The organism is Streptomyces alboniger (genome assembly GCF_008704395.1).
GTDB classification, from domain to species: domain Bacteria; phylum Actinomycetota; class Actinomycetes; order Streptomycetales; family Streptomycetaceae; genus Streptomyces; species Streptomyces alboniger.
Genome location: NZ_CP023695.1, coordinates 1,254,364 through 1,479,307 on the forward strand (window position 1 = coordinate 1,254,364; position 224,944 = coordinate 1,479,307).

A 224,944-nucleotide genomic window follows, 5' to 3' on the forward strand; every position below is an offset into this window, starting at 1 on the left:
GGGAGGCCCCGAGGTCCGCGGCTTCCCCGACCTGGCACGCGCCTACCTGCGCGCGAGCGGCAAGCGGCGCGCGCTGCTGCCGGTGCGGCTCGCGGGACGCACGTACCGAGCGGCCCGCGCCGGCGGCCATCTGACCCCCGGCCGAGCCGTGGGCAAGACCACGTTCGAGGAGTACCTGAGCACCCGAACGGCCACCCGCCCCTAGAAGCGGCCCCCGCCTTCCCGCCGCATCTCAGCGGCCCGCCGGAGGGCCGAACAGTTCGTCCTGGGCCGCGTCTCGCGCGGCGAGGAGGGCGCCCCGGAGCACCGCGGCGCCGCCGAGCGTACCGGCGCGGACCTCCGTACGCAGGGGCGACATGGCGGTGACGCGGTCCGTGACGCGGTCGGCGAGCGCGGCGCCGCCCGCACGCCCCACCTCGCCGCCGAGGACGACACACCCCGGGTCCAGGATCGCGGCCATCGCAGCGGCACCGACGGCGACACGGTCCGCGACGGCGTCCAGGAAGGCGCCCTCCCCCGCCTCCACCGCGTGCCGGACCACGTCGGCAGCGGACATGTCCGGTTTCAGCAGCCCGTGCTCCGCGCCGAGTTCACGGAGCGCGGCGGCGCAGGCCAGCGAGTGGAAGCCGCCCTCGCAGCCGGTGGCGGAGGGCAGCGCGCCGGTCCCCGGCACCGGCAGGAAGCCGATCTCCCCGGTGCCTCCCGAAGCGCCCCTGCGCAGCACCCCGTCGAGTACGACGGCCGCCCCCACGCCCTCGCCGAGCCAGAGCAGCACGAACGTGTCCCGGTCGTGCGCGGCACCGTCCCGCTGTTCGGCGCGGGCGGCGAGGTTGGTCTCGTTCTCCACCAGGACACGCGCGCCGAGCCGCTGTTGGAGGGCGCCCGCGAGACGGCGGTGCCAGGCCGGCAGCGAGGACGTGTCGTGCAGGTCGCCGGTCGCGGGGTCGATGAGGCCGGGGGCGCCGATGCCGACGGTGTGCAGCCGCTGGGCGCTGCCTTCCCGCGCGGCGCGCTCGACGAGCGTGAGGGCGCGCTCGACGGCGGTCCCGGTGTCGCCGCCGATGGGCGCGCAGTCCTCGGCGAGGACCGCGCCGAGCAGATCGGTCACCACCACACGGACGCTGTCGGTCCGTACGTCGAGCGCGGCGAGGTGCGCCCGGCCCGCGACGATGCCGTAGAGCCGGGCGTTCGGGCCGCGCCGCTGGGCACCCGCCTCGCCGACGACGGTGATGAGCCCGGCGCCCTGGAGGCGCTCGACGAGGTCGGCCACCGAGGGCCGGGAGAGGCCGGTGAGCTGCTTCAACTGGTTGGCGGTCAGGGGCCCTTCGCTCAGGAGGCCCAGCGCGAGCCGGTCGTTGATGGCCCGAGCGGTACTCGGTGAGGCAGGCATGCCGCGATCCTTCCACAGAGCGCTTCTATTTATCAGGCAGGGTTCCTGATAGTTTACGTCGCCGTACCGGGCACCTGTCGGGAGGGGCGGAGCGGAATGAGTGAAGTGGTCTACGACAAGAGGCGGTTGCGGCGCGCGCGGATCGCCGTGGCGGCCGTCTTCTGTGTGCACGGCGCGGTCACCGGCTCCTTCGCGACCCGGGTGCCCTGGATCCAGGAGCACGCCTCGGTCGGCGCGGGCATGCTCGGTCTCGCCCTCGCCTTCCCGGCGATCGGCGCCTCCGTGGCGATGCCGCTGGCGAGCCGGATCAGCCACCGCCTCGGTGCGCGCAACGCGCTGCGCGGGCTGCTCGCGCTGTGGACGCTCTCCCTCGTCCTGCCCTCGCTCGCCCCGAACCTGCTCACGCTCTGCCTGGCGCTCTTCGTGTACGGCGCGACCTCGGGCATGTCGGACGTGGCGATGAACGCGCTCGGCGTGGAGACCGAGACCCGGATGCGGAAGTCGATCATGTCCGGTCTGCACGGCATGTGGAGCGTCGGTGCCCTGATCGGTTCGGCCGCGGGCACGGTGGCCGCCCACCTCGGCTCGGACGCCCGGCTGCACCACGCCCTCGCCGCCGCGGCGCTCACCGCGCTCGGCCTGATCGCCTGCCAGGGAGTCCTCGACCTCCAGGCGGCGCCCGAGGAGGAGGCGCCGCCGCGGTTCTCGCTGCCGCCCAAGTCGGCGCTGCTGATCGGCGCGGTCGGCTTCTGCGCGGTCTTCGCGGAGGGCGCGAGCCTGGACTGGTCGGCGGTCTATCTGCGGGACGTCCTGGACTCGTCGGCCGGGGTGGCGGCCGCGTCCACCACCGGCTTCACGCTCACCATGGCGGTCGCGCGGCTCGCGGGGGACGCGGTGGTCAACCGGTTCGGCGCGGTGCGCACCGTGCGCGCGGGCGGTGTGCTCGCAGCGCTCGGCGGGCTCCTCGTGGTCCTCGCCTCCCACCCGGCCCTGGCCATGGGCGGCTTCGCCCTGCTCGGCCTCGGCATCGCGGTCGTGGTTCCGCTCGCCTTCGCCGCGGCGGGGCGCAGCGGCCCGAACCCGAGCCAGGCCATCGCGGGCGTCGCCACCATCACGTACACCTCGGGCCTGATCGCCCCGTCGGCGATCGGCACGCTGGCGGACGCGACGAGCCTCGTGACCTCGTTCGGCCTGGTGACGCTGCTCGCCTGCGGCCTCGCGGTCTTCGCGGGCGTGCTGCGCACGGACGGGCGCGGGGGCGGGCGCCAGGGCGCGCGGGCCGGGAGCACCCAGCCGACCGGAGAGAAGTCGCACTGACGTCGCACTAACATGGCGTCGATCATTTCGGGCCACGCACACCCGCGAGAGCGGCCCGGCTCAGCGCACAGAAAGCGATACTCACCATGGATCTCGGCGTGCGCTGGAAACTGCACGGCGACGGCCGTACCCCCGCCCCCGGGGCCGTCGTCCGGCCCGATGAGCGGCTCTCCTGGCCGCGGACCTTCGGGCTCGGCGCGCAGCACGTGGTGGCCATGTTCGGCGCGTCCTTCGTGGCTCCCGTCCTGATGGGCCTCGACCCGAATCTCGCCATCATGATGTCGGGCGTCGCGACCGTCATCTTCCTGCTCGCCACGCGCGGCCGGGTGCCCAGCTACCTCGGCTGCTCGCTCTCCTTCGTGGGCGTCGCCGCCGTCATCCGGGCGCAGGGCGGCTCCAGCGCGACGGTGACCGGCGCCGTCCTGGTGGTCGGCGCCGCACTGTTCCTGGTGGGGCTCGCGGTGCAGAAGTTCGGGGCGCGGATCATCCACGCCGCGATGCCGCCGATCGTGACCGGCGCGGTCGTCATGCTGATCGGCTTCAACCTGGCACCGGTCACCGCGTCGACGTACTGGCCCCAGGACCAGTGGACGGCCCTGCTGGTGATGCTCTTCACCGGGTTGGCCGTGGTGTGTCTGCGCGGCTTCTGGTCACGCGTCGCGATCTTCCTCGGCCTGATCTTCGGCTACGGCATCTCCTGGCTCCTCGACCAGGTCTTCGGCAAGATCCACTCGGCGGACGGCTCCGGCAAGGTCGTCGACCACTGGCGTCTGGACCTCTCCGCCGTGGGCAACGCCGACTGGATCGGCCTGCCCTCCTTCCACGCGCCGAGCTTCGAGTGGTCGGCGATCCTCGTCGCGCTGCCCGTCGTCATCGCCCTGGTCGCGGAGAACGCGGGCCACGTCAAGGCCGTCGGCGAGATGACCGGCGACAACCTCGACGACAAGCTCGGCACGGCGATCTCCGCCGACGGTGCCGCCTCCATGCTGTCCACCGCCGTCGGCGGCCCGCCCAACACGACGTACTCCGAGAACATCGGCGTGATGGCGGCCACCCGCGTCTACTCCACGGCCGCGTACTGGGCGGCGGCCGCCTTCGCGCTGCTCTTCGGCCTGTGCCCCAAGTTCGGCGCGGTCGTCGCGGCGATCCCGGGCGGCGTGCTCGGCGGCATCACCGTCATCCTGTACGGCATGATCGGTCTGCTCGGCGCGCAGATCTGGATCAACGCCAAGGTGGACCTGCGCAATCCGCTGAACCTCGTACCGGCCGCGGCGGGCATCATCATCGGCGTCGGCGGTGTCTCGCTGAAGTTCACCGACAACTTCGAACTGAGCGGCATCGCGCTCGGCACGATCGTCGTCATCACGGGCTACCACGTGCTGCGCGCCTTCGCCCCGCCGCACCTCAAGTCCCAGGAACCGCTGCTCGATTCGGGCACCTCGAAGTACGGCGAGGGTGACGAGGCCCGCTAGGGCCTGTTGACCCAGTGGACATGGTGCGCGTCGGCTGACTACCGTGCGCACCATGTCAAGCCCCGAGTCCGACAGACTCCGGCCACCGGTCGTCCGGTGGCTTCCTGCGCCGTCGCACTGACGCTTCCGTCGCCTTCGCACGACCGTCACGTCCGCCTTCCGCGCTCTCCCAGAGCCCCCGGACCACCGCTCCCGTGTCCTGATCGTTTCGATCCACACCGTGGTTGCGGAGTTTCGCTGTGCCCTTTGCCCTCTACCTGCTCGGACTCGCCGTCTTCGCGGCCCCTTCCCCTGCTGGTGTTCGGCTCACTCGCGCTGCTGGCCGGCTGGGTCCTCTTCGCGGTGACCGCGGCCCACCCGGTGGCCGCGGTCGTGCTCAACATGGGCGCCGCGCTCGGCCCTTGGTCCGGCGGACTCGCGCTCTCCGCGGGGCTCGGCTACCGCTCGCCGCTGTGGGTCAGCGCCCTCTTCGTGGCGCTGGCCCTGGCGCTCGGGGGCGCGGCACTCGTCCCGCGGCGCGGGGAGCGTGCGGCCGGGTCCCTCTTTTCGGGGAAGCGGCCGGTGCGCTGACGTCCGGGACGGCCCGGTACTGGGACCCTGCCCCCATGGCGCAGTTGGAGCGGTTCGCAGAGACCAGGGCCCCGCGGCGCGGGGTCGACGGCGTGGTGGAACGGATGCGCGCGCTCGGCGACGACTGGCCGCCGCGCGACGGGGTGGCCGTCTTCAACCGGGTCTATCTTTCGGTCACCGAGGAGGTGCACCGGAGCATCGGCCTCGGCGCCTTCGCCGACACCCGCGCCGCGACCACGCTGGGCGTCCGGTTCGCCGAGCGCTATCTGGCGGCCGTCGACGCCGCGGCGGACGGGTGCAGGCCGCCCGCGTGCTGGCGCCCGCTCTTCCAGTACCGGCGCCATCCCGGCGTACGCCCCCTACAGTTCGCCCTCGCGGGCATCAACGCGCACATCGGCCACGATCTGGCGCTCGCCCTCGTGGACGCCTGCCGCACGCTCGGCTGCGAACCGGCCGATCTGGAGGACGAGTTCGACCGCGTGGGAGACATCCTCGTCACGCTGGAGGAGCGCATCCGCGAGGAGCTGATGCCCGGCCCCGACCTCCTCCAGATCGGCGAACCGCTGACGCACCTGGCGGGTTCCTGGAGCCTGGAGCGGGCCCGGGACGGCGCGTGGGCGGCGGCCCGCACCCTGTGGGCGCTACGCGAACTCCCCGGCGTGGCCGGGGAGTTCGGGGAGCGGCTGGACGGGGCGGTGGGCCTGGTGAGCCGGATCCTGCTCACCCCGCTCCCGGACTGAGCGCGAGCGCCCGGGGTCAGTCCTCCGGCAGCTCGACCGGCGCGATCTCGTCGTACACGTCCCCCGGGCCGGGGTTCGTGGTGTCCGAGGCGCCGCCGAAGTGGTGCATCACGCCCCACACGGCGTTCAGCGCGGTCTGGATCGCGCCCTCGGCCCAGCCCGCCGTCCAGGAGATGTCGTCGCCCGCGAGGAAGATGCCCCGCTTGTCCTCGGGCAGACGGTCCTGCATGAAGTGGGTGAACAGGCGCCGCTGGTAGCGGTAGTGGCCCGGCAGGTTCGCCTTGAAGGCGCCCATGAAGTAGGGCTCGTTCTCCCACGAGACGGTCACCGGGTTGCCGATGATGTGGCTGCGGATGTCGACCTTCGGGTAGATCTCGCCGAGCGACTTGAGCATGACCTCCATGCGCTCGTTCGCCGACAGGGGCAGCCACTTCAGGCTGTCGTCGCACCAGGTGTAGGAGAGGCAGATGACGGCGGGCTTGTCCGGACCGTCGTCCAGCAGGTAGGTGCCGCGCGTCATCCGGTCGGTGAGCGTCATCGACATGACGTCACGGCCGGTCTCCTCGTCCTTGTCCAGCCAGAACGGGCGGTCCACCGGCACGAACAGCTTCGAGCTCTCCATGTAGTGGGTGCGCTCCATCGCCGTCCAGTGGTCGATGGGGAAGAGCGAGTCGTCGCACTCGATCTTGGAGAGCAGCATCCACGACTGGGCGGTGAAGATCGCCGCCTGGTAGGTGCGGATGTCCCCGGAGGCGTCCGTGACGGTGACGCGGTTCCCGGCGGTACGGGTCAGGCGGGTCACGGCGGGCTTGGGCTCGCCCTCGTGCAGCGACTTCAGGGACGTACCGGGTGCCCAGTGCACGATCTTCTGCGGCTCGCGCTCCCACAGCCGCAGGGGCAGCTGCTGGCTGCCGCCGACGATGCCGCGGTGGTGGTCGTCGGCCTCGGTGTAGACGACGCGCAGGATCTCCAGGATGGAGTTGGGGAAGTCGGTGTCCCAGCCGCCGGTGCCGAAGCCGACCTGGCCGAAGATCTCGCGGTGGCGGAAGGACTTGAAGGCCTCGGAGTCGCAGAGGAAGCCGTAGAAGGTCTGGTTGTCGAGCTTCTCGACGAGCTTCGACCAGATCTCGCGGATCTTCGGCACGTCCCGCTCGCGCAGGGCGCGGTTCATGTCGGAGAAGTCGGCGCCCTCCTCCAGGCAGTCGGCCCACGCCTTGGCCACGTCGCGGTAGACCTGCGGCAGGTCCGCCACGGTCTCGGCGTAGTGCGACTCGCCCTTGAGGTCCACGACCGTCGAGGGGGTCGTCTCGGCGAGCGGGTTCGGGAACGCCCTGGTCTTCAGGCCCACCAGGTCGATGTAGTGCTGGAGCGCCGTCGAGGACGGCGGGAAGCGCATCGCGCCCATCTCGGCGGTCAGGTCGCCGTCACAGCCCTCGAACCCGACGGTGCGCAGCCGGCCGCCGATCTGGTCGGCCTCGTAGACGACGGGCTTGAGGCCCATCTTCATCAGCTCGTACGCGGCCACGATGCCGGACAGCCCACCGCCGATGACGGCGACCTCGGTGCCGTGCTCGGTCGCGGGTATCTGGCCGAGGCCCGCGGGGTGCGCGAGGTAGTCGTCGTACGCGTAGGGGAAGTCCGGGCCGAACATGGTGATCGGCGGCTGCGCGTCGGTGTGCTGGATGGCGGTGGGCACCGTGGACGTCATGGGGTACGGACTCCTTGCACGGAACTGAAAAGTCAGGTGGGGGGCGGGGCTCAGACGAGGGACGCGTACAGGCCGGGGCGGCGGTCGCGCAGGTAGGGGTTGGTCTCGCGGGACGCGCTCAGGAAGTCCGGGTCGACGTCGCCGATGACCAGCTCGGTGCCGCGGCCGGCGCGGGCGCGCGTCACGCCGTCGGGACCGGCCAGCGTGGAGAGCCCCACGAACTCGAACTCCCCTTCGGGGCCGACGCGGTTGACGTACGCGACGTACATCTGGTTCTCGAAGGCGCGCACCGGCACGACCGACTCGGCGACGAACTGGAAGGGGTGCATCTGCGCGGTGGGGACGACCAGGAGGTCGGTACCCGCGAGGCCGTGCGCGCGGACGTTCTCCGGGAACTCCACGTCGTAGCAGATCATGAGGCCGATGCGTACGCCGCCCAGCTCGGCCTGGACGACGGGCTGCTCACCGGGGGTGAAGGCGTCGCGCTCGAAGCAGCCGAAGAGGTGGGTCTTGCGGTAGTTCGCGAGGCGGGTCCCGTCGGGGCCGATCAGCTGCACGGAGTTGTAGACCACCTCGCCCTCGCGCTCGGGGTAGCCGTAGGCGACGCCGACCTGGTGGCGGACCGCGATCTCGGCGATGGCCTGCGCGGAGGCCCCGTCGGCGGGCTCCGCCAGGCGGGCCACATCGTCGCCGATGGCGTAGCCGGTGAGGAACAGCTCGGGCGCCACGAGCAGACCGGCGCCCGCGGCGGCGGCACGGCCCGCGGCCTCGTCGAGCGCCGTGAGGTTCTCGGCGACGGATCCGAGCTGCCCGGAACTCTGGAGCAGGGCGGTGCGCAGCGCAGGCATGGCTGATCCTCAGGGCGTACGAAGGGGCAGGTGGGGTCCGTTAGACCGTACGGTCGGCGACCTCACCGGGACAAGGCTCGACCGTTGCGGGCAGCCGCACGATCTGTTGCGCGTGGCGGGCTCGGAGCGGCGATTCATTGCGCACGGGCCGGACGCCTCGCGTATCGGGGGCCGTGAGCCTCATCATCCGGGCCCGCGCGCCTCACGTATCAGGCGCGTCAGCCCACAGGCGCAGGCCCGCGCGGCTTCCCCCGCCGTGCGGCGGAGACAGGGTGACGCCCGTGGCCGGACGTGCCGGACCCCGCTTCCGCGAGAGCGTGATCCCACCCGGAGAGACCGGGTGCCCGGGAAGACCGGGTGAACGCCTCGCAGACGGAGGGCTTGCCATGAGCCGTACGACCACCGACCGCTCCCTCAGCCGCCACCGCGCCCTCGCGGTGGGCGCCGCGCTCCTGATGACCGCGGGGGCGGCCGGTGCGGCCGTCGCGTCCGACGGAGACGCCGCCCGCACCGGCAGCTCGGCCTCCGCGCCGCACAGCGCGGAGCGGGCCGAGAAGCGCGAGGCCGCGGCGCTGACCGGCTCGGCGAAGATGTACCGCAAGACCACCGAGGACGTGACGTTCACCTTCGACGCGCATCTGGCGGCGAGGAACAACGGCGACCCGTCGAAGGCGACCGGCACCTTCCGCTTCGTCCACCTCGACAGGCCGGGCGGCAAGGGCGGCTGGGCGAAGGGCCGCATCGACTGCCTGATGACGGGCGGCAAGGTCGCCACGACGACCGGCATCATCACCGACACGAACATCAGGGAGATCAAGGGCGGCCGGGTGGGCTTCACGGTCCACGACCGGGGCATAACGGACCGCGTGGGCTACAGCTGGGCGGGCGTGGGCGGGCCCGACGGCACGAAGAACCTCCCCAAGTGCACCAGCTCGGCCCCGCACGAGAAGGTGCGGACGGGCACGGGCGACTTCCAGGTGCTCCCGTGGAAGGTCCCGTACCCGACGGGCGACTGACACCGCACCGGGAACTGGACAGTCCCACCGGAACCTAGGCGGGGGACCCCGAGGAGAACCGTCGCATCAACGGCGAGAGAACCAGAACGGACTTCGTCCGCTCGACGAACGGCTCCCCCGCGATCCGTTCGAGCACCCGCTCGAAATGCCGCATGTCCGCGGCGAAGATCTGGACGATCGCGTCCGCGTCCCCGGTGACGGTGGACGCGGACGCGACCTCCGGATAGCGCTCAAGCCCTCGCTTGATCGCCTCCGGCGAGGTGTTGCGGCGACAGTAGATCTCGATGAACCCCTCGGTCTCCCAGCCGAGAGCCGCGGGGTCCACCCGCACGGTGAACCCGGTGATGGCGCCCGTCGCCCGCAGCCTGTCCACGCGCCGCTTCACGGCGGGCGCGGAGAGTCCGACCAGCTGGCCGATGTCGGCGTAGGAGCGGCGGGCGTCCTCGGCGAGGGCGTGCACGATGCGTTCGTCGAGATCGTTCAGTCGCACGGGGGGTGGATCACTTCTCTGCTGTGGCCAATCGGGAGCGGCTCATGCCGTACAGGAAGTAGAACACGAGGCCGACGGCCATCCAGACACCGAAGACCGTCCAGGTGATGGAGTCGAGGCTGAACATGTTGTACGCGCAGAAGCCGAAGCCGAGCACCGGGAAGAGCCAGCCGAGCGGCACCCGGAAGGTGCGCGGCATGTCGGGGCGGGTGCGGCGCAGCACGATCACGGCGATGTTGACCAGGCCGAACGCGAAGAGCGTGCCGATGCTGGTGGCGTCGACGAGCTTGCCGAGCGGGACGACCGACGCGAGCGCGGCGCAGAACAGCGAGACGATGACGGTGTTCACGCGGGGCGTGCCGGTCTTCTTGCTGACCTTGCCGAACGCCTTGGGCACGAGGCCGTCGCGGGACATGGCGAACAGCACGCGGGTCTGGCCGTAGAGGACGGTCAGGACGACGGACGCGATGGAGATGACGGCGCCGGCGGCGAGCAGCGTGCCCCAGAAGCTCTGACCGCTGACGTCGTTCATGATCGCGGCGAGCGTGGCCTCGGAGCCCTCGAAGTCCTTCCAGTTCCAGGCGCCGACGGCGACCGCGGCGACCAGGACGTACAGCGCCGTGACGATGATCAGCGACAGCATGATGGCGCGGGGCAGGTCGCGCTGCGGGTTCTTGGCCTCCTCACCGGCGGTGGAGGCGGCGTCGAAGCCGATGTACGAGAAGAAGAGGCTCGCGGCGGCGGCGCTGACGCCGGCCGTGCCGAGCGGCATGAAGTCGGAGTAGTTGCCGGACTTGAAGCCTATGAAGCCGATGGTGCAGAAGAGCACGAGCGCGGCGATCTTCACGATGACCATGACCGTGTTGGCCGTCGCCGACTCCTTGGCCCCGCCGAGCAGGAAGACCATGGCGAGCAGCACGACGATCAGGCCGGGCAGGTTGATGATCGCGCCGTCGACCTCGCCGGGCGCCGCGGAGAGCGCGTCGGGGATGGTGACGCCGATGGTCCCGTCGAGCAGTTCGTTGAGGTATTCGCCCCAGCCGACCGCGACCGCGGCGACCGATACGCCGTACTCCAGGACCAGGCACCAGCCGCAGACCCAGGCGATGAGTTCACCCATCGTTGCGTACGCGTATGAGTACGAGGATCCCGCGACCGGTATGGAACCGGCCAGCTCGGCGTAGGAGAGGGCGGAGAAGAGGGCGGTGAGGCCGGCGATCACGAACGAGATGGTGACGGCGGGCCCGGCCTTGGGGACGCTCTCGCCGAGGACGACGAAGATGCCGGTGCCGAGCGTGGCCCCGATGCTGATCATGGTCAGCTGCCACATGCCGAGAGAGCGCCGGAGCGAGCCACCCTCGCCCTGGCCACCCTCCGCGACCAGGGCTTCGACGGGCTTGCGGCGCATGAGACGGCTGCCGAGGCCAGGGGCGCCCGGGGGGCTGGGGCGGTTCTGCGGGGGTGCGCCTTGGTCGAGCACGCGCTGGCTCCTTCATCGCTGCCGGTGAGGGCGGCGAGGGACCCGTGGCACCCGTGTCTGAAGACGGGACCCACCGAGCAGGCAGTCCCCGCCACACCACGTACAGCGCCTGACTCTAGAGTCCACAGTTCCCGACCGTAATGCAGCAACCTTGCGCACTCGCGGCCGATCATTGCGCACTTCCAGCCCAGACGTCCGATCGTTGCGCGGTCCGTTTCGTCCATTGCGCTCCACCCCGGAAAACACGAAAAGGCGGGATGCGCCCTCAAGGGGCGCGTCCCGCCTTTCAGGGGCGTGACGGACTAGCTCCAGCTGGCGTGCAGCGGCTTGCCCTCGGCGTATCCCGCGGCGCTCTGGACGCCGACCGTGGCCTTCTCGGCGAACTCCTCCAGGGAGGCCGCGCCCGCGTAGGTGCAGGAGGAGCGGACGCCCGCGATGATCGAGTCGATCAGGTCCTCGACGCCGGGCCGGGCCGGGTCGAGGAACATGCGGGAGGTCGAGATGCCCTCCTCGAAGAGCGCCTTGCGCGCACGGTCGTACGCGGACTCCTCGCTGGTGCGGTTGCGCACGGCACGCGCCGACGCCATGCCGAACGACTCCTTGTACAGGCGGCCGTTGGCGTCCTGCTGGAGGTCGCCCGGGGACTCGTACGTGCCCGCGAACCAGGAGCCGACCATCACGTTCGAAGCGCCGGCGGCCAGCGCCATGGCGACGTCACGCGGGTGGCGGACACCGCCGTCGGCCCAGACGTGCTTGCCGAACTTCTTGGCCTCGGCGGCGCATTCGAGCACCGCGGAGAACTGCGGGCGGCCGACGCCGGTCATCATGCGCGTGGTGCACATGGCGCCGGGACCGACACCCACCTTGATGATGTCGGCACCGGCCTCGATGAGGTCCCTGACCCCCTCGGCGGCGACGATGTTGCCCGCGACGATCGGGACCTGCGGGTCGAGCGCGCGCACGGCCTTGACCGCGCTGATCATCGACTCCTGGTGGCCGTGGGCGGTGTCCACGACGAGCGTGTCGACGCCCGCGTCGAGGAGCTGCTTGGCCTTGCCCGCCACGTCGCCGTTGATGCCCACGGCGGCGGCGATGCGCAGGCCGCCGTTGGCGTCCACGGCCGGGGTGTAGAGGGTCGCGCGCAGGGCGCCCGTGCGGGTCAGGATGCCGGCGAGGCGGCCGTCCTTGTCCACGGCGGGGGCGTACCGGCGGTTGGCGTGGTCCAGCTTGTTGAACGCGTCGCGCGGGTCGATGTCCGCGTCCAGGAGAAGCAGGTCCTTGGACATGACCTCGGAGAGCTGCGTGAAGCGGTCCACACCGGTCAGGTCGGTGTCGGTGACGACGCCCACGGGCTTCTGGTCGGCGTCGACCACGACGCCGGCGTTGTGCGCGCGCTTGGGCAGCAGGGCGAGCGCGTCCGCGACGGTCTGCGAGGGGGCCAGGACGATCGGGGTGTCCAGGACGTGGTGGCGCGTCTTGACCCAGGAGACGACCTCGGTGACGACCTCGATCGGGATGTCCTGGGGGATGACGACGAGGCCGCCGCGGCGGGCGACGGTCTCGGCCATGCGGCGCCCGGCGATGGCGGTCATGTTGGCGACGACCAGCGGGATCGTGGTACCGGTGCCGTCGGGCGAGGCGAGGTCGACGCCCTGGCGGGAGCCGACGGCGGAACGCCTCGGGACCATGAAGACGTCGTCGTACGTCAGGTCGTACGCAGGCTGGATGTCATTGAGGAAACGCACGTGCTGCTCATCCCAGTCGATCAGAGGTGGCCCCCGGACAGTTAGGCCGAGGGAAAAGCACGTACTTCATTCTCCCATGCCGCCGGGGTTGTGCCGCCTGGGACGATCACCCAGGCAGATCACGGGGGCGATGGTCGGATCCTCCAAGAATCATCCAGGAGGGGACGCGAGCGGAGCACTCGGTTCAGCCCTCGCCACGCTCCGTGCCGACGGGCCCGAGCGCGAGGACGACCTCCAGGCCGGTCTCCGCGCCCCGCCAGTGCTCGACCGCCGAGGAGAACACCTCCTGGGCGGCCTCCCACTCCCCCGGCGCCTCCCGCGCGAACTCCTGCCACCCGGAGACGACGAGCAGCCGTCCACGCGCGCGTGGCGCCCACGACAGGTCGGTGAGGCAGTCGGCGAGGGCGTCCCAGTTCTGCCCGAACCAGTCGGGCAGCGCGAGGTCACGGGCGCACCGCTCCATGAAGGCGGCCTTGTCCCGCACCCCGGCCAGGGAGAGCGCCGCGGTGGTCCAGCCGGCGCCGCGCGCGGCGTCGAGCACGGGTGCGAGGGGGTCGGGTGCGCTGTCTGCTCGGCCGGGCATTACCTCAGCACCGCCTTGAAGGACGCGTAGTGGTCGTCGGTGTAGTAGATCTCGCCGCCGCTCCCGGTGACGATCCGCCGGGCCCCGCGGTCCCGCTCGCCGGGGGTGCGGACGGTGTACTCCCGGTAGTAGCCGCGCTTCTGCCGAGGCAGTTCCCGCTCGAAGTTGCTGAAGACGCTGCCGTCCTTCTCGTACGGGAACGGGCCCCCGTCATCAATGCGCCGCAACGTCCGCCGCGCCTCGCCGGGTAACGCACTGACCTTGACGGTGTCCATGCTGCGGGCCCAGCCGGGGACATCCCTCCCGGCATCCGACGAACACCCGCTCACCAGTACGACAAGACAGACCAGTACCGCCCCTACCACACGGGACACAAACCGGTTCACCATGCATCAGACCCTGCCATAGCACCCCGTCAGGGGCGCGGGACTGCGGCAAATGCGGCTCCGCCGCGTGGGCGCGACCAGCCCCCACCGTCCCGCAGGGACTCAGCTACCGTCCGGGTCCGCCCGGTTCAGCGCGGGCCGAGGCGCAGCCCCGGCCACGAGCAGCTGATCGGCGGCCGCCGTGTCCGTCACCAGGCTGGTGACAAGCCCGGACCGAAGCACCGCGTCAATCGCCGCAGCCTTCCGCTGCCCGCCCGCGATGGCGACCACCTCGGGAATACGTCGAAGCCGGTCCGCTTCGACGGTGATGCACCGCTCCCCGAGATCCCGCCCCACCCGACGCCCCTCGGCGTCGAACAGATGCGCGGACATCTCCGCCGCCACTCCCAGCGAGGCGTAGTGCGCACGCTCCTCGTCGCTGAGCATGTCGTGGACGGTGGAGATACCCGGCTCCCAGGAGCCGATGGAGACCGCCGCTACCGTGACCTTGTCGAAGTACTCGAAGGCACGGGCGATGCCGGTCTGGTTCCGCAGCGCCGCCGCGGTGGCCGGGTCGGGCAGCAGCATCGGCGCGTAGATGGGGTGGGCCTCGCCACCGGAGACCTGGGCGGCGCGGCGCACGGCCTCGACCGAGCCGCGCTCGGCGGTCCCCGCGTCGTAGACACCGGTCAACTGCACGACCGTGCACGGCGGCAGCTGGTCGAGCGCGGCCGCCATGTGGATCGTGGAGCGGCCCCAGGCGAGGCCGAGCACATCGCCCTCGGTGACCAGCTCGCCGAGCAGATCCGCCGCGACCTCGCCGAGGTTCTCGGGGTCGGGCGAGTCCTCGATCTCGTCGGTGGGCGCCGGCGACTCGACGACGACGGCGTGCCGCAGGCCGTAGCGGGCGCGCAGTGCGTCCGAGCGCTCGGCGTCCAGCTCGGCCGGGACTCGGATCTCGATGCGTACGAGATCCCGCTCCAGGGCGGTCTCCAGGACCCGGGCCACCTTGAAGCGGCTCACGCCGAACTCCTCGGCGATCTGGATCTTGGACTTGCCCTCGAGGTAGAAGCGGCGGGCCATGGCCGCCGCCTGCACCAGCTCCGCGGGTCCCATCCGCATGGCTGACCGACCCGCCGACATGGCCGACACGGCGCTCTCCTCACTGCTGTTCACAAACTGGGTTCGCCGTTCATCCTTGCAGATCCGGCCTAGTTGATCAGCCCTGAGGGACTGCGTTCACGTTCCCGTGGCTCAGTGGTCGCACGCCCAGGCACTTGACGCGGTCTTTGCCGCCGCTTGGGCACGCAATGAACGTACCGCCTCCGCCGGATCCTCGGCGCCGTAGACCGCGGAACCGGCGACGAACACATCGGCGCCGGCCTCGGCGCAGCGCTCGATGGTGGAGGCCGAGACGCCGCCGTCGACCTGGAGCCACAGCTGGAGTCCGTGCTTGCCGATCAGCTCGCGGGTGCGGCGGATCTTGGGCAGCATGATGTCCAGGAACGCCTGGCCGCCGAAGCCCGGCTCGACCGTCATGATCAGCAGCATGTCCAGCTCGGGGAGCAGGTCCTCGTACGGCTCGATGGGCGTCGCCGGCTTCAGCGCCATGGATGCGCGGGCGCCCTTGGCACGGATCTCGCGGGCGAGGCGCACCGGGGCGGCGGCGGCCTCCGCGTGGAAGGTGACGGACCCCGCGCCCGCTTCGACGTACTGCGGAGCCCAGCGGTCGGGGTCCTCGATCATCAGGTGGCAGTCCAGCGGCGTGTCCGTCGCGCGGGCCAGCGACTCCACGATCGGCACGCCGAGGGTGAGGTTCGGGACGAAGTGGTTGTCCATCACGTCGACATGGAGCCAGTCGGCGCCCTCGACGGCCTTTGCCTCATCGGCAAGACGGGCGAAGTCCGCGGACAGGATGCTGGGGTTGATCTGCACGGCCATGCCCCAAGACTGCCATGCCCGGCGCGGATCGCCGACCGCGGTCCGGGCCACGGCCGCGGCGCCTCCCGCGACAGTACGCCGCGCGCCGGGCGCCGGGGGGCGCCACACCCTCCGACACACCCCCACCCGGCTCCCCCGGCATCTAACAACTCCATTGCCACGCCGCCGAGTTCAGGATTCGGGCACGGCGGACGCGCGCGGGCGGATCAGGCGGTCCGCCTGATCAACGCCAGATACATCGCGTCCGTCCCGTGCAGATGCGGCCACAGCTGTACGTCGGGACCCTCGCCCAACGCCGGGACGTCCGGCAGCAGGGGTCGCGCGTCGAGCAGTTCGGCGCCCCCGGTGTGCTTGAGGACGTCGTCGACGACCGCGCGGGTCTCGGCGAGGTGCGGTGAGCAGGTGGCGTAGCCGACGACGCCGCCGACGCGCACGGACTCCAACGCCGTGCGCAGCAGGCCGCGTTGGAGCGGGGCGAAACCTTCCAGGTCCTGCGGGCGGCGGCGCCAGCGGGCCTCCGGGCGGCGCCGCAGCGCGCCGAGCCCCGTGCAGGGCACGTCCATCAGGACCCGGTCGAAGGTGCCGGGGCGCCACGGCGGGCGGGTGCCGTCAGCGGCGATGACCTGGTACGGGCCGGGGTTTCCGTCGAGCGCCTGTGCGACCAGGCCGGCCCGGTGCGGCTGCTTCTCGGCGGCGAGCAGCACGGCGCCCCGCTGAGCGGCGAGCCCGGCGAGCATGGCCGCCTTGCCGCCCGGTCCCGCGCAGCCGTCGAGCCACTTCTCGTCGGGTCCTTCGACCGGAGCGTTCGCCAGGGCGAGTGCGACGAGCTGGCTGCCCTCGTCCTGCACCCCCGCGCGACCCTCGCGCACCGCGTCGACAAGGCCGGGCTCACCGCCCTCACTGAGCCGCACGGCATACGGCGACCAGCGGCCCGGCAGCGCCGAGTCCTCCCCCACGGAGGCGAGCAGCTCGTCGGCGGTGGCGCGGCCGGGCCGCGCCACCAGCGTGACCTCGGGGCGTTCGTTGTCGGCCTCCAGGAGATCCTCGATCCCGGCGCGACCGCCGCCGAGGGCGTCCCACAACGCCGAGACGACCCAGCGCGGGTGCGAGTGCACGATGGCGAGGTGGTCCTCGGGGTCCTCGTCGTAGGGCGGCGCGACCTTCTCCACCCACCCGTCGAGGTCGTCCTGCGCCACCTTGCGCAGCACGGCGTTCACGAACTTGGCCCGCCCGTCGCCGAGCACCACGCGCGCCAGCTCGACCGAGGCGGAGACGGCGGCGTGCGTGGGGATGCGCGTGCCGAGCAGCTGGTGCACGCCCAGATTGAGCACGTCGAGCACCGGCGGGTCGACCTCGCGCAGCGGCCGGTCGATGCAGGCCGCCACGATCGCGTCGTACGTGCCCTGGCGGCGCAGCGTGCCGTAGACCAGCTCGGTCGCGAGCGCCGCGTCCCGCGCGTCGAACTTCTCGGGTCCCTCCTTCTCCCTGGCCTTGCGCAGCAGGGGCGGCAGGACGAGGTTGGCGTACGCGTCACGCTCGTCCACCGCCCGCAGCGCCTCGAAGGCGAGGAAGCGGACGGGGTCCTTCTGGGGCCGGCGATAGGGCTTGCCGGACTTCCCGGGCTTGCCTGACTTCACCGGCTTGCCGGAGGGCTTACGGGGAGGCCGGTTCGGCTGGTCGTTCAAAGGTGCTCCGCGGCTGGAATGAGTCGAACCCAATCAGCGTACGTCGCCGTCCCCCACGCGCTCGCCGGGGGCGATCCGCACCCCGCGCGCCCAGTCGGCGCCCCGCATCGGCTTCTTGCCCTGCGGCTGGACCCAGAGCAGTTCCACGGCGTGCGAGCCGGAGCCGACGTACACGTTGTTCTTGGCGGCGGACAGCTCGCCGGGCGCGAGGTCGGTGCGGTCGGGCACGAGCGCCGCCTGGATGATCTTCAGCCGCTCGCCGCGGAAGACGGTCCACGCGCCGGGCGCGGGGGTGCAGCCGCGCACCACGCGGTCGACGCGCAGGGCGGGCGCGGCCCAGTCCACCTGGGCGTCCTCGACGGTGATCTTCGGGGCGAGGGTGACGCCGTCGGCGGGCTGCGGCACCGCCTCCAGGCTGCCGTCCTCGATGCCGTCCATGGTCGCGACGAGCAGCCCGGAGCCCGCGAAGGCGAGCCGGGTCAGCAGGTCACCGCTGGTGTCGGTGGGCCGCACCTCCTCCGTGACCGTGCCGTACACCGGCCCGGAGTCCAGCCCCTGCTCGATCAGGAACGTCGAGGCGCCGGTGATCTCGTCGCCCGCCATCACCGCGTGCTGCACGGGCGCCGCGCCGCGCCAGGCGGGCAGCAGCGAGAAGTGCAGATTGACCCAGCCGCGGGCCGGGACGTCGAGCGCGGCCCTGGGGAGCAGCGCGCCGTAGGCGACGACGGGGCAGCAGTCCGGCCCGATCTCCCGCAGCCGCGCCAGGAACTCCTCATCGCGCGGCTTCGCGGGCTTCAGCACCTCGATGCCGGCCTCCTGCGCGCGCTCCGCGACCGGGCTCGCCACGAGCCTGCGGCCACGGCCCGCGGGCGCGTCCGGACGGGTGACGACGGCGGCCACCTCGTGCCGGCCGGAGGCGATCAGGGCGTCCAGGGCGGGAACGGCGACCTCAGGAGTGCCTGCGAAGACGAGCTTCACTGGGTGGTACCTCGGATCTCTGGTGGGAGCGACGGCAGCGCACCAGTCTATGGGCCGCTTCCGGGCCCCGCCCAGGACGGCCTTGCCGGTGACTCGCGTTGACGGCCCTGGGGGCGTACGAACTGGCGCGCGCCCCGTGCATATGCGCATACGCCCCTGCACCGTGACCCCACACGAGCTAGCGCGTTGGTCAAGAAAGAGTTGACCACAATGGGCCGCCGATGCGGCCCGATCCTTTTCACGCCGGTTCGAGAGGCTTGTTCATGGCCGACCACGCAACCCACGACGCCCAGGCACGGGCCAGCCTGCACCTCCTGGTGCGGGACATCGAGCGGGTCCGCCGGCAGGTGGACGCGCTGCGTACCCTCACCGCCCAGCTCGGCAACGTCTACCGCCCGCGCCGCTCCAGCCCCTCGGCGGGCTTCGTCGTGTACGGGCGGGCTCCCGCCCCGACCGTCCGCCTTGCCCAGGAACTGCGGGACAGCGTCGAGACGCTGGTCACCGCCGCGGTGGACTTCGACCGCTCGCTCGGGTTCTCGTGGGACGCGGTGGGCTCGGCCCTCGGGGTCACCAAGCAGGCAGTCCACCGCCGTTACGGCGCACGGCGGGCCACCACCCAGGCGGCGGCCGAGGCGGAGCGCGCGACGGAGGCCCCGGTGCCGACCGCGACCACCACGGCCACCCGCCCGGTCCCGGTCGGCGTCCCCCTGCCGTCCGTCCCCGCCGCCCGTGCGATGCCGACCCAGCCGACCGCGGGCAGCCCCGCCCTCCGCGACGACCCCAGGCCGCCCGCCCTGCCGGGCCCCCGCAACGGCTGAGAGCCCGTGTCCCGACACGGGCTCCGATCCGCGCCGCTCCCTGCGACTGCCCCCTTCCGCCGCTCAGCTGCCCGCGGCCAGGGGGCAGTCGCATGCCGGAAGGGCGAGCCGGGCCCGGCCCCCGCCCGGCGACGTCAGCCGATGTCCGGCGGATCCACGCGGATCCGCACCGCCTCCGCGCCGCCCTCCCTGGCCCCCTTGGCCCCGCGGGCCATCCGCGCGGCCTGCGCCGTCTTCAGGGACGCGGCCAGCGCGGCGCCGCTGCCCGGGGGCACCCGGATCAGCACCCGCTCCCACTGCTCGCCGACAGGTGCCGCGCCGGGACGTCGTGCGGGCCCCGGGCCCGCGTCCCGCACCGGCACGGGGCCCAGTACCACCGCGTCCGGCGGCAGTTCGGCACCGGCGAGGAACCCCGCGAGCGCTTCGGGCGGCCCGGAGACCGCCGCCATCCGCGACACCGGCGGGAACCCCAGCTCGGCCCGCTCGGCCAGCTCCCGCACCGCGTGCCCCACGGGGTCCCACCGCACGAGAGCCTGCACGGGCCTCAGCGTCGGCTCGGCGACGACCACCACGGTGCCGCCCACCCCTTGCGGACGTACGAGCGAGGCGGCCGCTATCCACCGACGCAGCGCGTCCTCCCCCGCCCGCAGATCGGGCCGGCCGAGCATCGCCCACCCGTCGAGCAGCAGCGCCGCGGCGTAACCGCCCTCCGCGACGGGCTCCGCCCCCGGCGTGCTCACCACCAGCGCGGGCGCCCCCGGCACCGTGTCCAGCACCTGCTCGCGCCCCGAAGTACGCACCGGAACGGCCGGAAACGCCCGCCCCAGCTCCTCGGCGGTCCGCCGCGCCCCCACCACCTGCGCCCGCAGCCGGAAACCACCACAGGAGCCGCAGTGCCACTCGGCCTCCGCCACCCCGCACCAGCCGCACCGCAGGGCCGCGCCGCCCTCCTGCGCCTCCAGCGGCCCGGCACACCTGCGGCACCGCGCGGGCTCCCTGCACCGCTCGCACGCCAGTCTCGGCACATACCCGCGCCGCGGCACCTGCACCAGGACGGGCCCGTGCTTCAGCCCCTCCCTGACGACCCGCCAGGCCAGCGTCGGCAGCCGTGCGGCCCGTGCCGCCTCGTCCCGCGCGAGATCCCCGTCGCCCACCGTGCGCACGAGCGGCGCGGCACCCCGCACCTGCTCGCGGTCGGCGACGAGGGGAGCTGCCCAGCCGGTCTCGACGAGCTGCGCGGCCTCGACCGTGCAGCTCCAACCGCCCAGCAGGAACCCGCACTTGTCCCGCGCGGCCCGCAGCTCAAGAACCTCCCGCACATGCGGGAAGGGAGCATGGTCGTCGCTGTGGTTGGGGTCCCCGTCGTCCCAGATGACGACGAGCCCCAGATCCCGTACCGGCGCGAACATGGCGGCCCGCGTCCCGACGACGGCCCGCACCGCCCCGCGCCGCACGGACAGCCACTCGCGGTAGCGCCGCTCCTGCCCGGCGTCGGCGGTCAGCAGTGCGTGCTGCCCCTCGCCGAGGAGCGCGGTGAGCGCGGCGTCCACGCGCGCGGCGGGCCGCCCGGTCGGTACGACGACGAGCGCGCCCCGCCCGGAGGCGAGCGTGGCCTGCACGGCGCGGGCGATCTCCTCGGCCCACTGAGGGCCGGGCAGCGCGGTCCACACCGCGCGGGGCGACCCTCCCGCCGCGAGCGCCCCGACGAAGTCGGCCCCGTGCCCGTACCGCCGCCAGGACCCGGGATCGGGCGCGGCCGGTGGCGGCGGAGGGGTGGACGCCGCCCGGGACTCGGCGCGGCCGTGCCGGGGCGGGATCGCCAGCTGCAACACGTCGGCGAGGCTTCCCGCGTACCGGTCGGCGACCGCGCGAGCCAGCTCAAGCAGCCCGGAGTCGAGCACCGGCTCCGGGGACACGACCTGGGCCAGGGCGGCGAGAGGGCCGGTGTAGTCGGTCTCGGCGCACCGCTCGACGATGAAACCGTCGATCAGCCCGCCGCCCTCGCGCCGCCCCTCCCGCACATTGCGCGACCCGGCCCCGAACCGCACCCGGACCCGCACCCCGGGCTGGGCCACTTCGTCCAGCTCCTCGGGAACGGCGTAGTCGAAGTACCGGTCGAGGTGCAGCACGCCCTTGTCGACGAGGACCCGCGCCACCGGCAGCTCCTTGGCCAGCGCGGCGCCACGCCACGTCCGCGGTTTGGCCCGCGGCACCTTGGCCTTGCGCACACTGTCCCGAATCAGCGCGAGCTGCTCGGGCTCGGGCACCCCGCCCCCGGCACCCTCGCCCGCACCCGACCCGTTCTCCCTGCTCACAGCAGCATTCCTACCAGACCGCTCTGACACCGCCGCGGAGTCGGCCGAGGCCCGGCACCCCGCGAGGGGTACCGGGCCTCATGAGCCGAAGCGCCGGGGAACTACAGCCCCGCGGCCTTCCGCAGCGCCTCCACGCGGTCCGTGCGCTCCCACGTGAAGTCGGGGATCGCCCGGCCGAAGTGGCCGTATGCGGCGGTCTGCGCGTAGATCGGACGCAGCAGGTCGAGATCGCGGATGATCGCGGCCGGGCGCAGGTCGAAGACCTCGCCGATGGCCGTCTCGATCTTGTCCGTGTCGACCGTGGCCGTACCGAAGGTCTCCACGAACAGGCCGACCGGCTCGGCCTTGCCGATGGCGTACGCCACCTGGACCTCGCAGCGGGCCGCGAGACCGGCCGCCACGACGTTCTTGGCGACCCAGCGCATCGCGTACGCCGCGGAGCGGTCCACCTTCGACGGGTCCTTGCCCGAGAAGGCGCCGCCGCCGTGGCGGGCCATGCCGCCGTAGGTGTCGATGATGATCTTGCGGCCGGTCAGGCCGGCGTCGCCCATCGGGCCGCCGATCTCGAAGCGGCCGGTGGGGTTGACCAGCAGGCGGTAGCCCTCGGTGTCCAGCTTGATGCCGTCGTCGAGGAGCGCCTTCAGCTCGGCCTCGACCACGAACTCGCGGATGTCGGGGGCGAGCAGCGAGTCCAGGTCGATGTCGCTGGCGTGCTGCGAGGAGACCACCACGGTGTCGAGGCGGACGGCCTTGTCGCCGTCGTACTCGATGGTGACCTGGGTCTTGCCGTCGGGGCGCAGGTACGGAATGGTCCCGTTCTTGCGCACCTCGGACAGGCGCCGCGAGAGGCGGTGCGCGAGGTGGATCGGGAGCGGCATCAGCTCCGGCGTCTCGTCGCAGGCGTAGCCGAACATCAGGCCCTGGTCGCCCGCGCCCTGCTTGTCCAGCTCGTCCTCATCGCCCTCGACACGCTTCTCGTAGGCGGTGTCGACGCCCTGCGCGATGTCGGGCGACTGCGCGCCGATGGACACCGAGACACCGCAGGAGGCGCCGTCGAAGCCCTTCTTCGAGGAGTCGTAACCGATCTCGAGGATCTTGTCGCGCACGAGCTGCGCGATCGGCGCGTACGCCTTGGTCGTGACCTCGCCGGCCACGTGGACGAGGCCGGTGGTGATCAGCGTCTCCACGGCGACCCGGGACGTCGGGTCCTCCCGCAGAAGCGCGTCGAGAATGGTGTCGCTGATCTGGTCAGCGATCTTGTCGGGGTGACCTTCGGTCACAGACTCCGAGGTAAAGAGGCGCCGGGACACATCGCTCCCTGTGGTTGCAGCGGCTGCTGGCTGATCATTGGTGGACTGCCGGGGGCTGCGCCCGGCGTGGTCCGAGACCAGTTTATCGGTCACACTCGTCCGCCGGACCACATGTCTCGCCACTTGGGAGCCCTGTGACCTGCGGCACTGCATTGTGCGGTACGACGATCAGTCTCCACCAGAGGCTCTCGCACCCGTTTTTCCCAGGTTTCCCCAGGTTTCCCGGGTTTGAGGCCCCTGATGGGACGAAGATGACATTGAGCCCCGTCGATAGAGACCCGGTCAAGTAACGCATCGCATTCTGGCCGAGTTCCGCCAGGAGACGAAAGGTGAAGTGAAAAAAGACGGAAGAAGACGGAAGGAGACGGAACGGGACAGGCCGCCCGTGATCAGGAGAGCCGCGCCGCGACCAGGTCCCAGACCGTGTCCGCGAGCGCTTCCTTCGGGCCGTACGGCACCGGCGTCTCGCTGCCGTCCGCTCCCAGCACCACGGCCTCGTTCTCCTCGGAGCCGAAGGTCTTGCGCTCACCGACCTCGTTGACGACCAGGAGGTCGCATCCCTTGCGTGCGAGCTTGGCCCGGCCGTTGGCGAGGACGTCGTCCGTCTCGGCCGCGAAACCGACGACCACCTGGGCCGGACGCCGCCTGTCCCCCGCGACCTCGGCGAGGATGTCGGGGTTGCGGACCAGCGCGATGGGCGCCGGTTCCTGGCCGTCCTTCTTCTTGATCTTCCCTGCCGCGTACGTCTCCGGGCGGAAATCGGCCACGGCGGCCGCCATCACGACGGCGTCGGCGTCGGCGGCGGCCTTCAGGACGGCCTCGCGCAGCTGCACGGCGGTACCGACCGGCACGACGTCGACACCGGCCGGGTCGGGCAGCGCGGCGTTCGCCGCGACGAGCGTGACGCGGGCGCCCCGCGCCGCCGCGCTGCGGGCGAGCGCGTAGCCCTGCTTGCCGGACGAGCGGTTGCCGAGGAAGCGGACCGGGTCCAGGGGCTCACGGGTCCCGCCGGCGCTGATCACGACGTGGCGCCCCGCGAGGTCCTGGGCCAGGCCGCCGCGCGCGAGGACACGGCGTACGACCTCGAAGAGCTCGGCGGGGTCCGGGAAGCGGCCCTTGCCGGTGTCGACGCCGGTGAGCCGGCCGACGGCGGGCTCGATGACGAGCGCGCCGCGACGGCGCAGCGTGGCGACGTTCTCCTGGGTGGCCGGGTGCTCCCACATCTCCGTGTGCATGGCCGGGGCGAACACCACCGGACAGCGTGCCGTCAAGAGCGTGTTGGTGAGCAGGTCGTCGGCGAGGCCGTGGGCGGCCTTGGCGAGCATGTCGGCGGTGGCGGGGGCGACGATCACGAGGTCGGCCTCCTGGCCGATCCGGACGTGCGGCACCTCGTGGACGTCGGACCAGACCTCGGCCGAGACGGGGTGTCCGGACAGCGCGGACCAGGTCGCTGCGCCGACGAAGTGCAGCGCCGACGCGGTCGGCACGACGCGCACGTCGTGGCCCGACTCGGTCAGCCGCCTCAGCAGCTCGCACGCCTTGTAGGCGGCGATGCCACCGCTGACCCCCAGGACTACCTTCGGCTTCTCGGCCACTGCCTCTGTCTCCCCGCACTCGGATGCGTACGACTCCATGACACACCACAGGCCCGGCAGCCGTGCTGCCGGGCCTGTGGTGAAGGTACGAACCGCTTACTGGGCCGGGCCCTCGATGGCCTCGGACGTCAGCAGGCCGGCGTTGATCTCGCGGAGCGCGATCGAGAGCGGCTTCTCGTGGACGTGGGTGTCCACCAGGGGGCCGACGTACTCCAGGAGGCCCTCACCGAGCTGCGAGTAGTACGCGTTGATCTGGCGCGCGCGCTTGGCGGCGTAGATCACGAGGCTGTACTTCGAGTCGGTGGCTTCGAGCAGCTCATCAATCGGCGGGTTGATGATGCCCTCGGGCGCGGTGATGGAAGAGGACACTCTTCGCCTTCCGATGGGGTCAAGACCAGAAGGGTCAAGACAGGGGTAAAGATCAAAGAACCTTCATCAAGGCTAGCAGCTCACGGGCCACGTCCTCGACGGAGGTGTTGACAAGGGTCGTATCGAACTCGGCCTCGGCGGCCAGCTCGACCTTGGCGGCGGCCAGCCTGCGCTCGATCACCTCGGGCGCCTCGGTCCCCCGGCCGGTGAGCCGGCGGACCAGCTCCTCCCAGCTCGGCGGGGCGAGGAAGACCAGCTGCGCCTCGGGCATCGACTCGCGCACCAGGCGCGCGCCCTGGAGATCGATCTCCAGGAGGACGGGCTCGCCCGCCTCCAGACGCTCGATGACGGCGCGCCGCGGGGTGCCGTAGCGGTTGCCTGCGAACTCGGCCCACTCCAGCAGCTCGCCGTTGGCGATCAGCTTGTCCATCTCGTCGTCGGAGACGAAGAAGTACTGGACACCGTGCTTCTCACCGGGGCGCGGCTTGCGCGTGGTGGCCGAGACCGAGAGCCAGACCTCGGGGTGTTCCTTGCGCATATGGGCGACGACCGTGCTCTTGCCGACCCCGGAGGGGCCGGAGAGCACGGTCAGCCGCGGACGTACGTCCGGGGGTACGGGGGTCGTCCCCCGGGATGTTGCAGCCATGCAGCGATTATCCAGGTTCTCAGGAGTGCCTGAGAACGTCAGGCAGCGCCACCGCCGAACTCGCGCTCAAGAGACGCGATCTGGTTGGAGCCGAGGCCGCGCACGCGGCGGCTCTCGGAGATGCCAAGACGCTCCATGATCTGCTTGGCGCGGACCTTGCCCACGCCCGGCAGGGACTCCAGGAGGGCGGAGACCTTCATCTTGCCGATGACATCGTTCTCCTGGCCCTGCTTGATGACCTCGTGAAGCGAGGCGCCGGAGTGCTTGAGTCGATTCTTGACCTCGGCCCGCTCCCGGCGAGCCGCGGCGGCCTTTTCGAGCGCGGCTGCGCGCTGTTCAGGGGTAAGGGGCGGAAGAGCCACGCCTACGTCACCTCGGATGTCGAACTGTCGGATACGGACCGGTGAGGAACCTAATCGCCCCACACCTGGGGAGCAACGTGCAACGCGCTTGCCCGTTGGCTCTCGTCGGAGACTAGCGGCCATGGCCGCTGGAGTCAGCGAGAACAGACGAAAAGTCCTGGTCAGCCTCTGTCGAGCCGTACATATCGGACAATTCGGCCTCGATTTTGGCTGGTGAGTGATCGGTGGGACCCGCGTGCGGGTCCCACCGATCACTCAGGCCGCTCCGACCGCCGCCCGGATCTCGTCCGCGAAGCGCTCCGCGGCACCCCGCAGGCCCGCGATGTCCGGTCCGTACCGCAGCACGCCCCGGCTGACGCTCGGCACGACATTGCGCACCGCCGCGCCGAAGACGCCCGGCAGATCGGCCGGCGTCGCGCCCTGCGCGCCGATGCCGGGGGCGAGCAGCGGGCCGTTGATCCCGAGGTCGTACGACGACAGGTCGCCCAGGGTCGCGCCGACGACCGCACCGAAGGACCCCAGGGGCTCCTGTCCGGCGTTCTCGGCGGCGAGGTGACCGAGGACGGTGGCCGCGACCGTACGGCCGTCCTCACGCAGCGCGTGCTGCACCTCGGCGCCCTCGGGGTTGGAGGTGAGGGCGAGCACGAAGAGCCCTGCGCCGTTCTCGCGCGCCAGCTCCACGGCCGGCTTGAGCGAGCCGTATCCGAGGTAGGGCGAGACCGTGAGCGCGTCGCTGAACAGCGGCGAGTCCTTGTGCAGGAAGGTCTCGGCGTACGCGGCCATGGTCGAGCCGATGTCGCCGCGCTTGGCGTCCATGACGACCAGGGCGCCCGCCTCGCGCAACTCCGCGACGGCCTTCTCCAGTACGGCGATGCCCCGCGACCCGAAGCGCTCGAAGAACGCGCTCTGCGGCTTGAAGACGGCGACGGTCCCGGCGAGCGCCTCGACGACGGTCCGCGTGAAGCGCTCCAGGCCCGCGATGTCGTCGTCGAGGTCCCAGGCGGACAGCAGCGAGGCGTGCGGGTCGATGCCGACGCAGAGCGGTCCGCGCTCGTCCATGGCGTGGCGCAGGCGCGCGCCGAACGGCTCCGGGGCACTCATGCGGACTTCCTCACGTCGGCGCCGACGGCGTCGGCGAGGGTGGCGTACGGGCTCGTGCGCAGGCGCGCGGCGAGGCCCTTGTGGATCGCGCGGCCCCAGAACGGGCCTTCGTAGATGAAGGCGCTGTAGCCCTGGACCAGCGTGGCGCCCGCGAGGATGCGCTGCCAGGCGTCCTCGGCGTTCTCGATGCCGCCGACGCCCACGAGCGTGATGCGGTCGCCCACGCGCGCGTAGAGGCGGCGCAGGACCTCCAGGGAGCGCTCCTTGAGGGGCGCTCCGGAGAGCCCGCCGACCTCCTCGATCAGCAGGGGCGGGGACGTCAGACCGAGGCTCTCGCGCGCGATGGTCGTGTTCGTGGCGATGATGCCGTCCAGGCCCAGCTCGACGGCGAGGTCCGCGACGGCGTCGATGTCCTCGTCCGCGAGGTCGGGGGCGATCTTCACCAGGAGCGGTACGCGACGGCCCTCGACGCTGCGGTCGGCGGCCTCGCGCACGGCGGTCAGCAGCGGCCGCAGCGACTCGGTCGCCTGGAGGTTGCGCAGGCCCGGCGTGTTCGGGGACGAGACGTTGACGACCAGGTAGTCGGCGTGGCGGGCGAGCCGCTCGGTCGACTTCACGTAGTCGGCGGCGGCCTCCTCCTCGGGGACCACCTTGGTCTTGCCGATGTTCACGCCCACGACGGTCTTGAAGACAGGCGTACGGGAGGCGAGCCGCTCGGCGACCGCGGCCGAGCCCTCGTTGTTGAAGCCCATGCGGTTGATCAGCGCGCGGTCGGGGACCAGGCGGAAGAGGCGCTTCTTGGGGTTGCCGGGCTGCGGCTCCCCCGTGACCGTGCCGATCTCGATGTGGTCGAAGCCGAGCATCGACATGCCGTCGATCGCGACGGCGTTCTTGTCGAAGCCCGCGGCGAGCCCGAAGGGGCCGTGCATCCGCAGCCCGAACGCCTCGGTGCGCAGTTCCTTGTAGCGGGGCGCGAGGGCGGCCGCGACGAACGTGCGCAGGACCGGGACGCGGGCCGCGAGGCGGATCCAGCGGAAGGCCAGGTGGTGGGCCTGCTCGGGGTCCAAGCGCCGGAAGACGAGGTTGAAGAAGAGCTTGTACATGTTCGATGTCCTCAGAAAGAGCCTCACGAAGAGGGGGACACCGTTTCCGGTGTCCCCCTCAGGGCTGCTAGTCGCGGGCCGCGGTCAGGCGTTCGGCGTGTTCCTGGAGTGAACGCACGCCCACATCGCCGCGGCCCAGCGCGTCGATGCCCTGCACGGCGGCGGCGAGCGCCTGGACCGTCGTGAGGCACGGCACGGAGCGCGCCACGGCCGCCGTACGGATCTCGTAGCCGTCGAGGCGGCCGCCGGTGCCGTAGGGGGTGTTGACGATGAGGTCGACGCCGCCGTCGTGGATGAGCTGGACGATCGTCTTCTCGCCGTTCGGCCCCTCGCCCTCGGACTGCTTGCGCACGACCGTGGCGTTCAGGCCGTTGCGCTTGAGCACCTCGGCCGTGCCGGACGTGGCGAACAACTCGAAGCCGTGCGCGACCAGTTCGCGCGCAGGGAAGATCATCGAGCGCTTGTCGCGGTTGGCGACGGAGATGAAGGCACGGCCCTTGGTCGGCAGCGGACCGTACGCGCCCGCCTGCGACTTGGCGTACGCGGTCCCGAACACCGAGTCGATGCCCATGACTTCACCGGTCGAGCGCATCTCCGGGCCGAGGACGGTGTCCACGCCGCGCCCGTGGATGTCGCGGAAGCGCGACCACGGCATGACGGCCTCCTTGACGGAGATCGGCGCGTCCATGGGCAGCGTGCCGCCGTCGCCCTGCTTGGGCAGCAGGCCCTCCGCGCGCAGCTCGGCGACGGTCGCGCCCAGCGAGATCCGGGCGGCGGCCTTGGCCAGCGGCACCGCGGTCGCCTTCGAGGTGAAGGGGACCGTCCGCGAGGCGCGCGGGTTGGCCTCCAAAACGTAGAGGATGTCACCGGCCATCGCGAACTGGATGTTGATGAGTCCGCGGACGCCGACGCCCTTGGCGATGGCCTCCGTGGAGGCGCGCAGGCGCTTGATGTCGAAGCCGCCGAGCGTGATCGGGGGCAGCGCGCACGCCGAGTCGCCGGAGTGGATGCCGGCCTCCTCGATGTGCTCCATGACACCGCCGAGGTACAGCTCCTGGCCGTCGTAGAGCGCGTCCACGTCGATCTCGATCGCGTCGTCCAGGAAGCGGTCCACGAGGACCGGCCTGGAGGGGCTGATCTCGGTCGACTCCGCGATGTACGAGGCGAGGCGGACCTCGTCGTACACGATCTCCATGCCCCGGCCGCCGAGCACGTACGAGGGGCGTACGAGGACGGGGTAGCCGATCTCGTCGGCGATGGCCTTGGCCTCGGCGAAGGTGGTGGCGGTGCCGTGCTTGGGCGCGGGCAGCCCGGCCTCCGCGAGCACCTGGCCGAAGGCGCCGCGGTCCTCGGCTGCGTGGATGGCCTCGGGCGGGGTGCCCACGACGGGCACGCCGTTGTTCTTGAGCGCCTGCGCCAGGCCGAGCGGGGTCTGGCCGCCGAGCTGGACGATGACGCCCGCGATCGGCCCGGCCTGCGCCTCGGCGTGCACGATCTCCAGGACGTCCTCCAGGGTGAGCGGCTCGAAGTAGAGCCGGTCGGAGGTGTCGTAGTCCGTGGAGACGGTCTCGGGGTTGCAGTTGACCATCACGGTCTCGTAGCCCGCCTCGCTCAGCGCGAAGGAGGCGTGGACGCAGGAGTAGTCGAACTCGATGCCCTGGCCGATGCGGTTCGGGCCCGAGCCCAGGATGATCACCGCGGGCTTCTCGCGCTTGGCGACCTCGGTCTCCTCGTCGTACGAGGAGTAGAAGTACGGCGTCTTCGCGGCGAACTCGGCGGCGCAGGTGTCGACCGTCTTGTAGACCGGGCGCACGCCGAGGGCCTGGCGCACCTCGCGGACGACGTCCTCGCGCAGACCGCGGATCTCGGCGATCTGGGCGTCGGAGAAGCCGTGCCGCTTGGCCTCGGCGAGCAGGTCGGCGTCCAGGCGCTCGGTGGCGGCAAGCTCGTCCGCGATCTCCTTGATCAGGAAGAGCTGGTCGACGAACCACGGGTCGATCTTCGTGTAGTCGAAGACCTCCTCGGGGGTCGCGCCCGCGCGGATGGCCTGCATGACGGAGTTGATGCGCCCGTCGGTCGGCCGGACGGCCTCTTCCAGAAGAAGGGCCTTGTCGCCGGGGTCGCCCACGAACGTGAACTGCGAGCCCTTCTTCTCCAGGGACCGCAGCGCCTTCTGGAGGGCCTCGGTGAAGTTGCGGCCGATGGCCATGGCCTCGCCGACCGACTTCATGGTGGTCGTCAGGGTCGAGTCCGCCGAAGGGAACTTCTCGAAGGCGAAGCGCGGGGCCTTGACGACCACGTAGTCGAGGGTCGGCTCGAAGGAGGCCGGCGTCTTCTCGGTGATGTCGTTGGGGATCTCGTCCAGCGTGTAGCCGACGGCCAGCTTGGCGGCGATCTTCGCGATCGGGAAGCCGGTGGCCTTCGACGCCAGCGCGGACGAGCGGGACACGCGCGGGTTCATCTCGATGACGATGACCCGGCCGTCCTCGGGGTTCACCGCGAACTGGATGTTGCAGCCGCCGGTGTCGACGCCGACCTCACGGATGATCGCGATGCCGACGTCCCGCAGGATCTGGTACTCGCGGTCGGTCAGCGTCATCGCGGGCGCGACGGTGATCGAGTCGCCGGTGTGCACGCCCATCGGGTCGAAGTTCTCGATGGAGCAGACGACCACGACGTTGTCGTTCTTGTCGCGCATCAGCTCCAGCTCGTACTCCTTCCAGCCGAGGATGGACTCCTCCAGGAGCACCTCGGTGGTCGGCGAGAGGGTCAGGCCCTGCCCGGCGATGCGGCGCAGCTCCTCCTCGTCGTGCGCGAAGCCGGAGCCGGCGCCGCCCATGGTGAAGGAGGGGCGCACGACGACGGGGTAGCCGCCCAGCTCCTCGACGCCCTTGAGGACGTCGTCCATGGAGTGGCAGATGTAGGAGCGGGCGGACTCGCCGTGCCCGATCTTCTTGTTGACCTCTTCGACGACGCCCTTGAAGAGGTCGCGGTCCTCCCCCTTGTTGATCGCCTCGACGTTGGCTCCGATGAGCTCGACGCCGTACTTCTCCAGGACGCCCTGCTCGTGCATGGAGATCGCCGTGTTGAGGGCCGTCTGGCCGCCCAGCGTCGGCAGCAGCGCGTCGGGGCGCTCCTTGGCGATGATCTTCTCGACGAACTCCGGGGTGATCGGCTCGACGTAGGTGGCGTCGGCGATCTCCGGGTCGGTCATGATCGTCGCCGGGTTGGAGTTGACGAGGATGACGCGCAGGCCCTCGGCCTTGAGGACCCGGCACGCCTGGGTGCCGGAGTAGTCGAACTCTGCGGCCTGGCCGATGACGATCGGACCGGAGCCGATGACCAGGACGGACTGGATATCGGTGCGCTTAGGCACGCTGGGCTCCTTCTGCGGTCATCAGGGATACGAAACGGTCGAAGAGGTACGCGGCGTCGTGCGGGCCCGCGGCCGCCTCCGGGTGGTACTGGACGCTGAACGCGGGGGCGTCGAGGCACTGGAGGCCCTCGACCACGTCGTCGTTGAGGCCGACGTGCGCCACGCGGACGCGCCCGTAGGGCGTGTCGATGTCCTGGTCGAGCGGGGCGTCCACGGCGAAGCCGTGGTTCTGCGCGGTGATCTCGACCTTGCCCGTGGAGCGGTCCTGGACCGGCTGGTTGATGCCCCGGTGGCCGTACTTCAGTTTGTACGTGCCGAGGCCGAGGGCGCGGCCGAGGATCTGGTTGCCGAAGCAGATGCCGAACAGCGGGGTCCGGCGCTCCAGGACGCCCTGGGCGAGGGCGGTCTCGTGGTCGGCGGTGGCGGGGTCGCCGGGTCCGTTGGAGAAGAAGACTCCGTCGGGGTTGACGGCGTAGACGTCCTCCAGGGAGGCCGTGTTCGGCAGGACGTGCACCTCGATGCCGCGCTCGGCCATCCGCTGCGGGGTCATGGCCTTGATGCCCAGGTCGATCGCGGCGACGGTGAACTTCTTCTCGCCGACGGCCGGGACGACGTACGCCTCCTTGGTGGAGACCTCGCCGACGAGGTTGGCGCCGGCCATCTCCGGGGAGGACGTCACCTTCGCGAGGAGTTCGGCGTCCGTGGCGGCCGCGGCCTCTCCGGAGAAGACGCCGCAGCGCATCGCGCCGCGCTCGCGCAGATGGCGGGTGAGGGCGCGGGTGTCGATGCCGCGGATCCCGACGACGCCCTGGTCGGCGAGCTGCTCGTCGAGCGAGCGCTTGGAGCGCCAGTTGGACGGCACGCGCGCGGGGTCGCGCACGACGTATCCGGAGACCCAGATGCGGCGGGACTCGTCGTCCTCGTCGTTCACGCCGGTGTTGCCGACGTGCGGGGCCGTCATGACGACGATCTGGCGGTGGTACGAGGGATCGGTGAGGGTCTCCTGGTAGCCGGTCATGCCGGTGGAGAACACCGCTTCGCCGAAGGTCTCCCCCACGGCCCCGTAGGCACGGCCGCGGAAGATGCGGCCGTCCTCCAGGACAAGTACGGCGGGAACCTTGCTGGCTCCCCTGGTGGAGGTCGTCATCGTGCGGTGCCTTCCGTAGTACTGGTCGTATTGATCATGCTGTTGATGGCCTCGACCCACTGGGCCTGCTCGGCCGCCTGGTCCGAGCGGAAGCCGGAGTCGATGAGCTTCCCGCCGTGCTCCCATGTGACGATCAGCAGACCGCCCTCGGCGAGCACCTTCCCCGCGATGCCCTTGTCGAGGCGGGCCTCGCGCAGCTGGGCCGCCGGGACGAAGAAGTCGGCGGCGCCGGGGCGTACGACGTCCAGGCCCGCGTCCGTGAGGGTCAGCTCCACGCGGCTGCGGGTGCCCAGGCCGTGCGCCACGATGCGGTCGAGCCACTGCCCTGCCGTGGTGGAGCCGTGGTAGCGGCCGGTCAGCTCCAGTTTCGCCGGGCCCGGGTCATCCGGCGCGGCGGGCAGCTCCGGCAGGTCGCCCTGGAGGGTGCCGCGCCACTTCCAGCCCTCGCGCATCAGCCAGTAGACGAGCGCGATGAAGAGCAGCAGTCCGACGACCCAGCCGAGCCGTGCGGCCCAGTCGGTCACGTCCGCCGATTCCTTCTCGGCGGCCAGTTCCACAAGAGTTGTCACGCGAGGTTCCCGTCGACGAGCGTGGCCCGACCCCTCAGCCACGTGTGCGTGACGCGGCCCGGCAGCTCACGGCCCTCGTAGGGAGTGTTGCGGCTGCGCGAGGCGAAGCTCGCGGGGTCCACTGCCCCACGGTAATCGGCGTCCACGAGGACGAGGTTCGCGGGCTCACCTGCCGAGACGGGGCGGCCGTGCCCGGTGGCCCGGCCGATCCTCGCCGGCTTGAAGGACATGCGGTCGGCGACCGCCTCCCAGGTCAGCAGCCCGGTCTCGACCATCGTCTGCTGGACGACCGACAGGGCGGTCTCCAGGCCGACCATTCCCATGGCGGCCGCGGCCCACTCGCAGTCCTTGTCCTCGTGCGGGTGCGGGGCGTGGTCGGTGGCGACGATGTCGATGGTGCCGTCGGCGAGGGCCTCGCGCAGCGCCATGACGTCGCGCTCGGTGCGCAGCGGCGGGTTGACCTTGTAGACGGGGTTGTACGAGCGGACCAGCTCGTCGGTGAGGAGGAGGTGGTGCGGGGTGACCTCGGCGGTGACGTCGATGCCGCGGGACTTGGCCCAGCGCACGATCTCCACGGACCCGGCCGTCGACAGGTGGCAGATGTGGACGCGGGATCCGACGTGCTCGGCGAGCAGCACGTCACGGGCGATGATCGACTCCTCTGCGACGGCGGGCCAGCCGCCGAGGCCCAGCTCGGCGGAGACGACGCCCTCGTTCATCTGGGCGCCTTCGGTGAGCCGCGGCTCCTGCGCGTGCTGGGCGACGACACCGCCGAAGGCCTTCACGTACTCCAGGGCGCGGCGCATCATCACGGCGTCGTCGACGCACTTGCCGTCGTCGGAGAAGACGGTGACCCCGGCGGCGGACTCGTGCATGGCGCCCAGCTCGGCGAGCTTCTTGCCCTCCAGGCCGACGGTGACGGCGCCGATGGGCTGTACGTCGCAGTAGCCGGACTCCTTGCCGAGCCGGTAGACCTGCTCGACGACGCCGGCGGTGTCGGCGACGGGGAAGGTGTTGGCCATGGCGAACACGGCGGTGAAGCCACCGGAGGCGGCGGCGCGGGTGCCGGTGAGGACGGTCTCGGAGTCCTCGCGGCCCGGCTCGCGCAGATGGGTGTGGAGGTCGACGAGGCCCGGCAGGAGGATCTTGCCCCCGGCCTCCACGACGGTCGCGCCCTCGGCGGAGAGCCCGCTGCCGACGGCCTCGATCGTCTCGCCGTCGATGAGGACGTCCCGCGCCTCGCCGCCGAGCACCTTCGCACCGCGGATCAGGATCTTGCTCATGGTTACTTGCTCTCCGAATCGATGGGCCGGGTGTGCGTGCCGGCGGGTTCGTTGCCGCCCAGAAGCAGGTAGAGGACGGCCATGCGGATGGACACGCCGTTGGCGACCTGTTCGACGACCGTGCAGCGGTCGGAGTCGGCGACCTCGGCGGTGATCTCCATCCCGCGGACCATGGGCCCGGGGTGCATGACGATGGCGTGCTCGGGCATCTTCGCCATGCGCTCGCCGTCCAGGCCGTAGCGCCGGGAGTACTCGCGCTCGGTGGGGAAGAACGCGGCGTTCATCCGCTCGCGCTGCACCCGCAGCATCATCACGGCGTCGGACTTCGACAGCACGCCGTCCAGGTCGTAGCTGACCTCGCAGGGCCACCGCTCGACGCCGACCGGCACCAGCGTGGGCGGCGCGACCAGGGTGACCTCGGCGCCGAGGGTGTGCAGCAGGTCGACGTTGGAGCGGGCCACGCGGCTGTGCAGGACGTCGCCGACGATGGTGATGCGCTTGCCCTCCAGGTCCCTGCCGAGGCCCGTGTCGCGCCCGACGAGGCGGCGCCGCATGGTGAAGGCGTCGAGCAGCGCCTGGGTGGGGTGCTGGTGGGTGCCGTCACCGGCGTTGATGACGGCGGCGTCGATCCAGCCGGAGGTGGCGAGCCGGTAGGGCGCCCCGGAGGCGCCGTGCCGGATGACGACGGCGTCGACGCCCATCGCCTCCAGCGTCTGGGCGGTGTCCTTGAGGGACTCGCCCTTGGAGACCGAGGAGCCCTTGGCGGCGAAGTTGATGACGTCGGCGGAGAGGCGCTTCTCGGCGGCCTCGAAGGAGATCCGGGTCCGGGTCGAGTCCTCGAAGAAGAGGTTGACCACGGTGCGGCCGCGCAGGGCGGGCAGTTTCTTGATCGGCCGGTCGGCCACCCGCGCCATCTCCTCGGCCGTGTCGAGGATGAGGACGGCGTCGTCGCGGGAGAGGTCGGCGGCCGAGATGAGGTGTCGCATCATCGGGGAGTACTCCGGTGTGTGGAGGTCTGCGGGCACGCGGGCGCGCAGGGTCGTGCCCTGGAGCCCGTGAGAGGGAAGCCGGTCCTTAGGAAGCGGGCTTGGCGCCGAGCAGTACGGCGTCGCGGCCGTCCTCCTCGGTGAGCTGGACCTTGACCGTCTCCCGCAGCGACGTGGGGAGGTTCTTGCCGACGTAGTCGGCGCGGATGGGCAGTTCGCGGTGGCCTCGGTCGACGAGCACGGCGAGCTGCACCGCGCGCGGGCGCCCGATGTCGTTCAGCGCGTCGAGGGCGGCCCGGATGGTGCGGCCGGAGAAGAGGACGTCGTCGACGAGGACGACCAGGCGGCCGTCGATGCCGTCACCGGGGATCTCGGTGCGGGCGAGTGCGCGCGGCGGGTGCATGCGCAGGTCGTCGCGGTACATGGTGATGTCGAGGGAGCCGACCGGGATCTTGCGGCCGGTGATCTCTTCGAGCTTGACGGCGAGCCGCCGGGCGAGGAAGACGCCACGGGTGGGAATGCCGAGGAGAACCACGTCGTCGGCGCCCTTGGCGCGCTCGACGATCTCGTGGGCGATGCGGGTCAGCACCCGCGCGATGTCGGGCCCTTCGAGTACGGGGCGGGCGACAGCGGAGTCTTTGGAGCCTTGCGTGTCCATATGAAACGGACCTCCTTCTCCGCCTCACGGGACGGACATTAAAGGACGTCGAAATTGCGCCAGTCACACTACCAGCACCGATGGCGGAACACGTCATCGGCCTCCACCGAAGGGGCGGTACGGACCATTCGGCTTGACGCAGGCAAGTAACGCTGCGTAACCTCACAGTGAGTTACCAGCCACGCGGCGGAGCCGCATGATTGTCGCAGCGTCCGGGGAGCTATATGTCCAGCGAATACGCCAAGCAGCTCGGGGCCAAGCTCCGCGCGATCCGTACCCAGCAGGGCCTTTCCCTCCACGGCGTCGAGGAGAAGTCCCAGGGACGCTGGAAGGCGGTCGTCGTGGGGTCGTACGAGCGCGGCGACCGTGCCGTGACCGTGCAGCGCCTCGCCGAGCTGGCGGACTTCTACGGCGTCCCCGTGCAGGAGCTTCTGCCTGGTACGGCTCCTGGCGGCGCCGCCGAGCCGCCGCCGAAGCTCGTCCTCGACCTCGAGCGTCTTGCCCACGTCCCGCAGGAGAAGGCGGGCCCGCTCCAGCGCTATGCCGCCACGATCCAGTCCCAGCGCGGTGACTACAACGGCAAGGTGCTCTCGATCCGCCAGGACGACCTGCGCACCCTCGCCGTGATCTACGACCAGTCCCCCTCGGTCCTGACCGAGCAGCTCATCAGCTGGGGCGTCCTGGACGCGGACGCGCGCCGCGCCGTCGCCCATGAAGAGGTCTGATCCCACCGCCTGACACTTCAGCAGAAACGTGCCGCCGGGGCGGCCGCAGCCGAAAGGCCGCGGCCGCTCCGGCGGTTTTCTGCTTTTCTCCCGCAATTACCCCGTGCAAAAACCGGGCGCGCAAAAACCGGGGCCGGGCGCGCGGCGGGAAAACCGGAGGGCCCGCAGCAATCCGCTGCGGGCCCTCCGGGGTGTCGTAGGAAGACGGCTTACGCCTCGTCCCGTCGCAGGGACGGCTTCAGGTCCTTGAAGCGTCCGAGCAGGCCGTTGACGAAGGACGGCGACTCGTCCGTGGAGAACTCCTTGGCGAGCTGGACCGCCTCGTCGAGGACCACCGCGTCGGGCGTCCCGTCGACCCAGACCAGTTCGTAGGCGCCGAGCCGCAGGATGTTCCGGTCGACGACCGGCATGCGGTCCAGGGTCCATCCGACGGCGTACTGCGAGATGAGCTCGTCGATGCGGCGCTCGTGCTCCGCGTACCCCTCGACGAGTTCCATCGTGTACTCGCTCACCGGCGGCTGCCGGGTGTCGGACCGCGAGTGGCGCACCCAGTCGGCGAGGACCGTCAGGACGTCCGTTCCGCGCTGGTCCGCCTCGAAGAGGATCTGGAAGGCGCGCTTGCGGGCCGTGTTACGAGCAGCCACGGTTAGCTGTTCACCCGGCCGAGGTAGTCGCTGGTGCGGGTGTCGACCTTGATCTTCTCGCCGGTGGTGATGAAGAGCGGCACCTGGATCTGGTGGCCGGTCTCCAGCGTGGCGGGCTTGGTGCCACCGGTGGAGCGGTCGCCCTGGACGCCCGGCTCGGTCTCCTGGATGACCAGCTCGACGGCCGCGGGCAGCTCGACGAAGAGCACCGCGCCCTCGTGCTGCGCCACGGTGGCGGTGAAGCCCTCGATCAGGAAGTTGGCGGCGTCGCCGACGGCCTTGCGGTCGACGTGCAGCTGGTCGTACGTCTCCATGTCCATGAAGACGAAGTAGTCGCCGTCCATGTAGGAGAACTGCATGTCGCGCTTGTCGATCGTGGCCGTGTCGACCTTGACGCCGGCGTTGAACGTCTTGTCGACGACCTTCCCGGAGAGCACGTTCTTGAGCTTGGTGCGCACGAAGGCCGGGCCCTTGCCGGGCTTGACGTGCTGGAACTCGACGACGGACCAGAGCTGGCCGCCTTCGAGCTTGAGCACCAGGCCGTTCTTGAGGTCGTTCGTGGAAGCCACGGTTGCGGAATCTCCTGCACTGACTGACTGGTGGACGACCCCGGTCGGGCACGCGCGCTAGAGCGCGAGCAGTTCCTTGGTCGTGATGGTGAGTAGCTCGGGTCCGCCGTCCGCCTCGGGGCGCACGACGAGCGTGTCATCGATCCGGACACCACCCCGGCCAGGGAGGTGAACCCCCGGTTCGACGGTGACCGGCACGCAAGCGTCCAGTTTACCCATGGCCGAGGGCGCCAGCTGCGGGTCCTCGTCGATTTCGAGCCCCACACCGTGTCCAGTCAGCGGAGGGAGGCCGTCCGCATAGCCCGCCGAGTCCAGTACGTGGCGTGCCGCGTGGTCCACGTCGCGGCACGCTGCGCCGGGTAGGAGGGCCTCCCTGCCGGCCCTCTGAGCGGCGAAGACGAGGTCGTGCAGCTCGATCTGCCAGTCCGCGGGCGAGGTCCCGATGACGAACGTACGCCCGATCTCGCAGCGGTATCCGCGGTAGCTCGCCCCGAGGCAGACGGAGAGGAAGTCGCCCTCCTCCACGCGCCGGTCCGAGGGTCGGTGGGCGCCCTTGCCGGAATTCGGGCCGGTGCCGACCGAGGTGGGGAAGGCGGGGCCGTCCGCGCCGTGGTCCACGAGGCGCCGCTCCAGCTCCAGCGCGAGATGCCGCTCGGTGCGCCCGACCAGAATGGACTCGAGCAGCTCCCCCAGCGCCTGGTCGGCGATCTCCGCGGCGACCCGCAGACAGGAGATCTCCTCCTCGTCCTTGACGTACCGCAGCTGCTCCACCGCTCCGCCGAGGTCCACGAGCCGCAGCCCCGGGGCGACGGAGCCGAGCGCCCGGTGCCGGGCGACCGTCAGATGATGCTCCTCCACGGCCAGCGACTCGACTCCCTGCGCGGCGGCGAGTCCGGCGGCCGCGACGGCCGGGTCGGCGCCCGCAGCGGGCAGCAGCCGCGTCCTCAGCGCCTCGTCGGGCCGCCCCTCCTCCGCCTGTTCACCGGGCGGCCGCCCGCACAGAAGCACGTCCTCGTCGCCGCCCACCAGGAGCACGGCGCCCTGGGGCGCCGTCCCGGCGAGATAGCGGACATTGACGGGCCGGGAGATCAGCGCCACCGCGCCACCACCCGCGGCGCACCGCTCCTTCACCCGCTCCCTGCGGACCGCATACACCTCTGACATGGGGCGAGCCTACGAGCGCCGTCCCGAACCGGCCCGGTCAGCGCGTCCGACCGGGCGGCGGCCCCCCGTGCGTGACCGAGGGCACTACCACTGCGGCGGGCTGGCGATGGCGCGGGCCAGGGCGTCGTCCAGGACGCGGGCCGTGGCGGGGACGTCCAGCTGGGAGTTGTCGATGATGGGCAGGCCCGAGCCGTACCAGCCGGCCATGCGGCCGTGGATGCGGGCGACTTCCTCGTCCGTGAGGCGGCGGTTGCCGCTGCGCAGGGCGTTGCGCTCCAGGACGACCTCCAGGCCCGGCAGGAGCACGACGGGCAGCAGGCCGGGGCCTACGTGGCGCTTCCAGCCGCCGAGGCCCACGACCGGGCGGTCGGGGAAGACCGCGTCGTCGAGGATGCACGATATGCCGTTCGCCAGGAAGTTCCGCGCCGCGAAGCCGCAGGTGCGGCGGGCCAGGCGGTACTGCGCCTCGGAGTGGTCGTTCCAGCCCGACTGGGGGTCGGCGAATCCCGAGCGCACCCATTCGCGTACGTCGTCGAGGCTGATGTGGGCCGTCGGCACGCGGCGGTGCTCGGCCCAGAACTTGGCGACGCTCGTCTTGCCCGCGCCCGCGGGGCCGATGAGCAGCACGGCGAGCGTCGTCGCGCCGGTGTCGGCCTGGGCCGTGCCCAGCGGGGGGCTCGGCATCGCGACGGGGCCGCCGGGCGGGAGCTGGATGTGCCCTGTGGTGTCCGGGTTCGGAGACACGGGGCCGTGCCCCAGCTGAAGGGTCGCGGGGCCCTGCCCCTGGCCCCGCGGATGAGGCGACTGGCTCTGCTGGTGCGGGGGCTGGCCCTGCTGGTGCGGGGGCTGCCCCTGTGCGCGCGGAGGCGGCTGTCCGGGGGCGTGCGGCATCTGCCCCGGCGCGTGCGGCGCCGGGCCGCCCACGAAGCCCGGGGCAGGCGGCTGCGGGCCCCCCGGGGGGACGGCGCCCGGCGGCGGAGCGCTCGGGTGATGTGCGGCCGGGGACCAGCCGGTGGCCGGTCCGTGCCCCGGCTGAGGGGGCGGCGGCAGCGGAGACCCCACTGCGTGCTGCATCCGGTGCCACTCCGTCTCGTGCGACTGACGCTGGTCGGGCGGCGGCCGGGCCGCCCGTTACCGAACGGTACCGTCCCCGGCCGCTGTTGTGTGAACGGCCGGGGAGGCCGTGAGGTGCCCGTGGCCGGACAGAAGGGCCACGGAAGCGCGCTACTGGCCGACTTCGCCGTACGCGGCGAGCAGCACCGCCGGGTCGGGTCCCTCCAGGACGGTCGGCTTGCCGAGGCCGTCCAGGACGATGAAGCGCAGCAGGTCCCCGCGGGACTTCTTGTCGACCTTCATGGTCTCCAGGAGCTTGGGCCACTGGTCGTAGCGGTAGGTCAGCGGCAGCCCCACCGATTCGAGGACCGTGCGGTGCCGATCGGCCGTGGCGTCGTCCAGCCGGCCCGCCAGGCGGCCGAGTTCGGCGGCGAAGAGCATGCCGACGGAGACCGCGGCGCCGTGCCGCCACTTGTAGCGCTCGTTCTTCTCGATGGCGTGCGCGAGGGTGTGCCCGTAGTTGAGGATCTCGCGCAGGCCCGCCTCCTTGAGGTCCCCGGACACGACCTCGGCCTTGACCTTGATGGAGCGCTCGATCAGCTCGGCGGTGTGCGGCCCGGCGGGCGTGCGTGCCGCCTGCGGGTCGGCCTCGATCAGCTCCAGGATCGCCGGGTCGGCGATGAAACCGGCCTTGATGATCTCCGCGAGCCCGGAGACGTAGTCGTTCACCGGGAGCGAGTCGAGCGCCGCGAGGTCGCACAGGACCCCGGCCGGCGGGTGGAAGGCGCCCACGAGGTTCTTGCCCTCGGCGGTGTTGATGCCGGTCTTGCCGCCGACCGCCGCGTCCACCATGCCGAGCACCGTGGTCGGTACGGCGATCCACCGCACCCCGCGCAGCCAGGTCGCGGCGACGAACCCGGCGAGGTCGGTGGTCGCTCCGCCGCCGACGCCGACGATGAGGTCGCTGCGCGTGAAGCCGGACTGGCCAAGGGCCTTCCAGCAGTACGCCGCGACCTCCGCCGTCTTGGCCTCCTCGGCGTTCGGTACCTGGATGGCGACGACCTCGTACCCCTGGTCGGCGAGGTCCTGGCGGAGCGCGTCACCGGTCTCGGCGAGCGCCTCGGGGTGGATCACAGCGACGCGCTTGGTCTGACCGCCGATGAGTCCGGGCAGCTCACCGAGGAGCTGCCGACCGACCAGGACCTCGTACGGATCCGTGCCGGCGGCGCCGCCGACGCGGATACGGGTGGGGGTCTGCTCCGTCGTCATGCTTCCTTCAACTCCAGTGCGTCGAGGACCGCCTGGGCGACCTCTTCGGGGGTACGGCCGTCGGTGGCGACGACCGCGCGGGCGACTTCGGCGTACAGATGGCGGCGGGCGTCCATCAGCTCGCGCCACTGCTTGCGCGGGTTGACGGCGAGCAGTGGGCGCGCCTGGTTGAGGCCGGTGCGCTTGACGGCCTCCTCGACGTCCATCGAGAGGTAGACGACCGGCTGCGCGGTGAGCAGGGCGCGCGTCGACTCGTCGAGGATCGCGCCCCCGCCGAGCGCGAGGACGCCGCTGTGCTCCTCGACGGCGGCGCGCACGGCCTGCCGCTCCAGGTCGCGGAAGTACGGCTCGCCCTCGTCGACGAAGATGTCGGCGATCTCGCGGCCCTGGGCGGCGACGATGTCGGCGTCGGTGTCCCGGAAGGCGCTGCCGAGCCGGTCGGCGAGCAGCCCGCCGACCGTCGTCTTGCCCACGCCCATGGGGCCGATGAGGACGATCTGCGGACCGGTCACCGGATCTGGAGGTTGTCGAGGTACGACGTCACGTTGCGCCGGGTCTCGGGGACGCTGTCGCCGCCGAACTTCTCGGCGACGGCGTCGGCGAGGACGAGCGCGACCATGGCCTCGGCGACGATGCCGGCGGCCGGGACGGCACAGACGTCGGAGCGCTGGTGGTGAGCCTTGGCGGCCTCGCCGGTGGCCACGTCGATGGTGGCGAGGGCGCGCGGGACGGTCGCGATGGGCTTCATCGCGGCGCGCACGCGCAGCAGTTCGCCGGTGGTCAGGCCGCCCTCGGTGCCGCCGGAGCGGCCGGAGGTGCGCTTGATGCCGTCCTCGGTGGCGACGATCTCGTCGTGCGCCTTGGAGCCGGGCACGCGCGCGAGGTCGAAGCCGTCGCCGACCTCGACGCCCTTGATGGCCTGGATGCCCATGAGCGCGGCGGCGAGCCGTGCGTCGAGACGACGGTCCCAGTGGACGTGCGAGCCGAGGCCGACGGGTACGCCGTAGGCGAGCACCTCGACGACGCCGCCGAGGGTGTCGCCGTCCTTGTGGGCCTGGTCGATCTCGGCGACCATCGCCTTCGACGCGTCGGCGTCCAGGCAGCGCACGGGGTCGGCGTCGAGCTGCTCGACGTCGGCGGGGGTCGGGTAGACGCCGTAGGGGGCCTTGGCGGCCGCCAGTTCGGTGACGTGGCTGACGATCTCGATCCCGGCCGTCTCCTTGAGGTAGGAGCGGGCGACCGCGCCGAGCGCGACGCGGGCCGCGGTCTCGCGGGCGGAGGCACGCTCCAGGATCGGCCGGGCCTCGTCGAATCCGTACTTCTGCATGCCCGCGAGGTCGGCGTGGCCGGGGCGGGGGCGGGTCAGCGGGGCGTTGCGGGCCAGCTCGGCGAGTACGGCGGGGTCGACCGGGTCGGCCGCCATGACCTGCTCCCACTTGGGCCACTCGGTGTTGCCCACCATGATCGCCACTGGCGAGCCCATGGTCAGGCCGTGCCGGACGCCGCCGAGGAAGGTGACCTCGTCACGCTCGAACTTCATACGAGCGCCGCGTCCATAGCCGAGTCGCCGCCGGGCCAGATGGTCCGCCACCATGTCCGTAGTGATCGGCACGCCGGCGGGAAGCCCCTCCAGCGTGGCGACGAGTGCGGGTCCGTGGGACTCCCCAGCGGTCAGCCAGCGCAACCTGCTCAACGGTGCTCCTCATCCTCGCGCCTGGAACTGCGGTCATCGACGGCGCGGCCGGGTGCGCGGCCCTGGCCCGCCATCCCCGATCCTCCCACGTCCCCAGGGCGGCCCCGGCCTCCGGTCCATCAGGCGGACGCCGGGCCCGACTTCCGGACACGGTGTCGGCAGGCTCACCGCGCCGGGGGTCACCGCTCCGCGATCGCGTGCTCCCCGGCCTTGCGCATCGCGTCCAGCGGGGCGGGTCCGCGGCCCGTCATCTGCTCGACCTGGAGCACGGCCTGGTGCACGAGCAGGTCGAGCCCGCTGACGACCGCCCCGCCGTACGCCGACCAGCGGGCCGCGAGCGCGGTGGGCCACGGGTCGTACAACACGTCGAAGAGGGTCGCCGGACGCTCCGGCACCAGGGCCGAGAGCGCGTCCGTGGTGCCCGCGGGGGTCGTCGCGATCACCAGCGGCGCGGTCAGCGCCTCGCGGGCGTCCTCCCAGGCCTCGGTCCTGACCTCCACGTCGAGCCGCTCGCCCCACTGCCGCATCTCGGCCGCGCGGGCGTCACTGCGCACGTAGGCGACGACCTCGCCCGTGCAGATCCTGGCGAGGGCGGCGAGCGCCGAGGACGCGGTGGCGCCCGCCCCGAGGATCGCGGCGGAGTCCACCTGCTCGATGCCGCGTTCGCGGAGCGCGGCGACCATGCCGGGAACGTCGGTGTTGTCCCCGACCTTGCGGCCGTCCTCGGTGAACACCACGGTGTTCACCGCCTCGACGGCCGCGGCGGTCCCACTGACCTCGTCGAGCAGCGGAATCACCGCCCGCTTCAACGGCATCGTCAGCGAAAGCCCGGCCCATTCCGGACCGAGTTCCGCGACGAAACCCGGCAGCGCCGCCTCATCGATCTCGAAACGGTCGTACGTCCAGTCACTCAGCCCCAGTTCCTCGTACGCGGCGCGGTGCAGCACCGGGGAGAGGGAGTGGGCGATCGGGGAGCCGAGGACGGCGGCTCGACGCTTGTGCGCGCTCATTGCCCCTTCAGGTATTTCTCGCGGTTGCGGTTCTGCTCTTCGTTGGTCTCGGCGAAGAGCGTCTTGTCCTCGCTGACCGAGACGAAGTAGTACCAATTCCCCTCGGCCGGGTGCAGCGCCGAATTCAGCGCCACCTCGCCGGGGTTCCCGATCGGCCCGGGCGGCAGGCCCTTGATCTTGTAGGTGTTGTACGGGTCCTTGAGCTTGCGCAGATCGTCGACCGTACCCGTGCCGAGCTTGGACTCGCCCCTGAGGTAGTTCACCGTGGAGTCGAAGTCCAACAGGCCGTACGTCTCGGTGTTGTTGGGCTTCAGACGGTTGTAGACGACCGTCGCGACCTTCTCGAAGTCGTGCTTGTACTTGCCCTCCGCCTGGACCAGGCTCGCCACCGTGAGAACTTCCAGCGGGTTCTTCAGGTTCAGCTCGGCGGCCTTCGACTTGAGACCGAGTTCCTCATACTTCTCGTTGGCGTGGGCGACCATCTTCCTGAGGACGTCCGCGGGCTTCTGGCCCTTGGCGACCGGATAGCTGGAGGGGAAGAGGAAGCCTTCCAGCGGGTCCTTGATGTCCTTGTTGGTATTCGCCCAGTCAGGCAGACCGAGGGTCTTCCATTCCTTCTTGGCGACGTTTTCCGTGGTGCCCTTCGCCAATTTCAGACGGGCGTCAATCTTTTCGTAGACCCATGCGTTCCGCTTGCCCTCGGGAATGATGAGGTTGCTGCGGCTCTTGGGGTTGAGCATCAATTCGACGGCGCTCGCCGCGGACATGTGCTTCTTGAGCACATAGACGCCCGCCTGAATGGTCTGCCCGTCCGGGTGCTTCCCCTGGGCGGAGACGAACGCGTCGACGCTCTTGACGACGCCGGCTTCCTTGAGCTTCTGCCCGATCACATAGCCGCCGGAGTCCTTGGGGATGTCGACCGTGGCCTCGCCCGACCCGTCGCCCGCGTAGTCCGGAGCCGTGCCGAAACGGTCCTGGTAGAACTGGTAGCCGAAGTAGCCGACTCCGCCGAGGCCGCCCGCGAAGACCAGCGTGACGATCAGACAGGCGCAGCCGCTGCGGCGCTTCTTCGGCTTCTTGCCGGCCCGGCCACCGCGCCGGTCGCCGCGGCCGGCCCTGCGGCCGTGCTCGTCATCGTCGTCATCGTCGCCGCCCGCGAAGAACGCGTGCTCGCCCCGGTCGGGGCCGGGGTCCCAGTCCGTCTCGGATCCGGCCTCCTGCTCGGGGACCGTGGCCCGGCGGCGGCCCGGGGGTTCCGGCGGCTCGTAGGCGTCGGGCGTGGAGTAGTAGTCGGGGCTCTCCTGGCCGTAGCCGGCCTGCTGCCCGGCGTAGGGGTCCATCGGATCGCCGCTGTACGGGACCTGCCCCTGCCCGCCGGTGTCCCAGCCGCCGTCGCGGGCGCCGTGCCCGCCGTCCTGGGCGCCGTCGTGGCCCTGGCCGGGGCCGCCGTTGTACTGCTGGGCGGGGTCACCCTCGTAACCCTGAGCGGGCCCGCCGTTGTAGGCCCGCGCCGGGTCGCCCTCGTACTGCTGCTGTCCGCCGTACGCCGACTGGTCATAGGCGGACTGCTGCTGCCCGGTGTTCCAGTCCCCGCCGTACTGCGGCTGGTGCTGCTGCGGCTGCTGATGCTGATGCGGCTGGTGGTACTGCTCCTGGCCGCCGTAGGGGGACTGACCGCCCGCGGGCTGCTGTCCTCCCCATCCGCTGTCCCCGTACAACGGGTCCTCCGGATGCCACGGTTCGGAGCCTGGGCCCCGGCCATACTCAGTCATCGATCCCCTACATGCCGCGAGGCGGGGCCGCCGTCGGGATGGCCGGGCAGCCGTTCCGCCTCTTGATGCTGTGCGGCAGCTGTTCGAACACCGCCGCATCGCGCGGAACGTTACCGTATCGCGATCAGATGACCACTTCGACGCCCTCGCCGGGAGCTTTACCTGACGCCCGTTCGGACTCCAAGGCCTGCTGAAGGATGATCACGGCGGCCGCCTGATCGATGACGGACCTGCCCTTTTTGGACTTCACGCCCGAGGCGCGCAGGCCCTGACTGGCCGTCACTGTGGTCATCCTCTCGTCCACGAGCCTCACCGAAATGGGGGCGACCATGCGGGCGAGGTCCTGTGTGAACACGCGGATCTTGGCGGCGGCGGGGCCCTCGCCCCCGTTGAGGGAGCGAGGGAGGCCGACGACGATCTCGATCGGTTCGTACTCCTCGACAAGCTGCTTCAACCGGCGCTGCGCGGCCGGGACATCGCGCCCCGGCACCGTCTCCACCGGCGTGGCGAGGATCCCGTCGGGGTCGCACGAGGCGACCCCGATCCGGGCGTCACCGACGTCGATGGCAAGACGTCGGCCCCTGCGCATGCCCTGGGCAGGCTCGGTCATCGGGCCGTCTCGGTGACGAGGCGCTCGACGGCGGCGATGGCGTCGCCGACGGCGGCCGCGTTCTGGCCGCCGCCCTGGGCGACGTCCGGCTTGCCGCCGCCACCGCCACCGAGGGTCTTGGCGGCCGTACGGACCAGGTCACCGGCCTTGAGGCCGCGCTCGCGGGCGGCTTCGTTGGTGGCGATGACCGTCAGCGGCTTGCCGTTGGCCGTCGTGAAGAGAGCGACCACGGCGGGGCGGTCGCCAGGGATGCGGCCGCGCACGTCGAGGACGAGCCTGCGCAGGTCGTCGGCGCCCGTGCCGTCCGGCACCTGGCCGGTGACGACGGCGACACCGCGTACGTCCTTGGCGCCCTGGACGAGACCGGCGGCGGCCTGGAGGACCTTCTCCGCGCGGAACTTCTCGATCTCCTTCTCGGCGTCCTTCAGCTTGCCGAGCATGGCGGAGACCTTCTCGGGCAGCTCCTCGGGACGGCCCTTGACCAGCTCCTGGAGCTGGGCGACGACCGTGTGCTCCTTGGCGAGGAAGTTGTACGCGTCGACGCCGACCAGGGCCTCGATGCGGCGCACTCCGGATCCGATGGAGGACTCGCCGAGCAGCTTCACCAGGCCGAGCTGGGCGGTGTTGTGGACGTGCGTACCGCCGCACAGCTCCTTGGAGAAGTCGCCGATGGTGACGACGCGCACGCGCTCGCCGTACTTCTCGCCGAACTCGGCGATGGCACCCTGCTTCTTCGCCTCGTCGATCGACATGACCTCGGCCTGGACGTCCAGCTCGTGGGCGAGGACCTCGTTGATCTTCTGCTCGACGTCCGTCATCACGGCCGTCGGCACGGCGGACGGCGAACCGAAGTCGAAGCGGAAGCGGCCGGGCTGGTTCTCCGAACCGGCCTGGGCGGCCGTGGGGCCGAGCGCGTCACGCAGCGCCTGGTGCGTGAGGTGCGTGGCGGAGTGGGCGCGGGCGATGGCGCGGCGGCGGTGCGCGTCGATCGAGGCCCACACCTGGGCGCCGACGGTGATCTCGCCGACCTGGACGACGCCCTTGTGGACGTGGACGCCGGGGACCGGCTTCTGCACGTCGCGGATCTCGACGATGGCGCCGCTGTCCAGGCGGATGCGGCCGGTGTCGCCGATCTGGCCGCCGCCCTCGGCGTAGAACGGGGTGCGGTCGAGGACGATCTCGACGTCGTCGCCCTCGGTGGCGGCGGGCGAGGAGACGCCGTTGACCAGGAGGCCGACGATCCGGGCCTCGTTCTCGGTGAGGGAGTACCCGGTGAAGTCGGTGGCGCCCGAGGCGTCGGCGATCTCGCGGTAGGCGTGCAGATCGGCGTGGCCGGTCTTCTTGGCCTTGGCGTCGGCCTTGGCGCGGTCCCGCTGCTCCTTCATGAGGCGGCGGAAGCCGTCCTCGTCCACGGAGAGGCCCTGCTCGGCGGCCATCTCCAGGGTGAGGTCGATCGGGAAGCCCCACGTGTCGTGCAGCAGGAACGCCTTGTCACCGGAGAGGACCTGGCCACCGGCGGCCTTGGTCTCGGTGACGGCGGTGTCGAGGATGTTCGTGCCGCCCTTGAGGGCCTTGAGGAAGGCGGCCTCTTCGGCGAGGGCGACGGTCTCGATGCGCTTGCGGTCGGTGATCAGCTCGGGGTACTGCTGCCCCATCGTGTCGATCACGACGTCGACGAGGTCCTTGACGACCGGGCCGGTGGCGCCGAGCAGGCGCATGTTGCGGATGGCGCGGCGCATGATGCGGCGCAGGACGTATCCCCGGCCCTCGTTGCCGGGCGTGACGCCGTCGCCGATGAGCATGGCGGACGTACGGATGTGGTCGGCGACCACGCGCAGGGAGACGTCCGAGCCGTGCTCGGCGCCGTAGCGCACGCCGGTCAGCTCGGTGGCCTTGTCCATGACGACGCGCAGGGTGTCGGTCTCGTACATGTTCTGTACGCCCTGGAGGATCATCGCCAGGCGTTCGAGGCCGAGGCCCGTGTCGATGTTCTTCGACGGCAGCTCGCCGAGGATCGGGAAGTCCTCCTTGCCGTCGCCCGCGCCGCGCTCGTACTGCATGAAGACCAGGTTCCAGATCTCCACGTACCGCTCGTCGTTGACGGCAGGGCCGCCCTCGGCGCCGAACTCGGGGCCGCGGTCGTAGTTGATCTCGGAGCAGGGGCCGCACGGGCCCGGGACGCCCATGGACCAGAAGTTGTCCTTCTTGCCCAGGCGCTGGATGCGCTCGGCCGGGACGCCGACCTTCTCCCGCCAGATCTGCTCGGCCTCGTCGTCGTCGAGGTAGACCGTGATCCACAGGCGCTCGGGGTCGAGGCCGAAGCCGCCCTTCTCCACGGGGCTGGTCAGCAGCTCCCAGGAGAGCGTGATGGCGCCCTCCTTGAAGTAGTCCCCGAAGGAGAAGTTGCCGCACATCTGGAAGAACGTGCCGTGCCGTGTGGTCTTGCCGACCTCTTCGATGTCGGGCGTACGCACGCACTTCTGCACGCTGGTGACGCGCGGCGCGGGCGGCTTGACCTCGCCGAGGAAGTAGGGCTTGAAGGGCACCATGCCCGCGGGGACGAGGAGCAGAGTCGGGTCGTCGGCGATGAGCGACGCCGAAGGGACGACGGTGTGCCCGCGCTCCTCGAAGAAGCTCAGCCAGCGGCGGCGGATTTCAGCCGACTCCATCAGTGGTCCTCATTCCGGTTGTACGAGTACCGCGTGTTGTCGAGGTACTTCGTCTTCTTGTTGGTGCTGTTGTTCGTGTCGGGCTTGTCGGGGCTGCGGTTCTCGATGACCGCGAAGCGGCGCCCGGGGGGCAGTTCGGCGTCGGGGTGGTCGTTGAGGCCGAGCGCTTCGCCCAGTTCGGCCTCGCGCTGGACCATGCCGTCGCGGACGTCGAGCGCGAAGTCCTTCAGCTTGTGGCCCGCCTCGATCGCCTTGTTCGCCGCCTGCGCGGCCAGGCTCTCGGGCGTCAGCTGCTTGAGCTTGCGGTTGACCTTGGTGGTGGCCCATACGCCGGCGGCTGCGCCCGCGGTGAACCAGAACGTACGTCGGAACATCGCTGCGTCAGTCCCTCTTATTCCGGTTGGCCCGCTTCCTCTGCCGTGCGGACGGGACGGTGCGGCCCACGATCACGGTACGACGGGACGGCTTGGCGGGCATTTCCTTCGCCTCGGGGTCGGCCTTGCGGCTGATGGCCCGACGTACGCCGTAACCGAACGCGGCCACCTTGACGAGCGGGCCGCCGAAGGTGGAGGCGACCGTCGAGGAGAGCGCGGAGGCGTTGGACGTGACCTCCTGGACGTCGGAGGCGATGGCGTCGACGCGGTCGATCTGCGTCTGGGCGGAGCGCACCGCGCTGGAGGCGTCTGCCAGGAGGGGAACCGCCTGCTCGGTCACGTCCGCGACGAGCTTGGTGGTCGCCCTGAGCGTCTGGGCCAGCCTCGCCAGTGCCACCGCGAGGAAGGAGACCAGGATCGCCCAGAAGACGGCCACCAAGACCCCGGCAACCTCTCCACCGGACACTTGGCACCGCTCCCTGAGACATCGTCCCTGAACATCGAAAAGTCGTCCTCCGACCCTATCGCGCCGGGGCCGCCGGTCCGTACCGCATTCCCGCTCGCTGTGACAGGAGTTGCCTCAAGTGTTTGTACGGTACGCATGCGGATGAGTACCCTCCGTGTCCCATGCGACCCTCTCAGCCCGGCAATCTCCCCCTGGAACTGAACGCCTTCATCGGGCGTACCGGCGAACTGGCCGAGCTGACCGCGGCGTTGGAGACCGGACGGCTGGTCACCGTGACCGGGACCGGCGGGGTCGGCAAGACGCGTCTCGCGCTGCGGGACGCGGATCTGGTCGAGTACGCCGTCGCCGAGGCCCTGGGGCTGACCGACCACACGACCAGGCCGCCGCGCCAGGTGCTGCGCGAGCATCTCGCCGAGCGGGAACTGCTCCTTGTCGTCGACGGATTCGAGCACCTGGTGGACGCGTGCGCCCCGCTGCTGCGCGACCTGCTCGTGCACTCCCCCGGGCTGCGGGTGCTCGCGGCGGGCCGCAGGCCGCTGGAGACCGGCGGCGAGCGGCTGCTGCCGCTCGCGCCGCTGCCCGAGGCGGACGCGGCCGACCTCCTCACCGACCGGGCGGCGGCCGCCCTGCCCCGCTGCGCCCTCGACGACGGATGCCGCGAGGACGTCGTGGAGCTGTGCCGGCGCCTGGACGGCATCCCCCTCGCCGTCGAGCTGGCGGCGGGCCGGCTGCGGACGCTCTCTCCCGCGCAGCTGCTGTCGCGGCTCGACGACCGGTTCCGGCTGCTGACCGGCGCCCGCCGCGATGTGCCGCCCCGGCATCAGGCCCTGCGGACGGCCATCGGCTGGAGCCACGAGCTGTGCACCCCCAGGGAGCGGCTGCTCTGGTCGCGGCTCTCGGTGTTCGCCGGGCAGTTCGATCTGGAGGCGGTCGAGTACGTCTGCGCCGGGGAGGGGCTGCCCGCCGACGACATCCTCGACGTGCTGGGCGAGCTGCTCGCGCAGTCCGTGGTGAGCCGCGCGGAAGGGCCGGCGGGCGTGCGGTACCGCATGCTGGAGACGGTCAGGGCGTACGGCGCCGACTGGCTGGAGGCGGCGGGTGATGTCACGCGGCTGCGGCGCAGGCACCGCGACTGGTACATGGGGCTCGCCACCTGGTGCGAGCTGGACTGGTTCTCGCCGCGCCAGGCGGAGGTGGCGACCCTCGTCGAGGCCGAACTGCCCAATCTGCGGGCCGCGTTGGAGTTCTGTCTGACCGAGCCGGGTGAGGCGCATCTGGGACAGTACCTCGCGGGCTCGCTGTGGTTCCACTGGGTCGGCTGCGGGCGTCTCGCGGAGGGCAGGCACTGGCTCGACCGGGCGCTCGGGCTGGACGGCGACCATGGGGACGCGCGGCTCAAGGCGCTGTGGGTGCTCGGTTACGTGGCGGTGCTCCAGGGTGACACGGTCGCCGCCCTGGCCGCGCTGCACGAGTGCCGCGACGGGGCCGAGGAGGCGGGCAGCGCGATCGCGGCGGCCTACGCCGAGCACCGCATCGGCTGCCTCGCCCTGGTCACGGACGACATCCCGCGCGCGGAGAAGCTGCTGCGCTCGGCGCTCGCGCGCTACCAGGAGATCGGCGAGCTGAACAGCAATGTCCTGATGGGCCAGGTCGAGCTGGCGATGGCCCTCGCGTTCCGAGGCGACCTCGCGCACGCCGTGGAGCTGTGCGAGGACGTGCGCCGGATCTGCGAGGACCACGGCGAGCGCTGGACCCTCGCGTACGCCCTGTACGTCCTCGGCTACGCGGCCTGGACCCGCGGCGAGCCGGAACGGGCGCGCGAACTGCTCAGCGAGTCACTCGCACTGGACCATTGCTTCCACGATCTGCTGGGCACGGTCCTGTCCCTCGAACTGCTCGCACTGTTCACGGCGGCGGAGGGCGATCCGGCGGAGGCCGCGGTGCTCCAGGGGGCCGCTGCCCGCATCTGGCCGTCGGTGGGGCTGCCCCTGTTCGGCTCGGCCAACTTCGGCGGGCCGCACGCCGTGTGCGAGGAGCGGGCCCGCGAGGCACTGGGCGACGAGCGGTACGAGGAGTGCGTGCGGGCGGGGGCGGGGCTCGGTCTGGACGCGGCGGTGTCCCGGGCGCTGCGCACCGGCCCCGTGAACGAGCGAACCCGCCGCCCGCCCCGCCAGGAAGGGCGGGGAGGCGACGGGCTGAAGCAGGGTGAGCTACGTCCGGGTCAGCGGGCGTAGTACTCGACGACGAGCTGCTCGTCGCAGATCACGGGGATCTCCTTGCGGTTCGGGTCGCGGTCCAGGCGGAAGGCCAGGGCCTTCAGGTTCACCTGGAGGTAGCGCGGGGTCTCGCCGTCGGGGGCGAAGCCACCCTCACGCGCGACCTGGAACAGCGGCTTCTCGCGGCTGCGCTCGCGGACCATGACGACGTCGTCCGGCTTGACGCGGAAGGACGGCTTGTCGACCTTCCCGCCGTTGACCTCGATGTGGCCGTGCACGACCATCTGGCGGGCCTGGTAGATCGTGCGGGCGATGCCCGAACGCAGAACCAGGGCGTCGAGACGACGCTCCAGCTCGATGACCAGGGCCTCACCGGTCTTGCCCTGCGTCTTGGCGGCACGCTCGTAGGCGCGGACGAGCTGGCGCTCGGACACGTCGTACTGCGCGCGCAGACGCTGCTTCTCGAGCAGACGGACCTTGTAGTCCGAGTTCTGCTTGCGCCCACGGCCGTGCTCGCCCGGCGGGTAGGGGCGGGCCTCGAAGTACTTGACGGCCTTCGGGGTCAGCGCGATGCCAAGAGCACGCGACTTCTTGACCTTGGGGCGGGACTGGTTCGGCATGAACCAACCTCTCTGTTCTTAAGTGAATTCGGCTTCACCAGTGGTTAGGGGAGGTCGCATCCGCAGCCTGGGAAACCTCATGGGCCGTGGACTCGTAAGTCGTGGCCCGCGAGGCAGCCGCTCCCTGGTCTGGGCACTATGTGCAGCACGCGAGTGGCCCACCGACCGATTCCCGGGGCTCCGGGGTGGTGGTGGGCTGCCCGCGACACCTTCGACGGTGCGCGACGCTCCTGGATCCCCTCTGCCTTGCGGCGCGGGGGTTCCGGCTGGATGTCCCGTTCTGGTGGTGCCGGTACGAGACCGGGCACGGGACGCAGCACTTCGGGCCAGTGTACCGGGTGCGGCGGGGTGCCTCAGCCGGAGCCCGGTCCGGCCGACCTAGCTCTCGGGCTGCTCCCCCTTGAGCCGGGCGCGGACCCGCTCGACCACGTCCGCGTACCGCGCCTCGGCGCCGTATCGCGTGGGCTGGTAGTAGCGCTTTCCCTCGATGGTGTCCGGGGCGTACTGCTGGGCCGCGATGCCGCCGGGGACGTCGTGCGGGTACACGTACCCCTGGGCGTGGCCGAGCTTGGCCGCTCCCTTGTAGTGACCGTCGCGCAGGTGGGGCGGGACGGGTCCGGCGAGGCCGCCGCGGATGTCCGCCTGGGCCTGCTGGATCGCGATCGTCGCCGCGTTCGACTTCGGGGCCAGGGCGAGGGCGATCGTGGCGTGGCTGAGGGTGAGCGCGGCCTCCGGGAAGCCGATCATGGCGACGGCCTGCGCGGCGGCGACCGCCGTGGGCAGGGCCGTCGGATCGGCGAGGCCGATGTCCTCGCTGGCGGAGATCATCAGGCGGCGCGCGATGAAGCGGGGGTCCTCGCCCGCCTCGATCATGCGGGCCAGGTAGTGCAGGGCCGCGTCCACGTCCGAACCGCGGATGGACTTGATGAGGGCGCTCGCCACGTCGTAGTGCTGGTCGCCGTCGCGGTCGTACTTCACCGCGGCCCGGTCGACCGACTCCTCCAGGGTCTGGAGGGTGATCTCCTTCTCGCCCTTGGCGAGGGCCGAGCCCGCGCCCGCCTCCAGGGCGGTGAGCGCACGCCGGGCGTCGCCGCCGGCGATCCGCAGCAGGTGCTCCTCGGCCTCCGCGGGCAGCTCGACCGCGCCGCCGAGCCCCCGCTCGTCGCTGACGGCCCGGCGCAGCAGGCCGCGCAGGTCGTCGTCCGTCAGCGGTTCGAGGGTGAGCAGCAGGGAGCGGGAGAGGAGCGGGGAGATGATCGAGAAGTAGGGGTTCTCGGTGGTCGCCGCGATCAGCGTCACCCAGCGGTTCTCGACGGCGGGCAGGAGGGAGTCCTGCTGGGCCTTGCTGAAGCGGTGGATCTCGTCGAGGAAGAGGACGGTCTCCTTGCCGTGGCCGCCCATGGCCCGGCGGGCTCCGTCGATGACCGCGCGCACTTCCTTCACGCCCGCGGTGATCGCGGAGAGCTCGACGAAGCGCTTGTTCGTGGCCTTGGAGACGACATACGCGAGGGTCGTCTTGCCGATGCCGGGCGGGCCCCACAGGAACACCGAGGACGGCCCGGCGGGCCCCCCGCCGCCCTCGCCGACGAGGCGGCGCAGGGGGGAGCCCGGCTTCAGCAGATGCTGCTGGCCGACGACTTCGTCGAGGGTGCGCGGGCGCATCCGGACGGCCAGGGGACTGCTGGACGGGTCCTTCTCCTGGCGGTCTTCGGCTGCGGCGGTGAACAGGTCGGGCTCCACGTCAAGAACCCTATGTCACCCCACTGACAATCCGTCCGGCTCAGGCCCAGAGGTCCGCGCCCCAGCGCGTGAGGATCAGCATCACGACGACGCCGAGGTGCATCACCGGCAGCGCCCAGGTGAAATCCTCCAGGAAGCCCTTGGCCCAGCGGGGCGCGGGCAGGAAGCCGTTGCGGATGTTGAAGGACGTGACGTACCAGAACATCACGATCGTGGCGGCCCAGGCCAGGCAGCACCACAGGCAGAGCGCGTTGATGTGGTACAGCGACTGGATCATCAGCCAGGTGCAGAATCCGACGCCGAACAGCGTGCCCGCGTTGAACGTCAGCCAGTACCAGCGCGGGAAGCGGGCCCGGCCGAGCAGGCTCATGCCGACGCAGATCACGATGGCGTAGGTGGCGAGACCGAGCATCGGGTTGGGGAAGCCGAAGGCCTCCGCCTGCTCGCTCTTCATGATGCTGCCGCAGGACACGACGGGGTTGATGCTGCACCCCGGCGTGTAGCCCGGGTTCTTCAGGAGTTCCAGCTTGTCGAGCGTGATCACCCAGGAGGCGAGCAGACCGGCCGCGCCCGTGATCACCAGGAGCAGGGCGAGCGCGCGGCTTCCGCCGACGGCACCGGGAGCTTCCGTCCGCTCCTCGTGGTCCAAGGCGTCGTCCTTCGCTGACATCGTTTTGGTCATCACGCCGTTCCGTCGCTTGAGGTGGCCTGCGGGCACGGACATTGTGCCGCACGTGTCTGTGTGTCCACCGTTCGATGGACATAAGGAGGCACGCACGGGGGAACCGGGGCGGGCGCCGCGGCGGGACGCTCGACGGCATGACGGCACACACTGACGAACTCGCCGTGGACGTACGGGGACTTCGCAAGAGGTACGACGAGGTGACCGCGGTCGACGGGGTCGACCTGGCCATCCGCCCCGGAGAGGTCTTCGGCATCCTCGGCCCCAACGGCGCCGGCAAGAGCACCACCGTGGAGATCCTCCAGGGCAACCGCGCGCGGGACGGCGGCGACGTCACCGTGCTCGGCACCGATCCCGCGGCGGCCGGGCGTGCGTGGCGCTCGCGCGTGGGCATCGTATGGCAGGACGAGTCGGCGCCCGCCGAGCTGACGGTGCGTGAGACCGTGCGGCACTTCGCGCGCTACTACCCGCGGCCGCGCGACCCCGAAGAGGTGATCGCGCTGGTGGGCCTCGAAGAGAAGGCGGCACGTCGCGTCAAGGGGCTCTCGGGCGGTCAGCGGCGGCGGCTCGACGTGGCCCTCGGGGTGATCGGCGGCCCGGAGCTGCTGCTCCTCGACGAGCCGACGACGGGCTTCGACCCGGCCGCGCGACGGCAGTTCTGGGACCTGATCCGCGCGCTCGCCGACGAGGGCACCACCATCGTGCTCACCACGCACTACCTGGAGGAGGCCGAAGCCCTCGCCCACCGGCTCGCCGTGATCGCGAAGGGCAAGGTGGTCGCCGAGGGCGAACCCGCCGCCCTGCGCCGCCGGTACGGCTCCGGGGCCACCGTCGAGTGGACCGACCGGGACGGGACGCCGCGCGGCGAGCACACCGAGACGCCGACCCGCACGGTCGCCGACCTCACGCGCCGTTTCGGCGGCGAGATCCCGGACCTGCGGATCACCCGCCCCACGCTGGAGGACGTCTACCTCCGGCTGACCGGACAGGAGGACACCCGATGACCTCGGCGACCACCACAGGCGTACGTTCCACCGCCACCGCCACCGCACGGCTGCCCGGCGCCTGGGGACTCGGCCTGGCGCAGGGCGTCCTGGAGCTGAGGCAGTTCTTCCGCCAGCGCGAGCAGGTCGTCTTCACGTTCGCCTTCCCGATCGTCTTCCTCTTCCTCTTCGCGTCGATCTTCAGCAACGACGTGGAGGGCGCCGGCATCACCGCCTCACAGCTTTACGTCGCCGCGATGATCGCCGCGGGCGTCATGTCGACCAGCTTCCAGTCCCTCGGCATCTCGATCGCGATCGAGCGGGACGAGAAGGTCCTGCGCCGGCTGCGCGGAACGCCAATGCCCCCGGCCGCGTACTTTCTCGGGAAAATCTGGCTCGTTCTGGTCACCGGGCTCCTGGAGACGGCGCTCCTGCTGCTCGCCGGTGTGAGCCTTTTCGATGTCGACCTGCCCACGCGCGTGGGCGAGTGGTTCACCTTCGGCTGGATCTTCGTGCTCGGCCTCACCGGCTGCGCGCTGCTCGGCATCGCGATCAGCAGCGTCCCGAGGTCGGGCCGGAGCGCGACCTCCGTCGTCGTACTGCCGTTCCTGGTACTTCAGTTCATCTCCGGCGTCTACATCGCCATCGACACCATCCCCGAGTGGATGCTGAACATCAGCGCCCTCTTCCCCCTGAAATGGATGTGCCAGGGCTTTCGCGGGGTGTTCCTGCCGGAGTCGGCCGCCGTCCTGGAACAGGCGGGAAGTTGGGAGTACGGGCGGATCGCCCTGGTGCTCGGCGCCTGGTGCGTCGGAGGATTGGTGCTGTGTCTGCTGACCTTCCGGTGGAAGAACCGGCGCGACGGATGAGCGAGGGGGTGGGCCTCGGCGGCGTCGAGCCCGCCCCGCCCCGCGACTCCGAGGTCTGGGCGCGCACCTTCCGGCTCTGGGACTCCTATTTCGCCGTGGTGTGGGTGGCCACCGTGATCTTCGTGCTCGGCACGGCCCGCCCGGAGTGGCCCGTGCGGCTGACGGCCCTGGTGCTGCTCGTCCTGCTCGTGCCCTGGTACGTCGCCTTCGGGCGCTCCGTCCTGATGAGCGAGGGCGCCGACGAGCGGCGGGCGCTCGGCTACGTCGCGGGGACGGTTCTGCTGTTCCTGCCGTCGGGCGTGCTGGTCGGCGAGACCCGGCTGATGACCTTCGCGCTGATCCCGCAGTGCTTCATGGCGCTGCGGATGCGGCGGGCGCTGGCCGTGGTCGCCATCATCAACCTCGCGCCGGTGGCGGGCTGGGCGGTGCTCTGGCGGCCCCTGCCTCGGGACGTCTTCTACAACTCCGTGTTCGCCGTGGTCACCCTGGTCTTCTCGGCCGCCATCGGCATCTGGGTCATCCGCGTCATCGAGCAGAGCGACGAACGGGCCGAGCTGATCGCCCAGTTGGACGCCAGCCGCGAGGAGGTAGCCCGGCTCTCCGCGGACCGGGGCGCGCTCGCCGAGCGGGAGCGGATGTCACGGGAGATCCATGACACCCTCGCGCAGGGCTTCACGAGCGTGCTGATGCTCGTCCAGGCCGTCGACGCCGAGCTGGAGCGGGACGTCCCCGCCGCCCGCCGCCATCTGGGCCTGATGGAGGCCACGGCGCGGCAGAACCTGGCCGAGGCGCGGGCCCTGGTCGCCGGGGGCGCCCCCGCGGACCTCGACGGCGGCGGGCCGCTGCCGGACGCGCTGCGCCGCCTGGCCGCCCGCCACGACGCAGCGTTCTCGGTCACCGGTGACGTACGACCGCTGCCGCCGGGCCTGGAGGTGGTCGCCCTGCGCTCCTGCCAGGAGGCCCTCGCCAACGTCCGCAAGCACGCGGGTCCGGGCGCCACGGCCACCGTCGGCCTTGCGTACGCGCGGGACGCGCTCAGCCTGGAGGTGCGCGACGGGGGGCGCGGCTTCGACCCCGGCGTTCCGCATCGGGGGTACGGCCTGCGAGGGTTGCGGGCGCGGGCCGCGGAGGTCAGGGGCACCGCCGAGGTCGTCAGCGGCCCCGGCGAGGGCACCACCGTCACCGTCCTGCTCCCCGCCCCCGAGAGGAGCCTGCGATGAGCGGCCCCATCCGCGTCGTCCTCGCAGACGACCACCCCGTCGTGCGCGAGGGCCTGCGTGCCATGCTCAGCGCCGAGGCCGACGTGGAGGTCGTCGCGGAGGCGTCGAGCGGCCCGCGCGCGGAGGCCCTTGCGGCCGAACTGCGCCCCGACATCGTCCTGATGGACCTGCGGATGCCGGGTGGGGGCGGCGCCGACTCGATCGAGCGGATGGCGGCCGCGGGGCTGGTGTGCCGGGTCATCGTGCTCACGACGTACGAGACGGACCGCGACATCCTGCGTGCCGTGGAGGCGGGCGCCGCGGGCTATCTCCTGAAGGATCTGGCCCGCGGCGAACTCGCCGAAGCGGTGCGGGCGGCGGCCCGCGGCGAGACCGTTCTCGCGCCGTCCGTCGCCGCCCGCCTCGTGGACCAGCTGCGCACCAGGCCCGAGCGGCCTCGGCTGTCCGAGCGCGAGGTGGCGGTCCTCCGGCTGGTCGCCGACGGCTGTACGAACGTGGAGATCGGGCGCCGACTCCATGTCGCCGAGTCGACGGTGAAGACGCATCTGCTGCGCATCTTCGGGAAGCTGGGGGTGTCGGACCGCACGGCGGCGGTGACGCACGCGTTGCGCCTTGGCCTACTGGACTGAGCCCCCCGGGGGAGGGCGGGGCCGCGGGGCTCTGCCTCGGGCCCCCGCTCCTCGATCGCCGGGGGAGCGATCAGCTGATCAGGGCGCCAGCTTGCCCGTCAGGACGGCGACGATCTCGTCGACCGCGACCGGCTCCTGCTCTCCGGTCCCCATGTCCTTGAGCTGCACGACGCCCTCGGCGAGATCCCGCTCACCGGCGACGACGGTGAACCGCGCGCCGCTGCGGTTGGCGTTCTTCATCGCTCCCTTGAGCCCCTTCCCGCCGTACGAGAAGTCCGCCGCGATCCCCGCCCTGCGCAGCTCCGTCACCTTGGCGAAGAGCACGCGGCGCGCCTCGTCGCCGAGCGGGACCGCGAAGACGCTGGTGAGCGAGGGCAGTTCGAGCTCGACGCCCTCCGCCTCCAGGGCGAGCACCGTGCGGTCCACGCCGAGCGCCCAGCCGACCGACGGCAGCGAGGGGCCGCCGATCATCTCGGACAGGCCGTCGTAGCGACCGCCGCCGCCGACCGCGGACTGCGAGCCGAGGCCGTCGTGGACGAACTCGAAGGTCGTGCGGGTGTAGTAGTCCAGACCGCGGACCAGCTTCTGGTCGTCCTCGAAGGCGACGCCCGCCGCCGTGATCAGCTCGCGGACCTGCTCGTGGTACGCCTTGCACGCGTCGCACAGGTAGTCGCGCAGCGAGGGCGCGCCCACGAGCTGCTTCTGGACGTCGGCGCGCTTGTCGTCGAGGACCCGCAGCGGATTGATGTCGATACGTCGACGAGTCTCCTCGTCCAGGTCGAGGCCGCGCAGGAAGTCCTGGAGCGCGGCCCGGTAGACGGGACGGCACTCCTTGTCACCCAGCGAGTTCAGCAGGATGCGGAAGTTCCGCAGGCCCAGCGCGCGGTACGCCTGGTCGGCCAGGATGATCAGCTCGGCGTCGAGCGCCGGGTCCTCGGCACCGATCGCCTCGGCGCCCACCTGCGAGAAGTGCCTGTAGCGGCCCTTCTGGGGGCGCTCGTAGCGGTAGTACGAGCCGGAGTACCAGAGCTTGACCGGGAGGTTGCCCGCCTTGTGCAGGCTGCCCTCCAGCGCGGCGCGCAGTACGGAGGCGGTGCCTTCGGGGCGCAGCGCGAGCTTGTCGCCGCCCTTGGTCTCGAAGGCGTACATCTCCTTGGTGACGATGTCGGTGGACTCACCGACACCGCGCGCGAACAGCTCGACGTTCTCAAAACCGGGCGTCTCGACGTAGCCGTAGCCGGAGTTGCGCAGCGGCGCGGCGATCGCCTCGCGGACCGCGAGGTACTTCGCGGAGTCGGGCGGAAGCAGGTCGTAGGTGCCCTTGGGGGCCTTGAAGGTGCTCACGGGAGTTCTCTCGTCACATTCCTCGTCGCGGGGCGGACATGGGGTCCGCGCCCAGGCCGGAGGCCACCTGCCGCAGATACGGGTTGGTGGCGCGCTCCTGGCCGATGGATGTCTGGGGGCCGTGGCCGGACAGCACCACGGTCGAGTCGTCGAGCGGCAGGCACACGCGGGCCAGCGACTGGAGGATCTCGGTGTGGCTGCCGCCGGGCAGGTCGGTGCGTCCGATGGAGCCGGCGAAGAGCAGATCGCCCGAGAAGAAGACCGAGGGGATCTCGGCCGTCTCGGGCATCTGGAAGGTCACCGACCCCTTCGTATGGCCCGGCGCGTGCGCGACGGAGAAGTCGAGGCCGGCCAGCTTCAGCTCGGCGCCGTCGGTCAGCTCCCGCATGTCGTCGGGCTCCCCCACCGTCAGCTCGCCCATGAGCGGCATCCCGATGGAGCGGCCGAGGGCCTTCTCCGGGTCGCTCATCATGTACCGGTCGGAGGGGTGGATCCACGCGGGTACGTCGTGCGCTCCGCAGACCGGGACGACCGAGGCGACGTGGTCGATGTGGCCGTGGGTGAGGATGACGGCGACGGGCTTGAGCCGATGCTTCTTGAGTGCGTCCTCGACTCCCTGGGCCGCCTGGTGGCCCGGGTCGATGATCACGCACTCCTCGCCTGCGGCGGGGGCGACCAGATAGCAATTGGTCCCCCAGGCCCCGGCGGGGAACCCGGCAATGAGCACGATCGTCCTTCGTTCGTCGTCCGGCGGGAGGGCCGCAGCCCCCCGGCGGGGGATCGCGGCAGATCAGAGCCTACCGGCGCTGCCGATTCCACAGGTAACCCATATACGGTACGGGGCACCTTCAGGCGGTCCCGGAAAAGGTCCGGGGCATGTCCGGGGGAACAGGAGAAGGGGAGAAAACCCGGTGGTCAGCAACGATCAGCGGCGGCGGCAGCTCGCCCGGGAGAAGTTCGAGCGTCAGCAGCAGCGGCGGGAGGCGGCGCGGCGCAAGGCCCGGCTGCGCAACGGCGTGATCGCGGGGACGCTCGCGGTGGTGGTGGCGGGCGGCGCGGTGTCGTACGCGGCGGGCGCCTTCGACGGCGACGGCACGACGAAGGACGACGCGGCCGCGCGGCCCACCAGCACGCCGAAGGACCCCTGCGAGAAGGCGGCGCCCGGCAAGGTGAAGCCGCTGAGCTTCAAGAAGGAGCCGGCGCTCACCATCGACAAGTCGGCCGATTACGCGATGAACCTGAAGACGACGTGCGGCGAGATCGGCCTCGACCTGGACGCGGCGAAGGCCCCGCGCACCGTCAACTCGTTCAACTTCCTGGTGAACAAGGGCTACCTGGACCACACCACGTGCCACCGCCTCACCACCGGCGGCATCTACGTCCTCCAGTGCGGCGACCCGAAGGGCACCGGCGAGGGCGGGCCCGGCTACTCGATCCCGGACGAGAACCTGAAGGACAAGCGCCTGAAGGGGAACGTGTATCCGGCGGGGACGGTCGCCATGGCGAACCAGTACAACGCCCGGAAGAAGAAGGGCCGCGACACCGGCGGCAGCCAGTTCTTCCTCGTCTACCAGGACAGTCAGCTCCCACCCGACTACACACCGTTCGGGACCATTTCCGATTCCGGGATGAAGGTGCTCAAGAAGATCGCGGCCGCCGGGGAGAGCTCCGGGCAGGGCGACGGCGCCCCGAACGCGACCGTCGTCATCGACAAGGCCACCGTGACCAAAACCTGAGCCCGCCAGGCAAACTTCGGTCGTGCGGGATGCGGACAGCCGCCCCGCCGGTCGCCTATGTTGGCGGTGACGAAACTGTGGACGATGCCGGGGGCCCGACGGCCCTGCGCAGGCATCATGTGGAGGAGGCGCTGTGAGCAGCGACCCGTGGGGCCGCGTCGACGAGACGGGGACCGTGTACGTGCGAACGGCCGACGGCGGCGAGCGAGTGGTCGGTTCGTGGCAGGCAGGATCTCCTGACGAGGCCCTCGCCTACTTCGAGCGCAAGTACGACGGTCTGGTCGTCGAGATCGGACTTCTCGAGCGCCGGGTGAAGACGACGGATCTGTCGGCCAAGGACGCGATGACGGCCGTCGACCACCTGCGCCAGCAGGTCGACGAGGCGCACGCGGTCGGCGATCTGGACGCCCTGAGCAAGCGGCTCGACAAGCTGGTGGAGACCGTCGAGGCCCGCCGCGAGGAGCGCAAGGCCCAGAAGGCCAAGCAGTCCGACGAGGCGCGGCACGCCAAGGAGGCCCTGGTCGTCGAGGCAGAGGAGCTGGCCCAGAGCGAGCAGTGGCGCGTGGCCGGTGAGCGGCTGCGGGCCCTGGTGGACACCTGGAAGGGTCTGCCACGCCTGGACCGCAAGTCGGACGACGAGCTGTGGCACCGCTTCTCGCACGCCCGCTCGGCGTTCTCCAAGCGCCGCAAGGCGCACTTCGCCTCGCTGGACGCGCAGCGCGAGGAGGCCCGCAAGGCCAAGGAGAAGCTGGTCGCCGAGGCCGAGGCGCTGTCGAACTCGACGGACTGGGGCCCGACGTCCGCGCGGTACCGCGAGCTGATGGCCGACTGGAGGGCCGCGGGCCGCGCCCAGCGCGAGCACGAGGACGACCTGTGGAACCGCTTCCGCGGCGCGCAGGACGTCTTCTTCGCCGCGCGCAGCTCGGTCTTCGCGGAGCGCGACGCCGAGCAGGGGGAGAACCTCAAGCTCAAGGAGGAGCTGGCCGACGAGGCCGAGAAGCTCGTCCCGGTGACGGACCTGAAGGCGGCCCGTGCCGCGTTCCGCTCCATCAACGAACGCTGGGAGGCCATCGGCCACGTCCCGCGTGACGCGCGCCCCAAGGTCGAGGGCCGCATGCAGGCCGTGGAGCGGGCGCTCCAGGAGTCCGAGGAAGCCGAGTGGCGCCGCACCAACCCGGAGGCACGGGCTCGGGCCGAAGGCCTGACGGGGCAACTGCAGGCGGCGGTGGACAAGCTGACGGAGCAGATCGAGAAGGCTCGCGCCGCGGGCAACAACGCCAAGGCCGACAAGCTCCAGAAGGAACTTGACGGCCGCCAGGCGCTGCTCGACCAGGCGCTGAAGGGGCTGCACGAGTTCGGCGGCTGAGGTTAGGTTTTCGCTGTCTACGTAGAGGGGCTCCCGTACACCGCGTACGGGAGCCCCTCTACGTAGAAGACCAATTTACGGCCTGCGCGCCGACGTCACCCGGTAGACGTCGTACACCCCTTCCACTCCCCTGACCGCCTTGAGTACATGCCCCAGATGCTTGGGGTCGCCCATCTCGAAGGTGAAGCGGGAGGTGGCGACGCGGTCACGGGAGGTCTGGACCGCCGCCGACAGGATGTTCACGTGCTGGTCCGACAGGATGCGCGTGACGTCCGACAGGAGCCGGGAGCGGTCCAGCGCCTCCACCTGGATGGCGACCAGGAAGACGGAGGACTGGGTGGGCGCCCACTCGACCTCCAGGATCCGCTCGGGCTCGCGCGAGAGCGAGTCGACGTTCACGCAGTCGCTGCGGTGCACCGATACGCCGCTGCCGCGCGTGACGAAGCCGATGATGGGGTCGCCGGGGACGGGTGTACAGCAGCGGGCCAGCTTGACCCACACGTCCTCGACGCCCTTGACCACGACACCCGGGTCGGTGTTGGAGCGGCGCTTGCTGCGCCCGCGCGAGGGCGGCGCGCTCTCGGCGATGTCCTCGTTGGCCGCCTCCTCGCCGCCGAGGGCCTGGACGAGCTTCTGCACGACCGACTGCGCGGTGACGTGGCCCTCGCCGATCGCCGCGTAGAGGGACGAGATGTCGGGGTAGCGCATCTCGTGGGCGAGCGTGACCAGGGAGTCGCCGGTGAGGATCCGCTGGATCGGCAGGTTCTGCTTGCGCATGGCGCGCGCGATGGCGTCCTTGCCCTGCTCGATGGCCTCGTCGCGGCGCTCCTTGGAGAACCACGCGCGGATCTTGTTACGTGCCCGCGGCGACTTGACGAAGCCTAGCCAGTCGCGGGACGGGCCCGCGCCCGCGGCCTTGGAGGTGAAGACCTCCACCAGGTCGCCGTTGTCCAGGGTCGATTCGAGCGGTACGAGCCGGCCGTTGACCCGCGCGCCTATGGTGCGGTGGCCGACCTCGGTGTGCACCGCGTAGGAGAAGTCGACGGGGGTGGCGCCCGCCGGGAGCGCTATGACGTCGCCCTTCGGCGTGAACACGAAGACTTCGTTGCGCGACAGGTCGAAGCGCAGCGATTCCAGGAACTCGCTGGGGTCCTCGGTCTCCTTCTGCCAGTCCAGGAGCTGGCGCAGCCACGCCATGTCGTTGAGGTGGTCGTCCTTGCCGCCGGCCTTCCTCGGCACGTCGGTGCGCACCTTGGAGGCGCCGGCGACGGCCTCCTGCTTGTACTTCCAGTGCGCGGCGATGCCGTACTCGGCGCGGCGGTGCATGTCGAACGTACGGATCTGGAGCTCGACGGGCTTGCCGTTGGGGCCGATGACCGTCGTGTGCAGCGACTGGTACATGTTGAACTTGGGCATCGCGATGTAGTCCTTGAACCGGCCGGGGACCGGGTTCCATCGCGCGTGGACCGTGCCGAGGGCGGCGTAGCAGTCGCGGACCGTGTCGACCAGGACGCGGATGCCCACCAGGTCGTAGATCTCCGCGAAGTCACGGCCGCGGACGATCATCTTCTGGTAGACGCTGTAGTAGTGCTTCGGGCGTCCGGTGACGGTCGCCTTGATGCGGGCGGCCCGCAGGTCGGCCTGGACCTCGTCGGTCACTATGGCGAGGTACTCGTCGCGCTTGGGGGCGCGCTCGGCGACCAGCCGCACGATCTCGTCGTACATCTTGGGGTAGAGGATCGCGAAGGCGAGGTCCTCCAGCTCCCACTTGATGGTGTTCATGCCCAGGCGGTGGGCGAGCGGCGCGTAGATCTCCAGGGTCTCGCGCGCCTTCTTCTCCTGCTTCTCGCGCTTGAGATAGCGCATGGTGCGCATGTTGTGCAGGCGGTCGGCGAGCTTGATGACCAGGACGCGGGGATCCTTGGCCATCGCGACGACCATCTTGCGCACGGTCTCGGCCTGCGCGGCCTCGCCGAACTTGACCTTGTCGAGCTTGGTGACGCCGTCGACGAGCAGGGCGACCTGGTCGCCGAAGTCGCGCTTGAGGGTGTCCAGGCCGTATTCGGTGTCCTCGACCGTGTCGTGCAGGAGACCGGCCATCAGGGTGGCCGGATCCATGCCCAGCTCGGCGAGGATGGTCGTCACGGCGAGCGGGTGCGTGATGTACGGATCGCCGCTCTTGCGCTTCTGGCCGCGGTGCCAGCGCTCGGCGACCTGGTAGGCCCGCTCGATCTGGCGGAGCGTGGACGTCTCGATCTTCGGGTCGTTGCTGCGCACTATCCGCAGCAGGGGCTCCAGGACCGGGTTGTACGGGTTCGATCGCTGGACGCCGAGCCGGGCGAGGCGGGCCCGCACACGGTTGGAGGAGCCGGAGCGTCCCGGCTGGCCCGTGGCGGGGCGGATCGCGGGAGCCGTCGGGTGGTGGTCCGCGGGCGGCACGGGGCGGGGCTGCTCGGCCGGTTTGTCGCCCCGGGAGACCTCCCCCTGGGCGCGCTGCGCGGACGTGCCGCCCTGCGCGGCCGCTGCCTTCTTCGCGGGCGCGGCGGAGCCCGCCGAGGCCTGCTGAGCCTGCTGGGCGGCCTTGGCGGCGGTGAGTGGCTGGGACTCGTCTGGCAAGAGCGCTCCCTGTGCGCGATCGGGGTCCCCCGGACAGGCCCCGAAGTACCCATGGTATCGATCCTGGGGCCTGGGCTCGCCTGCGGCCGGTGGGACGCCTCTGTACTGGAGAAACGCGAGGGGCGGCGCGTCGATTCCCCCGCGCGTCCCCCGCTTGCCCTCCGCATGCCCTCCGCGTGTCCTGAAGACGGCGACGGGCGCCCCGGCCGGTGCCGGGACGCCCGTCGTCCTGTCCTGCGAGCCGTCTCAGACGGTGATCAGCGCCTCGAGCGGCGCCCCGTCCAGGGCCTGCTCCAGCTTCCGCCGGCCCCCCAGGAAGCCCAGCTCCATGAGGACCGCGACCCCGGCGACCTCGGCGCCCGAGCGCCGGATCAGGTCCAGCGAGGCCCCGGCGGTGCCGCCGGTGGCGAGGACGTCGTCGATGACCATGACGCGGTCGCCCGCGGCCAGGTCCTCGGCGTGCACCTCGATCTCGGCGCTGCCGTACTCCAGGTCGTAGCTCTGCCGCAGCGTCGCCCCGGGTAGCTTGCCCGCCTTGCGTACGGGAATGAAGCCGAGCCCGGCGCGGAGCGCGACCGGGGCGCCGAGGATGAAGCCGCGGGCCTCCAGGCCGACGATCTTCGTGGCGCCGTGCCGCGTGCTGAGGGCGGCCAGCGTGTCCGTGAGCGCCGCGAACGCGGCCGGGTCGGCCAGAAGCGGGGTGATGTCCTTGAACATCACACCCGGCTTCGGGTAGTCCGGCACGTCACGGATGCGGCTGAGCAGTAGCTCGGAGACGCCTGCGACCTCGGTCATCGGCGCTTCCCCGAAGGCCGGCCCTTGCCGCGGCTGCGGGAGGCGGGCTGGGCTCGCGGGCCGACGACAGCCGGTGTGGCGTCCTCGTCGGGAACGCTGCCCCGCGGCTCGTCCTCACCACGGAAGTCCCCGTCCTCCACCACGTTCCCCCTGGCCGCGGCCGACGCGCGCTTGGCGAGCACCCGCTTCTTGAGGGCCTTCAGCTGCGGCTCGCGCTCCTTGAAGTCGGCGACGAGCGGCGTGGCGATGAAGATCGAGGAGTACGCGCCGGCCGCGAGGCCGACGAACAGCGACAGCGAGATGTCGTTGAGCATGCCGGCGCCCAGGACGCCGCCACCGATGAACAGCAGGCCCGCCACCGGGAGCAGCGCGACGACCGTGGTGTTGATGGAGCGCACCAGGGTGCCGTTGATGCTGCGGTTGGCGACCTCGCTGTAGGTGAAGCGGGTCTGCTTGGTGAGGTCCTTCGACTGCTCCTTCAAGCTGTCGAAGACCACGACCGTGTCGTACAGCGAGTAACCGAGGATGGTCAGCAGACCGATCACCGTGCCCGGCGTGACCTCGAAGCCGACCAGCGCGTACACACCCACGGTGATGGTGATGTCGTGGATGAGCGCGATCAGCGCCGCCAGCGCCATGCGCCACTCGAAGGCGATGGCCAGGTAGATCACCACGAGGACCATGAAGATCGCCAGGCCCTGCCAGGCCTTGTTGGCGATCTGCTCGCCCCAGCTGGGACCGACCAGGTCGGCGTTGATGTCGGCGGCCTTGACGTCGAGGTCCTTGGCCAGCGCCGCCTTGATCCGGTCGGACTTGTCGATGTCCACGCCCGCGATCTGGATGCGCATCGCGTCGTCGCCCAGCTTCTGGACGATCGCGTCATGGCCGGAGGCCTTCTCCGCGGACTCCTCGGCCTGTGCGACCGAGACGCTCGTCTTCGGGGTGTTGAAGACGGCGCCGCCCTCGAACTCGATGCCCATGTTCAGGCCGCGCACCGCCAGGCCGAGGATGGCCGTGATGGTGATCAGTATCGAGACGGCGTACCAGATCTTGCGCTTGCCGACGAAGTCGTAGCCGACCTCGCCGCGGTAGAGCCTGGCGCCGAGATTGCCGAGTTTCGACACCTCAGGCCTCCTTCGGGTCGACAGGGCCAACGGAGGAGCCGGGGGCGCGGCGGGACCGGCGGATCGGGGGCTTGATGCCGAGCCGCTTGGGGTCGAAGCCGGACCACGGGTGACCGCTCGCGAAGAACTTCTTGCGTGCCATGAGCGTCATCAGGGGCTTGGTGAAGAAGAACACCACCACGACGTCGAGCAGCGTGGTCAGGCCGAGCGTGAACGCGAAGCCCTGCACCTTGCCGACCGTGACGACGAAGAGCACGGCGGCGGCGAGGAACGACACGAAGTCGGAGACCAGGATGGTGCGCCGGGCGCGCGGCCAGGCCCGCTCGACGGCGGGGCGCAGCGTGCGTCCCTCGCGGACCTCGTCACGGACGCGTTCGAAGAAGACGATGAACGAGTCCGCCGTGATGCCGATCGCGACGATGGCACCGCAGACCGCGGGCAGGTTCAGCGCGAAGTGAATGGTCGGGCCGAGCAGCGTCATGATCGTGTACGTCAGGGCCGCCGAGACCAGGAGGCTCGCGATGGCGATGAGCGACAGGCCGCGGTAGTACACCACGAGGTAGATCACGACGAGCGCGAGGCCGATGGCGCCCGCGATCAGGCCCGCTTCCAGCTGCTCGCCACCGAGGGCCGGGCTGACCGTGGTGACGCTCTGCTCGTGGAAGGTGAGCGGCAGGGCGCCGTACGACAGGACGTTCGCGAGGTCCTTGGCGGAGTCCTGGGTGAAGCTGCCGGAGATCTCGGCGTTGGAGTTCAGGGTCGTGTTGACGCTGGGAGCCGAGACGACCTCGCCGTCCAGGACGATCGCGAACTGGTTCTGCGGGGGCTGCTGCTGCGAGAGCTTGCCCGTCGTCGCCGCGAACTTCTTCGAGCCGCCCTTGGTGAATTCCATGTTGACGACCCAGGCACCGGTCTGCTGGTTGATCGTCGCCTTGGCCTCGTCGACGTCCTTGCCGTTGACCTCGGCCGGGGCAAGGATGAACTTGTCCCACGTCTTGCCGTCGGGGCTCTTGCCGCAGGCGATGGTGGGCTCGGACGGCTTGACGCCCTTGCCGGCCGCGGCGCGCGCCTTCTTGTCCGTGCAGTCCAGCTTGGTGAACTGCTCCTGGAGCTTGGCGGTGGCCGGGTCCGGGGCGGGCGTCTCGTCCTTCTTCTTGCCGTCCTCACCGTCCTTGGCCTTGCCGGACGGCGTCGGGTCCGCCTTCAGGGCCTCACTGACGGCGCGGCCCTGGGGCGACGCGGAGGAGCTGGGGGAGTTCGCGGCGTCCTTGTCGGTGGGCTTGTCCGTCGCCTTGTCGGTGGCCTTGTCCTTGTCGGTGGACTTGTCCTTGTCCTTCTCCTTGTCCGTCCCGGACGAGGGGGTGTCGGACGGAGTCGGCTCGCCGGGGGCCTGAGTGATCACCGGACGGAAGTAGAGCTGAGCGGTCGTGCCGACCTGATCGCGCGCCTGCTTCTCGTTCGTCCCCTTGGGGATGTTGACGATGATGTTGCGATCGCCCTGGGTCTGGACCTCGGCCTCGGAGACACCCAGGCCGTTGACACGGTTGTTGATGATGTCAACGGCGGTGTTCATGTTGGTCGGGTTGATCGCGTTCTTCTGGCCCGGCTCGTTCCTCGCCTCGAGCGTGATGCTCGTACCACCCGCGAGGTCGATGCCCAGGCGCGGTGTGGTGTGTCCGGAAAGGAACATCCCCCCGGTCAGCGCCACGAGGGCGATCAGGATGAAGACCAGTGCGCGGCCCGGCTTGCCCGGTGCGCTCTGCCTTCGGCCCTTCTTCGGTGCTGCCACCTTCTCGTTCTCCCTGTCCAACCGCCCGGCATCCGGTCCGGCCCCGAACGGTGCGGGGAGGTTCCGGGCGGGCGGCCATGAAGTGGTGTCGAGATTCGGCGCGAAATGCACGTGATCCGGGGCCCGTGGTGCGCGAGCGGCGCGCCCCACGGGCCCCGGCCGTGGCTACTTCGCGTCGGACTCGCCGTCGGTCTTCTTCGGCTGCGCGTCGTCGGCCTCGGCGGCCGCGTCCTTCTTGCCGAGGTCGATGCGCGAGTCGTCGGAGGCGGCGGGCTCGTCGGTCTCGGTCAGGGAGGAGGCGTCGTCCGGAACGACGGGGGTGTCCTCGTCCTCGTTCAGGTCGGCCTCGGTGCCGTGCACGATGCGGTTGTACTCGTCGTCCGCGAGGACGGCACCGATCGCGTTCTTCGCGTAAACCGCGTGGACACCGGGGGCCACCTCAAGGAGGACGGCGTCGTCGTGGACCTCCTTGACGGTGGCGTACATGCCCCCGATCGTGCGGATGCCGGTGCCGGGCTGCATCTCGTTACGCATCTGCGCGGCGGCCTGCTGCTTCTTCTTGGCCGACCGGGTCATCAGGAACATGGCCCCGATGAGCACGATGAACGGGAGGAGGGTCACGATATTCACGGGACGGAGTTTCCTTCGCACGACCGCGCGGGTAAGCGGCCTGATGGATGGGGGTGGGCACGCCGCCCGCAAAGGCGGCGTCGGCGGAGTCTAAGCGAGTCCGCACCTAACGAACAACGCTCAGCATGGCACCGCAGTTCCTGAGCAGGCGAGTATCCGCGCCGTTCTCCCCCCGCTCGCGGCGCTGTCCCGCCGCCATCACGTCCCGAACAGGTCCTGCTGACCCTTACCACCCGTGCGGCTCGGCGGCACCAGGTCCAGATGCGCCCAGGCCGCGGGCGTCGCGACGCGGCCGCGGGGAGTGCGGGCGAGCAGTCCCTCCCGTACGAGGAAGGGCTCGGCGACCTCCTCGACGGTCTCGCGCTCCTCCCCCACGGCGACCGCGAGGGTCGACAGGCCGACGGGCCCGCCGCCGAACAGCTTCAGCAGGGCCTCCAGGACGGCACGGTCGAGGCGGTCGAGGCCGCGTCCGTCGACCTCGTAGACCGCGAGGGCCGCGCCCGCGATGTCGCGGTCGATCACACCGTCGGCCTTGACCTGAGCGTAGTCCCGCACGCGGCGCAGCAGGCGGTTGGCGATACGGGGCGTGCCGCGCGAGCGGCCCGCGATTTCGGCGGCGCCGGCCGGGTCGATCTCCACGTCGAGCAGCTGGGCGGAGCGGTGGACGACGCGCTCCAGCTCCGCGGGTTCGTAGAACTCCATGTGCGCGGTGAAGCCGAAGCGGTCGCGCAGCGGCGGCGGCAGCAGGCCCGCGCGCGTGGTGGCGCCGACCAGGGTGAAGGGCGGCAGTTCGAGCGGGATGGCGGTGGCGCCGGGGCCCTTGCCGACGATGACGTCGACACGGAAGTCCTCCATCGCCATGTACAGCATCTCCTCGGCGGGCCGCGACATGCGGTGGATCTCGTCGAGGAAGAGGACCTCGCCCTCCTGGAGGGAGGAGAGGATCGCCGCGAGGTCGCCCGCGTGCTGGATGGCGGGGCCGCTGGTGATGCGGATGGGGGCGCCCATCTCGGCGGCGATGATCATCGAGAGGGTCGTCTTGCCGAGGCCGGGGGCCCCGGAGAGCAGGACGTGGTCGGCGGTGGCGCCCCGCGCGCGGGCCGCCCGCAGGACGAGGTCGAGCTGTTCGCGGACCTTCTCCTGGCCGATGAACTCGCCCAGGTCCTTGGGGCGCAGGGCGGCCTCGACGGCCTGGTCCTCGCCGTCGGCGCCGGAGTCCACCAGCCGCTCCGTGGCGGGTCCGACGAGCCGCTCGGCCGCGCCGTCGGCGTCGTCGGTCGTGTCGTCCCAGTTCATGCGGTGTGCCTCGCGATGCGGTTCAGGGGGGCGGCGGGTGTGTGCGGGTGCTAGCGGGTGCGGTTCAGGGTCTGGAGCGCCGCCTTGAGGAGCCGGCCCACCTGCGGGGTCCCCTCGGTCGCCTCGGCCTGCGGGGCGACGGCGGCGACGGCCTCGTCGGCCTCGCGCGTGGCGTACCCGAGGCCGATCAGCGCGGCGTGCAACTGGTCGCGCCAGCCGGAGGTGACGGCCGTGCCGATGGCGGGGCCGCCGGTGCCGAGCGGCTCGCCGAGGCGGTCCTTGTACTCCAGGAGCAGCTTCTGGGCGCCCTTCTTGCCGATGCCCGGAACGGCGGTCAGCGCCTTCTCGTCGCCGGTGGAGACAGCGCGGCGCAGGGCGTCGGGGCTGTGTACCGCGAGCATGGCCTGGGCCAGTCGCGGACCGACGCCGCTGGCGGTCTGGAGCAGTTCGAAGGTCTGCCGCTCGTCGTCGTCCGCGAAGCCGTAGAGCGTCAGGGAGTCCTCGCGGACGACCAGGGAGGTGGCGAGCTTGGTCTGCTGGCCGACGCGGAGGGTGGACAGGGTGTTCGGCGTGCACTGGACGGCCATGCCGATGCCGCCGACCTCGACCACCGCGGTATCGGGGGCGAGGGCGGCGACGGGGCCGCTGACGAAGGCGATCATGCGGTACGGCCTTTCTGCGCTGTGGGGGTTCGTGCGGCGTGCGGGGCCGCTGCCTGCTGGAGGCGGTTCTGGGACGCTGCCTGCTGGAGGCGGTTCTGGGCGACGGCCTGCTGGAGGCGGTTCTGCGCGGGGGCGCGCCAGATGTGGCAGATGGCGAGCGCGAGGGCGTCCGCGGCGTCGGCGGGCCTGGGCGGCGCGTCGAGCCGCAGCAGACGGGTCACCATGGCGCCCACCTGCGCCTTGTCGGCGCGGCCGCTGCCGGTGACGGCGGCCTTGACCTCGCTCGGGGTGTGCAGGGCGACAGGGATGCCGCGGCGGGAGGCGCAGAGCATGGCGACGGCGCTGGCCTGGGCGGTGCCCATGACCGTACGCACGTTGTGCTGGCTGAACACCCGCTCCACGGCGAGGACTTCGGGGCTGTGCTCGTCGAGCCACTGCTCGATGCCCTGCTCGATGGCGACCAGCCGGTGGCCCAACTCGGCGTCGGCCGGGGTCCGTACGACACCGACGCCGCGCATGGTCAAAGGGCGTCCGGCGACTCCGTCGACGACCCCCACACCGCACCGGGTCAGCCCCGGGTCGACCCCCAGCACCCGCACGACAGCCCCCACTTCTTCGCTCACCTGTTTGTGCAGGCTATCGGCTCGCACTGACAACGCGACGGGCCGACAGGGGCGTGTCCCCGTCGGCCCGTCGTCGCATACGCGTCACATCCGCGTGTGTCAGGCGTCCACCTTGGCCATGACCTCGTCGGAGACGTCGAAGTTGGCGAAGACGTTCTGCACGTCGTCGCTGTCCTCCAGGGCGTCGATCAGCTTGAAGATCTTCCGGGCACCCTCTTCGTCCAGCTCGACCTGCATGGTCGGGACGAAGTTGGCGTCGGCCGAGTCGTAGTCGATGCCGGCGTCCTGGAGGGCGGTGCGGACCGCGACCAGGTCGGTGGCCTCGCTGAGGACCTCGAAGGTCTCGCCGAGGTCGTTGACCTCTTCGGCGCCCGCGTCGAGGACCGCGCCGAGCACGTCGTCCTCGGTCAGCTCACCCTTGGGGACGATGACGACGCCCTTGCGGTTGAAGAGGTACGAGACGGAGCCCGGGTCGGCCATCGAGCCGCCGTTGCGCGTCATGGCGACGCGGACGTCGGACGCGGCGCGGTTGCGGTTGTCGGTGAGGCACTCGATGAGCACCGCGACGCCGTTCGGGCCGTAACCCTCGTACATGATCGTCTCGTAGTCGGCGCCACCGGCTTCGAGGCCGGCGCCGCGCTTGACCGCGGAGTCGATGTTCTTGTTCGGGACCGAGCTCTTCTTGGCCTTCTGGATGGCGTCGAAGAGCGTCGGGTTGCCGGACACGTCGGCGCCGCCCGTGCGGGCCGCGACCTCGATGTTCTTGATCATCTTCGCGAAGAGCTTGCCGCGCTTGGCGTCGATCACGGCCTTCTTGTGCTTCGTCGTAGCCCATTTAGAGTGGCCGGACATCTGCCTGTCTCCTTCGCGTTACCCAACAACCAGTACGAACTCTCCCAGACCTCAAGGCTCCGGGGATCCCCGCAGATCCTACAAGGATCCCGCGCGGGGGTTACCCCGCGCCATCTCCACGAACAGAGCGTGGACCCGGTGGTCGCCGGTCAGCTCCGGGTGGAACGACGTGGCGAGCGCGTTGCCCTGGCGCACGGCGACGATGTGGCCCGCGTGCTCGGCCAGCACCTCGACCTGCGCGCCGACCGACTCGACCCAGGGCGCCCGGATGAAGACGCCCTCGACCGGGTCGCCCTCGATGCCCTTGATGTCGACGGCCGCCTCGAAGGATTCGTTCTGCCGTCCGAAGGCGTTGCGCCGCACGATCATGTCGATGCCGCCCACCGTCTCCTGCCCCGAGCGCGGGTCGAGGATCTTGTCGGCGAGCATGATCATGCCCGCGCAGGTGCCGTAGACCGGCATGCCGTCGCGCACACGCGCGCGGAGGGGCTCGAGAAGGCCGAAGAGAGCGGCCAGCTTGGAGATCGTGGTGGACTCGCCACCGGGGATGACCAGGCCGTCGACCTCGGCGAGTTCTTCGGGGCGCCGCACCGGCCTGGCCACGGCGTCCGCCGAGGCCAGGGCGATCAGGTGCTCCCGTACGTCCCCCTGGAGGGCGAGGACGCCCACTACGGGAGTGGTCATTACCAGCCTCGGTTCGCGTAGCGCTCGGTCTCCGGCAGGGTGTCGCAGTTGATGCCGACCATGGCCTCGCCGAGGTTGCGGGAGGCGTCCGCGATGATCTTCGGGTCGTCGTAGAACGTGGTGGCCTTCACGATGGCCGCGGCGCGCTTGGCCGGGTCGCCGGACTTGAAGATGCCGGAGCCGACGAAGACGCCCTCGGCGCCGAGCTGACGCATCAGGGCGGCGTCGGCCGGGGTGGCGACGCCACCGGCGGAGAAGAGCACGACCGGCAGCTTGCCCAGCTCGGCGGTCTCCTTGACCAGCTCGTAGGGGGCGCGCAGGTCCTTGGCGGCGGCGTACAGCTCGTTGTTGTCGAAGCCGCGCAGCTTGGCGATCTCGTTCTTGATCTGGCGCAGGTGGCGGACGGCCTCGACGACGTTGCCGGTGCCGGCCTCGCCCTTGGAGCGGATCATGGCCGCGCCCTCGGCGATGCGGCGCAGGGCCTCGCCCAGGTTGGTGGCGCCGCACACGAACGGGGTCGTGAAGGCGAACTTGTCGCTGTGGTTGACCTCGTCGGCCGGGGTCAGGACCTCGGACTCGTCGATGTAGTCGACGCCGAGGGACTGGAGGACCTGGGCCTCGACGAAGTGGCCGATGCGGGACTTTGCCATGACCGGGATGGAGACGGCCTCGATGATCTCTTCGATCATGTTCGGGTCGGACATCCGCGCCACGCCGCCGTCCTTGCGGATGTCGGCGGGCACCCGCTCCAGCGCCATGACGGCGACGGCGCCGGCGTCCTCGGCTATCTTCGCCTGCTCGGCGTTGACGACGTCCATGATCACGCCGCCCTTGAGCTGCTCGGCCATGCCGCGCTTCACGCGCGCGGTGCCGGTCTCGGGCGACGGGTTGCTGCTGGAGAGGGTGCTGGACACGGAGTTGACCTCACTCGCTGAAGAAGGTTTCTACAGCTCCGAGGAAACTCCCGACTACCAGGCCACAGCAAGGGCCAATGGTTGACCGGTGGCTCATTTTCCGGGACGCGCCTGGTCCGTGCCGGGCTCGGCGGCCAGGCGCGGACGCGCAGGTCACACCGCTGACCGGCGCCGGATCGCCCGGCCCCGCTAAGAACCGGCCCGGTCGGCCAGCGCCACCGGCGGCTCGTCGTCCATCTCGAAGGCCATCGGGAACGGCGCGTGTCCCGCGAGGCGGAACCAGCGGACCTTGCGGTGCCTGCGCAGGGCACGGGCCGCGCGTACGGAGTCGTTGTGGAAGCGGCGGGCCATCGGCACCCGGCGCACGGACGCCGCCAGTTCGGTGGCCGCCTCGTCCCCGCCCGGAGCTTCGCGTACCGCCTCGACCTGCTGGATCTCACCGAAGATGGCCCGCAGCGCCTGGCTCAGCTCGCTCTCCGCGACCTCGCGCTGCTCCTCCTCCGCCTGCCGGGCCGCGTGCGCCGCCTCGTAGAGCACGATCGAGGCGGCGGGGTCGAGCACCCCCGAGGTGGCCAGCTCCTGGGCGACCGAGGCGCGGCGCAGCAGCTGCGCGTCGAGAGCGGCGCGCGAGGCGTCGATCCGCGCGTGCAGCCGGTCGAGCCGCCCGGCGGTCCAGCTCAGATAGAGGCCGATCGCCAGGAGGGCTACCGCGATCCAGATCAAGGTGGAGGTCACGGACGCTCAGGCTAGTCGCCCCGCGCCCACCGGTTCACCACCGGGCACCCCGATGCGGCCCGAGGCGCCCCAGGGCCCCCGTCCGCGGCGGACCCTCAGGTACGAGTGAGCCCGAACCGCGCCCGAAGACCCGACCGCTCGTCCTCCGCGACCGAGGCCGCGCCGTCCGTCACCGTCTCGTACACCGCGAGGATGTCCGCGCCGACGGTCGACCAGTCGAAGCGCCGCACGTGCGCGCTGCCGCGCTCCCGCAGCCCCTCACGGCGCTCGGGGTCGGCGAGGAGGCGTACCGCCGCCTTGGCGAGGGACTCCGCGTCCTCGTTGCCGAACAGCTCGCCCGCCGCACCCTGGTCGAGCACCTGCGCGAAGGCGTCCAGGTCGCTGGCGAGCACGGGCGCGCCGGCGGACATCGCCTCGACGAGGATGATCCCGAAGCTCTCGCCGCCGGTGTTCGGAGCGACGTACAGGTCGACGCTCCTCAGCAGCCGCGCCTTGTCCTCGTCGCTGACCATGCCGAGGAACTCCACGCGGGAGCGCAGCTCGTCCGGGAGCGAGGCCACCGCCTCCTCCTCGTCGCCGCGCCCGGCGACGAGGAGACGGGCGTTCGGCCGCTCGGCGAAGATCTGCGGCAGCGCCTTCATCAGGACCGGGAGTCCCTTGCGGGGCTCGTCGATGCGGCCGATGAAGCCGATGGTCTCCCCCTGCCACTCGGGCTTGGGCTCGGCCTTGGCGAAGAAGTCGACGTCGACGCCGTTGGGGATGACGACCGCGTCGCCGCCCAGGTGCTCCACGAGGGTCCGGCGCGCGTACTCGCTGACGGCGATGCGGGCGCTGATCTTCTCCAGGGCGGGCTGGAGGATCGGGTACGCGGCGATCATGGCCCGGGAGCGCGGGTTGGACGTGTGGAACGTCGCGACGATCGGGCCCTGCGCCGCCCAGCAGGTGAGCAGCCCGAGCGACGGCGACGTCGGCTCGTGGATGTGGATGACGTCGAAGGTGCCGTCGTGCAGCCAGCGGCGGACCCGCGCGGCCGACAGGAAGCCGAAGTTGAGCCGGGCGACCGAGCCGTTGTACGGCACGGGGACGGCCCGGCCCGCCGAGACGACGTACGGCGGGAGGGGGGTCTCGTCGTCGGCCGGGGCCAGGACGGAGACCTCGTGTCCGAGGCGGATCAGGTGCTCCGCCAGATCGCGGATGTGGAACTGGACGCCGCCCGGCACGTCCCAGGAGTACGGGCAGACGATGCCGATCTTCACGAGGGCTCCCCCGCCGCGGGGCCGCCGGGGCGGGGCTCCAGGTCGGCGAGCCACAGTCGCTGGAGCATGTGCCAGTCCTCCGGGTGGTCGGCGATGCCGGTGGCGAAGGCGTCTGCCAGCGCCTGCGTCATGACAGACGTCTTCTCGGCGCGGGTGCCTGTCTCGGGAACGTCGACGGGCGGGTGGATCCGGCCCTTCATGACGGGCGTGCCGTCGTACCAGAGCGTCACGGGCAGGAGCACGGCGCCGGTCTGCTGGGCCAGCATCGCGGGTCCCGCGGGCATCCGGGCCGTGTCTCCGAAGAACTTCACCTCGACTCCGGAGGCCGACAGATCGCGGTCCGCGACGAGACAGATGAGACCACCCGCGCGCAGCCGCCGGGCCAGCGTGCCGAAGGCGGAGCCCCCGGTGTGCGGGAGGACCTCCATGCCGAGGCTCTCGCGGTAGGCGACGAAACGGTCGTAGAGCGTCTCGGGCTTGAGCCTCTCGGCGACGGTCGTGAAGGGGATGTCGAGCTTCGTGGTGACCCAGGCGCCCGCGAGGTCCCAGTTACCGAGATGCGGCAGGGCGACGATGACGCCCTTGCCGGCGGCGAGCCCGTCGGTGAGGTGGTGCTGGCCCGTGACGTCGACGCCGTCCCTGACGCGCTCCCGGCTCCAGGAGGGCAGCCGGAAGGACTCCATCCAGTAGCGCAGGTACGACCGCATGCCCGCCCTGGACAGCTGGGCGAGCCGCTCCGGGGTGGCGTCGGGCACCACGCGCGCGAGGTTCGACTCCAGGCGCAGCACGCCCTTGCCGCGGCGCCTCCAGACCGCGTCGGCGATGGTCGTGCCGAGTCGCTGGGCGACCGGCTCGGGGAGCTTCTTGACGGTGCTCCAGCCGAGGCCGTACAGCGCGTCGGTGAGTCGGTCCTTCACTGCGCCGTCTCACTCTCCTGGTCCGGGGCGGCGTCGGCCTCGGCGGCCTCGCGGCGCACGGTCACGACGCGCTGCACGAGGGTGACCAGGCTGCCGACCGCGACGATCCACAGGGCGATGGGCAGCAGGACGTCGATGCCCGGGACGCCGAACTTGTGCAGCCCGGCGAGGCCCGCGGCGACCAGCGAGATCACCAGCCGCTCGGCGCGCTCCACCAGGCCGTTGACGGCCACGGGCAGGCCGATCGCCTCGCCGCGCGCCTTGGTGTACGACACCACCTGGCCGCTCGCCAGACAGAAGATGGAGACGGCGCAGAGGATGTTGTCGTCCCCGGATCCCGCGTACCAGAGGGCGAGGCCGCCGAAGATCGCGCTGTCGGCCACCCGGTCGAGCGTGGAGTCCAGGAAGGCGCCCCAGCGGCTGGAGCGGCCGAGCTGGCGGGCCATGTTGCCGTCGACGAGGTCGGAGAAGACGAACAGGGTGATGACGATCGTGCCCCAGAAGAACTCGCCACGGGGGAAGAAGACCAGCGCTCCCGCCACCACACCGGCCGTGCCGATGAAGGTGACCGCGTCGGGGCTGACCCCGCGGCGGATGAGAAACGCGGCGAACGGTGTGAGGACACGCGTGAAGAATGCACGCGCGTACTTGTTCAGCATGGCCTTCCCGAGGGGTCGGTGCGCCGCGTGGCCCCGTTGGCCACCGGCCGACCCATCGTAGTCACGCCCTTGACGCACCGGCTCGCCCCCTCACGATCGCGTACGACGTATGGACGCACCGTGACGCGAGTGGAAAGCTCGAAAGCACCACGGGCGCCGTCGGAGCCGCCCCGCACTGGGCCCCGCGCGTCCGCGAGCAGCCAGCATCCCCGAGGGGGCTGAGCCTCCTCATCGTGCACGTGACCGGGAGGCAAGGCATGGGCGACAAGGCGAACGCACACCCCGGAGCCGCCGGCAGGGCAGCGACGGCCGACCACCCCGCGTCCGTACGGAATGTGGTGCTGGTCGGCCACAGCGGATCGGGCAAGACGACCCTGGTGGAGGCCCTCGCGCTGACCGCGGGAGCGGTGAACCGCGCGGGCCGCGTCGAGGACGGCACCGCCGTCTCCGACTACGACGAGATCGAGCACCGGCAGCAGCGCTCGGTGCAGCTGTCCCTGGTCCCCGTCGAATGGGACGGCATCAAGATCAATCTGCTGGACACCCCTGGATACGCCGACTTCGTCGGTGAGCTGAGGGCCGGTCTGCGCGCCGCGGACGCGGCCCTCTTCGTCGTCTCGGCGGCGGAGGGCGCCGAGGGCGTCACCGGCGCGACCCGCATGGTGTGGGAGGAGTGCGCGGCGGTCGGCATGCCGCGGGCCATCGTGGTGACGCACCTGGAGTCGGCCCGCGCGGACTTCACCGTGATGACGCGCAACTGCGCCGAGGCGTTCGGCGCCGACGACCCGGACGCCGTACTGCCGCTGTACCTGCCCCTCCACGGTGAGCAGGGCCCGGACGGGCACGCGCCGGTGACCGGCCTGATCGGGCTGCTCTCCCGGCGGGTCTACGACTACGCGTCGGGTGAGCGCAAGGAATCCGAGCCGGGCGACGACCAGCTGCCGCTGATCGAGGAGGCCCGCAACAAACTGATCGAGGGGATCATCGCCGAGAGCGAGGACGAGTCCCTCATGGACCGCTATCTCAGCGGCGAGGACATCGACTTCAAGACACTCGTGGACGACCTGGAACGGGCCGTCGCGCGCGGCATCTTCCACCCCGTGCTCGCCGCCGCCCCGGCCGCGGAGGGCGCCCGCCAGGGCATCGGCACGGTCGAGCTCCTCGAACTGATCACGGGCGGCTTCCCCACCCCGCTGGAACACCCCGCGCCGACGGTGACGACGCCGGGTGGCAAGGCGCGGCCCGCCCTGTCCTGCGATCCCGACGGCCCCCTGGCGGCCGAGGTCGTCAAGACCGCCTCCGACCCCTACGTCGGCCGGATCTCGCTCGTACGCGTCTTCTCCGGCACCCTGCGCCCCGACGAGACGGTGCACGTCTCCGGCCACGGCCTGGCGGACCGGGGCCACGAGGACCACGACGTCGACGAGCGCGTCGGCGCGCTGTCCTCCCCCTTCGGCAAGCAGCAGCGCGTTCTCACCCGGTGTGTGGCGGGCGACATGGCGTGCGTGGCCAAACTGCACCGCGCGGAGACCGGCGACACGCTGTCGAGCAAGGACGACCCGCTCCTGATGGAGCCCTGGGACATGCCGGACCCGCTCCTTCCGCTCGCCATCCAGGCGCACAGCAAGGCGGACGAGGACAAGCTCTCGCAAGGGCTCTCGCGCTTGGTGGCCGAGGATCCGACGATGCGCCTTGAGCAGAACCAGGACACGCACCAGGTGGTCCTGTGGTGCCTGGGCGAGGCGCACGCCGACGTGGCCCTGGAGCGGCTGCGCAGCCGGTACGGCGTACAGGTCGACGTCGTACCGCACCGGGTCACCCTGCGGGAGACGTTCGCGGACAGGTCCGCGGGGCGCGGACGCCATGTGAAGCAGTCCGGCGGGCACGGCCAGTACGCGATCTGCGAGATCGAGGTGGAGCCGCTGCCCGGCGGCAGCGGCATCGAGTTCGTCGACAAGGTGGTCGGCGGCGCGGTCCCCCGCCAGTTCATCCCCTCCGTCGAGAAGGGTGTCCGCGCGCAGGCGGCGAAGGGCGTCGCGGCCGGGTACGCCCTCATCGACATACGCGTCACGCTCCTCGACGGCAAGGCGCACTCGGTGGACTCCTCCGACGCCGCGTTCCAGACGGCGGGCGCGCTCGCGCTGCGCGAGGCGGCGGCCGGGGCCAGGATCCACCTGCTCGAACCGGTCGCCGAGGTACGGGTGCTGGTCGGCGACGACTATGTCGGCGCGGTCATGAGCGATCTGTCCGGGCGCCGCGGCCGGGTGGTCGGCACCGAGCAGGCGCCCGGCGGACGCACGCTCGTACGGGCGGAGGTCCCCGAGATCGAGATCGGCCGGTACGCGGTGGACCTGCGGTCACTCTCCCAGGGCACCGGGCGCTTCAGCCGGGCGTACGCCCGCCACGAGCCGATGCCCCCGCAGTTGTCGGAGCGGATCCGCGAACAAGCGCGGGCCGCCTCGTAGTTGAAGGAGCCGAACCGGCGCACGATCGCCGCCCGCCCGGCCCGCGCGGGCGGGCGGCACCCCGGGCGCCCCCTGCCGGATGTCGGTGCTCCCCGATACGCTGATGACCTGATCAACGGATGCGCCGGTCGGCAACAGGTGTGCCGGACAAGGAAGTCGGGAAGAGCCGCAGCAGCGAAGGCGTCGCGGCGAGGGGGCGGCAGTGGCGGACGATGGATTCGACTTCAGGCCCGGGGCCCAGGTCCCGCTCTCGGGCGCCGCGGGACAGACCGTGGCGACACATGCCCTGGCGTCGGCCGCGTATCGCGACGGAGACGTCGACGAGATCCTGAAGGCCGACAGCGAGTGGCACAAGTCCGTGGTGAAGCCCGGCATGTGGTCCCTGTTCAAGCCGAGCCTCGGCGAGGCCTTCGCGCGGACCGTGCAGGTGCGGATGCTCGGCGGCGGCCGCAAGCCGCTCATCCAGTCCTTCGGTATCGAGCCGCAGTCCGTCGTGGAGCACTGCCTCGCGGCGAGCCGCATCCGCAAGGAGCGCGACAGCTGGCTCACGGCCGTGATGGTCCTGTGCGGCGTGCTCTTCCTGCCCGGCCTGCTCGTCTGGCTGCTCGTCTTCACCATCAGACGCCAGGTCGCCAAGAACGAGAACAAGCGCGCGGGCGCGCTGGCCACCGCCGTCCTGGTCGCCATGGGCGTGCTGGCCGCCCTCGCCCTCCTCAAGCTGCCGTTCGACGGCTTCTGGGCGTGGTACCTGCGGGCGGCGATCGTGCTGCCCGTGGTGGGCTGGTTCTGGGCCAAGCAGATCGCCGAGCGCACGGCCAGGGACATGCGCGAGCGCTGGGCGAGCCTGCTCTCGGGCGGCGGCATCGGGGCCAAGATCCCCGAGGCGGTGCCGGGCAGCCCCGGCGAGACGGCCGCCGAACGGCTGCGCCAGAGCCTGGCCAGGCTCTCCGCGGAGCAGCAGAGCAACTCCGTCTTCTACGCCGGGCCCAAGGGCATATTGGGCATGGGCACGCGCTGGGGCAGCTGGCAGCTGGCCGAGGAGCTGGTGCCCGCCGAGGACGGCAAGGAGATCCACCCCTTCCGCAGCTGGGACGTCATACGGGCGGTGCACGACCAGCTCCGCATGCTGGAGCGTGGCCCGCTGCACACCGGCGGCTTCCCCACCCCGTCGATAAACCACTGGATCGTGTCCCCCATCGGGGAGAACGCCAAGGCGGTGGCCCGCCCCACCGGCACGGACGTCGACGCCTTCCAGATCCGCGGCCATGAGATACAGCGGATCTGTAATGAACAGCAGTTCGGCAGCGGCGACCGGCACTATTTGGGCGTGCAGTTCACGCTCTGGGACGGCCAGTTGGTCATCACGATGCTCATCACGGTGACCGTGCTGCACGAGACGCTGCGCATCGAGGTCACCGGCCACGCGCTGGGCCCGGTCAACTCCCTGTTCACCACCAAGCCCGAGCCCAAGACGAAGACGGTCAGCAAGCCCATCAAGTTCTGGGAGACCGTCGACCGCCAGCTGCCGCTGGTCGACGCCGACGAGGTGGTACGCCTCGCGGTCCGTGCCCCCTTCACGTGGTATCCGCCACTGCTTGACCACCTCGGCGGCAAGCTGGTCCTGCCCGAGCCCTTCGGCCTGCGCCACGCCTGGGCCGACAAGCCGTGGCGGCACCGCTTCATGGCCGACGACGCGCTGCGCGCCGCCACGCCCGTGCTGCGCGTGGTGCACCAGGCGGCGATCAAGGTCCTCGCGGAGAACGGCGTCAACACCGAGAAGTTCGGCGCCCGTTCCGGCTTCCTCAGCGGGGCGATCCAGGACCCGATGCCGAGGAAGGCGGACGTGTACGACGCGTAAGGGCTCCGCCGGCGCTAGCTCGCGGGCCAGACGTCGGCGAGCATCTTGCGGGTGTCGGCGAGCAGCTGCGGCAGCACCTTCGTATGGCCGACGACCGGCATGAAGTTGGTGTCGCCGCCCCAGCGCGGGACGACGTGCTGGTGCAGATGCGCGGCGATGCCGGCGCCCGCGACGGCGCCCTGGTTCATGCCGATGTTGAAGCCGTGCGCGCCGGACGCGGTGCGCAGGGCCGTCATCGCCTGCTTGGTCAGCTCGCCCAGCTCGGCGGTCTCGGGGCCCGTCAGGTCGGTGTAGTCGGCGACGTGGCGGTAGGGGACGACCATCAGGTGGCCGCCGTTGTACGGGTAGAGGTTCAGCACCGCGTACACCTGCTCGCCGCGCGCGATCACCAGGCCGTCCTCGTCGGACTTGGCCGGGATGGAGCAGAAGGGGCAGCCGTCGTCGGCTCCCGGGCCCGTGGGCTTGTTCTCGCCCTGGATGTACGCCATCCGGTGGGGCGTCCACAGGCGCTGGAACGCGTCCTGCGTACCCACTCCGATCTGCTGCTCCGGCTCACTCGTCATGGTGGTCAGCATATTCCCCGGGGAGTACGCGACGAGGGGCGGCCCCGAACGGGACCGCCCCTTACCTCCCCGCGCCCGCGGGGGCCACGTCACACCTGCACGCGACGCTCCACCACGTCGACGAGCTTCGCGATCGCCTCGTCACGGGCGATCCCGTTCTCCTGCGACCCGTCCCGGTAGCGGAACGACACCGAGCCCGCGTTCATGTCGTCGTCACCGACGATGACCATGAACGGCACCTTGCCGCGCTGAGCGTTGCGGATCTTCTTCTGCATACGGTCCGACGAGGCGTCCACCTCGACCCGCAGCCCGCGCTTCCTGGCCTCCTCGGCGAACTCCTGGAGGTAGGGCACGTGCGCGTCGCCGACCGGGATCCCGATCGCCTGCACCGGGGCGAGCCACGCCGGGAACGCGCCCGCGTAGTGCTCGAGAAGCACGCCGAAGAACCGCTCGATCGAGCCGAACAGCGCGCGGTGCAGCATGACGGGCTGCTGCTTGGAGCCGTCCGCCGCCGTGTACTCCAGGCCGAACCGCTTCGGCTGGTTGAAGTCCACCTGGAGGGTCGACATCTGCCAGGACCGGCCGATCGCGTCCTTCGCCTGCACCGAGATCTTCGGGCCGTAGTACGCGGCGCCGCCCGGGTCCGGCACCAGCGGAAGGCCCTGCTTCTCGGCCGCCTGGCGCAGCGCCTCGGTGGCCTCCGCCCAGTCCTCGTCGGAGCCGATGAACTTGTCGGAGTCGTCGCGGGTGGACAGCTCCAGCTCGAACTCGTTCAGGCCGTAGTCGCGCAGCAGGTCCAGGACGAAGGTGAGGAGCTTGTCCAGCTCCTCGGCCATCTGCTCCCTGGTGCAGTAGATGTGCGAGTCGTCCTGCGTGAAGCCGCGCGAGCGGGTCAGGCCGTGCACGACGCCCGACTTCTCGTAGCGGTACACCGTGCCGAACTCGAAGAGCCGCAGGGGCAGTTCGCGGTAGGAGCGGCCCCGCGACTTGAAGATGAGGTTGTGCATCGGGCAGTTCATCGCCTTCAGGCGGTAGTTCTGCCCGTCGAACTCGATCGGCGGGAACATGCCCTCGGCGTAGTGCGGAAGGTGCCCGGAGATCTCGAAGAGCTGCTCCTTCGAGATGTGCGGGGTGTTCACGAACTCGTAGCCCGAGTCCTCGTGCCGCTTGCGGGAGTAGTCCTCCATCACCTTGCGGATCACGCCGCCCTTGGGGTGGAAGACCGCGAGACCCGGGCCGATCTCCTCCGGGAAGGAGAAGAGGTCCAGCTCGGAGCCGAGCTTGCGGTGGTCGCGCTTCTCGGCCTCGGCGAGGAACTCCAGGTGCGCCTTCAGCTCGTCCTTCGACGGCCACGCGGTGCCGTAGATGCGCTGGAGCTGGGGGTTCTTCTCGCTGCCGCGCCAGTAGGCGGCGGCGGAACGCATCAGCTTGAACGCGGGGATGTTCCGGGTGGTGGGCAGGTGCGGGCCTCGGCAGAGGTCCTTCCAGCACAGCTCGCCGGTCTTGGCGTCGATGTTGTCGTAGATCGTCAGCTCGCCGGCGCCGACCTCGGCGTCCGCGCCGTCGGCGGCGTTCGCCGCGTTGCCCTTGAGGCCGATCAGCTCCAGCTTGTACGGCTCGTCGGCCAGCTCGACGCGGGCGTCGTCGTCGTTGGTGACGCGGCGCGAGAAGCGCTGGCCCCGCTTCTGGATCTCCTGCATCTTCTTCTCGATGCGCTTGAGGTCCTCGGGGGTGAAGGGCTCCTTGACGTCGAAGTCGTAGTAGAAGCCGTCCCGGATGGGCGGGCCGATGCCCAGCTTGGCGTCGGGGTACAGCTCCTGCACGGCCTGCGCCATGACGTGCGCGGTCGAGTGGCGCAGGATGTCCAGGCCGTCCTCGGAGGAGATCTCGACGGGCTCGATCTCGTCGCCGTCGGCCACGGCGTACGCCAGGTCCTTCAGCTCGCCGGCCACGCGGGCGGCGACGATGGTGCGCTCACCGGCGAAGAGCTCGGCCGCCGTAGTGCCCGTCGTCACCACGCGCTCTTCCCGCTCGGAATCGCGTTGGATGATCACACGGACGTCTGACACCGGTCTCTCCTTGCAGAAGGGGGTGCGGCGCTTTCTGATGCGCGCGCACTAGGGATCGTACCGAGCCGGGGGTGTCCGCCGCGAAACGGTTATCCCCGGCCGCCCGGAAGCGGGCCCTGCGCCCCGCCGTCCGCCCTGTCCCGCACCCCGCCCCCGCTCAGTCGGTCCCGCACCCCTCCTCGAAGAAGTCGAGGTTCTCCTGGAGCGACTTCATCAGCCGGTCCCGGTCCGCCTCGTCCACCTGCACCGGCACGACCCCGGTCGCCCCGGTGAGCCTGCGGAACCCGCCCCGGCTCTCCAGCCTCCCGTGCACCCGGATCGGCAGACCGACCAGATGCGCGTGGCCCGCGACACGGTAGGAGTCCTCGTCCAGGGCCATCCGCACCTGCGGGATCTCCGCCCCGGCGATCACCCGCAGCCGCACCACGCCCTCGCCCCGGGGCGAGGAGCGCCGCATCCGCACCACGGTGCCGGTGATCCGCACCGGCACCGACGGCTCGTCGCGCAGGTAGCGGGCGCCCGCCTCGCGCAGCACGGTGAGGTCACCGGGCGAGAACTCGACGGGCTCGGCGTGCGCCGCGCACCCCTCGGGCACCCCCGCGCCGGGCGCCCACTCCACGGCGACGCGCGCCCCTTCCGTGCCGCGCACCAGGGCCACGATCGCCTCGGTCAGCTCGTGGCTGACGCCCGCCTCGACCGCGCCGTCGAAGGCGTCCATGCCGCCGGTGGCGCGCTGGTAGTCGACGGCTTCCCGGGCGGCGTACAGCGCCTGGTGCAGTCGGACCGCGAGCGGCCGCCCGTTCGTCACGGGCACGAAGGCGGTGAGCCTGCGCCCGCCGGGCGCGGGTCCGACCAGGACGTCCTCCAGGGCCGCGGTGGCGGGCCCGCGGTGCCGCGCCCCGTAGTACCCGGCGCGGCCGCGCGCGGCGAGCGCCCCGGCGAGCAGCATCTGCCGGGCCGCCGAGCGCAGCCGCTCCTCCACCGGCCAGGTCGCCGCCCCGGCGGGTCCCGTCGGCACGTCGCGCCACCAGCGGATCTCGTCGCTGGGCACGGCGAGCCCGACGAGCACGTCGCGGGCGGCCGGGGAGGCGCTGCGGGAGAGGGCGACGAGGACCTCGCCGATCAGGTCGTCGCAGTCGGGGAAGGCGCGGCTCTCGGGTACGAGGAGGCTGGTGCCGTTGCCGCCGGGTCCGGGCGGCGTCCACCGGGCGTAGCGGCCGGGGGCTCCCCCGCGCCGCTGCCAGCCGTGCCGGGCGAGCAGTGCGCCGAGCACCGCGGGGTCGACCGTGCCGGGCTCGGGCGGCCGCGCCCACGGGCTCGCCGAGGGGGCGGGGTGCGGACGGACGGGAGGCGCGGGCTCGTCGTGGGGGCGGTGCATCTCAGGGTCTCCCTCCCGTTCCGACCCGCGTCATGATCTCGCAGAGCGCGCGGTCGTCGAAGATCCGCGAGGTCGGGATGCGCACGGTGGTCCTGCGTCGGCCGGTCACCGGGTGTCCGGCGAGGTTGGTCCAGTAGCAGCAGTGCCGCAGGTCGAGCCGGTCGTGGCCGGCGCGCAGCCAGTCGTCCTGCGACCGGGGCACGAGCATCACGACGAGGATCTTGTGGACCGAGACCGGTGTGCGGGCGAGCTTCTCCAGGTGCGCGTTGTCGAGCGTGAAGGAGAAGGTGGGCGCCGCCGGATTCGGCGGTATCTGGTACGTGCACTTCAGCTGGACCTTGATGGTGACCTCGTCGTCGACCGTGTGCCCGGGGGCGCTGTGGCTGACGTGCCAGTCGATGCCGTTGTCCGGAAAGGGCTGGGAGAGGGAGCATCCCGCGGCGGCCGCCACGGCGTGCAGGTAGCCCACCTGGAGGGTCTCCATACAGGCGGTGGTGGCGAGTGTGCCGCGCGGCGGTGCGATCCGCTCGGGCAGCAGCCCACCCTGTTCGGGCCGCGCGAGCGCCATGTCCAACTAGCCTTCCGAACCCGGTAGTTCCCCGCTCGGGCCGTCAATGCCAAGGCCCCGTACCTCTGTTGTCTCCGAGCCGCGTACAGCGCAAACGGCCCGGGTATCACCAGCGTGGGCAGGGACCGACGTCATCTGCCGGAACTGATCGAGGAGTTGCGTCACCATGACGTGCTGGTACGAGGGGCCCTTGGCCGCATTCGATACGGAGACCACAGGCGTCGACGTCGAGACCGACCGGATCGTGTCGGCCGCCGTCGTCGTCCAGCAGGGCGCGGGGACCCGTCCGCGCATCACCCGCTGGCTGGTGAACCCGGGCGTTCCGGTGCCCGAGGAGGCCACCGCGGTACACGGGCTGACGGAGGATCACCTTCAGCGCAACGGCCGCTGGCCCGCGCCGGTGATGGAGGAGATAGCGCGCGATCTGGCCGAACAGGGCGCGGCGGGACGGCCGATCGTGGTGATGAACGCGCCGTTCGACCTGACCCTCCTGGACCGGGAGCTGCGCAGGCACCGCGCCTCGTCGCTGAGCCGCTACATGGAGGGCTCGTCCCTCTGTGTGATCGATCCGCGGGTCCTGGACAAGCAGCTCGACCGCTACCGCAAGGGGCGCCGCACGCTCACCGACCTGTGCGCGCACTACGAGGTGGAGCTGGCGGAGGCCCATGACGCGGCGGCGGACGCGCAGGCCGCGCTCGATGTCGTACGTGCGGTGGGGCGCCGTTTCGCGGCCCGCCTGGAGCGGCTCTCGCCGGCCGAGCTGCATACGTTGCAGGCCGTGTGGCACGCGGCGCAGGCGCGCGGCCTCCAGGCATGGTTCGCGAAGAGCGGCGCACCGGAGGCGGTGGACCCGGCGTGGCCGCTGCGTCCCGAACTGCGGGCGGCCGCCTGAGCGTCGGCGGCGCGCGGGCAGCGGCGGGGTGGCGCGCGGGCTCGGGCAGTTGGCGCGCGGCCAAGAAAAAACCGGTCCGTCTGCTGACGGACCGGCATTCTCCGGGTGGGCGATACTGGGTTCGAACCAGTGACCTCTTCGGTGTGAACGAAGCGCTCTCCCACTGAGCTAATCGCCCGGGAACGCACTGAACAATACAGGTCCGGGCGCCCTTCCTTCAAACCGCTTCCAGATACGCCGTGAGGCCTCGGCGCCCCGCGCGCATCATCAGGGCGTGGTTGAGCAGGAACACGGGTCTGCCGGGGACGGCGAGGCGCCGCAGCAGGGGCCGTCGCACCTCGACCTCCTGGTCGTAGCGGGCCAGCGTCCCTCTCGGCCCGGGTCCGACCGTCCAGCGGGCCCAGCCGTCCAGGTCGCCGGTCATGGCGATCTCCAGGACGCCTGCCCCGGGATCGCGGCGGCGCTCGTGTGCGGTGACGTGAAGGTCGTACGGAAGGAAGGACCGGAAGCGGGCGATGCCGCTGCGGCCGCCGGCCGGTGTCGCCTCGCGCACCTGCGGCCACCACAACGGATAGTCCTCGACGCGCTCCAGGACGGCATAGACCTCGGCGGGTGTGCCGGGGAGGTCCCAGAGACTGCGGAAGCGGTAGTGGCACCAGTTCATGGGACGAGTCTGCCCGGTGTGCGTCGGGCGCACCGGATCTGAGTACGTCCTGAGTATCCGCGCCGATGCCGTACGGGGTGGCGCGGACCACACTCCTGAGGCATGACGAACATTCCGCCACCGGCCGAGGAGCTGCGCCTCCTCGACTGGGAGCTGCGCCAACTGGAGTCGCGCCGGACGCAGTTGCTGCGGCGCCGTGCCTGGCTGCTCGGGGTCCTGCACGCGGCGGGCCCGGCCGGGCCGCCCCCTCGCCCGGCCGGGCCGCCCGGCCCCGGTGCCGCGCCGCCGAGCGCGCAGAACGTCCTGCTGACACTGGGCGGCGTCCTGCTGACCATCGCGGCGATCGCCTTCACGGTGGTGAGCTGGGGCCACTTGGGCATCGGCGGACGCGGCGCGGCCCTCGGGGCGGTGACCCTGGTGGCGCTGGGCGCCCCCGCGCTCCTGCTGCGGCGCTCGTTGCGCTCGACGGCGGAGGCGGTGGCGGGCCTGGCGCTCGCGCTGACCGTCCTCGACGCGTACGCGCTGCGCTACCTGGCGCTGCCGGACATGGACGCCCTCGCCTACGCGGCCGGCACGTCGGCGGTTCTCGCCACCCTGTGGGCGGGGTACGGCCTGCTCCTCGGCGGACTGCGTCTGCCGCTGCCGACGGCGGTGGCCACGGCCCAACTCCCTCTGGTCCTCTGGGCGGGAGCCGTGCAGGCGGGTGATCACGCGATGACGGCCGCGCTGCTCGTGACGGCGGCGTTCGACACCGCGCTCGCGCTGTGGACGACCGTCAGGTCCGTGCGGTTCGTGGCGCTGGTGGGCGGTTGCGCGCTGGGCCTCTGGGGTGCGGCGAGCGCCGGTTGGCTCTCCTCTCTGGCGACGGATCCGACAGCGGCGGCACGCGCGGGCGCCCTCCTCCTGTTCGCGGCGCTGATCGCGCTCGTAGCGGCGTGGCGGGCGAAGGAGCCCCAGGTCGCCACCGGCGCCGCGTGCGCGGGGGGTCTGCTCACGGTGGCCGCGGTCGGCGGAGTACTGCGGTCCGCCCTGCCCGCGGCATGGGCAGTGCCGGGCTACCTGGTGTGCGGCATCGTGCTCCTGGCGGCTGTGCGCCTCGCGTTGCCGCGGCCGGTGCGACGGGGTCTCGTCGCCGCGTCGGCCGCGGCGCAGGGCCTCGCGGCGCTGTGGGCGCTGCCGGTGACCGCCATGGCCCTGCTCGCCCCGGTCGGGTGGGCCACCCGCCCCTGGTCGACCGCTCCGCAGGACACCCGCGCCGCCTTGCTCACCGAACTGCCCCTGCCCCACCCGCTCCTGGCCCCTCTGGCCCTCGCCCTGGTCGCGGGGACGCTGCTTGTGGCTCCCGGCCTGCTCGGAGTGCCGGTCGGCGGGCCCGGCCCGGCGGCCAGCAGGCTCGGTGCGGTCACCGATCCGCTCGGTGCGGCGTCGGGCCAACTCGGCGGCGCGGTCCGGAATCTCGCCCGTTATGGCGCACCCGCCCTCGTCTGGGCCGCCGTCGTCGCCCTGCCGGCCGGGCTCGGGCTTCCGTACGCCGTCGGGGTGTCGGCCCACGTCATGGTGGTCGCCGCTCTGCTCGCCGTCGTCGGCCGTGCCGTGTCCGGTGGGCAAGCCCTGCTGGCGGCGGTCCTGGCCCTTGTCTCCTCGGTGAGCGTCGCGTTCCTCGCCCTGGCCACCGAGACCGCGACTCTCGCCGCCCTCGGCGCGCTCACGGCCCTGTTCCTGGCGGTCTGCGTCCAGCTGACCCTCCGCCCGCGCGGGGCACCCGCGGGCGCCGCCGTACTCACGGCCTGCGCGGCCCTCACGTACGCCACCGCGTTCGCCTGCGCCGCGGGTGCCGCCGGTGGGCTGCGTCCGGGGCACGTCGGACTGGTCAGCCTGGCCGTCCCCGCGCTGGCCGCGTGCGCCGCGGCGCGCCTGGGGCGGCACCATCTGACCCTGCCCGTGGAGATCATGGCGGCCGCTTCCGGCACTCTCGCCGTCACCCTCACCGTGGGCCACGCCCCCACCTTCGCGCTCGCGCTGGCCCTCGCCGGGCTCATCGCGGCGGGTACCGCGCTCCGCCCCGACCGCCACGCCGTGGCATACGCGTCGGGCGCCCTGTTCCTCCTGGCGAGCTGGGTCCGCCTCGCCGCCTGGGAAGTCACGGCACCGGAGGCGTACACCCTGCCGGCCACCGTCCCCGCGCTGCTCATCGGCCTGCTGCGCAGGCGCCGCGATCCCGAGGTCTCCTCCTGGACGGCGTACGGCCCCGGCCTCGCCGCGACGCTGCTGCCGAGCCTCGCCGCCGCCTGGGGCGACCCGCACTGGCAGCGCCCGCTGCTGCTCGGCGTCGCGGCCCTCGCGCTGACCCTGGCGGGCGCCCGGCACCGGCTGCGCGCTCCGCTGGTCCTCGGCGGCGTGGTGCTCGCCCTGGACGCGCTGCACGAACTGGCCCCGTACATCGTGCAGGTGACCGGCGCGCTGCCCCGCTGGCTGCCGCCGGCCCTCGCGGGTCTGCTGCTCCTCGCCGTCGGGGCGACGTACGAGCAACGGCTGCGCGACGCACGCCGGTTCCGGAATGCGCTCGGCCGAATGCACTGACAACAGGCCGTCACGAGATATGTGGACCCGTCAATTCCCTTGAAAGGCACGGGAATACGAGAACGGCCCGGAGGCTGAAAAGCCTCCGGGCCGCAATCCGGGGTGGGCGATACTGGGTTCGAACCAGTGACCTCTTCGGTGTGAACGAAGCGCTCTCCCACTGAGCTAATCGCCCGGGCGCACAGAGAACATTACCGCATGTCAGCGGGTGCTCCCGACCGCCTCGGAGTCACCTCTCGGTCACTCCTCGATCTTCCACGGCATCGTGATGCCGAACTTCCAGACGTAGATGGCGACCAGCACCGCGACGATGACCAGACCGATGGTCGTCAGGATGATGTTCCGGCGGCGCACCTTGGGGTCGAGGGCGCGCTGCGCGGCCTCCGTGACCTTGCGCTTCGTCCAGCGCAGCACCAGCTGGGCCCAGACGAACTCGGTCGCCCAGATCGCCATGCCGCCGAAGATCACCAGCCAGCCGGGGCCCGGCAGCGGCAGCATGATGATGCCCGCGACGACGACCGCGAGCCCCACGACGAAGACGCCCACCTGCCAGCTGAGGTGCAGCGCCTTGCGGGCCTGGATGTACTGCGGCGCTCGTGATCCGAGCGGCTGCTCGGCGTCTGCCGCGACGGTCGGTTCCGCGACCCCCGCGGGTTCGTTACTCCCCGTATTCATACGGCCAAACCCTACCGGACGGAAACCCGTCACCGGAATGGCCGCATGAACGGAAGGGAGAACCCGCCAATCGAGCTACCTAAAGACACGCAAAACCCTCAGAGGGGTTTACAACGGCACCGTAGGTGGCATGTCGATTTCGCCGACGTGCGAATCCCCGAGCGCACACTGAGCGAAAGGCCCTGGCGCTTATGAACACCACGGTCAGCTGCGAGCTGCACCTGCGCCTCGTTGTGTCGAGCGAGTCCTCACTGCCTGTACCCGCAGGACTGCGGTATGACACGGCCGATCCCTATGCCGTGCACGCCACCTTCCACACCGGAGCCGAGGAGACGGTCGAGTGGGTGTTCGCCCGCGATCTCCTCGCCGAGGGCCTGCACCGGCCCACCGGAACCGGCGACGTCCGAGTCTGGCCGTCCCGGAGCCACGGTCAGGGCGTTGTCTGCATCGCCCTGAGCTCCCCGGAGGGGGAGGCTCTGCTCGAGGCCCCGGCGCGGGCCCTGGAGTCCTTCCTGAAGAGAACAGACGCGGCCGTGCCTCCCGGCACGGAACACCGTCACTTCGATCTCGACACGGAGCTGTCACACATCCTGGCCGAAAGTTAACGGCGCAGGAGCGTCGGGATCCCCTCACGCCGTCCGACTCGGGGCGACGGCGCAGGCAGTCACGACACGACACGGCGACACAAGGCGGACAGAAATCAGTGACCGGCGCCGTCGCCGCGGGAAGCCCGCGGCGACGGCGCCGGTGCGTCCTGCGGGGAAGCCGCTAGCATCGGCCAGCACCGGCGGGCACCGTTCCCCAAGCTCTCGATGAGCGGGGAGGCCCACTACCCCCAGGCCAGGGAGCGCATCGTGCTGATCACCCATGACACCCGGTGTTCTCTCGACTCCGTGGTCGATCTGGTGAACACCGCACCGGAGGACGACGGAGCCGACGGACTCGGCGACCTGGCGGCGCTCGCCGAATTCGTACGATCCCACGACGTGAGCGACGTCGGGGTGCTCTCGGAGCGTGACCTCGCCGATGTGCGGCGGATCCGCGGCCGCTTCGCGGAGGTCTTCGCGAACCCCGAGCCCCGGGCCGCGTCCACGATCATCAACGAACTGATCGCGGCGGCGGGCACCACGCCCCGGCTCACCGACCACGACGGCTACGACTGGCACATCCACTACTTCGCGCCCGGGGCGTCCGTCGCGGACCACCTGGCGGCCGACTGCGGGATGGCACTGGCCTTCTTCGTGGTCGCCGGCGAGCAGGAGCGCCTGCGACGCTGCGAGGCGCCGGACTGCCGGCGCGCCTTCGTCGACCTCTCCCGCAACCGCTCGCGCCGCTACTGCGACAGCCGCACCTGCGGGAACCGCCTGCACGTCGCCGCATACCGCGCCCGCCGCAAGGAAGCCGCGGGCTAGGGCGCCAGGCACTAGAGCAGCAGCAGGTCGTGCAGGGACGCCAGCAGGATCAGCGTGCCGACCACCGTCAGGAAGATCATCAGGGGTGGCTGGGAGAGGGCGAAGAGGCAGCCTCGCGGTTCTTCGTCAGGGGCGGGCCGCTCTCCGCCAGGGGCGTGCCGCGCTTCGTCGGCAGGTCGTCGCTCAGGGGCCGGTGCCGCTTGCCGTCCGTCGTCCGGCGGGGCCGCATCGCCCGGTGTGGTGGTGTCAAGCATCTCGCGGTGATGATGACGCAGCCGACCGGTGGCCGATGACCAACACGCCCGAGCGAAAGGGCAGTTCGCGGGAGCCCGTGAACAGGGATAAGTCCAGCGCCCGGCGCGTTCCGCCGCTTCTGCGCGGCCCCGCGCCGCCGCGACACCCGGCGGAAGATCCCGCACTCGAACGAGGGATTATCCCGCCGTTCTGCTGCCGGATGCCGTGCTTCCGTGCCTCCGTCCCCCCGCTTCCGCGCTTCCGTCAGATGCCGTGCTTCTTCAAGATCGCCTCGATGTCGCTGAAGTCGTCCGCGGGTGCGGCCGCCTTCGGCTTGGCGGCGGGCTTCGCGGCGGCCGGGCCCGCGCCCTGGCCGAGCGAGGGCGCCGAGGCGGCGGGGGCCACCGCGTCGCGCCGGGCGGCCTTCGCGGCCTTGCGCTCCTTGCGGGTGCCGCCCGTGCGGCGCTCCACCGCGCGCGTGGCGAGGAACATCAGCCAGGCCGCGCCGAGCACACCGAAGCCGATCCACGCCTTGAGGCTGAACGCGGTGTCGGCGGCCCATCCGACGACGCCCGTAAGCACGAGACCCACCGGCACCAGCGAGTACGCGGCAAGGCGGGCCGCGGTCAGGAAACGCTTTCGATAGGCCGTGACCGCGGCGATGCCGAGCCCGGCCGCGGATACGGCGGAACAGACGGTCTCGGCAATCATCCGGTCCTCCAGGGGTCATAACGCGGGTTGTCCCTTCCATCCTGCCCCGGGTGGATGGCGCGTAGCCACGGCCAGGGCGGACCTCAGGGACATATCAGGGTCATCCAGGAGTGGGAGACTGTGCCCATGAGCGACTCCCCTCCTGATCACCCCGCCCGCCCCGTCGTCCTCGACGTCTGGTGCGAGTTGCAGTGCCCCGACTGCGGTACCGCCCTGGACGACGTGCGCGCCCTGCGAGCCCGCTACGGCGACCGCGTCGAGCTGCGCCTGCGCCACTTCCCCCTGGAGAAGCACAAGCACTCCTTCGCCGCCGCCCAGGCCGCCGAGGAGGCCTTCGAGCAGGGCTCGGGCTGGCCGTACGTCGAAGCGGTGCTCGCCGGGGTCCAGGAGCTGGACCGCCGGGGCGAGCCCTTCCTGGTCGACACCGCGCGCCAACTGGGCCTGGACGCGGAGGAGTTCGACACCGCCCTGATCGACGGCCGGCACATCCTGATCGTCGACGCCGATCAGGCCGAGGGCAAGGCCATCGGCGTCACCGGCACGCCGACGTACGTCATCGACGGCGAGCGTCTGGACGGCGGCAAGAGCCAGGAGGGGCTGCGGGAGCGCGTCGAGGCGATCATCGACCGCCTCCTTGCCGCCGAGGGCTCCTAGGGCGGCTGTCTGAAGCGAGGGCTCCTAGAGCAACGGCTTGTAGAGGGAGTACCTGACCGGCTCGTAGCCGAGCGAGTCGTACAGACACAGGGCCGGGGCGTTGCCCGCGAAGACGTTGAGGCCGATGCGGTCGCGTCCGGCCGCGCGGGTCCGCGCCTCGGCCAGGAGCATCAGGGAACGGCCGTGGCCGCGCCCGCGGTACCGCTGGTCGACCGCGACGTCGTGGACGAACGCGTCACCGTCGCCCAGCGTGAGCCACAGGACGCCGACGCTCTCGCCGTCCTCGGTGAGCACGTCGAGCACGACATCGGGCGTGGCCACGCCTTGCGGCAGACCCGCGGCGTGGTCGGCCTCGGACTTGGCGTACGCCTCCGGCTCGGGCACACCGCGGTCGATCCAGCTCCGCGCGTACTCCCGCTTCGCCCGCGCCAGCCAGGCCCCGTACTCGTCCTCGGTCATCGGCCGGCCCTCGACGCCGACCGGGAGCGCGGCGGGCTCGTCCGGCACCGGCTTCGTCATCCGGCGGTTGCGCTCCACGTAGCCGAGGGCCGTCGCGAGGCGCAGCGCCCCGGTCGCCCCGGCGGGGACGTCCGCCTCGATGCGCCGGCAGCCCCAGCCGCGCGCGACCTCCTCCGCCGCCAGCGCCGCCACGGTGGCGCGGCCGCGCCTGCGGTCGGGCTCGGCGATCCGCAGGTCGCGCACGCGGCAGACGGCGGGGCCGAAGACCTCGTCGGTGGCGAGCGCTATGGAACCGACGGGGCGGCTGTTCACACAGACGTCGTACGTGCGCGCCTTGCCGCCGTCGGCACTCCGCTGAAGCGGCCCGGTCGGCCGCAGGGTCGTGGTCATCACGGGTGTTCTACCCGTGATGACGCTCACGGATCCAGGTCGTCCGCGGCTCGCTCGTCGAAGGCCCGCATCGCCTTGGTGGTCATCGGCCCCGGGGCTCCGGGCAGTTGACGCCCGTCGACGCGGTGGACGCCCTGCACGTCACGCAGCGTCGACGTCAGGAAGACCTCGTCGGCGCGCTCCAGGACGTCCAGCGGCAGGTCGGCCTCCCGGGCGCCCGTCCACTCGACGGCCAGCGCGCGCGTGATGCCGTCGAGGCACCCGGAGGCGACGGGCGGGGTGAGGATCTCGCCGTCGAGCACGACGAACACGTTGGAGCCGGTGCCCTCGCAGAGCTGCCCGACGGTGTTGGCGAACAGTGCCTCCGAGGCGCCGTGCTCGTGGGCGCGGGCCAGGGCGACGACGTTCTCCGCGTACGACGTGGTCTTCAGGCCGGTCAGCGCGCCCCGTTCGTTGCGGGTCCAGGGCACCGTGATCACGGCGGTGGAGTCGGGCCGCCGCGCGGCCTCGCCGAGGGCGACGACCAGTGTGGTGCCCTGGTCGCCGCGGTCCGAGTCGAGTGGCGACAGGCCCCCGGTGTAGGTGATCCGCAGCCGTCCGAGCGGCAGCGGGTTGGCCTCCAGGACGGCGGCGCAGGCGTGGCGCACCTCGTCGAGGTCGGGCTCGGGCAGCCCCAGGCCGCGCGCCGACCGGGCGAGCCTGGCCAGGTGGCGGGTCAGGGCGAAGGTCCTGCCCTCGACGGACTTCACCGTCTCGAAGACGCCGTCGCCCACCGTCAGCCCGTGGTCGAGCACCGAGACGCGGGCCGAGTCGACGTCCCGCAGCCCGTCGTTGAGCCATATCTTCACGTTGGGATCCCTCCGCTCGCTTCGTACGCCCCTGACGCTACCGCCAGCAGTCGCGCGGCCTTCAGCTCGGTCTCCCGCCACTCCCCCTCGGGGTCCGAGCCCCAGGTGATGCCCGCCCCGGTGCCGAAGCGCAGCATCCCCTCGGCCCGGTCGATCCAGAAGGTGCGGATGCCGACGGCCAGCTCTCCGGCGCCCCGGTCGGCGTCCACCCAGCCGATGCCGCCGCAGTAGGGGCCCCGGGGTGCCGTCTCCAGTTCGTCGATGATCCGCAGGGCGCTGGACTTGGGGGCGCCGGTGACCGAGCCGGGCGGGAACGCCGCTTCGAACAGTTCCGGCCAGCCGGCACCGGGGCGCAGCTCCCCGTGGACGGTGGAGACGAGGTGGACGAGGCCGGGGTGCTTCTCGACCACGCAGAGGTCGGGGACGGTCACCGAGCCGGTCGCGCAGACGCGTCCCAGGTCGTTGCGGACGAGGTCCACGATCATGACGTTCTCGGCGTAGTCCTTCTCCAGGAGGTCCGCCTCGGTCCGTCCGGTGCCCTTGATGGGCCCCGACTCCACGACGCGGCCCGCGCGGCGCAGGAAGAGCTCCGGGGAGGCGGTGGCTGTCTCCACGCCGTGTCCGGGCAGGCGAATCGTTCCGGCATACGGGGCGGGGTTCCCGCGCGCGAGCAGAGCCGTCAGGGCGTCCACATCGGCGTCGGCCGGGACGGGCGCCGAGAGGACGCGGCAGAGGTTCGCCTGGTAGACCTCGCCGGCCGCGATGTACGCGCGTATCCGACGTACGCCTTCCGTGTACGCGGCGCGGTCGAGGGACGACGTCCAGTCACCGGCGGCCGGGCCCCGCCACAGCCCCGGTAGGGGGGCGGGCACGGCCTCGTGGCGCACGTCGTCGAAGCGGGCGCAGACCAGACCTCCCTCGAAATCCGCGGACACCGCCCAGAAGCCGGTGGAGTCCAGAGCCGCAGGGTCGCTGGTCACGTCGCGCAGACCGGTGGCCACAAGACCACCGAAGCGCGCCATGGGAGGGAGCGCCGGTGAGGACGTCAGAGGGGGGTTGTGCACGGCTGCGAGTCTATGACCGGTGTCCCGGCCGCGCCCCGGACCGGCTTCAGCGCAGCACGCTGCGCAAACGCGTTTTTGTACTGGCCCAGGAATCCGCTAGAGTTCAACACGTCGCCGGGACGCGCAAGCGGACCGGGAAAGACAAGCGGACGTAGCTCAGTTGGTAGAGCGCAACCTTGCCAAGGTTGAGGTCGCCAGTTCGAACCTGGTCGTCCGCTCGCAGGAAAGTGGGGGATCTTCCCGAACCCCCGCACTCCTGGTGGAGTGGCCGAGAGGCGAGGCAACGGCCTGCAAAGCCGTCTACACGGGTTCAAATCCCGTCTCCACCTCCAAGGACGATTAGCTCAGCGGGAGAGCGCTTCCCTGACACGGAAGAGGTCACTGGTTCAATCCCAGTATCGTCCACTGATCTTCGCGAAGGCCGTCTCGGCGGGTTCCTTCACGAGGGTCGATCCCGCGCGATTAGCTCAGCGGGAGAGCGCTTCCCTGACACGGAAGAGGTCACTGGTTCAATCCCAGTATCGCGCACGCAGTACGCAGTACGCAGTACACGCAGGTTGACCTGCGCGATTAGCTCAGCGGGAGAGCGCTTCCCTGACACGGAAGAGGTCACTGGTTCAATCCCAGTATCGCGCACCACTCACACGAACCCCCCGGCCGTCTCCACGGCCGGGGGGTTCGTCGTTTCCGGGCGTACCCGGGGCTCGTCAGGAAGAGAAGAGCATGTGCCCGAAGCTCTTGTGACGCTTGCCGTGGCCGTAGTGACCACTGTGGCCGCCATGACCGCCGTGCCCGCCGTGGGCTCCTTGGGGGGCGCCCCAGGCGGGGGCCGGCGCGGCGGGGTAGCCCTGGGGGGCCGGGGGCGCGGGCGGCGGCGGGACCTGCTGGCCGCCCCACTGGGCCTCCAGGCGGGTCAGGGACTCCAGCTCGCCGTAGTCGAGGAATATGCCGCGGCAGCCGTTGCACTGCTCGATCTGGACGCCATTGCGGTTGTACGTGTGCATCGGTGCGTGACACTTGGGGCACTGCATGGACGGCTCAACTCCTCGCCGGTGGTGAATGCTTCGCCGGATGTCTGCCCGGCTTCGGTGCGTTGCACCCTACTTCGTCGCGTCCCAGGTCAACTTGTGTGGGCCCGGATCGACTCGGGGCGCCCCGGACCGACGCGGGTGGCGCGGCGGACGCGGCGGGCGCTCGGCTCAGGTGCGGCTCATCCGGTCGCAGGCGTCGGTCAGCGCCTGCTCGACCTCGTCCAGAGAGCGGTCCGCGGCGACGGCCTTGACGATTGCGAGGGCTGCCGTCTGGGCGGTCAGGGCGCGCGCCGGGATGTCGAGGGCGGGCCAGGGGTCGGACCCGTCGGACGGGAGGGCCGGACCTCGGGCCGCGCGATAGGCGTCGAGGAAGCGGGTCCACTCCTCCGGGGCGAGCAGGCCACACGCGTACCAGGCGGCGGGGCGGGCCAGGTCCCAGGCGGGGTCGCCGACGCCGAGGTCGTCGACGTCGATCAGCAGCCAGGTGCCGTCCGGGGCGCGGACGAGCTGGCCCAGGTGGAGGTCACCGTGACACAGGCGCGGTGGGCCCGGTGCGGGGGCCTCGGCGCGTGCCCAGGGCGGGAGGGCGTGCCAGGCCCGCAGGACCGGCTCGGCGGCGGGGTGGGGCCCGGCCGCGCGGAGGCGTTCGATGGCGCGGGCCGCCTTGGCAGGGCCGCGCATGGCGGGGAGCGGGTGCGGGAAGGGCCCCGGGTCGGCGTTGTGCAGCCGGGCCAGAAGGGTGGCGGTGGCCTCCCAGGGGGCCGCGTCCGGGTCGTCACGGTCGACGGGGGTGCCGTGGGGCCAGAAGGTGACGAGGCGGTCGTGGAGGGGCGTGGGGGTGGTGTGCAGGGGCGCGAGGAGGGTGGTGGGGAGGCGGGCGGCGACGGCCAGGCGTATGGCCAGCTCCGCGGGGTGCGTGTCCTGGGCGTGGGCCTTGGCGACTATGTCGCCGTGGCGGATGACGGTGGCGTCGGGCCGGTCCGCGAGGACGGTGCCGGTGGCTTCGCCGCAGGCACAGGGGGCGCCGGGCGGGTGGGCCCTGCTTTTGGCCTTGGCGGTGAGGGCGGGCAGGAGGGTGGTCACGGAGTTCCCGGGGTGCGCGGCTGCTGGATCACCGGCGAAGCGTACGCAATCGCTGTGCGGGGCTGGGGGGGTACTTGCGCCCTGGCTCGCGCGTCGATTGTCGGGTGCGGGCTCGTCGTGGCTGGGCGCGCAGCTCCCCGCGCCCCTGGACGGGGCCAGTGCAGGTCCGTCGTGGGCTGTCGCGCAGGCGCCCGCGTCCCCGAACCGAGTGCTTTCGCTCCGCGCATGGCGATGCCCGCGCAGCTCCCCAGCTGCGCGGGCATCGGTGCCGTCCGCCGCACCCCCGTCCCCACGGGGTTTCCAGGCCGGATGTCCCCGCCCGGACCGCTCTTCCGGGCCTGGGGCGCCGCTCAGCGCCCCAGCATCACGCCTACGGACGACGCTTGTGTGACCACTGCTTCCCAGCCGCCGAAGACGACCACGAGCAGGGCTGCCAGGGGGAGGACCATGGCCGTCGCCACCAAGGGGTGGCGCGTACCGGACGGGCGGGCGCCGAACGCGGAGATCCTGCGTCCTTGCGTACGGAGCATGGTCCGCGGTGCCGTGTCCGCCATGGTTCCTCTCCTGACCGATCTCGATGTGGTTTTGGCAGCGGCGGGTGTCTGACCTCGGGGGACGAGTGCTGCACCCGCCGCTTGACCTCAAATTTAGGTGGGTGGGAGGTCCTGGGCGTCATGCCCTCGTACCGATTGGCTGGCCTCCCGGAGGATGACCGGCCCGCGCGCGTGTACTCCCATGGGTGGAGACGGGGACCTAGGACTCAGGGTCTTCCCGGAGGGGTCGGGCCGCGCCCTCCGAGGCGTCCTCCCTGGGGACCGGCTGCTCCACCAGGGCGAGCACGCGCGTCGCCATGAAGCGCGCCGTGCGCACGACGGATCCACTGCGGGTGACTTCGCTCACTTCCACCACTCCCCTGCGCACCGCCGTCTCCACCCGGCGGCCCGCCCGGCTCGCCACCACCTCGTACGTCCTCGTCGTGTCCCCGGCGTCCACGACTATCTCCACGCGATCACCCTTCACGGGATCAATCCCCCTTCAGTGATGGATGGTTGAAGACGGGGGCGGCCTCAACGGCTCCTTGTCCCCGGCCTTCTGACCACTCTTCGATTTTCCCACCCGGCACTGACAATCGATCGCCCCGCGAGGGCGCGGCCTCTGCACGTGCCCGCCCGTGGAAACGTAAGCTGTGGCTCGTCAAACGGACCGGGTAGCGGGGATGGACATGGCGATGATGCGGCTCCGGCGCGAGGACCCGCGTGTCGTCGGCTCGTTCAGGCTGCACAGGCGCCTGGGCGCCGGCGGCATGGGGGTCGTCTATCTGGGGTCGGACCGGAGGGGGCAGCGCGTCGCCCTGAAGGTGATCCGGCCCGATCTGGCGGAGGATCAGGAATTCCGGTCGCGGTTCGCGCGGGAGGTTTCGGCCGCCCGGCGCATTCGCGGCGGCTGCACGGCGCGGCTCGTCGCCGCCGACCTCGAGGCGGAACGGCCGTGGTTCGCCACGCAGTACGTTCCCGGGCCCTCGCTGCACGACAAGGTCGCCGCCGAGGGGCCGCTCTCCGCGGCCGACGTGGCCGTGGTCGGCTCGGCGCTCGCCGAGGGACTCGTGGCCGTGCACGAGGCCGGTGTCGTACACCGCGATCTCAAGCCGTCGAACATCCTGCTGTCCCCGAAGGGGCCGCGGATCATCGACTTCGGCATCGCGTGGGCGACCGGCGCCTCGACCCTGACGCATGTGGGCACGGCCGTCGGGTCGCCCGGCTTCCTCGCCCCCGAACAGGTGCGCGGTGCCGCCGTCACCCCCGCCACCGATGTCTTCGCACTCGGCGCCACGCTGGCGTACGCGGGGATGGCGGACTCACCCTTCGGACATGGCAGTTCCGAGGTCATGCTCTACCGGGTGGTGCACGAGGAGGCGCAGCTGCACGGTGTGCCGGACGCCCTCGCGCCACTGATCCGGGCCTGCCTCGCCAAGGATCCGGAGGAACGGCCGAGCACGCTCCAACTGTCCCTCAGGCTCAAGGAGATCGCCGCCCGCGAGGCCCAGGGCCTGGGCGAGGTGCGGCCGCCCGCGCCGCGGCAGGACCACGACCGGCCGACGGGCCGACTCGCCGAGAGCTACGCGGACCAGCGCACCCAGCGCCGGCCGGCCCCCGGCGCCACTCCCCCGCCGCGGCCGAGTTCGTCCAGGACCGGCGCGTCCAGGACCGGCTCCGCCAGGACCGGCTCGTCCAGGACCGGGGCGCCTCGGTCCGGAGCGCGGCCCTCCGTACCCCGTAATACGACGCGTTCCGGCGGCAGACCCGCCCCTCGCAGCGGCACCGGGCGGCAGAGGCCCCGCACGACGGGGACGGGCCGGCGGATGATGCCCGCCAACCCGCGGCTGCTGCGGCAGCGGCTCACCGTGTTCGTGGTCGTCACGCTGCTGGTCGCGCTCGGGATCGCGGCGGCGCAGGGCTGCCAGGGCCCCGCCCGGGGCATGGGGGACGGTACCTCGGGGGTGCCGGGGCGGGTTGCCTCCCAGTCGGCGCAGGAGCGGGTCATGCCTCAGGGATTCGAAGCGGCGTCCGAGCGGGACAGGTAGCGGCGCTCTGCGGGTTTACCGTGGCTGGGCGCGCGGTTCCCCGCGCCCCTTCGGGGCGCTCGTCAGTTCTGGGGGCGGCCCGTCGCCACCGCGTAGAAGGCTACCGCCGCCGCCGCACCCACGTTCAGTGAGTCCACGCCGTGGGCCATCGGGATACGGACCCATTCGTCGGCCGCGACCAGCGCCTGGGTGGAGAGGCCGTCGCCCTCCGCGCCGAGCATCAGCGCGACGCGGTCCATGCGGTGCGGAGCCACCTCGTCCAGGGACTTCGCCTTCTCGTCGGGGGTGAGGGCGAGGAGGCTGAATCCGGCCTCGCGCACTCCCTCCAGGCCCTTCGGCCAGGACTCCAGGCGGGCGTACGGGACCGAGAAGACCGCGCCCATCGAGACCTTCACCGAGCGGCGGTAGAGCGGGTCCGCGCAGTCCGGGGAGAGCAGGACCGCGTCCATGCCGAGGGCCGCCGCAGAGCGGAAGATCGCGCCGATGTTCGTATGGTCGTTCACGGCTTCCATGACGACCACCCTGCGGTGGGTCGCGAGGAGTTCGTCGGCCGTGGGCAGCGGCTTGCGCTGCATCGAGGCGAGCGCGCCTCGGTGCACGTGGTAGCCGGTGACCCGCTCGGCGAGGTCCGGGCTCACCGCGTACACGGGAGCCGGCAGCTCGTCGATGACGTCGCGCATGACGTCGACCCACTTGGCCGAGAGCAGCATCGACCGCATCTCGTAACCGGCGTCCTTGGCCCGTCTGATGACCTTCTCGCCCTCCGCGATGAACAGACCCTCGGCCGGTTCGCGCCTGCGGCGCAGCTCGACGTCGGTCAGGCCTGTGTAGTCGCGCAGGCGGGGGTCGTCGGGGTCGTCGACGGTGATGAGATCAGCCACAGGGTGATACTGCCTTGTCCTGGGTGGGGTGCCAACGGCCGGGGGCGTGTTCCGTTACCGCTGGTTACTGGGGTGGTGTGCGGGGCGCGTTACGCGCGGGCCTCGGGGCCCACGGTGACGACGTCGCCGATGACGATGACCGCCGGCGGCTTCACCTCGTGGGTGCGGACCGCCTCGGCGACCGTGCCGAGCGTCGCGTCGACGCGGCGCTGGGCCGCCGTCGTGCCCTCCTGGATCAGGGCGAGCGGGGTGCCGGCCGCCTTGCCGTGGGTGATCAGGGCTTCCGCGATCTTGCCGATCTTGTCGACGCCCATCAGGATCACCAGGGTGCCGCGCAGCTTGGCCAGGGACTCCCAGTCCACCAGGGAACGCTCGTCGTCCGGGGCCACGTGGCCGCTGACCACCGTGAACTCGTGGGCGACGCCGCGGTGGGTGACCGGGATGCCCGCCGCCGACGGGACCGAGATCGAGCTGGAGATGCCCGGCACGACCGTGCAGGCGATGCCCGCCTCGGCGAGCGCCTGGGCCTCCTCCATGCCGCGGCCGAAGACATAGGGGTCGCCGCCCTTGAGGCGGACGACGGCCTTGCCCTGCTTGGCGTGCTCGATCAGGGCGTTGTTGATCGCCTCCTGGGCCATGAAGCGGCCGTAGGGGATCTTCGCGGCGTCGATCACCTCGACGTGCGGCGGCAGCTCGTCCAGGAGGTCGCGGGGGCCGAGGCGGTCGGCGATGACGACGTCCGCGGCGGCGAGGAGCCGGCGGCCGCGGACGGTGATCAGGTCGGGGTCGCCGGGGCCGCCGCCGACCAGGGCGACGCCGGGGATCCTGGTGCGCAGGTGGGGGGCGACGAGGCTGCCGTCGCGCAGGCCCTCGACGACCGCGTCGCGGATGGCGGCGGTGCGGCGCGGGTCGCGGTCGTGCACGTCGCTGCTGAGCACGGCGACGGTGACGCCCTCGGAGCGGCCGGTGGCCGGGGTCCAGGCGGTGGCCGCCTCGGCGTCGTCGGAGCGTACGCACCAGACGCGGTGGGCCTCCGCCTCCGCCGAGGCGCGGTTGTTGGCCTCGTCGTCGCTGGTGGCGATCAGGGCGTACCAGGCGTTCTGGAGATCGCCGTGCTCGTAGCGGCGCCTGGTCCAGGTGATCTCGCCCGCGTCGGCCATGGCCTCCACGGAGGGCGTCGCCGAGGGGGATACGAGGAGGACGTCGGCGCCCGCCTTGATGAGCGCGGGAAGACGACGCTGGGCCACCTGGCCGCCGCCGAGGACGACGACACGGCGGCCGTTGAGGCGGAGGCCTACGGGGTAGGCGGGGTGTTCGGCCATGCTGACGGCTCCTCCTGGCGGGGGCAGTGCCGCTGCGGCGGTGGAGCGGCTGTTCTGACGTGCGGGTTCAGTATGGCGGGGGCCGGGGGGCCGGGTCGGGTGGCTCTCCCCACACCCGCCCCTTCCCGAACCGGGGCTTCGCCCCCGGGCCCGCCTTCGGGTGGGGGGGGCGAAGCCCCGGTTCGGGGTCGAGCGTTGCGACGCTACTTCTCGGTGACGCCCGCCGAGTCGAACGTGGCCACCTCGTGCATCGCGCGGGCCGCGCTCTGGACGATCGGCAGGGCAAGGAGCGCGCCGGTGCCCTCGCCGAGGCGGAGGTCCAGGTCGACCAGGGGGCGCAGGCCCAGCTTGTTGAGGGCCGCGACGTGGCCGGGCTCCGCGCTGCGGTGGCCCGCGATGCAGGCCGCGAGGACCTCGGGGGCGATGGCGCGGGCGACCAGGGCGGCCGCGCCGGCGCTCACGCCGTCCAGGATCACCGGCGTACGCAGGGACGCGCCGCCGAGCAGGAGGCCCACCATCGCCGCGTGCTCCAGGCCGCCGACCGCCGCGAGGACGCCGATCGGGTCCGACGGGTCGGGCTGGTGGAGGTCGAGGGCACGGCGGACGACCTCGACCTTGCGGGCGTGCATCTCGTCGTTGATGCCCGTGCCGCGGCCGGTGACCTCGGCGGGGTCCACGTCCGTGTAGACGGAGATCAGGGCCGCGGACGCGGTGGTGTTCGCGATGCCCATCTCGCCGGTCAGCAGGGCCTTGTTGCCCGCTGCCACGAGGTCGCGGGCCGTCTCGACGCCGACCTCGATGGCCGCCTTGACCTCCTCGCGGGTCAGGGCGGGCCCGGTCGTCATGTCGGCCGTGCCCGCGCGCACCTTGCGGGGCAGCAGACCAGGTGTGGCGGGGAGTTCGCTCGCCACGCCCACGTCGATGACGCAGACCTCGGCGCCCACCTGGTTGGCGAAGGCGTTGCAGACCGCGCCGCCGCCGAGGAAGTTGGCGACCATCTGCGCGGTCACCTCCTGGGGCCAGGCGGTGACGCCCTGGGCGTGCACGCCGTGGTCGCCCGCGAAGATCGCGACGGCCGCGGGCTCCGGGATCGGCGGCGGGCACATCCGGGACAGGCCGGACAGCTGGGCGGAGATGATCTCCAGCATGCCGAGGGCGCCCGGCGGCTTGGTCATCCGCTTCTGGCGTTCCCATGCCTCGCCGAGCGCCTTGGCGTCCAGCGGACGGATGTTGGCCACGGTCTCGGCGAGCAGGTCGTGCGGGTCCTCGCCGGGCAGGGCGCGACGGCCGTACGTCTCCTCGTGGACGACCCAGGACAGCGGGCGGCGCTTGGACCAGCCCGCCTGCATCAGCTCGGGCTCGTCCGGGAACTCGTCGACGTATCCCACGCAGAGGTACGCCACCACTTCGAGGTGCTCGGGCAGGCCGAGGGCGCGGACCATCTCGCGCTCGTCGAAGAAGCTGACCCAGCCGACGCCGAGGCCTTCCGCGCGGGCGGCGAGCCACAGGTTCTCGACGGCGAGCGCCGAGGAGTAGGGCGCCATCTGCGGCTGGGTGTGCCGGCCGAGGGTGTGGCGGCCGCCTCGGGTGGGATCGGCGGTGACGACGATGTTCACCGGGGTGTCGAGGATGGCCTCGATCTTCAGTTCCTTGAACTGCTTGGCGCGGCCCTTGGGGAGGGACTTGGCGTACGCCTCGCGCTGGCGGGCGGCCAGTTCGTGCATGGTGCGCCGAGTCTCGGCGGACTTGATGACGACGAAGTCCCAGGGCTGGGAGTGGCCGACCGACGGGGCGGTGTGCGCGGCCTCCAGGACGCGGAGCAGCACCTCGTGGGGGATGGGATCGCCGCGGAAGCCGTTGCGGATGTCGCGGCGCTCGCGCATGACGCGCAGGACGGCCTCGCGCTCGGCGTCGGCGTAACCGGGAGCGGCGGTGCCGGGAGAGGTCACGGGCTCGGCGGGCTCGGCGGGTTCGGCGGGTTCCTCGTCCTCCTCGATGATGAGGAGTCCCGGCGCCTCGGCGGCGGTCCGCGCCTCCACCGGCTCCGGGGTGTCCTGGGGCGCGAGGGCCTCGGGGCCCTGTGCCGTGTCGGGTGCGTCAGGCGCTTCGGCCATCTCGGGTGCTTCGGCCACTTCGTTCACTTCGTTCGCGTCGATCGGTTCGAACGAGATGACGTCGTCGGCCTCGTCCAACTCTTCGGCCGGGTCGGCCGTCTCGGGGGCGGCCGGGAACTCGGCCGGGGCCACCACCGGGGGTACGGGGGAATCAGCGGACGCGGCCGGAACCGGCGCGTCCTGGAGCGGCTCCGCGGCCTCGCCCGGCGCGGCCTCGGGCAGCGCGGTGTCCGCCGCGGTGTCCGCCGCGAGGGGCTCGGCGCCGTCGCGCGGGGCGGGCACCGTGGCCGCCGGCAGATGGGCGGCGGGCTGCGGGACGGCTTCGGAGGTCGTGTCGGCGGCTGTCGGGGCCTCGGCGGGGGCGGCCTCGGGCGCCGCCACTCGCGTCGGGTCACCCTGCGGTACGAGGGTCGGGGCGGCGGACTCAGTCGATGCGACCGGTGCGACCGGTGCGGCGGGGGCCGGCTGGGCCGCGAGCTGCTCGGCGTCCGCGGTGGCTTGGGCCTCCGGGGCGGGCTCGTCCTGCGGGACGACCAGGGGGCGCGGGGGCGTCGGCGCCAGGTGGGGCGTGGTCGGCACCGATCCCTCGACGGCCACGAACTGGCCGATGGGCATGGGTGCTTGGGCGCCGCCCGACTCACCGGGGAGCGGGGCGTACTGGGGCTCGCCGCCGTCCTGCGGGGTGTGCTGCTCGGGCTGGTGCGGGCCCGGGGCCGCGTGCCGCGCCTCGGCGGGGTGGCCGACGTGCGAGGCGTGGCCGGGCTGGGCGCCGACGGCCATGGCGTACGCGTCCTGGGCGGTGTCCGGGACGAAGCCGGACGGGGCGGCCTCGGGGGCGAAACCGGGTCGGGCCGTGCCGGGGGCGAAGCCGGGCTGGGCGGTCTCGTCGCTCGGGACCTGCGTGTCGGCCCACGGCTGCGCGGAGGCCATGGCGAAAGGAGGCTGCGCGACGGCGGCGGGCATGCCCTCGGCGAACGGAGGCTGCTCCGCCGTCGGAACGTGCCCGGGCTCGGCGCCGGGCTGCGCGAGCGGGGCGGTTTGAGCGGGGTCGCCCTCGGCGGCGGCACCCGCTTCGGCGGCGGCACCGGGGCCCCCGGAAACAGCGGCATCAGCGGCATCGGCGGCGTCAGCGGCGTGCGGGAAAACAGCGGCCTCCGGGGCACCAGGAGCCGGAACGGTCATGTCCGGAACGGCCGCGGACGACACAGCTGCGGACGGCACAGCCGCCTCCGGAACAACCGCGTCCGGAACAACCGCCTCCGAAACGACCTCCCCCTGCGTCGCCCCCGCGAGCGGCGCGCCCGGGGTGGCCTGTCTCGCCTGTTCCTGAACCTCCGCGGGCAGCTCGGCGGGGCCCGCTTCCGGGGCCGGGGCGGCCTGAAGGTGCTCGGGGGCCTCCGCGGCACGGGGCTGCTCGGGGATCTGCACCTCCTCCGCCGCGACCGCGATCGGCCGCGATACGGGTGTGACGTCAGAGGTCTCTGTGACTGCCGTGCCCTCTGGGACGACCGTTTCTGCTGGTGCGGGGTAAGCCTGGTGCTGAGCCCGCGGCTGGGGCTGCGCCTGCTGAGGGGCCCACGGCTCGCCCCCCTGCGGCGGGATCTCACCGAGCTGCGGGCCCGGCAGCCCCGCGTCGTCGCGCGGGATGTCGAGGTACTCGGGCCCGGTCGTCGGCGGCCCCGCGTGCCGCGCGGGCGCGGCGTGCTGCGGGGGCGCCGCCCCGGCGGGGCCCCGGTCGGCCAGCGAGCGTACGGGGCTGGCCGAGCTGTCGGGCACCGCGGGGCCCGAGGGGCCGTGGTGCAGGGGGCGGCGGGAGGGGCCCGGGTGGGACGCTGCGGGCGCGGCGCCGGGCATGCGGACGCCGGTCAGGTCGACCGAGCCGCTGTCACGGCCCGAGGTCTCGTGCGGTCCCGGCTGATGAGCGGCCTGCGCCTCGCTCCACGCCCCCTGGGCGCCCGGCATCAGCAGCAGATCGTCCTCATCGGCGGGGTTCTCGGAGGAGTCGGCGGGGTCCGCGAAGGTGTACGCACCCGGAGCGGGAGCGTCCGGCTGCTGTGCCCCCATGCCCTGCACGGGCCCGGAAGGCACACCGTTGCCTGCGCCCTCCGGCAGCCCCTCGCCCGGGACCTGGCCGGTGTCGGTCATGCGTAACCCCTCGCCCATCGGTTAGTGCTTCTTCGACCGCCCCTCGGCCTTCGGCCGGGGAGGCCCCATTGACCGGAGCGGCGCACCAACCGCCCGTCATCCTCAACGAGCGTGCGCGCCGCGCGGCACGAACCGCTGACCGGACAACAGGCATTGTCCCGGTTGGTACGCCGCCGCGGCAGCTTGATCGGCCACGGTCCGCTGTGGACTGCGCCACGTTGCGCGTCCTCCGGCCCTGCCGTACCACACGGGCCCCCCAAAACGGGTGGACTTTCCGGACCTTGACCAACGAATTGCCGGGCACCCGGGTGCGGTACAACGATCGGCCAGCCTACCTCGCGCCGTGTGGCGACAGGGTCACGGGGAACGGTCCGGCAACCGCCCGGAGAGCAGGAACACCACCGTCCGCTTCTCCTCCCGCCAGGCGCGGGTGTCGAGCTCCACGGACTGGAGGAGGGCGCATTCGACGAGGTACCCGTGCTCGGACAGGTCCCTGCCGATGAGTTCGGCGGCGTCGCGCGTCGCGGCGTGCGTCACGATGCGCTGCGGGCGGCGGTCGGCGACCGCGGAGACCACCGCCGCTCCCCCGCCCCCGACGCGTACGACGTCCGGTTCGGGGAGGTCTTCGAGGATGTGCGGCGCGAGGCCGTGGACGGTCTGCGCCTGGACGCCGAAGCGGCGGACGGCGGCCGTGGTGCGGCCCAGGGCGTCGGCGTCGTGGTCGACGGCGATCACGGCGGCGCCGAAGCGGGCCGCCTCCGCGGTGAAGGCGCCGCTGCCGCAGCCGATGTCCCAGACGAGGTCGCCCACGCGCGGCCCGGTGCGGGCGAGTTGGGCGGCGCGCAGCCGGTCGCTCTCCCCCTCGCCGAGCCAGATGTCGCCGCCGTACTCCGCGGCGGGCAGCGCCCAGCCGCGCGGCGACCCGGCCGGTTCGCGCCCGGCGATCCAGCCGGTGTCGGAGGAGGGCGTGGTGCCGGATCCGCCGACGACGATGACGACGTTCGGGTCGCGCCAGGTGTGGTCGGCGGCCTTGTCGGAAGTGACCACGGTGACGCGCTCGCGCTCGGTGCCGAGTTCCTCGCAGATGACGAAGGTGCGGTGGACGCCCTGGAGCAGCAGGCTCAGCTCGGCCGGTCCCGCGCCCGGTGAGGTGAGGACGGCGACCTTGGTGTGGGCGCGGCAGACGTTCACGGCGCGGCGCAGGCTGCGGCGGTGGGCGACCACGACCTCGGCGTCGTCCCACGGCATACCCGCGCGAGCGAACGCCTGGGCGACGGAGGAGACGGCGGGCACCACTTCGACTTCCAGGCCGAATTCGGGGGCGCGCAGGGTGCGTACGACACCGAAGAAGCCGGGGTCGCCGTCGGCGAGGACCACGGCGGTGCCGCGGTGGGCGGCGATGCGGCGTGCGGCCAGGCCCACGCTGCCGAGGCGGATCCGTTCGGCGTGGGCGGGCAGCTCGTCCAGCGCCAGGTGGTGGGCGGCGCCGGCCACGAGCGTGGCGGCGCGGAGCGCGGAGCGTGCCGCCGCGGTCAGCGGCGTACCGTCCCAGCCGATCACCGTGACCCGGTCGGCCATCGTCGTCTGTCTCCTGAGGTTCTCGCGGGTCGTCTGTGCGGTGCGGTGGCTGCGGGGAGCGACCGCGCACGCGGCCAGGGCGAGCGTACCTGGTGGGACTCGGGCGTGCTGGGGAGCCGGGGGGTGTGCCGGGCCGTGGGCTCGGCGCGTTCCCGTTCGCGGAAGGCGCGGGCTCAGTTCCAGTCGGAGAACGCGGAGAAGCCGCTCTCGGCGAGGCTGTCGGACACGCCTTCGAGGTCCTCGGGGAGCAGGCTCCACACGATGAGGTCGGTGCGCATCTCGATCCAGCCGCCGAAGGGGTCGCCGCCGTTTCTCGTACGCGCTATCCAGGCGCCGCGCAGGACGCCCTCGCTGATGCAGCCGATCTTCTGGGCGACCTGCTGGGCGGCGGTGTTGTCGGCGGCGGTGCGCAGTTCGATGCGCTCGAACGCCTGGTCGTTGAAGAGCCACTGGGCGGTGGCGAGCGCCGCCTCGGAGGCGTAGCCCTCGCCGCGGGCCCAGGGGGCGATGACGTAACTGAGTTCGCTGGCGCGCACGCGCCAGTCCGTATTGCGCAGATGGATGACGCCGACCAGTCGCTGGGTGAGGAACTCCGTGACGGCGAGGGCGATCCCGCGGCCCTCGGTGCGCTCGGCCGGTGCGAGCCGGGTGATCCAGTCGTGGGCGTCGGCCTCGGTGTAGGGCTGGGGCACGGAGGTCCAGGCGGTGACCATCTCGTCGTTCATCATCTCCGCGTACGCGGACACGTCGGCGTCCTCGAACGGGCGCAGCACCAACCGCTCCGTGCTGATGGAGACATCGGGGAAGGTGGTCGTCATGCGCCGCTCCGTAACCTGGAACCCTCGGGCCTGCTGAAGTGCCCAGCATGCAGCATGTCGGCGCGCGGACGCACCACGGGGTCCGCTCCTTCATCAGGAGCGGACCCCGTGGTGGGGGCGGGAACGGACTGGGCGTCAGTTCCCTTGGGCGGGCAGGACGGAGCCCTTGTACGTGTCCTCGATGAACCGTTTCACCTCGGGTGAGGTGAGCAGTTCGGCCAGCTTCCTCACCCGTGGGTCGTCCTCGTCGCCCTTCTTGACGGCGAGGACGTTGTTGTACGGGTTGCCCTTCGGCGACTCCAGAAGGATGGCGTCCTTCTTGGGACTGAGTCCGGCGTCGAGCGCGTAGTTGTTGTTGATGACCGCGGCGTCGAGGTCGTCGAGCGAGCGCGGCAGCTGCGCGGGGTCGAGCGGCTTGATGGTGAGCTTCTTCGGGTTGGACGTGATGTCCTCGGGCGTGGCGGTGCCGCCGACGCCCTTCTTGAGCCCGATGACGCCCTTGGAGGCGAGGAGTTGGAGCGCCCGGCCCTCGTTGGTGGTGTCGTTGGGGACGGCGACGGTCGCGCCCGCCCGCAGGTTGCGGACGTCCTTCAGCTTCTCGTCGTCCTTCGCGTACACGCCCATCGGCGGCAGGTACACCTCGGCGACCGGCACCAGGTCCGTCTTCTTGGACGAGTTGAAGTCCTTGAGGTACGGGGTGTGCTGGTACAGGTTGGCGTCGAGGGAGCCTTCCTGGAGCGCGGTGTTCGGCGTCACGTAGTCCGTGAACTCCGTGATCCGGAGGTCGAGTCCCTTCTTCTTCGCGAGGTTCTCCTGGATGTACGTGAGTACTTCGCCGGCCGGGGTCGGGGTGGCCCCGACGACGAGCGTGTCGCCGCCCGGGCCACTGTCCGTGCCCGCGCCGCACGCGGTGAGCCCCAGCGTGAGGGCCAGGGTTCCGGCCGCGGCGGCGATGACGGACGTACGCATGATCAGAACGCCGCGACGACGGCGCCGTCGTACTTGTCGTCGATGAACTTCTTGACCTCGGGCGAGGTGAGGAGCTTGGCGAGCTTCTTCACGCGCGGGTCGTTCTCGTCGCCCTTCTTCACGGCGAGGAAGTTGCCGTAGGGGTTGCCCTTGGCCTTCTCGGCGACGAGGGCGTGCTTGGCGGGGCTGAGCTTGGCTTCCAGGGCGTAGTTGCCGTTGATCACCGCGGCGTCGACGTCGCTGAGGGAGCGGGGCAGCTGGGCGGCCTCCAGCTCCTTGAACTTGAGGTTCTTCGGGTTCTTGGCGACGTCCTTGGGGGTGGCGTCGTAACCGACGCCCTTCTTCAGCTCGATGACGCCGTTGTCCGCGAGGAGCTTGAGGGCGCGGGCCTCGTTCGTGGTGTCGTTCGGGACGGCGACGGTGGCACCGTCCTTCAGGTCGCCGAGCTTCTTGACGCCCTTGGAGTACACGCCGAGGGGCTCCAGGTGCACCGTGCCGTTCGGGACGGGCGCGATGTCCGTGCCGTTCTTCTTGTTGAAGTCGTCCAGGTACGGCTTGTGCTGGAAGTAGTTCGCGAAGACCTCGCCCTGCTGGACGGCGGTGTTCGGCGTGACGTAGTCGGTGAACTCGCGGATTTCCAGGTCCAGGCCGGCCTTCTTGGCGAGGTTCTTCTGGACGTAGTCCAGGATCGCGCCCTGCGGCGTGGGGGTGGCGGCGACGATGAGCGGGCCGTCCTTGTCGCCCGCGGAGCCCTTCTCGGAGCCGCAGGCGGTGAGCCCGAGGGTGAGGGCTCCGGCGGCGAGGACAGCGGTGGTGATCTTGGCGGTGTTACGCACGAAAAGTGCCTTTCTCCATGGGTGGTGCCGGTGGTGCCGGTGGTGCAGCCCCGCCGTGGGTGGGCGGGGAGGTCTGCGGGTGGGTCCCGGTCAGCCGGTCTTGGTGGTCGACTCGGCGGCGACGGTGCCGGGCAGCACCCCGCGCAGCGGCCGGAACAGCAGCAGCGGACCGGAGCCGCCGCCGCGCTTGTGCAGCCTGCGGGCGGCGTAGTCGCCCGCGAACTGGATGATCGAGATGGCCACGGCGAGGATCGCCACGGTGATCCACATCAGCTCGGTCTCGAAGCGCTGGTAGCCGTAGCGCAACGCGAGGTCGCCGAGACCGCCGCCGCCGACCGTGCCCGCCATCGCGGAGTAGCCGATGAGGGCGACGATCGTGGTGGTGGCGCCGGAGATCAGCGAGGGCAGCGACTCCGGTACGAGGACCTTGCGTACGACGGTCCAGGTGGAGCCGCCCATCGACTGCACGGCCTCCACGAGCCCGCCGTCGACCTCACGGATCGAGGTCTCCACCAGGCGCGCGAAGAACGGGATGGCGCCGACGGCGAGCGGCACGAGGGCGGCCTCGCGGCCGATCGTGGTGCCGGTGACCCAGCGCGTGAAGCCCATCAGGGCGACCATCAGGATGATGAAGGGCATCGAGCGGGCGATGTTCACGATCTGCCCGATGACCTTGTTGAGCACGGCGTTCTGAAGCAGCGCGCCGCGCTCGGTGAGGACGAGCAGGATGCCGAGCGGCAGTCCGGCGACGACGGCTATCAGCGTCGACCAGCCCACCATGTACAGGGTGTCCCAACAGGCCTGCTCCAGCAGGGGCTGCATCTCCGACCAGGTCACTTGGCACCTTCCTTGACCAGCAGCGTGTCGTCCTGCGGAGCGCTCGCGGGGCCCTCGCCCGCGATCTCGACCTGGAGGCCCTGCTCGCGCAGGAACCCGATCGGGACGACGTTCTCCTCGAAGCGGCCGGGCAGTTCGATGCGCATGCGGCCGACCTGCTTGCCCGCGATGGTGTCCATCGCGGCGCCGAGGATCGAGATGTCGATGTTGTACGTACGTGACAGCTGGGAGATGACCGGCTGGGTCGCGGCCTCGCCGTGGAAGGTCACGTCGACGACGGTGCGGTCCTCGCCGGTGGCCTCGCCGCTGACGGGGAAGAGCGCGGCGGCCAGCTCGGAACCGGGGGTGGCGAGGAGTTCGCTGACGGTGCCGGACTCGATGATCTGTCCCCGCTCCATGAGGGCGGCGGAGTCGCAGACGCTCTTGACGACGTCCATCTCGTGCGTGATGAGCAGGACGGTCAGGCCGAGCTGCCGGTTGAGGTCGCGCAGGAGCTGGAGGATGGAGCGGGTGGTCTCCGGGTCGAGCGCGCTGGTCGCCTCGTCGGAGAGCAGCACCTTCGGGTCGCCGGCGAGTGCGCGGGCGATGCCGACACGCTGCTTCTGGCCGCCCGAGAGCTGCGCCGGGTAGGACTTCGCCTTGTCGGCGAGGCCCACCAGGTCGAGCAGTTCGAGGGCCTTGCGGGAACGCTCCTGGCCGGACAGGCCGAGGATTTCGAGCGGCAGCTCGACGTTGTCCTGCACGGTCCGCGAGGACAGCAGGTTGAAGTGCTGGAAGACCATACCGATGCGGCTGCGCGCCCGGCGCAGTTCCCGGCCCGCGCGCGGGCCGCGTCCGACCAGGGCGGTGAGGTCCTGGCCGGCGACGGTCACCGTGCCGGAGGTGGGGCGCTCAAGGAGGTTGACGCAGCGGATCAGGGAGGACTTGCCGGCGCCGGACTGGCCGATGACGCCGTACACCTCGCCCTCGCGGACGTGCAGGTCGACTCCGTCGAGAGCGGTTACTTCACGACCGCGTGAGCGGTAGACCTTGGTGAGGCCGGAAGTGGTGATCACAGGGGATTCCGTCACTGTCGAGTGCGCGGCGCGGGTGTGGCCGGGCACGGGGCATTCGTTCGGAACGCGGCACGGTTCTCGCGGTGGCGAAAGGAACCGGAGGACGTGTGCGCGGGGCGGGCTCGCTTCCTGCGTCGGTACGGCTTTCGTCGCGTACGTCGTGCAGGGGCGGGGCACAGTGGCTTCGCTTCGGGGCGCGAGGCTCTTCAGTGGTGCGGGGGCCCTCAGAAGGCGCACATTCGACACATACAACGAGCACCGGGCGTCATCGTCGCCTCGGTCGCAAGGGTGCGGCTGCTCGTCGTGGTCATGGGGAGAAGTAAAACACGCGTGAGGTCGCCGTCCACCACCGCTGTCCGCATTGCGGACAGCGGTGGGACGGGACCGGGCGGCCGGGCCACGGCACTCAGTCGGCGAAAGTGATCTCCACGGCACCCGCCGTGGCCTGGGCCGACACGGCGGAGAGGTCCTTGACCAGGACGTCTGCCGAAAGCTCCGTGCCGTTGTGCGTTGTGGCCAACGCCACGGTCGTCATGCCCGCGGCCCGCCCGGCCTGGAGACCGGCAGGGGCGTCCTCGAAGACCACGCAGCGCGCCGGGTCGACGCCGAGCTTGGCGGCCGCGAGCAGGTAGGGCTCCGGGTCGGGCTTGCCGCGGGTGATGTCGTCGGCGGCGATCAGCAGGCCGGGCCGGATGCCGGCCTCGGCGAGCCGGGCCTCGGCGAGGACGCGGGTGGCGGAGGTGACGACGGCCCAGCGGAGGGGGGCACCTCCCTGCTCGAGCGGAGCCGAGAGCTGGGGGGACGGCAGGGAGTCGAGGAGTGCGCGGGTGCCGGGCAGCAGTTCGACACCGCCTGCCACGTCGGAGACCTCCAGCTCCTCGATCCGGGCCACGGCCTCGGCGACCTTCTCCGGCGGCAGCAGGTCGGCGGCAATCTCGGCGGCGGGGCGGCCGTGCAGTTCGACCCGGGCGAACTCCTCGGCGGTGATCCCGTACTCCCGCGCCCACCGCGTCCAGCAGCGGTAGACCGACGCGAGGGAGGAGATGAGGGTGCCGTCGTTGTCGAACAGGAGCGCTTCGGCCTGGATCTTCATGGTGTCCGAGCGTACGGGGCACCCCGGGGGCAGGCGCATCGGGTCAAAGGGCCCGTAATAAAGTCACGGGCATGCTTGTTGCCCTGACGATCGCGACCTCCGTGGCCGCGCTCGCCCTCGCCGCCTGGTGCGGTTTCGCCGCGTACCGTGACCAGCCGACCAAGGACTGGCACTTCATCGGCATGGGTGTGGTGACCTTCCTCGCCCTGGTCCAGCTGATCGTCGGCATCGTCCAGCTGGCGCGGGGCGAGGACCCGGAACAGGGCACGACGATCTTCGTGGCGTATCTGCTCGGCTCCTTCGCGTGCGTTCCCGCTGCGGGCTTCATGTCGCTCGCCGAGCGCACCCGCTGGGGCTCCCTGACGGTCGCCGCGGGCGGCGTGGTCCTCGCCGTGCTCGAAGTACGGCTCTACGACATCTGGGGTGGCTGAGGTGACGGAGGCCGAGAAGACCGGGGCGGGCGTGGACGGCGGCGCCCGCCGGAAGCTGATCACCGGGCCGGGCATTCTGCTGCTGTGGCTGTACGGCGTGATGGTCGTCGGCGCGGTGTCGCGCTCGGCCGTGCAGATCTCGACGGACTTCGACAGGGCCCCGCTCGCGTACTCCCTGTCGGCGCTCGCGGGCCTCGTCTACGGCTTCATCACGTACTCGTTGGTGCGCGGCGGGGAGACGGCCCGCAAGGCGGCGCTGGTGTGCTGCGCCGCCGAGCTGGTGGGGGTGCTCGCCGTGGGCGCGTGGACGCTGGCGGAACCGTCCGCCTTCCCCGACTCCACGGTGTGGTCGGACTTCGGCATGGGCTATCTGTTCATTCCGGTGATCCTGCCGGTGACGGCGATCTTCTGGTTGATCAAGGCGCGGCGGGCGGCGTGAGCGACGAGAGAATCTCCTCGCTCGGCTGAACTCCCTTGCTAGGGTGCGCCGATGCCATCGATCAAGCAGTTCCAGGTGACCTTCGACTGCGCGGAACCGGAGCGCCTCGCCCGCTTCTGGTGCGAGGTGCTGGGGTATGTCGTACCGCCGCCGCCGGAGGGGTTTGCCACCTGGGACGACTTCAAGCAGGCACAGCCGCCGGAGGAGCGGGACGCGTGGTTCGTGTGCGGTGATCCCTCGGGTGTGGGCCCGCGGCTGTTCTTCCAGCGCGTTCCCGAAGGGAAGGCAGCCAAGAACCGGGTGCATCTCGATGTGCGGGTCGCCGCCGGGCTCGTGGGGGAAGAGCGCCTCGCCGCCCTGGAGGCCGAACGCGCACGGCTGGTCCCGCTCGGCGCGGTACACGTGCGAACGCTGTACGACGGCACCGATGCGTGCATCCCGATGCTGGACATCGAGGGCAACGAGTTCTGTCTCGACTGAGCGTCCTGCGCGGCGGACGTCGATCCGCGGGAAGGTCCGCGGATCGACGGATCGACGCCCGCAGCCCGCTAAGCGCTGGCCACGTACACGCGCGCGTCGGAGTCCTTGGAGAGGGTCACGACCGTGAGCCGGTCGTTCACCTGCTGGGTCTTCACGGGCGCGTACCCGTGCTTGCGGTAGAGCTGGAGGTTCTGCTCGCTGCGGTGGCCGGAGCGGAGCTGGAAGGACTTGGCGGCACCGCCCGCGCCGAGCTGCCGCTCCACCGCGTCCAGGAGGCGGCCACCTAGGCCGTGCCGCTGAAGCCTCGGGTGGACGATGAGCTTGCCGATCCGCGCCGTGCCCTCCGCGTCGACCGTGCCGCGCACGGAGGCGATCACCTCGTCGCCGAGGCGGGCCACCAGCACCGTGCCCGCGGTCAGTTCGGCCTTGATGGAGTCGAGGGACTGGGTCAGCGGCTCGATCGAGTAGTCGCCGTAGAGCTCGGCCTCGCTCTGGTAACAGAGGTACTGGAGTTTGAGTATCTGCTCGGCGTCCGCTTCAGCCGCTTCCGAGATGGTCACGCTCATGCCCATGTGCGCATGCCTCCCGCTCACCTGCACCACCGGTTGTCTAACGCTCCCTTCCCCGCGGCCCGGGAGCTGCAACCTCCGCCGCCAGCATTCTGCGCAGGCATCCCAGGCATCGGGAACGTTCCGGCCCCAGGCTCCCCTGTGACATTCCCAACTCCCCTGCGATCTCCCGGTAGGTGAGGTCCTTGGGGGACAGGAGCGCGGCCATGAGGCGGGGGCAGCGGCCCGGCAGTCTGCGGACGGCGGCGTGCAGGGAGCGGCGCCGGTCCGCGGTGAGGGCGCGCTGCTCGGGGCCGCCCTCGGAGTCGTCGGCGGGCTCGGCGGCGTACGCCACCTCCCGCTGGGTGGCTCGTCGGGAGCGGCGCGCCTCGGACTGGACGGCGCCGCGCAGCCACAGGGCGGGGTCGGCGGGCGGCCCGTCGGACTCCAGGCGCTCCAACAGGCGCAGCCAGACGGCCTGTTCCAGGTCGCCTGGGTCGTCACCGGAGCCGAGGGCCTCCGCCGAGGCCTCGGCGGCGAGCAGCGGGCGCAGGGCGGGGATGAGCGTGGGGATGAGGTCGTACGTCATGCACGGCGGGACGCGGCCGCTCCGGCGGAAGGTTTCCGGAGCGGCCGTCTCTCACCCCAATCGGGGCCGGGCGGTCAGCCGTTGACGGGCCTCGCCCAGTCGGGCCGACGGGCGTCGCTCAGCGGTCGGCGAAGTCCGCGGCGGCGAGCAGCGCGGTGTCCGGGTTGTCGGAGAAGATGCCGTCGATGCCGGTCTCGAAGTAGGTCTTGAAGGCGCCGAAGGCGTCTCCGTAGGCGGCCGGGTCGGTGCCCTTCCTGAAGTCCGCCGGCAGGAAGGTGTTCTCGTTGCGCATCGTGTACGGGTGCAGGATCAGCCCGGCGTCATGCGCGTCCTCCACGAGGGTGGTCGGCGTGCCGAGGCTGCCGTCGGCCTTCCTGGGGATGATCAGGTCGAGCGTGGGGCCGATGCCCTGCGCGTAGCCCGCCATCCACTCCAGTCCCTCGGGCTTGATCAGGTCGGCGACCGTGCGCGGGTCGCCCGCCTCGACGAAGTCCCAGGGGCGCGAGGCGGCGCCGGACAGGAGGACGACGCGCGGCGCGGAGACCAGCTTGGCAAGGCGCTGGATGCTGCTGGGCTCGAAGGACTGGAGGAAGTTCGGCGAGTGCTTCTTGTGCCTGCCGTACCGGCGCAGGAGCTTGGCCAGCGGCTCTTCGAGGCCGAGGCCCAGCTTGCGGAAGTACGTGGGGTGCTTCGTCTCGATGTGCAGCCAGATCTGCCGGCCCCGCTTGCGGCCCTGCTTCTCCGCCCACTGGAAGACCTCTTCGAGGGTGGGTACGTCCCAGCGGCCGTCGTAGAGGGTGTTGTGCTGGCGCGTGCCCGGGATGCGCTCCTTGGCGCGCAGCGTCTTCAGTTCGGCGAGCGTGAAGTCCTCGGTGAACCAGCCCGTGTACTTCGTGCCGTCCACGGTCTTGGTGGTCTTGCGGGACGCGAACTCGGGGTGCGCCGCGACGTCCGTCGTCGCCGTGATGTCGTTCTCGTGGCGGCAGACGAGGTGGCCGTCCTTGGTGGGCACGACGTCCTGCTCGATGACGTGCGCGCCCATGTCCAGGGCGAGTTGGTACGAGCCGAGCGTGTGCTCGGGCCGGTATCCGCTGGCACCCCGGTGCGCGACGACGGTCGGCTTCGGCAGGTCCTCGAACCCGCCGTGCCCGTGCCCGTGCCGCTGGTCGGCTCTCGCCACGCCGGGCAGTCCCACCACGGCCGTGCCCGCGCCGAGCATCGCCGCCCCCAGTACCGCTCGGCGCCCCCGGCTCGTTCCCGGCTGCTGCTGACCCGACTCCTGTGTCGCCATTGGCGCTCCTCCCGTTGTACTACCGCCTTGCACCTGACAAAGCGGGACCGATCGTAGGTGGCCGGGAGTGACGTGTGGGAGACCCTGGACGGAACGGCGGGGTGACGCGGCATGGCGAGTAGGCGCACCATGGAGGTGACGGCACCGGGACGACCAAGGTGGCGCCCCGGGCGGAACGGCCGTCACGCAGAGAGAAGCGTGCGCGTGACAAGGACCACTACTTCGGGCCACACCCTCCCCACGGGGATACGGTCGTCGCAGGGGCGACGGCCCAGGGCACCGGCACACGGAGTCATGTCAACACTGCGTATCGAGTGCGTGAACCCGATGTGCAAACGGCAGCGGCCCGCGAGTATCGTCCTCACCTGCACTTACTCGTACATACTCGTCGTCGGATCGTTGACCCCGGAGGGCCTGTTGTCCCGTCTAGCGCTCATCAAGGCAGTGCTCGGACCGATCTTGCGCCTGATGTTCCGTCCACGGGTAGAAGGCGCCGAGAACATCCCCGGGACCGGGCCCGTCATTCTGGCCGGGAATCACCTGACGTTCATCGACTCGATGATCCTGCCGCTGGTGGCCAACCGTCCGGTGTTCTTCATCGGCAAGGACGAGTACGTCACCGGCAAGGGCCTCAAGGGGCGCCTGATGGCGTGGTTCTTCACGGGCGTCGGCATGATCCCGGTGGACCGCGACGGCGGGCGCGGCGGTGTCGCCGCGCTGATGACCGGTCGGCGCGTTCTCGACGACGGCAAGGTCTTCGGCATCTACCCCGAGGGCACGCGCTCGCCCGACGGGCGTCTGTACCGGGGGCGTACGGGCATCGCCCGCCTCACCCTGATGACCGGTGCGCCGGTCGTGCCCTTCGCGATGATCGGCACGGACAAGCTCCAGCCCGGCGGCAAGGGGCTGCCGCGGCCCGGCAAGGTGACCGTCCGCTTCGGCGAGGCGATGGAGTTCTCCCGGTACGACGGCATGGACCGCGATCGCTATGTGCTGCGGGCGGTGACGGACTCCGTGATGACGGAGGTCATGCAGCTGTCCGGGCAGGAGTACGTGGACATGTACGCCACTAAGGCCAAAGCGGCCTAGCCGCGCCCCTGAGGGGCGCGGGGAACTGCGCGATCAGCCACGGATGAGCCGCGGCTGGTCGCGCACAGTTGTCCCCGCACGCCCTCAGTGCTCGACCCCGTCCTCCAGTTTCTGGCCCTTCAGGAGGAACCACGCCACCGCAGCCGTGGCGAGGAGGACCGCCGCGCCGACACCCGCCGCGAGGCGCAGGCCGTCCACGAACGCCGTCTGGGCGGCCGAGAGCAGGGCGTCCGCCTGGGCGGACGGCAGGGCGTCGATCGATTCCACCGCGCCGCCCAGCGATTCGTGCGAGGCCGCCGCCACGTCCGGCGGGGTGCCCGGCGGGGCCGTGAAGTCGCGGTAGACGCCGGTGACGATGGAGCCGAGCAGGGCGATGCCGAGCGCCGCGCCCAGTTCGTACGCCGTTTCGGAGACGGCGGAGGCCGCGCCCGCCTGTTCCTTGGGGACGCTGGAGAGGATGACGTCGGCGGTCACCGTGAACGAGAAGCCCGCTCCGATGCCGACGACCAGGAGCGAGGCGCCGAGCAGCGGGTAGCCGGTGTGCTGGCTCAGGCCGGTGAGCGCGGCGAGCGAGAGGCCGACCGCCGCGAGGCCGCCCGCGACCACCACCCGTACCGAGAAGCGCCGCGCGACCACGCCCGCGATCAGGCCCGCCCCCACCGCGCCGACGGCGGCGGGCAGTTCGGCGAGGCCCGCCTCGAACGGCCGTCTGCCCTGTACCAGTTGCAGGAACTGGGAGAGGAAGAAGACCAGGCCGGACAGGCCGAGCACGGTCAGCAGGTCGGCGAGGACCGCCCCGGAGAAGCCGCGGTTGCGGAAGAGCCGCATGTCCAGCAGCGGTGCGGGGAGCGTGAGCTGGCGTCGTACGAACCAGGTGAGCGCGCCCGCGCCGACGACCGCGGCCAGCACGGCGTCCCAGCGCAGCCCGTGCGCGGCCGCCTCCTTGATGGCGTACACGACGGCGATCATGCCGATGAGCGAGAGCACGACGCTGACCAGGTCCCAGGGGCCCGGCGCGGGGTTCTTCGACTCGGGCAGGAGCTTGATGCCGACGAGGACGAGGACGGCCATCACCGGCAGGTTGATGAGGAAGACCGAGCCCCACCAGAAGTGTTCGAGCAGGAAGCCGCCGACGACGGGCCCGACGGCCGCGCCCGCGGACGCCATGGCGCCCCAGATGCCGACCGCGAGGCTGCGCTCGCGCGGGTCGTGGAAGATGTTCCGGATCAGCGCCAGCGTGGACGGCATCAGCGTCGCGCCCGCGACGCCGAGCAGCGCGCGGGCCAGGATCATCAGCTCCGGGCTCGTGGCGTAGGAGTTGAGGACCGAGACCGCGCCGAAGGCGACGGCGCCGGTGAGCAGCAGTTTCTTGCGGCCGATGCGGTCGCCGAGGCTGCCCATGGAGACGAGCAGACCGGCGATCACGAAGGAGTAGACGTCGCCGATCCAGAGCAACTGGGTGCCCGAGGGTTTGAGGTCCTCGCTGATGTACGGGGTCGCCAGGCCGAGCACGGTCGCGTCGACGGCGACCAGGAGCACGGCGAGGACGAGCACGGCGAGCGCGAGCCAGCGGCCGGGGCCGCGCTCCACGTCCGCCGCGGCGGTCCGCTGAGGGGTGCTGGTCATGAGTCCACTCTCCGCCGCGCGCCGCCGATCAGCAGCTCGGCGATCATGTACGAGAAGTCCTTGGCGGCCACCCGGCCGTCCAGTACGGCCCAGGCGCAGGAGCCGATGAGGCCGTAGAGCGCCTCCGTGAGCCAGACGGGCGTCAGGTCGATGCGGAACTCCCCGCTCTCCTGGCCGCGCCGGAAGAGCGCGGCGAGGCGGGAGTCGATGCGGGCCCAGCCCTCGTTCTGCGCCTCCCCCTCGAAGAGCTGGTTCTCGGTGTAGAGGAACGCGAGGAGGCCGGCGTGCGGTTCGATCTCCTTCACCAGGCGCCGCAGGGCGTCCTGAGCGCTGCCCGCGTCGAGTTCCGCCCGGTCCAGGGCGGCCTCGCACTCCTGGAGTCCCAGGTCCTCCAGGGCGCGTACGAGGGCGTCGCGGCCCGCGAAGTGGCGGTGCAGGGTGGCCCTGCTGATGCCCGCCGCGCGGGCGACCTCGTCCATGGTGGAGGTCGATTTGTGGGTGAGCAGGGCCGCGGCGCTGCGCAGGACCTGGTCGCGATCGACTGACATGAGACAAGCCTAGACCTATTGAGACGCAGTTGTCTCACAGGGGGTGCTGCGGTGCCGCTCGCGCCAAGATCGTTCCCCCGCGCCGCCGCCGCTCAGCGCCAGGGCAGCTCCCGCGCCGCCGCTCAGTGCCAAGGCAGTTCCCCGCGCCGCCCCCAGTACTCCCGCGGCTCCTCCACGAGCCCGGCGAGGCGTTCGAGGTGGCCCGTGTCGAGGTCGACGGCGGTCGCGTGCAGGTTGGAGACGAGCTGGACCGAGGTGGCCGCCCCGGACAGGACGACGCCCGCCCACGGCTCGCACAGCGGCGCGGCGAGCGCCACCGCGTCGCAGCCGAGCCCCGTCTCCTCGGCGACCTCGCGCAGCGCGGCGGGCGCGTGCGGGGCGGCGAGGCGGCCATTGGCCATGCCCTCCTTGACGAGCACGGTCAGGCCCGCGTCGTGCGCCTCGGCGAGCGCGGGCCCCGCGGAGGTCTCCAGGAGGTTGTACGTCGCCTGCACGGTGCGGAAGAGCGGCTCCCCGTCGACGGTTACCTCAAGGGCGGCGCGGATCGCGGCCGCCTGTTCGGGGCCGCTCACGGAGAGGCCGACGGTGACGCCCTCCGCGGCGAGGCCGGCGAGGCGGGCGTGCAGTTCCTTGTCGGTGAGCGCCGGGCTCTCGGGGGTGACGGAGTGGATCTGGTAGAGGTCGAGCCGGTCGCCGAGCACTTCGGCGGTCTCGGCGCGCTGCCGGTCGTAGGCGGCGACGCTGTGGTCCTTGACCTCGTGCGGGCCCTCGGCGTCCGTCCGCCAGTCCGCCGTGTACGTGTAGCCCCACTTGCTGCCGACGACGACGTCACGGACATCGGACCTGGCGTGCAGCCAGGCGGCCAGGAACTCCTCCGAGCGGCCGTAGGAGCGCGCCACGTCGATGTAGCGGACGCCGGAGGCGTACGCGGCGTCGAGCAGGTCGAACGTGCGCTCGCGCAGCGCTTCGACACTGCGGGACGGCGGCAGGTCCGCCTCGCGGCCCAGGGTGATGTAGCCGGGCCTGCCGACGGCGGCGAGACCGAGCCCCAGGTGCGCGGTCGGGGTGGTGGCTGCGGCAAGACGGGCGAAGGGCATCGCGGGCTCCTCGTCGTAGGGGATCTCCCCGCCAACGTAACCCGCGACGCCCCGTCGTCACCTGCGCGCGTCCGCCCACTCCTGCTGCACCGTCAGGTCCGCCTTGACCTCGGCGAGCTGGACGGCGACGGCCGAGGGGGCGGTGCCGCCGCGGCCGCTGCGCGAGGCCAGGGCGCCCGGCACGTTCAGGACCGTGCGGACCTCGGGGGTGAGGTGCTCGGAGATCTTGGCGAACTGCTCGTCGGTGAGGCCGTCCAGCTCCTTGCCCTCGGCCTCGGCGACCTTCACGCACTCCCCCGCGACCTCGTGCGCGACACGGAACGGCACGCCCTGCTTGACCAGCCACTCGGCGATGTCGGTGGCGAGTGAGAAGCCGGCCGGGGCCAGCTCCTCCATGCGCTCGCGGTTGACGGTGAGCGTCGCCATCATGCCGGTGAAGGCGGGCAGCAGGACCTCCATCTGGTCGCAGGAGTCGAAGACCGGCTCCTTGTCCTCCTGGAGGTCGCGGTTGTAGGCGAGCGGCAGCGCCTTGAGGGTGGCCAGCAGGCCCGTCAGATTGCCGATCAGGCGGCCCGACTTGCCGCGCGCCAGCTCGGCGATGTCCGGGTTCTTCTTCTGCGGCATGATCGACGAGCCGGTCGAGAAGGCGTCGTGGAGGGTGACGAAGGAGAACTCCTTCGTGTTCCAGATGATGACCTCCTCGGCGATCCGGGAGAGGTTCACACCGATCATCGCGGTGATGAAGGCGAACTCCGCGACGAAGTCCCGGGAGGCCGTGCCGTCGATGGAGTTGCCCACGCTGCCGCGCTCGAAGCCGAGGTCCTTCGCGACCGCCTCCGGGTCGAGGCCGAGCGACGAACCGGCCAGCGCGCCCGAGCCGTACGGCGAGACGGCCGTCCGCTCGTCCCACTGCCGCAGCCGCTCCGCGTCCCGGGACAGGGACTGGACGTGCGCGAGGACGTGGTGGGCGAAGAGGACCGGCTGGGCGTGCTGAAGGTGCGTACGCCCCGGCATGGCGACGTCCGGGTGCGCCTCGGCGAGGCCGACGAGCGCGCCCTGGAGTTCGGCGATGAGGCCGCCGATGATCCGCGCGTGATCGCGCAGGTACATCCGGAAGAGCGTCGCCACCTGGTCGTTGCGCGAACGGCCGGCCCGCAGCTTGCCGCCGAGGTCGGGCCCGAGCCGCTCCAGGAGGCCACGCTCCAGGGCGGTGTGGACGTCCTCGTCGGCGATCGTGCCGACGAACGAGCCGTCCGCGACGTCGGCTTCGAGCTGGTCGAGCCCGGCCAGCATGCGGGTCAGCTCGTCCTCGGTGAGCAGCCCCGCCGTGTGGAGCACGCGCGCGTGGGCGCGGGAACCGGCGATGTCGTACGGCGCGAGACGCCAGTCGAAGTGGACCGACGCGGACAACTTGGCCAGGGCCTCGGCGGGCCCGTCGGCGAACCGTCCGCCCCAGAGCCGGACGTCACCGCCGTTGTTGCTGCTCACTTCACGTGCTCCTCAGGACTGTCGCTCGCCGGGTTCGCTGCTGCGCGCCATGCGCTGTGCATGAGTATGCAGAGTTATGCATGGTTCGTCAATCGGCTCCACCGGGTGTAGCGAGGGATTGCATCGCACGGAGCATCGACGGCCTTCCCGGGCTGCCGCTTCCGCTGCCGCCCACTAGCGTCCGAGCCATGCGCCCACGAGCCGCCGCCCTGGTCTGTGCCGTCCTGTTCGCCGCCACCGGCACGCTCGGGGCGGCGCCCGTGCCGGGCCTTCCGCTTCCGGAACGGATGGCCGACACGGGCGGCGGCGGCCAGCTCATCACCGCCGAGGCACCGGACACCGGCTCCACCACCGGCGCGCTCACCTGGTGGGACCGGCGCGGCGGCCGCTGGGTGGAGGCCGGGTCCGCCTCCGCCCGGTTCGGCGCGAAGGGGCTGGTGGAGGGCGGCTCGCGCCGGCAGGGGACGAGGACGACACCCACGGGCCTGTACGGGCTTCCGTACGCGTTCGGGATCGCCCCGAGACCCAGCGGCGCCGACTACCCGTACCGGCGCGTGACGAAGGAGTCCTGGTGGTGCCAGGACAACGCGTCACGTTCCTACAACCGCTGGTCCGAGCCGCTCACCGCCGACTGCCGGGCCGCCGAGTCCGAGCACCTCATCACCTACGACCCGCAGTACCGGCACGCCCTCGTCATCGACTACAACTACAGCCGTCCCGTGCGCGGGCGGGGTGCGGGGATCTTCCTGCACGTCCACGGGAGCGGCGCGACGGCGGGCTGCGTCTCCGTGCCCGCGAGGGCGATGCGCCAGATCCTGCGGTGGGCGAAGCCGGGCCTGCGGCCGCACATCGCGATCGGCACGGCGTCGGGCCCCACGGCCCTGACCCGCTACTGAGCCACCCCCGCCGCCCGGGACGGTCCGTGTAGTGACCACATACCGAGACGGGGTTGCACGCGCGCGTGGGCGGGGCGTTGCATCGCGCCGTGCACCCCGAACAGACGATCTCCGCACCCACCGGCGGCAGGAGCGGCGGCGACAAGGCCGCCCGACGCGCTGTCACCGTCTTCCCCGTCCTGGTCCTGGCCGCGGGCGCTCTCGGCCTCGCCGCACCCGGCGTCTTCGAGGGCTGGGGCACCGGCGTGCCGTACCTGCTGGGCGTGGTGATGTTCTGCATGGGGCTGACGATGACCCCGCTGGACTTCCAGGGCGTGGTCAAGCGGCCCTGGGCGGTCGCGCTGGGCCTGGTCGCCCATTACGTGATCATGCCGGGGCTCGGCTGGCTGATCGCCCACGCGCTGAACCTCTCGCCCCAACTGGCGGCCGGTGTGATCCTGGTGGGCTGCGCGCCGAGCGGCACCGCGTCGAACGTGGTGACGTATCTGGCGCGCGCCGATGTGGCGCTGTCCGTGTCCGTGGCCACCGTCTCGACGGTCCTCGCGCCGCTGGTCACACCACCGCTGACGCTGCTGCTGGCGGGCGAGTACCTGCCGGTGGACGCGGGCTCGATGGTCACCGACATCCTCAAGACCGTGCTGCTGCCGGTCCTCGCGGGCCTTGTGGTGCGGCTGCTCTTCGGGCGGTACGTCGACCGGGTGCTCGGGGCGCTGCCGTGGCTGTCAGCGCTGACCATCGCCGCCATCGTGGCGATCGTCGTGGCGGGCAGCGCCGCGGCCATCAAGTCGGCCGCGGCGCTGGTGTTCCTCGCGGTGTTCCTGCACAACGGCCTGGGCCTCGCGCTCGGCTACGGCGCCGGCAAACTGGCCCGCCTCGGGCAACCGGCCTCACGGGCGATGGCCTTCGAGGTCGGCATGCAGAACTCGGGCCTGGCGGCCTCCCTGGCCACGGCCCACTTCAGCCCCCTCGCGGCACTGCCCTCGGCGGTGTTCTCCGTCTGGCACAACGTGTCGGGCGCGCTGGTAGCGGCCTGGATGGCGCGCACACGAAAGTCCCCGGACGGACAGCGGCCATCAAGCGCGTCCGGCGCTTGAGAACAAGGGGCTGCGACATTCAAGCCCGTCCGGCGTTTGAGGACGAGCCAGGCGCAGCCGGCGACAGAGCACCCCCAAGGCTCAGGAGCCAGATCAATCGTTGGAGGCCAACCGCAGCAAGTGGTCCGCCAGCGCCTGACCCCCCGCCGGCTCCCTGCTGATCAGCATCAGCGTGTCGTCGCCCGCGATCGTCCCGAGGACGTCGTGCAGCTCGGCCTGGTCGATGGCCGAGGCGAGGAACTGGGCCGCGCCCGGCGGCGTACGGAGCACGACGAGGTTGGCCGAGGCCTCCGCGGAGATCAGCAGCTCCGCGGAGAGACGCCGCATCCGCTCTTCCTTGGCCGACTCCCCGAGCGGCGCGCGCGGGGTGCGGAAACCGCCCTCGCTCGGCACGGCGTAGATGAGGTCGCCCTCGGCGTTGCGGATCTTGACCGCGTTCAGCTCGTCCAGGTCGCGGGAGAGCGTCGCCTGCGTGACGGTCAGGCCGTCGTCGGCGAGCAGCTTCGCCAGCTGGCTCTGGGAGCGCACCGGCTGCCGGTTGAGGATGTCCACGATCCGGCGGTGGCGTGCGGTGCGGGTCTGCGGCACGGCGGGACCCGCGTGGTCGCCGTGCTCGTTGCCTTGCGCCTGGCTCATCGTCGTCTCATTCTCCGGATCGTCCGTCCCCGTCGGCTTCAAGAGCCTTGTCCAGGATGCCGGACAGCGCCCGGAGGAACGCGTCCACCTCGTCGCCGCGCACGTTCAGCGGTGGCATCAGCCGTACGACATCGGGGGCGGGCGCGTTCACCAGGAAGCCGGCGTCCTGAGCCGCCTGCTGCGCCCGCGGCGCGAGCGGCTCGGTGAGCACGATACCCAGCAGCAGGCCCGAGCCCCTGACATGCCCTACGAGCGGGTGTCCGAGTGACTCGATTCCGTCGCGCAGCTTCTCGCCCGCCCGCTTGGTGTTCTCCAGCAGGCCCTCGGCGGCGATGGTGTCGACGACCGCGAGCCCGGCGGCGCACGCGACGGGGTTGCCGCCGAACGTCGTGCCGTGGTGACCGGGCTTGAACAGCTCCGCCGCCGCGCCGAACGCGACGGTCGCGCCGAGCGGCAGGCCGCCGCCGAGACCCTTCGCGAGTGTGACGACGTCGGGCTCCACGCCGTCGTGCGCCAGGTGCTCGAACCAGTGCCCGGTCCGGCCGATTCCGGTCTGCACCTCGTCGAGGACGAGGAGGGTCCCGGTGGCCCGGGTGATCTCCCTGGCGGCCCGCAGATAGCCGGCGGGCGGCATGACGACGCCGCTCTCGCCCTGGATCGGCTCGATGATCACGAAGGCGGTCTCGGTGGTGACGGCCGCGCGCAGAGCCTCCACATCGCCGTACGGGACGTGCGTGACGTCACCGGGCAGCGGGAGGAACGGCTCCTGTTTGCCGGGCTGGCCGGTGAGGGCGAGCGCCCCCATGGTCCGGCCGTGGAAGCCGCCGTCGGTGGCGACCATGTGCGATCGGCCGGTCAGCCGGCCGATCTTGAAGGCGCCTTCGTTGGCCTCGGCACCGGAGTTGCAGAAGAACACACGGCCTTCGCGCCCGAAGAGCTGGAGCAGCCGTTCGGCGAGCGCCACGGGCGGCTCGGCGACGAAGAGGTTCGAGACGTGGCCGAGCGAGGCGACCTGGGCGCTCACGGCCTCGACGACCGCCGGGTGCGCGTGGCCGAGCGCGTTGACCGCGATGCCGCCGACGAAGTCGACGTACTCCTTGCCGTCGGCGTCCCACAGCTTGGTGCCCGCGCCGCGCACGAGGGGCAGCCGCGGCGTGCCGTAGTTGTCCATGAGCGCGCTCTGCCAGCGCGTGGTCAGCTCCTGGTTGCTCATGACTCCCCCTCGGTGCCGGTGCTGTTGGCGGTGCCGGTGCTGGTGGCGTCGGGCACGACCATCGTGCCGATGCCCTCGTCGGTGAAGATCTCCAGCAGGATCGAGTGCTGGACCCGCCCGTCGATGACCCGGGCGGTCTCGACGCCGTTTCGTACGGCGTGCAGACAGCCCTCCATCTTCGGGACCATGCCGCTGGCCAGCTCGGGCAGGAGCTTCTCCAGCTCCTTCGCGGTGAGCCTGCTGATGACCTCGTCGGAGTTCGGCCAGTCCTCGTACAGGCCCTCGACGTCGGTCAGGACCATCAGGGTCTCGGCACCAAGCGCCGCAGCGAGTGCCGCAGCCGCCGTATCAGCATTGACGTTGTAGACATGCCCCTTGTCGCTTTCGTCCTGGGAACGGGCGATCGAAGAGACGACCGGGATGCGGCCGTCGGCGAGCAGCGCCTGGATGGCGCCCGTGTCGATCTTGGTGATCTCGCCGACCCGGCCGATGTCGACCAGTTCGCCCTCGATGCGGGGCTGGTGCTTGGTGGCGGTGATGGTGTGCGCGTCCTCGCCGGTGAGGCCGACGGCGAGCGGGCCGTGCCGGTTGAGCAGCCCGACCAGTTCGCGCTGCACCTGGCCGGCGAGCACCATGCGTACGACGTCCATGGCTTCCTCGGTGGTGACGCGCAGGCCGGCCTTGAACTCGCTGACGATGCCGTGCCGGTCGAGGGCCTTGCTGATCTGGGGGCCGCCGCCGTGCACGACGACGGGCTTGAGGCCCGCGTGGTGGAGGAAGACGACGTCCTGGGCGAAGGCGGCCTTCAGGTCGTCGTCGACCATGGCGTTGCCGCCGAACTTGATGACGACGGTCTTGCCGCGGTGCCGGGTCAGCCAGGGCAGCGCCTCGATGAGGGTCTGGGCCTTGGGCAGCGCGGTGTGCTTACGCGCGGTGGGCTGGCTCATGAGCTGTACGCGCTGTTCTCGTGGACGTAGTCGGCGGTGAGGTCGTTGGTCCAGATGGTGGCGCTCTCGTCGCCCGCGGCCAGGTCGGCGGTGACGACGATCTCCCGGTAGCGCATGTCGACGAGGTCGCGGTCCTCGCCCACGGAGCCGTTCTTGCAGACCCAGACGCCGTTGATGGCGACGTTGAGCCGGTCGGGGTCGAAGGCGGCGGACGTGGTGCCGATCGCGGAGAGCACCCGGCCCCAGTTGGGGTCCTCGCCGTGCAGGGCGCACTTGAGGAGGTTGTTGCGGGCGATGGACCGGCCGACCTCGACGGCGTCGGCCTCGCTCGCCGCGTTCACGACCTCGACCTTGATGTCCTTGCTGGCGCCCTCGGCGTCGCGGATGAGCTGGCGGCCCAGGTCGTCGCAGACCTCGCGGACGGCCTCGGCGAACTCGGCGTACTCGGGGGTGACTTCGGCCGCTCCGGAGGCGAGCAGCAGCACGGTGTCGTTGGTGGACATGCAGCCGTCGGAGTCGACCCGGTCGAAGGTGAGCCGGGTGGCGTCCCGCAGCGCCCTGTCCAGGACGCCGGCCTCGACGTCGGCGTCGGTGGTCAGCACGACCAGCATCGTGGCGAGGCCGGGGGCGAGCATGCCCGCGCCCTTGGCCATGCCGCCGACGGTCCAGCCGTCCCTGGTCACGACGGACGTCTTGTGGACGCTGTCGGTGGTCTTGATGGCGATGGCGGCCTTCTCGCCGCCGTGCGCGGAGAGTTGACCGGCGGCCTTCTCGACGCCCGGCAGGAGCTTGTCCATCGGCAGCGTCACGCCGATGAGCCCGGTCGACGCGACGGCGACCTCGCCCGCGTTGAGGGACAGGACCTCGGCCACCTTCTCGGCGGTCGCGTGCGTGTCCTGGAAGCCCTTGGGGCCCGTACAGGCGTTGGCGCCGCCGGAGTTGAGGACGACGGCGGAGACGAGTCCGCCCTTGAGCACCTGCTCCGACCAGAGGACGGGGGCGGCCTTGACGCGGTTGGAGGTGAACACGCCCGCGGCGGCGAGGCGGGGCCCGGTGTTGACCACGAGGGCCAGGTCCGGGTTGCCGTTCTCCTTGATCCCGGCGGCGATGCCCGCCGCCGTGAATCCCTTGGCTGCCGTCACACTCACGGCGCGACTCCGATCGTAGTAAGCCCGGTGGCCTCGTCGAGGCCGAGGGCGATGTTCATGCTCTGCAGGGCACCGCCCGCGGTGCCCTTGGTGAGGTTGTCGATGGCGCTGATCACGATCACGCGGCCGGCGGTGTCGTCGTACGCGACCTGGATCTGCACGGCGTTGGAGCCGTACACGGCGCTGGTCGCGGGCCACTGCCCCTCGGGGAGCAGTTGGACGAACGGCTCGTCGGCGAAGGCCTTCTCATAGGCCGCCCGCACGGACTCGGCGGTCACACCCGGCTTCGCCCGCGCGCTGGAGGTGGCGAGGATGCCGCGTGGCATCGGGGCGAGCGTCGGCGTGAAGGAGACGGTGACGGAGGTACCGGCGGCGGCGCTCAGATTCTGGATCATCTCGGGCGTGTGCCGGTGCGCGCCCCCCACTCCGTAGGGCGACATGCTGCCCATGACCTCGGAGCCGAGGAGGTGCGGCTTGGCGGCCTTGCCCGCGCCGGAGGTGCCCGACGCGGCGACGATCACGGCCTCCGCCTCGACGAGGTCCGCCGCGTACGCGGGGAAGAGCGCGAGCGAGACGGCGGTCGGGTAACAGCCGGGGACGGCGATGCGCTTGGCGCCCGCCAACGCGGCGCGTCCGCCCGGCAGTTCGGGAAGGCCGTAGGGCCAGGTGCCGGCGTGCGGGCTGCCGTAGAACTTCTCCCAGTCCCCCGCGTCCTTCAGCCGGAAGTCGGCGCCCATGTCGACGACGAGGACGCCCTGGCCGAGCTGCTCGGCGACGGCGGCGGACTGCCCGTGGGGCAGCGCGAGGAACACGACGTCGTGCCCCGCGAGAACCTCCGCGGTGGTCGGCTCCAGGACCCGCTCGGCGAGCGGAAGCAGATGCGGCTGGAGCGCGCCCAGGCGCTGCCCCGCGTTCGTGTTCCCGGTCAGGGCGCCGATCTCCACCTCGGGGTGGGCGAGCAGCAGACGCAGCAATTCGCCGCCCGCATACCCGCTCGCCCCTGCCACTGCTGCGCGTACCGCCATGGAACCCTCCTCTTGGATGGCATGACTATACGCAGAGCTGCACTTTTATGCAATGGCGCTCCGGTAGTCGTACGGCCTCTCCGCCGCGAGGACGAGGCGGATGCGCCCACGGGGCGACGCCCCGGCCACGCCACCTCGACCAGCCTGGGTCGCATGCCGAGAACACCTGCGTTACCGAACGTGCCGCGCTGGGCCCGACTCGCCGCGACGGGGGCCGCGCTGACCAACGTGCCCTCGGCGCTGTGGCGCGTCGCCATCGCCGTCGGCGTCCCCGTGGGGCTGGCACAGTCCGAGTACGACCAGATGCACGCCCCGGGCTGGGGGTCGTACTACCTCGTCGGCCTCAGTCTGGTCTCCGAGTTCTTCGGGTTCCTCGCCCTTGGTCTCGTACGGAGCTGGGGCGAGACCTGGCCGCGCTGGATCCCGTATCTCCGTGGCCGCCGGGTGCCCGTCATGGTGGCCACCACCCTGGCGGGCCTCGGCGCGCTGGCCACGACGGTCTTCGGGGCACTGTTCGTCCACACGTCCATCAACGCGGCGGACATGGCGGCCAGCGCCTGGGGCACATGGCTGCTCAACATCGTCTACGCTCCCCTGCTCCTCTGGGGCCCGCTGCTGGGGGCGGTGACGGTGCACTACTACCGGCGCCGGACCTACGTGGTCCAGGGATGATTGCCCCTGTGCATGAGGATGAGAACGGGCGCGAGGGCCCGCGGTACACCCTGGCCGGGACCGGCGACGGCCATGTCTGGGGCGTCTGCGCCGAAGTGGGGGGACTCTTCGGGGAACCCGACCGCGAGACGTACGAACTGTCCGGCTGGGTTCCGGAGGCTTCCGGCGTACCCGCGTGGGTGGGCAGCCGGGTGTGGCTGGTGCCGGAGGACGACGCACTCGACGCCTGGCTGCTGGAGGACGCGGAGAGTTCGGGGCAACTCCCCGGAGCGGACGGCCTGTTGCTCACCGGTCTGGACGACTACGAGGGACCGCCCGAGAAGTACAGGGGTCGCGTGCGCGTGCACGACGGGCACCGCTGGTTGGGCTCCTGCCGCGAGTTCACCCACGTCCTCTCGTCCGAGCAGCCGCCCTCGCTCGTCCTGCGGGGGCTCGCGCCGAGCGACCGGCTGAGGGCGGCGCTGGTGAAGGGCACCCGGCGGGCGCTGGATCTGGAGGAGGCGGCTCTGGAGATCCGGGACGCACAGGGTGAGCCGCTCACCGACCGGCTGCTGCGGGCCACCGTCAGCGGCTGGCGCCCCTCCTCCCAGGGGGCGGGCCTGATCGACCTGGAACTCGACGGAGGCCGCCTCTTCACACCCGTTCCCGAATACGCCCGGCCGGTCTGGGAGCGGTGGTTCGCCGGACCACCGGACGCCGTGAACGCCTGGGCCGGCCTCGACACCCGCCGCCGCGGGGCCTGGCACGACCTCGTCCGGGAGCGGGGCTGCCGGCGAACCCACCACCACGACCGGCCGGCCGGGCACACCTACGAACTCGACGGGCGGCACATCACCGACGAACCCGCCCTCTATCTGGCGCTCGGCGAGGCGGTCAACGGCCCGGGGGGCTACTTCGGCGGCTGCCTCGCCGCCCTGCGCGAATGCCTGGGCGGCACCTTCGGCTACACCGCCCCCGCCACCCTGCTGTGGCGCGACGCCGCGACCGCCCACGAGCACCTTTCCCACGCCCTGACACCGGACGGCCGGCCCTACGACCTGTTCGCCGCGGTCCTCGACACCCTGTCCGAGCGCGGCATGGCCGTCACCCTGGCCTGAGCAGTCGCGCGGCCGGCGGCGATCTCGTCGTACAAGCCGCCGCGCCCCCGCCGCCGATAATTCGCGTGCCCCCCGCTTCGGGCGCGTTACCTTCGGCCCTATGAACGTCACCGGCCGAAGCCGTACCGCGACCGCGCGAGCGACCAGCTCGCCGGTTGCCGCCGCCTGACGTACGTCCTCATCCCACCGGCGACCGGAAACGGCCCGCCGGTGGATCCGTGGTCTCCCCTCCCGGTTCCGGTGTTCCGCGGGCCGTCGCCCGGCGCCTCCCCAGCCGCGACGCCAAGGAGCCACTCCCATGAAGACCGTTCCCATGAGCACCGAGCGAGTCGTCCGTACGTTCGTCGAGTACTACGAGGACCGCGGGCACCGCCGGATCACCGGCTCGACGCTGCTGCCACCGTCCGGTGGCCCGGTGCTCTTCACCACCTCGGGCATGCATCCGCTCATCCCCTACCTGGCGGGGCGCCCGCACCCCCTGGGCCGACGACTCGTCAACGTACAGCGCTGTCTGCGCACGACGGACCTGGAGGAGGTCGGCGACCCCACCCATCTGACCGTCTTCGAGATGCTCGGCACCTGGTCGCTCGGCGACTACGAGGGTCCGCGGAGCCTCGACTGGGGGTACTGGCTGCTCACCGAGGGGTTCGGTGTCGATCCGGGGCTGCTGCACGCCACGGCCTTCGGCGGTGACGAGCGGACCGGGCCCGATACCGCCTCCGTGGAGCTGTGGCAGGAACGCGGGGTCCCCGTGGAGCTGACCGTCGAGGACAACTGGTGGCCCAGCGGGCCGACCGGCCCGTGCGGCCCCGACTCGGAGATCTTCCTGTGGACGGGCGAGGGCCCGCCGGAGTCGACGCCCACGCGCGACGACCGCTGGGTGGAGGTGTGGAACCACGTGATGATGCGCCACCGCCGGCTCGCCGACGGTTCGCTCGTGCCGCTGGCCCAGCGCAATGTCGACACCGGTCTCGGCCTGGAACGGCTGGCCTCGCTGCTCCAGGGCCGCACCTCGGTGTTCGAGTGCGACGTCTTCGAGCCCTGGCGCCGGCTCGTGCCGGGGCTGTGGCCGCTGGACGAGCCGTCACTGCGGCTGGTCTGTGATCATCTGCGCTCGGCCGTGGTGGTGATCGGCGACGGAGTGCGTCCGGCCGCCGGAGGGCGCGGCTATGTGCTGCGCCGCCTGGTGCGGCGGGTGCTCACCGTGCTCTGGCGGGACGACCCCTCACGCGGCCTCGGGGACCTCCCGGACGAGCTGGTCCCGCACACCCTGGACCGCTTCCGGCAGGACACCGACCCGGGTGAGGTGCGCCGGGTGCTGCTGGACGAGGAGCGCCGGTTCCGGCGGCTCCTGGAGCGCGGCCGGCAGGTGCTTGCCCGGCCCCGCTTCCACGGCTCGCTGGACGAGGAGGACTTCCGCTATCTGCACGACACCCACGGCCTGCCGCGGGACCTCGTGCTGAGCCTGCGGTCGACGGGCTGAGGGCGTCCGTCAGGAGCGGGGGCCGGTCAGGAGCGGGCGTTCTCGTCGGCGCGGGCCGCCCGCTTCTGGGCGTCCTCCGCCTGCTTCTCCTTGATACGCACCGCTTCCTTGCGGACCTCGGCCTGCGTGGCGCGCTCCTGGCGCAGCCAGCCGGGCATCTCGTCCTTCAGCGCGTCGATCTGCTCCGTGGTGAGCGGCTCGGTGACCCCGCCGCGGGCGAGGCCCGCGATGGAGACGCCGAGCTTGGCTGCGACGACGGGGCGGGGGTGCGGGCCGTTGCGGCGCAGTTCCTGGAGCCACTCGGGCGGGTCGGTCTGGAGCGCGTTCAGCTCAGCGCGCGTGACGAGACCCTCCTGGAACTCGGCGGGGGTGGCCTCGAGGTACACACCCAGCTTCTTCGCCGCGGTCGCGGGCTTCATGGTCTGGGTGGTCTGGTGCGACGTCATGGTGTCAAGGGTATCGAGCATGTGCGCTACTTCCGACCACGACCGGTAGCCTGGCGAGGTGACAGGCTCGGAAGTAACCCCTTCGTTCCGGCTCGCCTACGTCCCGGGGGTGACGCCCACCAAGTGGGTGCGTATCTGGAACGAGCGGCTGCCCGACATCCCGCTGACCCTTCTCCAGGTCTCCCCCGCCGAGGCGGCCGACGTGCTGCGGGCCGGTGGCGCCGACGCCGGATTCGTACGACTGCCGGTCGACCGTACGGACCTCAGCGCGATCCCCCTCTACGCCGAGACGACGGTCGTCGTGATCCCCAAGGACCACGTCGTGGCGGCGGTCGACGAGGTGTCGCCCGAGGACCTCGCCGACGAGGTCGTGTTCCACCCGCTCGACGAGACGCTGGAGTGGGAGCAGCGGCCCGGGGTGCCGGCCGCCGAGCGCCCCGAGACGACGGCCGACGCCGTCGAGCTGGTCGCCGCGGGCGTGGGGGTGCTCGTCGTCCCGCAGTCCCTGGCGCGCCTGCACCACCGCAAGGACCTCACCTACCGCATGGTCACCGGCGCCCCCGAGTCGCGCGTGGCCCTGGCCTGGCCGGAGGCCGAGACCACGGATCTGGTCGAGGACTTCATCGGCATCGTCCGTGGCCGCACGGTCAACAGCTCACGGGGCCGTACCCAGACCCCGGCGAAGGACAAGGCCCCAGCGAAGGACAAGGCCCCGGCCAAGGCCAAGCCCGCCGGCAGGACAGGGGCCAAGGCGGGCGACAAGGGCCGTCGCGGGGCGCCCGCCCGGCAGTCGAAGGGCGCCAAGCCGGCCGCCAGGCGCGGGAAGCCCCGCCGCCGGCCGTAACCGGGGTGACGTACGCGAGAGGGGCCTCCCGCCGCAGTGGCGGGAGGCCCCTCCTTCATGGGCGCCGGAGCGTCAGCTCAGGATCGCGAGCGCCTGGTTGAGCGTCGCGGACGGGCGCATGACCGCGGAGGCCTTGGCCACGTCCGGCTGGTAGTAGCCGCCGATGTCGGCCGGGGAGCCCTGCACCGCGATCAGCTCGTCGACGATGGTCTGCTCCTGCTCGGCCAGCGTCTTGGCCAGGGCCGTGAACGCCTCGGCGAGCTGGGTGTCCTCGGTCTGCTTGGCCAGCTCCTGCGCCCAGTACAGGGCGAGGTAGAAGTGGCTGCCGCGGTTGTCGATGCCACCGAGGCGGCGGCTCGGCGACTTGTCGTTCTCCAGGAACGTGGCGGTGGCGCGGTCCAGGGTGTCGGCGAGGATCTGCGCGCGGGCGTTGTCCGTGGTGGTGGCGAGGTGCTCGAAGCTCACCGCGAGGGCCAGGAACTCGCCCAGGCTGTCCCAGCGCAGGTAGTTCTCCTTGACCAGCTGCTGGACGTGCTTCGGGGCGGAGCCGCCGGCGCCCGTCTCGAAGAGGCCGCCGCCGTTCATCAGCGGGACGACCGACAGCATCTTGGCGCTGGTGCCCAGCTCCAGGATCGGGAACAGGTCGGTGAGGTAGTCGCGCAGCACGTTGCCGGTGACGGAGATGGTGTCCTCGCCGCGGCGGATGCGCTCCAGGGAGAACGCGGTGGCCTCGACCGGCGACATGATCCGGATGTCCAGGCCGTCGGTGTCGTGGTCGGCGAGGTACCGCTCGACCTTGCCGATGAGCACGGCGTCGTGGGCGCGGGTGTCGTCCAGCCAGAACACGGCCGGGCTGCCGGTCGCGCGGGCGCGGGTGACGGCGAGCTTGACCCAGTCCTGGATCGGCAGGTCCTTGGTCTGGCACATGCGGAAGATGTCACCGGCGGCGACGGTCTGCTCCAGGACGACGTTGCCGGCGGCGTCGACGACGCGCACGGTGCCGGTGGCCGGGACCTCGAACGTCTTGTCGTGGCTGCCGTACTCCTCGGCCTTCTGCGCCATCAGGCCGACGTTCGGGACGGAGCCCATGGTCGACGGGTCGAAGGCGCCGTTGGCGCGGCAGTCGTCGATGACGACCTGGTAGATGCCCGCGTAGCTGCTGTCCGGGAGGACGGCCAGGGTGTCGTGCTCCTCGCCGTCCGGGCCCCACATGTGGCCGGAGGTGCGGATCATGGCGGGCATGGAGGCGTCGACGATGACGTCGCTCGGGACGTGCAGGTTGGAGATGCCCTTGTCGGAGTCGACCATGGCCAGCTCCGGGCCCTCGGCCAGCTCGGCCTCGAAGGACGCCTTGATCTTCTCGCCCTCGGGGAGCGAGTCCAGGCCCTTGAAGATGCCGCCCAGACCGTCGTTCGGGGTCAGGCCGGCGGCGGCGAGGGTCTCGCCGTGCGCGGCGAAGGTCTTCGGGAAGAAGGCGCGGACCACGTGGCCGAAGACGATCGGGTCGGAGACCTTCATCATCGTGGCCTTGAGGTGCACGGAGAAGAGGACGCCCTCGGCCTTGGCGCGGGCGACCTGCTCCTTGAGGAACTCGCGCAGCGCGGCGACGCGCATGACGGAGGCGTCGACGACCTCGTCCGCGAGGACCGGTACGGACTCGCGCAGGACGGTGGTGGAGCCGTCGTCACCGACCAGCTCGATGCGCAGCGAACCGGCCTCGGTGATCACCGCGGACTTCTCGGTGGAGCGGAAGTCGTTCTCGCCCATGGTGGCGACGTTCGTCTTCGAGTCGGCCGTCCAGGCGCCCATGCGGTGCGGGTGCGCCTTGGCGTAGTTCTTGACCGACGCGGGGGCGCGGCGGTCGGAGTTGCCCTCGCGCAGGACCGGGTTGACGGCGCTGCCCTTGACCTTGTCGTAGCGGGCGCGGATGTCGCGCTCCTCGTCGGTCTTCGGGTCGTCCGGGTAGTCGGGGAGCGCGTAGCCCTGGCCCTGCAACTCGGCGATCGCGGCCTTCAGCTGCGGGATCGAGGCCGAGATGTTGGGCAGCTTGATGATGTTCGCCCCGGGCGTCTTGGCGAGTTCGCCCAGCTCGGCGAGGGCGTCGTTGATGCGCTGGCCCTCCTCGAGACGCTCGGGGAAGCTCGCGATGATCCGCCCCGCGAGCGAGATGTCACGGGTCTCCACGCCGACACCGGCCGTCGATGCGTAGGCCTGGACCACCGGCAAGAACGAATGGGTCGCCAGGGCCGGGGCCTCGTCAGTGTGGGTGTAGATGATGGTCGAGTCAGTCACCGGGTGCTCCGCTCCGCGTCTGCAACATTGCTCGACATCAAGATATCTCCTACCTCCCCCCTGCCGGACAGGGCCCCAAGGACCCCAATCTGAGTAGACACTGTCTACTCAATGGAGTAGACAGTGTCTACGAAGATGGTACGGGTATCGAAGGTGGCGAAGGCTGTGAGGGTGATGAAGGAACACGACGAACGCCACGAAGGCGATGCCGGGCTGCGGGCCCGGCTCGTGAGGACGGGCGTCGAGCTGGTCGAGGCCGAGGGCGTGCAGGCGCTGACCCTGCGGGAGATCGCCCGTAGGGCAGGGGTCTCGCACGGGGCGCCCCGGCGGTACTTCCCCACCCATGTCGCCCTGCTGTCGGCGATCGCGCGACGGGGCTTCGCGGAGCTGGCGGCCGAGGTCGAGAGGGCCGCGGTGCAGGGCGGCGCGCGTACGCGGTTGAAGGCGCTGAGCCGTGCCTACCTCGGTTACGCGGCGGCCCACCGCGGCATGTTCGAGCTGATGTTCCGCCACGACCTCCTGGAGAGCGGCGCACTGGGCCTGCGGGAGACCACCCTGCCGCTCTTCGACACACTGGTCGGCCTGGTCGCCGACGCCCGCCCGGCGTCCGGCGCGGGGGCGCGGGTCGTCGCGGGCGCGCTCTGGGCGAACCTGCACGGCATCGCCCAGCTGTGGGAGTGGGGCAGTCTGGGACTCGCGACCGGGGCGGCGGATGTGGAGCCGCTGATCGAGGCCGCGCTGGAGGCGCACCTCGGACCGGAGGCCTCGTGAGGTCCGGCACCGGAGGCCTCGCGAGTCCCGGCACCGGAGGCCCGGTGAAACCCGGGACCGGAGTGCAACGGAACCTCACCCTCGTGTGCAGCGTCCTCGGCGCCATGATCGTCGCCCTGGACGGCACGGTACTGACCATCGTGCAGCCCGCTCTCCAGCGCGATCTGGACGCCTCCTTCGCGCAGGTGCAGTGGACCAGTACCGGATACCTGATCGCGGTGGCGAGCCTGCTGGTCTTCGCGGGGCGGCTCGGCGACCGGTACGGGCACCGGCGGCTCTTCGCCGTCGGGACGCTCGGCTTCGCGCTCGCCTCCGCGGGCATCGGTCTCGCGTCCGGCGTCGGCTGGGTGATCGGGCTGCGCGTCGCCCAGGGTGTCTTCGGCGCGCTGTTGCAGCCCGCGACGCTCGGGATGCTGCGGGCCGCGTTCCCGCCGGACAGGCTCGGGATGCCGATCGCCGTGCGGACCAGTGCGATCGGCCTCGCTGCGGCGGCGGGGCCGGTGCTCGGCGGGGCGCTCGCGACGCATCTCGGGTGGCGCTCGGTGTTCTTCCTGAGCGTCGTGCCCGCGCTCGTGATCGGCGTACTCGCACTGGTGGTCCGCGTGCCCGCGCCGCCCCGGAAGGGGCCCGCGCCCGGACTCGATCTGCCCGGCGCCGGGCTGCTCGCGGTGGCGCTCGCCTGCCTGGTGCACACGCTGGTCGGCGTCGCGGAGACCGGCTGGACGGCGGCCACCACGCTCGGCTTCGGCGCCGCGGCGGTCACCGCGGCCGCGTTCGTCCGGCATGAGCGCCGTGCCGCGAGTCCGCTGGTGCCGCCCCGCCTGGTCGCCTTGCCCGCGGTGGGCCCCGCGCTCGGCGTGCTGGTGGCGGCGTCCGCGGCGATGCTCGGGGCGCTGTTCGTGGCGACGTACTTCCTGCAAGAGGTCCTGGAACTCGATCCGCTGCGAAGCGCGCTGAGGGCGCTGCCGCTCGCGCTGATGATGGTGGTGTGCGCGCCGTACGGGGCGGTGCTGCTGCGGCGGCACGGGCCGCGGCGGACCATCACGGCCGCGATGGTGGTGCTCACCCTCGGCGTCCTCACCCTGTCCCGTCTGGACCGGGCGTCCGGGCCGCTGCTGATGGGCGGCGGGTTCCTGCTGGTCGGCGCGGGCTTCGGCACGGTGATGGTCGCCGCGACCGCGGTCGTCGTACGGCATGCCCCGGTGGCGGACGCCGGGGTGGCGGGCGGTCTCCAGCAGACCGCGATGAACGTGGGCCCGACGCTGGGCATCGCCCTGGCGACCACGCTGATGACGACCTTCGCGGGGCGCGGCGGGGGCCCTCACGGGAACTCTCAGTGGACCGACACCGCGTTCCTCACGGCGATGGACCCGACGCTGTCGGCCCTGTCGGCGGTGGCGGCACTCGGCGCGCTGACGGCGACGAGGCTGCCGCGGCGTGCCCGGGGAACAGGCAGCCAAGGCCCCCTGCCCGCCAGGGCACCGCGCCCGACGGCCGACTCCGCGTCACGCGGATAGGGCCTGGCCGCGCCGGATCGGCCCACGACCGGGGCATGGCCGTGTTCCGGGGCGGGTGAGCTGGGTCGGCAGCGGGGACCGCTAACCGCCCGGCCCGCGCCGCCCGCCACACCCGGCCGCGCCAGCCAGCGCCGCTCCCCCGCCGGGTCGTCCGCGTCGGGCAGCCACCGCGAGGGCGTCGCCGTCGCGCTGGAGGGCGCGCTCCCGACCCGGGGCGCAGGCGGACGCGGCACCGGGGGCCGATCCCGTGAGCAGCGCCGCGGCCGTCAGCCCCGCCCGTCTGCTGATCCCGGTCATCGGGCCGCCTCCGGCTTCGGGCAGGTGAGGTCCGCGGCGGGCAGCTTCCCGTCGCGCAGATAGGTGTTGACGGCCCGGTCGGCGCACGGGACGGGGGTGAGGCCGTCGTTGCCGCGTCCGTACACGCCGTGCGCGCGGATGTCGGCCGTCAGGAGACGTGACCCGGTGAGCCTGCGGTGCAGGGCGAGGGCGCCCTCATAGGGGACGTTGTTGTCGTGGCGGGCCTGGAGCAGCAGGACGGGCACGTCATTGCCGATCCTCGTGCCGGGTTCGCGGGGCTCGCCACGCCAGAACGCGCACGGCGCGATCATGCCGTTGACGTAGGGGCCGAACACCGGCTGGGCAGCCCGGCTGCGCTGCATGTTCTGCCAGTACGTCTCCGGGTTCTTCGGCCAGCCGCCGGCGGGCCACCCGCCGTCCCCGCACATGAAGATCGCGCCACCGGTCATGCTGCTCTCCAGCTCCGGTGAGGCGAGCAGTTCGAGGAGTCCGGCGAGCGCGGGCCCCGGCTCGACCTCCTCACCCGCGGCCGCCTTCTTCAAGTCCGCTGCCACACTCTTCAGTTGGGGGTCGTTCTCCTCGTGCTGGACGAGCTGCTTGAAGATCATCCGCAGGAGAGGGGCGTTGAGTCGCTGCCCCTTCACGGGGATGGGGCGCTGCTCGGCCCGGCGCAGCAACGCCCGTACGTCGTCCCGCACTTGGCCGTCGAGCGCCGCCTCCGCGGGCGCGCCCGACCGCTGGAACAGCTCGTACTGCGTGGCCGCCGGGTCGGTCGAGGAGTCCAGGACGACACGGTCGGCGCGGCGCGGGAACAGCTGGGTGTAGACGGCGCCCAGGTCCGCGCCGTACGAGACTCCGTAGTACGAGAGTTTCCGCTCGCCGAGTGCGGCGCGGATCGCGTCCATGTCGCGGGCGACGTTGCGGGTCGAGGCGTGCGGGAGCAGATCGGCGTTGCCGCCGTGCTCCTGGCAGCGGCGGGCGGTGTCGCGCGCCGCCCGCACCGAGGCGTCGAAGTCCGCGCGCGGGGTGGTGGTGGGCCCGGGCGGCACCGGGCGCGGGGCGGCGCCGCAGGTGAGCGGGGTGCTCTCGCCGAGGAAACGGGGGTCGAAGCCGATCAGGTCGTAGCGGTCGGCCACATCCTCCAGCGCCGGGCGCAGGGCGAGGGTGTGGGCGAGTCCGGTGCCGCCGGGGCCGCCCGGGTTGGAGAGCAGGATGCCGCGCCGCTCGGGCGACCTCGCCTTGATACGGGAGATGGCGATCCGGATCGTACGGCCGCCGGGGTCGGCGTGGTCGAGCGGCACGGTCACCTTCGCGCACTGCGCGCCCGCCTCGTTCAGCTCCTTCTGGTCGGCGGGGCAACGACCCCAACCGAGCGCCGACGAGGGTAATTTGGGTGGCTCGGCGGGTCCGGGCGCGGCCACTGCGCCGCCGGCGAGGAGTCCGGCCAGGCCCAGGCCAGCGGCGACTGCTGACGCGACGCGCATCGTGCGTGCTCCTTGGGTTCGGCGGCGGTCGCACCGGCCGGGCGGCCGGGCGCTCGATCACCACGCTAGGGACCCGGGCGCGGGCCGGCCATCGGGCCAGTGGGCCGAAGATCCCTGGGGAAAACCCCCGTACAGACGCCGCCGCTCCGCCGCCTTGACCTGGAGTCCGCTCCAACTCCTAAGGTCAGGACCGACCACGGAGCACCAGCCAGGAGGTACCACCATGACCAGCCTTCCCACCCGCCGGCTCGGCGCGCTGACGGTCTCCGCGCAGGGACTTGGATGCATGGGGATGAGCCACGCCTACGGCACGTCGGACGACACCCAGTCGATCGGGACGATCCACCGCGCCCTCGACCTCGGCGTCACCCTGCTCGACACCTCCGACTTCTACGGCAACGGCCACAACGAGGAACTGATAGGCCGCGCCCTCGCGGGCCCGCGCCGCGAACAGGCCGTCGTCGCCACGAAGTTCGGCTTCGCCAACGCCCTCGGCGAGCCGCTGCACATCCGGGGCGACGCCGCCTACGTACACCAGGCGTGCGACGCCTCGCTGCGGCGGCTCGGGGTCGACCACATCGACCTGTACTACGTGCACCGGGTCGACAAGACCGTACCGATCGAGGAGACCGTCGGCGCGATGGCCGAGCTGGTCGCGGCGGGCAAGGTGCGCCACCTCGGGCTCTCCGAGGCCAGTGCGCGCACGATCCGGCGGGCGCACGCCGTGCATCCGATCGCCGCGTTGCAGAGCGAGTGGTCGCTGTGGACCAGGGACCTGGAGGGGGAGATCGCGCCCGTCTGCCGCGAACTCGGCATCGGCCTCGTGCCGTTCTCGCCGCTCGGGCGCGGCTTCCTCACCGGCCGCTACACCTCGCTCGACGCGCTCTCCGAGAACGATCTGCGGCGCACCCAGCCCCGCTTCGCCGACGGCAACCTGGAGCGGAACCTGTCGATCGTGGACGCCCTGAACGCGCTCGCCGCCGAGAAGGGCGTCACCGCCGGGCAGCTCGCGCTCGCCTGGGTGCAGCACCGCGGCGACGACGTCGTACCGATCCCCGGCACGCGCCGCGAGAAGTACCTGGAGGAGAACGTCGCCGCCGCCACGATCGAGCTGTCCGCCGACGACCTCGCGGCGATCGACGCGGCGGCGCCCGCGGACGGGGTGGCGGGCACGCGGTACGACGAGGGCAGCATGTCGGTGGTCGACAAGTAGGGGCCGGCCGCCGGGGAACGGCAGGCCGCCGGCCCACGTAGCCTGCTGGTATGCCCTTCCCCCACCCCGTACCGGAGGCCCTGACCCATCTCGCGGGCGAGTGGCGCGTGACCCGCACGGTCCGCGACCTCGCCGACGGGTCCGAGGGCCGCTTCTCCGGTACGACGCTCTTCTCGCCGCTGCCCGCCCCGGACGAGGGCGGGCTCCTCCACCACGAGTCCGGCGTCTTCACCTGGCGCGGCACCGCACGCCCAGCCGAGCGCACCCTGCGGTTCCTGCCCGGCGGCATACCGGGCACGGCCCGCGTGGAGTTCGCCGACGGCCGCTTCTTCCACGACCTCGACCTGCGCTCCGGCCGCCACAGCGCGGACCACCCCTGCTCGGCGGATCTCTACCGCGGCGAGTTCGAGGTGTACGACGCGGACCGCTGGCGCGCCCGGTGGCGGGTGGGCGGCCCCGCCAAGGACCTGCTGCTCGTCACGGACTACGTACGGACACACATCACTGCTCGCCCAGCGCCATCCACCTGTCCGGAGTCTCCAGGGCCTTGAAGCCCACCTTCTCGTAGACCCCGTGCGCGTCGGCCGTGGCGAGGAGCACGCGGCGCAGGCCGAACGGCTCCAGGTGCGCGCGGACCGCGTCCACGAGCGCGGTGCCAAGGCCCGTGCCGCGCGCGGCCGGGGTGACGTACACATCGCAGAGCCAGGCGAAGGTGGCCCGGTCGGTCACCACGCGGGCATACGCGACCTGATCCCCCGAACTCCCTTCGTACGCACCGAAGTTCAGTGACCCGGCGATCGCCGCGTCCTGCTTGGCGCGGGAACGGCCGAGGGCCCAGTACGCGTCCGTGGACAACCACTCGTGGACGCGGGCCGCGTCGATGCGGGCGGGGTCGGCCGATATCTCGTACTCACCGTGGAGCGTGACACTGTCGTTCATTCCCCGACCCTGCCAGGAGCGCCCGCGCGCAGTCGAGCGTGTTCCGTCTGGTGGGACGGGCGCCCTCGGCTACCCCCGCACCTCGTCACAGGCCTCGCGCAGTCTGCGCACTCCCTCGCCGATCTCCCCCACCCCGGCGACCGCCGCGAAGCTCAGCCGGACGTACGCCGCCGGGGGCTCCGCGGCGAAGTACGGGCGGCCGGGGGCCACGGCCACGCCCGCGCGCAGGGCCGCCGATGCCAGCGCCGCCTCGTCCGTGCCGTCGGGCAGCCGCAGCCACAGGTGGTAGCCACCCGCGGGGATGTGCGGCATCGCGAGTTCGGGAAGACGCAGCCGCAGCGCGGCGGCCATGGCTTCCCTGCGGACCCGCAGCTCACCCGCGACCGCCCGCAGATGGCGCGGCCAGGCCGGTGAGCCGACCAGTTCGAGCGCCGCCTCCTGCAACGGCCTCGGCACGAAGAAGTGGTCGACGACCTGGATGGCGCGCAGCCGTTCGAGGACCGGCCCGCGCGCCGCGAGGGCGCTCACCCGGAAGCTCGGCGAGGTGGCCTTGGTGAGCGAGCAGACGTGCACGACGACGCCGTCCTGGTCGTCGGCGGCGAGCGGCCGCGGCAGCGGCCCGGCGTCCTCGTGGACGAGGCGGCGCACGAAGTCGTCCTCGATGACGAACGCGCCCGCCTCGCGGGCGATCAGCAGGACCTCGGGGCGCCGCTCGGCGGAGAGCACCGCGCCGGTCGGGTTCTGGAAGAGCGGCTGGCAGACGAAGACCCGGGCGCCCGTCGCGCGGAACGCGGCCTCCAGGAGCCCCGGGCGGACCCCGTCGGTGTCGACCGGCACCGGCACGGGGCGCATCCCCGCCGCGCGGGCGATCGCCAGCATGCCGGGGTAGGTGGGCGACTCGACGAGCACCGGCGCCCCCGGCGGGGCGAGCGCCCGCAGCGCGGTCGTCAGCGCGCTCTGCCCGCCCGCCGTGATCAGCACCTCGGCGGCGGTGATCGCCCCGCCCACCCCTCGCGCGAACCACTCCCGCAGCTCCGGGAGGCCGTCGACGGGCGGCCGCCCCCACGCCCCGGGCCGCCGCCCCGCACGCGCGAGCGCCGCGGCCATGGCGCGCTCGGGCTGGAGCGCCGGATTGAGGTAGCCGCCGTTGAACTCGATGACGCCCGGCGGTGGCGCGGCCAGAGTGGCGAGCACTCCGGTCGCGTCGACCCCGCGCGGCACCAGCTCCGCCGCGGCGTCGGCGCTCAGCGACACCTCCTGCCATGAGGTGTCCCCGGCCGGCGCGGCGGGCGCCGACGGCACCGCACGGAAGACCCCGGCGCCGGGCCTGGTGACGACGAGCCCCTCGGCGGCGAGCTGCGCCAGCGCCCGCGACACGGTCACCGGGCTCACCTTGAACCGCTCGACGAGCGCGCGGCTCGATGGCAGCTTTCCACCCGGAGAGTAGCGGTCCAGCTCACTCCGCAGCTGTTTCGCCAGTTCGCCCACGCTGCTACTGTCATGCATGACAGCACAGGATAGCGCTACTCGCCCGAGGCGGATAGCAGTCACCGAAGCCCCCGCCCCGGCGACCTCCACGACGACCGGCCCCGCCGCCACCCCCACGGCCGCGCCGCACGGCGCCCGCCGCACCGGCACGCTGATGGCCGCCCTGGGCGTCACCGCCTTCTCGCTCACCTTCCCCGCCACCGCGTGGGGCCTGGAGGGCATCGGCCCGTGGAGCCTCGTGACCCTGCGCGGCGCCCTCAGCGCCCTCATCGCGGGCGGCTGCCTGCTCGCCCTGCGCGTCCCGGTCCCGCACCGCCGCCACTGGGCGGGCCTCGCGGTGGTCGGCGCCGGCGTCGTCGTCGGCTTCCCCCTGCTCACCACGCTCGCCCTCCAGACGTCCACCACCGCGCACGCGGCCGTGGTCGTGGGTCTGCTCCCGCTGACCACCGCCGTGCTCTCGGCGCTGCGCACGGGCGCGCGGCCCTCGCGCATGTTCTGGACGGCGGCGCTCGTCGGGGCCGCCGCGGTCATCGCGTTCACCGTGCAGCAGAGCGGCGGCGCCCTGTCCGCCGCCGACCTCTATCTCTTCGGCGCGCTCCTGATCTGCGCGGCCGGCTACACCGAGGGCGGCAGGCTGGCCCGCGAGATGCCCGGCTGGCAGGTCATCGGCTGGGGACTGATGCTCTGCCTGCCGCTCAACGCGGTCGGCGCGGTCCTCGCCCTCCAGCACGAGTCATTCCAGCTGACCGGGCACAGCACGGCGGGCCTGCTCTACTCCGCGATCGGCTCGCAGTTCCTCGGTCTGGTCGTCTGGTACCGCGGCATGGCGGTCATCGGCGTCCCCAAGGCCAGCCAGCTCCAGCTCGCCCAGCCGCTGCTGACGCTGGTCTGGTCGGTCTTCCTGCTCGGCGAGCACCTGCCCGTCGCCGCGCCCCTGACGGCGGCCGCCGTGCTCGTCTGCATCGCGGTCACGCAACGGGCCCGTGGCTGACCGAGCCGGTGCCCGCCCGACCAGGCGCCATCAGCCGCCACCCGTCGTAGACTGACGGCCACGGAACGCGACCGCAGAGCGGGACGAGGGAGCCTCCACATGCGCGCAACCGCGGGTGACAAGCTGGTGCTGCACGGCAGGGTCGTCGGGCAGCACGACCGGATCGCCGAGGTCGTAGAAGTCCTGGGCGCGGACGGCGGCCCGCCGTACCGCGTCCGGTTCGAGGACGGCCACGAGACGCTGGTCTCGCCGGGCCCCGACACCGTCGTACGGCACCAGGACCCGACGAGCTGACTGCGCGGCGTCAGCGCGGCGGCTTCGCCGGCTCCTGGTAGTGGTCGGCGACCACCCGCGCCATCGCGCCGTTCCTGTCGACGCCGACCTCCTTCGCCGAGAAGTAGATGTGCCCGCGCACCTCGCGGAAGCCCTCGGCGTAGGTGAGGTGGCGGGACAGCTCCGCCGGGTCCTGCCAGGCCGCGGGCTGCGCCGGGTCGCCCGCCTTGTACAGCGCCTCACCGATGTACAGGCGTACGCCCGTGTCCCGCACGACGTCGTTCCACCACGGGACCAGCTTGGCGTAGTCCGCCGCGGGGAAGCCGATGTTCCAGTACACCTGCGGCACGATGTAGTCGAGCCAGCCCTTCTTCACCCAGCCGCGCGTGTCCGCGTACAGATCGTCGTACGTCTGCACGCCTGCCCGGGTGTCCGAGCCGGTCGGGTCCGTCGCGATGTTGCGCCAGACCGCGAAGGGGCTGATCCCGAACTGGGTGCGCCCCCGGGTCTTCTTGATCCGGCCCGCCATCTCGCGCACCAGCCGGTCGATGTTGTCGCGCCGCCAGGAGGCACGGTCCGGGAAGCCGCCGCCGTAGCGCGCGAAGGCCTCGTCGTCGTCGAAGACCTGACCCGCGACGGGGTACGGGTAGAAGTAGTCGTCCCAGTGCACCGCGTCGAGCGGATAGCGGCGGACCGCGTCGAGCATCGCGTCCTGCACGAAGCGCCGCACCTCGGGCAGGCCCGGGTTGTAGTAGAGCTTCCCGCCGTACGGCACGACCCAGTCGGGGTGCACGCGCGCGGGGTGCGAGGCGATCAGACGCGAGGGGTCGGTGTGATTGGCGATCCGGAAGGGGTTGAACCACGCGTGCAGCTCCAGGCCCCTGCGGTGCGCCTCCTCCACCGCGGTGCCCAGCGGGTCCCAGCCCGGGTCCTTGCCCTGCACACCGGTCAGGTACTCCGACCACGGCTCGTACCGCGAGGGCCACAGCGCGTCGGCGGTGGGCCGCACCTGGAAGACCACCGCGTTCAGTCTGCGGTTCACCGCGGAGTCCAGATAGGCCGTCAACTCGCTCCGCTGCTGCGCCGCGGGCAGGCCCGGCTTGGACGGCCAGTCGCGGTTGACGACGGTTGCCAGCCACATGGCCCGCAGCTCGCGCCGCTTCTTCGGGCGCCGGCCGGGGGCGGCTCCCGCGTCCCCCGCCGTCGCCAGGCCCGCGAGCGTCGCCGCGGCCACCACCGAGAAACCCCTGCGTGACATACGCCTCATCTGTACGCCCCTCAGCTCGCTGTGTCCGGCACCCTTCGCCGGGTTGCCGCCAGCATGCCCGACCCGGCACGTCATGGACCCCCGGTTGCGGAGTAACGTTCACGGCCGAGGCAGGGACCGCATCCATACGGGGGACCGGACCCTGCCGTCCCATTGATCAGCGAAAGGCACGAGGTGACCGACTCCATGACCGATATCGCACGCGTCGGAGTGGTGGGCTGTGGCCAGATGGGCGCCGGAATCGCAGAGGTCTGCGCCCGCTCCGGACTGGATGTGAAGGTCGCGGAGACCACCGGCGAGGCGCTGGAGATCGGCCGCACGCGGCTGTACAACTCGCTCTCCAAGGCCGCCGAGCGCGGCAAGATCTCCGAGGAGGAGCGGGACGCGACGCTGGCCCGTCTCAGCTTCACCACCGACCTCGGCGAGTTCGCCGACCGTGACCTGGTCATCGAGGCCGTGGTGGAGAACGAGCAGGTCAAGACCGAGATCTTCCAGGTGCTCGACCAGGTGGTGACCCGGCAGGACGCGATCCTCGCCTCGAACACCTCCTCCATCCCGCTGGTGAAGCTGGCCGTCGCGACCTCGCGGCCCGACCAGGTCATCGGCATCCACTTCTTCAACCCGGCGCCCGTGCAGCAGCTCGTCGAGCTGATCCCGGCGCTGACCACGTCCGAGGGCACCATCAGCCGGGCGCAGGTGATGGTCGAGAAGGTCCTCGGCAAGCACGCGATCCGCGCGCAGGACCGCTCGGGCTTCGTGGTGAACGCGCTGCTCATCCCGTATCTGCTCTCCGCGATCCGGATGTTCGAGTCGGGCATCGCGAGCCGTGAGGACATCGACAACGGCATGGAGATGGGCTGCGCCCACCCGATGGGCCCGCTCAAGCTCGCCGACCTCATCGGCCTGGACACGGTCGCCTCGGTCGCCGACTCGATGTACGCCGAGTACAAGGAGCCGCTGTACGCCGCTCCCCCGCTGCTCCAGCGGATGGTGGACGCGGGCCGCCTCGGCCGCAAGACCGGCTCGGGCTTCTACACGTACGCCTGACGCTCCCTCTGTGTTTGACGGGGTTGACGGGCCCGGCACTCCTGTGAGTGCCGGGCCCGCGGCGTTCGCACACCGTGTGCGCGACGGGCTCGCATATGCCCATCGCACACTCTCCCGCCCCGTCCGCCAGGCGAGTTGACTTCCTGTGCGGATGAAGGGGGGACGCGCCACTACAGAGAGGAGTGGACTCGTGACCACCGACGGCGAGAGTGCCGTGGTCCCTGAAGAGCTCGCCGAGTTACGCCGATGCCTGGACGTGGGCCTCGCCCGCGTCGACGGACGGCTGGCGTTGCTCACGCAGCATGACGAACAGACCGCCAAGAACGTGGAGGCCTTGGAGGCCAAGGTCGCCGCCTTGGAGCACACGCGCTGGCCGCTCCCCACGATCGTCGCTCTCGCGGCGGTCGCGGCGTTCGCCGTGGCGCTCTGGCAGGCCCTCGGCCATTAGCTAGCGCGCGTCCTGGCCGAGGCGCAGATGGTGCAGGAGGAGGAGCGCCGCGGCCATGTTGGCGGCCGGGACCTCCCCGCGGGCCACCATGTCGGGGACGAGCTTGAGAGGGACCCACTCGCGACGGTCCGACTCGAAGTCGTCCTCGGGATGGCCGACGTACGTCCCTTCGTCGGACCAGTAGATGTGATGCCGGGCGTCGGTGAGCCCGTTCGAGGGCTCGACGCTCATCAGGTGCCGCAGCGGGCCCGGCCGCCAGCCGGTCTCCTCCTCCATCTCGCGTGCCGCCGCGTACGCGATGTCCTCGCCGTCCTCGACGACGCCCGCCGCCAGCTCCCAGCCCCAGCTGTCGGTGATGAAGCGGTGCCGCCACAGCAGCAGTACTTCGTTGGCGTCGTTGACGACCGTGGCCACGGCGACGGGCCTCATCCGTATGAGGAAGTGGTCCAGATGCCGACCGTCGGGTAGTTCGACGTCTGCGAGATTGACGGTGAACCACCGATTTCCATATACAGTTTGTTCGCTCTGTTTCGTCCACTGCACGGTTCTGCCACCTTCCGCCGAGTAGATGGCAATATCGCAGCAGGGCGAACCGTGGAGCAGTGGGCGTCAGGGGGTCACAGCGGCACCCGCAGCGCCCCGTCGATGAGTGCGGCCGCCTCGGCCGTGCCCGCGCAGTCGCTGCGGACCAGGTGCTCGCGCACCGCGCGCAGCCGGTCGCGCAGTCGCTGTGACTCCATCCCCCGTGCCTGCTCCGCCATTTGCACCGCGGTGGCCACCGCCTCGTCGGTGTTGCCCTGGCGCAGGTCGATCTGGCTGAGCATGGCGAGCCGGTGGACCCGGCCCCGGTCGTGCGCCGGGGTGTCCACGGCCGCCGCCGCGTGCTCCCGGGCGCCGGCCAGATCGCCGAGACTGAGCAGGGCCTCCGCCACTTGTACGTTGACGAGTCCGGGCTGGACATAACCCGTCTCGTCCGGCTCGCGGCCCCGCAGGATCCGCTCGGCCGCGGCCTCCGCACGCCTGATGCAGGAGAGCGCGCTCCTGCCGTCGCCCAGGTGCGCGTACGCCTTGGCCTGCATCGCGTACAGATCGGACGCGAGCGCGGGGGTGAGGTCGCGGCCCGCGGCCCGCAGCGCCGCCTCGGCGAACGCGACGGCCTGGCGGTACTCACGCATGAACAGGGACTGGTTGACCAGGAGCGCGATGACGTACGCCCCAAGTCCTCTGTCCCCGCTGGCCTTTGCCAGCCTCAGGGCCTGGTGGAAGTAACGCTGGGCGAGGCCGTGTGCGTCGGAGTCGTAGGCACAGATCCCCGCTATGGCCACCAGCCCGCCGGTGGACCGGTGCAGTTGACGCCCCGTCTCGTCGGTGTAGCTGCCGCGCAGGAGCGGCGCGGCCTCCGCGTTGAGGAAGCCGACGATGCGGGTGCGGGTCGCGATGCCGCCGGCCTTGCGGTACATCTGCTCGTAGTGGGCGCGGGCCGCGCGCATCATCTCGATGTCGGCCGTGCTGACGGGGTGGCGTCCGCCGCGGGAGACGTCGACGTCCTCGGGCGGGTTCTCCCACTCCCAGACCGGCATCACCGCGGGCGTGCCGGTGACCGCGGGCGCGCCGAGCAGATGGGGGCGCTGCTGTTCGTCCGAGCGCCACAGCGCGGTGGCCCGCTCCACGAAACCGGAGAGCGTGGAGGAGGCCGAGCCGACGTGGGCGGCGGGGACACCGGGCAGCCCGAGGCCGATGTCGTCGAGGGTGACGGGCCGTTGCAGCCGGGCGGCGAGCACCTCGCAGATCAGGTCGGGGACCTGGCCGCGCGGACGCTGGCCCTTCAACCAGCGGGATACGGCGGTGTGTTCGTAGCGCAGCGCGAGGCCTCTGGACTTCCCGGCCTGGTTCACATGTGCGGCAAGTCCCGCGTGCGAGATGCCCGCTTCGTCGAGGATCGCGTCGAGCAAGGTGTTGGGCTGCATGAATGCCCTCCGGTGGCTCGGTGCTGTTCAGGGTAGTGGAGGTGCCTTCACACGGGGTGTGAACGGAGTGCTCGGATCCGGGGGGTGTGCGCTCTGCCGCGCACCGTGTGGGATCGCTTGACTGGGGGACCTCGCCAGTCGAGGAGGCCGGCGGGCCGCCGGCTCCCCCCTCCACAGTGCGGCGGCCCTCACCGGCGCCGTCCGTCCCGCCGTCTGCCCGACAACTCCATGGCGGGGCGGACGGCACATCGCCGGTCCGCCCTCGCCCGAGGGGCCTCAGCTCATGGTGCGGGCGCGTCGCTCCGTCTCCGGGTGCTGGACAGGGACCCTCTTGCGGTCGTTGCGCAGGACGAGCAGCGCCGCGTCGTCGGCCGGCAACCGGCCGGTGTGGCGCAGGAGTTCGTCGTAGACCACGCGGATGAGGTTCTGCGGTGACACCGGCTGGACGCGGGCGGCCTCGGTGAGCGTCGCCTGGAGCGGGAAGAACTCCCCCGCCGCGTCGCGCGCGTCCTCCATGCCGTCCGTGTGCAGGACGAGTGCCTCACCGGGCAGCAGCCGGCCGCAGTGCAGCACGGGCAGCTCGGCGGGGAGCGGGAAGGGGCCGAGCGGCGGCAGCGGATCGGCGTCGGTCAGCGGCCGGGCCTGGCCGCTCAGCAGAAAGGGCCAGGGGTGGCCGCAGTTGAGTGCGGAGATCTCACCGAGCTGGCCGATCTCCAGGAGGAGTACGGTGACGAACTCCTCGGCCAGCGGGCTCTCCGGTGCGGCCCCGCCGTTCGCGGGGTGCTCCGCGCGGGAGCGCTCCCGCAGGTGGCGCCCGAGCGCACGCTCCAACCGCCGCATCAGCAGGGGGAGTTCTGGCTCGTCGTGCGCGGCCTCGCGGAAGCTGCCGAGGACGGCGGCGACGGTTGCGATGGCGGCGAGGCCGTGCCCCCGGACGTCTCCCATGATGACGCGGACGCCGTGCTCGGTGGCGGTCACCTCGTACAGATCGCCGCCGACGGTCGCGCCGTGCGAGGCGGAGAGCCGTCCGGCGGCGAGGGCGAGGCCCTCGGTGCGGGGCGGCAGCGGTCTCAGGAGCACGTTCTGCGCGGCGCCCGCGACCTCGCGCATCTGCCGCAACTCCCGCAGCAGCGCCCCGCGGACGTGCAGGACGAGCCCGGTCCCGACGGCGAAGAAGACCGCGCTGCTGACGATCCGCGCGCCCATGCCGTCCTGCTGGGCGAGCGGGCAGGCCAGTTTGTACGTGATGGCGACGGCGCCCCACACCGTGGGCAGGCCCACCGTCAGCGCGCGGCGGAACCGCTTGCGCTCCACCCGGGGAAGCGGCCGAGGCGCCGCCCGGGAGTCTCTGAGACGGACGAACGGGCCTTTGCCGCGGCGTCGTCCTCTGTCTCGGTGCCGGGGACCACAGCCCCGCAGCCTCGCCCCGAGCATCGTCCGGCGGGGAGCCCCAGCCTTGGTACGGATCATGCCGACGGCCCCCCTAAGGCCCCGTTCAGCGCGCAGGCCGACCCCTACGGCCGGACTGATTCTGTCGACCGAGTGACCCGATTGGGCCAGGGTGAAGCCAGTTGTCACCCTAACGAGTGAGGGGCTCATCCGATGATCCGGATGAGCCCCTCTATGCGCCTGAATGTGCGCCTCTTGGCGCCTACGGACGGTGACTACGCTCCGCGCAGCACCGCGCCCGTGCGCTCGGCCGCCAGGGCGACGGCCGCGTCGCGGGCCGCGGAGGCCTCGTCGACGGTCAGCGTGCGATCGGCCGCGCGGAAGCGCAGCGCGTACGCGAGGGACTTCTTGCCCTCGCCGATCTGGTCGCCCTCGAAGACGTCGAACAGGCGGATGGACTCCAGGAGTTCACCCGCGCCGCCGGTCAGGTAGTACTCGACCACGGCGGCCGGCACCTCCTTGTCGACGACCAGCGCGACATCCTGAGTGGCCACCGGGAAGGCGGAGATGCGCGGTGCGCGCAGCGTCCCCTCACCGGCCTGCTCCAGGCGGTCCAGGTCCAGCTCCATCGCGCAGGTGCGGACGGGCAGGCCGAACGCCTTGACGACGCGCGGGTGCAGTTCGCCCGCGTGGCCGACGGAGACGATGTCGCCGTCGATGACGACCTTCAGCTCGGCGCAGCGGCCCGGGTGCCAGGGGCCGTACTGGCCCTGGTCGACGATGAGTTCGGCACCGGCCTCGCGGGCGAGGGTGCGGGCCGCCTCGACGGCGTCCGCCCAGTCGGCCGGGCGGCCCTTGCCCCACCAGCCGGCCTGCTCGCGGGCGCCCGCGAGGACGACGGCGGCGTGCCGGGGCTGGACGGGCAGCGCGTCGGTGAGGGACGCGATCTCCTCGTCGGTGGGACGCCTGTCGACGGGCAGCCGCACGGCGGCCTTGAGCTGCTCCCGGGGGTGGAAGACAAGACCCGTCTCGAAGAGCGCCAGGTCGTGGCTGCCCCGCCCGTCGTTGCGGCGCAGCGCGGAGAGCAGCCCCGGCAGCAGCGTCGTACGGAGGGCGGGCTCCTCGTCCGAGAGCGGGTTGACGAGCTTGACCACGCGGCGGTTCGGGTCGTCCGCCTCCAGGCCGAGCTGGTCGAACACGTTCTCGCCGATGAAGGGGTAGCTCAGCGCTTCCACGTACCCGGCACCGGCCAGCGCGCGCCCGACGCGGCGGTGCAGGCGCTGCCGCTCGGTCAGGCCGCGGCCCGCGGGGGGCTTCGGCAGGGTCGAGGGGAGGTTCTCGTATCCCTCCAGGCGGATGACCTCTTCGGCGAGGTCGTTCGGCTCCGCCAGGTCGGGGCGCCACGACGGCACGGTGACGGTCAGGTCGTCCTGGCCGTACACGTCGCAGCCGACCTGCTGAAGGCGGCGTACGACGGTCTCGCGGCCGTAGGTGACACCGGCGACCTTGTCGGGGTGGTCGGCGGGCATGGTGATCGTGTGCGGCGCGCTGGGGGCGATGATCTCGGTGACACCGGCCTCGGCGGTGCCGCCCGCGAGCAGGACCAGCAGGTCGACGGTCCGCTGGGCGGCGGCCGACGCGGCCTGCGGGTCGACGCCGCGCTCGTAGCGCTTGGCGGCCTCGGAGCCCAGCTTGTGGCGGCGCGCGGTACGGGCGATGGAGAGCGCGTCGAAGTGCGCGGCCTCGATGACGACGTCGGTGGTGCCGCCCTCTTCGTCGTGGTCCGCGATCTCGGTGTTGGCGCCGCCCATGACGCCCGCGAGGCCGATGGGCCCGCGCTCGTCGGTGATCACCAGGTCCTCGGCGTCGAGGACGCGCTTGGCGCCGTCGAGCGTCGTGAACTTCTCGCCCTGCTCGGCCCGGCGCACGCCGATCCTCCCCTGGACGCGGGAGCGGTCGTACGTGTGCAGGGGCTGGCCCAGCTCCAGCATCACGTAGTTCGCGACGTCGACGGTGAGCGAGACGGGGCGCATCCCGGCCTTCTGGAGGCGCCGCTTGAGCCAGATCGGCGAGCGGGCCTCGGGCTGGAGGCCGGTGACGGTGCGCGCGGTGAAGCGGTCGCAGCCGAGCGGGTCGCTGATCTTGACGGGGTACCCGAAGGAGTTCGGCGCGGGCACGTCGAGCAGCGCCGGATCGCGCAGCGGCAGGCCGTAGGCGACGGCGGTCTCGCGGGCGACGCCGCGCATCGACAGGGCGTAGCCGCGGTCGGGCGTGACGGCGATGTCCAGGACCTCGTCGACCAGTTCGAGCAGCTCGATGGCGTCGGTGCCGGCCTCGTGCTCGGGCGGCAGCACGATGATGCCGCCGCTGCCGTCGTCGCCCATGCCCAGCTCGTCGCCGGAGCAGATCATGCCGTGCGAGGTCTTGCCGTACGTCTTGCGGGCGGCGATCGCGAAGTCGCCGGGCAGAACGGCGCCGGGCAGGACCACGACGACCTTGTCGCCGACGGCGAAGTTGCGGGCGCCGCAGACGATCTCCTGCGGCTCGCCGGTGCCGTTGGCGGTGCCGACGTCGACGGTGCAGAAGCGAATGGGCTTCTTGAAGCCCTCCAGCTCCTCGATGGTCAGGACCTTGCCCACGACGAGCGGGCCCTTGAGGCCGGTGCCGAGCTGCTCGACCGTCTCGACCTCCAGGCCGACCTCGATGAGCTTGGCCTGCACGTCACGGCCGGTCTCGGTGGCGGGGAGGTCGACGTACTCCCGCAGCCAGGAAAGCGGGACCCGCATCAGATCTCCATCCCGAACGGCCGGGTGAACCGGATGTCACCCTCGACCATGTCTCGCATGTCTTCGACGTTGTGGCGGAACATCAGCATCCGTTCGATGCCGAACCCGAAGGCGAATCCGCTGTACTTCTTGGGGTCGACGCCGCAGGCGGTGAGCACCTTGGGGTTGACCATGCCGCAGCCGCCCAGCTCGATCCAGCCCTCGCTGCCGCAGGTGCGGCAGGGGCGGTCGGGGTTGCCGACGGACTCGCCGCGGCAGACGTAGCAGACCATGTCCATCTCGGCGGACGGCTCGGTGAACGGGAAGTAGTTCGGCCGCAGCCGCGTCTTCATGTCCGGGCCGAAGAGCGCCTGGACCATGTGGTCGAGGGTGCCCTTCAGGTCGGCCATGGTCAGGCCCTCGTCGACGGCGAGCAGCTCGATCTGGTGGAAGACCGGGGTGTGCGTCGCGTCCAGCTCGTCCGTGCGGTACACGCGGCCGGGGCAGACGATGTAGACGGGCGGCTCGCGGCGTTCGAGGAGCGCGCGCGCCTGCACCGGGGAGGTGTGCGTACGCAGTACGACACCGGACTCGTCGCCCGACTTGCCCTCGGGACCCTGGACGAAGAACGTGTCCTGCATCTGCCGGGCCGGGTGGTCGGGCGTGAAGTTCAGGGCGTCGAAGTTGAACCACTCCGCCTCGACCTCGGGGCCCTCGGCGACCTCGTAGCCCATGGCGACGAAGACGTCCGCGACCCGCTCCATGAGCGTGGTCAGCGGGTGCCGGGCACCGGCGGCCGTGCGGTCGTACGGCAGTGTGACGTCCACCGCCTCCTCGACCAGGACGCGGGCGTCGCGCTCGGCCTCCAGCTCGGCCTGGCGGGCGGCCAGCGCCTTGTTCACGGCGCCGCGCGCCATGCCGACGCGCTTGCCGGCCTCGGCCTTGGCCTGCGGGGGCAGCGCGCCGATCTCGCGGTTGGCGAGCGCCAGCGGCGAGGTGCCGCCGGTGTGCGCGACCTTGGCCTCCTGGAGCGCGTCGAGGGAGTCCGCGGCCGCGAAGGCGGCGAGCGCCTCGTCCCGCATGCGCTCGATCTCTTCAGGTTTCAGTGCCTCGACCTCAACAGGGTCGTACGACTTGTTCGGTGCCGACATCTCTTCCCGTGCTTCCGGTTGGCTGGCGGATGGTCCCCGTCGACGAATCGGAGACGGAGTGTCCCAAGGTTGGGGACGCAAAGTGCCAACGACCGAGTCTAACGGGGGTGCGGTGATCGAATGCGCCCGCGGGCTGCTCAGGGCGCCCTCAGTGACTCACGTGAGTCACTGGAGATACGCCGGGGCCCCCACGGGCAACGTAAATCGGAACTCGGCACCGCCGCCGGGCGCGCGGCCGACGGTGATCGTCCCGCCGTGCGCCTCCACGATGCCCTTCACGATGTACAACCCCAGTCCTGTCCCGCCGCGCTTGCTGCCCCGCCAGAAGCGGGTGAAGACGCGGCCCATCGACTCCTCCGGAATGCCGGGGCCCTCGTCGCTCACGGTGACGGCGGTCTCGGCGCCGCCCCGCTCGCGCGAGGACGAGAAAGGGGCCACGTCGATGGTGACGGTTCCCTCGCCGTGCCGCACCGCATTTTCCAGGAGGTTGCTGAGCACCTGGTCGATCTTGTCGGGGTCCGCCCAGAGGTCGGGCAGCGGCCGCTGGAGGCGCAGGAGGAAGCGGTCGGCGTCCTGGCCCGAGGCGACGTGCGCCTGGATGTGCCGGCCGACGGCCGCACCTATGTCGACGGGCTGGCGGCGCAGTTCGAGCCGTCCGGAGTCGATGCGGGAGATGTCGAGAAGCTCCGCGATCAGCCGGGTGACGCGGTCGGCGTCGGCGTCGACGGTCTCCAGCATCAGCTTCTTCTGGTCGTCCGTGAACCGCTCCCACTTGGCGAGCAGCGTGGCCGTGAATCCCTTGACGGAGGTGAGGGGGGAGCGCAGCTCGTGGGCGACGGTGGCGATCAGTTCGGCGTGGCTGCGCTCGGTGCGGCGGCGGGCGTCGGTGTCGCGGAGGGAGACGATGACGCGGCGCACGGGCCCGGTGCGGGCGGTGCGCAGATAGCGGGCGGAGACGAGGACCTCGCGGCCGCCCGGCAGCAGCAGATTGCGCTCGGGCTGGCCGACGCGGATGGCGAGGCCTCCGTAGGGATCGGTCAGCTGCCACCAGCGGCGGCCTTCCAGGTCCTCTAAGGGAAGGGCGCGCTCCAGGGGCGCGCCGATGGCGTCGTCGGCCTGAACGGCGGTGATCCGCGCGGCGGCCGCGTTGAAGCAGATGATCCGGCCCGTCTCGTCCGCGACGACGAGCCCGTCGGGCAGCTCGTCGGGGTCGAGTCCGAGGTCGCCGAGATCACCGTGACCGCAGTCCGCGCGAGCACGGACGATGTCCTGTACTCCCGGTGCTCTGCTCGTGCCGACGCTCATTCCCCGTACCCCACCTCTCGGACTGGGCCGTCACCCTACTAGCTGGATGTGACGGAGCGGCACCCTCCGGCGGCGCGCTGTGCACGAGCGGAGGCATAGAGGCACACGGCGGCGGCGGTCGCGAGATTGAGGCTCTCGGCTCTGCCGTGGATCGGAACGCGCACCACGGCGTCGGCGAGCGCGCGGGTCTCCTCCGGCAGGCCCCACGCCTCGTTGCCGAAGATCCAGGCGGTGGGGGTGCCCATGGTGCCCTTGTCCAGCTCCGTGTCGAGGTCGTCCTCGCCCGCGCCGTCGGCGGCGAGAATGCGTACGCCCGCGTCCTTCAGGCCCTGTACGGCCCTCTCCACGGGTACGCCGACGGCGACCGGCAGGTGGAAGTGCGAACCGACCGAGGCGCGCACCGCCTTGGGGTTGTAGAGGTCGACGGAGGCGTCGGTCAGGATGACGGCCTCGGCGCCCGCGGCGTCGGCGCAGCGCAGTACGGTCCCGGCGTTGCCGGGGTCGCGCACGTGGGCGAGGACGGCGACGAGCCTGGGCCGGGCGGCCAGGATCTCCTCGAACGGCGTGTCGAGGAACCGGCAGACCCCGACGAGCCCCTGGGGTGTCACGGTCGTCGAGATGTCGGCGATGACGTCCTCGTCGGCGAGGTGCACCTTGGCGCCGGCGGCCCGCGCCTCCGCCACGATGTCTGCGTAGCGCTCGGCGGCGTCGACGGTGGCGAACAGCTCGACGAGCGTGTCGGCGTGCCCGGCGGCCTCCCGCACGGCCTGCGGCCCCTCGGCGAGGAACAGCCGCTCCTTCCCCCGGAAATTCCGCTTGGCCAGCCGCCGCGCGGCGCTGACGCGCGGCGACTTGGAGGAGATCAATTCAGCGGCAACCATAAAACTCACCTCAGGGACAGCGCCCCTGAAAGGGGCGCGGGGAACTGCGCGACCAGCCACACACAAACCCGCGGGCGGCAGAAACCAGCAGGGGGCAGACGAGCTCCTAACAGAAACGGACCCGCAGGCCACCAGGCCTACGGGTCCGAAACACGCTCAGCTCAGCGCAGCGTCACGCGGCCTTGGGCGCGTTGACGTCCGACGGCAGCGCCTTCTGCGCGACCTCGACCAGCGCGGCGAACGCGTTCTGGTCGTTGACGGCCAGCTCCGCGAGGATCTTGCGGTCCACCTCGATGTTGGCGGCCTTCAGACCCTGGATGAAGCGGTTGTAGGTGATGCCGTTGGCGCGGGCAGCGGCGTTGATGCGCTGGATCCACAGCTGACGGAAGTCGCCCTTGCGCTTCTTGCGGTCGTTGTAGTTGTAGACCAGGGAGTGGGTGACCTGCTCCTTGGCCTTGCGGTACAGGCGCGAGCGCTGGCCGCGGTAGCCGCTGGCCGCTTCGAGGATCGCCCGACGCTTCTTGTGGGCGTTGACTGCCCGCTTGACGCGTGCCACTTGTTAACTCCTTGTAGCGGGGCCGTGGTTGGACTCACACGACCCGGTATCGATTGGGTCCCGGTCAGAGCGAGGCGCGCGGTGCGCGCCCCGGCTCACTTGCCGAGAAGCTTCTTGATCTTCTTGGCGTCGCCCGGGGCCATCTCGGCGTTGCCGGTGAGGCGACGCGTCAGACGGGACGACTTGTGCTCGAGCAGGTGGCGCTTGCCGGCGCGCTCACGGAGCACCTTGCCGGAGCCGGTGACCTTGAAGCGCTTGCTGGCACCGCTGTGCGACTTGTTCTTCGGCATAGCGCCGTTCTCTCCTCGTCAGTGGCACTCCGATGCCCGGTCGTGAAACCGGGCATCCGGGAGCCATATGTGTCAGTTGGCGATCCCCTGGACTCGCGTCCGGGAGATCAGGCCTCGGCGTTGGCCTCGGCCGGGGCCTCGGCGGGAGCCTCGGAGGGCTCCTCCCCCTCGGCGGAGTTCTGCGAGCGGCCCGGGTTGGCCTTCGCGTCCGCCTTGCGGGCCGCCTGGGCCTCGCGGGCCTCGGCCATCGCCTCGGTCTTCTTCTTGTGCGGACCGAGAACCATGATCATGTTTCGGCCGTCCTGCTTCGGGTTCGACTCGATGAACCCGAGGTCCTCGACGTCCGAAGCGAGACGCTGCAACAGCCGGAAGCCCAGCTCGGGGCGGGACTGCTCGCGACCACGGAACATGATCGTGATCTTGACCTTGTCGCCCTGCTTGAGGAACCGGACGACATGACCCTTCTTGGTGTCATAGTCGTGCGGGTCGATCTTCGGCCGGAGCTTCATCTCCTTGATGACCGTGTGCGCCTGGTTCTTGCGCGCCTCACGGGCCTTCATGGCCGACTCGTACTTGAACTTCCCGTAGTCCATGAGCTTGCACACGGGCGGCCGGGCGGTCGCCGCGACCTCGACAAGGTCGAGGTCGTACTCCTGCGCGAGCTCCAGGGCCTTGGCAAGCGGAACAATCCCGACCTGCTCGCCGCTGGGGCCGACAAGTCGCACCTCGGGAACGCGAATCCGGTCGTTGATGCGGGGCTCGGCGCTGATGGATCCTCCTCGGTAGCACCACGCGACCGTCTGGCGGACAGCCGCGTTACGTCTGTTTGACTGGACCAACCGCGCGAGGCAATAAAAAATGCCCCGACCGATCACAGAAGGGGCTCCACGTACTACCGGAGCACCTCCGCGGTGATCGCGGGGCGCACATCGGGCGACCCGAAGCCTCGGGGACTTCGGCCGCCTGACCGGTGACCCGCCGCTCCGGGGAGCGGCCAGGTGGGAGATCGGAGCCTCCACTTGTGGGCCGGATCCTTGCGTTGGCACGCGGGTCTCCGGCCGGTCGTTACACAAGGTTAGCAGCTCCCCCGGGGTAGGGCGAACCGGCCGGGCCGCGGGCTCCCGGGGGCCGGGCTGTCCGGGGCGCGGCTTATCGTGTGGGACATGAGCGACACGACCCCCGCCCCCGAGTCCCCCGAGGTCCCCGGGCCCGACTCCCCCGACTTCGACACCTTGACCCGTGACATCGCGGACGTCCCCGCGGTCGAGGTGATCACCACGGTGGCGGTCCACCTGATGAGCGCCGCCGCCGTGAATCTCGGCCTCGCCGAGGGCGGCGAGGGCCACAAGGACCTCGACGAGGCCCGCAAGCTGATCCACTCGCTGGCCGGTCTGCTGGACGCGAGCGCCACGGAGATCAGCTCGTTCCACGCGGCGCCGCTGCGCGACGGCCTGAAGTCGCTCCAGCTGGCGTTCCGCGAGGCGTCGATCGTCGCGGACGAGCCGGGTCAGGGTCCGGGCGAGAAGTACACGGGCCCGGTCTTCGGCTGAGCCGCCCCGGGGGCGATCCCGGGGAGTCAGTCAGTACGCACCGATCAGTCAGTGCGCCACGGTCAGTCAGTACGTACGTAGAGGGGCTCGCCCGGTGGCGTCGCCTCGGCCGGCAGGATCGCCAGGTCGAGGCCGCGCACCAGGCGGGCCCTCAGTGTTTCGTCGGCGGCGATGCGGCGGGCCACGCGCTGGGCGGCCTCGGCCGGCTCCGCGGTCGGGTCGAGCACCAGGGCGAGGGTGCCGTCGGAGCTGCCGGGGCCGAGGTGGGCGCGGAGCACGGCGGGCTCGGCTGCGACGGCCGCGCGCACCGCGCCGGTGACGGCGGGGTCGGCGAGCGGGTCGGCGCCGGCGCGGCCCTCGGCGAGGGCGAGCAGCGCGGCCCGGCCCAGTTCGTAGGGGACGGGGCCCGCGAGGTCGAGGACGATCGTGTCCGCCTGTTCGTGGGCCGCGGCCTGGAGCGCCTGGTGCAGAGGGACGGCGACGGGCCGGGCCGCCGGGTCCCACAGGGCGAGGGCCTCGGTGGAGGTGAAGGCGGGCAGTGCCGTGCGGTCGCCGGCCTTGAGCGTGGGGACGGCCATGTCACTGGTCTTCTCGCGGCGAAGGCCGTTCTCGTCCTCCTCGACCTCGCCGAGTACGGCGACCACGGGAACGAGGAGCCGGGCCTCGGCCAGGGCTTCGAGGACGGGCCCGTGGGCCGTACGGTCCTGCGACCAGGCGGTGAGCGCCGCGGCGAGCCGGGGGTCGGCCGTGCCGTCGTCGTCGGAGAAACCGGGGTCGGGAATGTTCTTGTTCGCCACGGTCCGACCCTAGTCCGACCCTAGAGAGGGCCGCCCGGCGCCCCTCCCGGCGGGACGCGCCGTCCCCCGAGGAGCTGGGTCACGGCCTCGGGCAGGGGGCCCCGCCGCCCGCGCCACAGGTAGACGCCGGCCGCCAGCAGGGCCACGCCCAGGCCGCCCGCGACGGGCCCGACCCAGGCGGCGGGGCCGCTGTCGCCCTCTGCCGCGTCGGGGCCGGGGCCGAAGTACTTCTCGCCGTACGCCGCCGCGCGCGGCTTGTCCCGCCCGAGTGCGGCGCCCCGGGTGAGGGCGGCCGCCGGGTCGATGAGGCCGAAGCCGCGGGAGTCGTCGCGGCCACCTGGCGGTGCGTCGCGGGCGGTGTTCTCCAGGAGCTGTTTGATCTGCGCGGGCGTGAGGCCGGGGTGGGCGGCGCGGATCAGGGCGACGGCACCGGAGACGAAGGCGGAGGCGGCGCTGGTGCCCCATCCCTCGTAGTACTTGCCGTCGGGGTCGGCGATGACGATGTCGTCGCCGGGTGCGGCGACGGTGGCGTACCACCGGCGGGTGGAGAAGGAGGCGCGGTCGCCGTTCTCGTCGACGGCCGTCGCGGCGATCACGCCGGGGTAGGCGGCCGGGTAGGAGACGTGGTCGCCGCGCTCGCCGCCGTTGCCCGCGGAGGCGACGACGGCGACGCCCTTCTTGAGCGCGTACTGGACGGCGGCGTCCTCGGCGGGTTCGGGGTGGGCGGACTTGGAGTCGTCGCCGAGGGAGAGGTTGATGACGTCCGCGCCGTGGTCGGCCGCCCAGCGGATGCCTTCGGCGAGCGCGTTGCCGCGGGTGTTGCGGGCCTTCTTGCGGGCGGGGTCGCCGTCTTCGAGGATCACGCGGATCGGCAGGATCTTCGCTTCGGGCGCGATGCCGAGTACGCCGTCGGCGCGGCCCTCGCCGTGTCCGTGGCCCGCGATGATGCCGGCCATGGCGGTGCCGTGCCGGGCCCAGGGGCGGTCGCCGCGGCGGGCGCCGAAGCCGACCATGTCCTTGCCTTCGAGGACGTTGCCCACGAGGTCGGGGTGCTGGGCGTCGATGCCGGTGTCGAGGACGGCGACGGTGATGCCGTTGCCCTTGGTGGTCTGCCAGGCCTGGCCGGTGTGCATGGCGTCCAGGCCCCACTGCTGGGCGCGGATGCCGTCGTTGGCGTGTGCCGGGGCCGCGGGGGCGAGGGCCAGCGCGGCGGCGACCACGGCGGCGGCCAGGGACTGACGGGGCCTCATCACGCCTTCTCCGCCTTCGCGATGGTCTTGCGCAGGCCTCGCTCGACGCGGTCGGCGATGCCCTTCGCCTCGTGGCCGAGGCCGGACTGGGCGGGCGCCGAGGCGGTGTTGCTGCCCATCGCCTCGGTGGCGGGCTCCGGGTCCGTGACGGCGCGGCCGTCGGCGAACCCGGATACGGCGTACGCGACGACGGGCGCGTCCGGCAGCACGGACACCGTCCAGGACGCGCGCTGGGCGTCCCTGAAGTCCTTGGCCGCCGTGCCCTTGGCCGCGTAGGGCCTCGGCATGAGATCGGGGCGCCGGTCGAGGCCCTCGCGCGTGAAACGGTTCCGCAGCGCCCGCATGGCCTCGGCGTCCGCCTTGGTGAACAGCAGGCCCACGGTGGTGACATGGCTGCGGGTGGCGTCGGTGTACGTGGCGCGGAGCAGGCGCAGACAGCCGGCCGGGGCGAGGGCCTTGGCCAGCAGCGGGTCGAAGGCGGCCGCGCAGCCGCTGTCGGGGGCGACGGCGACCCGGGTCCAGGACCGGTCGGCGCCGCCGGGGCCCGCGCCCTCGCCCTTGAGGGTGGGCGGGAAGAGCCGGTCGACGGGGACGCTGTGCCAGAGCCGGCCGGTGACCGCGTACGCACTGCGGTTGCCGCCGGTGGCGGACGACTCGCCGGTCAGCCAACTGCCGGTCACGGCGCCGCCGATGAGCCCGAGCCCAAGGACGACGCAGGCCGCGGCGGCGGCCACGCGGGGGCGGGCCCAGGCGCTGACGGGGCGCAGCCGGGTGGTGGTGTCGTCGTCGTACATGGCGGGCCGCGCGAAGAACACGAAGGGCCGCCCGGCGGCGGACCGCTCCGGTACGTCACCCGCGTCGAGGACGCGCCGGGTGCGGGTGCCCGGGGGCGGGGCGTCGGGGAGGCGGGCGGAGGCGGGTGGGGGCGGCGGGGCGTCACCGTCGACATCGTCGACTCCGTCGGGTCGACGGGGCAGGGGGCCGCGCGTGGCCTCCGTGAAGTCGCGGATGGAGGGGCCGGCTTCGTAAGGGGTCGACGCCGTGTCCCCATCCTGGCCCTGGCCCTGGCCCTGGTCACGGTCACGGTCACGGTCACGGTCACGGTCACGGTCACGGTCACGCGAAGGGGATACCCCGGGAGGGGGTTGCGCGGGGAGCCCGGTCGGCGCGGGGTCGCCGGACGCCGCGCCGCCGCGCCCACCGGGCCGTGCCGCCTCGGTGAACGGAGCCAGCAGGGCCGCTACGCGCGCGGCCTGGTCGTCGTCCTCGTCCTCGGTGTCGGCCGTGGGGCGGGGTGCGTCGAGGAGCCAGTCCTCGTCCACCGGGGGGCGCACGTCGGGGAAGCGGGCGGACGGCGCGGGCGGCGGCTCGTCCGGAGGGGACGTGGGGCGGGGCGGCGCGGTGGGACGCGGGGGAATCGGGGTGCGTCCCGCCTCCGTGCTCATGCTCCCCCGTCTCCTCGCGCTCCGGCTGCCGGAACGCTCGGCCCGGCGAGGCTCCGTGCGCGTCACTCTACGGGCAGACGCGGGACCCGGGGGAACCCGGACCAGCGCCTCGGGCGATCTGCCCGGATCCTCCCCCTACCCTCCGGTAATCGTGTCTGGCAGGCTTCGGCCATGACTGCCCGTGCCGCAGACCGGGCCCGTTATGACCGGGCCACCGCACACCTCGACGCCCCCGTCGCGATCATCGACGTGGACGCGTTCGACGCCAACGCGGACGACCTCGTACGCCGGGCCGGCGGGAAGCCGATCCGGGTCGCGAGCAAGTCCGTGCGCTGCCGGGTCCTGCTCGAACGGGTCCTGGCCCGCGAGGGCTTCGCCGGGATCATGTCGTTCACGCTCGCCGAGTCGATGTGGCTCGCGCGTTCCGGCTTCGACGACGTCCTGCTCGCCTACCCCTCCGCCGACCGCGCCGGTTTCGCCGAGCTGACCGCCGACCCCAAGCTCGCGGCGGCCGTGACGGTGATGGTCGACGACCCCGCGCAGCTGCGGCTGATCGACGAGGCGAGGGACGGCGGGGCCGAAGAGGTGCGGGTCTGCCTGGAGTTGGACACCTCCTTCCAGGTGCTGGGCAGGCGGGTACGGATCGGTGCGCTCCGTTCGCCGCTGCACTCCCCCGTGCAGGTGGCCGCGCTGGCCCGCGCCATCGCCCGGCGGCCCGGGTTCAGGCTCGTGGGCGTCATGGCGTACGAGGGTCATGTCGCCGGGGTGGGTGACACGGTGGAGGGGCATCCGGCGCGCTCGCGGGCGATCAGGATGATGCAGGCCGCGGCCCGCAAGGAGCTGGCGGAGCGCCGGGCGAGGACCATCGGGGCGGTGCGGGCCCTCGCGCCGGACCTGGAGTTCGTGAACGGCGGTGGCACGGGCAGTGTGCAGCACACCGCGGCCGAGCGGGCGGTGACGGAGATCGCCGCGGGGTCGGGGCTCTTCGTGCCCCGGCTCTTCGACCACTACACGTCGTTCAGCGGCCGGCCGGCGGCGCTCTTCGCACAGCCGGTGGTGCGCAGGCCGGGGCCGGGGACCGTGACGGTGCTCGGCGGCGGCTATCCCGCGTCGGGTGTCGCGGGCCCCGACCGCTCGCCGGTGCCGTATCTCCCCGAGGGCCTGCGGTACGACCCGCGGGAGGGCGCGGGCGAGGTGCAGACGCCGCTGCACGGCCCCCCTGCGGACGATCTACGGATCGGCGACAAGGTGTGGTTCCGGCACGCCAAGGCCGGGGAGCTGTGCGAGCGGTTCGACACGCTGCATCTGGTGGAGGGCGACCGGGTGACGGGGAGCGTTCCGACGTATCGGGGCGAGGGCCGCACCTTCCTCTGACCCGGATGACCGGATACCCGGATGGCCGGAAGCACGCCTCGGTCCTCCGGCCGGAAGGATGCCTACGGCGTCGCGCCGACGTCCTCGCCCACGCCGCCGCCCGTCGCGCTGTCGTCGGTCGAGCGGATGCCCTTGACGATGCGGTCCATGCCGGAGAGGGGCGGGGCGCCCTTGGCGGCGCCGAAGGAGAGGCGGACGATGACCATCGGTTCGGAGCCGATGCTGGACTTGAACGCCACCGACTGCACGTACCCTCCGGACCCCTTGCCGGTGCGGACCTTCCAGCGCACGTAGTAGCCGCTGCGGCCCGCGACGGCCACCGTCCCCTCCTTGACCTTCTCGTGGCCGGTGATGCCGCCGTAGTGCTCGCTGCCGAGGGCGTTCTCGCCGTAGATCTCCTTGGCCGCGTCCTCGATGTCACCCTTCGCGAGCGCCTTGGGCGACGTCTCGTCGGTGGAGGTCACCGGGTGCGAGGTGACCTGGCCGTGGCGGCAGACACCCGCGTCGCCCGGGCAGTCGAAGGTCTCCGACGTCTGGATGGTCGGCTTGTCGTGGACGGCGGCCTCGACCTTCTCCCAGCCGTCGAGGACGGGGATCGTGATGCCGTTGAGGTCGTCGACGAGGACGTCCGGATCCTGCTCGGCCGTCTTCGTGGGCGTCGGCGTGGGGCTCGCGCTCTTCTCGGTCGCGGCCGGAGTGCTCGGCGCCGGGGCGCCCCGCGGGTCGCCGTCGTCCTTGCCGAGGGCGACGGCGCCCGTGACGATCGCCGCGACGAGCACGGCACCGGCGGTGGCGAGAGCGATGACCTTCGCTCGGCCACCGCCCGCGGACGCCGGGGCGATCACCGCGGTCGCGGCGGGGTCCGGTGCCGGGCCGAAGCCCTGCCCCACCGCGGCCGCTCGGGCGTTCTCGGGGGTGCGCCGGTGCTCGGTCCATGCGGCGCCGTCCCACCAGCGCTCGACGGAGGGCTGGTGGGGGTCCGGGTACCAGCCGGGCAAAGGCGTCATGCTCATCCCGGCACTCTAGGACGTGCCTCGACGATCAGTACACCGAGTCTTGCTGATCGGGCACGACCGACCCGTCCTCGCGGAGCACCGGGCCCTTGCGGCCGTCGTGTTCGTTGTACGCGCTCGTCGCGCACGGGTAGCCGCCACTCTTCCGCGGCATCGGCTCGATGAACATCGGGTTCACGACCCACCGGCCGTCGGCGTTGTCGTACGCGCGGCACATGAACTCGCTCTTGTTGCGGTTCAGCACGAGGTGCGCCCCGGTGGCGTCGCCGACGAACGTCACGTCCGTGTCGGCGTCGCCGCCGCCGAGCGCGATGCGGTGGCTCCGCTCCTGCTTCTCCCAGGCGGACTTGCCCTTGATCTTGAAGATCTCCTGGTTGATGAAGCAGCGCTTGCCGTCGATGTAGGGGATGGCCTCGCCCTTGTTCACGGGCACGCCGCCGCAGCCCTGGTTCCAGGGGGTGATGCGGCCCCTGCCGTCCAGGACGGAGCGGATGGCGATGGTGTGCGCGCGGTCGATGCCCACGCTCCTCGACCACACCTCGGCGACCGGTTCGGAGCCCGCGGAGACGATGTAGACGTCGAACCCGGCCCTCTTGAGGGTGCGGATCAGGTCGCGCTGCTGGTCGTAGTAGCGGACGTAACCGGGGATCTCGTGCGTGCCGACGGTCTGCGTGGCGCCGACGGGGGCGGCGAGCGCCTCCTTGCGGGCCTGCGCGGCGTACGACTCCAGTTCCGGGACGGTGTGCCCGGCGAAGAGCTGCGGCACCCAGGCGTACTGCGGAACGGTGTGGCGGTGGTCCCACTCGCCCGCGAAGGCGGCGGCGCCGCTCATCGTCTTCCCGTCCTCGCGGACCTCGAAGATCTCGTCCGCGCAGTCGGTGTCCGTGGAGGTCGGCAGCGGCTTGCCGACGGGGACGCCGGTGCCGCAGGCCTTGGTGAGGGCGCGGTCCGCGTCGTCGGTCAGCCACTTGCTGGTGGACTTCCAGCTCTTGGGGCGCAGGATCTTGTCGTGCCGCAGCGACCAGGCGATGGTCGCGTCGGTGACGTCGTTCTTGACGACGGTGTTGTCCCAGTCGAAGGCGGCGACCGGGCGCTTCCCGCCGTGGCCGAGACCGGGGTTCGAACAGCGGCCGCGCTCGTCGATCACCCGCTGGAGCTTGGCGCGGTTGTCGCCGTACCAGTCGAGCTTCTTCGACAGCTGCGGGCAATGCCCGCCGGGGGTAAGGGAGTTGGACGGGCGCACGGCCGTGGCGGCGGCCGCGGGGAGAGCTGCCGGCACGGCTGCCAGGGTGGCGGCAGCGGCCAGGGTCAGCGCCAAAATGTTTCTGTTACGCATGTGAGTGGACCGTACATCCTTTCTAGGGAGCTGACGACGGTGTCGGCGCCCCGTACACCGTGTCCCTCTGATCGGGGATCACGGAGCCGTCCGTACGGCGCACCGGGCCCGGTGTGCCGTCCCGTTCGGTGTAGCCGGTGGTGGCGCAGGGGTAGGGGTCGGCCTTCTCGCCCTTGGGCTCGATGAACATGGGGTTGACCAGCCAACGGCCGTCGCCGTTGTCGTAGGCGCGGCACATCAGCTCGTTCTTGTTGCGGTTCAGGACGAGCCTCAGGCGGGTGGCGTCGCGCAGGAAGGAGATGTCGGTGTCGGAGTCGCCCGCGGCGAACACCTGCCGCTTGGCGGCCGGTTGGACCTTCTCGGCGGCGGCGCCGCGCACGCCGTGGATCTCCTGGTTGATCCAGCACCGCTTGCCGTCGATGTACGTGATCATCGAGTCGTCGCCGTCCCTGACCGTGCCGCAGCCCTTGAGGTGGGCGGTCAGCATTCCGCGCGCGGTGACGTTGCGGATGCCGATCGTGTGCCGGGCGTCGATGCCCACGCCCCGCGCCCAGACCTCGGCGACCGGCTCGGGCGACGCGGAGACGACGTACACGTCGAAGCCCGCCTTCTTGAGCGTGCGGATCAGGTCGCGCTGCTGGTCGTAGTAGCGGACCCAGCCGGTGACCTTGCCGGTGCCGACGCGCTGCTCGGCGCCGATGGGCGCGGCGAGGTTCTCCTGACGGGCGGCGGCCGCGAAGTGCTTCACCCGGCGGGTGGACCAGCCGCGGGTGAGCTGGGCGAGCCAGGCGTACTGCGGCTCCATGCGGCGGTGGTCGAAGCCGGCGAAGGCGGCCTTGCCCGAGGTGGTGGTGCCTTCGCCGTAGACGGACAGGATCTCGTCGGCGCAGGCGGCGTCGCTGCGGGTGGGGAGCGTGGCGCCCGTGGCGGGGCACGCCTTCGCGAGGGCCCCGGCCGCCGGGTCGGTGAGATAGCGGCTGGTGGTGCGCCAGTCGCCGCCCCGGGGCGTGCGTATCTTGCCGTGGCGCAGCATCCAGAACATGGTGGCGTCACCGACGTCGTTCTTGATGACGGTGTTGTCCCAGTCGAAGGTGGCGACGGGCTTGGCGCCGCCCTTGTGGCCGCGGGCCCCGCAGTGGCCGTACGTGTCGATCATGCGCTGGAGCCGTGCCTTGTTCTCGCCGTGCCAGCCGCGCGAGACGGTGAGGTCGGGACAGGGGGCGGGCCGCTCCCCGGGGTCGGTCTGGGTGGCCTCCGCGGTGGCCTGGACGGTGAGGAGACCGGCCGAGGCGACGGCGAGTACGGCTGCGGCCGCGACGGCGCGGCGCTTGAGGTTCACGAACACGCTCCCGTGTCTACGCAGGTCAGCCGGGCGTCGCGCGACGCCCGGCTGACGGGGTGGTGGCCGGAGGATGAACTACAGGGGCGTGACGTACGCCCCGGTGAGGCCGCCGTCGACGAGGAAGTCCGTGGCGTTCACGAACGAGGCGTCGTCGCTGGCGAGGAACGCCACCGCGGACGCCATCTCCTCGGCCTCGGCGAAGCGGCCCACCGGGATGTGCACGAGCCGGCGCGCGGCGCGCTCGGGGTCCTTGGCGAACAGTTCCTGGAGGAGCGGGGTGTTGACGGGGCCGGGGCACAGCGCGTTGACGCGGATGCCCTCGCGGGCGAACTGCACGCCCAGCTCGCGGGACATGGCGAGGACGCCGCCCTTGGACGCGGTGTAGGAGATCTGCGAGGTCGCGGCGCCCATCCGCGCCACGAACGACGCGGTGTTGATGATCGAGCCCTTGCCCTGGCGCCGCATGTAGGGGATGGCGGCCTTGCAGCAGAGGTAGACGGAGGTGAGGTTGACCTCCTGGACGCGCTTCCAGGCCTCCAGGCCGGTGTCCAGGATGGAGTCGTCGTCGGGCGGCGAGATGCCCGCGTTGTTGAAGGCGATGTCGACGGAGCCGTAGGTGTCGAAGGCCGTCCTGAAGAGCGCCTCGACCTGCTCGGCGTCGGTGACGTCGACCTTCACGAAGGTCCCGCCGACCTCCTCGGCGGCGGCCTTGCCCGCGCTCTCGTCGATGTCGCCGCAGACGACGTTCGCGCCCTCGGAGGCGAGGCGGCGCGCGGTGGCGAGGCCGATGCCGCTGCCGGCGCCGGTGATGACGGCGGTGCGGCCGACGAGGCGGCGGCAGATGTTCTGCTCAGTCACTGTGCGGGACCTTCCGTGCTGATGAAGACGTTCTTGGTTTCCGTGAAGGCGTGCAGGGCGTCGGGGCCGAGTTCACGGCCGAGGCCGGACTGTTTGTAGCCGCCGAAGGGTGTCCAGTAGCGGACGCTGGAGTGCGAGTTGACGGAGAGGTTCCCGGCCTTGACGGCCGCGGAGACGCGCAGGGCCCGGCCGACGTCCCGCGTCCAGATGGAGCCGGACAGGCCGTAGTCGGTGGCGTTGGCGAGCCGGATCGCGTCGGCCTCGTCCTCGAAGGGGATGACGACGGCGACGGGGCCGAAGACCTCCTCCGTGGCCACCGGGGCCTGGGGGTCGACGTCGGTGAGCAGGGTCGGCGGGAACCAGAAGCCGGGGCCCTCGGGGGCCGTTCCGTGGATGCCCTCGCCCGGGGTGACGTAGGCGCGGACGCGGTCCAGCTGGGTCCTGGAGATCAGCGGGCCCATCTGGGTCTTCTCGTCGGACGGGTCGCCGACGACGACCGACTCGATCGCGGGCCGCACGGTCTCCAGGAAGCGGTCGTACACCGACCGCTGGACGAGGACGCGGGTGCGGGCGCAGCAGTCCTGGCCGGAGTTGTCCAGGTACGACATGGGGGTGGCGAGGGCCGCCGCTTCCACGTCGGCGTCGGCGAAGACGATGTTCGGGCTCTTGCCGCCGAGTTCGAGGGTCAGGCGCTTCACCCGGTCGGCGCACGAGGCCATGATCCGCTTGCCGACGCCGGTGGAGCCGGTGAAGACGATCTTGGCGACGCCGGGGTGTTCGACGAGCGCGTTGCCCGCGACGGCGCCCTCGCCGGGCAGGACCTGGAAGAGGCCTTCGGGGAGGCCGGCCGCCAGGGCGAGTTCGGCGAGGCGCAGCGCGGTGAGGGGCGTCGTCTCGGCCGGCTTGAGGATCACCGCGTTGCCCGCCGCGAGGGCGGGAGCCGTGCCCCACGCGGCGATCGGCATCGGGAAGTTCCAGGGAGCGATGACGCCGACGACCCCGAGGGGTTCGAGGACGGTGACGTTCAGGCCGCCGGGCACGGGGATCTGCCGGCCGCTCAGCCGCTCGGCCCCACCGGCCGAGTAGTCGAGCAGGTCACGGACGTTGCCTGCCTCCCAGCGGGCGTTGCCGATGACGTGACCGGCCTCGCGCACCTCCAGGCGGGCCAGCTCTTCGAGGTGGTCGTCGACCTGGGCGGCGAAGCGGCGCAGCAGCCGGGCCCGGTCGGCGGGGGCGGCCGCGGCCCACTGCTCCTGGGCCCGCGCGGCCCGGGTGACGGCGGCGTCGACGTCCTGCGCGGTGGCGGCGGGGACGGTCGCGACGACCTCTTCCGTCGCCGGGTTCAGTACGTCGAGTTTCATGACCTCAAGCAAGGCTGCCTCACATGCGTTCGAAGGAGCGGCGGAGCTCCCAGTCGGTCACCGCGGAGTCGAAGGCGTCCAGCTCGACCCGCGCCATGTTGCGGTAGTGCGCGACCACCTCGTCGCCGAAGGCGGCCTTGGCGATGGGGCTGTTCTCCCACAGCTCGGCGGCCTCGCGCAGGGTGGTGGGGACGTGTTCGTAGTCGCCGGTGTACGCGTTTCCGGTGCACTCGTCCGGCAGTTCGAGCTTGTGCTCTATGCCGTACAGGCCGGCCGCGACGAGCCCGGCGACGGCGAGGTGCGGGTTCACGTCGCCGCCGGGCAGCCGGTTCTCGAAGCGCAGCGAGCGGCCGTGGCCGACCACGCGCAGGGCGCAGGTGCGGTTGTCGTAGCCCCACGCGGCGGCGGTCGGCGCGAAGGAGCCGGGCACGAACCGCTTGTAGGAGTTGATGTGGGGCGCGTAGAGGAGGGAGAAGTCGCGCAGCGCGGCGAGCTGTCCGGCCAGGAAGTGCCGCATGACGGGTGACATCCCGCCCGGGTCGTCCTGGGAGCCCCGCATGACGTTGTTCCCGTCGGCGTCCTGGAGCGAGAGGTGGATGTGGCAGGAGTTGCCCTCGCGCTCGTTGAACTTGGCCATGAAGGTGAGCGAGACGCCTTCCTGGGCCGCGATCTCCTTGGCGCCGGTCTTGTAGATGGCGTGCTGGTCGCAGGTGACGAGGGCCTCGTCGTAGCGGAACACGATCTCGTGCTGGCCGGGGTTGCACTCGCCCTTGGCGGACTCGACGACCAGGCCGGCGGTCGTCATGTCGTTGCGGATGCGGCGCAGGAGCGGCTCGATGCGGCCGGTGCCGAGGACGGAGTAGTCGATGTTGTACTGGTTGGCCGGGGTGAGGTTCTTGTATCCGGCGTCCCAGGCCTGCTCGTAGGTGTCCTTGAAGACGATGAACTCCAGCTCGGTGCCGACGTGCGCGGTGTAGCCCAGCTCGGCGAGGCGCTCCAGCTGGCGGCGGAGGATCTGCCGGGGCGCGGCGACCACGGGCGATCCGTCGCTCCAGGCGAGGTCGGCGATCAGCATCGCAGTGCCCTCGTTCCAGGGGACGCGGCGCAGGGTGCTCAGGTCGGCGTGCATGGCGAAGTCGCCGTAGCCGCGGTCCCAGGAGGACATCGCGTATCCGTCGACGGTGTTCATCTCCGGGTCGACGGCGAGGAGGTAGTTGCAGCCCTCCGTGCCGTGTTCGAGGACCTCGTCGAGGAAGAAGCGGGCGGCGAACCGCTTGCCCTGGAGCCGCCCCTGCATATCGGGGAAGGCCAGGACGACAGTGTCGATCTCGCCGCTCGCGACCAGGGCCGTCAGCTCCTGGACGGCGAGCGGGGGTGTGCGGTCTGCCACGGGAAATGCCTCCTTGGGTCAGCCGGGAGCCATAAGGTATTGCGGAGAACCTTTGCTTGGGAAGGGGGTACGGACATGTCGCACTCGGAAGAGCGCACGGAAGAGGGCGGATCGCCCGCGGCAGCGCCCACGACATCGCCCGCGGCACACGACGACGACCGGCTGACTCCGGTGCTGCGCCCGGTGCGGGCGGGCAACGGCTTCGAGGAGGCCCTGGAGCAGATCCTCCAGGTCGTCCGCCTCGGCTTGGTGCCGGGCGGTGAACGCCTTCCGTCGGAGCGGGAGTTGGCCGACCGCCTCGGCATCAGCCGGGTCACGCTCCGCGAGGTCCTGAAGGTGCTGACGGACCAGGGGCTGGTCGAGTCGCGGCGCGGGCGCTACGGCGGCACGTTCGTACGGCCACGCCCCGAGGCGCCGGGCGAGGACGAGCTGCGCCGCCGCATCAAGGACGTCGACGTGGAGGACGCTCTGCGCTTCCGCGAGGTCCTGGAGGTGGGCGCCGCCGGGCTCTGCGCGGCGCACGGCCTGGACGGCGAGCAGGCCGACCGGCTGCGCACGGCGCTCGCACAGACGCACGACGCCCCGCTGTCGGAGTACCGCCGCCTGGACACTTTGCTGCACCTCACGCTCGCCGAGCTGTGCGGGTCACCGACGCTCACCGCGCAGTACGCGGCGGTCCGCGCGACCGTCAACGACCTCCTGGACTGCATCCCGCTCCTCGTACGCAACCTGGAGCACTCGCAGCGCCAGCACACCGCGCTCGTCGAGGCGGTGCTCGACGGCGACGCCGACGGGGCGCGGGAGATGATGCGCGAGCACTGCGCGGGGACGGCGGCGCTGCTGCGGGGATTCTTGACCTGAGGAGCCAGGAGGGCGCGTGTGAGGAGCGGTTAACCATCGCGTAACGCAGGGGTCTTGCTTTCTCGCCCCCCGGACGGCAAAGGTATGGATCCGTTCCATTGAGTCACCCGCCGCAGTGCCGTCGTAGGGGAGCCGTGCCATGACCGTGGAGTCCAGCAAGCCGAGCCCAGCCGAACCGGCGGACGACTATCTGGAGCGCCGGACGCTGCGCCGGGGCAGCGCGGGCTGGCTGCTGCTCACCGGGCTCGGCGTCGCCTACGTCGTCTCGGGCGACTTCTCGGGCTGGAACTACGGTCTGGCCGAGGGCGGCTTCGGCGGCCTCGGCATCGCCATGGCGCTCATGGGCGTGATGTACGCGTGCATGGTCTTCTCGCTCGCCGAGCTGTCGTCCGTGCTGCCCACGGCGGGTGGCGGCTACGGCTTCGCGCGCCGGGCGCTCGGCCCCTGGGGCGGTTTCCTGACGGGCACGGCCATCCTCATCGAGTACATCCTGGCGCCCGCCGCGATCTCCATCTTCATCGGCGACTACGTCGCGTCGCTCGGCCTCTTCGGCCTGACCTCGGGCTGGCCGGTCTACCTCGCCTGCTTCGTCATCTTCATCGGCATCCACCTGTGGGGCGTCGGCGAGGCGCTGCGCTTCAGCTTCGTCGTGACCGGCATCGCGGTGGCGGCGCTGCTGGTCTTCGCCGTCGGCGCGTTCATGGACTTCGACGCGTCGAAGCTCAACGACATCCCCGTCGAGGCGGACGCCTTCGGCGCCAACTCCTGGCTCCCGATGGGCCTGCTCGGCATCTGGGCGGCGTTCCCCTTCGGCATGTGGTTCTTCCTTGGGGTCGAGGGGGTGCCGCTGGCGGCCGAGGAGACGAAGGACCCGGCGCGTACGCTGCCGCGCGCGATCCGCTGGTCCATGGCCATCCTCGTCGCCCTCGCGCTCCTCACCTTCTTCGCGTCGGCCGGCGCGCGCGGCGCGGACGCGATCCAGGACGCGGGCAACCCCCTGGTCGAGGCGCTCCAGCCGGACGGCGAGGCGACGGGCCTGAGCCGCGTCATCAACTACGCCGGTCTTGCGGGCCTGGTGGCGTCCTTCTTCTCCCTCATCTACGCGGGCTCGCGCCAGCTCTTCGCGCTCTCCCGCGCGGGCTATCTGCCCCGCTTCCTCTCCCTCACCAGCAGCCGCAAGGCCCCCTACCTCGGCCTGCTCGTCCCCGGCGCGATCGGCTTCGGGCTCGCCGCGGCGACCGGCGACGGCGCCCGCATGCTGAACGTCGCGGTGTTCGGCGCAACCATCTCGTACGCCCTGATGTCGCTGTCGCACATCGTGCTGCGCCGCCGCGAGCCGGGTCTTGAGCGCCCCTACCGCACCCCCGGCGGCGTCCTGACCTCGTCGGTCGCGCTGGTCCTCGCCTGCGCGGCGCTGGTCGCGACCTTCCTGGTGGACGTGACGGCGGCGCTCATCGCGCTCGGGGTGTACGCGGTCGCGATCGCGTACTTCGGGAGCTACAGCCGCAAGCATCTCGTGGCGCGCGCGCCGGAGGAGGAGTTCGCGGCGCTCGCGGCGGCCGAGGCAGAGTTGACTCGCGACTGATGATCTCAAGGACGGCACCACGAAGGAGAACAGATTGAGCACCAGGCCGCTGATCGGTGTCAGCACCTACCTGGAGTCGAGGGCGAGCTGGGGCGTGTGGGAACTGCCCGCGGCCCTGCTGCCCGTGGGGTACCCGCGCCAGGTGCAGGCGGCGGGCGGCATCGCCGCGATGCTTCCACCGGACGATCCTTCGTACGCGCGTTCCGTCGTCGCCCGGTTGGACGGTGTGGTCATCGCGGGCGGGCCCGATGTCGAGCCGGTGCGGTACGGCGCCGAGCGCGAGGCGCGCACGGGGCCGCCGGCGCGGGAGCGGGACGCCTGGGAACTCGCCCTGATCGAGGCGGCGCTGGCCTCGGGGACGCCGCTGCTCGGCATCTGCCGGGGCATGCAGCTCATGAACGTGGCGCTCGGCGGGACGCTGGTCCAGCACCTGGAGGGGCACGTGGAACTGCCGGGCGTCTTCGGCACGCACACGGTGAAGCCGGTGCCGGGCACGCTCTACGAGTCGATCGTCCCGGACGCCTGCACGGGCGTACCGACCTACCACCACCAGGCCGTGGACCGCCTCGGCAGGGACCTCGCCCCCTCGGCCCACGCGGAGGACGGCACGGTGGAGGCCATCGAACTCCCCTCCCCCGCTTGGGCGCTGGGCGTGCAGTGGCACCCGGAGGCGGGCGAGGACACGCGCGTCATGACAGCACTGGTCCGGGCCGCTTCCTGAGCGGGCCGCTCGTACGGTGCGACCCACTCGAACGGTGCGGGCCGTCGCTACCCCTGTGGGCTCTGGCCGGAGTTGTGCACACCTTGTTCGTTCGCGAACACGCCGCTCGTCCGCGTGAGCCCCAGCAGATCCCTCCCCGGTCCCGCCGGCCGATGCCCCGTCGGCCAGACCGCCCGGAGTTCGCGGCGCAGGAGCACGTCGTCCAGGGGGATCTCCACCAGGCGCCGCGCCGCCAGTTCCTCGCCCACCGCCAGCTCGCTCAGGACCGAGGGGCCCGCGCCGCTGACCGCCGATGCCTTGACCGCCGTGGTGGAGGACAGTTCGATCAGCGGGCGGGCCAGACCGCCGAGTGCCGCGTCGAGGACCTGCCGGGTGCCCGAGCCCTCCTCGCGGAGGATCAACGGGGTCGCCGCCAGTTCCGCCGCGCCCAGCGGCCTGCCGCGCCGCGCCCAGGGGTGCCCGGGCGCCGTCACCACGACCAGCCGGTCGTGCGCGATGACCACGCCGTCGAGGCCGGCCGGCACGGTGAGCCCCTCGACGAAGCCGAGGTCCGCCTCACCGGCCAGCAACCGGGCCGCCACGGCCGCGGAGTTGCCCGCGAGGAGCGAGACGGCCGTGTCCGGCCGCTGGGTCCGCAGTGCGATGAGCCAGCCCGGCAGCAGATACTCGGCGATCGTCATGCTCGCCGCGACCCGCAGCCGTGAGTCCCGCCGGTCGCGCAGCGCCTGCGCCCCCGCGTCGAAGGCCTCCGCCGCCTCCACGATCCGCCCCGCCCAGTCCGTGACGAGCGCCCCCGCGTCCGTGAGGCGCGAGCCGCGCGGCGACCGGTCGACGAGCGCGACGCCGAGTTGCCGCTCCATGGCACGGACCCTGCCGCTCGCCGCGGGCTGCGTGATGCCCAGCTCCCGCGCGGCCCGTCCGAGGCTGCCGAGCCGGGCCACGGCGAGCAGCAGCTGGAGCGCCCCGAGGTCGGGGACGCGGTGCGCGAGCGACGCCTCCGCCGAGGCGGGCGGGGAGGCGGCGGAAGAGGGCTGACTCATAAAGCCAGCTTATGCCCCCATAGGAGCGTACTCCCTGGTGGAGGCCCCGCCCCTGGACGACGCTGAATCCATGGTCACCGCCGCCCACCCCGCCCCCTCCTCCGCACCACCCCCTCGGCCCCCGGCACCCGCTTCCCCGCGGTCCGCCACCTCGGCCCGAACTGGTACGCGTCCGTCATGGGCACCGCCGTCATAGCCAACGCCGGCGCCACCCTCCCCTACCGGTTCACCGGGCTGCGTACGACCTGCACCGCCGTCTGGGCGCTCTCCCTCGCGATGCTCGCCGTGCTGCTCACCGCCCGCGCCGCGCACTGGATCCACCACCGCGACCAGGCCCGCGCCCATCTCCTCGACCCGGCCGTCGCACCCTTCTACGGCTGTCTGTCGATGGCACTGACCGCGGTCGGCGCCGGCACCCTGCTCGTGGGCGCGGACTGGATCGGCACCGGCCCCGCCGTCGCGCTAGACGCCGTGCTGTTCACCCTCGGCGCCGCCCTCGGGCTCGCCGCGGCCGTCGCCGTCCCGTACCTGATGGTGGTCCGGCACCGCATCACCGCCGACCAGGCCTCGCCCGTGTGGCTGCTGCCCGTGGTGGCCCCCATGGTGTCGGCCGCCGTCGGCCCGCTGCTCATCCCGCACCTGCCCGCGGGCCAGGCCCAGCAGACCATGCTGTACGCGTGCTGCGCGATGTTCGGTCTGAGCCTGCTCGCCACCCTGGTCATGCTGCCGGTGATATTCGCCCGCCTGGTGACCGCGGGCCCGCTGCCGGCCGCGCTCACCCCCACCCTCTTCCTCGTGCTCGGCCCCCTGGGCCAGTCGACCACCGCCGCAAACAAGTTCGCGGACGCCGCCCCCGGCGTCGTACCCGCCCCGCTCGACCAGGGCTTCCTCGCCCTCGCCGTGCTCTACGGCGTACCGGTGACGGGCTTCGCCCTCCTGTGGCTGGCACTCGCGCTCGCCATGGTGCGGCGGGCCCGGCGCGGCGGCATGGGCTTCGCGATGACCTGGTGGGCGTTCACCTTCCCCGTCGGCACCTGCGTGACGGGCGCGGAGGGCCTCGGCAAGCACACCGGGCTCGCCGTGTTCGACTGGCTCGCGGCCGGGCTCTACGTCTTCCTCCTGGCCGCCTGGGCCGTGGCGCTGACCCACACCCTGCGCGGCGTCGTCACCGGCAGGCTGCTCGCAGCGCCGCGCTGAGCACGGCGGGGGCCTCCACCAAGGAGGGCCCGTACCAGGTCAGATGGCGGCCACTGACCAGCGCGACCGGCGTACGCGTCGAGAACGCCTCGGGGCCGTCCTCACGCGTGAAGCGGTACGGCTCGTCGGGCAGGACCACCAGGTCGAGCTCCGCCGCGCGCAGTTCCTCCACGGGGACGCGCGGATAGCGTTCGGTGTGTGCGGCGTACGCGTTGTCCACGCCCATCCGGGCGAGCAGGTCCCCCGCGAACGTGTCACGGCCGAGAACCATCCACGGCCGACGCCAGATGGGGACCGCCGCCCTGAGCCGGACGGACGGGCAGGGCGGGTCCCACCACACCGCCTCCGCCTCCTCCAGCCAGCGCGGCCGCCCGGCCCCGCACGCGGCGAGGACCCGCCGCAGCTCCCGGAAGGCCTGGTCCAGGGTGCGTACCTCGGTCAGGAGGACCTCGATGCCCGCCGCGCGCAGCTCCGCCAGGTCGGGGGCGCGGTTCTCCTCCTCGTTGGCGATCACCAGGTCGGGCGCGAGGGCGATGATCCGGGGCACGTCGGGGTTCTTCGTCCCGCCCACGCGGGTGACATCGAGGTCCACCGGATGGCTGCACCAGTCGGTGGCCCCGACCAGCACGCCCGGCACGGTCACGGCGACCGCCTCGGTCAGCGACGGCACGAGCGAGACGACCCGCATCTCAGCGCCCCCCGTCGTCCACCGCCTCGATGTGGTCCCCCACGGCGACCACCAGGACCCGCGTGTCCGGCACCGTGGCACGCCAGCGATGGCGCACCCCGCCGGTGAGGAACAGGCTGTCGCCGCGCCCGAGGCGGTAGGCGCGGCCCTCCGCCTCCATCTCGACGGCGCCCTCGACGACGTACAGCAACTCGTCGTTCCTGTGCTGGAACTCGCGGCCCTCGTCGTGGTCCCCGATGAATTCCAGGACCTGGAGCTGGTGGTGGCCGCGCGCCAGTTGGCGCACCCGCGCGTCGGGCGTCGAGGTGTCCAGATCCGTGTCGTCGTCCGCGCGCACCACCTCGACGGTGCGGGCGGGGTCGGCCGCGGCGAGCAGTTCCACGTCGGTGGTGCGCAGGGCGTCGGCGACGCGCAGGAGGGAGCGCCTGCTGGGCCGGGCGCGTTCGTTCTCGATCTGGCTGAGGAACGGCACGGACAGGCCGCTGCGCTCGGCGACGACGGCGAGGGTGAGCTCCAGCTGCCGGCGGCGGCGCCGCACGGCCGAGCCCACCCGCAGGGTCTCCTTCTGCTCGTCCATCGCCTCGGCTCCCTTCAGCGCGTCGGCCCGCTCTCAACCCTGAGGGGTTTTCTGCACCCTACGCATGTTCGCCAAACGGTTCTGCCCCGTTGCCCGGATGGCCGGATGCCCGGGTGCGCGGATGGCCGGATACCCCGGTGCGCGGCCGGCCGGCTACAGCCTGTGCCAGTACAGCAGCTGCCCGGCCTCCCCGGGTGCGGAACCCTCACGCGGGATGAACAGGCTGACGAGCAGGGCGGGCCTGCCCCGCGGATCGGTCAGCAGGGTCGCGGAGGGGTTGGCGAAGGCGCGGCTGCCGCCGTGGGTGCGGACGTCGAGGCTGTCGGCGCGGCCGCTCACGGGGTCGTAGGCGTACGTGCCCCAGCTGCCGAAGTCCGACCGGCGCCCCTGACCCTCGATGAGGACCACGCGCTCTTTGCCCAGCTCGACGGGCGACCGGTCGCCGATGTTGCCGCCGGTGCCCCAGGCGCGCACGGCGCGGTCCAGGCGCCGGTCGGGCTCGGCGTGCCAGTGCCGGAAGCCGGTGAGCGTGGCGCGCAGCTGGCGGTCGGTGTCGCAGCCCGCGCGGTAGTGCCCGGTGAGGTGGACGGTGGCACCGCGCACGGACGTGATGCTCGGGGTCCCCTCGGCGCAGCGCGAGAGGGTCAGCGGGGCGTCGAAGGACCGGCGGGCGCGCCCGTCGAGCAGCGCCGCCAGGTCCTCGTAGGCACGGACGGCTATGTGGTTGCGGGGGTCCTTCTCGTACGCGAGGACGTAGCCGCCGCGTCCGTCGTGCGCGAGCGAGGCCTGGTGCGTGCCGGGCCCGAAGTCGTGGCGGCGCTGCCAGTACCGCAGATCGGCGGAGGTGGCGAGGGCCGCGTGGAAGCGGCCGTCGGACAGGAGCGTGTGGTAGACGGCGAGGTAGCGGCCGTCCTGGGTCTGTTCGATCTGCGCGGCGTCCATGGTGCGGCCGGTGTGGTCCCGCGCGCCGTAGCGGTGGCCGTCGGCGGCCGTCACGTCCCCGGCGAGCGCGGTCAGGCGTGCGGTGCCGGCGGAGGCGGGGGCGGCGTCGGCCCGGGCCAGCTGCGCGAGGAGCAGGGCGGCGGCGAGGGCGAGCACGGCGGCGACGGTGAACAGCGCCGTTCTCGGCTGCCTTGCGGTCACGGGTGGGGTCTCACGTTCAGTTGTCTTTCAGAAGGTGCCCGGTCGAGGCTAAGGAGTCGAGGCCGCCGCGGGAACGCCGAAAGGGGTGGGCTTCGCCACAAGCGAGGCCCACCCCTCGGGAGACACCGGTCGGCCGGTGTTACTTCGCGGCCGTCATCTTCTCCTCGAAGCCCGGGTTCTTCTTCAGCCAGGCGTCGACGGCCTCGGGCTCATGGCCCTTGCCCGCCTTGTTGATCTCGTTCTCCAGGCCGGCCAGTTCCTTCTCGCTCATCTTGAAGTCCTTGAGCCACTTCGTGAGCCGCGGGTACTGCTCGGGGAACTGCTTGCTGGAGACCGTGCGGATCGTGTCGCCCCTGCCGAAGGCGGTCTTGGGGTCCTTCAGCTTGGTCAGCTCGTACTCGTTGTACGCCCAGTGCGGCGACCAGAGCAGGACCGCGACCGGCTCCTTCTTGGCGTACGCCGACTTCAGCTCGGAGAGCATGGCGGGCGTCGAACCGGAGACGATCTTGTACTCCTTGTCGAGGCCGTAGCCGGGCAGGACCTTGTCCTTGAGCGCCGTCATCACACCCGTGCCGGGTTCGATGCCGATGATCTTGCCCTTGAACGTGTCGCCCTTGCCCTTGAGGTCCGCGAGCGACTTCACGTCCTTGACGTAGGACGGGACGGCGACCTCCAGCGACGTCGGGCTGTACCAGGAGCCCAGGTCCTTGAGGTTCGCCTTGTTCTTCCCCCAGTACTGCTTCTGGGTCGTGGGCAGCCAGGCGTCGAGATCCAGGTCGAGATCGCCCTGCGCGAGAGCGGTGTAGACCGGGCCGACGTCGGACGGCGTCAGCTTCATCTTGTAGCCGCGCTTCTCCAGGACGCGCTTCCACAGGTTGGTGACGGCGATGTTCTCGTCCCACGCGAAATACGCGGCGTTCAGCGGACGCTTCGCCTCGACGGGGGTGGAGTTCTTCGGCAGCGGGGCCAGCTCGTCGACGACACCCGGGTTCTTCTTCAGCCAGGCGCGGACGGCTTCCTGCTGCTTGCCCTTGCCCGCCTTGTTGATCTCCGCCTCCAGACCCGTGAGCTGCTTCTCGCTCATCTTGAAGTCCTTCAGCCACTTGGCGACCTGCGGGTTCTCCTCGGAGAAGCCCTTGCGCGCCAGTGTGTGCACGCCGTCGCCCTTGCCCCAGGCGCCCCTCGGGTCCTTGAGCTTCCTCAGGTCGAAGTCGCTGTACGCCCAGTGCGGCGACCAGAGCGTGGTGACGATCGGTTCCTTCTTGGCGTACGCGCGCTTCAGCTCGGCCAGCATCGCGGGCGTGGAGCCGTCGACGACCTTGTACTCCTTGTCGAGGCCGTACTCCTTCAGCACCTTGTCCTTGAGCAGCCCCATCATCCCGGCGCTCGACTCGATGCCGACGATCTTGCCCTTGAACGTGCCGCTCTTGCCCTTGAGGTCCGCCAGCGAGTCGACGCCCTTCACGTACGAGGGCACGGACAGCTCCAGCGAGGTCGGGCCGAACCACGCGCCCATGTCCTCCAGCTTGGCGCCGTACTTCTTCCAGTACGAGGCGTGCGTCGTCGGCAGCCAGGCGTCGGTCTGGAAGTCGACGCCGCCCTGGGCGAGCGAGGTGTAGAGGGGGCCCGCCTCAAGCTGCTTGGTCTGCGGCTTGAAGCCGCGCTGCTCCAGGATCTCCTTCCAGAGGAAGGTGGAGGCCACGCCCTCGTCCCAGGGGATGTAGCCGATGTTGATCCGCGTGCCCTGGCCGACGTTGGTTCCGTCCGTGGCGGCGGCCTCCTCGGACTTCGAGCCGCCGAAGACGCCCATGCCGCCCGCGACGAGCGCGAGGACGACCACGCCGACGACCGCGACGGCGGCCTGCGGACGGTAGGTCCAGATGTTCAGGCCCCGCGCGGCCCGCACCTTGGCGGCGGCGCGGCGGCCCAGCGGGGAGACCTGGGTGCCGAGCGAGCTGGTCATCCGGTCCAGGTAGATGGCCAGGATGACGATGGCGACGCCCGCCTCGGAGCCGAGGCCCACGTTGAGCTGGCCGATGGCCTCGTTGACGTCGGCGCCGAGGCCCTCCGTGCCGACCATGCCCGCGATGGCGGCCATGGAAAGGCCCAGCATGATGACCTGGTTGACACCGGCCATGATCGTGGGGAGGGCGAGGGGCAGCTGGATGCGGAGCAGGATGTTGCGCGGCGTGGTGCCGAACGCGTCCGCGGCCTCGACCAGTTCCTTGTCGACCTGGCGGATGCCCAGCTCCGTCATGCGGACGCCGGGGGCGAGGGCGAAGATCAGGGTGGCGACGATGCCCGCGGGGGCGCCCATCCCGAAGAAGAGGATGGCGGGGATGAGGTAGATCATCGCCGGCAGCGTCTGCATGAAGTCGAGCACCGGGCGGACGATGCCGCTGACCGTGCTCGACCGTGCCGCCCAGATGCCCACGGGCACGGAGATGACGAGCGCGATGATCGTCGAGACGAGCACCAGGGCCAGCGTCATCATCGCGTGGTCCCACAGCTCCAGCGACACGATGAACGCGAAGCCCGCGAAGGTAAGCACACCGGCGACCACACCGCGCAGCCAGAACGCGACGACGGCGAAGATGCCCGCGAGCAGCAGCGGCTCGGGCGCCTGGAGGACGTCGGCTATGCCGTCGTAGGCGCCCTGGAAGACGGTCTTGAAGAAGTCGAACAGCCAGGACATGTGGCTGAGGAGCCAGTCGACGCTGTCGTTGACCCACTCGCCGAAGGGAATCCTAGGCACCGCTGACCACCTTCTCGCTCTCCTGCGGCTCGTCCTCGGGGCTCATCGGCTCGCCGAGTACGGCCAGCAGCCGCGCCCGCGGCACGACGCCGACGAGCTTGCCGTCCGCGTCGGTCACGGCGACCGGCACGACACTGGTGGAGCACGGCGTGAACAGCTCGATGATCGGGGTGTCCGCGGTGACCGTGGCGGGGGCGTCGGCCGGCACGAAGTCGCCCTCCGGCTCGGCCATGATCGCGCCCGCGGTCAGCACCCGGGAGCGGTCGACGTCCTGGGTGAACGCGGCGACGTAGTCGTTGGCCGGGGTGACCAGGATGTCCTCGGCGTTGCCGATCTGGACGATGCGGCCGTCGCGCATGACGGCGATCTGGTCGCCCAGACGCATGGCCTCGTTCAGGTCGTGGGTGATGAAGACGATGGTCTTCTTCAGCCGCTTCTGGAGTTCGAGGAGCTGGTCCTGCATGTCGCGCCGAATCAGCGGGTCGAGCGCGCTGAACGACTCGTCCATCAGGAGCAGGTCGGCGTCGGTGGCGAGCGCGCGGGCCAGGCCCACGCGCTGCTGCATGCCGCCGGACAGCTCGTCGGGCCAGGACTTCTCCCAGCCCTTGAGGCCGGCCAGCTCCAGCGCCTCGGTGGCGCGCCTCTCGCGCTCGGCGCGCGGTACGCCCTGCACCTCCAGGCCGTACCCGGCGTTCTCCAGGACGCTGCGGTGCGGGAAGAGCGCGAAGTGCTGGAAGACCATGCTGATCTTCTTGGAGCGCACCTGGCGCATCTCGCGCGCGCTCAGCTCGGTGAGGTCCTGGCCGTCGAAGCGGACGTGACCGGCCGTCGGCTCCGACAGCCCGTTGAGCATGCGCAGCAACGTGGACTTGCCTGATCCGGAGAGACCCATGACGACGAAGATCTGGCCCGGCTCGACCGTGAAGGAGGCGTCGATCACGGCGGCGGTGGTGCCGTCGGCGCGCAGCTCCTCCCGGTCGGCTCCGTGGCGGAGTTTCTCCACCGCGTCGGCGGGTCGTCTGCCGAACACCTTGTACAAATGCTCGGCCTGGAGCCTGGACACATACACCTCTCGGGTTGAACCAAGACGGCCCGTCTCCCCCGCCGGCAGGCCGTGGAACGCGATGGCTTCGGGCCATTTGCCCGATCGAAATGTTGAATCCTCGACTGGGTCGGTTCCGGCGGCGCGCCTGCCCCGCCTCGAAGAAGTCAAACCAAAGAGTGGCCCAGGTCACTCACTTCGGCTCCGGTGCCGGTCAGGGCCGCTGTCGGCGCCGTGCGGCATGATGCGGACCGTGACTCAGCGAACACGACGGCTCATGCTTCTCGACACGGCCTCCCTCTACTTCCGGGCCTATTTCGGAGTCCCGGATTCCGTGAAGGCCCCGGACGGCACCTCGGTCAACGCCGTGCGCGGACTGCTCGACTTCATCGCCCGGCTCGTCCAGGACCACCGCCCGGACGACCTGGTCGCGTGTATGGACGCGGACTGGCGCCCCCACTGGCGGGTGGAGCTGATCCCCTCCTACAAGGCGCACCGCGTCGCCGAAGAGGTCGAGCGGGGCCCGGACGCCGAGGAGATCCCCGACACCCTCTCCCCGCAGGTGCCGGTGATCGAGGAGGTCCTGGACGCGCTCGGCATCGCACGCGTGGGTGTACGGGCGTACGAGGCGGACGACGTCATCGGCACCTTCGCGGGCCGCGCCGCGGGGCCGGTGGACATCGTCACCGGCGACCGCGACCTCTACCAGCTGGTCGACGACGAGCGCGGCATCCGCGTCCTCTATCCCTTGAAGGGTGTCGGCACCCTCCAGATCACCGACGAGGCGTGGCTGCGCGAGAAGTACGGCGTGGACGGCCCCGGCTATGTCGACCTGGCCCTGCTGCGCGGCGACCCGAGCGACGGCCTGCCCGGCGTGCCCGGCATCGGCGAGAAGACGGCGGCCAAGCTGCTCGACGCCTTCGGTGACCTGGCCGGGATCATGGCCGCGGTCGACGACCCGAAGTCGAAGCTCACTCCCTCGCAGCGCAGGCGGCTCGACGAGTCCCGGGCGTACGTGGCGGTCGCGCCGAAGGTCGTCCGGGTCGCCGGTGACGTGCCCCTGCCCGAGGTCGACGTGGCGCTGCCGCGCGAGCCGCGCGACCCGGTGGCCCTCGAGGAGCTGGCCGAGCGGTGGAACCTGGGCGGTTCGCTCCAGCGACTGCTCTCCACCCTCCAGGCCTGAGATGTTAGCTTAGGTAAGCCTAACTAACTATGGATCAGGGGAGGCCGTCGCCGATGGCAGAACGTCCGGCACGCAAAGCGCCGCAGACCCACGTCGCACAGGTCGTGCGCACGGAGCGGCTGACCCCGCACATGCAGCGCGTGGTCCTCGGCGGCGAGGGTCTCGCCGCGTTCACGGCGGGAGAGTGCACCGATCACTACGTGAAGCTGCTCTTCGACGCCGAGGGGGTCACGTATCCGGAGCCCTTCGACATCCAGCGGATCCGAGAGGAGTTCCCCCGCGAGCAGTGGCCGGTCACCCGGACGTACACCGTGCGCTGGTGGGACCCCGAGACCCGTGAGCTGGCCCTCGACTTCGTGATCCACGGCGACGAGGGCCTCGCGGGCCCCTGGGCACGCGACGCCCGGCCGGGCGCCACGATCCGCTTCCTCGGCCCCGGCGGCGGCTACGCCCCGGACGCGGGCGCCGACTGGCACCTGCTCGCGGGCGACGAGAGCGCCCTGCCCGCGATCGCCGCGGCGGCCGAGGCACTGCCCGCGGGCGCCGTCGCCCGCGTCTTCGTGGAGGTCGAGGGCCCCGACGAGGAGCAGAAGATCGCGACGGACGCGGAGGTCGTGTGGCTGCACCGCGCGGGGCGCCCCGTCGGCCACGCCCTGATCGAGGCCGTACGTTCCCTGGAGTGGCCCGCGGGCGACGTCCAGGCGTTCGTCCACGGCGAGGCGGGCTTCGTGAAGGAGCTGCGCCGCTATCTCCGCGTAGAGCGCGAACTGCCCCGCGAGCGTCTGTCGATCTCCGGCTACTGGCGCCTCGGCCACAACGAGGACGGCTGGCAGGCGTCGAAGCGGGAGTGGAACGCGCAGGTGGAGGCGGAGCAGGAAACCGCGTAGCGCCGCGCTTGCAGGTACGGGAGAGGGCGTCCACCCCCTAGCGGGTGGACGCCCTCTCCCGTACGCGTCCCGGTGGCGCCCCCACGTCACGCCACTTCGGCATCGCCCGCGATCCGCGCGTGCAGATGCATGTCATGCCAGCCGTCCGCGTGCAGCAGCGCACTGCGCTTGGTGCCCTCCGCGGCGAAGCCGGTCTTCGAGGCGACGCGGCACGACGCCTCGTTGGCCGTCGCGTGCGTCAACTCAAGGCGGTGCAGGCCCACTTCGTCGAAGGCCCACCGCGAAAGCGCCTGCACGGCACGCGGGGCGACACCGCGCCCGCGCGCCAACGGCATCGTCCAGTAGGCGACTTCGGCCTGCCCCTCGGGAAGCGTGATCTGCCGCAGGGCCGCCCGCCCGACCACCGCGTCCGTGGCGGCGTCGGCGATCGCCCAGTACGCGTCGCGCTCGTCGGCCCAGGCCTTGCGCCAGCTCTCGATCCAGCCGAGCGCCTCGCTCTCGGATTCGGCCACGCGCGCGTGCCAGCGCTGGATCACGGGGTCCTGGAACGCCTCGTACACGGCCGAGGCGTCGGCGGCCTTCCAGGGGCGCAGGACGAGAGCGCCGGGGACGGGGAGCACGGGCTGCTCCCGGCGGGCGAGGGTGCCGGGCGCGACGACGTCGGAGATCTTGAAGGGCATGCCCTCAGCGTGGCAGCAGAGCGCACGTGACGGCACTGGTTTTCCGGACCCCGACGGCCGGCGCCCCGCCCTGACCTGCGGCGCCCCGTACGCTGGTCTCCTGATGAGACGCAAGCCCCGCATCCCGCCCGCCCCGCTCCCCCAGCGCGACGGCGTCGACCCCGTCCGGGTCAAGCTGCCGCCGGAGGGTGCGTGGACAACGGTCCGCGACCACCTGGTGGAGCGGCTCGCGGCCGGGGACGGCGTCATCGACGCGATGCTGCGCGGCGGCGAGATCGTCGGCGCGGACGGCACGCCGATCGCCCCGGACGCGCCCTACGTGCCCGGGGCCTTCGTGTGGTTCCACCGCGATCCGCCCGCCGAGGTGCCCGTGCCGTTCCCCCTCGACATCGTCCACCAGGACGAGCACATCGTGGTGGCCGACAAGCCCCACTTCCTCGCCACGATGCCCCGCGGCAGCCACGTCACCCAGACCGCCCTCGCCCGCCTGCGCACGGAACTCGGCATCCCCACGCTGGGCGCCGCGCACCGCCTCGACCGACTGACCGCCGGGCTCCTCCTGTTCACCGTGCGCACCGAGGAACGCGGCGCGTACCAGACGCTGTTCCGCGATCGCCGCGTACACAAGGAGTACGAGGCGGTGGCGGCGTACGACCCCCAGGTGCCGTTCCCCCGCACGGTCCGCAGCCACATCGAGAAGGAGCGCGGCGTCATCGCGGCGTACGAGATCGAGGGCGCCGAACCGAACAGCGAGAGCCACGTCGAACTCATCGAGCACCGCGCCGGACTCGGCCGCTACCGCCTGACCCCGCACACCGGCCGCACCCACCAACTCCGCGTCCACATGAACGCGTTGGGGTTGCCGATCCTCGGTGACCCGGTCTATCCGGTGGTGACCGGACCCGTACCGCCGGACGACTTCCGGCGGCCCCTGCAACTCCTGGCGCGCGTCCTGGAGTTCACGGATCCGGTCACCGGCGTCCCACACCGCTTCGTCAGCGGGCGAACGCTCGGCGCGTGGTCGGCGTACGACGACTGGAACCAGTAGGCGGCCGCACGGCCTCGCTCAGTAGCCGCGCCACCAGGTGACGAAGCGCCGCCAGGCCCCCTGGGCCGGGACGGGCTCGGGCACCGGCGCGGCCGGGGCGGCCTGCACCTGCGGCGCGGGCGCGGCGGGCTGCGGGCGCGGCGGCGTGGAGACCTGCCAGTCCTGGCGAGGCCTCGGCACCTGCGCCGACGGCCGGGCCATGACGTCCTGCGGAGGCCGCGGCGCGAACCGCACCGGCAGCCGCACCAGGTGCCGCGAGAGAATCGAGGACGTCCACCGCAACTCGCCCTCGTCGACGTCCAGTTCGACATCCGGCAGACGCATCAGGAGCGCGTCGACACCCGTGTCGGCGATAGCGCGGCCGATGTCCTGACCGGGACACTCGTGAGGGCCGCCGCTGAACGCCAGGTGCGAGCGGTTGCCCTTCATGCCGGCGGTGAGATCGGGGCGTACGACGGGGTCGACGTTGCCCGGCGCGATACCGAGGATCAGACCGTCGCCCGCCCGGATCCGGCGTCCGCCCAGCTCGGTGTCCTGCTTGGCGAAGTAGCCGACCATCGCGCTGAACGGCGGCTCGTCCCACAGGGACTGCTCGACCGCCTCGGGGACCGTCATCTGCCCGCCGCTGAGCTGGGCGCGGAAGCGGGGGTCGGTGAGGACCATCCGCAGCACGTTCGCGATGAGGTTGGCGGTGGCCTCGTACGCGGCGATGAGGACCAAGCGCAGATGCGCACCGACCTCGTCGTCGGTGAGCCCCGCCGGGTGCGCGATGAGATTGCTGGTGAAGTCCTCCTCGGGCGCCGCCCGGCGCCGCGCCACGAGGCCCATCAGGACCTCCATGATGTACGCGTTGCTGGCGATGGCGGTCTCGGTGCCCTTGATCATGTCGCGGGCCGACTGCACCATCCGCTCGTTGTACTCCTCGGGCATGCCGAGGACGTGGCACATCACCATCATCGGCAGATGCTCGGCGAACTGGCTGACCAGGTCGGCCTCGCCTGCCTGGCAGAAGTCGTTGAGCAGGTGGTTCGTATAGCGGTTGATGTAGCGGCGGATGCCGCGGTGGTCGATGCCCGACATGGCGCCGGTGACCGCTCCGCGCAGCCGCTGGTGCTCGTCGCCCTCGACGAAGCTGCACATGGGCTGCCAGCTGAAGACGGGCGCGAGCGGGTGGTCCGGCCCGGCGGTGCCGTCCCGTACGGCACGCCAAATGCGCGAGTCCCGGGTGAACTGCGAGGGCGTGCGGACCATGTGGAGGTTCTCGCTGTGCCCGAGGACCGCCCAGATCGGCACGTCGTTGTGGATCAGCACGGGAGCGACCGCGCCGTGTTCGGCGCGCAGCTTCTCGTACAGGCCGGCGAGGTCGGCGTCCGCCTCGGGGCCGTAGAGGCGGCGCAAGCCCCCCGGCCCGAGGCCGTGGGCGGGGCAGCCGGGGGGCGGCGCGGCGGCGTCGTCGGTGCCGGGCCAGGAGGGGGAGGGAGTCGTCACGTTCGTCGCTCCGGGTTGGCGGAAGGGGGTGTGGGAGGCCGGGGTGTCAGACGCGGGCACCGGCCACCGTCAGGGAGTGGAGGTAGCGCATCAGGGTCATCAGGACGTCCCGGCTGGACTCCCTGAGACGGGCGTCGCAGGCCATGATCGGCACCGCGGGTTCCAGGTCCAGGGCCCTGCGCAACGTCTCGACCGGATGCCGGGGCGCGTCCGGGAAGTCGTTGACGGCGATGACGAACGGCACGCCGCGCTCCTCCAGGCGGCCGATCACGTCGAAGCTGACTTCGAGGCGGCGGGTGTCGATGAGCACGACCGCGCCGAGCGCGCCCTCGAACAGTCCGTTCCACAGGAACCAGAAGCGCTCCTGGCCGGGGGTGCCGAAGAGGTAGAGGACCAGTTCGTCGGAGATGCTGATGCGGCCGAAGTCCATGGCCACGGTGGTGGCCGTCTTCGTCTCGGAGCCGTAGTTGTCGTCGACGCCGATGCCCGCCTCGGTCATCGTCTCCTCGGTGGTCAGCGGACGGATCTCACTGACCGAGCCGACCATCGTCGTCTTGCCGACCCCGAACCCGCCGACGATCACGACCTTCACGGCGGCCGCGGCCGTGTGCGGCAGGACGTCCTCGCTGCGCGGGCCGGTGATCGTGTCCGTGTTCTTAGAGTTTCTGAAGTCCATGCATCACCGCTTCGAGAAGGGACCGGTCGGGGAGCGCGGAACGGACGATGGGGGCGCGCGCCTGGACGAGCCCGGTCGCGAGTAACTCCGTCAGGACGACGGTCACCACGCTGAACGGCAGCGCCAGATACGCCGACAGCTCGGCGACGGAGAGCGGCGTCCCGCACAGTCGCAGCACCGCCGAGTGCTCAGGCTGCGCCATGGGCGACGCTTCGCCCTGGGCCACGATCAGCGTCACGAGGTCGAGGGGCGCCCGCTCCGAGTCCTCGCCCGTCAGGATGTACAGCCGCGCCGGGTTCTCGGGGGTGCGGCGTTCGCGCTGGGGAGGGGCGTCCGGGTCGGGGGCGTCTCTGGCGGGGGCGTCCCGCCGGGAAGGGAGATCCCCGTTCGAAGGGCCGTGCGCAGGGCCTTGCGGAGGAGTCATACGGCCTGCCCGTCACGCCGTGGGGGGCTCGTCAGATGGGCCCCGATGCGTACGACGAGGTCGCGCATCCGGGTGCCGACGAGGCCCGCGTCGACGGTCTCGTCGGCGAGCACCGCGAGGTAGGCGCCGGCACCGGCGGCCATCATGTAGAAGTAGCCGCCGTCGATCTCGATGATGACCATCTTCATGCCGCCGTCGCTGTGCGGGATCTCGGTGGCCACGGCGGCGGCCAGGCTCTGGAGCCCGGCGCAGGCGGCGGCGATGCGGTCGGCGGCGTCCGGGTCGCCGCCGTAGCGCGCGATGCGCAGGCCGTCGGCGGAGAGCACCACGATCTGCCGGGTCTGCGGCACCCCGTCGGCGAGTTCTTTCAGCATCCAGTCGAAATTGGCGCGCTGCTGGATCACTGCCAGCCCTCCTCGTCGGCCCTGCCGTGGTTGTTCTGGGTGGTTCCCTGCGTGCCGCGCGCCGCCGAGGGATCGGGGTCGTCCGGGTCGCCCTTGACGCCCTTCATGAACGCCTCGATCCACAGGCCCGGTTCGGTCCCCTCCTTCTTGGGAGGCGCAGGGGGCGGCGCGGTCGCGGCCGCGTGCGCCTCGGCGGCCCGCTGGGCCTCGGCCTCGCGCGCGTACCGCTCGCTGAGCGAGATCTTGACGCGGCTGCGGCGCTGCGGCAGGCCGTTCTCGGTCCACTCGGTGACCTCGGGGACGTCATCCTCCATGGTCGCGGTGAGCGGGGAGCGCAGGGGCGGGCCCGCGGTGACGACGCGGGGCTTCTTGCGGCGGATGTTGCGGGCGGGCTCCTCGATGAGCCGTCCGCCGTTGTCCACGCGGGGCACGGCGGAGGCGCCGATGCCGTGGGCGAGGCCGGGGGCGGGCTCGGTGGTCATCATGTCGCGCGGCACGATGAGCACCGCGCGGACACCTCCGTAGGCGGACTGCCGCAGGGAGATCTGCATGTTGTACATCTGCGAGAGGCGCCCGACGACCGCCATGCCGAGGCGCGGGGTCTCACCGAGGTCGTTGAGGTCGATGCCGGCCTGCGCCTGGGCGAGCATGCGCTCGGCGCGGGCGCGGGCCTCCTCGCTGAGGCTGACGCCGCCGTCCTCGATCTCGACGGCGATGCCGGTCTGCACCTCGACGGCGGTGACGTGCACCTTGGTCTGCGGGGGCGAGTACCGGGTGGCGTTGTCGAGGAGTTCGGCGCAGGCGTGGATCAGCGGTTCGACGGAGGTGCCCTTGATCGCGACGTTGGCGATCGAGTGGAGCTCCACGCGCGGGTAGTCGAGGATCCGGGACATCGCGCCGCGCAACACGCTGAACAGCGGGACGGGCTTGGGCCACTGGCGGCCCGGCCGGGCGCCGCCGAGCACGGCGATGGAGTCGGCGAGGCGGCCGATCAGCGCGGTGCCGTGGTCGATGCGCAGCAGGTCGTCGAAGACCTCGGGGTTGCGGCCGTGGAACTCTTCCATCTCGCGCAGTTCGGCGGCCTGTTGGTGGACGATCGACTGGACGCGCCGGGCGATGTTCACGAAGGCGCGCTGCGCGGACTCGCGCATCGACTCCTCGCGGTCCAGGGTGTCGAGGACCGAGCGGAGCAACTCGCGCTGGGCGTGGGGCAGATCGCGGTAGGCCTCGTCGTTGTCGACGACGTTACGGATCACCTCGACGGGCGATTCGCCCTGCCGCAGCCGCCAGAACGCCTCGGGCAGGATCTCCTGGCCGAGCCGGATCGTCTCGTGGTCGTGGGATGCGATGCGCCCTTCGAGGTAGGCGAGCCGCTGTGCGTACTGTGCGCGCTGGCCCCTGATGGTCCGGCCGCGCCGCACGGCTTCCGTGCCGACCACGATGACCATGAGGGTCGCGACGGCGCCGCACCAGCCGACGGCGGCCCTGGCCGGCTCCGTCACCGTGGCGACGGCGGCTCCGGTCGCCGCGGCCATCAGCATGGCGGGCAGCAACAGCACACGCGCGTAAGGGACTTCTCGGCCACCGGGAGGCGATTGAACACTCACCATGTATGCCCTCTGAACACTCGTCTTGGGGAAGGGGGGTGGGGACGGGGGTGCGGGGATGGGGGTGCGGGAAGGGAGGTGCGGGAAGGGTTGCGGAAAGCGAGGAGCGAAAACGAACTATCGAAAGATTTGGGAACAAGCGCGCGAATCTATCGCAACTCGTTTCAACTCGCCGCGCTCCGGGCGAGCTTAGTCCGCCGGAATCATCGCCGAGTCATATTCGGCAACCCCCTGCCGCGACCTCGCCGACAGGAATACACTCGCCCCATTTACACGCGCGGCGATCATTCGAACACGTGGTGTGACGCTCTCGAACACACAAAACCCCGCTCCCCTGAAGGGGAGCGGGGTTCCTTCGCGCTGTCGGGCTAGCCCACCGAGCTGTACGCCACCACACCGCGCAGCAGCTGGTCGACCGCCCTGCGGGCGTTCTTCGCGACCGTGCTGCCGCCCTCGCGGGGAGCCGCCGCCGCGATCTGCCCGAGGACGTCGATGACCTGCTTGCACCAGCGTACGAAGTCACCGGCCGGCATCTCCGCCTCGCGCAGCACCTCGTCCAGGCCCTTGCCGCCCGCCCACATGAACGCCGCCCAGGCGAAGCCCAGCTCCGGCTCGCGCTGGCCGACGCCCTCCGCCTGATTGATCTTGAACTCCTCCTCAAGGCCGTCCAGGCGGCCCCAGATGCGCACCATCTCGCCGAGCGCCGCCTTCGCGGCGCCCGAGGGGAGCTTCGGCGCGAGCGCGTCGTCACTGACCCGCGACTCGTACACCAACGCCGAGACGCACGCGGCCAGTTCGCCCGGGCTCAGCCCCTCCCAGACCCCGGCGCGCAGGCACTCGCTGGCCAGCAGGTCCAGCTCGCCGTAGAGCCGGGCGAGGCGCTTGCCGTGCTCGGTGACCTCGTCGCCCCGCAGATAGTCCAGCTCGGTCAGGAGCGCGACGATGCGGTCGAAGGTGCGGGCGATGGTGTTCGTACGCCCCTCGATGCGGCGCTCCAGCTGCGAGGTGTCCCGCTTGAGGCGGTGGTAGCGCTCGGCCCAGCGCGCGTGGTCCTCGCGCTCGTCGCAGCCGTGGCACGGGTGGGCGCGCAGCTCCGTGCGGAGCCGGGCGATCTCCTGGTCGTCGGCCGCGTCCGCGCGCCCCCTGCGGTGCCGGTCCGGCACGAGGTGCCCGGCCTTGGTGCGCAGCGCCGAGGCCAGGTCGCGGCGGGACTGCGGCGAGCGGGCGTTGAAGGACTTCGGGATGCGCATCCGCTCCAGGGCCTCGACCGGCACCGGGAAGTCCATCGACGCGAGCCGCTTGACCTGCCGCTCGGCGGTGAGCACCAGCGGCCGGGGGCCATCCACGTGGTCGAAACCGCGGTGGCCGTTGGCCCGCCCGGCGGGCAGCCCGGGGTCGAGGACGAGCGCGAGGCCCGCGTACTTCCCCGTGGGTACGTGGATGACGTCCCCCGGCTTGAGCTTCTCCAGGGCGGCAGCGGCGGCGACCCTGCGCTGGGCCGCGCCCTGCTTGGCCAGTTCGTTCTCCCGGTCCTTCAGCCGGCGCCGCAGGCGCGCGTACTCCTCGAAGTCGCCCAGGTGGCAGGTCATGGAGGCCTTGTAGCCCTCCAGGCCCTCCTCGTTCTTCTGTACCTGACGGGAGATTCCGACGACCGACTTGTCTGCCTGGAACTGCGCGAAGGACGTCTCCAGAAGCTCGCGCGAGCGGTGCCGTCCGAACTGCTCGACGAGGTTCACCGCCATGTTGTACGACGGCTTGAAGCTGGAGCGCAGCGGATACGTGCGGGTGCCCGCGAGCCCGGCCAGGTGCTCGGGGCTCATGGCGCGCTGCCAGAGCACCACGGCGTGACCCTCGACGTCGATGCCGCGCCGTCCGGCACGGCCGGTCAGCTGGGTGTACTCACCGGGGGTGATGTCGGCGTGCTGCTCGCCGTTCCACTTGACGAGCTTCTCCAGCACCACGCTGCGCGCGGGCATGTTGATGCCGAGGGCGAGGGTCTCGGTGGCGAAGACGGCCTTGACGAAGCCGCGCAGGAACAGCTCCTCGACGACCTCCTTGAAGGTGGGCAGCATGCCCGCGTGGTGCGCCGCGATACCGCGCTCAAGACCCTCCAGCCATTCGTAGTAGCCAAGGACGTGGAGGTCCTCCTCCGGGATCGAGGCCGTGCGGTCCTCGACGATCTCGCGGACCTTCCTCCGCGCCTCGTCGTCGTTCAGCCTGAGGCCGGCGTACAGACACTGCTGCACGGCCGCCTCGCAGCCCGCGCGGCTGAAGATGAACGTGATCGCGGGGAGCAGTCCCTCGGCGTCGAGCCGCTCGATGACCTCGGGGCGGCCCGGCGTCCAGATCCGCGACCGCTGCCTGCGCTCCCGCTCGCGATCGGCCTCGCGGACCATCTTGCCCTTGCGACGGTCCCGGGGATTGTACGAACGGCTGGCCTCCATGCGGGCCATTCGCGTCAGGTCGGGGTTGACGGCCTTCTTGTGGCCCTCGCCCTCCTCGAAGAGGTCGTACATCCGGCGCCCGGCGAGCACGTGCTGGAACAGCGGCACGGGCCGGTGCTCGGAGACGATCACCTCGGTGTCGCCGCGCACCGTGTCGAGCCAGGCGCCGAACTCCTCGGCGTTCGACACCGTGGCCGACAGGGAGACGAGGGTGACCGACTCCTGGAGGTGGATGATCACTTCCTCCCAGACGGCGCCGCGGAAGCGGTCGGAGAGGTAGTGCACCTCGTCCATGACCACATAGCCGAGGTTCAGCAGCGACTGCGAGCCCGAATACAGCATGTTCCGCAGGACCTCGGTGGTCATCACGACCACCGGGGCGTCGGAGTTGACGCTGTTGTCGCCGGTGAGGAGGCCGACCTTGTCCGCGCCGTAACGCTTGGCGAGGTCGGCGTACTTCTGGTTGGAGAGCGCCTTGATGGGCGTGGTGTAGAAGCACTTCTTGCCCTGAAGGAGGGCGAGGTGGACGGCGAACTCGCCGACGATCGTCTTGCCCGACCCCGTGGGGGCGGCCACCAGCACGCCCTTGCCCGCCTCCAACGCCTGGCAGGCCTCGATCTGGAAGGGGTCGAGGCCGAATTCGTACATCTCGCGGAAGGACGCGAGTGCGGTGGCCTGCTCGACAGCGCGCTTGCGCGCCGCCGCGTACCGCTCGGCCGGTGAGAGGTCCTCTGTCATCGTGCTTTCGAGACTACCGGGCACCACTGACAACGGACGATCATTATCGGCGGCTCAGACGGCCAGCACCCGCACCGCCCCCGGCACGCACTCGGCCCGCAGCGGCAGGGCGCCCAGCGGCTCCCCGTCGGCGTATCCGGTGACGCGGGGCGCGGCGAGCTCGACCGTGGCCGCCCGGTACACGGTCACCTTGGGATGGTCGAGGTGCGTGCTCTTGTAGACCCGCGGGAACACCGTGAGCAGCGTCGTACGGCTGCACTCCCCCACCACCGTGATGTCGAAGAGCCCGTCGCTCAGGTCGGCCCCGGCGCAGATCCGCATGCCACCGCCGTACGAAGGTCCGTTGCCGACGGCGACCAACGTGGCCTCGATCTCGTGGACGTCGCCGCCGTCCAGCGTGATCCGGTACGGGACGGGCCGGAAGGCCGCCAGTTCGGCGACCATCGCGAGGTCGTACTTGAAGCGCCCCGTGGGCCACCGCATCCGGTTGCCCCTGTCATTGACCCGGGAGTCGAAGCCGGACGCCAGTACGGTCCCGAACCACGTGCCGCCGACCCTGCCGAGGTCGATGTCGCGCGTACGCCCCCCTTTGAGCGCCTCGGCGACGACCTCCCCCGCGGCGGCCGCCTCGCGCACCGGAAGCCCGAGGGCCCGTGCGAAGTCGTTGCCGGTGCCCACGGCGATCACCCCGAGCGGGGTGCGGGTCCCGGCGACGGCCTGGAGCGCGAGGCTCGCCATGCCGTCGCCGCCGACGGCTATCAGCGCTCCGGTGCCGCCCTCGACGGCCTCCCTGGCCCGCCGCAGCGCGTCGGGGGCGTCCTCCCCGATGACGGTGCGCACGGAGAAGCCGCGGTGCCGCAAAGCGGAAGCGGCCGGCTGCGCCGCCTGGGCGCCCCGGCCGCGGCCCGCGGTGGGATTGACGAAGAGGGTGATCTCGCTGGTCACGGCGGGACCCTACAAGGTCAGGTCACATCGTCGAAACCGTTGACGCGGTGATCGGCCCGGCCGGTGCCCGCCTGCTCGGGCAGGGCCCTCGGCGAGGCGACGGGCTCGATGCCGCCGATGGCCTCGGGGGTGAGGTCGATGTCGGAGGCCTCGTCGTCGTCCAGCTCGGCGTCGGGGTCGTTGCGGCGGCGGCGCCTGTCGTTCAGGAAGGAGATGCCGACGGCCATGAAGTAGAGGACGACGATCGGTCCGGCGAGCGCGATCATGCCGACGGGGTCGGTGGTCGGGGTCGCCACGGCGCCGAAGACGAACACGCCCATGACCACGCCGCGCCACCACGTGAGCATGCGGCGCCCGGTCACCATGCCCGTCATGTTGAGCATCACCAGCAGCAGCGGCAGCTCGAAGGAGGCGCCGAAGATGAGGACCATCCTGACCGTGAAGTCGAGGATCTTGTCCATCGCGAGCAGGTTCTCGGCCTGGTCGGGCGTGATGCTGATCAGGACGCGCATGCTGACCGGAAGGATCGTGTAGGCCAGCCAGGCGCCCGCGAAGAAGAGGGGCACGGCCGCCGAGACGAACCAGTAGGTGTACTTCCGCTCGTGCCGGTGCAGGCCCGGCGCGACGAACGCCCACAGCTGATACAGCCAGACCGGGCTGGAGACGATGATGCCGACCATGAGGCTGACCTTCACCGTGGTGGTGAAGGGCGACAGCAGGTCGTTGAACGTGACCTTCGCGCAATGGCCGCCTGTCGGGTCCATGCCCGGCTTGCAGCGCGGCACCGGATCAGCCAGGAACTCCATCAGGTCCTGGCTGTAGAAAGCCGCCACGACCGACACGATGGTGATCGCCAGCATGCCCTTGGCGAGCCGGTTGCGGAGTTCGCGCAAATGCTCCGCGAGAGGCATCCGCCCCTCGGGGTCCTTCTCCTTCTTGCGGGCAGACTTGAGCAACCCACGTCCTCATCTCGTGCGGCAGGCCGGCCGTCGCCGGCCTTGGATCAGCGCTTCGTCGTGTCGGTCGGCTCGGTGACCGGGCGCGAGCTGGTCACGTCGCCGGGGGCCGCCTGGATGGTGCGCTGCTGGACGGCGGGGTCGCTCGGCGGGTCGGCCGGGGCGGCGTCGTCGGTCTTGCTCTCGGACTTCATGGCCTTGGCCTCGCTCTTGAGGATGCGGGCCGACTTGCCGAGGGAGCGTGCCATGTCGGGCAGCTTCTTGGCTCCGAACAGCAGGACGATGATGACGAGGATGAGGACAATCTCGGTGGGGCCGAGCCTACCCATAGCTATTTACCTTCTTCACCGAGGCGACAGGAGTCTGGTTGCTCGGCAGACCGGACATATATCCGATCTCCGCGCTGTCAGCGATCGTAACCCCCCGGGGTAAACGCTCGGCAATCCCCGCGCATACTCCGAGTGCGGCCCCCGCCTCGTTCCCGGGCCGCGTTCGCAGGGTACCCGCCCGCCTCGGGGAGTTGACAGGTCGCGGAGGCCGCGGGGCCGCGGGGGCTAAACCGCCTCGCGCCCCGCACGGGCCGCGGCGGCCGCGGCCTTCTCCAGGTCCTCGGCCGCCTGGTTGATCTGCCGTGTGGTCTCGCTCACTTGACGGCCGAGGCGCTCCGCCTCCACGAAAACCTTGATCGCCATTACGCCGAGGACGGCGAGACCCAAGAAGCCCGCCGCGATCGCGAGCATCGCCCAGAACATGCGCCGAGCCTAGACGGTCGAGTGCAGACGCAGCGTCCGCACCCCGCCGCCGGTGAGGAGTTCGACGATGCGCTCGCCCGCGGGCTTGCGCACCGCGACCTCGCACTCCGGGCAGGTGAAGGAGTAGAAGGTGGTGCGGGGGCTGGCGCCGATCGCCAGGCGCAGCGCACCCGCGGAGAGCTCGAAACGGGCGCGGCAGTCGGGGCAGGCGGCCGTGAACAGGACGGGGGCGGGCCCCGGCTGCGCCGGCACTCCCGGCAGACCGGACATGGTCGGTGTGCTCAACGCCCTTGCTCCTGCCGGTCGTAGGCCTGGTGTTCGCCGTACGGCTGGTCGTACGACTCGTCACTGTCCTGGTCGTAGGCCGCGAGCGCGTCGCGGGCCGCCTGGCGCGCGCTGTCCGCGAGCTGCGCCGGGGAGACGATCCGGCCGTCCCTGCCGAGCCGCAGCGCGAGGCGGCGCAGCGAGGCGGGCTCGGGGGTGCGCAGCGTGATCCGCAGGCCGCCGTCGGGCAGCTCGTCCGCGCTGTCGTGGGGGTAGTACTCGGCGACCCAGCGGCCGCCGGGCCCGACCTCGACGACGACCTCCGGGTCCTCGGCGGCGGGCTGGACGAGGCCTTCGGAGAGGTCGCGCAGCTCGACCTCGGGCGGCGCGGACGGCTCGTCGAGGATCTTGATCTCGGCGACGCGGTCGAGCCGGAAGGTGCGCCGCGCCTCGGAGCGGCGACACCATGCCTCTACGTACGTGTGTCCGACGCTCACCAGGCGGATCGGGTCGATCTCGCGCTCGGTGACCTCGTCGCGGGCGGGTGAGTAGTAGCGGATCCAGAGCCTGCGGCGCTCGGAGATCGCCCGGTCGACGTCGGCGAAGACGCCACCCTCGGACTCGAAGGTCACCGAGAGCCGGGCGCTGGCGCCCGCCGCCTCGCCCGCCGCCGTCTCCAGCTTGGCGGTGGCGCGCAGCAGCGCGAGGCGGTCGCTCTCGCGCAGGCCGGGCAGGGTGGCCACCGCGCGGGCCGCCACGAGCAGGGCGGTCGCCTCGTCGGCGGCGAGCCGCAGCGGGGCCGCCACGTCGTCGGGGTTGTGCCACCAGATGCGGTCGCCGTCGGTGTCGATGTCGAGCAGGTCACCGCCGCGGAAGCTGGTGCCGCACAGCGGCAGCACGTCGAGGTCGGAGATCAGCTCGTCCGGGGTGATGCCGAAGGCGCGGGCGACGTCCTCGACGTGGGCGCCGGGGCGCTCGCGCAGATAGGTCACCAGCGACAGCATCCGCCGCGTCTGGTCGATGGCGTTCGAGGCCATTGCTCTTCCGTCCCCCTCAGCCCTTGGCCACGGCACGCAGCCGGTCCACGACGTCGGCCCGCAGCTCGGCGGGCTCCAGGACCACCACGTCGGGCCCGAACTCCACCAGCCAGGCGTCGAGCCCGTGACCGTAGGGAATCTCCAACTCGTCCCAGCCGTCGCCCAGTTCCCGCACGCTGCCGGCCTTGGCCCGCAGCGGGTAGCCGGCTCCGCTGCGCAGCTTGATCCGGGCCGTGCGGTCGGCGCTCTCCCCCGCCCAGCTCGCGACGGTCTCCCGCACCGTGACGACGTCCGGGACGTCGGCGGTGTACTTCCCCGCGCGGGCGCGGACCTTGCCGGTGATCCGCGAGAGGCGGAAGACACGCTCGGCACCCCGGTCGCGGTCCCAGCCCGCGAGGTACCAGTGGCCGCGCCAGCACTCCAGCGCCCAGGGCTCGACGTGGCGCTGCTCGGGCCGTGCGGCGGTGGCCTTGCGGTAGTCGAAGACGACCGGGCGGCGGTCGCGGCAGGCCAGCATCAGCGGCTCGAAGGAGGCCTCGTGCGCGGGGATGCGGGGCTCCAGGGCGCTGTGCGCGCCGTAGGGGTCGGCGTCCTCGGGCAGACCCGCGGCGCGCAGCTTCTGCAGGGCGCCGCTGGCGGCTCCGGCGAGGCGGGCCTGCTGCCAGACCTTGGCGGCGAGGCCGAGGGCGGCGGCCTCCTCGGCGTCGATGGTGATGGGCGGCAGGCGGTTGCTGTCGCGCCGCGCGAGGTAGCCGACCTCGCCGTCGAGGTTCTCCACGGTCTCGATGACCAGGCCCAGCTCGCGCAGATCGTCCTTGTCGCGCTCGAACATCCGGTTGAAGGAGTCGTCGGACCCCGCGGCTCTGCCCCCCGGCCCGGAGGCCTCGACGTACGCCTCGATGGAATCGCGCAGCTCGCGCTTGCTGAGCGGCCGCCGGGTCCCGAGCAGGCACAGCGCCAGATTCATCAGCCGCTCGGCCTTGGCAATGGCCATCGACGCCCTTTCTCGGCTGTTCAGATTGTGCTTCCGACCGATGACCGTACCGCCCCGGGGTGTCCGGGCAAAAGCCGAGGGCCCATGCCGGACAGGCATGGACCCTCGGCGAAAGGATCAGGTCACAGACGTCCTCAGACGGAGACCAGGTCGCAGACGAAGATCAGCGTCTCGCCCGGGGCGATGCGGCCGCCACCGGCGCCGCGGTCGCCGTACGCGAGGTGCGCGGGGATGATCAGCTCGCGCCGGCCACCCACCTTCATGCCCTGCACGCCCTGGTCCCAGCCGGAGATGACCTGGCCGGCGCCCAGCTGGAACTCCAGCGGGTTGCCGCGGTTCCAGCTCGCGTCGAACTCCTCGCCCGTGCTGAAGGCGACGCCCACGTAGTGGACCTTGACGAAGTCGCCCGCCTTGGCGACCGCCCCTTCGCCCTCCCAGATGTCCCTGATCTGCAGCTCGGCCGGCGGCTCGCCACCCGGGAAGTCGACCTCGGGCTTCTCAATGCTCACGAATTGCTCCTGCTTGATACGGAAAGTCAGCACGGACAGTCTTACATCCCCCGGGACTCGGCCCCTGGGGAGGACCGGGGCTCAGCCCTTGGCGAGGATGTCCACGCTGAAGACGAGCGTGGCGCCCTTCTTGATGGAGCTGCCCTGGGGCGGCTGGTCACCGTAGCCCAGCTTCGGCGGGATGACGATGAGGACGCGGCTGCCGACCTTCTTGCCGGTCAGGCCCTGCCCCCAGCCCTTGACGACCTGCGCGAGCTGGAACTGGGCGAGCTGGCCGCCCTTGTACGAGGAGTCGAACTCCTTGCCGTCCGCCCACTGCACACCCTTGTACTGGCACAGGACGCTGTCGGTCTCCTTGATCTCCTCGCCGTCGCCCTCCAGGACGTACGTGGAGACGAGCTTGTCCGGCGCGTCGGTCTTCGGGATGTCGATCGAGGGGGCCTTGCCGTCGGTGTTGGTGCCGACCTTGGGCAGGTCCTTGTTGGACTGCGCGACTTCCCGGCCCTTCGACGAGCTCTTGCCGTTGAAGGTGCCCACGAGGTCGACGACGAACACGAGCGTGTCCGAGCCCTTGATGCCCGCCTGCTTGTTGCCCTCCTCGCCATACCCCATCTTCGGGGGGATGGCCAGCTCCACGCGGCTGCCGAGCTTCTTGCCGACGAGCGCCTGGTCCCAGCCCGGGATGACCCGGCCGACGCCGATCGGGAAGACCGTGGGGTTGCCGCGGTCGTAGGAGTTGTCGAAGACCTTCGCCGTCGCCCAGATCTGGCCGAGGTAGTCGGCCTGTAGATAGTCGCCCTTGACGACCTCCTTGCCCTTGCCCTCGATCAGGGTCTTGACCGCGAGGTCGGAGGACGCCTTGCCGGGGCCCTTGGCGACGGTCGGCTTCTGACCGAACTTGTCGCCCTTCGTGATCTCGGGCAGCGGCCCGGCCACGATCTTCGCGGTCGGCGCGGCCGACGGCGAGTTGGCGGGGCTGTCGCTGGGCTTGGCCTTGTCGGCCTTGTCGGCCTTGTCGTCACCACAGCCTGCCAGCGTGAGCAGGCCGGCCGGGACAGCAAGGAGGAGTGAGCGTCGGCGCACGGTGGGGGCCTCGTATCGGTCGATCTTGTGGGTTTGCGTGCGCGCAACTCTACGGCGTGAGAAGGGCGCCGCACGAGGAACGTACGGCGCCCGCGTTGCGTTCCCACAACGCCACCGGTTTCACCCGGGCCACATTTTCATCCGGTCAGATTCCCGTTCGTCCGGTCACATTCCGGCGATGAGCTTCTCCACCCGGTCGTCCACGGACCGGAAGGGGTCCTTGCACAACACGGTGCGCTGAGCCTGGTCGTTGAGCTTCAGGTGCACCCAGTCGACCGTGAAGTCACGGCGCTGCTCCTGGGCGCGCCGGATGAAGTCGCCGCGCAGCCGCGCCCTGGTGGTCTGCGGGGGCACCGACTTGCCCTCGAAGATCTTCAAGTCGTTGCAGATGCGGGCGGCTTGGCCCTTCCTCTCCAGGAGGTAGTAGAGGCCGCGACGGCGGTGGATGTCGTGGTACGCGAGGTCTATCTGGGCGACCCGCGGGTGCGACATGGTCATGTTGTTCTTCGCGCGGTAGCGCTCGATGAGCTTGTACTTCATGACCCAGTCGATCTCGGTGCCGATGCGGTCGAGGTCCTCGGACTCGATCGCGTCCAGCGTGCGGCCCCACAGTTCGAGCACCTGCTCGACCGTGCCGGTGCGGATGCCGCGGCGGTCGACGAAGTCCACCGCCTTCTCGTAGTACTCGCGCTGCACTTCGAGGGCGGAGGCCTCGCGGCCACTGGCCAGGCGCACCTTGCGGCGGCCCGTGATGTCGTGGCTCACCTCGCGGATGGCCCGGATCGGGTTCTCCAGGGTGAGGTCACGCATGACCGTGCCCGCCTCGATCATGCGCAGCACGAGGTCGGTGGCGCCGACCTTCAGGAGCATGGTCGTCTCGGACATGTTCGAGTCGCCGACGATGACGTGGAGCCTGCGGTAGCGCTCGGCGTCCGCGTGCGGCTCGTCGCGGGTGTTGATGATCGGCCGGGAGCGGGTGGTCGCGGACGACACCCCTTCCCAGATGTGCTCGGCGCGCTGACTGACGCAGTACACGGCGCCGCGCGGAGTCTGGAGCACCTTGCCGGCGCCGCACAGCAGCTGCCGGGTGACCAGGAACGGGATGAGGATGTCCGCGAGCCGCGAGAACTCTCCATGACGGGCCACCAGGTAGTTCTCGTGGCAGCCGTAGGAGTTTCCCGCCGAGTCGGTGTTGTTCTTGAAGAGATAGACGTCGCCCGCGATTCCCTCCTCGTGCAGGCGGCGTTCGGCGTCGACGAGCAGGCCTTCCAGAATGCGCTCGCCTGCTTTGTCGTGGGTGACCAGCTCGGTCACGTTGTCACATTCGGGTGTGGCGTATTCCGGATGTGACCCCACGTCAAGATAGAGGCGGGCGCCGTTCCGCAGAAAGACGTTGCTGCTGCGGCCCCATGACACAACACGGCGGAAGAGGTAGCGCGCCACCTCGTCAGGCGACAGGCGGCGCTGTCCCCTGAACGTGCACGTGACGCCGTACTCGTTCTCCAGCCCGAAAATGCGGCGGTCCATGACTGAACATTACGCCTGATGCCCGGCACTGAAACCGGGTTCGACGGCACCGTTTCGATCATTTTCCGATGAACCCGCAACGACCCCGTATTCACGGACCGGCACCAATACCCGCGCCGTGGCCAGCAAAACCACCAGCGCGGCCGCTCCCGCGAGTCCCGGCACGGCGAACCCCCACACCGTCCCGCCCCACTCGACGACGGGCCCGGTGGCGGCGGTGCCGAGCGAGGCCCCGACCGTGAACGTCGTCACGAGCCAGGAGAACGCCTCGGTGACCGTGCCGCGCGGCGCGTGCCGGTCCACGATGATGAACGCACAAGCCAGCGCCGGTGCCAGGAAGACCCCCGCGAGAGCGGTGAGCGCCGTCATGGCGAGCGCGCCCGGCACCAGCGTCAACGGCACGTAGCAGACCGCCAGCAGGGCCACCAGGACCGTCAGCCGCCGCTCCGGCACGCCACGCCATTGCCGCGCCCCGTACACGGATCCGCCGGCCAGCGCGCCGAGCCCGAGCGCCGCCATCATCCAGCCGTACACCGCGTCGCCGCCGTGCCCGTCCGCGTACGACACACCGGCCACGGTGATCGAGCCGAGAGCCATACCGATGAAGAGGAACGCGCCGAGGAGCGCGAGGAGGCCGGGTGAGCGCAGGGCTCCGAGCCAGTGCGCCTCCCTCGGCGCCGAGCGCCACGCGCGTGAGGGCTGGGACAGCACTACGGAGAGCGCGCCGAGCACGCCGACCGCGTTCACGACGAGCAGCGCGGCCTGCTCCGACCAGAGGGCCACGCAGCCCGTGACGAGCAGCGGCCCGACGGTGAACATCACTTCCTGGGCGACGGCGTCCATGGCGTACGCCGCGTGGACCTGCTCCTCCTTGCCGAGGACGCTCGGCCACAGCGCCCGCAGGCCGCCCTCCAGCGGCGGTGTGAACAGGCCGGCGGCCCCCACCGTGACGTAGGCGAGGGCCAGCCGGTCGGGCCCGGTGAAGGCGAAGGCCGCCATGGCGAGCGCGGAGAGCAGGGCCGCGGGCAGCTGCACGCGCGGCTGGCCGTGCAGATCGACGAGGCGTCCGAGCAGCGGCTGCCCCACCGCGTTGGCCACGCCGTACACCGCGGCGAGCGCGCCCGCCAGGCTGTAGGTGCCGCCCTCGGCCCGGATGAACAGCACGATGGCGATCGCGGCGGTGGCGTTGGGCAGCCGGCCCACCAGCGTCCCGGCCAGCAGCCGGGTCGCGTACCGCGTCCGGAGTATCTCCGCGTATCCCGCAGCCATGCACTACCGCCCCTCCCCCGCACCACCACGGCCGGGGTTTTACGTATAACGTCCGGAGTCATACGTACCATGAGCGCTGTCAGCTGTCCACGTGGGGCACCGCGATCCCACCCCGCCCCGCGGGCACCACCAGGGAGGCAACAGTGGCCGGGCCACAGCACGAAGCCGGGACCCCACGCCCCACGAGCCGCGACGTCGCACGCGCCGCCGGCGTCTCCCAGGCCACCGTCTCCCTCGTCCTCGGCGACAAATGGCGAGGCAGGGTCGCCGAGCCCACAGCCGAGCGCGTACGCACCGCCGCCCGACAGCTCGGCTACCGCCCCAACCTCGCCGCCCGCAACCTGCGCCTCGGCAGGACAAGGACGGCACTCCTCGTCGTCCCCGCCCTCACCAACGAGTTCTTCGCGCACGTCCACACCGGAGCCGCCCGCGTCGCCGCCCGACACGGCTTCGGCGTCCTCCTCTACCCCTCCCCCGAGGGCCCCGGCCCCGCCCGCGACCCCTTCGACTCGGCACGCGCGTCCCTGGACGGCGTCCTCGCCTCCTCCATGGCCTCACAAGTCCTCGCCACCATCCGAGGCGACGACCTGCCCCTCGTCATGCTCGACAGCGACCCCGCCCGCAGCCTGGGCGCCGCCACCGTCAACCTCGACCTGGCCGACGGCATGCGCCAAGTGACGGAACATCTGCTCGCCCTCGGCCACCGCCGCTTCCTGCACCTCGCGGCGGCCGTCGACTCCTGGACCTTCGACGTACGCGCCGGCGCCCTCGCCGCGGCCCTGCACGGCACGGACACGGCCGTACGCCGCATCACCGCCCCCCTGACCGTCGCCGCCGCCCGCACCGCCGCAGAGGCCGCCCTGGCCACTCCCGGCCCCCGGCCCACGGCGGTCATCTGTGACGACGACTTCCTCGCGGCAGGGGTCTGCAAGGCCGCGCGGCGGCTCGGGCTGCGCGTCCCCGAAGACCTCTCGGTGACCGGCTTCGACGACCTGACCCTCGCGACCGCCGTCGAGCCGGAGCTGACCACGGTGCGCCTGCCCGCCGAGCGCTTCGGCGAGCGCGGCATGGAAGCCCTGGTCGCCGTCGTCGAGGGCCGAACCCCCGAGGCGGCCCCGCTCCCCGTCGAACTCGCCGTCCGCGACTCGACGGGCCCCGCCCGCTAGGACGCCCCGCCCCGACCCGCGCACGCGAACGCCCCGCGCCCCGGCCGACCGACCGGGACACGGGGCGCACACCGCGCTGCGGACTACTCGACGTCACCGCCGGACCGCGGCGCGGGGCCGCTGCCTTCGTCCGTGTCACTGGCCGCGTCCGTCGCGCCGCCCTCGTCGAGCAGCCGCGACAGCTGACGGCCCACGATCCGCTTGAACTTCCGCTGCTGGGGCCGCGTCCGGTCCAGCACCGCCACTTCCAGCCGCTCGGCGGGGATCTCCCGCTCAGTGCCGTTCGTGTCGCGGGAGAGCGCGCGCACAGCCAGCTTGAGAGCCTCCGCGAGCGTCATGTTGTCGTTGTGGTGCTGGTCGAGGTAGGTGCTGATCTGCTCGGCGTTGCCGCCCACGGCGAGCGAACCGTGCTCGTCGACGATCGATCCGTCGTGCGGAAGGCGGTAGATCTGGTCACCCTCGCGCGTGGCCCCCACCTCGGCGACCACCAGCTCCACCTCGTACGGCTTCTCGGCCGCACTGGAGAAGATCGTGCCCAGTGTCTGCGCGTACACGTTCGCCAGGCCACGGGCCGTCACATCGTCGCGGTCGTAGGTGTAGCCGCGAAGGTCGGCGTAGCGGACGCCGCCGATCCTCAGGTTCTCGTACTCGTTGTACTTGCCGGCGGCCGCGAAACCGATCCGGTCATAGATCTCGCTGAACTTGTGCAGCGCACGGGACGGGTTCTCGCCGACGAACACGATGCCGTCGGCATACTGCAATACGACCAGACTGCGGCCGCGCGCGATGCCCTTGCGGGCGTATTCCGCCCGGTCGGCCATCTGCTGCTGGGGTGATACGTAGAACGGCGTCGACACCGGATCCGTCCCTTTCTGTCAAAAAACTTCAGTCAGTGGCGAATTCGGAGCGATCAGAGCAGAGCGGCACGCGGGCCGTCCGGCTGCTCCAGCCGCTTCTCCAGGATCGAACGCGCGATCGCGGAGGACTCCTCCTCCGTCAGCCGCCGGAAGCCCTCGTCCGAGATGACGGTGACGATGGGATAGATCCGGCGCGCCACATCGGGACCGCCCGTCGCCGAGTCGTCGTCGGCGGCGTCGTACAGCGCCTGGATCACCAGCGTCGTCGCCTGCTCCTCGGTCAGACCGTCGTGGTAGAGCTTCTTCATCGCACCACGCGCGAAGACCGAACCGGAGCCGGTCGCCGCGAATCCGTGCTCCTCGGAGCGGCCGCCCGTGACGTCGTAACTGAAGATGCGCCCCTTCTCGCGGTCCACGTCGTACCCCGCGAAGAGCGGCACCACGGCGAGGCCCTGCATGGCCATGCCGAGGTTGCTGCGGATCATCGTGGACAGACGGTTCGCCTTGCCCTCCAGGGAGAGCGTGGCACCCTCGACCTTCTCGAAGTGCTCGAGTTCCAACTGGAAGAGCTTCACCATCTCCACGGCCAGACCCGCCGTACCGGCGATGCCCACCGCCGAGTACTCGTCGGCGGGGAAGACCTTCTCGATGTCCCGCTGCGCGATGACGTTCCCCATCGTCGCCCGCCGGTCACCGGCGAGCACCACGCCGCCGGGGAACGTCACGGCCACGATGGTCGTGCCGTGCGGGGCCTCGATCACGCCCTGCGTGGGCGGCAGTTGGCGGTTGCCCGGCAGGATCTCGGGCTGATGCTCGGACAGGAAGTCCATGAAGGACGACGAGCCAGGCGTCAGGAAGGCAGCTGGTAGACGCCCGGTGCTACGAGTGTTGGCTTCCACGCGGTTCCTTCCACATATGCGGCCGCACGCCGTATGGCATCCGGCCGATCCTTGAACTGCCCCAGCGCCGCGTTGCAGCTGAAGCACAATACGCCTCGGACTTTACCCGTCTCGTGGCAGTGATCCACATGCTCCGCCGGAGCAGCCAGACAGATGCAGCACACACCATGCTGAGAAGCGATCAGCTTCTCCAACTCCGCTGGAGACAGGCCGTACTTGCGCTGGAAATAACTGACCCGATTGCGCTCCGCCCGGCACTCCCGGCAGTAGCTGGACCAGCCATCGGATGAGGACTTGTTCCGCTCCCAGTCGGAATGCGGCTTCACTTCGCAGCACTGGGGACAGCGCTTGTGCCCTCGCGCGACGGGCACTTTGACGCGCACCGCTTTCCCTTTGGCCTCCTGACGCTGCCGGTAGTACTCGGCAGAGCACTCCCGGCAGTACGCCTGGAGACCGTCACGCATGGACTTGTTCCCCGCGAACGCACTCCGCTCCAGAACCTGCTGGCACCGCGAGCATTTCTTGTTCAGCACGTTCACATCCCTGAACTACTGTCCACCCTTCTGAACGAACGACCTCACGAAATCCTCGGCGTTCTCTTCCAAGACATCGTCGATCTCGTCCAGAACGGAGTCCACATCGTCGCTCAGCTTCTCCTGGCGCTCCTTGAGGTCCTCCGAAGCCTGCGCGTCCTGCGCCTGCTCCTCGGTCTCCTCGGTGGAACGCGTCGCCTTCTGCTGCCCGCCGCCGGTGTCCTTGGTCGCCATCTACCTCACCCCGCTCGCTCGGTTAGACGTTCTTGATCAGACCCTACAAGCCGGGTCCGGCATCGGCCCCGCACTTCGTTCAACGTGCGGGACCCACCTCTGTGATTCCCCCGCCGGTGACCTTTCAGCCGCCGGAGAGCACCCGAACCAGTTCCTCTGCCGAGCGGCAGCGGTCCAGGAGTTCCTTGACGTGGTTCCTGGTGCCGCGCAGGGGCTCCAGGGTCGGTACTCGTTGCAGAGAGTCACGGCCCGGCAGGTCGAAGATGACCGAGTCCCAGGAGGCCGCGGCCACGTCGTCCGCGTACTGCTCCAGGCAGCGGCCGCGGAAGTACGCCCGGGTGTCCTCGGGAGGCTTGGTGGTGGCCCGCTCCACGTCCGCCTCGTCCAGGAGCCGCTTCATCTTGCCCCGCGCCACCAGACGGTTGTACAGCCCCTTCTCGGCCCGTACGTCGGCGTACTGGAGGTCGACCAGGTGGAGCCGCGCGGCGTCCCAGTCGAGGCTGTCGCGGCGGCGGTAGCCCTCCATCAGCTCCCGCTTGGCGACCCAGTCGAGCTCTCCGGAGAGGCTCATCGGGTCGCTCTCCAGGCGGCCGAGCACGTCCTCCCAGCGGGCGAGGACGTCCTTGGTCTGCTCGTCGGCGTCGGAGCCGTAGCGCTCCTCGACGTACTTGCGGGCCAGCTCGAAGTACTCCATCTGAAGCTGGACGGCCGTGAGTGATCGACCACTACGGAGAGTGACCAGATGCTGGAGCGTCGGGTCGTGGGAGACCTGGTGCAGCGTGCGCACGGGCTGGTCCACGGCGAGATCCACGGCGATGAAGCCGTCCTCGATCATGGCGAGAACGAGCGAGGTCGTGCCCAGCTTCAGATAGGTGGAGATCTCCGAGAGGTTCGCGTCGCCGATGATGACGTGCAGCCTGCGGTACTTCTCCGCGTCCGAGTGCGGCTCGTCCCGGGTGTTGATGATCGGCCGCTTCAGGGTCGTCTCCAGGCCCACCTCGACCTCGAAGTAGTCCGCCCGCTGGCTGAGCTGGAAGCCGTGTTCGTGGCCGTCCTGGCCGATGCCGACGCGGCCCGCGCCGGTGACGACCTGGCGGGAGACGAAGAAGGGCGTGAGGTGGCGCACGATGTCCGAGAAGGGGGTCTCCCGCTTCATCAGGTAGTTCTCGTGCGTGCCGTACGAGGCGCCCTTGTTGTCGGTGTTGTTCTTGTACAGGTGGATCGGCTGGGCCCCGGGGAGCTGCGCCGCGCGGTCCGCGGCCTCGGCCATGATGCGCTCGCCGGCCTTGTCCCACAGGACGGCGTCCAGGGGGTTGGTGATCTCCGGTGAGCTGTATTCGGGGTGCGCGTGGTCGACGTAGAGCCGTGCGCCGTTGGTGAGGATGACGTTGGCGAGGCCGATGTCCTCGTCGGTCAGCTGGCTGGAGTCGGCGGCCTCGCGGGCGAGGTCGAATCCCCGCGCGTCCCGCAGCGGGTTCTCCTCCTCGAAGTCCCAGCGGGCGCGTCGCGCCCGGTGCATCGCCGCGGCATAGGCGTTGACGATCTGGGACGAGGTGAGCATGGCATTGGCGTTCGGGTGGCCGGGGACGGAGATGCCGTACTCCGTCTCGATGCCCATTACTCGCCGTACGGTCATGCGGCCCTCCTTGCCCGGCGGCGCTCCCCTTCGGGAACGGCGCTCAAGTACCGCTGGTTCTCCGGTGCGTGTGCGGTGCCCGTCCCCGCACTGCGCGACTCGGCGGTACCGAAGAGCCTAGAACGCCTTTGCGCTGGTGGGGAGATCATTGCCTTCATTGAAAAGCAGACGGCTGCGGGTACCCGTGAAGGACACCCGCAGCCGCCCTGTGTTCTACAGGTACTGACCGGTGTTGGCCACCGTGTCGATGGAGCGTCCGGTGTCCGCGCCCTGCTTTCCGGTGACGAGCGTGCGGATGTATACGATCCGCTCGCCCTTCTTACCGGAGATCCGGGCCCAGTCGTCCGGGTTGGTGGTGTTGGGCAGGTCCTCGTTCTCCTTGAACTCGTCGATGCAAGCCTGGAGGAGGTGGGAGACCCTGATGCCCTTCTGGTTCGCTTCGAGGAAGGCCTTGATGGCCATCTTCTTGGCACGGCCCACGATGTTCTCGATCATGGCGCCGGAGTTGAAGTCCTTGAAGTAGAGGACTTCCTTGTCGCCGTTGGCGTACGTCACTTCGAGGAAGCGGTTCTCCTCGGACTCGGCGTACATCTGCTCGACGACGGACTGGATCATGCCCTGGACCGTGGTGCGCCGGTCCGCGCTGTGCTCGGCCAGGTCGTCGGCGTGCAGGGGAAGCCGTTCGGTGAGGTACTTGGCGAAGATGTCCTTCGCCGCCTCGGCGTCCGGGCGCTCGATCTTGATCTTCACGTCGAGGCGTCCGGGCCGCAGGATCGCGGGGTCGATCATGTCCTCGCGGTTGGAGGCGCCGATGACGATGACGTTCTCCAGGCCTTCCACGCCGTCGATCTCGGCGAGCAGCTGGGGGACGATGGTGTTCTCCACGTCCGAGCTGACACCGGATCCGCGGGTGCGGAAGAGGGATTCCATCTCGTCGAAGAAGACGATGACGGGGGTGCCCTCGCTCGCCTTCTCCCGCGCACGCTGGAAGACCAGGCGGATGTGGCGCTCGGTCTCGCCGACGTACTTGTTGAGCAGCTCCGGACCCTTGATGTTGAGGAAGTAGCTCTTCCCCGCGGGCTGTCCGGTGACCTCGGCGACCTTCTTGGCAAGGGAGTTGGCGACGGCTTTGGCGATCAGTGTCTTGCCGCAGCCGGGCGGGCCGTACAGCAGCACGCCCTTGGGCGGCCGCAGTTCGTGCTCCTTGAAGAGGTCGGGGTAGAGGTACGGAAGCTCGACGGCGTCCCGGATCATCTCGATCTGGCCGCCGAGGCCGCCGATCTTCTCGTAGCTGATGTCGGGGACTTCTTCGAGGACGAGTTCCTCGACCTCGCTCTTCGGTACGACCTCGTAGACGTAGCCGGAGCGGGGTTCGAGCAGGAGGGCGTCGCCGGGGCGGATGGTGACGTCGAGGAGTGGTTCGGCGAGCCGCACCACCCGTTCTTCGTCGGTGTGCCCGACCACCAGGGCTCGGTCGCCGTCCTCGAGGATCTCCTTGAGGGTGACGATGTCGCCGACGCTCTCGTACTCCATGGCCTCGACCACGTTGAGCGCTTCGTTGAGCATTACTTCCTGGCCGCGCTTGAGCTCTTCCAGCTCCACGCTGGGGCTGACGTTCACCCGGAGCTTGCGGCCCCCGGTGAAGATGTCCGCCGTGCCGTCCTCGTTCGCCACGAGGAAGACGCCGAAGCCGGCCGGCGGCTGTGCGAGCCGGTCGACTTCCTCCTTGAGGGCCACGATCTGGTCGCGGGCCTCACGGAGCGTGTTGGCGAGCCGCTCGTTCTGCGCGGACACGCCGGCCAGGTTGGTCTGCAGCTCGACGATCCGCTCTTCGAGAATTCTCGTATGACGCGGAGAGTCGGCGAGCTTGCGTCGCAGGACGGCGATTTCCTGCTCGAGATAGGCAACCTGACCGGCAGGGTCTTCAGACCCTCGTCCCGGCCGGATGCCGCGGTTGATGTCGTCGTCGTGGGCTGCCACGGTCCTCACCTCCTCCAAGGGGAGCTGGACGCTTCCAGACCCTACCTGGGTGGGTGTCGATTGAAACCCCTAGATCACAAAGACGAGGGGGTGTGTCCGATCTTCACCCTTGCGCTTCCCCTCACGCCAGGTGAATACCCACCCAACAACATCGGAAAGCGGGCGGTTGTATCGTCGAAGTGTTCAACACCCGTCAGAGCTGGCCCGACTTACTCCACACCGGCCGGCTCGACGCAGCGACCGGCAGGAGAGATGACCGTGCGGCACGACGCCGAGACCGGCAGTGAGGGCGATCTGCTGGAGGTCTGGATCGACCAGGACCTCTGCACCGGAGACGGCATCTGCGCGCAGTACGCGCCCGAGGTCTTCGAGCTGGACATCGACGGTCTGGCTTATGTGAAGAGCGGCGACGACGAGTTGCTCCAGACCCCGGGGGCCACGACGCCCGTGCCGCTGCCGCTGCTGCGGGACGTCGCGGACTCCGCGAAGGAGTGCCCGGGCGACTGCATCCACGTGCGGCGAGTTTCGGACAGGGTCGAGGTGTACGGCCCGGACGCGGAGTGATCCGGCTCCCGCCGTCGCGTCACACGCTGTGCGCCTCGGCGGGGGCCGTCCGCGCGAACGCGCCGTCCTTCCATCGCCACTTGGCCGCGTCCTTGCGGTCGGGGCAGCAGCGGGGGACGTCCAGCGAGGAGTAGCCGAGCAGGGTCGCGGTGATCGCACCGTCACGCACGGCGAAGTCCGTCACGTTCATCCGGTCCTTCGGGTCGACGAGGGTGGCCACCACGCGGGGCTCGCCCGCCTTGGGGCGGGTGATCACATAGACGCCGTCGGGCGGGGTGCCCGAGCCGGCCCGGCAGTGCACGACGGCGACGGTCTCGGCCCTGCCGTCCCCGTCGAGGTCGCCGGTGGCCTTCTTCTTCACGACGGACTTCACGGGGCCGCAGTCGAGGGGGAAGTCCACGGAGGCGGGGTCGGGGGCGGGGGCCGGTGCGGGCGCGCCCGCCGCTGCCCTGGTGTGCGCCTCGGGCCCTGACTGGGCGGCGGTCGCGGGGTCGGGCTGCAGGAAGGCGGAGCCCGCGACGACGGCGGCCAGCGCGGCGGCGGTGGCCAGCCAGTGGACGGGGCGGGTGGTGGTGTGTGCCAGGTCCGGGACGGCGGGGTGCTGCACGAGGAAGTGTCTCCTGTGAGGGCTGTGCCGGTGGGATGGCCAGCATCGTGCCATACGTCACAGTGAGGTGGAACACCGGGGTCCGGGGGTACTCGTCGAACTTTTGGTACGCGGCTTACGCGGCTGGTGTCCTGCCAACGAAACGGCGCCGCCGCGGAGTTCCCCGGTCGGTCGGGGAACTCCGCGGCGGCGCCTGCTCATTGGACGGGGCTCGCCGCGCGGGTCAGCGCGGGGTGCCGCCGTCGGCGTTGGGTCCGGCGTAGTCCTCGCCGTAGGCGCCCTTGGCGGGGCGGCGACGGCGCATGGGGGGCTCCACGCCGTCCGCGAGGCGGCGGGCGGTGAGCAGGAATCCGGTGTGCCCGATCATGCGGTGGTCGGGGCGGACGGCCAGGCCCTCGATGTGCCAGTTGCGGATCATCGATTCCCAGGCGGTCGGCTCGTTGAAGCCGCCGATCTCGCGGATGGACTCGACGGTCCTGGCGAGCTGGGTGGTGGTCGCCACGTAGCAGCAGAGGATGCCGCCGGGGACGAGCGCCTTGGAGACGGCCTCCAGACACTCCCAGGGGGCGAGCATGTCGAGGATGACACGGTCGATCTCGGTGTCGCTGAGGTTGTCCTGGAGGTCGCCGACGGTGAGCTGCCAGGCGGGGTGGGGGCCGCCGAAGTAGCGCTCCACGTTCTGCTGGGCGATCTCGGCGAAGTCCTCGCGGCGCTCGTAGGAGTGCAGCATCCCCTGGTCGCCGATGGCGCGCAGCAGGAAGCTGCTGAGCGAGCCGGAGCCCACGCCCGCCTCGACGACGCGCGCGCCGGGGAAGATGTCGGCGAAGGCCAGGATCTGCCCCGCGTCCTTGGGGTAGACCACGGCGGCGCCGCGGGGCATGGACAGGACGTAGTCGGGGAGCAGGGGGCGCAGCGCCAGGTAGGCGACGTTTCCCGTGGTTCGGACAACACTGCCCTCGGGAGCGCCGATCAGCTCGTCGTGGGGGAAGGAACCCTTGTGGGTGTGGAAATTCTTCCCGGCTTCGAGCGTGAACGTGTAGTGGCGTCCCTTGGGGTCGGTGAGCTGGACCTGGTCCCCGACCTTGAAGGGCCCGCGACGGCGGGCGGCACCGGTCGGTTCGGACATGTGACCAGCCTACCGGCCGCGGCGGGACCCTCGGACCACGGCTCGGTGAGCGGGACGGGGGCGTTCGTTCCCGGCCGGCCAGCGGACGTGAAGTCCGACACACACCTGCCCAGCCGGTCGCGACCGCGCACGCGACGGCGCATGTCATGGCGAATGTCGGGTGAGAGAGCACAGAAGAGGCTGATGCGGCGAGGCTGTGGCGGCACTTCCGCCAATGGGACACATCAGGCCACTCGCCTCGGCATGCTGGGGTGACGCGACGCCGGGGAGGTGTCGGCCAGTGAGGGGTCCCTCGCAGTTCACCGTCGTGTCGATCTTCGTGCTGACCGTGTTGGTGGTGCCGTTGACCACCAACATCGCCAGCACCTCCGTGCCGGAGAGGATTCGGCCACACCTGTGGCTGGCCTGGCCCATCGCCGTCGCGGCGGCCGGGGCGGCAGCCGTGTTGGAGGTGCGCCGCCGCCAGGAGGCGGCGGCGCACCCGCGCCCCGGTAGTGAAGGTGAGGAGCGGCTGCGCCACGCGGCGCAGGAACTGGCGCGGACAGTTCACCGCCAGTGGAGTGCCGAGGCACAGACACGCGTACTGCACCGCCCGCAACCGCTACAGGTCAGTTGGTCCTCCACCGGCCGCCCGGTCACCGCGTCCGCGGCCGCGGTCCTCGGTGAGGGCGCGGTGGGCGGGCGGCCGTTACGGCTCCGCCTGCGCGGCGGGATCGACGACGTCGCGGAGAAGTACCTGCGGCTGCCCCAGCGCCGTCTCGTGCTGCTCGGTGCCCCGGGGGCAGGCAAAACGGTGCTGGCCATTCTGCTCACCCTGGGACTGCTGCACCACCGATGCGCCCACGGAGGGCCGGTTCCGGTGCTGTTGTCGCTCTCCTCGTGGGATCCGCGCACCGAGCGGCTGCACGCATGGGTGATCCGTCGCCTCGTCGAGGACTACCCGGCATTGGTGAACGTCGAGATCTTCGGCCCCCAGGCAGCATCGCGCCTGGTCACCGACGGCCATATCGTGCCGGTCCTGGACGGCCTGGACGAGATCCCCGCCGAACTGCACGCCGCGGCGATCGACGCACTGGACCACACCCCGCCCGGCTCCCCCTTGGTGATCACATGCCGCAGTCAGGAGTACGAGGCCGCGGTGGCCGCCGGCGGGACAGTGCTGAGCGCCGCGGCAGTGGTCGAGCTGGAACCGGTCGGCGTGCGCGAGATCACGGCGTTTCTGACCGAGGGCGGCGTCGCGGGCGCGGACCGCTGGACCCCGGTGCTGGCGCACCTGCGCGCGGCTCCCGGCGGGCCGCTGGCCCAGGCACTGTCCTCACCGCTCATGGCAGCCCTGGCCCGTGTCGTCTACGCCCCGCCCACCGCTGATCCCGCCGAGCTGCTCGACACGGCCCGGTTCCACGACCGGGCTGCCGTCGAGGGGCATCTGCTGGACGCGTTCATCCCCTCCGCCTACATCCACCATCCGCCCCCTCCTCCGGATGTCCGGCCGAGCAGCGAGCTACGCCGGTACCCACCGGAACTGGCCCGCCGGTGGCTGGCGTTCCTGGCCACCAAGATGGAACGGCACGCGACCCGCGAACTGGCCTGGTGGCAGCTGCACTGGATCGTCCCCACCACCGTACGTCGAGTGATCGGCACAGTGCTGGAGCTGCTGACGGGGGCGGTCGCCGGGATCGGTGTGGCACTCGGGCCGGGCCTCGCCGTCGGTATGGCAGCCGGCCTCGCGGGGGGCTTCAGCGCGGGCCTGCTGGCCATGGCTCCCTCCCATCCCGGCTATGTCAACCTCCAAATACGCGGCCGAATAAGGCTGTTCGGCAGGAAACTCGTCCTGGGGCTGGTCGTCGGTCTCACGATGGGAGCCGGAGCGGCCTTCGCCTTCGGTCTCGCGGCGGGGCTGGGGATCGACATGGGCGGCGGGCTTGAGTCCGCGATGAAGACCGCCGGCACAGCAGGCCTGAGTGTCGGGATCGCCTTCGCGGCCATGATGTGGCTCAACACCCCGGCCGACACCATCTGCTCCCCCAGTGCCCAAGCCTCTCTGCGCAATGACCGGCTGGTCAGCGCCGTCAGGCTCGTCGTGGAATCCCTCAGCGCGGGGCTACTGGCAGGCCTCGCCGCCCGACGGTACGGCTTCGGCCTCGACGCCGGCTTCGTCTGGGCTCTGACCGCCGGACTCGGCGGCGGTTTCGCCCTGGGCGTGGCCGGGCGACTCGCCGGGCGCTTCCAGACCGGCCTCGCCGCCAGTACGTGGGGTTGGTACTCGCTCAGTCGGATCTGGCTGGCGCTGCGCGGCCAGCTGCCCTGGCGGCTGATGCGCTTCCTCGACGACGCCCATCGGCGCGGCGTTCTGCGCCAGGCCGGAGCGGTGTACGAGTTCCGCCACGCCCGCCTCCAGGACCGGCTGGCTGATCGGAGCACGGCGGGGGCCGATGAGGAGAGCGGCGGATGAGGAGAGCGGCGCTCAGGAAGGCCGTGCCATCGCCTTGACGAAGGCGCGTTCCACGTCGGCGGCGGACAGGACGCCGTAGATCTCCCCGGAGTCCTCGACGACGAGGTACTCCGTGGCGGGGGTGGCCCGCAGGGTGTCGAGGAGTTCCTCTCCGGAGAGTTCCGCGGAGACCCGCATGCCTTCGGTGATGTCCTGGGCGAGGCCGCTGACCGTGACCCAGGGGCGGCGGTGCTGGGGCACGGAGACGATGGCCGCCTCGCGGACGACCGCCATCGGGTCGCCGTCGGGGTCGACGACCACGAGGGCGCGCGCCCCGGCGTCGTTGGCCCGGCGCAGCGCCTCGGAGAGGGGGGTGCCGGACTCGACGGGGACGGCGCGGCGGGTCAGGGTGCGGGCGCGCAGCTCGGGCAGGTGTTCGCGCAGGCGGGCCATGCGCAGGCTGTTCCCTGCGCCGGTCCAGATGATCGCGGCCAGGATGGCGGCGAGCAGGGCGTCGGTGACGGTGTCCATGCCGCCGATGTCCTGGGCTTCGCCGCCGAGGGCCCCGGACTGGTTGAGGAGCGGCAGTCCGATCAGTACGGAGATGGCGAGGGCGCGGCCCACCCAGGCGGCGGCGACGGTTCCGCTCATGGGCTTGCCGGTGATCTTCCAGACGACGGCGCGCAGCATGCGGCCGCCGTCCAGGGGCAGGCCCGGCAGGAGGTTGAAGGCGGCGACGATGAGGTTGGAGATCATCAGTCCCGCGAGCAGGACGCCGGGGACGGTGCCGGGCTCGACGAGGCGCATACCGGCGTAGAAGACACCGGCGAGCACGAGCGACAGGAGCGGGCCGACGAAGGCGAGGACGAATTCCCGCCCCGGTGTCTCGGACTCCTTCTCGATCTCCGAGACCCCGCCGAAGAACTGGAGCTGGATGCGGCGCACCGGCAGCTTGAAGCGGAGGGCCGCGACGGTGTGGGCCAGTTCGTGGACCAGTACGGAGGCGTAGAAGGCGACGGCGAAGAAGAGCGAGACGAGGTAGCGGGTGCCGCCCAGCTCGGGCAGGACGCGGTCGAGCTGGGCGCCGAAGACCCAGGTGATGAGGGCGGCGACGAGGAACCAGCTGGGCGCGACGTAGACGGGCACGCCGAAGGGCCTGCCCATGAGGAGGCCGCCCCCGGGGCCCTTGCGGGCCTTGGGCGGTACCGGCGCCTTCTTCCGCTCCCCCGGCCCGTACGGGGCTCGCTCGCGCTCTGCGGGGGCCGGCGTGGTGGTGGCCGGCTCGGTGGGGGCCTGAGGGCGGGGGCCTGTCGGCTTTGGCCTGCCCGCGGCCGCGGGCAGGTCCGGCTCGTCCCGCGGAGGGCGCGCCGCCTTCTCGGGTGTGTCCTCCGCGGGCGGAGGCTGCTCGGAGGAGCCGGCCGTGCCCCCGGGGCGCGTGCCCTCGGCGCCGTCGGACCGCGGCCTGCCGCTCTCGCCGCTCTCGTCCACGATGTCCCCTCGTTCGAAGCGTCCCTCGCCCCGGTACGGCGCGATGCCTTCACGATCATGCAGGGCGAGAGGGTCTGTCGTCGATGGTATGCGTCGGTTGTCAGTGGCGGGTCGTAGGGTCTGTCCTCATGGAAACCAGCACCGAAGGTGCCGCGGCGGCCGTGCGCCCGGCATCCCTGTCGCCCTCACGCGCGGGCGACTTCATGCAGTGCCCCTTGCTCTACCGGTTCCGGGTGATCGACAAGCTGCCCGAGAAGCCGAGCGAGGCCGCCACGAGAGGCACGCTGGTGCACGCCGTCCTGGAGCGTCTCTTCGACGCGCCCGCGAGCGAGCGCACGGCGCCGCGCGCCAAGTCGCTCATCCCCGGCCAGTGGGACCGGCTGCGCGAGACCAGGCCGGAGCTGACCGAGCTGTTCGCCGACGACCCGGAGGGCGAGCGCATGGCGCGCTGGCTGTCGGACGCGGAGAAGCTCGTCGAGCGCTGGTTCACCCTGGAGGACCCGACGCGCCTGGAGCCTGCCGAGCGCGAGCTGTTCGTGCAGGCCGAGCTGGCGTCGGGCCTGAAGCTGCGCGGCATCATCGACCGCGTCGACGTCGCCCCTTCGGGGGACGTCCGCATCGTCGACTACAAGACCGGCAAGGCCCCGCGTCCGGAGTACGCGGAGGGCGCGCTGTTCCAGATGAAGTTCTACGCCCTGGTGGTGTGGCGGCTGAAGGGCGTGGTCCCGCGCCGCCTCCAGCTGGTGTATCTGGGCAGCGGTGACGTGATCACGTACGACCCGGTGGTGGCGGACCTGGAGCGGGTGGAGCGCAAGCTGCTCGCGCTCTGGGAGGCGATCGAGCTGGCGACGGCGACGGGCGAGTGGCGGCCCCGGCCGACGAAGCTGTGCGGCTGGTGCGACCACCAGGCGGTATGTCCGGAGTTCGGCGGGACTCCCCCGCCGTATCCGCTTCCGGTGAGGGCGCCCGGGTCCGCCGAGGGTGCGCAGGGCAGAATGGGCCCGGGCTAGCTAAGGAGAGTTACGTGGCCATCCGCGTCCTACTGGTCGATGACCAGCCGCTGTTGCGCACCGGGTTCCGGATGATTCTGGAGGCCGAGCAGGACATCGCGGTCGTCGGCGAGGCCGGAGACGGCCTGCAAGCTCTCGATCAGGTGCGGGCGCTCCAGCCCGATGTGGTGCTGATGGACATCCGTATGCCGCGGATGGACGGCGTGGAGGCGACGCGGCAGATCACCGGTCCCGGCCGCGACGGTCCGGCGAAGGTCCTCGTGCTCACCACCTTCGACCTGGACGAGTACGTGGTGGAGGCGCTGCGCGCCGGTGCCAGCGGCTTCCTCCTCAAAGACGCTCCGGCGAACGAGCTGGTGCAGGCGATCCGCGTGGTCGCCGCGGGTGAGGCGATGCTCGCGCCGAGCATCACGCGCCGCCTGCTCGACAAGTACTCCGCGCACCTTCCGTCCGGCGACGAGCCGGTGCCGGACACCCTGCACACCCTCACCGACCGCGAGGTCGAGGTCCTGAAGCTGGTGGCCCGCGGCCTGTCGAACGCGGAGATCGCGGCGGACCTCTTCGTGAGCGAGACGACGGTGAAGACCCACGTCGGCCATGTGCTCACGAAGTTGGGCCTGCGCGACCGCGTGCAGGCCGCCGTGTACGCGTACGAGAGCGGGCTGGTGCGTCCCGGCGCGCAGTAGCTCTTCGCCGGGCTGGTTCCGAGGCGTGAACGACGACGGTGGCCGCCCCCTTGGAGGGGGCGGCCACCGTCGTCGTTCACGGTCACCCGCGGTCAGCCCTTGCTGATCTCCCAGAAGCGGAAGACGGTCGAGGCGTCCAGGCAGGATTCGAGGCCGTAGACGTTGTCGCGGACGACCGCGTACTGCTTGGCCTGCCAGACCGGCAGGATCGGCAGCTGATCGGCCACGATGTCCTGCAGTTCGGAGTACTGCTTGTCGGTCTTGGTGCGGTCGCTCTCGGTCGCCGTGCCGGGGATGATCTTCCCGGTGATCTCGTTGTTCTCGAAGTGGTTGCCGAGGACGTTGCCCTTGCCGAAGAAGGGCTGCGTGAAGTTGTCGGGGTCCGGGTAGTCAGGGACCCAGCCCTTCACGTAGACGCCGTACTTGCCGGCCTCGATGTCCTTCTCGTACTGCTCGAACTCCACGGACTTCACGTCGGCGTCGAAGAGGCCGGACGCGTTGAGCTGCTTGGCGATGGCGTTCAGCTCCTGGTTGGTGGCCGGGCCGTAGCGCGAGGGCGTCGACCAGAGCGTGAGCTTGACCTTGCCGTCGACTCCGGCGGAGCGCAGCGCCGAGGCGGCCTTCGCGCGCTGCGGACGGGCGCCGTAGGTGTCGAAGAACGCGGTGTTGTGGCCGCCGATGCCCGCCGGGACGATCGAGTACAGCGGCGTCGCCGTGTCGTTGTAGACCTCCTGGACCAGGGCGTCCCGGTCGAGGAGATAGGCGATGGCCTTGCGCACGCCGAGCTTGCCGGCCACCGGGTCCTTCATGTTGAAGACCAGGTGCTGGACCTCGGCGCTGGTGCCCTCGACGATGTCGACGTCCTTGCCGGCCTCGGAGGTGTCCTGCTCGATGTCCGCGATGTCGGCCGCGGCGAGGCCTCGGTAGGCCAGGTCGATCTCGTTGTCCAGGAGCGCCTTCTTCAGGCCCTTCTGGTCGCCGTTGAAGAACTTGAGGGAGACGCCCTCGTTCTTGACCTTGGCCGTGCCCTTGTAGGAGGAGTTGACGGAGAAGTCCGCCTGCTCCTTGTCGAAGGAGTCGAGCTTGTACGGGCCGGAGCCGACCGCCTGGCCGTCCTCGCGCAGCTTGTTCATGTCGTACTCGCGGTGGTCCACGATCGAACCCGCGCCCGAGGCGATCTTGCTGGGGAAGGTCGCGTCGGGGTACTTGAGCCGGAAGACGACGGTCTTGGCGTTCGGGGTCCGGACGCTGTCGAGCATCG

Annotated in this window: 209 protein-coding genes, 7 tRNA genes and 1 pseudogene (2 of these 217 running past the window's edge); 60 read left to right on the top strand and 157 right to left on the bottom strand. The window is 71.5% G+C overall.

Features of this window, described 5'->3' with window-relative positions; translation table 11 throughout:
* A protein-coding gene (locus CP975_RS05325; protein WP_055526595.1) for an SDR family oxidoreductase crosses the window boundary here: on the top strand, positions 1-205 show its end. 542 nt of this gene lie to the left of the window's left edge; only the last 205 of its 747 coding nucleotides appear in the window; the start codon falls outside the window, past its left edge; the stop codon is at positions 203-205.
* Positions 206-232: 27 nt separating this feature from the next.
* Here CP975_RS05325 and CP975_RS05330 read toward each other — a convergent pair whose 3' ends face one another.
* Positions 233-1,390 carry an ROK family transcriptional regulator gene (locus tag CP975_RS05330; protein WP_055526597.1) on the bottom strand — a complete coding sequence of 386 codons (1,158 nt, stop codon included), beginning with the start codon at positions 1,388-1,390 and terminating at the stop codon, positions 233-235.
* A 96-nt stretch (positions 1,391-1,486) separates the two neighbouring features.
* Between CP975_RS05330 and CP975_RS05335 the strand changes: the two genes are divergently transcribed.
* From CP975_RS05335 to CP975_RS05350, 4 genes are all read left to right on the top strand, one after another.
* Positions 1,487-2,707 carry an MFS transporter gene (locus CP975_RS05335; RefSeq protein WP_055526600.1) on the top strand — a complete coding sequence of 407 codons (1,221 nt, stop codon included), beginning with the start codon at positions 1,487-1,489 and terminating at the stop codon, positions 2,705-2,707.
* Positions 2,708-2,793: 86 nt separating this feature from the next.
* On the top strand, positions 2,794-4,179 hold the full coding sequence (locus CP975_RS05340; RefSeq protein WP_055526602.1) for a uracil-xanthine permease family protein: 1,386 nt from the start codon (positions 2,794-2,796) through the stop codon (positions 4,177-4,179).
* A 297-nt stretch (positions 4,180-4,476) separates the two neighbouring features.
* Positions 4,477-4,749 carry a hypothetical protein gene (locus tag CP975_RS05345; protein WP_055526604.1) on the top strand — a complete coding sequence of 91 codons (273 nt, stop codon included), beginning with the start codon at positions 4,477-4,479 and terminating at the stop codon, positions 4,747-4,749.
* A gap of 35 nt (positions 4,750-4,784) precedes the next feature.
* Positions 4,785-5,489, top strand: a complete 705-nt coding sequence (locus CP975_RS05350) for a DUF5995 family protein (RefSeq protein ID WP_055526607.1) — start codon at positions 4,785-4,787, stop codon at positions 5,487-5,489.
* Positions 5,490-5,505: 16 nt separating this feature from the next.
* Here CP975_RS05350 and CP975_RS05355 read toward each other — a convergent pair whose 3' ends face one another.
* On the bottom strand, positions 5,506-7,197 hold the full coding sequence (locus CP975_RS05355; RefSeq protein ID WP_055526609.1) for a flavin monoamine oxidase family protein: 1,692 nt from the start codon (positions 7,195-7,197) through the stop codon (positions 5,506-5,508).
* Positions 7,198-7,247: 50 nt separating this feature from the next.
* Positions 7,248-8,045, bottom strand: coding sequence for a carbon-nitrogen hydrolase family protein (locus tag CP975_RS05360; RefSeq protein ID WP_199782842.1), 798 nt, complete (start codon positions 8,043-8,045; stop codon positions 7,248-7,250).
* A gap of 386 nt (positions 8,046-8,431) precedes the next feature.
* Here CP975_RS05360 and CP975_RS05365 point away from each other — a divergent pair, with 386 nt between their 5' ends.
* Entirely contained in the window at positions 8,432-9,061 is a 630-nt protein-coding gene (locus CP975_RS05365) for a hypothetical protein (RefSeq protein WP_055526610.1), read from the top strand.
* A gap of 34 nt (positions 9,062-9,095) precedes the next feature.
* On the opposite strand, the gene CP975_RS05370 is transcribed toward CP975_RS05365, so the two are convergent.
* The 9 genes from CP975_RS05370 to fmt form a co-directional block, all read right to left on the bottom strand.
* Positions 9,096-9,551 (bottom strand): Lrp/AsnC family transcriptional regulator, encoded by a 456-nt coding sequence (locus tag CP975_RS05370; RefSeq protein WP_030787310.1) that lies wholly within the window; start codon positions 9,549-9,551, stop codon positions 9,096-9,098.
* A 10-nt stretch (positions 9,552-9,561) separates the two neighbouring features.
* On the bottom strand, positions 9,562-11,031 hold the full coding sequence (locus tag CP975_RS05375) for an amino acid permease (protein WP_055526611.1): 1,470 nt from the start codon (positions 11,029-11,031) through the stop codon (positions 9,562-9,564).
* A 302-nt stretch (positions 11,032-11,333) separates the two neighbouring features.
* A complete protein-coding gene (locus CP975_RS05380; RefSeq protein WP_030787302.1) occupies positions 11,334-12,776 on the bottom strand; it encodes a GuaB1 family IMP dehydrogenase-related protein in 1,443 nt (480 codons plus the stop codon).
* Positions 12,777-12,960: 184 nt separating this feature from the next.
* Positions 12,961-13,359 carry a barstar family protein gene (locus tag CP975_RS05385; RefSeq protein ID WP_055526612.1) on the bottom strand — a complete coding sequence of 133 codons (399 nt, stop codon included), beginning with the start codon at positions 13,357-13,359 and terminating at the stop codon, positions 12,961-12,963.
* A complete protein-coding gene (locus tag CP975_RS05390) occupies positions 13,359-13,748 on the bottom strand; it encodes a guanyl-specific ribonuclease (RefSeq protein ID WP_055526613.1) in 390 nt (129 codons plus the stop codon). The genes CP975_RS05385 and CP975_RS05390 overlap by 1 nt, the downstream gene beginning before the upstream one ends.
* A 99-nt stretch (positions 13,749-13,847) precedes the next feature.
* On the bottom strand, positions 13,848-14,900 hold the full coding sequence (locus CP975_RS05395) for a sugar-binding transcriptional regulator (RefSeq protein ID WP_055526616.1): 1,053 nt from the start codon (positions 14,898-14,900) through the stop codon (positions 13,848-13,850).
* A gap of 78 nt (positions 14,901-14,978) precedes the next feature.
* On the bottom strand, positions 14,979-15,665 hold the full coding sequence (gene rpe, locus CP975_RS05400) for a ribulose-phosphate 3-epimerase (protein WP_055526692.1): 687 nt from the start codon (positions 15,663-15,665) through the stop codon (positions 14,979-14,981).
* Positions 15,666-15,871: 206 nt separating this feature from the next.
* The gene (locus CP975_RS05405) at positions 15,872-17,350 is read right to left on the bottom strand and encodes an RsmB/NOP family class I SAM-dependent RNA methyltransferase (protein WP_425474228.1); all 1,479 of its coding nucleotides are present in this window, start codon (positions 17,348-17,350) and stop codon (positions 15,872-15,874) included.
* A gap of 33 nt (positions 17,351-17,383) precedes the next feature.
* Positions 17,384-18,328: a methionyl-tRNA formyltransferase gene (gene fmt / locus CP975_RS05410; protein ID WP_055526618.1), complete on the bottom strand. Its 945-nt coding sequence runs from the start codon at positions 18,326-18,328 to the stop codon at positions 17,384-17,386.
* Between the two features lie 263 nt (positions 18,329-18,591).
* Between fmt and CP975_RS05415 the strand changes: the two genes are divergently transcribed.
* Positions 18,592-19,146 carry a hypothetical protein gene (locus CP975_RS05415; protein WP_055526620.1) on the top strand — a complete coding sequence of 185 codons (555 nt, stop codon included), beginning with the start codon at positions 18,592-18,594 and terminating at the stop codon, positions 19,144-19,146.
* A gap of 134 nt (positions 19,147-19,280) precedes the next feature.
* Here CP975_RS05415 and CP975_RS05420 read toward each other — a convergent pair whose 3' ends face one another.
* From CP975_RS05420 to pyrR, 14 genes are all read right to left on the bottom strand, one after another.
* The gene (locus CP975_RS05420; RefSeq protein ID WP_055526623.1) at positions 19,281-21,461 is read right to left on the bottom strand and encodes a primosomal protein N'; all 2,181 of its coding nucleotides are present in this window, start codon (positions 21,459-21,461) and stop codon (positions 19,281-19,283) included.
* A 101-nt stretch (positions 21,462-21,562) separates the two neighbouring features.
* Complete coding sequence (gene metK, locus CP975_RS05425; protein WP_030787274.1) at positions 21,563-22,771, bottom strand: methionine adenosyltransferase; 1,209 nt, start codon at positions 22,769-22,771, stop codon at positions 21,563-21,565.
* 389 nt (positions 22,772-23,160) lie between these two features.
* Entirely contained in the window at positions 23,161-24,405 is a 1,245-nt protein-coding gene (coaBC, locus tag CP975_RS05430) for a bifunctional phosphopantothenoylcysteine decarboxylase/phosphopantothenate--cysteine ligase CoaBC (RefSeq protein WP_055526625.1), read from the bottom strand.
* 57 nt (positions 24,406-24,462) lie between these two features.
* A complete protein-coding gene (gene rpoZ, locus CP975_RS05435) occupies positions 24,463-24,735 on the bottom strand; it encodes a DNA-directed RNA polymerase subunit omega (RefSeq protein ID WP_005319902.1) in 273 nt (90 codons plus the stop codon).
* 52 nt (positions 24,736-24,787) lie between these two features.
* Positions 24,788-25,381 carry a guanylate kinase gene (gene gmk / locus CP975_RS05440; RefSeq protein ID WP_030787268.1) on the bottom strand — a complete coding sequence of 198 codons (594 nt, stop codon included), beginning with the start codon at positions 25,379-25,381 and terminating at the stop codon, positions 24,788-24,790.
* Between the two features lie 38 nt (positions 25,382-25,419).
* Positions 25,420-25,743, bottom strand: coding sequence for an integration host factor (locus tag CP975_RS05445; protein WP_005319887.1), 324 nt, complete (start codon positions 25,741-25,743; stop codon positions 25,420-25,422).
* Between the two features lie 255 nt (positions 25,744-25,998).
* A complete protein-coding gene (gene pyrF, locus CP975_RS05450) occupies positions 25,999-26,844 on the bottom strand; it encodes an orotidine-5'-phosphate decarboxylase (RefSeq protein ID WP_055526627.1) in 846 nt (281 codons plus the stop codon).
* Positions 26,841-27,947 carry a quinone-dependent dihydroorotate dehydrogenase gene (locus tag CP975_RS05455; RefSeq protein WP_055526628.1) on the bottom strand — a complete coding sequence of 369 codons (1,107 nt, stop codon included), beginning with the start codon at positions 27,945-27,947 and terminating at the stop codon, positions 26,841-26,843. The genes pyrF and CP975_RS05455 overlap by 4 nt, the downstream gene beginning before the upstream one ends.
* A 67-nt stretch (positions 27,948-28,014) precedes the next feature.
* Positions 28,015-31,323, bottom strand: coding sequence for a carbamoyl-phosphate synthase large subunit (carB, locus tag CP975_RS05460; protein ID WP_055526629.1), 3,309 nt, complete (start codon positions 31,321-31,323; stop codon positions 28,015-28,017).
* Entirely contained in the window at positions 31,316-32,470 is a 1,155-nt protein-coding gene (carA, locus tag CP975_RS05465) for a glutamine-hydrolyzing carbamoyl-phosphate synthase small subunit (RefSeq protein WP_055526631.1), read from the bottom strand. The genes carB and carA overlap by 8 nt, the downstream gene beginning before the upstream one ends.
* The gene (locus CP975_RS05470) at positions 32,467-33,039 is read right to left on the bottom strand and encodes a PH-like domain-containing protein (RefSeq protein WP_055526633.1); all 573 of its coding nucleotides are present in this window, start codon (positions 33,037-33,039) and stop codon (positions 32,467-32,469) included. Before CP975_RS05470 ends, carA begins: the two co-directional genes overlap by 4 nt.
* Positions 33,036-34,322: a dihydroorotase gene (locus tag CP975_RS05475; protein ID WP_030787249.1), complete on the bottom strand. Its 1,287-nt coding sequence runs from the start codon at positions 34,320-34,322 to the stop codon at positions 33,036-33,038. The genes CP975_RS05470 and CP975_RS05475 overlap by 4 nt, the downstream gene beginning before the upstream one ends.
* A 2-nt stretch (positions 34,323-34,324) precedes the next feature.
* Positions 34,325-35,311: an aspartate carbamoyltransferase catalytic subunit gene (locus CP975_RS05480; RefSeq protein ID WP_055526635.1), complete on the bottom strand. Its 987-nt coding sequence runs from the start codon at positions 35,309-35,311 to the stop codon at positions 34,325-34,327.
* Positions 35,312-35,396: 85 nt separating this feature from the next.
* On the bottom strand, positions 35,397-35,966 hold the full coding sequence (gene pyrR / locus CP975_RS05485) for a bifunctional pyr operon transcriptional regulator/uracil phosphoribosyltransferase PyrR (RefSeq protein WP_055526636.1): 570 nt from the start codon (positions 35,964-35,966) through the stop codon (positions 35,397-35,399).
* A 224-nt stretch (positions 35,967-36,190) separates the two neighbouring features.
* On the opposite strand from pyrR, the gene bldD reads away from it, so the two are divergent.
* A complete protein-coding gene (gene bldD / locus CP975_RS05490; RefSeq protein ID WP_030787240.1) occupies positions 36,191-36,691 on the top strand; it encodes a transcriptional regulator BldD in 501 nt (166 codons plus the stop codon).
* A 209-nt stretch (positions 36,692-36,900) separates the two neighbouring features.
* Here the strand turns inward: bldD and nusB are convergent, their stop codons facing one another.
* The 13 genes from nusB to CP975_RS05555 form a co-directional block, all read right to left on the bottom strand.
* Complete coding sequence (gene nusB, locus CP975_RS05495) at positions 36,901-37,335, bottom strand: transcription antitermination factor NusB (protein WP_030787237.1); 435 nt, start codon at positions 37,333-37,335, stop codon at positions 36,901-36,903.
* A 2-nt stretch (positions 37,336-37,337) separates the two neighbouring features.
* Positions 37,338-37,904 (bottom strand): elongation factor P, encoded by a 567-nt coding sequence (gene efp, locus CP975_RS05500; RefSeq protein ID WP_055526637.1) that lies wholly within the window; start codon positions 37,902-37,904, stop codon positions 37,338-37,340.
* Between the two features lie 57 nt (positions 37,905-37,961).
* Entirely contained in the window at positions 37,962-39,068 is a 1,107-nt protein-coding gene (locus CP975_RS05505; protein ID WP_055526639.1) for an aminopeptidase P family protein, read from the bottom strand.
* Between the two features lie 84 nt (positions 39,069-39,152).
* On the bottom strand, positions 39,153-40,142 hold the full coding sequence (locus tag CP975_RS05510; RefSeq protein ID WP_150476621.1) for an AAA family ATPase: 990 nt from the start codon (positions 40,140-40,142) through the stop codon (positions 39,153-39,155).
* A gap of 150 nt (positions 40,143-40,292) precedes the next feature.
* Positions 40,293-41,390 (bottom strand): 3-dehydroquinate synthase, encoded by a 1,098-nt coding sequence (gene aroB, locus CP975_RS05515; protein ID WP_055526643.1) that lies wholly within the window; start codon positions 41,388-41,390, stop codon positions 40,293-40,295.
* The gene (locus CP975_RS05520; protein WP_055526696.1) at positions 41,387-41,869 is read right to left on the bottom strand and encodes a shikimate kinase; all 483 of its coding nucleotides are present in this window, start codon (positions 41,867-41,869) and stop codon (positions 41,387-41,389) included. The genes aroB and CP975_RS05520 overlap by 4 nt, the downstream gene beginning before the upstream one ends.
* A gap of 29 nt (positions 41,870-41,898) precedes the next feature.
* A complete protein-coding gene (gene aroC / locus CP975_RS05525; protein ID WP_055526644.1) occupies positions 41,899-43,083 on the bottom strand; it encodes a chorismate synthase in 1,185 nt (394 codons plus the stop codon).
* A gap of 179 nt (positions 43,084-43,262) precedes the next feature.
* Positions 43,263-44,093: a shikimate dehydrogenase gene (locus CP975_RS05530; protein WP_150476622.1), complete on the bottom strand. Its 831-nt coding sequence runs from the start codon at positions 44,091-44,093 to the stop codon at positions 43,263-43,265.
* A complete protein-coding gene (mltG, locus tag CP975_RS05535) occupies positions 44,090-45,865 on the bottom strand; it encodes an endolytic transglycosylase MltG (protein ID WP_055526646.1) in 1,776 nt (591 codons plus the stop codon). Before mltG ends, CP975_RS05530 begins: the two co-directional genes overlap by 4 nt.
* Before the next feature lie 124 nt (positions 45,866-45,989).
* Positions 45,990-46,454, bottom strand: coding sequence for a Holliday junction resolvase RuvX (gene ruvX / locus CP975_RS05540; RefSeq protein ID WP_199782843.1), 465 nt, complete (start codon positions 46,452-46,454; stop codon positions 45,990-45,992).
* A gap of 17 nt (positions 46,455-46,471) precedes the next feature.
* Positions 46,472-49,144 (bottom strand): alanine--tRNA ligase, encoded by a 2,673-nt coding sequence (alaS, locus tag CP975_RS05545; protein WP_055526648.1) that lies wholly within the window; start codon positions 49,142-49,144, stop codon positions 46,472-46,474.
* Entirely contained in the window at positions 49,144-49,518 is a 375-nt protein-coding gene (locus CP975_RS05550) for a DUF6167 family protein (RefSeq protein WP_030787206.1), read from the bottom strand. The genes alaS and CP975_RS05550 overlap by 1 nt, the downstream gene beginning before the upstream one ends.
* A 7-nt stretch (positions 49,519-49,525) precedes the next feature.
* Positions 49,526-49,984, bottom strand: coding sequence for a DUF948 domain-containing protein (locus tag CP975_RS05555; RefSeq protein ID WP_055526650.1), 459 nt, complete (start codon positions 49,982-49,984; stop codon positions 49,526-49,528).
* A 161-nt stretch (positions 49,985-50,145) separates the two neighbouring features.
* Here CP975_RS05555 and CP975_RS05560 point away from each other — a divergent pair, with 161 nt between their 5' ends.
* A complete protein-coding gene (locus tag CP975_RS05560; RefSeq protein WP_150476623.1) occupies positions 50,146-52,218 on the top strand; it encodes an ATP-binding protein in 2,073 nt (690 codons plus the stop codon).
* Here the strand turns inward: CP975_RS05560 and rpsD are convergent.
* The 3 genes from rpsD to CP975_RS05575 form a co-directional block, all read right to left on the bottom strand.
* On the bottom strand, positions 52,206-52,820 hold the full coding sequence (rpsD, locus tag CP975_RS05565) for a 30S ribosomal protein S4 (RefSeq protein ID WP_030787196.1): 615 nt from the start codon (positions 52,818-52,820) through the stop codon (positions 52,206-52,208). The genes CP975_RS05560 and rpsD overlap by 13 nt on opposite strands.
* Positions 52,821-53,198: 378 nt before the next feature.
* Entirely contained in the window at positions 53,199-54,560 is a 1,362-nt protein-coding gene (locus CP975_RS05570) for a replication-associated recombination protein A (RefSeq protein ID WP_030787193.1), read from the bottom strand.
* Positions 54,561-54,600: 40 nt separating this feature from the next.
* Positions 54,601-55,242 (bottom strand): vitamin K epoxide reductase family protein, encoded by a 642-nt coding sequence (locus tag CP975_RS05575; RefSeq protein ID WP_150476624.1) that lies wholly within the window; start codon positions 55,240-55,242, stop codon positions 54,601-54,603.
* Between the two features lie 137 nt (positions 55,243-55,379).
* Here CP975_RS05575 and CP975_RS05580 point away from each other — a divergent pair, with 137 nt between their 5' ends.
* From CP975_RS05580 to CP975_RS05595, 4 genes are read left to right on the top strand one after another with little or no spacing between them, the layout of a single operon-like run.
* Positions 55,380-56,246, top strand: coding sequence for an ABC transporter ATP-binding protein (locus tag CP975_RS05580; protein ID WP_055526653.1), 867 nt, complete (start codon positions 55,380-55,382; stop codon positions 56,244-56,246).
* Positions 56,243-57,094, top strand: a complete 852-nt coding sequence (locus CP975_RS05585) for an ABC transporter permease (protein ID WP_055526655.1) — start codon at positions 56,243-56,245, stop codon at positions 57,092-57,094. The genes CP975_RS05580 and CP975_RS05585 overlap by 4 nt, the downstream gene beginning before the upstream one ends.
* Entirely contained in the window at positions 57,091-58,314 is a 1,224-nt protein-coding gene (locus CP975_RS05590) for a sensor histidine kinase (RefSeq protein WP_055526657.1), read from the top strand. The genes CP975_RS05585 and CP975_RS05590 overlap by 4 nt, the downstream gene beginning before the upstream one ends.
* Complete coding sequence (locus CP975_RS05595; protein WP_055526658.1) at positions 58,311-58,943, top strand: response regulator; 633 nt, start codon at positions 58,311-58,313, stop codon at positions 58,941-58,943. The genes CP975_RS05590 and CP975_RS05595 overlap by 4 nt, the downstream gene beginning before the upstream one ends.
* 78 nt (positions 58,944-59,021) lie before the next feature.
* Here CP975_RS05595 and hisS read toward each other — a convergent pair whose 3' ends face one another.
* Together hisS and CP975_RS05605 are read right to left on the bottom strand one after the other, a co-directional pair.
* The gene (hisS, locus tag CP975_RS05600; RefSeq protein ID WP_055526660.1) at positions 59,022-60,287 is read right to left on the bottom strand and encodes a histidine--tRNA ligase; all 1,266 of its coding nucleotides are present in this window, start codon (positions 60,285-60,287) and stop codon (positions 59,022-59,024) included.
* A gap of 13 nt (positions 60,288-60,300) precedes the next feature.
* A complete protein-coding gene (locus CP975_RS05605) occupies positions 60,301-61,014 on the bottom strand; it encodes an MBL fold metallo-hydrolase (RefSeq protein WP_055526662.1) in 714 nt (237 codons plus the stop codon).
* Positions 61,015-61,198: 184 nt separating this feature from the next.
* On the opposite strand from CP975_RS05605, the gene CP975_RS05610 reads away from it, so the two are divergent.
* Both CP975_RS05610 and CP975_RS05615 read left to right on the top strand, forming a co-directional pair.
* Positions 61,199-62,023, top strand: coding sequence for a peptidylprolyl isomerase (locus tag CP975_RS05610; RefSeq protein WP_055526664.1), 825 nt, complete (start codon positions 61,199-61,201; stop codon positions 62,021-62,023).
* Positions 62,024-62,156: 133 nt separating this feature from the next.
* A complete protein-coding gene (locus CP975_RS05615) occupies positions 62,157-63,389 on the top strand; it encodes a DUF349 domain-containing protein (RefSeq protein WP_055526666.1) in 1,233 nt (410 codons plus the stop codon).
* A 75-nt stretch (positions 63,390-63,464) separates the two neighbouring features.
* Here CP975_RS05615 and CP975_RS05620 read toward each other — a convergent pair whose 3' ends face one another.
* From CP975_RS05620 to pgsA, 15 genes and pseudogenes are all read right to left on the bottom strand, one after another.
* Positions 63,465-66,005 carry a RelA/SpoT family protein gene (locus CP975_RS05620; protein WP_030787174.1) on the bottom strand — a complete coding sequence of 847 codons (2,541 nt, stop codon included), beginning with the start codon at positions 66,003-66,005 and terminating at the stop codon, positions 63,465-63,467.
* A 246-nt stretch (positions 66,006-66,251) separates the two neighbouring features.
* Positions 66,252-66,800, bottom strand: coding sequence for an adenine phosphoribosyltransferase (locus tag CP975_RS05625; protein ID WP_055526667.1), 549 nt, complete (start codon positions 66,798-66,800; stop codon positions 66,252-66,254).
* Positions 66,797-67,924: a protein translocase subunit SecF gene (gene secF / locus CP975_RS05630; RefSeq protein ID WP_055526668.1), complete on the bottom strand. Its 1,128-nt coding sequence runs from the start codon at positions 67,922-67,924 to the stop codon at positions 66,797-66,799. Before secF ends, CP975_RS05625 begins: the two co-directional genes overlap by 4 nt.
* Position 67,925: 1 nt before the next feature.
* Complete coding sequence (gene secD, locus CP975_RS05635; protein ID WP_055526699.1) at positions 67,926-69,713, bottom strand: protein translocase subunit SecD; 1,788 nt, start codon at positions 69,711-69,713, stop codon at positions 67,926-67,928.
* Between the two features lie 165 nt (positions 69,714-69,878).
* Positions 69,879-70,343 (bottom strand): preprotein translocase subunit YajC, encoded by a 465-nt coding sequence (gene yajC / locus CP975_RS05640; protein ID WP_030787160.1) that lies wholly within the window; start codon positions 70,341-70,343, stop codon positions 69,879-69,881.
* A gap of 198 nt (positions 70,344-70,541) precedes the next feature.
* Positions 70,542-71,639 carry a Holliday junction branch migration DNA helicase RuvB gene (gene ruvB / locus CP975_RS05645; protein ID WP_055526669.1) on the bottom strand — a complete coding sequence of 366 codons (1,098 nt, stop codon included), beginning with the start codon at positions 71,637-71,639 and terminating at the stop codon, positions 70,542-70,544.
* Between the two features lie 50 nt (positions 71,640-71,689).
* Positions 71,690-72,301, bottom strand: coding sequence for a Holliday junction branch migration protein RuvA (gene ruvA / locus CP975_RS05650; protein ID WP_055526670.1), 612 nt, complete (start codon positions 72,299-72,301; stop codon positions 71,690-71,692).
* Positions 72,298-72,900 carry a crossover junction endodeoxyribonuclease RuvC gene (gene ruvC / locus CP975_RS05655; protein ID WP_055526701.1) on the bottom strand — a complete coding sequence of 201 codons (603 nt, stop codon included), beginning with the start codon at positions 72,898-72,900 and terminating at the stop codon, positions 72,298-72,300. Before ruvC ends, ruvA begins: the two co-directional genes overlap by 4 nt.
* 123 nt (positions 72,901-73,023) lie before the next feature.
* On the bottom strand, positions 73,024-73,776 hold the full coding sequence (locus CP975_RS05660) for a YebC/PmpR family DNA-binding transcriptional regulator (RefSeq protein WP_030787148.1): 753 nt from the start codon (positions 73,774-73,776) through the stop codon (positions 73,024-73,026).
* Between the two features lie 78 nt (positions 73,777-73,854).
* A complete protein-coding gene (gene pdxT, locus CP975_RS05665; RefSeq protein WP_055526671.1) occupies positions 73,855-74,460 on the bottom strand; it encodes a pyridoxal 5'-phosphate synthase glutaminase subunit PdxT in 606 nt (201 codons plus the stop codon).
* Positions 74,460-75,374: a pyridoxal 5'-phosphate synthase lyase subunit PdxS gene (gene pdxS, locus CP975_RS05670; RefSeq protein ID WP_055526672.1), complete on the bottom strand. Its 915-nt coding sequence runs from the start codon at positions 75,372-75,374 to the stop codon at positions 74,460-74,462. The genes pdxT and pdxS overlap by 1 nt, the downstream gene beginning before the upstream one ends.
* A 189-nt stretch (positions 75,375-75,563) precedes the next feature.
* On the bottom strand, positions 75,564-76,109 hold the full coding sequence (locus CP975_RS05675; protein ID WP_030787140.1) for a hypothetical protein: 546 nt from the start codon (positions 76,107-76,109) through the stop codon (positions 75,564-75,566).
* A 95-nt stretch (positions 76,110-76,204) separates the two neighbouring features.
* On the bottom strand, positions 76,205-77,365 hold the full coding sequence (locus tag CP975_RS05680) for a glycosyltransferase family 4 protein (protein WP_055526674.1): 1,161 nt from the start codon (positions 77,363-77,365) through the stop codon (positions 76,205-76,207).
* A complete protein-coding gene (locus CP975_RS05685) occupies positions 77,362-78,282 on the bottom strand; it encodes a phosphatidylinositol mannoside acyltransferase (protein ID WP_055526676.1) in 921 nt (306 codons plus the stop codon). The genes CP975_RS05680 and CP975_RS05685 overlap by 4 nt, the downstream gene beginning before the upstream one ends.
* Positions 78,279-78,997: pseudogene (gene pgsA, locus CP975_RS05690) on the bottom strand (phosphatidylinositol phosphate synthase). The gene CP975_RS05685 and the pseudogene pgsA overlap by 4 nt, the downstream one beginning before the upstream one ends.
* Positions 78,998-79,198: 201 nt before the next feature.
* On the opposite strand from pgsA, the gene CP975_RS05695 reads away from it, so the two are divergent.
* Together CP975_RS05695 and CP975_RS05700 are read left to right on the top strand one after the other, a co-directional pair.
* Complete coding sequence (locus CP975_RS05695) at positions 79,199-81,406, top strand: elongation factor G-like protein EF-G2 (RefSeq protein ID WP_055526681.1); 2,208 nt, start codon at positions 79,199-79,201, stop codon at positions 81,404-81,406.
* Positions 81,407-81,608: 202 nt separating this feature from the next.
* Positions 81,609-83,264, top strand: coding sequence for a hypothetical protein (locus tag CP975_RS05700; protein ID WP_150476625.1), 1,656 nt, complete (start codon positions 81,609-81,611; stop codon positions 83,262-83,264).
* A 14-nt stretch (positions 83,265-83,278) separates the two neighbouring features.
* Here CP975_RS05700 and CP975_RS05705 read toward each other — a convergent pair whose 3' ends face one another.
* From CP975_RS05705 to CP975_RS05720, 4 genes are all read right to left on the bottom strand, one after another.
* Positions 83,279-83,839, bottom strand: a complete 561-nt coding sequence (locus tag CP975_RS05705) for an HIT family protein (protein WP_150476626.1) — start codon at positions 83,837-83,839, stop codon at positions 83,279-83,281.
* Positions 83,840-83,916: 77 nt separating this feature from the next.
* Positions 83,917-85,896: a threonine--tRNA ligase gene (gene thrS / locus CP975_RS05710; RefSeq protein WP_150476627.1), complete on the bottom strand. Its 1,980-nt coding sequence runs from the start codon at positions 85,894-85,896 to the stop codon at positions 83,917-83,919.
* Between the two features lie 157 nt (positions 85,897-86,053).
* Positions 86,054-87,274 (bottom strand): hypothetical protein, encoded by a 1,221-nt coding sequence (locus CP975_RS05715; RefSeq protein WP_055536052.1) that lies wholly within the window; start codon positions 87,272-87,274, stop codon positions 86,054-86,056.
* Position 87,275: 1 nt separating this feature from the next.
* Positions 87,276-87,842 carry a DUF4365 domain-containing protein gene (locus CP975_RS05720; RefSeq protein ID WP_055536051.1) on the bottom strand — a complete coding sequence of 189 codons (567 nt, stop codon included), beginning with the start codon at positions 87,840-87,842 and terminating at the stop codon, positions 87,276-87,278.
* 166 nt (positions 87,843-88,008) lie between these two features.
* Between CP975_RS05720 and CP975_RS05725 the strand changes: the two genes are divergently transcribed.
* The gene (locus tag CP975_RS05725) at positions 88,009-88,734 is read left to right on the top strand and encodes a 3'-5' exonuclease (RefSeq protein ID WP_055536050.1); all 726 of its coding nucleotides are present in this window, start codon (positions 88,009-88,011) and stop codon (positions 88,732-88,734) included.
* Positions 88,735-88,840: 106 nt separating this feature from the next.
* On the opposite strand, the gene CP975_RS05730 is transcribed toward CP975_RS05725, so the two are convergent.
* A tRNA-Val gene (locus tag CP975_RS05730) sits at positions 88,841-88,912 on the bottom strand.
* A 39-nt stretch (positions 88,913-88,951) separates the two neighbouring features.
* Positions 88,952-89,398 (bottom strand): SRPBCC family protein, encoded by a 447-nt coding sequence (locus CP975_RS05735; protein WP_055536049.1) that lies wholly within the window; start codon positions 89,396-89,398, stop codon positions 88,952-88,954.
* 102 nt (positions 89,399-89,500) lie between these two features.
* On the opposite strand from CP975_RS05735, the gene CP975_RS05740 reads away from it, so the two are divergent.
* Entirely contained in the window at positions 89,501-91,978 is a 2,478-nt protein-coding gene (locus CP975_RS05740) for an SCO7613 C-terminal domain-containing membrane protein (RefSeq protein ID WP_055536048.1), read from the top strand.
* Between the two features lie 103 nt (positions 91,979-92,081).
* Here the strand turns inward: CP975_RS05740 and CP975_RS05745 are convergent.
* Both CP975_RS05745 and CP975_RS05750 read right to left on the bottom strand, forming a co-directional pair.
* Positions 92,082-92,153 (bottom strand) — tRNA-Val (locus CP975_RS05745).
* 65 nt (positions 92,154-92,218) lie between these two features.
* Positions 92,219-92,653: a TIGR02611 family protein gene (locus CP975_RS05750; RefSeq protein ID WP_055536047.1), complete on the bottom strand. Its 435-nt coding sequence runs from the start codon at positions 92,651-92,653 to the stop codon at positions 92,219-92,221.
* 191 nt (positions 92,654-92,844) lie between these two features.
* Between CP975_RS05750 and CP975_RS05755 the strand changes: the two genes are divergently transcribed.
* The gene (locus CP975_RS05755; RefSeq protein ID WP_003959770.1) at positions 92,845-93,258 is read left to right on the top strand and encodes an SsgA family sporulation/cell division regulator; all 414 of its coding nucleotides are present in this window, start codon (positions 92,845-92,847) and stop codon (positions 93,256-93,258) included.
* Between the two features lie 249 nt (positions 93,259-93,507).
* Positions 93,508-94,065 carry a CGNR zinc finger domain-containing protein gene (locus CP975_RS05760; RefSeq protein ID WP_030787095.1) on the top strand — a complete coding sequence of 186 codons (558 nt, stop codon included), beginning with the start codon at positions 93,508-93,510 and terminating at the stop codon, positions 94,063-94,065.
* Positions 94,066-94,076: 11 nt separating this feature from the next.
* Here the strand turns inward: CP975_RS05760 and CP975_RS05765 are convergent, their stop codons facing one another.
* Both CP975_RS05765 and CP975_RS05770 read right to left on the bottom strand, forming a co-directional pair.
* The gene (locus tag CP975_RS05765) at positions 94,077-94,319 is read right to left on the bottom strand and encodes a hypothetical protein (RefSeq protein WP_055531971.1); all 243 of its coding nucleotides are present in this window, start codon (positions 94,317-94,319) and stop codon (positions 94,077-94,079) included.
* 244 nt (positions 94,320-94,563) lie between these two features.
* Positions 94,564-95,010 (bottom strand): hypothetical protein, encoded by a 447-nt coding sequence (locus CP975_RS05770; protein WP_055531972.1) that lies wholly within the window; start codon positions 95,008-95,010, stop codon positions 94,564-94,566.
* Between the two features lie 126 nt (positions 95,011-95,136).
* Between CP975_RS05770 and CP975_RS05775 the strand changes: the two genes are divergently transcribed.
* A complete protein-coding gene (locus CP975_RS05775) occupies positions 95,137-95,664 on the top strand; it encodes a DsbA family protein (protein ID WP_150476628.1) in 528 nt (175 codons plus the stop codon).
* 24 nt (positions 95,665-95,688) lie between these two features.
* Here the strand turns inward: CP975_RS05775 and CP975_RS05780 are convergent, their stop codons facing one another.
* Genes CP975_RS05780 through CP975_RS05790 form a run of 3 tightly spaced genes read right to left on the bottom strand, consistent with a single transcriptional unit; the run spans position 95,689 to position 98,383 of the window.
* Positions 95,689-96,513, bottom strand: a complete 825-nt coding sequence (locus CP975_RS05780) for a GNAT family N-acetyltransferase (protein ID WP_055531976.1) — start codon at positions 96,511-96,513, stop codon at positions 95,689-95,691.
* A gap of 26 nt (positions 96,514-96,539) precedes the next feature.
* Complete coding sequence (locus tag CP975_RS05785; protein ID WP_055531977.1) at positions 96,540-97,361, bottom strand: aminotransferase class IV; 822 nt, start codon at positions 97,359-97,361, stop codon at positions 96,540-96,542.
* Positions 97,358-98,383 (bottom strand): chorismate-binding protein, encoded by a 1,026-nt coding sequence (locus tag CP975_RS05790; RefSeq protein WP_055531978.1) that lies wholly within the window; start codon positions 98,381-98,383, stop codon positions 97,358-97,360. The genes CP975_RS05785 and CP975_RS05790 overlap by 4 nt, the downstream gene beginning before the upstream one ends.
* Before the next feature lie 187 nt (positions 98,384-98,570).
* On the opposite strand from CP975_RS05790, the gene CP975_RS05795 reads away from it, so the two are divergent.
* From CP975_RS05795 to CP975_RS05815, 5 genes are all read left to right on the top strand, one after another.
* Positions 98,571-98,643: transfer RNA gene (locus CP975_RS05795), tRNA-Gly, on the top strand.
* A gap of 40 nt (positions 98,644-98,683) precedes the next feature.
* Positions 98,684-98,757, top strand: a tRNA-Cys gene (locus tag CP975_RS05800).
* Position 98,758: 1 nt separating this feature from the next.
* Positions 98,759-98,830, top strand: a tRNA-Val gene (locus CP975_RS05805).
* 51 nt (positions 98,831-98,881) lie between these two features.
* A tRNA-Val gene (locus tag CP975_RS05810) sits at positions 98,882-98,953 on the top strand.
* Between the two features lie 36 nt (positions 98,954-98,989).
* Positions 98,990-99,064: transfer RNA gene (locus tag CP975_RS05815), tRNA-Val, on the top strand.
* Between the two features lie 68 nt (positions 99,065-99,132).
* On the opposite strand, the gene CP975_RS05820 is transcribed toward CP975_RS05815, so the two are convergent.
* The 4 genes from CP975_RS05820 to CP975_RS05835 form a co-directional block, all read right to left on the bottom strand.
* Positions 99,133-99,456, bottom strand: a complete 324-nt coding sequence (locus CP975_RS05820) for a TFIIB-type zinc ribbon-containing protein (protein WP_150476629.1) — start codon at positions 99,454-99,456, stop codon at positions 99,133-99,135.
* 168 nt (positions 99,457-99,624) lie between these two features.
* Entirely contained in the window at positions 99,625-100,539 is a 915-nt protein-coding gene (locus CP975_RS05825; protein WP_150476630.1) for a phosphotransferase family protein, read from the bottom strand.
* 350 nt (positions 100,540-100,889) lie between these two features.
* On the bottom strand, positions 100,890-101,093 hold the full coding sequence (locus CP975_RS05830; RefSeq protein WP_055536171.1) for a hypothetical protein: 204 nt from the start codon (positions 101,091-101,093) through the stop codon (positions 100,890-100,892).
* Positions 101,094-101,292: 199 nt separating this feature from the next.
* Positions 101,293-101,559: a hypothetical protein gene (locus CP975_RS05835; protein WP_055536172.1), complete on the bottom strand. Its 267-nt coding sequence runs from the start codon at positions 101,557-101,559 to the stop codon at positions 101,293-101,295.
* 196 nt (positions 101,560-101,755) lie between these two features.
* On the opposite strand from CP975_RS05835, the gene CP975_RS05840 reads away from it, so the two are divergent.
* The gene (locus tag CP975_RS05840) at positions 101,756-103,120 is read left to right on the top strand and encodes a serine/threonine-protein kinase (RefSeq protein WP_150477797.1); all 1,365 of its coding nucleotides are present in this window, start codon (positions 101,756-101,758) and stop codon (positions 103,118-103,120) included.
* A gap of 62 nt (positions 103,121-103,182) precedes the next feature.
* On the opposite strand, the gene CP975_RS05845 is transcribed toward CP975_RS05840, so the two are convergent.
* The 10 genes from CP975_RS05845 to CP975_RS05890 form a co-directional block, all read right to left on the bottom strand.
* Complete coding sequence (locus tag CP975_RS05845) at positions 103,183-104,001, bottom strand: TrmH family RNA methyltransferase (RefSeq protein WP_055533030.1); 819 nt, start codon at positions 103,999-104,001, stop codon at positions 103,183-103,185.
* A gap of 89 nt (positions 104,002-104,090) precedes the next feature.
* A complete protein-coding gene (cobA, locus tag CP975_RS05850) occupies positions 104,091-105,323 on the bottom strand; it encodes a uroporphyrinogen-III C-methyltransferase (protein ID WP_055533028.1) in 1,233 nt (410 codons plus the stop codon).
* A 203-nt stretch (positions 105,324-105,526) separates the two neighbouring features.
* Positions 105,527-109,582 (bottom strand): nicotinate-nucleotide--dimethylbenzimidazole phosphoribosyltransferase, encoded by a 4,056-nt coding sequence (gene cobT, locus CP975_RS05855; RefSeq protein WP_150476631.1) that lies wholly within the window; start codon positions 109,580-109,582, stop codon positions 105,527-105,529.
* A 357-nt stretch (positions 109,583-109,939) separates the two neighbouring features.
* Complete coding sequence (gene cbiE / locus CP975_RS05860; RefSeq protein WP_055530033.1) at positions 109,940-111,160, bottom strand: precorrin-6y C5,15-methyltransferase (decarboxylating) subunit CbiE; 1,221 nt, start codon at positions 111,158-111,160, stop codon at positions 109,940-109,942.
* 173 nt (positions 111,161-111,333) lie between these two features.
* Entirely contained in the window at positions 111,334-111,978 is a 645-nt protein-coding gene (locus CP975_RS05865) for a GNAT family N-acetyltransferase (RefSeq protein ID WP_055530035.1), read from the bottom strand.
* Positions 111,979-112,113: 135 nt separating this feature from the next.
* On the bottom strand, positions 112,114-112,947 hold the full coding sequence (locus tag CP975_RS05870; RefSeq protein ID WP_055530039.1) for a MetQ/NlpA family ABC transporter substrate-binding protein: 834 nt from the start codon (positions 112,945-112,947) through the stop codon (positions 112,114-112,116).
* 2 nt (positions 112,948-112,949) lie between these two features.
* The gene (locus CP975_RS05875) at positions 112,950-113,783 is read right to left on the bottom strand and encodes a MetQ/NlpA family ABC transporter substrate-binding protein (protein WP_055530041.1); all 834 of its coding nucleotides are present in this window, start codon (positions 113,781-113,783) and stop codon (positions 112,950-112,952) included.
* Between the two features lie 90 nt (positions 113,784-113,873).
* Entirely contained in the window at positions 113,874-114,620 is a 747-nt protein-coding gene (locus tag CP975_RS05880) for a methionine ABC transporter permease (protein ID WP_051819523.1), read from the bottom strand.
* Entirely contained in the window at positions 114,617-115,675 is a 1,059-nt protein-coding gene (locus tag CP975_RS05885) for a methionine ABC transporter ATP-binding protein (protein ID WP_055530042.1), read from the bottom strand. Before CP975_RS05885 ends, CP975_RS05880 begins: the two co-directional genes overlap by 4 nt.
* A 406-nt stretch (positions 115,676-116,081) precedes the next feature.
* Positions 116,082-116,768, bottom strand: coding sequence for an HAD family hydrolase (locus CP975_RS05890; protein WP_055530043.1), 687 nt, complete (start codon positions 116,766-116,768; stop codon positions 116,082-116,084).
* A gap of 71 nt (positions 116,769-116,839) precedes the next feature.
* Here CP975_RS05890 and CP975_RS05895 point away from each other — a divergent pair, with 71 nt between their 5' ends.
* The 3 genes from CP975_RS05895 to CP975_RS05905 are packed head-to-tail and all read left to right on the top strand — an operon-like array spanning position 116,840 to position 118,118.
* Positions 116,840-117,199: a hypothetical protein gene (locus CP975_RS05895; protein ID WP_055530044.1), complete on the top strand. Its 360-nt coding sequence runs from the start codon at positions 116,840-116,842 to the stop codon at positions 117,197-117,199.
* Position 117,200: 1 nt separating this feature from the next.
* Entirely contained in the window at positions 117,201-117,638 is a 438-nt protein-coding gene (locus CP975_RS05900; RefSeq protein ID WP_055530080.1) for a hypothetical protein, read from the top strand.
* 51 nt (positions 117,639-117,689) lie between these two features.
* Positions 117,690-118,118 (top strand): VOC family protein, encoded by a 429-nt coding sequence (locus CP975_RS05905; protein WP_055530046.1) that lies wholly within the window; start codon positions 117,690-117,692, stop codon positions 118,116-118,118.
* 68 nt (positions 118,119-118,186) lie between these two features.
* On the opposite strand, the gene CP975_RS05910 is transcribed toward CP975_RS05905, so the two are convergent.
* The 3 genes from CP975_RS05910 to CP975_RS05920 form a co-directional block, all read right to left on the bottom strand.
* Positions 118,187-118,690: a GNAT family N-acetyltransferase gene (locus tag CP975_RS05910; protein WP_055530048.1), complete on the bottom strand. Its 504-nt coding sequence runs from the start codon at positions 118,688-118,690 to the stop codon at positions 118,187-118,189.
* A gap of 37 nt (positions 118,691-118,727) precedes the next feature.
* Positions 118,728-119,255, bottom strand: a complete 528-nt coding sequence (locus tag CP975_RS05915) for an RNA polymerase sigma factor (protein ID WP_055530050.1) — start codon at positions 119,253-119,255, stop codon at positions 118,728-118,730.
* Positions 119,256-119,373: 118 nt separating this feature from the next.
* Positions 119,374-120,546, bottom strand: coding sequence for a glycerophosphodiester phosphodiesterase (locus CP975_RS05920; RefSeq protein WP_055530052.1), 1,173 nt, complete (start codon positions 120,544-120,546; stop codon positions 119,374-119,376).
* A 327-nt stretch (positions 120,547-120,873) separates the two neighbouring features.
* Here CP975_RS05920 and CP975_RS05925 point away from each other — a divergent pair, with 327 nt between their 5' ends.
* Entirely contained in the window at positions 120,874-121,635 is a 762-nt protein-coding gene (locus CP975_RS05925) for a lysophospholipid acyltransferase family protein (protein ID WP_150477799.1), read from the top strand.
* A gap of 84 nt (positions 121,636-121,719) precedes the next feature.
* On the opposite strand, the gene CP975_RS05930 is transcribed toward CP975_RS05925, so the two are convergent.
* From CP975_RS05930 to argH, 4 genes are all read right to left on the bottom strand, one after another.
* A complete protein-coding gene (locus tag CP975_RS05930) occupies positions 121,720-123,261 on the bottom strand; it encodes an MFS transporter (protein WP_055530054.1) in 1,542 nt (513 codons plus the stop codon).
* Entirely contained in the window at positions 123,258-123,809 is a 552-nt protein-coding gene (locus tag CP975_RS05935) for a TetR/AcrR family transcriptional regulator (protein WP_030783124.1), read from the bottom strand. Before CP975_RS05935 ends, CP975_RS05930 begins: the two co-directional genes overlap by 4 nt.
* Before the next feature lie 122 nt (positions 123,810-123,931).
* Positions 123,932-124,906, bottom strand: coding sequence for an aldo/keto reductase (locus CP975_RS05940; protein ID WP_055530056.1), 975 nt, complete (start codon positions 124,904-124,906; stop codon positions 123,932-123,934).
* 57 nt (positions 124,907-124,963) lie between these two features.
* Positions 124,964-126,394, bottom strand: a complete 1,431-nt coding sequence (argH, locus tag CP975_RS05945) for an argininosuccinate lyase (protein WP_055530057.1) — start codon at positions 126,392-126,394, stop codon at positions 124,964-124,966.
* A 188-nt stretch (positions 126,395-126,582) separates the two neighbouring features.
* Here argH and CP975_RS05950 point away from each other — a divergent pair, with 188 nt between their 5' ends.
* Both CP975_RS05950 and CP975_RS05955 read left to right on the top strand, forming a co-directional pair.
* Complete coding sequence (locus tag CP975_RS05950; RefSeq protein ID WP_055530058.1) at positions 126,583-127,290, top strand: L,D-transpeptidase family protein; 708 nt, start codon at positions 126,583-126,585, stop codon at positions 127,288-127,290.
* 89 nt (positions 127,291-127,379) lie between these two features.
* Entirely contained in the window at positions 127,380-128,384 is a 1,005-nt protein-coding gene (locus CP975_RS05955) for a bile acid:sodium symporter family protein (RefSeq protein WP_055530084.1), read from the top strand.
* A 93-nt stretch (positions 128,385-128,477) separates the two neighbouring features.
* On the opposite strand, the gene CP975_RS05960 is transcribed toward CP975_RS05955, so the two are convergent.
* Genes CP975_RS05960 through argC form a run of 5 tightly spaced genes read right to left on the bottom strand, consistent with a single transcriptional unit; the run spans position 128,478 to position 133,353 of the window.
* Positions 128,478-129,020 (bottom strand): arginine repressor, encoded by a 543-nt coding sequence (locus CP975_RS05960; RefSeq protein WP_055530059.1) that lies wholly within the window; start codon positions 129,018-129,020, stop codon positions 128,478-128,480.
* A gap of 7 nt (positions 129,021-129,027) precedes the next feature.
* Entirely contained in the window at positions 129,028-130,233 is a 1,206-nt protein-coding gene (locus CP975_RS05965) for an acetylornithine transaminase (protein ID WP_055530061.1), read from the bottom strand.
* A complete protein-coding gene (argB, locus tag CP975_RS05970) occupies positions 130,230-131,180 on the bottom strand; it encodes an acetylglutamate kinase (RefSeq protein WP_055530063.1) in 951 nt (316 codons plus the stop codon). Before argB ends, CP975_RS05965 begins: the two co-directional genes overlap by 4 nt.
* Positions 131,177-132,328, bottom strand: coding sequence for a bifunctional glutamate N-acetyltransferase/amino-acid acetyltransferase ArgJ (gene argJ, locus CP975_RS05975; protein WP_055530064.1), 1,152 nt, complete (start codon positions 132,326-132,328; stop codon positions 131,177-131,179). Before argJ ends, argB begins: the two co-directional genes overlap by 4 nt.
* On the bottom strand, positions 132,325-133,353 hold the full coding sequence (gene argC, locus CP975_RS05980; protein WP_055530066.1) for an N-acetyl-gamma-glutamyl-phosphate reductase: 1,029 nt from the start codon (positions 133,351-133,353) through the stop codon (positions 132,325-132,327). The genes argJ and argC overlap by 4 nt, the downstream gene beginning before the upstream one ends.
* A 153-nt stretch (positions 133,354-133,506) precedes the next feature.
* Between argC and CP975_RS05985 the strand changes: the two genes are divergently transcribed.
* The 3 genes from CP975_RS05985 (at position 133,507) to CP975_RS05995 (ending at position 136,605) form a co-directional block, all read left to right on the top strand.
* On the top strand, positions 133,507-134,025 hold the full coding sequence (locus CP975_RS05985; RefSeq protein ID WP_055530068.1) for a hypothetical protein: 519 nt from the start codon (positions 133,507-133,509) through the stop codon (positions 134,023-134,025).
* Entirely contained in the window at positions 134,022-135,122 is a 1,101-nt protein-coding gene (locus CP975_RS05990) for a barstar family protein (RefSeq protein WP_055530070.1), read from the top strand. Before CP975_RS05985 ends, CP975_RS05990 begins: the two co-directional genes overlap by 4 nt.
* A gap of 313 nt (positions 135,123-135,435) precedes the next feature.
* On the top strand, positions 135,436-136,605 hold the full coding sequence (locus CP975_RS05995) for an alanine--tRNA ligase-related protein (RefSeq protein WP_055530085.1): 1,170 nt from the start codon (positions 135,436-135,438) through the stop codon (positions 136,603-136,605).
* Positions 136,606-136,631: 26 nt separating this feature from the next.
* Here the strand turns inward: CP975_RS05995 and CP975_RS06000 are convergent, their stop codons facing one another.
* Positions 136,632-137,051 carry a DUF5997 family protein gene (locus tag CP975_RS06000; protein WP_199782954.1) on the bottom strand — a complete coding sequence of 140 codons (420 nt, stop codon included), beginning with the start codon at positions 137,049-137,051 and terminating at the stop codon, positions 136,632-136,634.
* Positions 137,052-137,109: 58 nt separating this feature from the next.
* Between CP975_RS06000 and CP975_RS06005 the strand changes: the two genes are divergently transcribed.
* Positions 137,110-137,895, top strand: coding sequence for a LysR substrate-binding domain-containing protein (locus CP975_RS06005; protein ID WP_150476633.1), 786 nt, complete (start codon positions 137,110-137,112; stop codon positions 137,893-137,895).
* Positions 137,896-137,967: 72 nt separating this feature from the next.
* Here CP975_RS06005 and CP975_RS06010 read toward each other — a convergent pair whose 3' ends face one another.
* Positions 137,968-140,187 (bottom strand): NADP-dependent isocitrate dehydrogenase, encoded by a 2,220-nt coding sequence (locus CP975_RS06010; RefSeq protein WP_055530076.1) that lies wholly within the window; start codon positions 140,185-140,187, stop codon positions 137,968-137,970.
* A 174-nt stretch (positions 140,188-140,361) separates the two neighbouring features.
* Between CP975_RS06010 and CP975_RS06015 the strand changes: the two genes are divergently transcribed.
* Entirely contained in the window at positions 140,362-140,958 is a 597-nt protein-coding gene (locus CP975_RS06015) for a TetR/AcrR family transcriptional regulator (protein ID WP_055530078.1), read from the top strand.
* Between the two features lie 104 nt (positions 140,959-141,062).
* Positions 141,063-142,475, top strand: a complete 1,413-nt coding sequence (locus CP975_RS06020) for an MFS transporter (RefSeq protein ID WP_055530086.1) — start codon at positions 141,063-141,065, stop codon at positions 142,473-142,475.
* A 293-nt stretch (positions 142,476-142,768) separates the two neighbouring features.
* Here CP975_RS06020 and CP975_RS06025 read toward each other — a convergent pair whose 3' ends face one another.
* The gene (locus CP975_RS06025) at positions 142,769-144,256 is read right to left on the bottom strand and encodes an alpha/beta hydrolase (protein ID WP_150476634.1); all 1,488 of its coding nucleotides are present in this window, start codon (positions 144,254-144,256) and stop codon (positions 142,769-142,771) included.
* A gap of 223 nt (positions 144,257-144,479) precedes the next feature.
* On the opposite strand from CP975_RS06025, the gene CP975_RS06030 reads away from it, so the two are divergent.
* On the top strand, positions 144,480-145,469 hold the full coding sequence (locus CP975_RS06030; RefSeq protein WP_150476635.1) for an aldo/keto reductase: 990 nt from the start codon (positions 144,480-144,482) through the stop codon (positions 145,467-145,469).
* A gap of 50 nt (positions 145,470-145,519) precedes the next feature.
* Positions 145,520-146,020 (top strand): DUF6314 family protein, encoded by a 501-nt coding sequence (locus tag CP975_RS06035; protein WP_150476636.1) that lies wholly within the window; start codon positions 145,520-145,522, stop codon positions 146,018-146,020.
* Here CP975_RS06035 and CP975_RS06040 read toward each other — a convergent pair.
* Positions 145,971-146,408, bottom strand: a complete 438-nt coding sequence (locus tag CP975_RS06040) for a GNAT family N-acetyltransferase (protein WP_150476637.1) — start codon at positions 146,406-146,408, stop codon at positions 145,971-145,973. The genes CP975_RS06035 and CP975_RS06040 overlap by 50 nt on opposite strands.
* A gap of 69 nt (positions 146,409-146,477) precedes the next feature.
* Positions 146,478-147,914: an aminotransferase-like domain-containing protein gene (locus CP975_RS06045; protein WP_150476638.1), complete on the bottom strand. Its 1,437-nt coding sequence runs from the start codon at positions 147,912-147,914 to the stop codon at positions 146,478-146,480.
* On the opposite strand from CP975_RS06045, the gene CP975_RS06050 reads away from it, so the two are divergent.
* Together CP975_RS06050 and CP975_RS06055 are read left to right on the top strand one after the other, a co-directional pair.
* A complete protein-coding gene (locus tag CP975_RS06050) occupies positions 147,913-148,887 on the top strand; it encodes a DMT family transporter (RefSeq protein WP_150476639.1) in 975 nt (324 codons plus the stop codon). The two genes, CP975_RS06045 and CP975_RS06050, sit on opposite strands and share 2 nt — an antisense overlap.
* 99 nt (positions 148,888-148,986) lie before the next feature.
* A complete protein-coding gene (locus CP975_RS06055; protein WP_055530531.1) occupies positions 148,987-149,181 on the top strand; it encodes a DUF1918 domain-containing protein in 195 nt (64 codons plus the stop codon).
* Between the two features lie 10 nt (positions 149,182-149,191).
* Here CP975_RS06055 and CP975_RS06060 read toward each other — a convergent pair whose 3' ends face one another.
* Positions 149,192-150,427 carry a glycoside hydrolase family 10-like protein gene (locus tag CP975_RS06060; RefSeq protein ID WP_055530529.1) on the bottom strand — a complete coding sequence of 412 codons (1,236 nt, stop codon included), beginning with the start codon at positions 150,425-150,427 and terminating at the stop codon, positions 149,192-149,194.
* A gap of 186 nt (positions 150,428-150,613) precedes the next feature.
* Between CP975_RS06060 and CP975_RS06065 the strand changes: the two genes are divergently transcribed.
* Both CP975_RS06065 and CP975_RS06070 read left to right on the top strand, forming a co-directional pair.
* Positions 150,614-151,474, top strand: a complete 861-nt coding sequence (locus CP975_RS06065; RefSeq protein WP_055530537.1) for a 3-hydroxybutyryl-CoA dehydrogenase — start codon at positions 150,614-150,616, stop codon at positions 151,472-151,474.
* A 190-nt stretch (positions 151,475-151,664) separates the two neighbouring features.
* Positions 151,665-151,922 carry a hypothetical protein gene (locus CP975_RS06070; RefSeq protein ID WP_055530527.1) on the top strand — a complete coding sequence of 86 codons (258 nt, stop codon included), beginning with the start codon at positions 151,665-151,667 and terminating at the stop codon, positions 151,920-151,922.
* On the opposite strand, the gene CP975_RS06075 is transcribed toward CP975_RS06070, so the two are convergent.
* From CP975_RS06075 to infC, 10 genes are all read right to left on the bottom strand, one after another.
* A complete protein-coding gene (locus CP975_RS06075; protein WP_055530525.1) occupies positions 151,923-152,465 on the bottom strand; it encodes an NUDIX hydrolase in 543 nt (180 codons plus the stop codon).
* A gap of 74 nt (positions 152,466-152,539) precedes the next feature.
* Positions 152,540-153,889: an NsdA family TPR-like regulatory protein gene (locus tag CP975_RS06080; protein ID WP_055530523.1), complete on the bottom strand. Its 1,350-nt coding sequence runs from the start codon at positions 153,887-153,889 to the stop codon at positions 152,540-152,542.
* A 276-nt stretch (positions 153,890-154,165) separates the two neighbouring features.
* A complete protein-coding gene (locus CP975_RS06085) occupies positions 154,166-155,155 on the bottom strand; it encodes a PP2C family protein-serine/threonine phosphatase (protein WP_055530535.1) in 990 nt (329 codons plus the stop codon).
* A 398-nt stretch (positions 155,156-155,553) separates the two neighbouring features.
* Positions 155,554-158,064 (bottom strand): phenylalanine--tRNA ligase subunit beta, encoded by a 2,511-nt coding sequence (gene pheT, locus CP975_RS06090; protein WP_055530521.1) that lies wholly within the window; start codon positions 158,062-158,064, stop codon positions 155,554-155,556.
* On the bottom strand, positions 158,064-159,194 hold the full coding sequence (pheS, locus tag CP975_RS06095) for a phenylalanine--tRNA ligase subunit alpha (RefSeq protein WP_055530519.1): 1,131 nt from the start codon (positions 159,192-159,194) through the stop codon (positions 158,064-158,066). Before pheS ends, pheT begins: the two co-directional genes overlap by 1 nt.
* A gap of 165 nt (positions 159,195-159,359) precedes the next feature.
* On the bottom strand, positions 159,360-160,499 hold the full coding sequence (locus CP975_RS06100; RefSeq protein ID WP_055530517.1) for a sensor histidine kinase: 1,140 nt from the start codon (positions 160,497-160,499) through the stop codon (positions 159,360-159,362).
* A 38-nt stretch (positions 160,500-160,537) separates the two neighbouring features.
* The gene (locus CP975_RS06105; protein ID WP_055530515.1) at positions 160,538-161,380 is read right to left on the bottom strand and encodes a TrmH family RNA methyltransferase; all 843 of its coding nucleotides are present in this window, start codon (positions 161,378-161,380) and stop codon (positions 160,538-160,540) included.
* 172 nt (positions 161,381-161,552) lie between these two features.
* Entirely contained in the window at positions 161,553-161,936 is a 384-nt protein-coding gene (gene rplT / locus CP975_RS06110) for a 50S ribosomal protein L20 (RefSeq protein WP_030783035.1), read from the bottom strand.
* A gap of 95 nt (positions 161,937-162,031) precedes the next feature.
* Entirely contained in the window at positions 162,032-162,226 is a 195-nt protein-coding gene (gene rpmI, locus CP975_RS06115) for a 50S ribosomal protein L35 (protein ID WP_007829094.1), read from the bottom strand.
* 107 nt (positions 162,227-162,333) lie between these two features.
* Positions 162,334-162,996 (bottom strand): translation initiation factor IF-3, encoded by a 663-nt coding sequence (infC, locus tag CP975_RS06120; RefSeq protein WP_213083947.1) that lies wholly within the window; start codon positions 162,994-162,996, stop codon positions 162,334-162,336.
* Between the two features lie 393 nt (positions 162,997-163,389).
* On the opposite strand from infC, the gene CP975_RS06125 reads away from it, so the two are divergent.
* Positions 163,390-163,776 (top strand): DUF1844 domain-containing protein, encoded by a 387-nt coding sequence (locus CP975_RS06125; protein ID WP_030783031.1) that lies wholly within the window; start codon positions 163,390-163,392, stop codon positions 163,774-163,776.
* Positions 163,777-163,838: 62 nt separating this feature from the next.
* Here the strand turns inward: CP975_RS06125 and CP975_RS06130 are convergent, their stop codons facing one another.
* The 3 genes from CP975_RS06130 to CP975_RS35690 are packed head-to-tail and all read right to left on the bottom strand — an operon-like array spanning position 163,839 to position 167,268.
* Complete coding sequence (locus tag CP975_RS06130; RefSeq protein WP_150476640.1) at positions 163,839-164,573, bottom strand: SseB family protein; 735 nt, start codon at positions 164,571-164,573, stop codon at positions 163,839-163,841.
* Positions 164,574-164,593: 20 nt separating this feature from the next.
* Positions 164,594-165,823: a type VII secretion-associated serine protease mycosin gene (mycP, locus tag CP975_RS06135; protein WP_055536496.1), complete on the bottom strand. Its 1,230-nt coding sequence runs from the start codon at positions 165,821-165,823 to the stop codon at positions 164,594-164,596.
* Positions 165,823-167,268 carry a hypothetical protein gene (locus CP975_RS35690; protein ID WP_246201411.1) on the bottom strand — a complete coding sequence of 482 codons (1,446 nt, stop codon included), beginning with the start codon at positions 167,266-167,268 and terminating at the stop codon, positions 165,823-165,825. The genes mycP and CP975_RS35690 overlap by 1 nt, the downstream gene beginning before the upstream one ends.
* A 171-nt stretch (positions 167,269-167,439) precedes the next feature.
* Between CP975_RS35690 and CP975_RS06145 the strand changes: the two genes are divergently transcribed.
* Positions 167,440-168,642 carry an amino acid deaminase/aldolase gene (locus tag CP975_RS06145; RefSeq protein ID WP_055530181.1) on the top strand — a complete coding sequence of 401 codons (1,203 nt, stop codon included), beginning with the start codon at positions 167,440-167,442 and terminating at the stop codon, positions 168,640-168,642.
* Between the two features lie 62 nt (positions 168,643-168,704).
* Here the strand turns inward: CP975_RS06145 and CP975_RS06150 are convergent, their stop codons facing one another.
* From CP975_RS06150 to CP975_RS06175, 6 genes are all read right to left on the bottom strand, one after another.
* The gene (locus CP975_RS06150; RefSeq protein ID WP_150476642.1) at positions 168,705-169,655 is read right to left on the bottom strand and encodes a DUF2510 domain-containing protein; all 951 of its coding nucleotides are present in this window, start codon (positions 169,653-169,655) and stop codon (positions 168,705-168,707) included.
* 28 nt (positions 169,656-169,683) lie between these two features.
* A complete protein-coding gene (locus CP975_RS06155) occupies positions 169,684-170,991 on the bottom strand; it encodes an HAD family hydrolase (RefSeq protein WP_055530183.1) in 1,308 nt (435 codons plus the stop codon).
* Positions 170,992-171,013: 22 nt separating this feature from the next.
* On the bottom strand, positions 171,014-172,330 hold the full coding sequence (locus CP975_RS06160; RefSeq protein ID WP_055530197.1) for a haloacid dehalogenase-like hydrolase: 1,317 nt from the start codon (positions 172,328-172,330) through the stop codon (positions 171,014-171,016).
* A gap of 78 nt (positions 172,331-172,408) precedes the next feature.
* Positions 172,409-173,191, bottom strand: a complete 783-nt coding sequence (locus CP975_RS06165) for a 3-oxoacyl-ACP reductase (RefSeq protein WP_055530185.1) — start codon at positions 173,189-173,191, stop codon at positions 172,409-172,411.
* A complete protein-coding gene (locus tag CP975_RS06170) occupies positions 173,188-174,552 on the bottom strand; it encodes an aldehyde dehydrogenase family protein (RefSeq protein WP_055530187.1) in 1,365 nt (454 codons plus the stop codon). Before CP975_RS06170 ends, CP975_RS06165 begins: the two co-directional genes overlap by 4 nt.
* 19 nt (positions 174,553-174,571) lie before the next feature.
* Positions 174,572-175,942 (bottom strand): glutamine synthetase family protein, encoded by a 1,371-nt coding sequence (locus tag CP975_RS06175; protein WP_055530189.1) that lies wholly within the window; start codon positions 175,940-175,942, stop codon positions 174,572-174,574.
* Positions 175,943-176,017: 75 nt separating this feature from the next.
* Between CP975_RS06175 and CP975_RS06180 the strand changes: the two genes are divergently transcribed.
* The 3 genes from CP975_RS06180 (at position 176,018) to CP975_RS06190 (ending at position 179,109) form a co-directional block, all read left to right on the top strand.
* Entirely contained in the window at positions 176,018-176,803 is a 786-nt protein-coding gene (locus CP975_RS06180; protein WP_246201413.1) for a FadR/GntR family transcriptional regulator, read from the top strand.
* A gap of 139 nt (positions 176,804-176,942) precedes the next feature.
* A complete protein-coding gene (gene eat, locus CP975_RS06185; protein WP_055530191.1) occupies positions 176,943-178,388 on the top strand; it encodes an ethanolamine permease in 1,446 nt (481 codons plus the stop codon).
* Positions 178,389-178,422: 34 nt separating this feature from the next.
* The gene (locus CP975_RS06190; protein ID WP_055530193.1) at positions 178,423-179,109 is read left to right on the top strand and encodes a gamma-glutamyl-gamma-aminobutyrate hydrolase family protein; all 687 of its coding nucleotides are present in this window, start codon (positions 178,423-178,425) and stop codon (positions 179,107-179,109) included.
* A 47-nt stretch (positions 179,110-179,156) separates the two neighbouring features.
* On the opposite strand, the gene CP975_RS06195 is transcribed toward CP975_RS06190, so the two are convergent.
* Positions 179,157-180,149, bottom strand: a complete 993-nt coding sequence (locus CP975_RS06195) for a LysR family transcriptional regulator (RefSeq protein WP_150476643.1) — start codon at positions 180,147-180,149, stop codon at positions 179,157-179,159.
* Between the two features lie 177 nt (positions 180,150-180,326).
* On the opposite strand from CP975_RS06195, the gene CP975_RS06200 reads away from it, so the two are divergent.
* Entirely contained in the window at positions 180,327-181,346 is a 1,020-nt protein-coding gene (locus tag CP975_RS06200) for a TDT family transporter (RefSeq protein ID WP_199783235.1), read from the top strand.
* Here CP975_RS06200 and CP975_RS06205 read toward each other — a convergent pair.
* The 5 genes from CP975_RS06205 to CP975_RS06225 form a co-directional block, all read right to left on the bottom strand.
* Positions 181,315-182,034, bottom strand: coding sequence for a helical backbone metal receptor (locus CP975_RS06205; RefSeq protein WP_055536158.1), 720 nt, complete (start codon positions 182,032-182,034; stop codon positions 181,315-181,317). The two genes, CP975_RS06200 and CP975_RS06205, sit on opposite strands and share 32 nt — an antisense overlap.
* 1 nt (position 182,035) lies before the next feature.
* Entirely contained in the window at positions 182,036-182,611 is a 576-nt protein-coding gene (locus tag CP975_RS06210; RefSeq protein WP_030782982.1) for a helix-turn-helix domain-containing protein, read from the bottom strand.
* Positions 182,612-182,764: 153 nt separating this feature from the next.
* The gene (locus CP975_RS06215; protein WP_055536157.1) at positions 182,765-183,754 is read right to left on the bottom strand and encodes a hypothetical protein; all 990 of its coding nucleotides are present in this window, start codon (positions 183,752-183,754) and stop codon (positions 182,765-182,767) included.
* A gap of 139 nt (positions 183,755-183,893) precedes the next feature.
* Positions 183,894-186,509 carry an ABC transporter permease/substrate binding protein gene (locus tag CP975_RS06220; protein WP_055536156.1) on the bottom strand — a complete coding sequence of 872 codons (2,616 nt, stop codon included), beginning with the start codon at positions 186,507-186,509 and terminating at the stop codon, positions 183,894-183,896.
* The gene (locus CP975_RS06225; protein WP_055536160.1) at positions 186,502-187,572 is read right to left on the bottom strand and encodes a quaternary amine ABC transporter ATP-binding protein; all 1,071 of its coding nucleotides are present in this window, start codon (positions 187,570-187,572) and stop codon (positions 186,502-186,504) included. The genes CP975_RS06220 and CP975_RS06225 overlap by 8 nt, the downstream gene beginning before the upstream one ends.
* Before the next feature lie 223 nt (positions 187,573-187,795).
* Here CP975_RS06225 and CP975_RS06230 point away from each other — a divergent pair, with 223 nt between their 5' ends.
* Together CP975_RS06230 and CP975_RS06235 are read left to right on the top strand one after the other, a co-directional pair.
* On the top strand, positions 187,796-188,734 hold the full coding sequence (locus CP975_RS06230) for a 5'-3' exonuclease (protein WP_246201414.1): 939 nt from the start codon (positions 187,796-187,798) through the stop codon (positions 188,732-188,734).
* Positions 188,735-188,787: 53 nt separating this feature from the next.
* The gene (locus tag CP975_RS06235) at positions 188,788-189,621 is read left to right on the top strand and encodes a siderophore-interacting protein (protein ID WP_055536154.1); all 834 of its coding nucleotides are present in this window, start codon (positions 188,788-188,790) and stop codon (positions 189,619-189,621) included.
* A gap of 86 nt (positions 189,622-189,707) precedes the next feature.
* Here the strand turns inward: CP975_RS06235 and CP975_RS06240 are convergent, their stop codons facing one another.
* Entirely contained in the window at positions 189,708-190,301 is a 594-nt protein-coding gene (locus CP975_RS06240) for a GNAT family N-acetyltransferase (RefSeq protein WP_150476646.1), read from the bottom strand.
* A 103-nt stretch (positions 190,302-190,404) separates the two neighbouring features.
* On the opposite strand from CP975_RS06240, the gene CP975_RS06245 reads away from it, so the two are divergent.
* Complete coding sequence (locus CP975_RS06245; protein ID WP_150476647.1) at positions 190,405-191,349, top strand: RluA family pseudouridine synthase; 945 nt, start codon at positions 190,405-190,407, stop codon at positions 191,347-191,349.
* A gap of 18 nt (positions 191,350-191,367) precedes the next feature.
* Here the strand turns inward: CP975_RS06245 and CP975_RS06250 are convergent, their stop codons facing one another.
* From CP975_RS06250 to CP975_RS06330, 17 genes are all read right to left on the bottom strand, one after another.
* On the bottom strand, positions 191,368-192,837 hold the full coding sequence (locus CP975_RS06250) for a cytochrome P450 (RefSeq protein WP_150476648.1): 1,470 nt from the start codon (positions 192,835-192,837) through the stop codon (positions 191,368-191,370).
* A gap of 46 nt (positions 192,838-192,883) precedes the next feature.
* Positions 192,884-193,513, bottom strand: coding sequence for a GTP-binding protein (locus CP975_RS06255; RefSeq protein WP_030782955.1), 630 nt, complete (start codon positions 193,511-193,513; stop codon positions 192,884-192,886).
* Positions 193,494-193,937, bottom strand: coding sequence for a DUF742 domain-containing protein (locus CP975_RS06260; protein WP_055536461.1), 444 nt, complete (start codon positions 193,935-193,937; stop codon positions 193,494-193,496). The genes CP975_RS06255 and CP975_RS06260 overlap by 20 nt, the downstream gene beginning before the upstream one ends.
* On the bottom strand, positions 193,934-194,341 hold the full coding sequence (locus tag CP975_RS06265) for a roadblock/LC7 domain-containing protein (RefSeq protein WP_030782949.1): 408 nt from the start codon (positions 194,339-194,341) through the stop codon (positions 193,934-193,936). Before CP975_RS06265 ends, CP975_RS06260 begins: the two co-directional genes overlap by 4 nt.
* Entirely contained in the window at positions 194,338-195,951 is a 1,614-nt protein-coding gene (locus CP975_RS06270; RefSeq protein WP_150476649.1) for an ATP-binding protein, read from the bottom strand. Before CP975_RS06270 ends, CP975_RS06265 begins: the two co-directional genes overlap by 4 nt.
* Before the next feature lie 365 nt (positions 195,952-196,316).
* A complete protein-coding gene (locus CP975_RS06275; protein ID WP_055534851.1) occupies positions 196,317-199,130 on the bottom strand; it encodes a DEAD/DEAH box helicase in 2,814 nt (937 codons plus the stop codon).
* 54 nt (positions 199,131-199,184) lie between these two features.
* A complete protein-coding gene (locus CP975_RS06280) occupies positions 199,185-200,075 on the bottom strand; it encodes a diacylglycerol kinase (protein ID WP_055534849.1) in 891 nt (296 codons plus the stop codon).
* Positions 200,076-200,092: 17 nt separating this feature from the next.
* Positions 200,093-201,031, bottom strand: a complete 939-nt coding sequence (gene tatC, locus CP975_RS06285) for a twin-arginine translocase subunit TatC (protein WP_030782937.1) — start codon at positions 201,029-201,031, stop codon at positions 200,093-200,095.
* 47 nt (positions 201,032-201,078) lie between these two features.
* The gene (gene tatA / locus CP975_RS06290) at positions 201,079-201,360 is read right to left on the bottom strand and encodes a Sec-independent protein translocase subunit TatA (RefSeq protein ID WP_030782934.1); all 282 of its coding nucleotides are present in this window, start codon (positions 201,358-201,360) and stop codon (positions 201,079-201,081) included.
* Positions 201,361-201,585: 225 nt separating this feature from the next.
* Positions 201,586-201,783, bottom strand: coding sequence for a hypothetical protein (locus tag CP975_RS06295; protein ID WP_055534847.1), 198 nt, complete (start codon positions 201,781-201,783; stop codon positions 201,586-201,588).
* A 9-nt stretch (positions 201,784-201,792) separates the two neighbouring features.
* Positions 201,793-202,053, bottom strand: a complete 261-nt coding sequence (locus CP975_RS06300; protein WP_055534845.1) for a hypothetical protein — start codon at positions 202,051-202,053, stop codon at positions 201,793-201,795.
* Between the two features lie 11 nt (positions 202,054-202,064).
* Positions 202,065-203,084 carry a helix-turn-helix transcriptional regulator gene (locus CP975_RS06305; protein ID WP_055534843.1) on the bottom strand — a complete coding sequence of 340 codons (1,020 nt, stop codon included), beginning with the start codon at positions 203,082-203,084 and terminating at the stop codon, positions 202,065-202,067.
* Positions 203,085-203,100: 16 nt separating this feature from the next.
* Entirely contained in the window at positions 203,101-204,078 is a 978-nt protein-coding gene (locus CP975_RS06310; protein ID WP_055534841.1) for a helix-turn-helix transcriptional regulator, read from the bottom strand.
* Positions 204,079-204,212: 134 nt separating this feature from the next.
* Positions 204,213-204,587, bottom strand: a complete 375-nt coding sequence (locus CP975_RS06315; RefSeq protein WP_055534853.1) for an FKBP-type peptidyl-prolyl cis-trans isomerase — start codon at positions 204,585-204,587, stop codon at positions 204,213-204,215.
* A gap of 81 nt (positions 204,588-204,668) precedes the next feature.
* Positions 204,669-205,670, bottom strand: coding sequence for an FKBP-type peptidyl-prolyl cis-trans isomerase (locus tag CP975_RS06320; RefSeq protein WP_055534839.1), 1,002 nt, complete (start codon positions 205,668-205,670; stop codon positions 204,669-204,671).
* Between the two features lie 165 nt (positions 205,671-205,835).
* Entirely contained in the window at positions 205,836-207,197 is a 1,362-nt protein-coding gene (pafA, locus tag CP975_RS06325; protein ID WP_030782913.1) for a Pup--protein ligase, read from the bottom strand.
* 9 nt (positions 207,198-207,206) lie between these two features.
* Positions 207,207-208,466, bottom strand: a complete 1,260-nt coding sequence (locus CP975_RS06330; protein WP_055534837.1) for an MFS transporter — start codon at positions 208,464-208,466, stop codon at positions 207,207-207,209.
* 143 nt (positions 208,467-208,609) lie between these two features.
* Here CP975_RS06330 and CP975_RS06335 point away from each other — a divergent pair, with 143 nt between their 5' ends.
* Positions 208,610-209,632, top strand: a complete 1,023-nt coding sequence (locus CP975_RS06335) for a LacI family DNA-binding transcriptional regulator (protein WP_150476650.1) — start codon at positions 208,610-208,612, stop codon at positions 209,630-209,632.
* Positions 209,633-209,715: 83 nt separating this feature from the next.
* On the opposite strand, the gene prcA is transcribed toward CP975_RS06335, so the two are convergent.
* The 6 genes from prcA to arc all read right to left on the bottom strand — a co-directional run bounded on the left by prcA (position 209,716) and on the right by arc (position 215,771).
* Positions 209,716-210,489: a proteasome subunit alpha gene (gene prcA, locus CP975_RS06340; protein ID WP_055535669.1), complete on the bottom strand. Its 774-nt coding sequence runs from the start codon at positions 210,487-210,489 to the stop codon at positions 209,716-209,718.
* Between the two features lie 53 nt (positions 210,490-210,542).
* Positions 210,543-211,388, bottom strand: coding sequence for a proteasome subunit beta (prcB, locus tag CP975_RS06345; protein WP_055535667.1), 846 nt, complete (start codon positions 211,386-211,388; stop codon positions 210,543-210,545).
* Entirely contained in the window at positions 211,340-211,852 is a 513-nt protein-coding gene (locus CP975_RS06350; protein ID WP_150477804.1) for an endonuclease VII domain-containing protein, read from the bottom strand. The genes prcB and CP975_RS06350 overlap by 49 nt, the downstream gene beginning before the upstream one ends.
* An 84-nt stretch (positions 211,853-211,936) precedes the next feature.
* Positions 211,937-212,155: a ubiquitin-like protein Pup gene (locus tag CP975_RS06355; RefSeq protein WP_030782898.1), complete on the bottom strand. Its 219-nt coding sequence runs from the start codon at positions 212,153-212,155 to the stop codon at positions 211,937-211,939.
* A 124-nt stretch (positions 212,156-212,279) separates the two neighbouring features.
* The gene (dop, locus tag CP975_RS06360) at positions 212,280-213,791 is read right to left on the bottom strand and encodes a depupylase/deamidase Dop (protein WP_125511703.1); all 1,512 of its coding nucleotides are present in this window, start codon (positions 213,789-213,791) and stop codon (positions 212,280-212,282) included.
* 213 nt (positions 213,792-214,004) lie between these two features.
* Positions 214,005-215,771 (bottom strand): proteasome ATPase, encoded by a 1,767-nt coding sequence (gene arc / locus CP975_RS06365; RefSeq protein WP_030782890.1) that lies wholly within the window; start codon positions 215,769-215,771, stop codon positions 214,005-214,007.
* A gap of 252 nt (positions 215,772-216,023) precedes the next feature.
* Between arc and CP975_RS06375 the strand changes: the two genes are divergently transcribed.
* On the top strand, positions 216,024-216,335 hold the full coding sequence (locus CP975_RS06375; RefSeq protein WP_055535663.1) for a ferredoxin: 312 nt from the start codon (positions 216,024-216,026) through the stop codon (positions 216,333-216,335).
* 19 nt (positions 216,336-216,354) lie between these two features.
* On the opposite strand, the gene CP975_RS06380 is transcribed toward CP975_RS06375, so the two are convergent.
* Both CP975_RS06380 and CP975_RS06385 read right to left on the bottom strand, forming a co-directional pair.
* Entirely contained in the window at positions 216,355-216,942 is a 588-nt protein-coding gene (locus tag CP975_RS06380) for a hypothetical protein (protein ID WP_150476651.1), read from the bottom strand.
* Between the two features lie 223 nt (positions 216,943-217,165).
* Positions 217,166-218,068: a tRNA (adenine-N1)-methyltransferase gene (locus tag CP975_RS06385; RefSeq protein ID WP_055534523.1), complete on the bottom strand. Its 903-nt coding sequence runs from the start codon at positions 218,066-218,068 to the stop codon at positions 217,166-217,168.
* 280 nt (positions 218,069-218,348) lie between these two features.
* On the opposite strand from CP975_RS06385, the gene CP975_RS06390 reads away from it, so the two are divergent.
* The gene (locus tag CP975_RS06390) at positions 218,349-220,520 is read left to right on the top strand and encodes an NACHT domain-containing protein (protein ID WP_150476652.1); all 2,172 of its coding nucleotides are present in this window, start codon (positions 218,349-218,351) and stop codon (positions 220,518-220,520) included.
* A gap of 12 nt (positions 220,521-220,532) precedes the next feature.
* Here CP975_RS06390 and CP975_RS06395 read toward each other — a convergent pair whose 3' ends face one another.
* Positions 220,533-221,987: a site-2 protease family protein gene (locus CP975_RS06395; protein WP_055530663.1), complete on the bottom strand. Its 1,455-nt coding sequence runs from the start codon at positions 221,985-221,987 to the stop codon at positions 220,533-220,535.
* A gap of 128 nt (positions 221,988-222,115) precedes the next feature.
* Here CP975_RS06395 and CP975_RS06400 point away from each other — a divergent pair, with 128 nt between their 5' ends.
* Positions 222,116-222,997: a RecB family exonuclease gene (locus CP975_RS06400; RefSeq protein ID WP_055530665.1), complete on the top strand. Its 882-nt coding sequence runs from the start codon at positions 222,116-222,118 to the stop codon at positions 222,995-222,997.
* 14 nt (positions 222,998-223,011) lie between these two features.
* Positions 223,012-223,683: a response regulator gene (locus tag CP975_RS06405; protein ID WP_030782872.1), complete on the top strand. Its 672-nt coding sequence runs from the start codon at positions 223,012-223,014 to the stop codon at positions 223,681-223,683.
* A 92-nt stretch (positions 223,684-223,775) separates the two neighbouring features.
* Here CP975_RS06405 and CP975_RS06410 read toward each other — a convergent pair whose 3' ends face one another.
* A protein-coding gene (locus tag CP975_RS06410; protein ID WP_055530667.1) for an ABC transporter substrate-binding protein crosses the window boundary here: on the bottom strand, positions 223,776-224,944 show its 3' portion. 418 nt of this gene lie beyond the right edge of the window; 1,169 of the gene's 1,587 nt are visible here — the last part of the coding sequence; the start codon falls outside the window, past its right edge — the gene reads right to left on this strand; the stop codon is at positions 223,776-223,778.

What these genes read in the sequence shown, in the direction of transcription:
- CP975_RS05330 (WP_055526597.1), bottom strand. Translation starts at nt 1,390, where the DNA reads ATGCCTGCCTCACCGAGTACCGCTCGGGCCATCAACGACCGGCTCGCG.
- CP975_RS05335 (WP_055526600.1), top strand. Translation starts at nt 1,487, where the DNA reads ATGAGTGAAGTGGTCTACGACAAGAGGCGGTTGCGGCGCGCGCGGATC.
- CP975_RS05340 (WP_055526602.1), top strand. Translation starts at nt 2,794, where the DNA reads ATGGATCTCGGCGTGCGCTGGAAACTGCACGGCGACGGCCGTACCCCC.
- CP975_RS05350 (WP_055526607.1), top strand. Translation starts at nt 4,785, where the DNA reads ATGGCGCAGTTGGAGCGGTTCGCAGAGACCAGGGCCCCGCGGCGCGGG.
- CP975_RS05355 (WP_055526609.1), bottom strand. Translation starts at nt 7,197, where the DNA reads ATGACGTCCACGGTGCCCACCGCCATCCAGCACACCGACGCGCAGCCG.
- CP975_RS05360 (WP_199782842.1), bottom strand. Translation starts at nt 8,045, where the DNA reads ATGCCTGCGCTGCGCACCGCCCTGCTCCAGAGTTCCGGGCAGCTCGGA.
- CP975_RS05365 (WP_055526610.1), top strand. Translation starts at nt 8,432, where the DNA reads ATGAGCCGTACGACCACCGACCGCTCCCTCAGCCGCCACCGCGCCCTC.
- CP975_RS05385 (WP_055526612.1), bottom strand. Translation starts at nt 13,359, where the DNA reads ATGCCCGGCCGAGCAGACAGCGCACCCGACCCCCTCGCACCCGTGCTC.
- CP975_RS05390 (WP_055526613.1), bottom strand. Translation starts at nt 13,748, where the DNA reads ATGGTGAACCGGTTTGTGTCCCGTGTGGTAGGGGCGGTACTGGTCTGT.
- rpe (WP_055526692.1), bottom strand. Translation starts at nt 15,665, where the DNA reads ATGGCCGTGCAGATCAACCCCAGCATCCTGTCCGCGGACTTCGCCCGT.
- CP975_RS05415 (WP_055526620.1), top strand. Translation starts at nt 18,592, where the DNA reads ATGGCCGACCACGCAACCCACGACGCCCAGGCACGGGCCAGCCTGCAC.
- coaBC (WP_055526625.1), bottom strand. Translation starts at nt 24,405, where the DNA reads ATGGAGTCGTACGCATCCGAGTGCGGGGAGACAGAGGCAGTGGCCGAG.
- gmk (WP_030787268.1), bottom strand. Translation starts at nt 25,381, where the DNA reads ATGGCTGCAACATCCCGGGGGACGACCCCCGTACCCCCGGACGTACGT.
- pyrF (WP_055526627.1), bottom strand. Translation starts at nt 26,844, where the DNA reads ATGAGTGCCCCGGAGCCGTTCGGCGCGCGCCTGCGCCACGCCATGGAC.
- CP975_RS05455 (WP_055526628.1), bottom strand. Translation starts at nt 27,947, where the DNA reads ATGTACAAGCTCTTCTTCAACCTCGTCTTCCGGCGCTTGGACCCCGAG.
- carA (WP_055526631.1), bottom strand. Translation starts at nt 32,470, where the DNA reads ATGACGACCTCCACCAGGGGAGCCAGCAAGGTTCCCGCCGTACTTGTC.
- CP975_RS05475 (WP_030787249.1), bottom strand. Translation starts at nt 34,322, where the DNA reads ATGAGCAAGATCCTGATCCGCGGTGCGAAGGTGCTCGGCGGCGAGGCG.
- CP975_RS05480 (WP_055526635.1), bottom strand. Translation starts at nt 35,311, where the DNA reads ATGATGCGACACCTCATCTCGGCCGCCGACCTCTCCCGCGACGACGCC.
- pyrR (WP_055526636.1), bottom strand. Translation starts at nt 35,966, where the DNA reads ATGGACACGCAAGGCTCCAAAGACTCCGCTGTCGCCCGCCCCGTACTC.
- bldD (WP_030787240.1), top strand. Translation starts at nt 36,191, where the DNA reads ATGTCCAGCGAATACGCCAAGCAGCTCGGGGCCAAGCTCCGCGCGATC.
- CP975_RS05505 (WP_055526639.1), bottom strand. Translation starts at nt 39,068, where the DNA reads ATGTCAGAGGTGTATGCGGTCCGCAGGGAGCGGGTGAAGGAGCGGTGC.
- CP975_RS05510 (WP_150476621.1), bottom strand. Translation starts at nt 40,142, where the DNA reads ATGCAGCACGCAGTGGGGTCTCCGCTGCCGCCGCCCCCTCAGCCGGGG.
- aroB (WP_055526643.1), bottom strand. Translation starts at nt 41,390, where the DNA reads ATGACGACGGAGCAGACCCCCACCCGTATCCGCGTCGGCGGCGCCGCC.
- CP975_RS05520 (WP_055526696.1), bottom strand. Translation starts at nt 41,869, where the DNA reads ATGGGCGTGGGCAAGACGACGGTCGGCGGGCTGCTCGCCGACCGGCTC.
- CP975_RS05530 (WP_150476622.1), bottom strand. Translation starts at nt 44,093, where the DNA reads ATGAGCGCGCACAAGCGTCGAGCCGCCGTCCTCGGCTCCCCGATCGCC.
- mltG (WP_055526646.1), bottom strand. Translation starts at nt 45,865, where the DNA reads ATGACTGAGTATGGCCGGGGCCCAGGCTCCGAACCGTGGCATCCGGAG.
- ruvX (WP_199782843.1), bottom strand. Translation starts at nt 46,454, where the DNA reads ATGCGCAGGGGCCGACGTCTTGCCATCGACGTCGGTGACGCCCGGATC.
- alaS (WP_055526648.1), bottom strand. Translation starts at nt 49,144, where the DNA reads ATGGAGTCGGCTGAAATCCGCCGCCGCTGGCTGAGCTTCTTCGAGGAG.
- CP975_RS05550 (WP_030787206.1), bottom strand. Translation starts at nt 49,518, where the DNA reads ATGTTCCGACGTACGTTCTGGTTCACCGCGGGCGCAGCCGCCGGCGTA.
- CP975_RS05560 (WP_150476623.1), top strand. Translation starts at nt 50,146, where the DNA reads ATGCGACCCTCTCAGCCCGGCAATCTCCCCCTGGAACTGAACGCCTTC.
- rpsD (WP_030787196.1), bottom strand. Translation starts at nt 52,820, where the DNA reads ATGCCGAACCAGTCCCGCCCCAAGGTCAAGAAGTCGCGTGCTCTTGGC.
- CP975_RS05575 (WP_150476624.1), bottom strand. Translation starts at nt 55,242, where the DNA reads ATGACCAAAACGATGTCAGCGAAGGACGACGCCTTGGACCACGAGGAG.
- CP975_RS05580 (WP_055526653.1), top strand. Translation starts at nt 55,380, where the DNA reads ATGACGGCACACACTGACGAACTCGCCGTGGACGTACGGGGACTTCGC.
- CP975_RS05585 (WP_055526655.1), top strand. Translation starts at nt 56,243, where the DNA reads ATGACCTCGGCGACCACCACAGGCGTACGTTCCACCGCCACCGCCACC.
- CP975_RS05590 (WP_055526657.1), top strand. Translation starts at nt 57,091, where the DNA reads ATGAGCGAGGGGGTGGGCCTCGGCGGCGTCGAGCCCGCCCCGCCCCGC.
- CP975_RS05595 (WP_055526658.1), top strand. Translation starts at nt 58,311, where the DNA reads ATGAGCGGCCCCATCCGCGTCGTCCTCGCAGACGACCACCCCGTCGTG.
- CP975_RS05625 (WP_055526667.1), bottom strand. Translation starts at nt 66,800, where the DNA reads ATGACCGAGGTCGCAGGCGTCTCCGAGCTACTGCTCAGCCGCATCCGT.
- ruvB (WP_055526669.1), bottom strand. Translation starts at nt 71,639, where the DNA reads ATGAACTGGGACGACACGACCGACGACGCCGACGGCGCGGCCGAGCGG.
- ruvA (WP_055526670.1), bottom strand. Translation starts at nt 72,301, where the DNA reads ATGATCGCCTTCGTCAGCGGCCCCGTCGCCGCCCTCGCCCCCGATACC.
- CP975_RS05660 (WP_030787148.1), bottom strand. Translation starts at nt 73,776, where the DNA reads ATGTCCGGCCACTCTAAATGGGCTACGACGAAGCACAAGAAGGCCGTG.
- pdxT (WP_055526671.1), bottom strand. Translation starts at nt 74,460, where the DNA reads ATGACCACTCCCGTAGTGGGCGTCCTCGCCCTCCAGGGGGACGTACGG.
- CP975_RS05695 (WP_055526681.1), top strand. Translation starts at nt 79,199, where the DNA reads ATGGGCGACAAGGCGAACGCACACCCCGGAGCCGCCGGCAGGGCAGCG.
- CP975_RS05705 (WP_150476626.1), bottom strand. Translation starts at nt 83,839, where the DNA reads ATGCTGACCACCATGACGAGTGAGCCGGAGCAGCAGATCGGAGTGGGT.
- CP975_RS05715 (WP_055536052.1), bottom strand. Translation starts at nt 87,274, where the DNA reads ATGCACCGCCCCCACGACGAGCCCGCGCCTCCCGTCCGTCCGCACCCC.
- CP975_RS05720 (WP_055536051.1), bottom strand. Translation starts at nt 87,842, where the DNA reads ATGGCGCTCGCGCGGCCCGAACAGGGTGGGCTGCTGCCCGAGCGGATC.
- CP975_RS05725 (WP_055536050.1), top strand. Translation starts at nt 88,009, where the DNA reads ATGACGTGCTGGTACGAGGGGCCCTTGGCCGCATTCGATACGGAGACC.
- CP975_RS05735 (WP_055536049.1), bottom strand. Translation starts at nt 89,398, where the DNA reads ATGAACTGGTGCCACTACCGCTTCCGCAGTCTCTGGGACCTCCCCGGC.
- CP975_RS05740 (WP_055536048.1), top strand. Translation starts at nt 89,501, where the DNA reads ATGACGAACATTCCGCCACCGGCCGAGGAGCTGCGCCTCCTCGACTGG.
- CP975_RS05750 (WP_055536047.1), bottom strand. Translation starts at nt 92,653, where the DNA reads ATGAATACGGGGAGTAACGAACCCGCGGGGGTCGCGGAACCGACCGTC.
- CP975_RS05755 (WP_003959770.1), top strand. Translation starts at nt 92,845, where the DNA reads ATGAACACCACGGTCAGCTGCGAGCTGCACCTGCGCCTCGTTGTGTCG.
- CP975_RS05765 (WP_055531971.1), bottom strand. Translation starts at nt 94,319, where the DNA reads ATGCTTGACACCACCACACCGGGCGATGCGGCCCCGCCGGACGACGGA.
- CP975_RS05770 (WP_055531972.1), bottom strand. Translation starts at nt 95,010, where the DNA reads ATGATTGCCGAGACCGTCTGTTCCGCCGTATCCGCGGCCGGGCTCGGC.
- CP975_RS05775 (WP_150476628.1), top strand. Translation starts at nt 95,137, where the DNA reads ATGAGCGACTCCCCTCCTGATCACCCCGCCCGCCCCGTCGTCCTCGAC.
- CP975_RS05780 (WP_055531976.1), bottom strand. Translation starts at nt 96,513, where the DNA reads ATGACCACGACCCTGCGGCCGACCGGGCCGCTTCAGCGGAGTGCCGAC.
- CP975_RS05790 (WP_055531978.1), bottom strand. Translation starts at nt 98,383, where the DNA reads ATGGCGCGCTTCGGTGGTCTTGTGGCCACCGGTCTGCGCGACGTGACC.
- CP975_RS05820 (WP_150476629.1), bottom strand. Translation starts at nt 99,456, where the DNA reads ATGCAGTGCCCCAAGTGTCACGCACCGATGCACACGTACAACCGCAAT.
- CP975_RS05830 (WP_055536171.1), bottom strand. Translation starts at nt 101,093, where the DNA reads ATGGCGGACACGGCACCGCGGACCATGCTCCGTACGCAAGGACGCAGG.
- CP975_RS05840 (WP_150477797.1), top strand. Translation starts at nt 101,756, where the DNA reads ATGGACATGGCGATGATGCGGCTCCGGCGCGAGGACCCGCGTGTCGTC.
- cobA (WP_055533028.1), bottom strand. Translation starts at nt 105,323, where the DNA reads ATGGCCGAACACCCCGCCTACCCCGTAGGCCTCCGCCTCAACGGCCGC.
- cobT (WP_150476631.1), bottom strand. Translation starts at nt 109,582, where the DNA reads ATGACCGACACCGGCCAGGTCCCGGGCGAGGGGCTGCCGGAGGGCGCA.
- cbiE (WP_055530033.1), bottom strand. Translation starts at nt 111,160, where the DNA reads ATGGCCGACCGGGTCACGGTGATCGGCTGGGACGGTACGCCGCTGACC.
- CP975_RS05865 (WP_055530035.1), bottom strand. Translation starts at nt 111,978, where the DNA reads ATGACGACCACCTTCCCCGATGTCTCCATCAGCACGGAGCGGTTGGTG.
- CP975_RS05870 (WP_055530039.1), bottom strand. Translation starts at nt 112,947, where the DNA reads ATGCGTACGTCCGTCATCGCCGCCGCGGCCGGAACCCTGGCCCTCACG.
- CP975_RS05890 (WP_055530043.1), bottom strand. Translation starts at nt 116,768, where the DNA reads ATGAAGATCCAGGCCGAAGCGCTCCTGTTCGACAACGACGGCACCCTC.
- CP975_RS05895 (WP_055530044.1), top strand. Translation starts at nt 116,840, where the DNA reads ATGCTTGTTGCCCTGACGATCGCGACCTCCGTGGCCGCGCTCGCCCTC.
- CP975_RS05905 (WP_055530046.1), top strand. Translation starts at nt 117,690, where the DNA reads ATGCCATCGATCAAGCAGTTCCAGGTGACCTTCGACTGCGCGGAACCG.
- CP975_RS05910 (WP_055530048.1), bottom strand. Translation starts at nt 118,690, where the DNA reads ATGGGCATGAGCGTGACCATCTCGGAAGCGGCTGAAGCGGACGCCGAG.
- CP975_RS05915 (WP_055530050.1), bottom strand. Translation starts at nt 119,255, where the DNA reads ATGACGTACGACCTCATCCCCACGCTCATCCCCGCCCTGCGCCCGCTG.
- CP975_RS05920 (WP_055530052.1), bottom strand. Translation starts at nt 120,546, where the DNA reads ATGGCGACACAGGAGTCGGGTCAGCAGCAGCCGGGAACGAGCCGGGGG.
- CP975_RS05925 (WP_150477799.1), top strand. Translation starts at nt 120,874, where the DNA reads ATGTGCAAACGGCAGCGGCCCGCGAGTATCGTCCTCACCTGCACTTAC.
- CP975_RS05930 (WP_055530054.1), bottom strand. Translation starts at nt 123,261, where the DNA reads ATGACCAGCACCCCTCAGCGGACCGCCGCGGCGGACGTGGAGCGCGGC.
- CP975_RS05935 (WP_030783124.1), bottom strand. Translation starts at nt 123,809, where the DNA reads ATGTCAGTCGATCGCGACCAGGTCCTGCGCAGCGCCGCGGCCCTGCTC.
- CP975_RS05940 (WP_055530056.1), bottom strand. Translation starts at nt 124,906, where the DNA reads ATGCCCTTCGCCCGTCTTGCCGCAGCCACCACCCCGACCGCGCACCTG.
- CP975_RS05950 (WP_055530058.1), top strand. Translation starts at nt 126,583, where the DNA reads ATGCGCCCACGAGCCGCCGCCCTGGTCTGTGCCGTCCTGTTCGCCGCC.
- CP975_RS05960 (WP_055530059.1), bottom strand. Translation starts at nt 129,020, where the DNA reads ATGAGCCAGGCGCAAGGCAACGAGCACGGCGACCACGCGGGTCCCGCC.
- CP975_RS05965 (WP_055530061.1), bottom strand. Translation starts at nt 130,233, where the DNA reads ATGAGCAACCAGGAGCTGACCACGCGCTGGCAGAGCGCGCTCATGGAC.
- argB (WP_055530063.1), bottom strand. Translation starts at nt 131,180, where the DNA reads ATGAGCCAGCCCACCGCGCGTAAGCACACCGCGCTGCCCAAGGCCCAG.
- argC (WP_055530066.1), bottom strand. Translation starts at nt 133,353, where the DNA reads ATGGCGGTACGCGCAGCAGTGGCAGGGGCGAGCGGGTATGCGGGCGGC.
- CP975_RS05985 (WP_055530068.1), top strand. Translation starts at nt 133,507, where the DNA reads ATGCCGAGAACACCTGCGTTACCGAACGTGCCGCGCTGGGCCCGACTC.
- CP975_RS05990 (WP_055530070.1), top strand. Translation starts at nt 134,022, where the DNA reads ATGATTGCCCCTGTGCATGAGGATGAGAACGGGCGCGAGGGCCCGCGG.
- CP975_RS05995 (WP_055530085.1), top strand. Translation starts at nt 135,436, where the DNA reads ATGAGCACCGAGCGAGTCGTCCGTACGTTCGTCGAGTACTACGAGGAC.
- CP975_RS06000 (WP_199782954.1), bottom strand. Translation starts at nt 137,051, where the DNA reads ATGACGTCGCACCAGACCACCCAGACCATGAAGCCCGCGACCGCGGCG.
- CP975_RS06015 (WP_055530078.1), top strand. Translation starts at nt 140,362, where the DNA reads ATGAAGGAACACGACGAACGCCACGAAGGCGATGCCGGGCTGCGGGCC.
- CP975_RS06020 (WP_055530086.1), top strand. Translation starts at nt 141,063, where the DNA reads ATGATCGTCGCCCTGGACGGCACGGTACTGACCATCGTGCAGCCCGCT.
- CP975_RS06025 (WP_150476634.1), bottom strand. Translation starts at nt 144,256, where the DNA reads ATGCGCGTCGCGTCAGCAGTCGCCGCTGGCCTGGGCCTGGCCGGACTC.
- CP975_RS06030 (WP_150476635.1), top strand. Translation starts at nt 144,480, where the DNA reads ATGACCAGCCTTCCCACCCGCCGGCTCGGCGCGCTGACGGTCTCCGCG.
- CP975_RS06035 (WP_150476636.1), top strand. Translation starts at nt 145,520, where the DNA reads ATGCCCTTCCCCCACCCCGTACCGGAGGCCCTGACCCATCTCGCGGGC.
- CP975_RS06040 (WP_150476637.1), bottom strand. Translation starts at nt 146,408, where the DNA reads ATGAACGACAGTGTCACGCTCCACGGTGAGTACGAGATATCGGCCGAC.
- CP975_RS06050 (WP_150476639.1), top strand. Translation starts at nt 147,913, where the DNA reads ATGACAGCACAGGATAGCGCTACTCGCCCGAGGCGGATAGCAGTCACC.
- CP975_RS06045 (WP_150476638.1), bottom strand. Translation starts at nt 147,914, where the DNA reads ATGCATGACAGTAGCAGCGTGGGCGAACTGGCGAAACAGCTGCGGAGT.
- CP975_RS06055 (WP_055530531.1), top strand. Translation starts at nt 148,987, where the DNA reads ATGCGCGCAACCGCGGGTGACAAGCTGGTGCTGCACGGCAGGGTCGTC.
- CP975_RS06060 (WP_055530529.1), bottom strand. Translation starts at nt 150,427, where the DNA reads ATGAGGCGTATGTCACGCAGGGGTTTCTCGGTGGTGGCCGCGGCGACG.
- CP975_RS06065 (WP_055530537.1), top strand. Translation starts at nt 150,614, where the DNA reads ATGACCGATATCGCACGCGTCGGAGTGGTGGGCTGTGGCCAGATGGGC.
- CP975_RS06080 (WP_055530523.1), bottom strand. Translation starts at nt 153,889, where the DNA reads ATGCAGCCCAACACCTTGCTCGACGCGATCCTCGACGAAGCGGGCATC.
- pheT (WP_055530521.1), bottom strand. Translation starts at nt 158,064, where the DNA reads ATGCGGGTCCCGCTTTCCTGGCTGCGGGAGTACGTCGACCTCCCCGCC.
- pheS (WP_055530519.1), bottom strand. Translation starts at nt 159,194, where the DNA reads ATGTCGGCACCGAACAAGTCGTACGACCCTGTTGAGGTCGAGGCACTG.
- CP975_RS06100 (WP_055530517.1), bottom strand. Translation starts at nt 160,499, where the DNA reads ATGAGCGTCGGCACGAGCAGAGCACCGGGAGTACAGGACATCGTCCGT.
- CP975_RS06105 (WP_055530515.1), bottom strand. Translation starts at nt 161,380, where the DNA reads ATGGTTGCCGCTGAATTGATCTCCTCCAAGTCGCCGCGCGTCAGCGCC.
- rpmI (WP_007829094.1), bottom strand. Translation starts at nt 162,226, where the DNA reads ATGCCGAAGAACAAGTCGCACAGCGGTGCCAGCAAGCGCTTCAAGGTC.
- CP975_RS06125 (WP_030783031.1), top strand. Translation starts at nt 163,390, where the DNA reads ATGAGCGACACGACCCCCGCCCCCGAGTCCCCCGAGGTCCCCGGGCCC.
- mycP (WP_055536496.1), bottom strand. Translation starts at nt 165,823, where the DNA reads ATGAGGCCCCGTCAGTCCCTGGCCGCCGCCGTGGTCGCCGCCGCGCTG.
- CP975_RS35690 (WP_246201411.1), bottom strand. Translation starts at nt 167,268, where the DNA reads ATGAGCACGGAGGCGGGACGCACCCCGATTCCCCCGCGTCCCACCGCG.
- CP975_RS06145 (WP_055530181.1), top strand. Translation starts at nt 167,440, where the DNA reads ATGACTGCCCGTGCCGCAGACCGGGCCCGTTATGACCGGGCCACCGCA.
- CP975_RS06150 (WP_150476642.1), bottom strand. Translation starts at nt 169,655, where the DNA reads ATGAGCATGACGCCTTTGCCCGGCTGGTACCCGGACCCCCACCAGCCC.
- CP975_RS06155 (WP_055530183.1), bottom strand. Translation starts at nt 170,991, where the DNA reads ATGCGTAACAGAAACATTTTGGCGCTGACCCTGGCCGCTGCCGCCACC.
- CP975_RS06170 (WP_055530187.1), bottom strand. Translation starts at nt 174,552, where the DNA reads ATGAAACTCGACGTACTGAACCCGGCGACGGAAGAGGTCGTCGCGACC.
- CP975_RS06180 (WP_246201413.1), top strand. Translation starts at nt 176,018, where the DNA reads ATGTCGCACTCGGAAGAGCGCACGGAAGAGGGCGGATCGCCCGCGGCA.
- eat (WP_055530191.1), top strand. Translation starts at nt 176,943, where the DNA reads ATGACCGTGGAGTCCAGCAAGCCGAGCCCAGCCGAACCGGCGGACGAC.
- CP975_RS06195 (WP_150476643.1), bottom strand. Translation starts at nt 180,149, where the DNA reads ATGAGTCAGCCCTCTTCCGCCGCCTCCCCGCCCGCCTCGGCGGAGGCG.
- CP975_RS06200 (WP_199783235.1), top strand. Translation starts at nt 180,327, where the DNA reads ATGGGCACCGCCGTCATAGCCAACGCCGGCGCCACCCTCCCCTACCGG.
- CP975_RS06205 (WP_055536158.1), bottom strand. Translation starts at nt 182,034, where the DNA reads ATGCGGGTCGTCTCGCTCGTGCCGTCGCTGACCGAGGCGGTCGCCGTG.
- CP975_RS06210 (WP_030782982.1), bottom strand. Translation starts at nt 182,611, where the DNA reads ATGGACGAGCAGAAGGAGACCCTGCGGGTGGGCTCGGCCGTGCGGCGC.
- CP975_RS06230 (WP_246201414.1), top strand. Translation starts at nt 187,796, where the DNA reads ATGCGGACCGTGACTCAGCGAACACGACGGCTCATGCTTCTCGACACG.
- CP975_RS06235 (WP_055536154.1), top strand. Translation starts at nt 188,788, where the DNA reads ATGGCAGAACGTCCGGCACGCAAAGCGCCGCAGACCCACGTCGCACAG.
- CP975_RS06240 (WP_150476646.1), bottom strand. Translation starts at nt 190,301, where the DNA reads ATGCCCTTCAAGATCTCCGACGTCGTCGCGCCCGGCACCCTCGCCCGC.
- CP975_RS06245 (WP_150476647.1), top strand. Translation starts at nt 190,405, where the DNA reads ATGAGACGCAAGCCCCGCATCCCGCCCGCCCCGCTCCCCCAGCGCGAC.
- CP975_RS06255 (WP_030782955.1), bottom strand. Translation starts at nt 193,513, where the DNA reads ATGGACTTCAGAAACTCTAAGAACACGGACACGATCACCGGCCCGCGC.
- CP975_RS06260 (WP_055536461.1), bottom strand. Translation starts at nt 193,937, where the DNA reads ATGACTCCTCCGCAAGGCCCTGCGCACGGCCCTTCGAACGGGGATCTC.
- CP975_RS06270 (WP_150476649.1), bottom strand. Translation starts at nt 195,951, where the DNA reads ATGGTGAGTGTTCAATCGCCTCCCGGTGGCCGAGAAGTCCCTTACGCG.
- CP975_RS06275 (WP_055534851.1), bottom strand. Translation starts at nt 199,130, where the DNA reads ATGACAGAGGACCTCTCACCGGCCGAGCGGTACGCGGCGGCGCGCAAG.
- tatA (WP_030782934.1), bottom strand. Translation starts at nt 201,360, where the DNA reads ATGGGTAGGCTCGGCCCCACCGAGATTGTCCTCATCCTCGTCATCATC.
- CP975_RS06295 (WP_055534847.1), bottom strand. Translation starts at nt 201,783, where the DNA reads ATGTTCTGGGCGATGCTCGCGATCGCGGCGGGCTTCTTGGGTCTCGCC.
- CP975_RS06300 (WP_055534845.1), bottom strand. Translation starts at nt 202,053, where the DNA reads ATGTCCGGTCTGCCGGGAGTGCCGGCGCAGCCGGGGCCCGCCCCCGTC.
- CP975_RS06305 (WP_055534843.1), bottom strand. Translation starts at nt 203,084, where the DNA reads ATGGCCTCGAACGCCATCGACCAGACGCGGCGGATGCTGTCGCTGGTG.
- CP975_RS06310 (WP_055534841.1), bottom strand. Translation starts at nt 204,078, where the DNA reads ATGGCCATTGCCAAGGCCGAGCGGCTGATGAATCTGGCGCTGTGCCTG.
- pafA (WP_030782913.1), bottom strand. Translation starts at nt 207,197, where the DNA reads ATGGACCGCCGCATTTTCGGGCTGGAGAACGAGTACGGCGTCACGTGC.
- CP975_RS06330 (WP_055534837.1), bottom strand. Translation starts at nt 208,466, where the DNA reads ATGGCTGCGGGATACGCGGAGATACTCCGGACGCGGTACGCGACCCGG.
- CP975_RS06350 (WP_150477804.1), bottom strand. Translation starts at nt 211,852, where the DNA reads ATGCGTGACGGTCTCCAGGCGTACTGCCGGGAGTGCTCTGCCGAGTAC.
- CP975_RS06355 (WP_030782898.1), bottom strand. Translation starts at nt 212,155, where the DNA reads ATGGCGACCAAGGACACCGGCGGCGGGCAGCAGAAGGCGACGCGTTCC.
- dop (WP_125511703.1), bottom strand. Translation starts at nt 213,791, where the DNA reads ATGACCGTACGGCGAGTAATGGGCATCGAGACGGAGTACGGCATCTCC.
- CP975_RS06375 (WP_055535663.1), top strand. Translation starts at nt 216,024, where the DNA reads ATGACCGTGCGGCACGACGCCGAGACCGGCAGTGAGGGCGATCTGCTG.
- CP975_RS06385 (WP_055534523.1), bottom strand. Translation starts at nt 218,068, where the DNA reads ATGTCCGAACCGACCGGTGCCGCCCGCCGTCGCGGGCCCTTCAAGGTC.
- CP975_RS06400 (WP_055530665.1), top strand. Translation starts at nt 222,116, where the DNA reads ATGGAAACCAGCACCGAAGGTGCCGCGGCGGCCGTGCGCCCGGCATCC.